207 protein-coding genes, 8 tRNA genes and 1 pseudogene (1 of these 216 only partly in view) are annotated in these 226551 nt (G+C 66.0%); 106 read left to right on the forward strand and 110 right to left on the reverse strand.

The window, feature by feature from the left end; genetic code table 11:
* Positions 1–163: 163 nt before the first annotated feature.
* Together GO986_RS00005 and GO986_RS00010 are read right to left on the reverse strand one after the other, a co-directional pair.
* Positions 164–604 (reverse strand): hypothetical protein, encoded by a 441-nt coding sequence (locus GO986_RS00005; RefSeq protein ID WP_157457185.1) that lies wholly within the window; start codon positions 602–604, stop codon positions 164–166.
* A gap of 136 nt (positions 605–740) precedes the next feature.
* The gene (locus GO986_RS00010; protein ID WP_198170327.1) at positions 741–1151 is read right to left on the reverse strand and encodes a DUF1398 family protein; all 411 of its coding nucleotides are present in this window, start codon (positions 1149–1151) and stop codon (positions 741–743) included.
* Positions 1152–1283: 132 nt separating this feature from the next.
* Between GO986_RS00010 and GO986_RS00015 the strand changes: the two genes are divergently transcribed.
* Together GO986_RS00015 and GO986_RS00020 are read left to right on the forward strand one after the other, a co-directional pair.
* On the forward strand, positions 1284–1733 hold the full coding sequence (locus GO986_RS00015; protein WP_198170328.1) for a MarR family winged helix-turn-helix transcriptional regulator: 450 nt from the start codon (positions 1284–1286) through the stop codon (positions 1731–1733).
* A 104-nt stretch (positions 1734–1837) separates the two neighbouring features.
* On the forward strand, positions 1838–2059 hold the full coding sequence (locus tag GO986_RS00020; RefSeq protein WP_157457188.1) for a hypothetical protein: 222 nt from the start codon (positions 1838–1840) through the stop codon (positions 2057–2059).
* Between the two features lie 302 nt (positions 2060–2361).
* Here GO986_RS00020 and GO986_RS00025 read toward each other — a convergent pair whose 3' ends face one another.
* From GO986_RS00025 to GO986_RS00035, 3 genes are all read right to left on the reverse strand, one after another.
* Positions 2362–2841, reverse strand: coding sequence for a hypothetical protein (locus GO986_RS00025; protein WP_157457189.1), 480 nt, complete (start codon positions 2839–2841; stop codon positions 2362–2364).
* A 78-nt stretch (positions 2842–2919) separates the two neighbouring features.
* Positions 2920–3390 carry a hypothetical protein gene (locus GO986_RS00030; protein ID WP_157457190.1) on the reverse strand — a complete coding sequence of 157 codons (471 nt, stop codon included), beginning with the start codon at positions 3388–3390 and terminating at the stop codon, positions 2920–2922.
* 29 nt (positions 3391–3419) lie between these two features.
* Entirely contained in the window at positions 3420–3626 is a 207-nt protein-coding gene (locus GO986_RS00035) for a helix-turn-helix domain-containing protein (protein WP_157457191.1), read from the reverse strand.
* A 149-nt stretch (positions 3627–3775) separates the two neighbouring features.
* Here GO986_RS00035 and GO986_RS00040 point away from each other — a divergent pair, with 149 nt between their 5' ends.
* The 4 genes from GO986_RS00040 (at position 3776) to GO986_RS00055 (ending at position 6713) form a co-directional block, all read left to right on the forward strand.
* The gene (locus GO986_RS00040; protein WP_198170329.1) at positions 3776–4201 is read left to right on the forward strand and encodes a hypothetical protein; all 426 of its coding nucleotides are present in this window, start codon (positions 3776–3778) and stop codon (positions 4199–4201) included.
* Positions 4202–4531: 330 nt separating this feature from the next.
* A complete protein-coding gene (locus tag GO986_RS00045) occupies positions 4532–5221 on the forward strand; it encodes a UbiA prenyltransferase family protein (protein WP_157457192.1) in 690 nt (229 codons plus the stop codon).
* On the forward strand, positions 5218–5655 hold the full coding sequence (locus GO986_RS00050; RefSeq protein WP_157457193.1) for a hypothetical protein: 438 nt from the start codon (positions 5218–5220) through the stop codon (positions 5653–5655). The genes GO986_RS00045 and GO986_RS00050 overlap by 4 nt, the downstream gene beginning before the upstream one ends.
* Before the next feature lie 116 nt (positions 5656–5771).
* Positions 5772–6713 (forward strand): hypothetical protein, encoded by a 942-nt coding sequence (locus tag GO986_RS00055; RefSeq protein WP_157457194.1) that lies wholly within the window; start codon positions 5772–5774, stop codon positions 6711–6713.
* A gap of 300 nt (positions 6714–7013) precedes the next feature.
* Here the strand turns inward: GO986_RS00055 and GO986_RS00060 are convergent, their stop codons facing one another.
* From GO986_RS00060 to GO986_RS00115, 12 genes are all read right to left on the reverse strand, one after another.
* Positions 7014–7337, reverse strand: coding sequence for a hypothetical protein (locus tag GO986_RS00060; RefSeq protein ID WP_157457195.1), 324 nt, complete (start codon positions 7335–7337; stop codon positions 7014–7016).
* 479 nt (positions 7338–7816) lie between these two features.
* Entirely contained in the window at positions 7817–8152 is a 336-nt protein-coding gene (locus GO986_RS00065) for a helix-turn-helix domain-containing protein (RefSeq protein WP_157457196.1), read from the reverse strand.
* The gene (locus tag GO986_RS00070) at positions 8149–8652 is read right to left on the reverse strand and encodes a hypothetical protein (protein ID WP_157457197.1); all 504 of its coding nucleotides are present in this window, start codon (positions 8650–8652) and stop codon (positions 8149–8151) included. The genes GO986_RS00065 and GO986_RS00070 overlap by 4 nt, the downstream gene beginning before the upstream one ends.
* Positions 8649–8852 (reverse strand): hypothetical protein, encoded by a 204-nt coding sequence (locus GO986_RS00075; RefSeq protein WP_157457198.1) that lies wholly within the window; start codon positions 8850–8852, stop codon positions 8649–8651. Before GO986_RS00075 ends, GO986_RS00070 begins: the two co-directional genes overlap by 4 nt.
* Positions 8853–9129: 277 nt before the next feature.
* Positions 9130–9372: a hypothetical protein gene (locus GO986_RS00080; protein WP_157457199.1), complete on the reverse strand. Its 243-nt coding sequence runs from the start codon at positions 9370–9372 to the stop codon at positions 9130–9132.
* Positions 9369–9686 (reverse strand): hypothetical protein, encoded by a 318-nt coding sequence (locus GO986_RS00085; RefSeq protein ID WP_157457200.1) that lies wholly within the window; start codon positions 9684–9686, stop codon positions 9369–9371. The genes GO986_RS00080 and GO986_RS00085 overlap by 4 nt, the downstream gene beginning before the upstream one ends.
* Before the next feature lie 292 nt (positions 9687–9978).
* Entirely contained in the window at positions 9979–10230 is a 252-nt protein-coding gene (locus GO986_RS00090) for a hypothetical protein (RefSeq protein ID WP_157457201.1), read from the reverse strand.
* The gene (locus GO986_RS00095; protein ID WP_157457202.1) at positions 10227–10841 is read right to left on the reverse strand and encodes a hypothetical protein; all 615 of its coding nucleotides are present in this window, start codon (positions 10839–10841) and stop codon (positions 10227–10229) included. Before GO986_RS00095 ends, GO986_RS00090 begins: the two co-directional genes overlap by 4 nt.
* Positions 10838–14266 carry a hypothetical protein gene (locus GO986_RS00100; RefSeq protein WP_157457203.1) on the reverse strand — a complete coding sequence of 1143 codons (3429 nt, stop codon included), beginning with the start codon at positions 14264–14266 and terminating at the stop codon, positions 10838–10840. The genes GO986_RS00095 and GO986_RS00100 overlap by 4 nt, the downstream gene beginning before the upstream one ends.
* Positions 14267–14351: 85 nt before the next feature.
* A complete protein-coding gene (locus tag GO986_RS00105) occupies positions 14352–14582 on the reverse strand; it encodes a hypothetical protein (protein ID WP_157457204.1) in 231 nt (76 codons plus the stop codon).
* 133 nt (positions 14583–14715) lie between these two features.
* Positions 14716–15669 (reverse strand): hypothetical protein, encoded by a 954-nt coding sequence (locus tag GO986_RS00110; RefSeq protein ID WP_157457205.1) that lies wholly within the window; start codon positions 15667–15669, stop codon positions 14716–14718.
* A gap of 564 nt (positions 15670–16233) precedes the next feature.
* Positions 16234–16725, reverse strand: a complete 492-nt coding sequence (locus GO986_RS00115) for a YciE/YciF ferroxidase family protein (RefSeq protein WP_157457206.1) — start codon at positions 16723–16725, stop codon at positions 16234–16236.
* 14 nt (positions 16726–16739) lie between these two features.
* Between GO986_RS00115 and GO986_RS00120 the strand changes: the two genes are divergently transcribed.
* The 5 genes from GO986_RS00120 (at position 16740) to GO986_RS00140 (ending at position 19441) form a co-directional block, all read left to right on the forward strand.
* On the forward strand, positions 16740–17030 hold the full coding sequence (locus tag GO986_RS00120; protein WP_157457207.1) for a hypothetical protein: 291 nt from the start codon (positions 16740–16742) through the stop codon (positions 17028–17030).
* Positions 17031–17240: 210 nt separating this feature from the next.
* Positions 17241–18110 carry an EamA family transporter gene (locus GO986_RS00125; protein WP_439648687.1) on the forward strand — a complete coding sequence of 290 codons (870 nt, stop codon included), beginning with the start codon at positions 17241–17243 and terminating at the stop codon, positions 18108–18110.
* 208 nt (positions 18111–18318) lie between these two features.
* Positions 18319–18394, forward strand: a tRNA-His gene (locus GO986_RS00130).
* A gap of 6 nt (positions 18395–18400) precedes the next feature.
* A tRNA-Gln gene (locus GO986_RS00135) sits at positions 18401–18473 on the forward strand.
* A 371-nt stretch (positions 18474–18844) separates the two neighbouring features.
* A complete protein-coding gene (locus GO986_RS00140) occupies positions 18845–19441 on the forward strand; it encodes a DUF1990 family protein (protein WP_157457209.1) in 597 nt (198 codons plus the stop codon).
* A gap of 256 nt (positions 19442–19697) precedes the next feature.
* Here the strand turns inward: GO986_RS00140 and GO986_RS00145 are convergent, their stop codons facing one another.
* The 6 genes from GO986_RS00145 to lon form a co-directional block, all read right to left on the reverse strand.
* Positions 19698–19901 carry a hypothetical protein gene (locus GO986_RS00145; RefSeq protein WP_157457210.1) on the reverse strand — a complete coding sequence of 68 codons (204 nt, stop codon included), beginning with the start codon at positions 19899–19901 and terminating at the stop codon, positions 19698–19700.
* 126 nt (positions 19902–20027) lie between these two features.
* Positions 20028–20300, reverse strand: a complete 273-nt coding sequence (locus GO986_RS00150; RefSeq protein WP_198170330.1) for a hypothetical protein — start codon at positions 20298–20300, stop codon at positions 20028–20030.
* Between the two features lie 287 nt (positions 20301–20587).
* Positions 20588–20662: transfer RNA gene (locus tag GO986_RS00155), tRNA-Asn, on the reverse strand.
* A gap of 77 nt (positions 20663–20739) precedes the next feature.
* Complete coding sequence (locus GO986_RS00160; RefSeq protein ID WP_157457212.1) at positions 20740–21267, reverse strand: YqgE/AlgH family protein; 528 nt, start codon at positions 21265–21267, stop codon at positions 20740–20742.
* A gap of 57 nt (positions 21268–21324) precedes the next feature.
* Entirely contained in the window at positions 21325–22227 is a 903-nt protein-coding gene (locus GO986_RS00165) for a hypothetical protein (RefSeq protein ID WP_157457213.1), read from the reverse strand.
* 81 nt (positions 22228–22308) lie between these two features.
* Positions 22309–24756 carry an endopeptidase La gene (gene lon / locus GO986_RS00170; protein WP_157457214.1) on the reverse strand — a complete coding sequence of 816 codons (2448 nt, stop codon included), beginning with the start codon at positions 24754–24756 and terminating at the stop codon, positions 22309–22311.
* A 245-nt stretch (positions 24757–25001) separates the two neighbouring features.
* Between lon and GO986_RS00175 the strand changes: the two genes are divergently transcribed.
* Positions 25002–26090, forward strand: coding sequence for an alpha/beta hydrolase (locus GO986_RS00175; protein WP_157457215.1), 1089 nt, complete (start codon positions 25002–25004; stop codon positions 26088–26090).
* Here the strand turns inward: GO986_RS00175 and GO986_RS00180 are convergent.
* The 6 genes from GO986_RS00180 to GO986_RS00205 all read right to left on the reverse strand — a co-directional run bounded on the left by GO986_RS00180 (position 26071) and on the right by GO986_RS00205 (position 30881).
* On the reverse strand, positions 26071–26880 hold the full coding sequence (locus GO986_RS00180; protein WP_157457216.1) for a hypothetical protein: 810 nt from the start codon (positions 26878–26880) through the stop codon (positions 26071–26073). The genes GO986_RS00175 and GO986_RS00180 overlap by 20 nt on opposite strands.
* Before the next feature lie 109 nt (positions 26881–26989).
* Positions 26990–27352 (reverse strand): hypothetical protein, encoded by a 363-nt coding sequence (locus GO986_RS00185; RefSeq protein ID WP_157457217.1) that lies wholly within the window; start codon positions 27350–27352, stop codon positions 26990–26992.
* 243 nt (positions 27353–27595) lie between these two features.
* Positions 27596–28675: a C39 family peptidase gene (locus tag GO986_RS00190; protein ID WP_157457218.1), complete on the reverse strand. Its 1080-nt coding sequence runs from the start codon at positions 28673–28675 to the stop codon at positions 27596–27598.
* A 292-nt stretch (positions 28676–28967) separates the two neighbouring features.
* The gene (locus GO986_RS00195; RefSeq protein WP_157457219.1) at positions 28968–29471 is read right to left on the reverse strand and encodes an SRPBCC family protein; all 504 of its coding nucleotides are present in this window, start codon (positions 29469–29471) and stop codon (positions 28968–28970) included.
* Complete coding sequence (locus GO986_RS00200) at positions 29455–29805, reverse strand: ArsR/SmtB family transcription factor (RefSeq protein WP_157457220.1); 351 nt, start codon at positions 29803–29805, stop codon at positions 29455–29457. Before GO986_RS00200 ends, GO986_RS00195 begins: the two co-directional genes overlap by 17 nt.
* Before the next feature lie 65 nt (positions 29806–29870).
* Positions 29871–30881: an alpha/beta hydrolase gene (locus GO986_RS00205; RefSeq protein WP_157457221.1), complete on the reverse strand. Its 1011-nt coding sequence runs from the start codon at positions 30879–30881 to the stop codon at positions 29871–29873.
* Positions 30882–31210: 329 nt separating this feature from the next.
* Between GO986_RS00205 and GO986_RS00210 the strand changes: the two genes are divergently transcribed.
* Both GO986_RS00210 and GO986_RS00215 read left to right on the forward strand, forming a co-directional pair.
* A complete protein-coding gene (locus tag GO986_RS00210) occupies positions 31211–32095 on the forward strand; it encodes an aldo/keto reductase (protein WP_157457222.1) in 885 nt (294 codons plus the stop codon).
* 452 nt (positions 32096–32547) lie between these two features.
* Positions 32548–33618 carry a type III polyketide synthase gene (locus GO986_RS00215; RefSeq protein ID WP_157457223.1) on the forward strand — a complete coding sequence of 357 codons (1071 nt, stop codon included), beginning with the start codon at positions 32548–32550 and terminating at the stop codon, positions 33616–33618.
* A gap of 222 nt (positions 33619–33840) precedes the next feature.
* Here the strand turns inward: GO986_RS00215 and GO986_RS00220 are convergent, their stop codons facing one another.
* The 3 genes from GO986_RS00220 to GO986_RS00230 form a co-directional block, all read right to left on the reverse strand.
* Positions 33841–34041 carry a hypothetical protein gene (locus GO986_RS00220; protein WP_157457224.1) on the reverse strand — a complete coding sequence of 67 codons (201 nt, stop codon included), beginning with the start codon at positions 34039–34041 and terminating at the stop codon, positions 33841–33843.
* Positions 34042–34054: 13 nt separating this feature from the next.
* Complete coding sequence (locus GO986_RS00225) at positions 34055–34243, reverse strand: hypothetical protein (protein WP_157457225.1); 189 nt, start codon at positions 34241–34243, stop codon at positions 34055–34057.
* Positions 34244–34357: 114 nt separating this feature from the next.
* Positions 34358–35164: a hypothetical protein gene (locus GO986_RS00230; protein WP_157457226.1), complete on the reverse strand. Its 807-nt coding sequence runs from the start codon at positions 35162–35164 to the stop codon at positions 34358–34360.
* Positions 35165–35315: 151 nt separating this feature from the next.
* On the opposite strand from GO986_RS00230, the gene acnA reads away from it, so the two are divergent.
* Entirely contained in the window at positions 35316–38039 is a 2724-nt protein-coding gene (acnA, locus tag GO986_RS00235; protein ID WP_157457227.1) for an aconitate hydratase AcnA, read from the forward strand.
* Positions 38040–38168: 129 nt separating this feature from the next.
* On the opposite strand, the gene GO986_RS00240 is transcribed toward acnA, so the two are convergent.
* Positions 38169–38753: a Uma2 family endonuclease gene (locus GO986_RS00240; RefSeq protein ID WP_198170331.1), complete on the reverse strand. Its 585-nt coding sequence runs from the start codon at positions 38751–38753 to the stop codon at positions 38169–38171.
* 41 nt (positions 38754–38794) lie between these two features.
* Here GO986_RS00240 and GO986_RS00245 point away from each other — a divergent pair, with 41 nt between their 5' ends.
* Positions 38795–39127, forward strand: a complete 333-nt coding sequence (locus tag GO986_RS00245) for an HNH endonuclease (RefSeq protein WP_157457229.1) — start codon at positions 38795–38797, stop codon at positions 39125–39127.
* Positions 39128–39145: 18 nt separating this feature from the next.
* Here GO986_RS00245 and GO986_RS00250 read toward each other — a convergent pair whose 3' ends face one another.
* From GO986_RS00250 to GO986_RS00260, 3 genes are all read right to left on the reverse strand, one after another.
* Positions 39146–44410: a DNA repair ATPase gene (locus tag GO986_RS00250; protein WP_157457230.1), complete on the reverse strand. Its 5265-nt coding sequence runs from the start codon at positions 44408–44410 to the stop codon at positions 39146–39148.
* An 86-nt stretch (positions 44411–44496) separates the two neighbouring features.
* Positions 44497–46485, reverse strand: a complete 1989-nt coding sequence (locus tag GO986_RS00255; protein WP_157457231.1) for a flotillin family protein — start codon at positions 46483–46485, stop codon at positions 44497–44499.
* Positions 46486–46487: 2 nt separating this feature from the next.
* Positions 46488–47093, reverse strand: coding sequence for a hypothetical protein (locus tag GO986_RS00260; protein WP_157457232.1), 606 nt, complete (start codon positions 47091–47093; stop codon positions 46488–46490).
* Positions 47094–47308: 215 nt separating this feature from the next.
* On the opposite strand from GO986_RS00260, the gene GO986_RS00265 reads away from it, so the two are divergent.
* The 5 genes from GO986_RS00265 (at position 47309) to GO986_RS00285 (ending at position 52775) form a co-directional block, all read left to right on the forward strand.
* Positions 47309–48670 carry a S8 family peptidase gene (locus GO986_RS00265; protein ID WP_157457233.1) on the forward strand — a complete coding sequence of 454 codons (1362 nt, stop codon included), beginning with the start codon at positions 47309–47311 and terminating at the stop codon, positions 48668–48670.
* A 120-nt stretch (positions 48671–48790) separates the two neighbouring features.
* Complete coding sequence (locus tag GO986_RS00270) at positions 48791–49552, forward strand: DUF4388 domain-containing protein (RefSeq protein ID WP_157457234.1); 762 nt, start codon at positions 48791–48793, stop codon at positions 49550–49552.
* A 124-nt stretch (positions 49553–49676) separates the two neighbouring features.
* Positions 49677–50540: a PhzF family phenazine biosynthesis protein gene (locus GO986_RS00275; protein WP_157457235.1), complete on the forward strand. Its 864-nt coding sequence runs from the start codon at positions 49677–49679 to the stop codon at positions 50538–50540.
* A gap of 290 nt (positions 50541–50830) precedes the next feature.
* Positions 50831–52282 carry an Asp-tRNA(Asn)/Glu-tRNA(Gln) amidotransferase subunit GatA gene (gatA, locus tag GO986_RS00280; RefSeq protein ID WP_157457236.1) on the forward strand — a complete coding sequence of 484 codons (1452 nt, stop codon included), beginning with the start codon at positions 50831–50833 and terminating at the stop codon, positions 52280–52282.
* A 31-nt stretch (positions 52283–52313) separates the two neighbouring features.
* Positions 52314–52775, forward strand: a complete 462-nt coding sequence (locus GO986_RS00285; protein WP_157457237.1) for a hypothetical protein — start codon at positions 52314–52316, stop codon at positions 52773–52775.
* Here GO986_RS00285 and truB read toward each other — a convergent pair whose 3' ends face one another.
* Complete coding sequence (truB, locus tag GO986_RS00290) at positions 52776–53702, reverse strand: tRNA pseudouridine(55) synthase TruB (protein WP_157457238.1); 927 nt, start codon at positions 53700–53702, stop codon at positions 52776–52778.
* 130 nt (positions 53703–53832) lie between these two features.
* Here truB and GO986_RS00295 point away from each other — a divergent pair, with 130 nt between their 5' ends.
* From GO986_RS00295 to GO986_RS00315, 5 genes are all read left to right on the forward strand, one after another.
* Positions 53833–54204: a hypothetical protein gene (locus GO986_RS00295; RefSeq protein ID WP_369409045.1), complete on the forward strand. Its 372-nt coding sequence runs from the start codon at positions 53833–53835 to the stop codon at positions 54202–54204.
* Complete coding sequence (locus GO986_RS00300) at positions 54204–54962, forward strand: pseudouridine synthase (RefSeq protein WP_157457239.1); 759 nt, start codon at positions 54204–54206, stop codon at positions 54960–54962. Before GO986_RS00295 ends, GO986_RS00300 begins: the two co-directional genes overlap by 1 nt.
* Before the next feature lie 185 nt (positions 54963–55147).
* On the forward strand, positions 55148–56803 hold the full coding sequence (locus GO986_RS00305) for an adenine deaminase (protein WP_198170332.1): 1656 nt from the start codon (positions 55148–55150) through the stop codon (positions 56801–56803).
* Between the two features lie 119 nt (positions 56804–56922).
* Positions 56923–58578 carry a sensor domain-containing diguanylate cyclase gene (locus tag GO986_RS00310; protein ID WP_157457241.1) on the forward strand — a complete coding sequence of 552 codons (1656 nt, stop codon included), beginning with the start codon at positions 56923–56925 and terminating at the stop codon, positions 58576–58578.
* Positions 58579–58601: 23 nt separating this feature from the next.
* Entirely contained in the window at positions 58602–58985 is a 384-nt protein-coding gene (locus tag GO986_RS00315; protein ID WP_157457242.1) for a 2Fe-2S iron-sulfur cluster-binding protein, read from the forward strand.
* A gap of 305 nt (positions 58986–59290) precedes the next feature.
* On the opposite strand, the gene GO986_RS00320 is transcribed toward GO986_RS00315, so the two are convergent.
* The 5 genes from GO986_RS00320 to GO986_RS00335 form a co-directional block, all read right to left on the reverse strand.
* On the reverse strand, positions 59291–60100 hold the full coding sequence (locus GO986_RS00320; protein ID WP_157457243.1) for a DUF421 domain-containing protein: 810 nt from the start codon (positions 60098–60100) through the stop codon (positions 59291–59293).
* Entirely contained in the window at positions 60090–60266 is a 177-nt protein-coding gene (locus GO986_RS22485) for a hypothetical protein (RefSeq protein WP_198170333.1), read from the reverse strand. The genes GO986_RS00320 and GO986_RS22485 overlap by 11 nt, the downstream gene beginning before the upstream one ends.
* A gap of 444 nt (positions 60267–60710) precedes the next feature.
* Positions 60711–61919, reverse strand: coding sequence for a sensor histidine kinase (locus tag GO986_RS00325; protein WP_157457244.1), 1209 nt, complete (start codon positions 61917–61919; stop codon positions 60711–60713).
* Between the two features lie 208 nt (positions 61920–62127).
* Positions 62128–63156, reverse strand: coding sequence for an endolytic transglycosylase MltG (gene mltG, locus GO986_RS00330; protein WP_157457245.1), 1029 nt, complete (start codon positions 63154–63156; stop codon positions 62128–62130).
* Entirely contained in the window at positions 63153–64115 is a 963-nt protein-coding gene (locus tag GO986_RS00335; RefSeq protein WP_157457246.1) for a carbohydrate kinase family protein, read from the reverse strand. Before GO986_RS00335 ends, mltG begins: the two co-directional genes overlap by 4 nt.
* A gap of 184 nt (positions 64116–64299) precedes the next feature.
* On the opposite strand from GO986_RS00335, the gene GO986_RS00340 reads away from it, so the two are divergent.
* Positions 64300–65484: a sensor histidine kinase gene (locus GO986_RS00340; protein ID WP_157457247.1), complete on the forward strand. Its 1185-nt coding sequence runs from the start codon at positions 64300–64302 to the stop codon at positions 65482–65484.
* 83 nt (positions 65485–65567) lie between these two features.
* Positions 65568–67598, forward strand: coding sequence for a cation:proton antiporter domain-containing protein (locus tag GO986_RS00345; RefSeq protein ID WP_232337321.1), 2031 nt, complete (start codon positions 65568–65570; stop codon positions 67596–67598).
* Between the two features lie 71 nt (positions 67599–67669).
* On the opposite strand, the gene GO986_RS00350 is transcribed toward GO986_RS00345, so the two are convergent.
* From GO986_RS00350 to gatB, 3 genes are all read right to left on the reverse strand, one after another.
* Complete coding sequence (locus tag GO986_RS00350) at positions 67670–68119, reverse strand: hypothetical protein (RefSeq protein WP_157457249.1); 450 nt, start codon at positions 68117–68119, stop codon at positions 67670–67672.
* A gap of 55 nt (positions 68120–68174) precedes the next feature.
* Positions 68175–68816 carry a hypothetical protein gene (locus GO986_RS00355; RefSeq protein ID WP_157457250.1) on the reverse strand — a complete coding sequence of 214 codons (642 nt, stop codon included), beginning with the start codon at positions 68814–68816 and terminating at the stop codon, positions 68175–68177.
* A 94-nt stretch (positions 68817–68910) separates the two neighbouring features.
* Complete coding sequence (gene gatB / locus GO986_RS00360) at positions 68911–70338, reverse strand: Asp-tRNA(Asn)/Glu-tRNA(Gln) amidotransferase subunit GatB (RefSeq protein ID WP_157457251.1); 1428 nt, start codon at positions 70336–70338, stop codon at positions 68911–68913.
* A gap of 365 nt (positions 70339–70703) precedes the next feature.
* Between gatB and GO986_RS00365 the strand changes: the two genes are divergently transcribed.
* From GO986_RS00365 to GO986_RS00375, 3 genes are all read left to right on the forward strand, one after another.
* Entirely contained in the window at positions 70704–70868 is a 165-nt protein-coding gene (locus GO986_RS00365; RefSeq protein ID WP_157457252.1) for a hypothetical protein, read from the forward strand.
* A 138-nt stretch (positions 70869–71006) separates the two neighbouring features.
* Positions 71007–71516: a hypothetical protein gene (locus tag GO986_RS00370; RefSeq protein ID WP_157457253.1), complete on the forward strand. Its 510-nt coding sequence runs from the start codon at positions 71007–71009 to the stop codon at positions 71514–71516.
* On the forward strand, positions 71513–72448 hold the full coding sequence (locus GO986_RS00375) for a hypothetical protein (RefSeq protein WP_157457254.1): 936 nt from the start codon (positions 71513–71515) through the stop codon (positions 72446–72448). The genes GO986_RS00370 and GO986_RS00375 overlap by 4 nt, the downstream gene beginning before the upstream one ends.
* A 345-nt stretch (positions 72449–72793) precedes the next feature.
* On the opposite strand, the gene GO986_RS00380 is transcribed toward GO986_RS00375, so the two are convergent.
* The 3 genes from GO986_RS00380 to GO986_RS00390 all read right to left on the reverse strand — a co-directional run bounded on the left by GO986_RS00380 (position 72794) and on the right by GO986_RS00390 (position 78352).
* Positions 72794–73474 (reverse strand): hypothetical protein, encoded by a 681-nt coding sequence (locus GO986_RS00380; protein ID WP_157457255.1) that lies wholly within the window; start codon positions 73472–73474, stop codon positions 72794–72796.
* Between the two features lie 78 nt (positions 73475–73552).
* Complete coding sequence (locus GO986_RS00385) at positions 73553–75481, reverse strand: hypothetical protein (RefSeq protein WP_157457256.1); 1929 nt, start codon at positions 75479–75481, stop codon at positions 73553–73555.
* A 606-nt stretch (positions 75482–76087) separates the two neighbouring features.
* Complete coding sequence (locus tag GO986_RS00390) at positions 76088–78352, reverse strand: 3'-5' exonuclease (protein WP_369409046.1); 2265 nt, start codon at positions 78350–78352, stop codon at positions 76088–76090.
* 179 nt (positions 78353–78531) lie between these two features.
* Here GO986_RS00390 and GO986_RS00395 point away from each other — a divergent pair, with 179 nt between their 5' ends.
* The 4 genes from GO986_RS00395 (at position 78532) to GO986_RS00410 (ending at position 83003) form a co-directional block, all read left to right on the forward strand.
* Positions 78532–79872: an SWIM zinc finger family protein gene (locus GO986_RS00395; RefSeq protein WP_157457258.1), complete on the forward strand. Its 1341-nt coding sequence runs from the start codon at positions 78532–78534 to the stop codon at positions 79870–79872.
* On the forward strand, positions 79869–81311 hold the full coding sequence (locus GO986_RS00400; RefSeq protein ID WP_157457259.1) for a DUF5691 domain-containing protein: 1443 nt from the start codon (positions 79869–79871) through the stop codon (positions 81309–81311). The genes GO986_RS00395 and GO986_RS00400 overlap by 4 nt, the downstream gene beginning before the upstream one ends.
* Positions 81312–81329: 18 nt before the next feature.
* A complete protein-coding gene (locus tag GO986_RS00405; RefSeq protein WP_157457260.1) occupies positions 81330–82430 on the forward strand; it encodes an ATP-binding protein in 1101 nt (366 codons plus the stop codon).
* 168 nt (positions 82431–82598) lie between these two features.
* Positions 82599–83003 (forward strand): hypothetical protein, encoded by a 405-nt coding sequence (locus GO986_RS00410; RefSeq protein WP_157457261.1) that lies wholly within the window; start codon positions 82599–82601, stop codon positions 83001–83003.
* Between the two features lie 53 nt (positions 83004–83056).
* On the opposite strand, the gene vapC is transcribed toward GO986_RS00410, so the two are convergent.
* On the reverse strand, positions 83057–83482 hold the full coding sequence (gene vapC, locus GO986_RS00415) for a type II toxin-antitoxin system tRNA(fMet)-specific endonuclease VapC (RefSeq protein WP_198170334.1): 426 nt from the start codon (positions 83480–83482) through the stop codon (positions 83057–83059).
* Positions 83479–83706: an antitoxin gene (locus tag GO986_RS00420; protein ID WP_157457262.1), complete on the reverse strand. Its 228-nt coding sequence runs from the start codon at positions 83704–83706 to the stop codon at positions 83479–83481. The genes vapC and GO986_RS00420 overlap by 4 nt, the downstream gene beginning before the upstream one ends.
* 76 nt (positions 83707–83782) lie before the next feature.
* Here GO986_RS00420 and GO986_RS00425 point away from each other — a divergent pair, with 76 nt between their 5' ends.
* Positions 83783–86017 (forward strand): DUF5682 family protein, encoded by a 2235-nt coding sequence (locus GO986_RS00425; protein ID WP_157457263.1) that lies wholly within the window; start codon positions 83783–83785, stop codon positions 86015–86017.
* Entirely contained in the window at positions 86014–87276 is a 1263-nt protein-coding gene (locus GO986_RS00430) for a VWA domain-containing protein (protein WP_157457264.1), read from the forward strand. The genes GO986_RS00425 and GO986_RS00430 overlap by 4 nt, the downstream gene beginning before the upstream one ends.
* 239 nt (positions 87277–87515) lie before the next feature.
* Here the strand turns inward: GO986_RS00430 and GO986_RS00435 are convergent, their stop codons facing one another.
* Positions 87516–87965 (reverse strand): GNAT family N-acetyltransferase, encoded by a 450-nt coding sequence (locus tag GO986_RS00435; RefSeq protein ID WP_232337322.1) that lies wholly within the window; start codon positions 87963–87965, stop codon positions 87516–87518.
* Positions 87958–88464 (reverse strand): MarR family winged helix-turn-helix transcriptional regulator, encoded by a 507-nt coding sequence (locus GO986_RS00440; protein ID WP_157457266.1) that lies wholly within the window; start codon positions 88462–88464, stop codon positions 87958–87960. The genes GO986_RS00435 and GO986_RS00440 overlap by 8 nt, the downstream gene beginning before the upstream one ends.
* A gap of 65 nt (positions 88465–88529) precedes the next feature.
* Between GO986_RS00440 and GO986_RS00445 the strand changes: the two genes are divergently transcribed.
* Entirely contained in the window at positions 88530–89396 is an 867-nt protein-coding gene (locus GO986_RS00445) for an EamA family transporter (protein WP_157457267.1), read from the forward strand.
* Positions 89397–89623: 227 nt separating this feature from the next.
* Here the strand turns inward: GO986_RS00445 and GO986_RS00450 are convergent, their stop codons facing one another.
* Together GO986_RS00450 and GO986_RS00455 are read right to left on the reverse strand one after the other, a co-directional pair.
* Positions 89624–90385, reverse strand: coding sequence for an SDR family oxidoreductase (locus GO986_RS00450; protein WP_157457268.1), 762 nt, complete (start codon positions 90383–90385; stop codon positions 89624–89626).
* Positions 90382–90645, reverse strand: a complete 264-nt coding sequence (locus GO986_RS00455; RefSeq protein WP_157457269.1) for a hypothetical protein — start codon at positions 90643–90645, stop codon at positions 90382–90384. Before GO986_RS00455 ends, GO986_RS00450 begins: the two co-directional genes overlap by 4 nt.
* 343 nt (positions 90646–90988) lie before the next feature.
* Here GO986_RS00455 and GO986_RS00460 point away from each other — a divergent pair, with 343 nt between their 5' ends.
* The 3 genes from GO986_RS00460 to GO986_RS00470 all read left to right on the forward strand — a co-directional run bounded on the left by GO986_RS00460 (position 90989) and on the right by GO986_RS00470 (position 94047).
* Positions 90989–91756, forward strand: coding sequence for a transporter substrate-binding domain-containing protein (locus GO986_RS00460; RefSeq protein WP_157457270.1), 768 nt, complete (start codon positions 90989–90991; stop codon positions 91754–91756).
* 76 nt (positions 91757–91832) lie between these two features.
* Positions 91833–92504: an amino acid ABC transporter permease gene (locus GO986_RS00465; RefSeq protein WP_369409047.1), complete on the forward strand. Its 672-nt coding sequence runs from the start codon at positions 91833–91835 to the stop codon at positions 92502–92504.
* A gap of 91 nt (positions 92505–92595) precedes the next feature.
* Complete coding sequence (locus GO986_RS00470; protein WP_157457271.1) at positions 92596–94047, forward strand: sigma 54-interacting transcriptional regulator; 1452 nt, start codon at positions 92596–92598, stop codon at positions 94045–94047.
* 240 nt (positions 94048–94287) lie between these two features.
* Here GO986_RS00470 and GO986_RS00475 read toward each other — a convergent pair whose 3' ends face one another.
* Positions 94288–94797 (reverse strand): hypothetical protein, encoded by a 510-nt coding sequence (locus GO986_RS00475; RefSeq protein ID WP_198170335.1) that lies wholly within the window; start codon positions 94795–94797, stop codon positions 94288–94290.
* A 116-nt stretch (positions 94798–94913) separates the two neighbouring features.
* On the opposite strand from GO986_RS00475, the gene GO986_RS00480 reads away from it, so the two are divergent.
* Both GO986_RS00480 and GO986_RS00485 read left to right on the forward strand, forming a co-directional pair.
* Complete coding sequence (locus GO986_RS00480) at positions 94914–95573, forward strand: hypothetical protein (RefSeq protein ID WP_157457272.1); 660 nt, start codon at positions 94914–94916, stop codon at positions 95571–95573.
* A gap of 170 nt (positions 95574–95743) precedes the next feature.
* Positions 95744–96580 carry a CAP domain-containing protein gene (locus GO986_RS00485; RefSeq protein WP_157457273.1) on the forward strand — a complete coding sequence of 279 codons (837 nt, stop codon included), beginning with the start codon at positions 95744–95746 and terminating at the stop codon, positions 96578–96580.
* 205 nt (positions 96581–96785) lie between these two features.
* On the opposite strand, the gene msrB is transcribed toward GO986_RS00485, so the two are convergent.
* The 3 genes from msrB to xpt all read right to left on the reverse strand — a co-directional run bounded on the left by msrB (position 96786) and on the right by xpt (position 99623).
* On the reverse strand, positions 96786–97238 hold the full coding sequence (gene msrB, locus GO986_RS00490) for a peptide-methionine (R)-S-oxide reductase MsrB (protein WP_157457274.1): 453 nt from the start codon (positions 97236–97238) through the stop codon (positions 96786–96788).
* Positions 97239–97353: 115 nt separating this feature from the next.
* A complete protein-coding gene (locus GO986_RS00495; RefSeq protein ID WP_157457275.1) occupies positions 97354–98916 on the reverse strand; it encodes an acyl-CoA carboxylase subunit beta in 1563 nt (520 codons plus the stop codon).
* Between the two features lie 131 nt (positions 98917–99047).
* Positions 99048–99623 carry a xanthine phosphoribosyltransferase gene (xpt, locus tag GO986_RS00500; protein WP_157457276.1) on the reverse strand — a complete coding sequence of 192 codons (576 nt, stop codon included), beginning with the start codon at positions 99621–99623 and terminating at the stop codon, positions 99048–99050.
* 64 nt (positions 99624–99687) lie between these two features.
* Between xpt and GO986_RS00505 the strand changes: the two genes are divergently transcribed.
* Positions 99688–100626: a phosphotransferase family protein gene (locus GO986_RS00505; RefSeq protein WP_198170336.1), complete on the forward strand. Its 939-nt coding sequence runs from the start codon at positions 99688–99690 to the stop codon at positions 100624–100626.
* A gap of 58 nt (positions 100627–100684) precedes the next feature.
* Entirely contained in the window at positions 100685–101194 is a 510-nt protein-coding gene (locus GO986_RS00510) for a hypothetical protein (RefSeq protein ID WP_157457278.1), read from the forward strand.
* 266 nt (positions 101195–101460) lie between these two features.
* On the opposite strand, the gene GO986_RS00515 is transcribed toward GO986_RS00510, so the two are convergent.
* The 4 genes from GO986_RS00515 to GO986_RS00530 all read right to left on the reverse strand — a co-directional run bounded on the left by GO986_RS00515 (position 101461) and on the right by GO986_RS00530 (position 105533).
* Complete coding sequence (locus GO986_RS00515) at positions 101461–102396, reverse strand: DUF8754 domain-containing protein (protein WP_198170337.1); 936 nt, start codon at positions 102394–102396, stop codon at positions 101461–101463.
* A gap of 10 nt (positions 102397–102406) precedes the next feature.
* Positions 102407–103408 carry a Gfo/Idh/MocA family protein gene (locus GO986_RS00520; protein ID WP_157457279.1) on the reverse strand — a complete coding sequence of 334 codons (1002 nt, stop codon included), beginning with the start codon at positions 103406–103408 and terminating at the stop codon, positions 102407–102409.
* A gap of 110 nt (positions 103409–103518) precedes the next feature.
* Positions 103519–105024, reverse strand: coding sequence for a uroporphyrinogen-III C-methyltransferase (gene cobA / locus GO986_RS00525; RefSeq protein WP_157457280.1), 1506 nt, complete (start codon positions 105022–105024; stop codon positions 103519–103521).
* A 227-nt stretch (positions 105025–105251) separates the two neighbouring features.
* Positions 105252–105533, reverse strand: a complete 282-nt coding sequence (locus GO986_RS00530; protein ID WP_157457281.1) for a hypothetical protein — start codon at positions 105531–105533, stop codon at positions 105252–105254.
* Positions 105534–105712: 179 nt separating this feature from the next.
* Between GO986_RS00530 and GO986_RS00535 the strand changes: the two genes are divergently transcribed.
* Positions 105713–106444, forward strand: a complete 732-nt coding sequence (locus GO986_RS00535; RefSeq protein WP_157457282.1) for a GNAT family N-acetyltransferase — start codon at positions 105713–105715, stop codon at positions 106442–106444.
* A 313-nt stretch (positions 106445–106757) separates the two neighbouring features.
* Here the strand turns inward: GO986_RS00535 and GO986_RS00540 are convergent, their stop codons facing one another.
* The 3 genes from GO986_RS00540 to GO986_RS00550 form a co-directional block, all read right to left on the reverse strand.
* Positions 106758–107681 carry a P1 family peptidase gene (locus GO986_RS00540; protein WP_369409049.1) on the reverse strand — a complete coding sequence of 308 codons (924 nt, stop codon included), beginning with the start codon at positions 107679–107681 and terminating at the stop codon, positions 106758–106760.
* A 58-nt stretch (positions 107682–107739) separates the two neighbouring features.
* The gene (locus GO986_RS00545; protein ID WP_157457284.1) at positions 107740–108408 is read right to left on the reverse strand and encodes a response regulator transcription factor; all 669 of its coding nucleotides are present in this window, start codon (positions 108406–108408) and stop codon (positions 107740–107742) included.
* A 191-nt stretch (positions 108409–108599) separates the two neighbouring features.
* Positions 108600–108872: a hypothetical protein gene (locus GO986_RS00550; RefSeq protein WP_157457285.1), complete on the reverse strand. Its 273-nt coding sequence runs from the start codon at positions 108870–108872 to the stop codon at positions 108600–108602.
* Between the two features lie 171 nt (positions 108873–109043).
* Between GO986_RS00550 and GO986_RS00555 the strand changes: the two genes are divergently transcribed.
* From GO986_RS00555 to GO986_RS00570, 4 genes are all read left to right on the forward strand, one after another.
* Positions 109044–109991, forward strand: a complete 948-nt coding sequence (locus GO986_RS00555) for an alpha/beta fold hydrolase (RefSeq protein ID WP_157457286.1) — start codon at positions 109044–109046, stop codon at positions 109989–109991.
* A gap of 64 nt (positions 109992–110055) precedes the next feature.
* Positions 110056–111093, forward strand: coding sequence for a sugar phosphate nucleotidyltransferase (locus tag GO986_RS00560; protein ID WP_157457287.1), 1038 nt, complete (start codon positions 110056–110058; stop codon positions 111091–111093).
* 409 nt (positions 111094–111502) lie between these two features.
* Positions 111503–111691, forward strand: coding sequence for a hypothetical protein (locus GO986_RS00565; protein WP_157457288.1), 189 nt, complete (start codon positions 111503–111505; stop codon positions 111689–111691).
* 86 nt (positions 111692–111777) lie between these two features.
* Positions 111778–112506, forward strand: coding sequence for a YebC/PmpR family DNA-binding transcriptional regulator (locus GO986_RS00570; protein ID WP_157457289.1), 729 nt, complete (start codon positions 111778–111780; stop codon positions 112504–112506).
* Between the two features lie 360 nt (positions 112507–112866).
* Here the strand turns inward: GO986_RS00570 and GO986_RS00575 are convergent, their stop codons facing one another.
* The gene (locus GO986_RS00575) at positions 112867–114372 is read right to left on the reverse strand and encodes an amidohydrolase (protein WP_157457290.1); all 1506 of its coding nucleotides are present in this window, start codon (positions 114370–114372) and stop codon (positions 112867–112869) included.
* A gap of 74 nt (positions 114373–114446) precedes the next feature.
* On the opposite strand from GO986_RS00575, the gene GO986_RS00580 reads away from it, so the two are divergent.
* From GO986_RS00580 to alaS, 4 genes are all read left to right on the forward strand, one after another.
* A complete protein-coding gene (locus GO986_RS00580) occupies positions 114447–115481 on the forward strand; it encodes an AfsR/SARP family transcriptional regulator (protein ID WP_157457291.1) in 1035 nt (344 codons plus the stop codon).
* A 94-nt stretch (positions 115482–115575) separates the two neighbouring features.
* Complete coding sequence (locus tag GO986_RS00585) at positions 115576–117366, forward strand: peptidoglycan DD-metalloendopeptidase family protein (protein WP_157457292.1); 1791 nt, start codon at positions 115576–115578, stop codon at positions 117364–117366.
* Between the two features lie 142 nt (positions 117367–117508).
* Positions 117509–117922: a hypothetical protein gene (locus GO986_RS00590; protein ID WP_157457293.1), complete on the forward strand. Its 414-nt coding sequence runs from the start codon at positions 117509–117511 to the stop codon at positions 117920–117922.
* Positions 117923–117971: 49 nt separating this feature from the next.
* A complete protein-coding gene (alaS, locus tag GO986_RS00595; protein WP_157457294.1) occupies positions 117972–120644 on the forward strand; it encodes an alanine--tRNA ligase in 2673 nt (890 codons plus the stop codon).
* Positions 120645–120971: 327 nt separating this feature from the next.
* On the opposite strand, the gene GO986_RS00600 is transcribed toward alaS, so the two are convergent.
* From GO986_RS00600 to GO986_RS22745, 7 genes are all read right to left on the reverse strand, one after another.
* Positions 120972–121448: a hypothetical protein gene (locus tag GO986_RS00600; protein WP_157457295.1), complete on the reverse strand. Its 477-nt coding sequence runs from the start codon at positions 121446–121448 to the stop codon at positions 120972–120974.
* Between the two features lie 14 nt (positions 121449–121462).
* Positions 121463–126361: a DUF4132 domain-containing protein gene (locus GO986_RS00605; protein ID WP_157457296.1), complete on the reverse strand. Its 4899-nt coding sequence runs from the start codon at positions 126359–126361 to the stop codon at positions 121463–121465.
* Positions 126362–126363: 2 nt separating this feature from the next.
* Positions 126364–126768 (reverse strand): hypothetical protein, encoded by a 405-nt coding sequence (locus GO986_RS00610; protein WP_232337323.1) that lies wholly within the window; start codon positions 126766–126768, stop codon positions 126364–126366.
* Between the two features lie 444 nt (positions 126769–127212).
* The gene (locus GO986_RS00615) at positions 127213–127620 is read right to left on the reverse strand and encodes a hypothetical protein (protein ID WP_232337324.1); all 408 of its coding nucleotides are present in this window, start codon (positions 127618–127620) and stop codon (positions 127213–127215) included.
* Between the two features lie 136 nt (positions 127621–127756).
* Positions 127757–128113, reverse strand: coding sequence for an MmcQ/YjbR family DNA-binding protein (locus GO986_RS00620; RefSeq protein WP_157457297.1), 357 nt, complete (start codon positions 128111–128113; stop codon positions 127757–127759).
* A 32-nt stretch (positions 128114–128145) separates the two neighbouring features.
* Positions 128146–128409: a hypothetical protein gene (locus GO986_RS00625; RefSeq protein ID WP_157457298.1), complete on the reverse strand. Its 264-nt coding sequence runs from the start codon at positions 128407–128409 to the stop codon at positions 128146–128148.
* 215 nt (positions 128410–128624) lie between these two features.
* Positions 128625–129176 carry a hypothetical protein gene (locus tag GO986_RS22745; protein WP_232337325.1) on the reverse strand — a complete coding sequence of 184 codons (552 nt, stop codon included), beginning with the start codon at positions 129174–129176 and terminating at the stop codon, positions 128625–128627.
* A 152-nt stretch (positions 129177–129328) separates the two neighbouring features.
* Here GO986_RS22745 and GO986_RS00635 point away from each other — a divergent pair, with 152 nt between their 5' ends.
* Positions 129329–129751, forward strand: a complete 423-nt coding sequence (locus tag GO986_RS00635) for a hypothetical protein (protein ID WP_157457299.1) — start codon at positions 129329–129331, stop codon at positions 129749–129751.
* A 112-nt stretch (positions 129752–129863) separates the two neighbouring features.
* Here GO986_RS00635 and GO986_RS00640 read toward each other — a convergent pair whose 3' ends face one another.
* Together GO986_RS00640 and GO986_RS00645 are read right to left on the reverse strand one after the other, a co-directional pair.
* On the reverse strand, positions 129864–130094 hold the full coding sequence (locus GO986_RS00640; protein ID WP_157457300.1) for a hypothetical protein: 231 nt from the start codon (positions 130092–130094) through the stop codon (positions 129864–129866).
* A gap of 68 nt (positions 130095–130162) precedes the next feature.
* Complete coding sequence (locus GO986_RS00645; protein ID WP_157457301.1) at positions 130163–131026, reverse strand: sulfurtransferase; 864 nt, start codon at positions 131024–131026, stop codon at positions 130163–130165.
* Positions 131027–131171: 145 nt separating this feature from the next.
* On the opposite strand from GO986_RS00645, the gene GO986_RS00650 reads away from it, so the two are divergent.
* Positions 131172–131615, forward strand: a complete 444-nt coding sequence (locus GO986_RS00650) for a SufE family protein (protein ID WP_157457302.1) — start codon at positions 131172–131174, stop codon at positions 131613–131615.
* A gap of 113 nt (positions 131616–131728) precedes the next feature.
* Here GO986_RS00650 and GO986_RS00655 read toward each other — a convergent pair whose 3' ends face one another.
* The 4 genes from GO986_RS00655 to GO986_RS00670 form a co-directional block, all read right to left on the reverse strand.
* A complete protein-coding gene (locus GO986_RS00655) occupies positions 131729–132262 on the reverse strand; it encodes a hypothetical protein (protein ID WP_157457303.1) in 534 nt (177 codons plus the stop codon).
* A 258-nt stretch (positions 132263–132520) separates the two neighbouring features.
* Positions 132521–133117 carry an RdgB/HAM1 family non-canonical purine NTP pyrophosphatase gene (gene rdgB, locus GO986_RS00660; protein ID WP_157457433.1) on the reverse strand — a complete coding sequence of 199 codons (597 nt, stop codon included), beginning with the start codon at positions 133115–133117 and terminating at the stop codon, positions 132521–132523.
* 317 nt (positions 133118–133434) lie between these two features.
* Positions 133435–134823 carry a D-alanyl-D-alanine carboxypeptidase/D-alanyl-D-alanine-endopeptidase gene (locus GO986_RS00665; protein WP_369409050.1) on the reverse strand — a complete coding sequence of 463 codons (1389 nt, stop codon included), beginning with the start codon at positions 134821–134823 and terminating at the stop codon, positions 133435–133437.
* A gap of 82 nt (positions 134824–134905) precedes the next feature.
* Positions 134906–135985: a methyltransferase domain-containing protein gene (locus GO986_RS00670; RefSeq protein WP_157457304.1), complete on the reverse strand. Its 1080-nt coding sequence runs from the start codon at positions 135983–135985 to the stop codon at positions 134906–134908.
* A 78-nt stretch (positions 135986–136063) separates the two neighbouring features.
* On the opposite strand from GO986_RS00670, the gene GO986_RS00675 reads away from it, so the two are divergent.
* Genes GO986_RS00675 through GO986_RS00685 form a run of 3 tightly spaced genes read left to right on the forward strand, consistent with a single transcriptional unit; the run spans position 136064 to position 139568 of the window.
* A complete protein-coding gene (locus GO986_RS00675) occupies positions 136064–137479 on the forward strand; it encodes a TrkH family potassium uptake protein (RefSeq protein WP_157457305.1) in 1416 nt (471 codons plus the stop codon).
* Between the two features lie 13 nt (positions 137480–137492).
* The gene (locus tag GO986_RS00680) at positions 137493–138881 is read left to right on the forward strand and encodes a TrkH family potassium uptake protein (protein WP_232337326.1); all 1389 of its coding nucleotides are present in this window, start codon (positions 137493–137495) and stop codon (positions 138879–138881) included.
* Positions 138882–138908: 27 nt separating this feature from the next.
* A complete protein-coding gene (locus tag GO986_RS00685) occupies positions 138909–139568 on the forward strand; it encodes a potassium channel family protein (protein WP_157457306.1) in 660 nt (219 codons plus the stop codon).
* A 79-nt stretch (positions 139569–139647) separates the two neighbouring features.
* Here GO986_RS00685 and GO986_RS00690 read toward each other — a convergent pair whose 3' ends face one another.
* The 4 genes from GO986_RS00690 to lptB all read right to left on the reverse strand — a co-directional run bounded on the left by GO986_RS00690 (position 139648) and on the right by lptB (position 143865).
* Positions 139648–139806 carry a hypothetical protein gene (locus tag GO986_RS00690; RefSeq protein ID WP_157457307.1) on the reverse strand — a complete coding sequence of 53 codons (159 nt, stop codon included), beginning with the start codon at positions 139804–139806 and terminating at the stop codon, positions 139648–139650.
* A 25-nt stretch (positions 139807–139831) separates the two neighbouring features.
* Complete coding sequence (locus GO986_RS00695; RefSeq protein ID WP_157457308.1) at positions 139832–141031, reverse strand: extracellular solute-binding protein; 1200 nt, start codon at positions 141029–141031, stop codon at positions 139832–139834.
* Positions 141032–141309: 278 nt separating this feature from the next.
* Positions 141310–143064: a DUF3084 domain-containing protein gene (locus GO986_RS00700; RefSeq protein ID WP_369409051.1), complete on the reverse strand. Its 1755-nt coding sequence runs from the start codon at positions 143062–143064 to the stop codon at positions 141310–141312.
* A gap of 12 nt (positions 143065–143076) precedes the next feature.
* Positions 143077–143865 (reverse strand): LPS export ABC transporter ATP-binding protein, encoded by a 789-nt coding sequence (lptB, locus tag GO986_RS00705; RefSeq protein ID WP_439648685.1) that lies wholly within the window; start codon positions 143863–143865, stop codon positions 143077–143079.
* A gap of 244 nt (positions 143866–144109) precedes the next feature.
* On the opposite strand from lptB, the gene GO986_RS00710 reads away from it, so the two are divergent.
* The 5 genes from GO986_RS00710 to GO986_RS00730 all read left to right on the forward strand — a co-directional run bounded on the left by GO986_RS00710 (position 144110) and on the right by GO986_RS00730 (position 148981).
* Positions 144110–145285 carry a phosphopentomutase gene (locus GO986_RS00710; protein ID WP_157457309.1) on the forward strand — a complete coding sequence of 392 codons (1176 nt, stop codon included), beginning with the start codon at positions 144110–144112 and terminating at the stop codon, positions 145283–145285.
* 98 nt (positions 145286–145383) lie between these two features.
* On the forward strand, positions 145384–145899 hold the full coding sequence (locus GO986_RS00715) for a hypothetical protein (protein ID WP_369409052.1): 516 nt from the start codon (positions 145384–145386) through the stop codon (positions 145897–145899).
* 258 nt (positions 145900–146157) lie between these two features.
* Entirely contained in the window at positions 146158–147504 is a 1347-nt protein-coding gene (hisD, locus tag GO986_RS00720) for a histidinol dehydrogenase (RefSeq protein WP_157457311.1), read from the forward strand.
* Complete coding sequence (gene yedA / locus GO986_RS00725) at positions 147501–148394, forward strand: drug/metabolite exporter YedA (protein WP_157457312.1); 894 nt, start codon at positions 147501–147503, stop codon at positions 148392–148394. Before hisD ends, yedA begins: the two co-directional genes overlap by 4 nt.
* Entirely contained in the window at positions 148391–148981 is a 591-nt protein-coding gene (locus GO986_RS00730) for an antibiotic biosynthesis monooxygenase (RefSeq protein WP_369409053.1), read from the forward strand. Before yedA ends, GO986_RS00730 begins: the two co-directional genes overlap by 4 nt.
* A 339-nt stretch (positions 148982–149320) precedes the next feature.
* On the opposite strand, the gene GO986_RS00735 is transcribed toward GO986_RS00730, so the two are convergent.
* Positions 149321–150340, reverse strand: coding sequence for a D-alanine--D-alanine ligase family protein (locus tag GO986_RS00735; RefSeq protein ID WP_369409054.1), 1020 nt, complete (start codon positions 150338–150340; stop codon positions 149321–149323).
* A 399-nt stretch (positions 150341–150739) separates the two neighbouring features.
* On the opposite strand from GO986_RS00735, the gene GO986_RS00740 reads away from it, so the two are divergent.
* The 3 genes from GO986_RS00740 (at position 150740) to GO986_RS00750 (ending at position 154911) form a co-directional block, all read left to right on the forward strand.
* Complete coding sequence (locus tag GO986_RS00740) at positions 150740–152458, forward strand: ABC transporter substrate-binding protein (RefSeq protein WP_157457314.1); 1719 nt, start codon at positions 150740–150742, stop codon at positions 152456–152458.
* A gap of 373 nt (positions 152459–152831) precedes the next feature.
* A complete protein-coding gene (locus tag GO986_RS00745; protein WP_157457315.1) occupies positions 152832–153854 on the forward strand; it encodes an ABC transporter permease in 1023 nt (340 codons plus the stop codon).
* A 31-nt stretch (positions 153855–153885) separates the two neighbouring features.
* The gene (locus GO986_RS00750; protein ID WP_157457316.1) at positions 153886–154911 is read left to right on the forward strand and encodes an ABC transporter permease; all 1026 of its coding nucleotides are present in this window, start codon (positions 153886–153888) and stop codon (positions 154909–154911) included.
* Between the two features lie 234 nt (positions 154912–155145).
* Here the strand turns inward: GO986_RS00750 and GO986_RS00755 are convergent, their stop codons facing one another.
* Together GO986_RS00755 and ygfZ are read right to left on the reverse strand one after the other, a co-directional pair.
* Positions 155146–155586, reverse strand: a complete 441-nt coding sequence (locus GO986_RS00755) for a hypothetical protein (RefSeq protein ID WP_157457317.1) — start codon at positions 155584–155586, stop codon at positions 155146–155148.
* Entirely contained in the window at positions 155579–156448 is an 870-nt protein-coding gene (gene ygfZ / locus GO986_RS00760) for a CAF17-like 4Fe-4S cluster assembly/insertion protein YgfZ (RefSeq protein ID WP_157457318.1), read from the reverse strand. Before ygfZ ends, GO986_RS00755 begins: the two co-directional genes overlap by 8 nt.
* A 566-nt stretch (positions 156449–157014) precedes the next feature.
* On the opposite strand from ygfZ, the gene GO986_RS00765 reads away from it, so the two are divergent.
* From GO986_RS00765 to GO986_RS00830, 14 genes are all read left to right on the forward strand, one after another.
* Positions 157015–157284, forward strand: a complete 270-nt coding sequence (locus GO986_RS00765; RefSeq protein WP_157457319.1) for a hypothetical protein — start codon at positions 157015–157017, stop codon at positions 157282–157284.
* A 71-nt stretch (positions 157285–157355) separates the two neighbouring features.
* Entirely contained in the window at positions 157356–158963 is a 1608-nt protein-coding gene (locus GO986_RS00770) for a DUF5995 family protein (protein WP_157457320.1), read from the forward strand.
* Between the two features lie 11 nt (positions 158964–158974).
* A complete protein-coding gene (locus GO986_RS00775) occupies positions 158975–159610 on the forward strand; it encodes a hypothetical protein (protein WP_157457321.1) in 636 nt (211 codons plus the stop codon).
* A 363-nt stretch (positions 159611–159973) separates the two neighbouring features.
* On the forward strand, positions 159974–160900 hold the full coding sequence (locus tag GO986_RS00780) for a PrsW family glutamic-type intramembrane protease (protein ID WP_157457322.1): 927 nt from the start codon (positions 159974–159976) through the stop codon (positions 160898–160900).
* Positions 160897–161277, forward strand: a complete 381-nt coding sequence (locus GO986_RS00785) for a hypothetical protein (protein WP_157457323.1) — start codon at positions 160897–160899, stop codon at positions 161275–161277. The genes GO986_RS00780 and GO986_RS00785 overlap by 4 nt, the downstream gene beginning before the upstream one ends.
* Before the next feature lie 8 nt (positions 161278–161285).
* Positions 161286–162017, forward strand: a complete 732-nt coding sequence (locus GO986_RS00790; protein WP_157457324.1) for an SHOCT domain-containing protein — start codon at positions 161286–161288, stop codon at positions 162015–162017.
* A gap of 95 nt (positions 162018–162112) precedes the next feature.
* Positions 162113–164584, forward strand: a complete 2472-nt coding sequence (locus GO986_RS00795; RefSeq protein WP_157457325.1) for a type I restriction-modification system subunit M — start codon at positions 162113–162115, stop codon at positions 164582–164584.
* 100 nt (positions 164585–164684) lie between these two features.
* A complete protein-coding gene (locus GO986_RS00800; RefSeq protein WP_198170338.1) occupies positions 164685–166643 on the forward strand; it encodes a restriction endonuclease subunit S in 1959 nt (652 codons plus the stop codon).
* Positions 166640–167584 carry an ImmA/IrrE family metallo-endopeptidase gene (locus GO986_RS00805; protein ID WP_157457327.1) on the forward strand — a complete coding sequence of 315 codons (945 nt, stop codon included), beginning with the start codon at positions 166640–166642 and terminating at the stop codon, positions 167582–167584. Before GO986_RS00800 ends, GO986_RS00805 begins: the two co-directional genes overlap by 4 nt.
* A gap of 47 nt (positions 167585–167631) precedes the next feature.
* Positions 167632–169572, forward strand: a complete 1941-nt coding sequence (locus tag GO986_RS00810; RefSeq protein ID WP_157457328.1) for a GmrSD restriction endonuclease domain-containing protein — start codon at positions 167632–167634, stop codon at positions 169570–169572.
* 91 nt (positions 169573–169663) lie between these two features.
* Complete coding sequence (locus GO986_RS00815) at positions 169664–172864, forward strand: type I restriction endonuclease subunit R (protein ID WP_157457329.1); 3201 nt, start codon at positions 169664–169666, stop codon at positions 172862–172864.
* Positions 172792–173577 carry a M48 family metallopeptidase gene (locus GO986_RS00820; protein ID WP_157457330.1) on the forward strand — a complete coding sequence of 262 codons (786 nt, stop codon included), beginning with the start codon at positions 172792–172794 and terminating at the stop codon, positions 173575–173577. Before GO986_RS00815 ends, GO986_RS00820 begins: the two co-directional genes overlap by 73 nt.
* Before the next feature lie 611 nt (positions 173578–174188).
* The gene (locus GO986_RS00825) at positions 174189–176288 is read left to right on the forward strand and encodes a hypothetical protein (RefSeq protein ID WP_157457331.1); all 2100 of its coding nucleotides are present in this window, start codon (positions 174189–174191) and stop codon (positions 176286–176288) included.
* Between the two features lie 97 nt (positions 176289–176385).
* The gene (locus GO986_RS00830) at positions 176386–176952 is read left to right on the forward strand and encodes a hypothetical protein (protein ID WP_157457332.1); all 567 of its coding nucleotides are present in this window, start codon (positions 176386–176388) and stop codon (positions 176950–176952) included.
* Positions 176953–177450: 498 nt separating this feature from the next.
* Here the strand turns inward: GO986_RS00830 and GO986_RS00835 are convergent, their stop codons facing one another.
* The 8 genes from GO986_RS00835 to GO986_RS00870 all read right to left on the reverse strand — a co-directional run bounded on the left by GO986_RS00835 (position 177451) and on the right by GO986_RS00870 (position 184654).
* Positions 177451–178374: a tyrosine-type recombinase/integrase gene (locus tag GO986_RS00835; protein ID WP_157457333.1), complete on the reverse strand. Its 924-nt coding sequence runs from the start codon at positions 178372–178374 to the stop codon at positions 177451–177453.
* Positions 178375–178530: 156 nt separating this feature from the next.
* Positions 178531–178607, reverse strand: a tRNA-Met gene (locus GO986_RS00840).
* 31 nt (positions 178608–178638) lie between these two features.
* Positions 178639–178714, reverse strand: a tRNA-Ala gene (locus GO986_RS00845).
* Positions 178715–178785: 71 nt separating this feature from the next.
* Positions 178786–179460, reverse strand: a complete 675-nt coding sequence (locus GO986_RS00850; RefSeq protein ID WP_157457334.1) for a TrmB family transcriptional regulator — start codon at positions 179458–179460, stop codon at positions 178786–178788.
* Positions 179461–179862: 402 nt separating this feature from the next.
* Positions 179863–181506, reverse strand: a complete 1644-nt coding sequence (locus GO986_RS00855; RefSeq protein ID WP_369409072.1) for a GAF domain-containing sensor histidine kinase — start codon at positions 181504–181506, stop codon at positions 179863–179865.
* Positions 181507–181604: 98 nt separating this feature from the next.
* On the reverse strand, positions 181605–182363 hold the full coding sequence (locus tag GO986_RS00860; RefSeq protein ID WP_369409055.1) for an RNA methyltransferase: 759 nt from the start codon (positions 182361–182363) through the stop codon (positions 181605–181607).
* A 36-nt stretch (positions 182364–182399) separates the two neighbouring features.
* Positions 182400–183272 (reverse strand): hypothetical protein, encoded by an 873-nt coding sequence (locus GO986_RS00865; RefSeq protein WP_198170339.1) that lies wholly within the window; start codon positions 183270–183272, stop codon positions 182400–182402.
* Positions 183269–184654: a glycogen synthase gene (locus GO986_RS00870; RefSeq protein WP_157457335.1), complete on the reverse strand. Its 1386-nt coding sequence runs from the start codon at positions 184652–184654 to the stop codon at positions 183269–183271. The genes GO986_RS00865 and GO986_RS00870 overlap by 4 nt, the downstream gene beginning before the upstream one ends.
* 101 nt (positions 184655–184755) lie before the next feature.
* On the opposite strand from GO986_RS00870, the gene GO986_RS00875 reads away from it, so the two are divergent.
* Positions 184756–184831: transfer RNA gene (locus GO986_RS00875), tRNA-Ile, on the forward strand.
* Between the two features lie 13 nt (positions 184832–184844).
* Positions 184845–184919, forward strand: a tRNA-Val gene (locus tag GO986_RS00880).
* Positions 184920–185310: 391 nt separating this feature from the next.
* Here the strand turns inward: GO986_RS00880 and GO986_RS00885 are convergent.
* Positions 185311–185733, reverse strand: a complete 423-nt coding sequence (locus GO986_RS00885; protein WP_157457336.1) for a hypothetical protein — start codon at positions 185731–185733, stop codon at positions 185311–185313.
* 594 nt (positions 185734–186327) lie between these two features.
* On the opposite strand from GO986_RS00885, the pseudogene GO986_RS00890 reads away from it, so the two are divergent.
* Positions 186328–187047 (forward strand): annotated as a pseudogene (locus GO986_RS00890) (transposase).
* A gap of 281 nt (positions 187048–187328) precedes the next feature.
* On the opposite strand, the gene GO986_RS00895 reads toward GO986_RS00890, so the two are convergent.
* A tRNA-Ala gene (locus GO986_RS00895) sits at positions 187329–187403 on the reverse strand.
* A gap of 94 nt (positions 187404–187497) precedes the next feature.
* Between GO986_RS00895 and GO986_RS00900 the strand changes: the two genes are divergently transcribed.
* Both GO986_RS00900 and GO986_RS00905 read left to right on the forward strand, forming a co-directional pair.
* Positions 187498–188808 carry an HD domain-containing protein gene (locus tag GO986_RS00900; protein WP_157457337.1) on the forward strand — a complete coding sequence of 437 codons (1311 nt, stop codon included), beginning with the start codon at positions 187498–187500 and terminating at the stop codon, positions 188806–188808.
* A gap of 58 nt (positions 188809–188866) precedes the next feature.
* Positions 188867–190333 (forward strand): glycoside hydrolase family 13 protein, encoded by a 1467-nt coding sequence (locus tag GO986_RS00905; RefSeq protein ID WP_198170340.1) that lies wholly within the window; start codon positions 188867–188869, stop codon positions 190331–190333.
* A 60-nt stretch (positions 190334–190393) separates the two neighbouring features.
* Here the strand turns inward: GO986_RS00905 and GO986_RS00910 are convergent, their stop codons facing one another.
* On the reverse strand, positions 190394–191599 hold the full coding sequence (locus GO986_RS00910; protein WP_232337327.1) for a molybdopterin molybdotransferase MoeA: 1206 nt from the start codon (positions 191597–191599) through the stop codon (positions 190394–190396).
* Between the two features lie 59 nt (positions 191600–191658).
* On the opposite strand from GO986_RS00910, the gene GO986_RS00915 reads away from it, so the two are divergent.
* Together GO986_RS00915 and GO986_RS00920 are read left to right on the forward strand one after the other, a co-directional pair.
* Positions 191659–192741 (forward strand): CAP domain-containing protein, encoded by a 1083-nt coding sequence (locus tag GO986_RS00915; protein WP_157457339.1) that lies wholly within the window; start codon positions 191659–191661, stop codon positions 192739–192741.
* Between the two features lie 121 nt (positions 192742–192862).
* Positions 192863–193342, forward strand: coding sequence for an FKBP-type peptidyl-prolyl cis-trans isomerase (locus GO986_RS00920; protein WP_157457340.1), 480 nt, complete (start codon positions 192863–192865; stop codon positions 193340–193342).
* A 405-nt stretch (positions 193343–193747) separates the two neighbouring features.
* Here the strand turns inward: GO986_RS00920 and GO986_RS00925 are convergent, their stop codons facing one another.
* The 3 genes from GO986_RS00925 to GO986_RS00935 all read right to left on the reverse strand — a co-directional run bounded on the left by GO986_RS00925 (position 193748) and on the right by GO986_RS00935 (position 196094).
* Positions 193748–194263 carry an HD domain-containing protein gene (locus tag GO986_RS00925; RefSeq protein WP_157457341.1) on the reverse strand — a complete coding sequence of 172 codons (516 nt, stop codon included), beginning with the start codon at positions 194261–194263 and terminating at the stop codon, positions 193748–193750.
* Positions 194264–194322: 59 nt separating this feature from the next.
* The gene (gene trxB, locus GO986_RS00930; protein WP_157457342.1) at positions 194323–195297 is read right to left on the reverse strand and encodes a thioredoxin-disulfide reductase; all 975 of its coding nucleotides are present in this window, start codon (positions 195295–195297) and stop codon (positions 194323–194325) included.
* Positions 195298–195572: 275 nt separating this feature from the next.
* Entirely contained in the window at positions 195573–196094 is a 522-nt protein-coding gene (locus tag GO986_RS00935; protein WP_157457343.1) for a DUF6174 domain-containing protein, read from the reverse strand.
* A gap of 90 nt (positions 196095–196184) precedes the next feature.
* Between GO986_RS00935 and GO986_RS00940 the strand changes: the two genes are divergently transcribed.
* From GO986_RS00940 to GO986_RS01005, 14 genes are all read left to right on the forward strand, one after another.
* Complete coding sequence (locus GO986_RS00940; RefSeq protein WP_157457344.1) at positions 196185–197036, forward strand: 1,4-dihydroxy-6-naphtoate synthase; 852 nt, start codon at positions 196185–196187, stop codon at positions 197034–197036.
* Positions 197037–197304: 268 nt separating this feature from the next.
* Positions 197305–198147, forward strand: a complete 843-nt coding sequence (locus tag GO986_RS00945) for an alpha/beta fold hydrolase (RefSeq protein ID WP_232337328.1) — start codon at positions 197305–197307, stop codon at positions 198145–198147.
* 92 nt (positions 198148–198239) lie between these two features.
* Complete coding sequence (locus tag GO986_RS00950) at positions 198240–199475, forward strand: PQQ-dependent sugar dehydrogenase (protein WP_157457346.1); 1236 nt, start codon at positions 198240–198242, stop codon at positions 199473–199475.
* On the forward strand, positions 199476–200900 hold the full coding sequence (locus GO986_RS00955) for a superoxide dismutase family protein (protein WP_157457347.1): 1425 nt from the start codon (positions 199476–199478) through the stop codon (positions 200898–200900).
* Positions 200901–201234: 334 nt separating this feature from the next.
* Positions 201235–202179, forward strand: a complete 945-nt coding sequence (locus GO986_RS00960; RefSeq protein ID WP_157457348.1) for an ABC transporter ATP-binding protein — start codon at positions 201235–201237, stop codon at positions 202177–202179.
* A gap of 61 nt (positions 202180–202240) precedes the next feature.
* A complete protein-coding gene (locus GO986_RS00965; protein WP_157457349.1) occupies positions 202241–203014 on the forward strand; it encodes a DUF2705 family protein in 774 nt (257 codons plus the stop codon).
* Between the two features lie 120 nt (positions 203015–203134).
* Positions 203135–203683, forward strand: a complete 549-nt coding sequence (locus GO986_RS00970; RefSeq protein WP_157457350.1) for a hypothetical protein — start codon at positions 203135–203137, stop codon at positions 203681–203683.
* A 79-nt stretch (positions 203684–203762) separates the two neighbouring features.
* Positions 203763–204176 (forward strand): globin domain-containing protein, encoded by a 414-nt coding sequence (locus GO986_RS00975; RefSeq protein ID WP_157457351.1) that lies wholly within the window; start codon positions 203763–203765, stop codon positions 204174–204176.
* Between the two features lie 480 nt (positions 204177–204656).
* Positions 204657–204875: a hypothetical protein gene (locus tag GO986_RS00980; protein ID WP_157457352.1), complete on the forward strand. Its 219-nt coding sequence runs from the start codon at positions 204657–204659 to the stop codon at positions 204873–204875.
* Between the two features lie 73 nt (positions 204876–204948).
* Positions 204949–206109, forward strand: a complete 1161-nt coding sequence (locus GO986_RS00985; RefSeq protein WP_157457353.1) for an LLM class flavin-dependent oxidoreductase — start codon at positions 204949–204951, stop codon at positions 206107–206109.
* Between the two features lie 111 nt (positions 206110–206220).
* Positions 206221–207192 carry an aliphatic sulfonate ABC transporter substrate-binding protein gene (locus GO986_RS00990; protein WP_157457354.1) on the forward strand — a complete coding sequence of 324 codons (972 nt, stop codon included), beginning with the start codon at positions 206221–206223 and terminating at the stop codon, positions 207190–207192.
* Positions 207189–208031, forward strand: a complete 843-nt coding sequence (locus tag GO986_RS00995) for an ABC transporter permease subunit (RefSeq protein ID WP_369409056.1) — start codon at positions 207189–207191, stop codon at positions 208029–208031. The genes GO986_RS00990 and GO986_RS00995 overlap by 4 nt, the downstream gene beginning before the upstream one ends.
* Positions 208028–208768: an ABC transporter ATP-binding protein gene (locus GO986_RS01000; RefSeq protein ID WP_157457355.1), complete on the forward strand. Its 741-nt coding sequence runs from the start codon at positions 208028–208030 to the stop codon at positions 208766–208768. The genes GO986_RS00995 and GO986_RS01000 overlap by 4 nt, the downstream gene beginning before the upstream one ends.
* A gap of 791 nt (positions 208769–209559) precedes the next feature.
* Positions 209560–210651, forward strand: coding sequence for a bifunctional 3-deoxy-7-phosphoheptulonate synthase/chorismate mutase (locus tag GO986_RS01005; protein WP_157457356.1), 1092 nt, complete (start codon positions 209560–209562; stop codon positions 210649–210651).
* Positions 210652–210676: 25 nt separating this feature from the next.
* Here GO986_RS01005 and GO986_RS01010 read toward each other — a convergent pair whose 3' ends face one another.
* The 3 genes from GO986_RS01010 to GO986_RS01020 form a co-directional block, all read right to left on the reverse strand.
* Complete coding sequence (locus GO986_RS01010; protein WP_369409057.1) at positions 210677–211258, reverse strand: 2'-5' RNA ligase family protein; 582 nt, start codon at positions 211256–211258, stop codon at positions 210677–210679.
* 7 nt (positions 211259–211265) lie between these two features.
* Positions 211266–211913, reverse strand: a complete 648-nt coding sequence (locus GO986_RS01015; protein WP_157457357.1) for a helix-turn-helix transcriptional regulator — start codon at positions 211911–211913, stop codon at positions 211266–211268.
* Positions 211914–212037: 124 nt separating this feature from the next.
* Entirely contained in the window at positions 212038–213096 is a 1059-nt protein-coding gene (locus tag GO986_RS01020; RefSeq protein WP_157457358.1) for an Mrp/NBP35 family ATP-binding protein, read from the reverse strand.
* Positions 213097–213290: 194 nt separating this feature from the next.
* Here GO986_RS01020 and GO986_RS01025 point away from each other — a divergent pair, with 194 nt between their 5' ends.
* Positions 213291–214910, forward strand: a complete 1620-nt coding sequence (locus tag GO986_RS01025; RefSeq protein ID WP_157457359.1) for a protein kinase family protein — start codon at positions 213291–213293, stop codon at positions 214908–214910.
* Between the two features lie 231 nt (positions 214911–215141).
* Here GO986_RS01025 and GO986_RS01030 read toward each other — a convergent pair whose 3' ends face one another.
* On the reverse strand, positions 215142–215771 hold the full coding sequence (locus GO986_RS01030; RefSeq protein ID WP_157457360.1) for a TetR/AcrR family transcriptional regulator: 630 nt from the start codon (positions 215769–215771) through the stop codon (positions 215142–215144).
* A 116-nt stretch (positions 215772–215887) separates the two neighbouring features.
* On the opposite strand from GO986_RS01030, the gene GO986_RS01035 reads away from it, so the two are divergent.
* The 3 genes from GO986_RS01035 to GO986_RS01045 all read left to right on the forward strand — a co-directional run bounded on the left by GO986_RS01035 (position 215888) and on the right by GO986_RS01045 (position 220687).
* Positions 215888–216778: an SDR family oxidoreductase gene (locus tag GO986_RS01035; RefSeq protein WP_157457361.1), complete on the forward strand. Its 891-nt coding sequence runs from the start codon at positions 215888–215890 to the stop codon at positions 216776–216778.
* Between the two features lie 273 nt (positions 216779–217051).
* A complete protein-coding gene (gene guaA / locus GO986_RS01040) occupies positions 217052–218569 on the forward strand; it encodes a glutamine-hydrolyzing GMP synthase (RefSeq protein ID WP_157457362.1) in 1518 nt (505 codons plus the stop codon).
* 516 nt (positions 218570–219085) lie between these two features.
* Positions 219086–220687: an HD domain-containing phosphohydrolase gene (locus GO986_RS01045; protein ID WP_157457363.1), complete on the forward strand. Its 1602-nt coding sequence runs from the start codon at positions 219086–219088 to the stop codon at positions 220685–220687.
* A 406-nt stretch (positions 220688–221093) separates the two neighbouring features.
* Here GO986_RS01045 and GO986_RS01050 read toward each other — a convergent pair whose 3' ends face one another.
* The 6 genes in view from GO986_RS01050 to GO986_RS01075 are tightly spaced (at most 42 nt apart) and all read right to left on the reverse strand, a layout consistent with a single transcriptional unit that may run on beyond the window.
* The gene (locus GO986_RS01050) at positions 221094–221693 is read right to left on the reverse strand and encodes a hypothetical protein (protein ID WP_157457364.1); all 600 of its coding nucleotides are present in this window, start codon (positions 221691–221693) and stop codon (positions 221094–221096) included.
* A gap of 42 nt (positions 221694–221735) precedes the next feature.
* On the reverse strand, positions 221736–223067 hold the full coding sequence (locus GO986_RS01055; protein WP_369409058.1) for an ABC transporter permease: 1332 nt from the start codon (positions 223065–223067) through the stop codon (positions 221736–221738).
* Positions 223064–223807 (reverse strand): ABC transporter ATP-binding protein, encoded by a 744-nt coding sequence (locus tag GO986_RS01060; protein ID WP_369409059.1) that lies wholly within the window; start codon positions 223805–223807, stop codon positions 223064–223066. The genes GO986_RS01055 and GO986_RS01060 overlap by 4 nt, the downstream gene beginning before the upstream one ends.
* Complete coding sequence (locus GO986_RS01065) at positions 223804–225201, reverse strand: efflux RND transporter periplasmic adaptor subunit (protein ID WP_369409060.1); 1398 nt, start codon at positions 225199–225201, stop codon at positions 223804–223806. The genes GO986_RS01060 and GO986_RS01065 overlap by 4 nt, the downstream gene beginning before the upstream one ends.
* Positions 225198–226250, reverse strand: coding sequence for a TolC family protein (locus GO986_RS01070; RefSeq protein WP_157457365.1), 1053 nt, complete (start codon positions 226248–226250; stop codon positions 225198–225200). The genes GO986_RS01065 and GO986_RS01070 overlap by 4 nt, the downstream gene beginning before the upstream one ends.
* A protein-coding gene (locus GO986_RS01075) for a TolC family protein (protein WP_157457366.1) crosses the window boundary here: on the reverse strand, positions 226247–226551 show its 3' portion. 1123 nt of this gene lie beyond the right edge of the window; only the last 305 of its 1428 coding nucleotides appear in the window; its start codon lies off the right edge, out of view; its stop codon occupies positions 226247–226249. The genes GO986_RS01070 and GO986_RS01075 overlap by 4 nt, the downstream gene beginning before the upstream one ends.

Consider the following 226551-nt stretch of genomic DNA (forward strand, 5'->3'; position numbering starts at 1 on the left):
TAGATGCCCGCAAGAGAGCAGCCCCCTTGGTATAAGCTCGCACCGCCACCCCCCACATCTTCCAGCCGCCTCCCGTGGGCGGTTTTTCATTCCCCTTCGGAGGTGATCCATGCGACAACACAAATGGCCCCCAGATTTGGGGGCCTCCATCATTCAGAACGGGTTACTTCTTGGCTTTGCGGCCAGTCTTCTTGGTGCCAGTGGCGCGGCTCTTGCCCAGCGCTTGCCCCTTGCTGTAGCTGGCTTCAATCTTGGCGCGGGTGGCCGCCGCCAGTTCTTTAAAGTCCACCAAGCCCGCTTCAATGTTCTCCAGCGTCGCTTTGGGTTTGCTGCCCCGGCGGCCCGTGTTCAGGCCCTGATTGGTTTCGTCAAACCAAGCGTCAAACTCTGGCGTGTGGTCAAAGACCATATCGCGCACCGTCTTGCTGTAGGTCTCGTCACTGCCCCGGCGGCTGAATTGCTTGGGCAGTTCAAAGCGGCTCGGCAGATCCGCAGCATCGATCTTACCTTCACGCACCGCGTCACGGAACTGCTTGATAAAAGCGTCGCTGCGCTGCGCGTTGGTCAGCTTCTCGATCTGTTCACTCAATTTGATGTACGGCATACGTGAAAGCCTACATCGTCTTGAATCAGTTGCACAGCACGAGGGGTGATTCTGAATGTCTTTATTGAGCGCATTCCCATTTGAGGAGAAACAATCTCCCTAACAAAGTGGCCCCCTTGGCGGGGGCTTTAGAAGCTTATACAGGAAGTTCAACGTGTGGATAGTGCTCAATGTACTGCTCGCCGTTGACGCCTATGTAAGTGCAGGTACGGCCTTCCAGATCCACGTGATACCGCACGACCCCGGCTTGCCAGCTGCCGGCCATAAATTCCGGGAACGTCGTTTCGCCGGCCTGATCCGCCCGGAGTGTGGCCACCAAGGCAGCCTCTTGGAAGGGCGGCACCACCGTTTTGCCCTGAGCAAGCGGTGGCCCCTGTTCCAGCACCGACCCTTCCGCCGTGACGTAGAGCATGGAGAAGGCCGGCACATCACAGTCCACCCGCTGCACGCCGACCTGACGTAGACATTCTGCGAGGTAGGGAAAGCCGCCGACCTTAGGGCGGATGGTGGCGGCACGCTGCTGAGCGACTTCAAGACGGTCAAGCATGGACATAGGCACCTCAGAGAGGAAAAGACGCATGACATCCCGGCAACGTCATGCAAAGATATAAACATCATGCCGAAACAGCAATATGTTGTCAAATCAGAGTGGGCGGGTCCAGACGTCATGGATGCCCTCATGGCTGACCTGTATGAGGCGGCCGGTGCGGCCCGGCGAGTGGGGGAACTGATCGCCGGCACCGAGCACCAGACACAAGTGCGCTGGCAAACGATGTACACGATTGCGGCCCAGCGCCTGACGGTGCCGCAGGTGGCCCGCCGGATGGGGGTCAGTCGCCAGAACGTCCAGCGGGTGGTGGGGGACCTGGAACGGGACGGGCTGGTGCGCTTTGAGGCCAACCCGGACCACCGCACGTCACCCCTGCTGGTGTTAACCGAAGAGGGCCAGCCGATCTTGGACCGTCTGAATGCCGCGGCGGCGCAGGCGCATCAGGTGCAACTCGAATGGTTGCCGGAAGCCGAAGTCGAGGCCACCCGACAAGCACTCCGGCAATTGACAGCCACTCTCCAGCGCTATGAAGCCTTCCATACGGAGGACCAGCCCAATTCACCTGAAGAGCAACTTTAAGCGCGCCCCGTGTCATTCGGTGCTCCAGTGGGGCCAAACTCTGACCCATGAGTCAATGTGGCACTTACCGGCGGATGCCCCACCCCAGCCTCTATCTTGCGGGTATGCCCTGTCATACTCCGAAGGTCTTCGTGACGGTCAGCCACGTCGAGACAGGCGAGACCGTGCGGCAGTTGGGGCCCTATCAGAACGCAGCAGCGGCCCGGCGAGCCCTCTCGGCCTTCACTGGCCAGGCCATGACCTGGGAACGCACGGAGGACACCTGGCGCACGGAGAAGTACCCACTGGCGTACCACGTTCAGGCGGATAGCGTTGACGAATCCTGAATACGGCGCTATGTTGGAGAAATCAAGGCGGCCTTCGGGTCGCCTTTTTCGTTAGGATGAGCACGGGAGCCAGTTTCCCTAAGAGGTCGCCTTACTGGCGATCTATGGGAGCGGCCCGTATTCTTCGCTGCCGCTACGAGCGAAGGCACCTCAAGGGGCAACTATTGCCATATGACGACAGTCGCCCTCTGAGAGTGGGGGCTCAGTTTGAGCAGAGGTCAGGCTCTTTCATCTTGTCGCCAGCCCGAATCTACGACGGCGTTAACCTCCCCGCCACTTTCAGCCCTGTGCCAAGTAGAACGCTATGACGGGTGATGCCGTGAGTGCCCGTCTTTCCGCTGACGGTACACCTGCAGGGCCTCCTGTAGCCGCTGACTCGCTTTCTCCGCAATGAGCAGGTTATGCGTTTTGACAGCTTCCTCCAGCAGCCAAATGAGGCGCGGCATCTCCGCCCCGTTGACTTTTCCGTCACTGACAATAAGGGGCGTAGGCACGCCGGAGGGCTGGTCACCACCCAATTGAGGAAAGTTCATTACCAATTCAGCGGTGATACGACGGCGAAGTGACTCTGCTCGGCGCATCAGGGTGAGACTGCGCCGCAATTGAAGACCGACGGCCCGCAGCCGGGCTGCCTCCTGTTGCCGGAAGGCATTCTCCCTAACGACTGCTTGTCGCGGCTGCGCCGCGCGGCGTTGAACCTGGGGACGGCGCACCCGCACCATGACCCGCACGCCGCCTGTCCCTGTCTTTGTAAACCGCACGCCTACCTGCACTTTCTTCATGACCTCAGTGTGTGGGGGGGCGTGACAGTGGCGATCCTACATGTTGGCGAGAATATTCCAAGCTTCAACGCAAAGTTATTAATTGCAGAATACTTCAAACAAAGTTCTTGATGCTTTTTTCGTTCTATAGATGCCAAATCTGAATTGAACCTTCCTGTTTTTGGTATATAATCTAATGAGCACCCCTACACCTAATTCAGACCCCATTGTTTGCTCTTCCACAGAACCGTATATTACAGAAAACAAATCATCTATGGACCCAGGCTCGAAGATATACCCCTCACTGCTTCTATCAATTATCTTGCCTATCGGCAATGCATTTGCAAACACTTTGCCTAAGTGCATTGGTTCAAATATCGCAGATTCCAGATACACAGACTCATTATTAATATTTGCCACCATTAGACAGTCGCAAGCATCTGAATCTACAATATCGTGGCGTTTTCTTTGCGCAGATATCAAGATCACGCCTTCAATCTGTTTAATTACCCTAAGGTATCTAGGTGAATCTTCTAATTCCGATAAAGGTTTACTCTTTTGGCTCGTCATGATTTAACCTCTGCAAACTAGAAGACTAATCACTCCGCTTCCACCGTTAGGCGCAAGTCTAGGGCTTCAAGGATGGCGGCCCAGATGCCCGGCACCTGCCCCCCGCCGTCCTTCCCAGTGTTGAGGGCGCGGGTTATCGCCTGAGGAGTCTTGCCCGTAGCGCGGGCAAGGTCTGCCCGGCTTAGCCCCTTCTCCCTCAGGCGGGCGTCTACCTTCGCCCGTATCTCGTCATTCATGCGGGCACCTTAACACTTCTCGGTCATAACCGGAAGTCGGTTGCAGAACTGCCCGACTTCCGGTAACATACCCTCAACAGAAAGAGACGCCTCATCCGCCAAGATTCCGCGTCCCTGACTGACTCCACCGCAGTAACGAAAGGAGCACCGTGAACGATACCACCCCCCGCGCCCTCACCCGCACCTGGGCCACTGTGACCCACTGCCGCGCCTACGACGAAGACTGGGGGACTGTGCAGGCCACCGTCACCCTGACCCGCACCCCAGCGGGCATCGAGGCCACCGTCAACGGCGAAGCGTGCGAACTGACTCACGCCCTGAGCATCCTGCGCGGCGCCGACACCGTGAGCGTTACAGCCGAGACGCTGGAGCCCGCCCCCATCGGCAGGCCCCGTGCGGCCAAGCTACACCGCCTCATGGCCCGCGCTGGCGTGCCCAGTGGTGAGCACTACGGCTTTGCCAGGGCCGCGCTCGACCGCCCGGTGTTCAGCCTGGCCGCCCTGACCGAAGGCGAAGCCCGGCAGGTCTGGAGCTTCCTGCGCGCCACTTTCCCCAGCGTGGCCCGCGCGGCCTGAAGCCCTCCAGGGGGGCGCGTTCTGCCGTCCTGGCGCCACTCGCGTTTGAAACGCGAGTGGTCTCCCCCACCCCTCGAAGCCCTGACTGCCTAGCCCCTGCCCCCGGCGAGAGGAAAGACGTCCGCGCGCCCCTTTGCCCCCGCTTCGAGGGTCCACACACCGAAGGACACCTCACGCTATGACGCGCCTGTGCCTGGCATCTGGGCTGTGTCTTCGCCCTTCGCACCGCCCCACCCGCTCACCTTCACCTCCTGGTCGTCTGCCTCATATGTGCAGGCTTCCTTGTCCTGGCCTCTGCCCTTCGCCACCTGACCCCCAAAGGAAGCGACCATGCCCCATCCAGTGACCATTGAAGGCCCCCGCCCCATCCCGACCCCCTGGGGCCCCTGCGAAGACTGCGGCGGTGCTCACGGCCTGCCCCTCGCTCTCCCAGACGGCGGGCGAGACATGACGCTGTGCCCAGCCTGTTACACCTGGCGCGCACAGGCACAGGCCGCTGAAGCGCATCTCACCGCGCTGGCGGCGCCCATCGTCGGTGCATGGGCCGCCTACTGGACCACAGCGGGGGTGCCGCTTGAGGATCTGGCCGCCATCGTGAACAGCCTGAGCGGCGCCGACCTGGCCGACGAGTACGGCGACGCTTACCGTACCCGCACCTTGCGTGCTCTGCGCTGGGCACACCGCGCACCTGCCGAAGTGGCGCCGCCTATGCCGGCCCTGCGCACGGAGGTCACGTCAGAGGACCTGCCCACCCTGGCTGAATGGCGCCCCGCTCACCCTGAGGGCGGTATTCCCCGTCCTTTCTTTATCAGTCGTGACGGGCGGGCGCGGACCCTGTATCCCACCGCCGACACCATGACTGTGCTGCACGCAGACGGATCGCGCACCCTCCTGCTGACGGGCTACCGGGGGCACACCACAGGCGCCTTGGGCGGCCCTGCGGGTTACCAGGTGCCCGCCGAGTTGTGGCCTCAAGTCCAGGCCGCGCTGAACAGCGAGGGTGAAGGTGGCATGGGATGAGCCGGAAGCGCCGCCCACAGCTGACGATTGCCCGGCCTGCCAAGGCCCGCCCACGTCCTCTCTTCGCCGGCGCAATGACCCTGCGCGCCTTCGGGCTCCTTTTCGAGGGCGACGGCCGCCCTGCGCTCTACCTTTGCGCTGATGACCACGGTGGTCTCCCTCAACTGTACCGTATCCCTGAAGACGCTCAGATCACGGTGAAGGCACCCCGTCCCCTCCCTGAAGGGGCAGGCCGCGTCTTTCTGCCTGCTGGCTCAGCGGTGACCTTTCAGACGCCCGACGGGCGCATCACAGTGCTGGCTCTGCACGCCGTCAGACTGTGCCGTGAGGTGCTTGAAGCTCTCGAAGGCCACGCGCAGGCGGTCAAAGCCTGGCAGGCCGCCCGCGCGGCTTTCGAGGCCGGCGAAGAGAAACATCAATCCGGCGCTGCGTAGACCACTCTGAACACCAGTACCACCGGCTCTCCTCCTCTCCCAACGTTGCTTTCACCCCAGGCGCTCTGGCCCCTTTCCTTCGCCAGAAAGCCTGGGGCAACCACCAAAGGAATCCCATGAGCGAACACCCTGATCTGACCCCCTACCTTCACGGCCTGAACCCTGATCCGGCCGCCATGACAGACGCCCGCGCCTTCGCTCTCATGCTGCCCGAAGCCCCGCGCCTGGGGGCACGCCTCGAAGACCTCATCATGTGTTTCGCCTACTTCGTCCAGCAGCACACCGGACCTCGTCTGCCGGGTGGCCACACCGAAGCCCTGAACACCTTCCGCTTCGCCGTCTCGGGGCTCTATGCCCTGTTGGAAGACGACCGGGGTGGCCAGGTGGACGCTTTCGCCACTATGGCCCGTGCTCAGCTGTGGGCAGCGGACAAGTGCCGGCAAGCCGCCATTGACCTCAGCGCCGAAGACGCACGGGGCGCCAGTGCCCACGACTTGGAAGGCTTCGTCATTGAAAACGTAGGATTGGTGCGCCTTTGGCACGACTGCCCCTCCGGACTGCACGCCTGGACGGTCCAACAGGAGGACCTGGGCCGCGTGATGGAGGCCGGCCGCCTGGCCGCCTGGTGGGTGGTGTCTCGACTGCTCGAAACCGCGCTCACCCTTGAGGACGGAGACGCGGAAACCATGACCGCGCAGATCTTGCAAGGCTTTGAACGACCCTGGCCCGGCCGCACGGTGCGCGCTGATCCTCTCGCCACTGACCTTCCTTTCCCGGACCCACTGCCCAGAATGGGAAAAGACCCTGTGTACACCGTGGACTATGTTGAAGTTCTAGGTGGCGGGCGCGTGCGGCTGTGCATGGGCGGCGGCGAAGACTACGAAGCCACCCGCGAGGGCAGCACACTGACCCCCCTGCCGGATGGTGCAGGCTTCCTGCTTCTGACCGTGGAGGGCGAGCCCATGACAGTGAGGCTCACCCCCGAGGACCGCCAGACGGTCGGTCAGGTCTTCGGGTGGGCCGACGGCGAAGGCGGGCAGGCTTCACCCCTGAACTGAGAGCAGACCCTCCCGGCCGCATGTGGGAGGCCACGCAGGAACGGCGCTGAAGGAAAGGGTGTCAGAGCGCGTTAGAAGCGCCTCATGCTCGGGAAAACGCCGGGAAGCTGAGGCGCGTATAGCTGCTGAGGTAGGGGCCGGATACATAAGACACTGTCCGGTTCCCACCTGGGCGCACATCTTTGCTTCGCCGCACACTGCACGAGATGTAGGCCCACTGAACGGCGGCGCCGCATGAGACACATGGACCAAATTGAGACAGGTTGCCCCATCCCGCTGTCCCTAATCTGGGCCTGCCCTTCACAAGGCGTCGATCAAGACGCGGCGAAGGGACCGCATGGAGCGCTGCCCCAGCAGGCGCGCCGTGACCAATTGCCGGTCTTCTGACCATAGTGCTGTCCAAGTTTGGCGCGCCGCTGCCACGTCCCCTGGCAGGCCCCACCGCTGCCCGTGCCGTCCGTAACCCAGGCAGGTCACCTGCCCTGCAGCGGCCAGGCCTCGCAGCGCCCGGCGCGTGCTGGCTTCACTTGCTCCAGCATGAAGGGCCAGAGTGTGGGCGTCCAGCAACCCACCAGCCAGCATCCCCAGGATGGAGCGCTGCACCCGCCCAGGTCCTCGGCTCATGGCCTCAGTGTGGCAGCCCACATGGGCCAGCACCCCAGACGGCAAACCCCATGCAGAGTGCACGCGCGAGCAGCAGCAGCAGCACACTTACGGTTCTTTCTTCGCCGGTTTGAGGGCACAGCTCGTTCACCCGACCCCGCGCGCAGACGGCGAAAAGCAACCGTGGACCTGCAGCTGGAACCGCATAGTGGGCGGATGTTCATGCTGATAAACGACAACATTCAGCACACCTCAAAGCCTCAACCGCTCCTTTTGCCAAACGGGAAAAAGGCTCACCTGCACGAGTCTTTTCGCGCAGAGTAGGCGTTTGTTCCTGCTAAAATTGGCTAAGGTCTGCGCCTATGGGGCGCGCACCCTACTTCCTAACAGAACCTAACACTGGCCGACACGAGGAAAACTCGAAGGATCACTAAAAGCGCCCACCTGCATGGCATCTTTCGCGCAAGGTGGGCGTTTGTTCCCCTTCAGAAAACTATAGGTTAGCCCTTCTCCGCCTCCACTTCAAGGGCCAGCAGTTCACTCACGTCGACTGGTCGCCCGGTCAGGGTATGCACAATTCCCGCCACAGTGGCCAGCGTCGTCAGGTCAATGCGCGAGGTGTCCCCACGAGCTAAGCGGTACACGGTGCCGGGGTCTACCGTGCCCTGCGCATACCCGGACATGGCGACCTGATACACGCTCAGGCCGCGCGCCTCGCAGACTTCACGAAGGGTGATGTACGCCACGTAAGGTGCAGGGCCTGGTGTGCCGAAGCCTAGATGCGTCACTGGCTGCCCGTCACGGTCAAGCAGAGACTCAGCTTGCGATCTACTCACGCCAGTCCACCCAACACCGCGCACAACCCACCCTCGAAACGCCACAGGGCCGCACCCCAGCGGGCCAGGCGGTGCACATCTGGCGACAGGGGAAGACGCACAGCCTCTCTGTCGCACCACTGCGCGCCGGCCTCAAAGTAAGAGGCAAAGGCTGCCGCGCGAGTGGCCGGCGGGGGCAAGAGAGGCGCACCGTCCGAGAAGTCCACTCCATTGGCCCAGGCTTGGGCTTCGTCCTTCGCCGGGTGCGCCACATGGGGCAGGTCCGGGGGCAGGTGGGCACAAGCCACGCGCAGTCGGTCCAGCACCTCAGGCTCTGCTCCCCGCTCGATCACCTGCGCCGCATCCTGCCAAGCGGCCCGGTCTGCGGCACTCAGGCGCCGCTCAGCCGCCTCAATGTAGGCCCAGTTTTGTGCCCGCACCGCTTCCCCCTTCGCCGAGTGGGCCTCTTCCAGCACCGCCAACCGCTGCCATTTACCGCTATTTTTTCGCTTCGCCGTCATGGTGTCCCCCGCTCCTCGCGGTCAATGAGCGACCGCAACTCCTCATCTGTCATGGCCTGAATTTCTGCCCGGACACGCTGCGCTTCACCCTCGGGGTCTGGGTGACCCCGTGATCGCAGCAGCGCAGCGTGCAGCTCGTCTAATTCCCGGTCAGACAGTCCGGCCAGGTAAGCGCGGCGCTCGACTTCCACTCGGCGCATCCTGCCTGCCTGGGCCGCCTCCAAGACGCCAACTCGCTTCTTCTTCGCCGTCACAGATCACCCCAGCGCACACCTGCGATGAATTTGGCCGGCCGGGCTGGGGCCAGCATCAGAAGTCCTGCTCCCGCAAGTTCCCCCGGCGAAAGAGGAATGGTCCGCCCGCCCCCGCCCATCTCACGCCACACGCCCGCCTGAGGGTCTGCCTCGAAGATGCCCAAGCCCTCCCCCGTCTCTGTCCTTCGCCGGGCTTCCAGGCGCGCCAGTCTGCTGCGCCGCGTCATTCGCTCCACCCGGCCAGGCGGCCGATTTCGGCCAGAAGTTCGTCCTGCGTCATGGCCTCCACCCGTGCCGCATACACCGGGTCTGTGTCCTCGGCCAGCTGGGCCAGGTGGGCGGCCAGGTCCTCGTCGGTGAGCTGCGCCGCCCAGGCCGCGCCCGCCTCTGCCTCTTCCAGGACCTCGCGCTCCCGGCGCGCGGCCTCTAGAGCAGTGAGGCGCGCGATCTTCCGAGCGCGGGTCACGCGGCCCCCCGGCCCAGCCGTGGCCCTGGGGCCAGCAGGTCTTCGTCCTCGCCGGTCTGCCCCGCTTCAAGGGCCGCAATCCGGGCCTCCAGTTCGCCCACCTCCACAATGCGGGCATAGGCGGCGGCGCCTTGACTGACAGCGTGAACCGCTCGCAGCGCGTGAGCGGGGTCGTCTTCTTCCAGCAGCTCGCCAGCGCGCGTGAGGGCGCGCCACAGCAGCGCGCGGGCGTCTTCGAGGGTGCCGGGCTTGCCTCGCCGCTTCATTCGCTTGGCCTGCCGGGCTTTCGTCGGGTCTGCATCTTTATTGCTCATGACTCACCACCGGCCCTCTGGAGGGCCATGCTTTCAGACCGGGGGGGGAGGCCCACGCCCCGGAAGACTTCGAGTGCGGCCAGGACGCCGCAAGGGGTCAGGTCACCCCTCCGCATCTGGCCCCTTTCGTGCGCGTCGAGGGTGCCTTGGTGAAGGTCTTTCGGGTGCGGCTCAGACCGGCGAAGGAATGAGGCCCGGCCCGCCCGGATGGGCAGCGGGGCCACGGCTTCGCATCGGGTCAGCGCCCAGGCGAGCGTGTATTCGTGCCCGCCCAGGGTCTTCTCTTCGCCGGTCACGCCTGGCCCCCCAGGTTCAGGCGGGGCAGGTAAGCCCGCGCCGCATCCTGGCCGAACTCGGTGAGGTGGCCGCGTTTCATCATCCCTGCTGCTTCCGCCAGGGTCAGCCCCACACGCTGCCGGGCTGCCTGAGGGGCGTGCTGCCGCGTCACTGCTTCAAGGGCCGCGCGCAACTCGCCAGACGGCAGTAGGGCCGCGTAGGCGCTCAGCACCGCCCACTGCAAGGGGGACAGGACACTCCCGCTCACGCCGCCCCCTGCGCCGGATGGTCAGCGGTCGGCTGGGCAGGTGCTCCACCAGGCCCCCAGGTCCTTTTCCCGCCTCTGGCCCGCCAGCCCTGGCCGGTCTCTTCGCCGGGCCGCTGGTAGGCTCCGCAGCGTGTGGCCGGGTGGATGGCCAGAGGCGGCGACAGGGGCCACCAGGCCTCCGGGGCGCAGGTGCAAGTGACCATGCCAGGTCCCCAATCTGGCGCTGGAGTGGCCCGTGCGCAGCTGCCGCAGTGGCCCGGCTGGGTGGCCCGCACTTCGAGCGCGTCACGCTGGGCCTGTGCCGCGCGCAGGTTGTCGACTTTCCCGACAACTTCAGCCGGCGAGGAGGAAGAGGGCTTGCTGAGGTTGTTACCATTTGTTGCAACCTCTGCCCGTTCTCCACTCGCTTCGCCGCCCAGGTGGGCCAACACCTCCTGTTTCCTGGCTCGCAGCGCGTCCAGCAGCTCACCGGGCGGGCGTTTGCCACTCAGGGCGAGACCGCCTGCCCCATCTGAGGTCACCTGTGTCCCCGCCTCTGCCAGCCGGGCCAGCAGCACAGCCACGTCCCAGCCTAGAGACTGGTCCACATCGGGCACGGCCGCCCGACTCACAGCGTCACCACGCCGGGCAGGTCTGCGCCTTCAGGCAGAGCTTCCAGCTCAGCGAGGGTCAGTGGACGGAGGGGAGACGGCGAAGAGAAAGACGGGGCGTCCTTCTCTAAAGTCCCCAGAGTCCCCAAATCATCAGAGAAATAATTTAAGTTGGGGACGCAGATCAATGCCGTGTCAGACGCTCTTTCTTCGCCATAAGTCCCCAGGGTCCCCAGAGTCCCCACAGATTCATAGGCCCCCTCTAGCGGAAGGCGCAGCATGACAAGGTGTTTGCGCTGCCCGTCGGGCGTCTTTCGTTTCGCTGTCGCCCGCACGCGGCCTCCGGCCTCCGCTTCGCAGCGCATCAGCCCCGCCGGGTGCAGGCGGTCGCGCATGTTGCCCCAGAGTTTCGCTGCGTCTGGCAGGGCCGCCCCAGCCTGTCCCTGAACAGCCCGCTGCAAGGCTTCGTGTAGCGCGTCTGGCAGGAAACACGCCCAGTCCTGCCCGCCTTCGTGGACGTAATAGCCCACCATGATCGCCCCAGGCTTCGTGCTGAACGTTTCCTCTTCGCCATCCCGACCCTGAAAGGTGCGCCGCTGCCAGCCACAGAGCGGGGCCGCCTCTGCATCTGGCGCGCTGCCCCCACGCAGGTCTTCGAGGTACACCCGGCCCTGTGCCAGCAGGCTGCCCAGCACGGCTAGCGCGCGGGCCACGGGGTCAGCGTCCCGCAGGTGCTGCGCCTGACCCTGCGCCGTGTCCTGCAGAGCATTGACCACTCGCTGCCACACATCCTCAGCCTCTCCTTCCGTGGCCGCCCCCACCCGCACGGCGAAGGACAGAAACACTTCCCAGCTGTAGGCCAGTTCTGCCGCCGCATCCCCCGTGCGCCCGTGGGCCCCCTGGAAATAAGGGGCTAAGGCGCGCACGCGGGCACGGTGCCCAGCGCTGCCCACCTGCACCGTGCTCAGGCGTCCGGCCACACCCTGAACGAAGCCCGCAAGAGCCAGCGCGTACACCCCTGCTGCCGCCTTCTCTTCGCCGTCGAAATAGGCGGCAGACTTCGCCCGCGAGTCGATCAGGGGGCGCGACACTTCCACCATGACCAGGCGGGCCCGGTTGCTGTGCCCACGCGGCAGTTCCTCGGCCGATACGGCAATCAGCCCACGCGGATACAGCGCCGCCCTCGTCCTGCGGTCAGCCGTCAGCGTGCCACGCCCTGCGCCATCGGCCGCCCCCTGAATCACCCGCGAGGCCGCGCCATCCAGCTTCGCCCGGTCGCCCACACTGCCCGACGGTTTGAAATCGTCGATCACGAAGAGGGCGTCTTTCACCCGGAAGGCATTGCTCTCCAAAGCATTTGCGGACGTGTTCCAGCCCTCTGGAAGGAACTTGCGCCCCCAGCGTGGCCCGTAGTGGGCCATGACCAAGCCTACGAAGGCAGTCTTATGGCGCCCCGTCTCGCCCACGGTCCACACCACGAAGTCGGCCGAACCCAGGGGGGCACGGTAGGCGGCGCCCAACATGGGCACACTCACTGTGTCTGGAGCGAGGTTCATCAGGTCCAGAGAGGCCCGCACCGCTACGCGCAGCTCGTCTAGGGGCCGGGGGTGTCCATCTTCTCTCTTCGCCGGATCCGGCAGGGTATACGCGGCCAGCCTGCCGCCCAGATCAACGGCCACACCCACCACACCACCGGCCGCCCCAATGACGGCGCCCGCCGTGAGATACAGCGGCCCGTGTTCCGGGTGAGCGATCCAGCCTGTGTGCTGATAAACCGTCCGGCGCGGATAGCCGCGCGCATTGCTCAGGACCTGCACTGCGTCCCGCGCCTTGTCCTTCTTGCCCTGGCCAGCAGGCAGGCGTGCTTCTCCACCCCACTTCGCCACCGGCCAGGCCATCCCCGAGAACTCTGCCGTGCCGACCGTGACGGTGGGCGGGTACAGGGGCGCGCCGTCTGGCCGGCGGCCTTCGATCTGGAAGACGCGCCGGGCTTCCCCACTCCCGTCGTCCTCGATCACTTCCGCCGTGATGAACGCGGCGAAGTCGGCCAGCACTTCCACGCTCACCCACTCTTCGCCGTCCTCTTTTTTGAGGGTCAGTGCGGCCAGCTTCCCGCCGCGCACGCCATAGGCCGTGCGCCCGGACGTGGGCACGTCCCCGGATTCGCACCAATTCGGCACCTCTTCGCCGATCAGGTGGGGCGTGTCCCGGTCGGCTGGGGCTGGAGGGGCCCAGGGCTGCGCCGCCTCAATGGCGTCTATAAGCCTGCCGCCCAGCAAGGCCGCGTGGGTCTGTGGGTCGGCGTGGGGCGCCACCGTGCCCAGGGCGTCACAGGCATCTGTTTTTGTGTCCCCGTCCACGGCGAAGGGGAAGACCTGGCCAGTCGGCACAGTGCCCAACTGGTGGACCTGCGCACCCTGGGCGGCCAGCAGTTCTCCCCACTTCGCGCGGGCCGCCTGGCCCTCTTCATCGGGGTCGGCCCACAGGTACACCCGCGCCCCGGCAGGAATGTGAGCCACATGCGGCAGGGCCACAGCTGACGCCACGCCCTGCACCGCGTAGCCCTGCGCTCCTTCTCGGGGGGCCAGATGGCCGGCGCCCTCAGCCGCTGCCTGGAGCATAACCACACAAGCCGCCGCATTGAGCTCGCCTTCCACGATCAGGAAAGCCCGACCCGCCTCACGCTGTCCGGGACCGCACCAGGCTGGGGTGCCTTGACCCTTCGTGGCGTAGACGTAGCGCTGCGCGCCAGCCGCCTTGAGATCTTCCTTGCTGCCTGGGTTGCGCACCTTAACCGCCCAGGGTGCGCTGTCCGGGCCTGTGACTTCGAAGGCCACTGCGCCGGGCCGGATGTGGCCTGGCAGGTGGCGCCGCCGCCCACCTTCCTCTTCGCCGGTCCAGCGGTAGGCGTTCAGCAGACCGGACGCCAGCGCCCCGCCCAGGCCACGGCGGGCCACCTCGCGCACTTCGGGGCAATCCTGGCCCGCCGTGAGGCGGACCCACCCACGCAGAGCAGCGCGGCCCTTCTCTATGTCCAGTGGGGTCAGCTTGTCCAGCTTGCCCCGCAGCCTGGCCACCCTGGCCTCAGCCTGGGGCTTCAGGGCGTGGCGCGGTCTGCTTTCACTACCGAGCAGGTCCTCGTCTTTCAGGCCGGCCCAGTCAATCAGCAGCCGGGCCGCTTCGCCCTTGGGAATGCCAGCAGAGACCACGAAGGCCAGCGCGCCGCCCTCGAAACTGTCTGCACCGAAGCGCTTGAAAATGGGCCCGCCGTCCCCAGCGCGGTAGGACAGGGACGGATTTTCTTCCTCACAGCCGGGCCGGAAGTCGCATGTTTCGCCGGCCTTTTCGCTGTGCAAGTGGGGGATGCTCTTGCCCAGATGGGCGGCCAGGGCGCGCAGCACTTCGCCGGGCGTCAGGCGGTCCAGGGCGCGGAACAGCGCAGTCACTGGACACCCCACGTGGGGCAGCTTTGCCCGTTATGCTGTTCCTGAAGCCCCCCCGCTTCCCGCCCGGTCTGCTCACCGGGCGTTTTCATTGGCCTACTCGCAGCGTGTCGCGCCAGTTCAGGAAGTCGCCCCAGCGCACGAAATATCGGGGCCGCTCTCCACGCCCAGCGTTGTAAGCCGGAAGACTCCCAGACTGAATAGATGTTCGGATTAGGTCACGCGGCAGCCGTGAACGCTTCCAAAGCTCGGCGGGCGTATACACCGCTTCAAGATCATCTGGTAGATAGGTGGCGTGAAGGTCTACACCTTGCGTCATGTTGTCCCCTGCCCTGTCCCGCCTGGGGACAGGGAGCTATGTCTGAGGGCCGCACCTCCCCGCAGGAAGGGGGCACACGTCAGGCAGGGCCGGGCCTACCGCTTACCGCTGGACTGTTCCAGCGGCCCGGCGTTCAGGCTGCAGGGGGAGCTAGAGGTGCAGTAGGTGGTCGAGGGCGTGGATAAAGAGGTCTGGGAGTACGAGTACGACGAGAGGTAGAGCGCAGTCTCCCCAAAACGTGAGCGCGATAAGCAGCACGCTTCAAATGCAATAGCACCGCGCTTAAGTCAACACGGCCAGCCATTCTCCGCAATAATCTCCAAACAGCACGCCCTGTTGAAGAATCTATGCCCGACAGAGAGCTGAAAAAGTCAGCTCCAAGAGCTAGAATTCCTTTACCCGGAAATACATCACCTGCATATGCACGAAGGGCATCTTCGCTAGGCAGCTCTCGCTTCCAAAGGGCGTGCATTACATTTTTAAATCTTTCGTCAATTGAATTGATGTCGTCATGGGAAGGAGCAGCGTAATCTATGAGACTATCTTCTCGCCACTTCATTTTAGCAAGAATTCTTCCCTGTTTACGTCGAATATTAGCAATTTTCGCTCTTGATCGGCGAGAGAAGGCTCGCAACATATACTCAGGAGCTTCATACCAAACCCCCAATTGTATACGCGCATCCTCATGGTAATCTGAAGGAATAATCTGAAAAATAGGAAGTTGCAGGTAATCTAGCCTAGCGTAAAGATAAGTTTTTACAGCCCGCCTAATTCTGTATTTGGACGGCGTCTTCCATCTCGAACTATGACGCACTTTCTGATGAGCCGCATGGACAAATGCTAAGAACTGTGCTCGTAGGTTTTCTTTCCTTGCGCCAGCCTCTATTGAAGGGATCAGAAGTGATAACAGAGAAGGCGCATTATCCCAAGGCACAGTTAAATGCGATTTCGCACCTACTTGAACGTGGGCACCTTTGACAACCACCTGGCCTACTTCGCTTAGAGCATATTCTTCCCAGATTGACCCTGACACTGCCGGCATCCACAGTGTGGATACCAGAGTGTTCAGAACAGGGGCTGGGGTCACATCGTAAAGTTTACCCTATTCCGCTCAGACCCGAACGAAGCCGGAGGTGCGTGGCCCAAACGTGGCCCATTTGCCTCCGAAGTTCACTTGATCTTGCCGGATGTTCCCGGCATATATGGAGACTACTTATACCGTCCAGGACGCATAAAGCCGCACACTCCCGACCATCTTAGGAATGCCCCCGCTTACGCCTTCCGCTCTCTTTTAATCAGCGGGTTGTAGGTTCAAGTCCTACACGTCCCACCAGGAAAGACCTCGCCCCAGGCGGGGTTTTCTTCATTTTGCTTGCCTGATCCAGTCACTCCCCCAGGACCACCCTAATAGTGTTTTTCCAGGCTGACCTCTCTTCTGACAGCAGACTGCTTTCCACGCTGGGCAACGAGCAGTGGCAACCGGAACTGTCCAGGAATGCCAGGTGGGCAGGAGTACATCAGGTACTAAAGGACAGTCAGAGGCTACAGAACAGGCCCTCCTGCCTGTCCAGATGCTTTGAACTGCTGATGGTGTCACGCCTATGGCGTTGGTCTTCCCCATTGCACTTGCAGAAGACTTTTATCTCACGACTCAGGCCAGCGCCGCCTGATTGATGGGGGTGGCGGCTGCGGTCAGGGTTAGGTCCGCATCCTTTTCTTCCTGCTCGCTGGTGCGGAGTACTTCAGCGTGATGGGGAAGCTGCAGGACTTCCGCATACCGCACCACCGTGCCGTAGACAGCGATTTCATAATGTTCAACCCGCTGCGCACAGGCAATCAGACTGGCATCCTTGACGGCGGGGACCGCGTCTTCTTTGATCATCTCGGCGCCTTCAGCAATCAAGCCCTGCATGGCCTTGCAGGTGTGGCCCCCAGGATCAAGGTTCAGCTCCTTAAAGAGCCCCTCCAGCCGCTGCGCCTGCACGCGCGTTTGGTCCAGGTGCCGTTCAAAGCCTGTTTGAAGTTGAAGGTCTGTGGCTGCCGCCGCCATCTTGGGCAGTGCGGCCAGGAGCTGGGTCTCGGCAGAGTACAGGTCGCGGAGCTGCTCAACGTACAGGTCTTTCAGCGTCTTTAGCGTTGTCATGTCCTGCACTGTGGGTGAGCGGCATCGCCCATGCCCGCCAGTCGAGTGAACTGGTCTTCATCTGGTCCGTGTACACGGTAAAAAGACTCTCTATCGGCCGTTCACCGTTCCGGTATGCCTCAGGATTTCTTCTTACTGGCATCCATAGCCGCACCTATGCCGGCCCCCAACGCCGTACCGAGCGCGACACCTATCCCGATATTGCCGAGTGCCGTCCCGACCGCCACGCCCAGGGCCACGCCGATGCCAAGACTCAACGGGAGCTTCGTTTTTGGTGTCATATCACGAGATACGACAGCAGCTGAAGGACCGTTCCCCAGTGACCCACACAGCCGCAGGAGGCTCACCTGCCATGACCAAGTGCTGTCTCTGAATCTGCTGGGAACCCACGGAGCCTGAACCCTCCCTTGCCTCGCACCACTCTCAACTCAGGACCGAGCCATGCCCAGCCGTACTGAACGCAGGAGCCGGAACCGGAGCGTATACTCCCGCGCATGACGGGTGTGCCCGCTCCACTGAACGCCCGCGCTCTGCTTCTGGCGCTGCTTATCACAGGCATCTGGGGTGTGAACTTTATCGTGATCAAGTGGAGCGTCGCCGACGCCCCGCCCCTGCTGGTGGCGGCCCTGCGGTTCCTGGTGGCGGCGCTGCCTGCGGTGTTCTTTGTGCCGAGGCCGCGCCTGCCCGCCCGCCTGCTGTGGGGCTACGGGCTGGCCGTGGGTGTGGTGCAGTTCGGGCTGCTGTACCTGGCCATTCAGCTGGGCATGAGCGCTGGACTTGGTTCTCTGCTGATGCAGATGCAGGCCTTCTTTACTGCGCTTCTGGCCGCGCGCTTGCTGGGCGAACGCGTGCAGCCGTGGCAGGTGCTGGGCATCACCCTGGCGTTTAGCGGTATGGGCGTCATCGGGGCGCTGTCGGGCGGGGACCTCACGGCGCTGAGTCTGCTGCTCACCCTGCTGGCCGCGCTGGGCTGGGCGGTGAGCAACCTGTTGGTCCGGGCCTCGGGCGGCGCGAACATGTTCTCGCTTGTGGTCTGGAGCGCCCTGATTCCGCCGTTGCCGCTGGCCCTGCTGGCCGGGCTCACGAACGGCTGGGACGCCGTGGCGCGCACCCTTACCCACAGCAGCGCTGGGTTCTGGGCCGCCGTGCTGTTTATGGGTCTGGGCAACACCGTCCTGGGCTTCGGGGTGTGGGCCGCGCTCATCCAGCGGCACGGCGCGGCCCGCGTGGCACCCCTGTCACTCCTGGTGCCGGTGTTTGGTCTTCTCGCCAGCGCCCTAGCCTACCACGAGGCCTTTCCGCCCGGCAAAGTCCTGGGGGCCGCGCTGGTCTTTTCGGGCCTGGTCCTGCATGTGTTTGGCGGGCAATGGTGGCGGCGCGCGTAGGCTCTCCGGGCTTATATCTAGCGTCAGCCGCAGAGAGCCTGGCGCACAGAGGCGCTGGCCTGGAACAGCCGGCAGTCTGAAGGGAGAGGCAGACACGCCTGACCGTTTCCCACCCATAGCCGAAATCTGGGGGCCTTCCTGCCTGCACGATTGGCTTACGCTGCCTGGCCGACGCCAAAGGCGAGGGTCCTCAGGCATTCTGCTGTCGGTGGCCGGAGTTCAGCCGGAAGAACGCTCGCTTGTGGCGCGAGAGGTCACGGGTTCAAGCCCCGTCGGTCACCCCAATTTATAGCGCCTTAGCTCAATTGGAAGAGCATCAGATTTTGGATCTGTTGGTTCCACGTTCGAATCGTGGAGGCGCTGCTTCTATCTCAGGATGTCGTACAGCCTGGAAGCAGGCTTACCTTGGAGGTTACATTCCTAGAATCCTGCCACCTCAACCCTTTATGTCATGCCGCTGTGATAGGGCCTTCCCTATACTCAGACCATCCAAATCAGCAGTGCCCGCCCGAGTGAAGGCGGTTCCTTGCCCCGCCCCCGTGCGGGGCTTTTTGGGTCTAGTGCCGCTCATGTGTGTGGCAACTCGCGCAGCCACCATGGGCAGAGCCCGAGGAGGCGCCCGTGACACCCGTCCTTCCACCACTTCACGCAACACTGGTGTCACCCTCAAATCGGGTTCTAGCGACTTTACGCGGCTGTCATGTCCCCTCTCCGTCCAGTCAGGAGACTCAAGCATGATCCGTGGTTGGTGGCTGGCACCGCTCCTCTGGGGTGCGTTCAGAACGAAGGTCCTCCGGTTCCCGACAGCCGGCTGGACCCCAACCGATGAGCGTGATGGTGTCGGCCCCCTGACGCGCCGGGACTACTGGATTGATCTGGCTGCGCCGCAGCGCTCTGGCCCAGAGGTGCTTCAGCTCATGCTCCAGCAGTTGCCGTCCCTGACACCGCCGGCGCTGGGGTGGTTCCGCCGGGTGCGCCGCACAGAGGGACCGACCGGAGTGGGCGACCAATTCAAGATTTTGATGTTGGGCAGCCGGCGCGCACGGGTGGAGGTGGCCTTTCTTGCGCCGGACCACTTTCGTCTGCGCACTCTTAAACAGCATTCGGAATCCGGCTGGACAGAGTTTCGCTGCTCTGCACTGTCCACAGGGGGCTACCGGCTGAGCATCCTGTCTCAGGTGAGGGCCAGCAGTTGGCTGGACCGGCTCGGTTACCTCTTGGGCATCGGCATCCTGCAGCGCCTGACGTGGGAGGCGGCCCTGCGGCGTGGCCTGCAACTGAGTGGAGGGCGCAAAGTGGGACATGGCACCACAACCTCGGAACGGCCCTAAGCGGCCACTGTCCTGCCCAGCCGGTCACTCCACCAATGGGTTGACGCCCTTTGAACACCCACCCTCTACGCTATAGGCACCCGAACAACACACCCCGCCCGAGTGAAGGCGGAGAGGGCCGCCCCATCGCCGTGTGGGGCTTTTTTATGGCCCTCTCCTGAAGCGGAGCCCAACGTGGCCAAAGATCGTCACTCTCAACAGCTCTGGGACGAAACAAACAAGACGGAGACAGTATTGAGGGCTGCCGCTGTACAGCTCAACTTGCACACAGACAAGAGCGCGGCGAAGTCATCATTTGCTCGCGCAGCACATTCAACTCGGGGGTAAAGAACGTGAGGTTATACCCCGTTGTGTCGAGCAGTTCAGCCAAGCGTTCGGTCACTGCGTCCCAGGCGGCGCTGGGCGTTTCGCCGTTTTGACACCGCATTCGGAAATCAAGTTCGGCCAGGTATTTGGCCATGGCCCAGAGGGTGCTTTCATGCAGATACATGCCACGACCCTACCCAGGGGTGGATGACGGCAGAATGACGCGCTCAGCGCCCACCACAGGCAGGAAACACCTGCAGGACAGACGTTGCCGCCACCCTTAAGCGTGGGGCGTCTTGCCCCTGTTCTGGACTTGCTCAACCCCCTGCTCGAAGGCCTCAGCCCAGGGGCCGGGATACGGCACAGGGTCGGAGTCTTCCCTTGCCTGGTCGTCCATCCTGCCCCAGTGGAAGACCAGCGTCATAGGCCGCTCGTGCGTGATGACCTCCAGCCAGACTTCCCAACCATCCTGCTTGAGCTGTTGCAGGGCCTGACGCTGCTCGGTGGTCAGTTCGTCTTCCCAGGTGTCCTGAAGGGCCAGCGCCTCGGACATGACTCTGAGTTCATCAATCATTCCTCACCCTACCCCAGGCAGTGGATGCTGTCCCAGGTAATCCAGTTCCAGAGCGCCTGTTGCTCTCACAGCTCTGGTCTGCAAGGGTGACCCATGCTGCTGCTCAGTTTCGCAAGTTCGCCCGCCTTAGGCGGCTTCCAGAGCCTCAAAACTCACTGCAATGACCTTTTGGTGGCAGAGGGGCGTAAGGGTTTCATAGATGCAGCATTGGCACCCCTAAAGAGCAATGAAAGCCCCCCGCCTAATGTAAGACGGGGGGCTTTGTCTGGCTCGGCAGGTTGGGGTCGAACCAACGACCGTCCGATTAACAGTCGGATGCTCTGCCACTGAGCTACTGCCGAATATTTGGCCGTTTCTGGCGCGAGAGGGATAGTAGCACGCACCCTGCAGGGGTGCAAGCCCCGCCCTGCACGCACCCTCAGGCCTGCGCCCCGCCCGGCATGATGGTCTCGGGCGTGACCCCCAGCCGGGCCAGCGCGGCCGGCCAGCGGTCACTCGCCGGCACATCCCACAGCAGGTCTGGCGAGTCCTGTTCCACCCAGACCCAGGCGCCTTCGCGCCCCTCCTGGGCAAGCTGGCCAGGTGACCAGCCGGCGTAGCCCAGCACCAGCATGTAGCGCTGCCCCGCCGCCATCACCGCCTGCAAGACCTCCAGGCTGCTCGACACGTTGAGGCCCGGCAACAGCCGCATCTCGCCGTCTATGCCCACGGCTTCCGGGTATAGACACCAACCCAGTGTCGGGTCTACCGGGCCACCCAGCCAGGCAGGGTCGTCCTGGCCCGGCGTCTCTGGCAGCAGCTCAGACACCCTCTGAGACATGGGCTGGTTGACAATCAGGCCCATTGCGCCCTTCTGGTCGTGCTCTAGCAGCAGGATAACAGTGCCCTCGAACACCCCACCGCGCAGGTGAGGGCTGGCCACAAGAAACATAACGGGGCTGCTCATGGGCTTACAGGATAAGGCGCGCCGCCAGCGGGAACAGGGAAAGGGCTTACGGGGAGGTCAGTAGGTGATGGTTCGGATGACTGTTCTGGTCAGGCGACCATTCATGGTTTCCCGCTGGCTGGTCAAATTCCCCTGCGTGTCATACATGGAAGTCCAGAGCATTTCGTAGCCATCGGTGGTTCGTATGCCGAACCGGAGGACACGGCCGCCGGAGTCGGTGGCGAAGGTGGATGTCAACACTACGGTCTCACCGCGCTTCTGCTCACTCTGATTGAGGTGCCCGTCTGGTCCATAAGCATATGTGGTCTTCAACACTGTCGCTGGGACTGCAGACCCCTTGAGCTTCTGTGATATTTCAACTGCCATGAGCCGGTTAAGCTCGTCGAAACGGGCCGTTCGTGCAATGGCGATAGCGCCGGCCAGAGTGGTTCGCTCGTAGACTTCGCGCTTTTGCAGGGAGTAGGTGCAGCTCACCTGAATCTTGACGGGCGGAAGATTCTCGTCAATCAGGTCATCCAGCTCGACGCCGGTATAGCTGCTCAGCCGGTTGCGGCCGTCAAAGGTCAGTGTGAGCGGCGTTTTGGGCGAGGCCAGGACGCTGGTCAGTGTCACCGAGCTCTGGCCTGAGAAGGCGGCCATGATGCTGTCGGATTCCCGCTGAAAGCTTCCCTGCCAGGCAGAGCCAGTTCGACTCTGAAACGACGCGGCGGCCTGGGTCGTTCCCCGATTAGTGTTCCAAAGCACTTGAGTTATCTGGCCCCGGTCCAGCAGAAACGTGCGGGTCGCGTCACGTTGAGGGCCAACGTCGGGAAAGAAGGTGCTGACTTCGACCACCTTCTTCGGCTGGCCCTGAAACACCGGGAACAGGCTGCCTTCCGCTTCAGGAGTTTCAAAGCAGTAGGCCGCCTGAGCGGAAGGCAGCAGGCACAGGATACCCACGAATAAAGCGCGTCTCATCACGGCCACAGCATAGAGATTCACTCTCCTGCACGCCACGAAAAACCCCCGCCACCACGGGCGGGGGTCAGAACTTCATTGTGTTTAGGCGCGGGCTTCGGTGCGGCGGCTCTTGCGCTTGGGGGCCGCGTCGGGCACCGGCAGGGCCGCCTGGCCATCACGCGGGGTCTCCAGGGCCTTCAGACCGCCCACCAGGGCCACGTCCAGCACCTGGTCCACCGTGTCGCAGGGGTGGAAGCTCATCGAACTGCGCAGGTGCAGCGGGATGTCGCGCAGGTCGCCTTCGTTCGCCTTGGGCAGGATGATGTGCTTGATGCCAGCGCGGCGGGCACCCAGCACCTTCTCCTTCAAGCCGCCGATGGGCAGGTAACGGCCGGTCAGGGTCATCTCGCCGGTCATGGCCACATCGTGGCGGGCGGGAATACCAGTAATGGCGCTGATCAGGCTGACGGCCATCGCGCCGCCTGCACTGGGGCCTTCCTTGGGAATGGCACCGGCCGGAACGTGCACGTGGATTTCGCTGTCATCAATGCGCGCCTTGTCAATGTGGAAGCGTTCGGCGTTCGCCTTGATGTAGGTCAGGGCTGCGCGGGCGCTTTCCTTCATCACGTCGCCCAGTTGGCCGGTTAGCACTAGGCCTTTGCCGGGGCTGGTGCTGGTTTCCACGAACAAGATGTCGCCGCCCACCGGGGTGTAGAACATGCCGGTGCTCACGCCGACCATGTCTTCCTTGCCTTCAGTTTCGGGGATGTGCCGGGCCTGACCCAGGTAACGGTCCAGTTCCTTGTCGGTCACTTTGACGCGCTTGACTTCCCCGGTGGCGATGCGGCGGGCGACCTTGCGGGCCACCGTGCCAATCTCGCGTTCCAGGTTGCGCACGCCGGCCTCGCGGGTGTAGTGCGAGATCAGCTTTTCCAGGGCGCTGTCGGTAAAGGCAATCTGGTTGGCCTTCAGGCCGTTGGCGATGAGCTGACGCGGCAGCAGGTAGCGCTTGGCGATTTCCAGCTTTTCCTGCTCGATGTAGCTGGAGAAGTCGATGACTTCCATGCGGTCCATCAGAGCCGGAGGAATCTGCTCGGGGTAGTTGGCCGTGGCGATGAACATGGCCTCGCTCAGATCAAACGGCACCCCCAGGTAGTGATCAGTAAAGTGCTGGTTCTGCGCGGGGTCCAGCACTTCCAGCAGCGCCGCTGAGGGGTCGCCCTGGTAGCTGCTGCCCAGCTTGTCTACCTCGTCCAGCAAAATGACGGGGTTCTTGGTGCCCGCGCTGCGGATGCCCTGAATCAGGCGGCCGGGCATGGCGCCGATATAGGTGCGGCGGTGACCGCGAATGTCCGACTCGTCACGCGCGCCGCCCAGGGCGATGCGCACGTACTTGCGGCCCAGCGCCTTGGCGATGCTCTGCGCGATGCTGGTCTTACCCACGCCGGGAGGGCCCGTGAAGACCAGAATGGGTCCCTTGTTGACGTCTTCGGCGCTCAGTTCACCGCGCTCAGCGCGTTCCTTGCGCAGGCGGCGCACGGCCAGGAACTCCAGCACGCGGTCCTTGACCTTTTCCAGGCCGTAGTGGTCGTCATCCAGAATCTGTGAGGCCTGGCCCACATCCAACTGGTCATCGCTGCGGGTGTTCCAGGGCAGCTCGGTGACCCAGGTCAGGTAGGTGCGGATAACGCTGGCTTCGGCCGCGTCGGGGTGCATGCGTGCCAGGCGATTGACCTCGCGGTCCAGATCCTTGCGCACCTCGGGCTTCAGCTCTAGGGCGTCCAGCTTGGCGCGGAAGGCCTCGGCTTCGTCACCTTCGTCGCCGTCCTCACCGCCCTGCAGTTCTTTCTGAATAACCTTCATCTGCTCGCGCAGGTAGTATTCGCGCTGGTTCTTGTCGATCTCTTCTTTGACCTGCGCGCGAATCTTCGCCTGCACCGCCTGCACTTCCTGCTCGGTGTCCAGCAGCGTCAGCAGCTTGCGCACGCGGCCCGTCAGGCCCGCCTGTTCCAGCAGCGCCTGCTTGTCTTCCAGCTTAAAGTCGAGGTTGAAAGCGATGTGATCGGCCATCTCACCGATGTCGTCCTTGGCCTGGATGGTCTGGACGTTCTCGGCGCTGATCTTGCCGTTCTGGGCAATGGTGTCAAAGCGCTCGCGCAGTTCGCGGCTCAGGGCTTGCAACTCGACGGGGTTGTCGGTTTCGGCAGTCAGGGGGGTGATGTCAGCCGTCAGGTAATCGCCGCGCCGGTAGTTGGTGGCCTGCACGCGGGCCACTGCCGACACCAGCATCTGCACGGTGCCATCGGGGTTCTTGCGCACGCGCAGCACGTTGCAGGCCGTGCCCACGTCATACAGGTCGGCGCCCTTGGGGTCATCCACATCCTTGTCCTTCTGGGACACGATCAGGATCACCTTTTCGCCGGCCATGGCGGCTTCAATGGCACCAATAGACAGCGAGCGGCTGGCGTCAATGTGCTGCACCATGGTCGGGTAAATCACGCTGCCACGAACCGGGCAGACGGGGACATTCTGGGGAAGGGGGGTGGGCATGGTCGGAACTCCTTTGGCCCGGGTGGGTCGTGACGAGAGCGGGTTCCTGAAAATGCAAAACCAGGAAACTTGAGTGCAAGTATATCAAGTTTAACGGGTGGGGACAAGTGCGGCGGCGCCTGGGCGCGGACCTAACAAAACTCGTTCTCCACGACAAAAGCCTAGCGCTCAGCACCTGACACAACCCTCACGCGAAGCTGACGCAGCCTTGAACAATTGCCGGGCAGACCTGCCAGACTGGCCCCATGCCCCGCGTGGTGTTTCGTCTCATTCTTCCCCCTGGCTCGCCACCGGCCCAGACACTGTTTCTGACTGGTGACCACCGGGGCTGGAGCAGTGACCCCGAAGGCTGGACGTTTACTGCGGCGGGCGAGCTTACCGCCGACCTGCCTATGGGGGCGCTGACCGGCGTAAAGGTGCGCGCCCAGCACTCTGACGGAACAGTGACAGAAGAGGGAGACGCCTGGGGAGGCCGAGCCCCGGCGCACAAGATCGTGGTGAATAGCGAGACCGTGATCCAGCTGGCGGTTGCGGGCTGGCAGGATACGCGCGCTGGTCAAGGCCGCCCCTCCCGCAGCGCCCCACCACGCGAGGCCATCATGCTGGCGGCCCCCTGGGGCGACCAGGCCGTGCAGCTGTGGTGGCCAGCCGGGCATGACACTGGCCCCTTGCCCCTGCTGATTCTGCATGACGGTCAGAACGTCTTTGACGAGGAACCAACTTTTGCGGGCGAAAGCTGGGACGCGGCGGGCGCGGCGCAGGCGCTGGCTGAGGCAGGTCTCCCCTGCCGCATCGCCGCCCTGCCGGTGGGGGACGACCGCAGCCGCCTCTATGTGCCTTTTCCTTTTGAACTGAACGGTTTCGTGTCGGGGGCGGACGACTACGCGGATTGGGTCAAAGGGACATTGTTGCCAGCCCTACACGCGCGCTTTGGCCCAGTCTCTGCCCAGCACACGGCGCTGGCGGGGTCCTCATTTGGTGGACTCATCACCGCCTACTGCGGGCTGCGCGACCCCGGCACCTACGGGACGCTGGGGGTCCTGAGCCCGGCGGTCTGGCCCGCCGACTTTGAATTCTTGCGCTGGTGGCAGGGCCGCCGAGATCCCCAGGCCCGCGTGTGGCTGGACATGGGCGACCATGAGGGCAGCAGTCTGGCCAGCGCCGCCGAGACCGTTGCCCTAGCCCAGACGCTGGCCGAGACCCTACGGCCCCAAGTGCAGGAGGTTCAGTTTGTGGTGGGCGGAGGCCACTGGCACGACGAAGCGGCGTGGCGCACCCGCCTGCCGGACTTCCTGCGCTGGTGGCTGGACGGCCTTACCCCCCTGAGCCCTTGAACGCCCGCAGCAACGCACCTCGTTCAGCCAGCGCCTGCTGAAACAGGGCCTGCTGAAAGGCTTTGGCGTCGTTCACACTGCGTCCTCCAGCGACCTCGGGGCGGGCCGGTTTGACGGCCGGCGCCAGACCTCCAAACCGCCGTGCTCGGAACATGCCGGGATGTTCCTCGAACACGGCGGTTACGTTCGCCGGAAGCCGGGCCAGGTGGGCGGCAAACACCTGCTCCTGGGCAAGTTCGACGTGGGCGGCGGCTGGGCCCAGTTCACTCAGCAGCCGGTCCATCAGGGCAAACACAGCCGCGGCGTAGGCATCGACCTCGGCGCGGGTGGGCAGGGCGCCCCGGTGAATCACGCGGTTGCGAAAGTCGGTGCCCAGCCCAGCCGGCGTCAGGAAATCCGGCTCGCGGCCCTGACGCAGCAGGTAGGCCAGGGCGAACATGCCCAGTTGCCGCTCGGACTGGCTGGCCACATGCCGCCAGGTGCCGTCCAGCGCCCCCTGAGCGAGGCTGAAATCGCGGTCGGTGTTCGCCGCCTGTTCCAGCGTGAAAGCCCGGACATAAAACTCGAAAAATCGTTCCAGCGCCGCTGCAAAACTGGCCACGGCCTCGCGGGCGTACCCGTCCATCAGGGCACGGGTGCCCAGATCAAACAGCACCTCAAAGCGCTGCTTGCGCAGAAACACATAGGACCGCGCCCCGCACTGCACGCAGGTCACGTCATGGACGCCGCTTTCCGTAAAGGCCACGCGGTTGGCGTGTCCGCAGGCCGGGCAGGGGGTGGGAAAGTCCATGCGGGGGAGTTTAAGGCGAGAGAAGGGCAGTGACGTCAGGTGCGGGTGTAGATGGTCACATCACTGCTCGTTGCCCCCATTAAGGGCTGTAGGCCAAGCAGGAGCCTATTCACGACTCACTGGAGAGGAGGGCGCGGAGTCGATGCACCTCTGCCAACAATGCAGGCACATCTTCTCGCGCATGAGCGATGAAAATCGCATTGTCGTCACAAGCGTCCTGGTATGCCAGGCGCGGGTATTGAAGACAGGTAATAGCAACCACAGACTCGTCGTCAATATCCCCCTCTACTAAGAGTCTGCGACCTCGCCCATCATCAAGGTAAAGCCCGACGTCACTGAGCTTGCCCCGCGCCTGAAGCCCAACGTAAACAGCTCCCTGGTAAAGCTGATCGTCCGTCACCACTGGAAACCAGGGACCAGGAGTGGTGCGATGTATACGGTCCGCAATGGCGGTCAGCTCTTCATCTGTCATAGAACGCAGTCTGACGGACCCTTGGCCCACACGTTTTCTATGTGTGTTTGGCAATTCAGCACTCCCCGGCCCTGCCCCGACATCGGCAGCAGCAAATCAGTGCCTGGCGTGAAGCCGCCCACAACCCGTGGCTGCTGATGAGGGAGTTGAGCAGTGAGGGGGGGCATGTCTCTGCAACCCTAGAGTTTGGGTTCTTGCATAGGAAGAACCCTTTCTTCAGTTGTGGGGCTACGTTGCCCATCCCTACGGCAACGCCACACTCTTAGACGCAATCACATACGCCAGGCCGCCACTGTGGGTCAGCCACAGTTTTTCAAAGGCGGCGCGGGGGTAGGTGCGGCGCACGCCCGCATCGGTGGGGGCGGCGGGGTCATTCAGCACCGGGTTGCCCTGGGCGTCAAACCCCACGAGCACCATCAGGTGCCCGCTGCTGGTGGGCAGGGCGGCGCCGGGCAACTCGCCGGCACCCCAGCCCAGGCTGACGGCCAGCGGCACCCCCACCGCCACGAAGCGCTCGGCCTGGGCCAGGTTAGGCAGGCGCGTGACGAACGCGCGCAGGCCAAAGCTGCCAGCGTAGGCGGTGTTAAAGGGCCAGTTGCCGGTGCCGTCGTAGGCGCGGTCAAAGGTGGCCGCCGCCGCCTGGGGGACCGTGACCTGAATGCCCTGGTGCGCCAGAAGCATGCTGACGCTGGTGGGGCTGCACCAGACCTCGCCGCCGTTTGGGTACAGCATCTGCGAGCGCGCCGGCACGTTCAGCACCTTGCCCCAGAGGGCGCGGTCGCCGGGCGTCCCCAGCCCCGAGGCCCGCCGCGCCCGGTCTGAGGTGTTGAAGGCCAGGAGGCTGACCCCAGTGCCCGCACCCCGCAGGGTCACCCGGTACTGAAAAGTGGCCGCCTTACCCCTGAGCCGCAGGGTATCGGTCAGCATCTGGCCAGCGGCGTCCTGCTGGCCGCCTAGGCTACTGCGGTCGCCCGCGCTGCTCCAGGTGCCAAAGCTGAAGTAGCGCGTCCAGGTGTTCCCCATCCGCGCCCGCACCTCCAGGCTGACGCTGCCGCGCCCAGGGGTTACGGCATTCCATGAAGGCACGAGTTCGTCAAAGGCAGGGGCCATCAGCGGCGCCGACGTATACGTGCCACTGGTGGCCCCAGTGCTGACCTGAAGGCCGCCCGGACTGAGCGTGACCCCGCGCGCCTCACCGGCGGCCCAGTCGGCGGGGCGTTCGTGAATCAGGGTGGTGGACGCAGGATAGGTCATGGTCAGGGCCTCCGCGCTGCCCAGGCACAGCAGAGGCACTGCCAGAAACAGGGTTAGAAATGGTCGCATGGTGCTGCGCGCATGATGCCGCGCCGGGTGGGGCGGGAGGATGAGGGCGGACAGCCCGGCCACAGCGTCTGGCCGACGACGCTCAGCCCAGACTCCAGAGGCACCTGCGGTGATGGCCCAGCGTGACTCTGAACTGGGTGAAACAGGTCGTGGTGTCCAGAGCGCCGTGAAGCTGATGTGGAAGGCACCTTCAGCTCTTCCCAACGCCCTTACCGCAGAACCCAGAGCGGTTGAGGGGAGAAACCTCAACCGCTCTGGCGCGAACGCCCCTCAGGGGAGCAGCCAGCCCCAGTCACGCCAGAGACAGCGCCACGTCGTCCAGCCAGGCCAGGGTCTTTTGCATGCCCGTTTCCATCCCAGAATGCAGGTGGGCGTCACGGTCCGCTTGCGCCGCGTGCTGCACGAGGATGGTCAGGCGGGTGCCGTTGCCATGCGGCGCAAAGGTCACGGTGTTCAGCGCCCCTTCACTGTCCGGCATCCCCTCGTAGATCTCGGTGGCCACCAACCGGGTTTCCGGCACAATTTCGCGGTACACGCCATGAAAGCCGACCTCCTGGCCGCCCGCTGTCACCATCACGTAGCGCCAGCGGCCACCCACCTGCAGGTCAATCTCGGCGTGGGTGGTCTGGCCCATGTCGGCACTCCACCAGCGGCGCACCAGGTCTGGCGTCGTCCAGGCGCGGTAGACCAGAGCCAGCGGGGCCGCGAAGTCGCGGGTGATGAGAATGTCAGTGGTTGAAGGCAGGGTGACTTCGGCACGGGTCTCGGGGGCGCGGCGTTCAGGCAGGGTCGTCATGGTCTTCTTCCTCCGTCAGAGTGGCAAGAACGGCGTCCAGGCGGTCCAGGCGCCCAGACCACAGCGCGGCGTAAGCCTGCACCCAGTCGTGCAGGGGGCGCAGCGCTGGGCCATGCACGCGGTACAGCCGCCGCACGCCGTCGTCCCGGACGCGAACGGCGTCCACGTCCCGCAGCACCTTCAGGTGCTTGGAGACCAGCGGTTGCGACAGCCCCAGCGCCTGCGCCAGCTCACCCACAGAGCGCTCGCCGCCGGCCAGCAGGTCCAGCAGCTGCCGCCGCCGGGGTTCGGCCACGGCACTGAACACATCGCTGTCGGCAGTGGCTCGGGGCATGGCTCATTATATAACTATATGGTTATATAAGCAAGCGCCCGAGAAGAGGGTGAACTTATCCCTCCTTACCCGCTGCCCTGGAGAAACAGCAGCGCCTCGGGCAGCGCCTCGCGCCAGGTCACCCAGTTGTGACCGCTGGGGTACTCGCGGTACTGTTGGGCCACCCCGGCCTCGGCCAGCAGGGCGGCCATGCGGCGGTTGGGCCCAGTCAGCCACTCCAGCACCCCGGTATCCAGGCTGACGCTGAGGTGGGTGGGCGGCGCCCCCCGCAGGGTGTCCAGCAGCCACTCGCCCGCGCCCACCGTGTCAATCACGCCCTCCCGCGTGGCCCCTGGCCGGGCGATGAACGCCCCGCTGTGACTGGCCACCCGCGAAAACAGATCCGGGTGCTGCGCGCCCAGAAACAGGCTCGTCAGCCCGCCCAGGCTGGCGCCCCACAGCCCGCGCACCGAGGGGGTCAGCAGCTTTCCCTCCACGCGCGGCATGACCTCTTGTGTCAGGAAATCCAGATAGCGGGCGTTGACGTAATACTCCTCGTTGCGGTCGCCCGGTTCCACGAACACGAAGGCGGCCGGCGCGGTCAGCCCTGCTTCCAGGGCGCGGTCGGCCACGTCGCCCAGCTTGCCAGTGCGGTAAAACGCCACCCCGTCCTGCACGTAGTACACCGGCAGCGCGGTGCCCGGCTGGTGCCCATGCGGGGTGTACACGATGGCCCGGCGGGTGCCGGGAAACACCTCACCTTCCCAGGTCAGGCGGTGCCCGGTGCCCTTCAGGCGCGCTTCGGGGGCCAGCCACAGCGGATGCCGCGCGTAGGCGCCCACCACCGCCGCGCGTGGGTAGGGCCACCAGGGATTCAGGGATTTTTGAGGATTGTCGGGGTCAGCAAAAGCCTCGCCCGCCGCATTGACCCAGGCATATTCCACCCAGGCGCCGCGCGGGAGCCGCAGCGTCAGAGGCTGCCCGCCCACCACGGGCAGTGGGTCGCGCTTGCGCCAGTCAGTCATGTCACCAATCAAACCCACCGCACCTGCTGGGGGCGTAAACGTCACGTTCTGTCCCTGCACCGAAACCGCCATAGGGGCGATTGTAGGGGCCAGCGGGGCTGCCCGGCAGTCTCTACCAGAGTGCCGACTCAAAACTTCAGGGCCGTCAGCCTGGCGCAGCGATGACCCACTCTGTTCCTTACTGGTCTTCAACTTATGCAAGAAAAAGCTCTGGCGGCGCCTCTCCAACTTGCCTTGAACGCCAAGGCGGCCTGGAGCACGGGTCGTGGCGTTGACAGTCATGACTGCCAGCCACAAGGGCTTTCATGCCCTCCTGTCTTTCCTCCACGCCTGGATTAAAGAGAGGTTCAGGGCCAGCCTTGCGGGCGCAGGCGCACAATACCCGCTGGAGGCAAGACATCATGACCAAGAATCTGACCGCCGCTCACAGCGGCACTTTCAAGATTGGCGGCGACCTGAGCGTCAACCGACTGGGCTTTGGGGCGATGCGCGTCACGGGCGAGGGCATCTGGGGCGACCCCAGCGACCTGCAGGGCGCGCTGGAAACCCTGCGCCTATTACCCGAACTGGGCGTGAACTTTATTGACACGGCCGACAGCTACGGCCCGGCGGTCAGCGAGGAACTGCTGCGCCAAGCCCTGCACCCCTACGACGAGGTGGTCATTGCCACCAAGGGGGGCCTGACCCGCACTGGACCCAACGCCTGGCACGCGGTGGGGCGCCCCGAGTACCTCAAGCAGCAGGCGCACCTGAGCCGCCGCCGCCTGGGCGTGGAGCGCATTGACCTGTGGCAACTGCACCGCATAGATCCGAAAGTGCCGCGCGATGAGCAGTTTGGCGCCATTCGGGAACTGATCGACGAGGGCGTCATTCGGCACGCAGGCCTGTCCGAGGTGAGCGTGGAAGAGATTCAGGCGGCGCAGCAGGTCTTTCCGGTGGCCACCGTCCAGAACCTCTACAACCTCGTCAACCGCAAGAGCGAGGCCGTGGTGACCTACTGCGCCGCAGAAGGCATCGGCTTTATTCCCTGGTATCCGCTGGCAGCCGGCGGCCTGGCGCGGCCCGGCAGTGTGCTGGCCGAGGTAGCGACGCGCCTCAGCGCCTCCCCCTCGCAGGTGGCGCTGGCCTGGGTACTGCGCCGCAGTCCCGTGATGCTGCCCATCCCCGGAACCGGCAAGGCCAAACACCTGCGCGAGAACGTGGCTGCCGCCGAACTAACGCTCTCGGATGAGGATTTTCAGGCGCTGGACGAGGTGGGCCGCCAGGAGTGGGCGAAAGAAGCGTAAACTAGCAATCACTGAAAGGGCCGCACATAGAGGTGCGGCCTTTTTTCTGGTGAGCGATGCAGTAAACGTAATCAGGGGCAGGAGGCGAGACGCGAGACCCCGGAGCCTCAGCCAGCAGGGTTTCTGGCCCCCGTTAGGGCACCATTCTCCAAGTTCATCTGCCTCCTGGCTCCTCTGTGGCAGCAGATCGCTTGTTCAGGACAGCTGAGGCCAAGTGGATGACCCGCACCAGGACGACAAATTCAGGCCAGGGCAGGACGACACCACCAGCAACCCTGTCAGGCATGGCCTTTTTTTACGTCTGCCGCCCCACTTGACTGTCGGAAGGAGTCAGAACAGAGCGGTCTGCCCCTTCTTGGCCGATTCTTCTGTCCTCTCGCCTGGACTCCCAGGGTTTGCTGAAGGCTAGTAGGGACTTGCTGCACCATCGGCCATAGCCCAGAGGCGCCAGAATGCCCGGCATGACGGCTCCTGTTTTTCTGCGCGCCCTGGTCACAGGCACGCCTCCGCATCAGGTGCCCCAGACCCAGGTACAGGCAGCGGCCCGCAGCCTCTTTCCCCGCATGGCGGCGCGCCCTGGTCTGCTGGACATATTCACCAACGCCCAGATCCAGACCCGCAGCCTGGCCCAGCCCCTGGACTGGTATCTGCAGCCCCGCAGTTTTCAGGAGCGCAACGCCGCGTTTGTGCAGGAAGCCCGCGTCCTGAGCGTGCGGCTGGCCGGGCAGGCGCTCACAGAAGCCGGGCTGGCCCCAACCGACATAGACGCCGTGGTGTTTGTCAACACCAGCGGGATCAGTGCGCCCAGCTTGGACGCCCACCTGGTAGAAGCGCTGGGCCTGAGCCGGCACACCGTTCGGCTGCCGGTCTGGGGCCTGGGGTGCGCGGGCGGCGCGGCGGGACTGGCGCGGGCGGCCGATCTCGTCAGAGCCGGCCACCGCCGCGTCCTGCTGGTCGCGGCCGAGCTGTGCAGCCTGACCCTGCTTCACGGCGATGAATCCAAGAGCAACTTCGTAGGCACGGCACTCTTTTCGGATGGCGCTGCCGCCGCCGTGTTGACAGCGGCCGACGTGCCTGGTCCTGCCCCCCTGGCCGAGATATGCGGCGCCTATTCCAGCCTGATTGAAGACAGCGAAGACATCATGGGCTGGGATGTGGTGGACGAGGGACTGAAAGTGCGTTTCAGCCGCGATATTCCTACGCTGGTGCGCGGCATGATGCGGGACAATGTTCAGGAGGCGCTTGCGGCCCACGGCTGGACACGGGATGAGGTCGATACCTTTGTGGTTCACCCTGGCGGCGTCAAGGTCTTGACGGCCTTTGAGGAGGCTTTAGACCTGCCCCCTGGCACTCTGGACGACAGCCGTACCGTCCTGCGCGACCACGGCAATATGAGCGGCGCCACTGTGCTGTTCGTACTGGCTGAAACGCTCAAGCGGCGCCCGTCTGGCCTAGCTCTCTTGACCGCAATGGGGCCAGGTTTCAGCGCCGAGCATGTGCTGCTGCGCTTTTCAGAGACGTGAAAGGGGGACGACGCCGTTCAGGCGGGGCAAGCTATCTGACTGGCACACCTCTCTCCCATTCTTGGGGCTTGCTCTGAGTAGAAAGAGGTCGGCCTCTAACTCTACTTTCTTTCTCAGGAGTGGCAGCTCAATTTGGAAGCGCTTGAAGCGACCCATGATTCCACTCCATCAGACAAAAAAAGGCCGCTGGCGTCATACCAGCGGCCCTCCTGCTGTCCCGTCTTACATCTGGTCGTCTGGCCTAGCCTTGTCCGGCGTGGTGCCGTCTGAGTTGAGGCCCGCTGTGGCGTCGTCAAACGCCTCCGGGGTGACATCGGTGCCGCCCTGGGCTTCCGGCCGTGGGTCGGTGGTGTTGCTCAGCTGCTCGCCCTGCGACACGCCGGCATTCGGGTCTGTGCTGCTGCCTGGTCTGCCTTCGCCCATGTCCACGCCTCCCTTATCGCCTAATGGTCTGAGGCTGCGCGCCGTCCATCTCGCCCGTGACTTCCTTGGGCGTCTGGTCAACCTGCTGGGCGTGGTCTTTCATGCCCTGGTCCTGAATGCCCTTGATGTCGCTCAGATCATTGGTGTCTTTACTGCCGCCCTCGGGGTGGCTGGGGTGAGCCTTATCATCGTGCTGGGTCATACACACCTCCGGTGAAAGGGTTGGATGTCGCTGGAGCCCCAGCCTAAGACGGGTCCATGAACCGCTGGCCTGGGTCAGCTTCATGCAGGGTTGGCGTTTGCTGGCGCTGCGTCTCTAGCCTGCGATTTCCTGCACCAGCGACAGCACCGCTTTTTTCAGAGTGGCGGCACTTTGCCCCTCGGCCAGGACCTCGCCGGTTGCGCCGTCCATCACGCGGGCCTGCACCCTGGCCTTCTCACCGCCCGGCTCCAGGACCAGTTCCAGCCGCTGCCCTGGCCCCAGCGCCTGCGCGGCGTAGGTCAGGCACCACTCAGCCCAGTTGACGGCTTCTGGCTTGGGCGCGCTGGCTTTGGCCTCCTGCTTCTCGCGGTAAGCCTGGGTCTTTTGTTCGGCGTGGGTACGGGCGACTTCAAAGCGCTGCGGCACACTGAGCGAATCAAACGGCACCTCGTCGCCGCTGTCGGGGTGATGGACGGTGGTGTCCGGCGCCAGCTTTTTGACCACGCCTGCCATGATGCGCAGTTCGGCAGCCGGCGGGGCGTCCTCCCAGGGAGCCGTTTCGGCGGCGTCCTCCACCAACCGGGCCACCACGCGCTGCTGCTCGGGCTCCAGTTCAGTGATGACCCGCGCGGCGGCCTTCATGGCGCGCGCCTGCCGCTCGGTTTGAGGCTGCACCCCAATGGGCGCTAAGACGTTGGCGACTTCGGCCGCTTCGATCAGGCGGCCCGCCTGGGGCAGCGAGAAGCCCCAGCGCTCTTGCAAGTAGGTTTCAAAGGAATCGTGCGTGGCGCGGTAAAAGGCGTTGTCGCGGATGTCCGAAAGGGCCTGGCCCGTGCGCTGAAAGTCACGCAGGCCGTCCCGCACCGTCTGTTCTAGGGCCTTCAGACGGGCCGATTCGTGGGGTTCGAGGGAAAGCGTCATGGCCTCTCAGGGTAGGACACGGGGGTATATTGTTGTCCCCAGAGTGGTTACATTCGGCGGACAAGCGTGCCTGGCCGGGTAACGCCCGCCCACACGCGCGGGACGTATGATGGAGACACCGCCCCGCAGTGGGCAAGGAGGAAACACACTCATGGCGATGAATCTCTTTGGAACGCGCGACGTTCTGACCACGCAAAGCGGCCGGACGCTGTACTTTTACAACCTCAACAAGCTTCAGGAGCAGGGTCACGACATCAGCAAGCTGCCGGTGTCCATCAAGGTGCTGCTCGAAAGCGTGCTGCGCGAAGCCAACGACTACGACGTGCGCCGCGAGGACGTGGCGACGGTGGCCGGCTGGAAGCCCGTGAACGAGGAGGTCGAGATTCCCTTTAAGCCGGCCCGCGTCATCCTGCAGGACTTTACCGGCGTGCCCGCCGTGGTGGACCTGGCCGCCATGCGCAGCGCCATGGTCAAGCTGGGCGGCGACCCCAAGAAAATTAACCCTCTGATTCCCGTAGACCTCGTGATTGACCACTCGGTGCAGGTGGACGAGTTCGGCACGGACTTTGCGCTGGCCAACAACATGGCCCTGGAATTCGAGCGCAACCGCGAGCGCTACGAGTTCCTCCGCTGGGGCCAGCAGGCCTTTGACAACTTTGGCGTGGTGCCGCCCGCCAGCGGCATCGTTCACCAGGTCAACCTGGAGTACCTGGCCAAGGGCGTGCAGAGCCGCCCCGAATCGGTCGACGGCGACGACGGCGTGGTCGTCTACCCCGACAGCCTGGTGGGCACGGATAGCCACACCACCATGATCAACGGCCTCGGCATCGTGGGCTGGGGCGTCGGCGGCATTGAAGCCGAAGCCGTCATGCTGGGCCAGCCGATCTACATGCTGATGCCCGAAGTTATCGGCTTTAAGATCACGGGCGCCATGCCCGAAGGCGCCACCGCCACCGACCTGGCGCTGCGCGTGACCGAAATGCTGCGCGCCAAGGGCGTGGTGGGCAAGTTCGTGGAATTCTACGGCGCCGGCCTGAGCAACATGACCCTGCCCGACCGCGCGACCATTGCCAACATGGCTCCCGAATACGGCGCCACCATGGGCTTTTTTCCGGTGGACGACGAGGCGCTGCGCTACCTGCGCCGCACCGGCCGCCTGGAAACGGAAGTCGAATTGGTCGAGCAGTACTACAAGGCCCAGGGCATGTACCGCACCGACGAGACGCCTGACCCCGTCTTCACCGACAACATCGAGCTGGACCTGAGCACCATCGTGCCCAGCCTGGCCGGCCCCAAGCGCCCCCAGGACCGCGTCAACTTGTCCGACATGCACACCGTCTTTGCCGAGGCGCTGACCGCCCCCGTCAAGGCGCGCGGCTTTGAACTGGGCGACAGCAAACTGGCGGCCCAGGGCACGATTGGCGGCACCGACATCCAGATTGGGCACGGCGCGGTCACGCTGGCCTCTATCACCTCCTGCACCAACACCAGCAACCCCAGCGTGCTGATCGCCGCTGGTCTAGTCGCCAAGAAGGCCGTCGAACTGGGCCTGAAGAGCAAGCCCTGGGTCAAGACCAGCCTGGCGCCCGGCAGCCGCGTGGTGACGGAATATCTGGAAGCGGCCGGGCTGCAAAGCTACCTGGATCAGATCGGCTTTAACACCGTGGGCTACGGCTGCATGACCTGCATCGGCAACTCGGGGCCCCTGCCCGAGCCTGTCGTGGAGGCCATCACCGAGGGCGATCTGGTGGTCGCCAGCGTGCTGTCGGGCAACCGCAACTTTGAAGGTCGCGTCAACCCGCACATCAAGGCCAACTACCTCGCCAGCCCTCCCCTGGTCGTGGCCTACGCGCTGGCCGGCACGGTCGTGAACGACATCGTGAATGACCAGATTGGCACGGATCAGAGTGGCCAGGCCGTCTACCTGAAAGACATCTGGCCCACCGCCGCCGAGATTCAGACGGTCATGGACAGCGCCATCAACGCCGAGATGTTTAAGAAGGTTTACGACGGCATTGAGAAGAGCAACCAGGACTGGAACGCCATTCCCGTGTCGGAAGGCGCGCTGTACAACTGGAACGCCGACAGCACGTACATCCAGAACCCGCCCTTCTTCGACAACCTGGCGGGCGGCCCCAGCGACATCGTGAGTATTGAAGGCGCCCGCGCGCTGGTGAAGGTCGGCGACAGCGTCACCACCGACCACATCAGCCCCGCCGGGTCTTTTAAGGCTGACACCCCCGCTGGCCGCTTCCTGACCGAGCGCGGCATTGCGCCCAAGGATTTCAACTCATATGGCAGCCGGCGCGGCAACGACCGCATCATGACGCGCGGCACCTTTGCCAACATTCGCCTGAAGAACCAGCTGGCCCCCGGCACCGAAGGTGGCTTTACCACCGACTACACCACCGACACCGTCAGCAGCATCTATGACGCCAGTGTCAACTACAAAGCGAGCAACATTCCGCTGGTGATCTTCGCGGGCAAAGACTACGGCATGGGCTCCAGCCGCGACTGGGCCGCTAAAGGCACCTTCCTGCTAGGCGTCAAGGCCGTCATCGCCGAGAGCTTTGAGCGTATTCACCGCTCCAACCTGGTGGGCATGGGTGTGCTACCGCTGCAGTACAAAAACGGCGAGAGTGCCGAGTCCCTGGGCATCGTGGGCGACGAAACCTTCGACGTGCTGCTGCCCGGCGATCTGAAGCCCCGTCAGGACGTAAGCCTGCGCATTACCAAGGACGGCCAGAGCCGCATCGTCACTGTGCAGTGCCGAATTGATACCCCGGTCGAGATTGACTATTACAAGAACGGCGGCATCCTGCAAACGGTGCTGCGCAGCATCCTGGAACGCAGCAAGAACGAAGTTCAGGCGTAAACAAACAAGTCAAAGGCCCCTTCCTGCTTAGGAGGGGGTTTTCTATTCGGCATTTGGTGCTGTTCCGGAAACCCAACTCATTCCTTGGGCCGATTCTGAACAGGTAGGCGTGGACTTCGAGCCGAACCTTCAGAGTCTGACGCCGTCATAAATCTCGTCCAGTGAGAGGGGCAGGTCCACGCAAGGGAGCGTGACTTGGCCTCCTCCTTCGGCATATTCCTCGCGCCAGCCCTCAGCCTCTCGCCGGTACAGACGAGCGGCGCGGGCGGCGGTGTCCACCAGCAGGTAGCCCTGCAAGCTGGACAGACTTTGGTACGCCCACACCTTTTCCCGCCGGTCTGTGTCCTGCGTGCTTCGGCTGAGCACTTCCGCAATCAGGCAGGGGGCCTGGGCGTACCGGGCGTCGCCTGGCAGGTCTTCACAGGTCAGAACGATATCGGGGTAATAATATCGCGTCCCTGACAGGTCGCCCCGCACCCGCATATCGCTGGCATACACCTGACAGCCTCGCTGGCGGGCCGGACGGTGGAGCGCCGCAATGAGGTTGGTGCAAATCAAGCCGTGGTTGCTGGTGGCTCCTGCCTGCGCCGTCAGCCCGTCCTGGCTGTGCAGGGCATAGACGAATCCATCCACATACTCCCGCTTGAACGGACTGGCCTCCTCCGTTCGCAGATACTCAGCCTCGCTGATTTTTTTCAGGGGCGAATCCGTCACAGGCCCAGTGTACCCAGGGCCGCCCGCGCTATGGTACCGAGATGGGTCGGAAAGAACGGGCGCAGGCAAGCTGGGTTGAGGACGAGCAGACAGAGCCGCAGGACACCTGCGTGCTGTGTGGACGTGAAGGCGAGATGACCGACCACCACCTGATTCCCAAATCCCAGGGTCGGCGGCAAGGTGTAAGACTGGGTGAAATTCCCACAGTCAAGATGTGTGCAGCCTGCCAGGGCTTTCTGAGCAAGACTTTCAGCAATGCGGAGCTGGCGAACGAACTGAATACCGTTGAGGCTATCCTGGCGCGCGAAGAAGTGCAGAAGTTTGTGAAATGGGTGCAGAAGCAGCCGCTCAGCCGAGGCGTGCGGGTGCACTAACCACAGGGCTGACGCCCACTATTCACTTGAGTCGTGACGGCCGGCCTGGGGCAGCACGCCCGGCACCCCCCGCACCACGTTTTGCCGCTTGCGAATCACATCCACCAGTTCGTAAATCGCGGCGTTGGTCTGATCCTGCTGCTGGGTGGTGGCGGCCAGGCTGGACAGCAAGGGGGCAATGGCCGCCCGCAAAGGCGCTTCTTCAGAGGGCGCCAGAGCAGGCGGCATGCTCTCTGGCCGGGCCCGAAGCCTCCGCAACAACTCCTCTAACAATGGGGCCAGGCCGTCACGCAGGGCAGCAGACACCCCGTCAGAGAGTGAGACGGCGGGCGCCTGCAGTGTCCCCAGCCCCTGCACCCCCTGGGCAATATCGGCCAATTGCGCCACCAGGCGGGCTCCGGTGTCGGCGTCCTCGCCGCCCATCGCCTTATTCCGCAGAAAGTCAGCCTTGATCTGGGCCCAGCGCGCGGCCTGTTCGGGGGTGAGGGTACCGCGCAGCTCGGCCAGCTTCAGCAGATTTTCTTCAGCGCCAGTGGTCAGCAGCTGTGCTTCGCCCTGGTAGTGGTCACTGACCGTCTGGGCCACCTCGACGTCCGTCATCACGGCGCGCACCTTTTCGGCCAGCTTGTTCATGTTGCGGTAACTGCCCTGCAGCTTAAAGGGTGGCTCGGTGCGGTAACGGTCATCCTGCGCGGCGCTGGCGATGTAGGCGGCATTCACCCGCGCCAGCACGTCCCGCACCGTGATGAGGTGGCGCAGCGTCCCTACCAGCTCCTGCACTTCGGCAGCGCTGTAGGCGTGCGAAAGGTTGTTGGTGCTGACCTCCTTGCCCTGCGCGCGGTCTGCCAGCAGGTACAGGTCGGCCAGGTCGCGGGTGGCGAGGGGCGCCAGCACCGGGTTGCTGGTCAGGCTGTTTTCCAGGTATGACAGGGCAAAAGCGTCCTCCATGCCGCCCAGCACGTCACCCAGGTTGTAGATGTCGGCGCGGTTGGCCAGCATGTCAGGGATCTTGAAGACCTCACCGAATTCGGTATAAGGATTACCGGCCATCACCACGGCAAACTTGCGGCCACGCAGGTCATACGTTTTCGTCTCGCCCTGCCACACGCCTTCTATGCGGCGGGTGCCGTCGGTCAGCGAGATGAACTTTTGCAGAAATTCAGGGTGGGTGTGCTGAATGTCGTCCACGTACAGCATGACGTTGCTGCCCATTTCCAGCGCCAGATTCAGCCGTTCCAGTTCCTGCCGGCTGCCTGCGTCGGGCGCCTGGGCCGGGTCCAATGAACGCACTTCATGGCCCAGGCTGGGGCCATTGACCCGCACGAACACCAGCCCCAGGCGGTGGGCCACGTATTCCATCAGGGTGGTTTTTCCGTAGCCAGGCGGCGAAATCAGCATCAGCAGGCCCATCAGATCGCTGCGTTTGCCCTCGCCCGCCGTGCCCATCTGCTTGGCGAGGTTGTCGCCGATCAGGGGCAGATAGACCTCCTGAATCAGGCGGTTGCGCACGAACGAGGTCAGAGGCCGGGCCTGAAATTCGCTGAGGCGCAGGCGCGCCCGTTCCTGGGCGGCGACCTCCTGCCGCACCGCCCGATACCGCTGGAACCCCGGAACAAATTCGTGACGGTGGGCGTGCAGCCGCGCCAGAAAGTCGTCTGCCGCCAGGGTCAGGGTGCCGGCCTTGATGCGGGGGTGCTCGCTCAGGAGACCCTTGACCTCGGCGGTCAGAGCCACGTCGCGCACCACAGCGTGCAGCGCCTCGCCAACCAGGCGCAGCGCCGCCGCTTCGGGAACAGTGCGGGCGTGGCTTGTCCACCCAGGCGCAGCGGTCAGGGCGCCCAGCCAGTGATTGACCAGCGCCCAGCGGCCGGCCAGGTCAGCCGCCAGTCGGTCCAGCGAGGCCTGAAAGGTGCCGTCCAAGTCAGCTGCGCGCAGGCGGTCGTCGAGGGCAGCGTTCAGGTCGGCGGCGGCGCGGGAAAAGCCCAGGGCCGGCTCAGGCTGTGCCAGTTCATCGCGGAGGTAGTCCGCCGCCTGGGCCACCTGCGCCGGGGTGTGAGGCAGACCGGCCCCAGTCAGATAGGCCTCTATCTCGGCGCCCAGTGTGAGGGCCGCGTCGTCCAGGGCCATGCGGCTGGCCAGCAAGCGGTGCAGCGCATGGGCGTTGGCAAAACGGGCCTGCCAGTCGGCGTGGCGCTCCGGGACTGCTGCCCAGTAGGCCGCCGCCAGGGCGCGGGCGTGGGGCGGGTGAATCAGCGGGCCGGCCGCCGCCAGCAGCGGCAACAGTGCCCCCAGAATCCGGGCCGCGTCGTGGTCGTGAATGCCCTTTTCGTAGCCTTCGCGGTAGCGCGGCGCCGCAAAGGCAGCCACCGTGCGCGCCCGGTCCCCGGGGCTCTGGGCGCGCACCTGCTCCAGACTCAGCCCTTCCTGGCCTGTCTGCGCGGCCAGCAGCACCTCGCCCGCCAGATACTCGGCCCGGCTGAAGGCGGGCGATTCCGAGGCCAGCGTGACCGGCCAGAACGCGCGGAGTTCGTCCAGCGCCGCACTGCGCAGCGGCTGCAGGTAGTCGGTGCCCGTCAGGTGAACCGCCAGGCCGTCCCCCCGCGGCAGCAGGGTCAGGTCCAGGGGCTGGGTGTTCACGCTAAAGCGGTGGCGGCCCAGGCGAACGACGCTCCCACCCGCCTCGAACAGCTCGGTTCGGTCGCGCAGGGCCCGCACCGCTTGGTCACGGGCCGCTTTCAGGCGGGCGTCCAGATCGTCGGCCTTGACGGTGTCTTTCAGGTCGCGCAGGCGGCCGGCCAGGTCACGCACCTTCAGAATCAGGGGGTCGCCCGCAAAAAAGGCGTTCAGGTCTTCGGGGGTGCCCAGGCGGGCGGTGCGCCCTTCCAGGCCCGCCAGAATGCGGCTGGCAGCGTCATGCACACTCTGGGCGCGGCGCTGGCGCTCGTCCAGCAGGGCCTGACGGTGGGTGTCAAAGGCCGACTGCGTGTCCTCTCGCTTACTCAGAATGTCGGGCAGGAAGTCCTCGAACTCGCCAAACTGGCCTTCCAATTCTTCCAGGCTGACAAGCAGGCGGGCCAGCCCTTCTTCGGCCTTTTCGGGCGTGGTGGCCAGGCTCAGAGCGCTGGCGACCGCCTGCCCATACAGGCTGAGCTGAGCGGCAAACTGCGCGGTCCGCTCGCCAGCACCCAGGGCCCGGCGCTTGTGCTCGGCCCGCACGCGGGTCTGGTTGACGCGGGCGTACAGGCCAGATATCGCCTCCACCACCCGCGTGCGCTCGGCGGCGTCTTCGACCCTCAGGGTCGTCAACAGCTCGGAGAGCAGGTCCAGGTCGGCCGCGAGGGTGCCCAGACCCGTCAGCGCACCCCTCAGCGCACTGGTGGTCTCGGCTGCGTCCGCCTGGGCCGCCAGCGTGTCTAGTGCGGCGCCGAGCGGCACCAGCGCTGTCTCGCCAGCCAGGAATGTACCCGTCGCCTGTCCGGTGCGGGCGTGGGCCTCCTGCACCTCGGCAACCATCCTGTCCAGGGCCGCCGGATCGGCGTAGCGGCGTTCGCGCACAGTCAGCAGGCGCCCGCGCAGGGCCGTCAGGGCGTTCAGGGCGTCCACGTACTCGGCAATCTGGGTCCAGGCGCTGGGGTCCAGGCGGCCCAGCAGGGCGCGGTGCTCGGCCTGCACCTCGGCCAATGCCGCTTCGGTGGCGGCGCGCAGACTCTGCACCTTCTCAAACTCGTCCAGCACCGCCTCGGCCGTGCCCACGATCTTGTGCAGCAGCGTGTGCAGGCCGCCTGTCTGGGCGTCGTCAATCCAGTGATGCCCGTCAAAGAGGCGCCGGGTGTCCTGGGTCAGGCGCTCGTAGCGCGCGGCGCTGACTTCGGGATAGTCCAGTTCCTTGACCAGTTCGTACAGATCCGAGATGGCCCGGACCAGTTCGGCGTTGCCCAGCCGGCCCAGAAAGCTGGTGCCGGGTGGGCGGCTGGCCGCGAACACGTCACTGACAAAGGGGGTCTGCCACACCTGCATGGGGTGAATGCGCGTCGCCTCGTTCGTTTCGGCGTGAAACAGCACCATGCGCCCGTCGGGCAACTGCGCCCAGCCGTGCGCGAAGATGGGCGGCTGCACCTCCCGGCGAATCAGGTTGTACACCAGCAGCGCGGAGAGGCCACTGTCCTGCTCGGTAAAGACATACAGCACGTCCTCGCCGTTGGGCGAACGGACCACGCGGCTCAGGCTCATGCCGGCCATGCCCGCGTCAAAGGCGCGGTGGTCGCCCCCCTGCAGGAAATACCCACCGGGAAAGATCAGGCCGTGATCTTCGGGCAAACTGACGCAGGCCTGGGCCACCGCGTCGCGGCGCGTGACCTGGCGGGTCAGGGGGTTGTAGATCAGGCCGCGCCAGACCTGTTCGCGGTAGGGCAGCACCCGCAGCAGAATGAGGGACCCCACCTGCGCAAACTCGAAGGTCGCGTCGTCCAGGGACTGGGTGGCGTCCTCGACGGGTTCGCTGTAGATGCCCTGGCCGGTTTCGGTGTTGTTTTCCACCTTGACCGTCAGGTCGCCGCCACTGGTTTCCACGAACAGCGTGTCCAGAATGTTCAGGTGCGGGTGGCGCCCACTGACCTCCAGGTCACGCCCGGCGCGGGTCCAGGCAAAGTCGAAGGGAGCGGGCAGCGTCAGGTCGCGCTCGCCGCGCGCGTCCAGGTAGGTGGCCCCGCCGCCCTGTGCCAGCGCCCAGCGAAAGACCCGGCGGTCGGTCGCGCGCTCCCCCATCTGAAAGGCCGCCAGCAGCTTGTCGTCCTGCACGGCCAGGTCCAGCAGGCGCGCGTTCTTGTAGTAGGCGTACAGTTCCTCGAAATCACGCACGAAGGCCGGGTCGTCTAAAAAGGTCCCAGCCAGGGCCACCGGCTCCACGTCGTACCCGCCGCCCACCTCAACCAGGCGGTAGAGGCCAAACACGTCAGCCACGCGCGTCTGGGCTTTGAGGCCTAGGAAGACGTTGAAGCCGAACAGCAGCCACTCCCCCACCTGCACAATATCCCGCCCCACACTATTGTGTTCGGTCTGCACCCGCACGCGCCCCAGCAGGGCCAGGCGACTGTCGCCAAATTCCGCCAAGCGACTGGCATTGAGGGTGTCTGTCAGGGCGCGCAGCCCACCGCTCTGGGTCTGAAGGCGCCGGCGCAGCACCTCGTAGGCGCCGCCCTCGGCAACGGCCTGGTCAATGGTGGGCTGAGCCGAGGGGGCCAGGTCGGTGGGAACAGTGGGCACAGGGGCGCTGGCATCGGTCATGGCAAGAACCTCAAAAGGCAGGGCGGGGAACAGTCCGTCAAGGGGCCAGACCGCTGGGCGGCTGCCTGGCCCTGGACGGTAAAGGCTTACGCCTGGCTGCTGGGGCGTGATGGTCCGTTCGCGCCGCTGCTGGCGGCTGGCACGTTCACCCCGAAGCGGTTCAGGACACTCTGGACCAGCGGGCTTTTCTGGGTAAAGCCTTCCACGGCCTTGCCCAGCGACAGGGCCTTACTCAGCGCCTCAAACATGCCGCCCTCGCCGCCCACCAGGTCAATCTTGGCGCCGCGCAGGGCGCTGGCGATCACTTCGGCATTTTCCTTGCTGATGGCCTTGCCGGCTTCAATGGACGCCAGGGCCTGCTGCAGGCTGGTATCCAGGGCCATACGGTATTCCTCGTGGCTGCGGGCCTCGGGGCTCATCTGACCCATGGCGCCAAACTTGCCGGTCAGGCCCTCAGCCTCGGCGGTCATCTTTTTCAGGGTGGCGGCGGCTTCGGCCAGGCCCAGGGCTTCAGTGGCGCTGGCCCGCGCCTGACCCATCCGGGTCTCGCCCTCGGCCTGGGCGCTCAGGCGCTCGGAGAGCACGCGGGCGTCGGCGCTGCCCTGCTTGTACTGGGCTTCGGCCTTGGCCTCCATGACGCGGGCTTCGGCGGCGCCCACCTTCTCAATGGCGGCGGCGCTGGCTTCCTGCACGCGGGCCTGGGCCAGCCCCGGCGCGGCCTGCTCGGCCTGAGCGGCCTCGGCCAGCAGTTTCTTGGCATCGGCCTGGCGACTGGCAGCGTCAAATTCAGCCTGGGCCCGCGTAGTCAGTTCCGCCGCGCGGGACCGGGCCGCAGTTTCGGCGGCCTCAGCGGCCTTGATTTCCTTGACCAGCATTTCCTGGGCACTGGCCTCGGCCGCCAGCACGCGCACCTGCTTGGCGCGGTCAGCGGCGCTCACCTCGCGCACCTCGTTGATCCGCTCCTCTTCCTGGGCCACCGTCTTGTCAATGGCGATGCGCTCGCGGGTGATGTTGGCCACGTCCATGACGCCCTGTTCCACAGCCTTGTCGCGCTCGACTTCCTGCAGCTTGACCTCGCGGTCGGTGGTGACGGCTTCCATCTTGGCGGCGCGGGCCACGCGCTCGGCTTCAATCGAGACGGCGCGCCGGCGGTTTTGCTCGGCGACTTCCACCTGCCGCTGGCGTTCCTGCTCGCGGATTTCCACCTGCTCGGTGGTCTGAATCCGGGCCTGCTCGGCGATGAGGCGCTGCTCCTCTTTCACCTTTTCGGTCTCGGCGCGCTCGCGGGCCTGAATGGTCTCGATTTCGCGCTGCTGACGGGCCACCGCCTCGGCCTGCTGACGTTCCAGGGCCAGGGTGGCTTCGCGGGTTTCCACATTTTTCTTGGTGACGGCCAGCCGCTCGTTCTGTTCCAGCTCGTTGGTCACGACATTTTGCGCGGCCGTCAGCTGGGTGATCTTGCGAATGCCCTCGGCGTCCATGATGTTGTTCTGGTCCAGCATGGCTTTGGGCGTCTGCTCCAGGTAGTCAATCGCCACGTCTTCCAGCACGTAGCCGTTGAGGTCACGGCCAATCACGTTGACCACGGCGTCGCGGAATTCCTCGCGCTTTTCGAACAGCTCGATAAAGTCAAACTTCTTGCCCACCGTTTTCAGCGCTTCACTAAATTTGGCGTTAAACAGCTCGTCCACGGCCTTGTGGTCGCTGGCCCGGCCCGCGCCAATCGCCTTGGCCACCTTCAGCACGTCTTCGGGGGTTTCGTTAACCCGCAGGTAGTAGGCCACCGTGATGTCGGCGCGAATGTTGTCTTTGCAGATCAGGCCCTCTTTACCCCGGCGGTCCACCTGCAGGGTAATCAGGCTGATGCGCATGCTTTCGGCTTTGTACAGCACGGGCACGACCAGCGCGCCGGTAAAGCGCACCTTGGGCCGCGCCGAGAGGTCGTTGACAATCAGGGCCGTGCCCTGCTCTACCTTGACGTAAAAAGCGCGCACCATCCCCACCAGCACCAGCAGGACGACAAAGAAGACCCCGAGGCCGATGAGGAAAGGAAGGATGAGGGACAGGTCAGGCATGGTCAGACTCCTTGAGAGTGAGGGGACAGGGCGACTTGATAGGTATGAGCGGCCGGGTCGTAGGCCAGCAGCACGACGCGCTGACCCCGCAGCGGCTGATCTGGAGGCAGGGCGCGGGCTTCCAGAATCAGGCCCGCGCCGCCGTCCTCGACCTGCACCCGGCCCGACACCGCGTCCACCACCGCCGAGGCCACCGTGCCCACCCGGCCCACAAAGTCGGCTGAGGCCAGAGGCGCGGCCTGCGCGGCCAGACGGCGCAGGGGCCGCAGCAGCACGGAGGTCAGCCCAGTGGCCAGCACCAGCGACGCCGCCAGCATGAAAACGCCCGCGCCGTAACGCCAGGCAGCGGGCAATTCGGACAGCACCAGCAGGTGCGCGAGGTAGGTGCCCAACCAGCCGGTCACCGCCAACACGGTGAACACCAGCAGGCCCGGCACACCGCCCAGACCCAGCCGGGCCAGAAGCCCTGCGCCAGCCTCTCCGCCCCCCAGGCTGCCTTCATCCAGTGTCCCCAGCGCCACCAGACCCCAGGTCAGTAGGCAGGCAACCAGCGCGGCGCTCCACAGCACTGTCGGGAAGGTCAGCGCCGTGGTCAGGAAAGCACTCAAAGGAGACTCCACAGAGCCTGACGGGCAGGCATGTCGCGCAGGCAAGCGGCAGAGGGACAATCCACAGCCCGCATCTGCCCGGAGAAGAGGAGGCACAGTGGACTCATGTCTCTCACTACGACTTCACTCCGCCTAAAGTTGCGGGGCGCGGCAACCTTCAGGTGTCTTACGCCCATTCAGAAGCAGGTCAGGCGGCGGGGCTATAGCCTGAGGCTATGTCTCTGCCCCGCCGCGCCCTGCTTTACGCTGCTCTGCCCCTGTCGCTGAGTCTGGTTCTCACCGCCTGCCCGGCGCCCGTGACCCCCACGCCGCCACCTGCGGCGGTCTGTCCACAGAGCACTGGCACGACCTTGATGACGCAGGCCGTCCAGTCCCCCGTCACTGCTGCGCGCGTGACCCCAGACTGGACCGCACCGCGCGTCGTCGGCCGGGTGCTGGTGACTGGCGCGGCCATGCAGGCCCAGGGGCTGTCGGCCTTGGCTGGTGTGCAGACTCTGGCCCTGGCCGACGGCCTGACGTTGGCCGTTACCCCCGCTGGCCAAAGCGACGAGGCCTTTGCCGCCCGGCTGAGCGCGGCTGGCCTGACCGCGCAGCCCGACTTTCTGTATCAGGCGCTGGCCAACCCCAATGACCCCGGTGTGCCGGGCAACGGGGGGGTGGCCGTCACGGGCGCGGGAACGCAGACCCAGACGTACCTCAACCGCATTCAGGCCCCCGCCGCCTGGACCTTTTTGCAAGGCTGCGGCAAGACGCCGGCCGCCGCCACCACCGCCATTCTGGATTCGCGGGTCGAGAATCACGCTGACCTGGCCGGGCGGATTACGGCCCGCGCGTCCTTCCTGACCCCAGACGCTGGCGGTTCGGACAGCACCACTGGCCACGGCACCGCCGCGTCCGGGCTGGTGGGCGCCGCCACCAACAACCGCCTGGGGCTGGCCGGCGTGACCTGGACTGGGCCTCTCTTGGCCTACGAGGTACTGGGCTCTCAGGGTGGCAGCACCAGTTCGCTGACCCAGGCGCTGAATGAAGCGGTGCGGCAGGGGGCCAAGGTGGTCAACATGAGCCTGGGCCGCATCCTGGGCCCGAATGAAGCAGCGACCTCCAGCGATCAGGCGCTTGGCACGGCCCTCACCAATGCCGCCAAGTCGGCGGTGCTGGTGGCCGCCGCCGGTAACACGGCGGGTGACGGGGTGTACTTCCCGGCCAGTCACCCCGACGTGATCGCCGTGGGCGCACTGGGCGCCAGCGATACCGCGCTGGCCTGCTACAGCGCCCGGCCCAGTACCGCCCGGCCCCGGCCCGTGGACATCTCAGCACCGGGCGGCGCTGGCCCTTGCACCGGGGCCACCAACGCCACCCAGATGCTGATTCTGGGCACAGGCAACACCTACACCCTGCAGGCGGGCACCAGCTTCTCGGCGCCGCTGGTCAGTGGCGCGGCGGCCCTGATGCGCGCGGCCAACCCGGCCCTCAGCGCCGCCGAGACGAAGGCGCGGTTGCTGGGCAGCGCCAACCAGACAACCGCCGGTCTGCCCATTCTGGACGTGAATGCGGCGGTGCGTGCGGCCACCCGTTAAGGTGGAAACCGTTCAATCTTAAAAAATTCTGCTTGCCCTCTGGCCGCTCATGAGCGAACATGAGGGCAAGCACGTTCCGCTTTGTTGTCGGCGCGCGTGAGACCGCACTGCCCAGCTCACATGCCGAAATCCACCACCAGCCTCGACACCTTTGACTTTCTGGAACTGCTGTACATGCTCTCCGAGCAGGTACGCACCGGCTTGTTGCAGGTTGACCGGCCCGACGGGCAGTTTCAAGCGTGGCTGGAACAGGGGCGGGTCAGGCACATTCAGTTTGGCGATGACCTGGGCGTGCCGGCGCTGGTCCGGCTGCTGCAAGAGCCGCAGGGCCGCTTTCACTTTGATGAGGGCCTGTCCCATCCCCAGCCGCGCATGGACGCCTCGCTCGATGAGGTGAGCCTCGAAGCGCTGGAGGCGCTGCCGGTGCAGGACCTGCCGTTTGACGGCCCGGCCCGCATCACCTCGCCGCAGCGCGTGGAACGGATGCGCTGGGGCCTGAAGGAACTGGACATCTTGCAGCAGCTCGAAGCCCAGCAACCGGTGGGGGACCTGATCCGCGACCCGGATGCCAAGCGGCTCCTGCTCAAGCTCTACCGCATCGGCCTGATCGTGCCGCGCAAGTCACGGGTGGCCCGCCTGACCGTCACGGTGACCCGGCAGGTGCGCGACGTGGCCCTGGTGGACGAACTGATTTTCCGCCGCTGGAAAGAAGACATTGTGCGCCACCCGCAAAGCGTGGCGATCCGCACCGAGGCGGGGCAGGTGTACACGCTGCCGGTGCGGATGGCCTCCAATCTGACGACGCAGCTGATGGTTCCCCCCGAACTGCTGATGAGGACGGGCCTGCGGGCGGGGGACAGCGTGCTCGTCAAGCCGGTGTAAGAAGGGCTCATTCTTTTCCGTGAACTCCTGGGGACAGGGTCTTGCCGAGACTTCGCCGTTCGCGTTGCCATTTTGCAGTCTGTCCGCACGCTTTTTCTGTTGTCCCCTGCGGTAGGCTCACCGCATGCCGCCTCGCCGCCTCGTCACTGTGGACGTGTTCACGGACACGCCGTTCCTGGGCAACCCCGTTGCCGTTGTGCTCGACGCAGAAGGCCTGTCCACGGTGCAGATGCAGCAGATCGCCCGCTGGACCAATCTCTCTGAAACCACCTTTCTCCTCCCGCCTACCACGCCAGCAGCGGACTACCGCCTGCGCATCTTCACCCCCGGCTCGGAGCTGCCCTTTGCGGGCCACCCGACACTGGGCAGCGCGCACGCCGTCGTGTCAGCTGGTCGGGTGAGGCCGCGTGACGGGCGGCTGGTGCAAGAATGCGCCGCCGGCCTCATTCCGCTGGAGCAGCGGGCCCCAGGCCGCTTCGCCCTGACCATGCCCGCCGCACAGTTTGAATCACTGAGCCCGGCCGATAGGCAGGAACTTGTCGCCCTACTCGGTCCTGGTGGTGAGACAGAGTGGCCAGCTGTCCTGGTGGATGTTGGCGCGCGCTGGATCGTGACCCGGCTGAGTGATCCCGCCACCGTCCTGTCCCTCCAACCTGACTTTGCTCGGAGTGCGGTCCTTGAACGGAAGCTCCGGGCCACCGGGGTTTGTGCCTTCGCCACAGATCTTCAGAGCGGTGTGGTGGAAATCCGGTCGTTCGCGCCGTCGTGCGGCGTCAACGAAGATCCAGTGTGTGGCAGCGGCAACGGTGCGGTGGCGTACTACCAGCAGCATCTGGGGTTATTGGCTGCCGGCAGCACCTACGCCGCTCGGCAGGGTCGGTGTGTGGGGCGGGACGGGCACTTGACCCTGACGTTGACGGAGAGCGGCAAGGTGGAACTGGAGGGGGCCTGCGTGACGTGCCTTGAGGGTGAGCTGACGGCGCCGTAAGACCGTCTCCCTTGTGCAACGCGAACGGCGAAGTCCCGGTCTTGCCCTATCGGAGTCCTACCGCCTGCCCGACGTTCCCTTTGAGCGCTCTCTGGTGCCGCCGCACCTCAACCGTTCCGCACACGCTGGAGCTGAGGCCTGCAAGAGAATCCAGCAGTCAGGGAAAGTGACTTGGCTGGCTAAATCTCTTCTTGGTCCCTCGGCTTCTGGACTGTTGGGCCAGGGACGCCTCTGTCCCGTCCATGCTATTCCCCTCTCCTCCACCCAGCCCCCCGGTACACTGGCGCGGTATGCCCGTGCCCCCCACCGCCGCCGACCTGGCCCGCCGCGTGCAGAGCGGCGACACCACTGCTTCAGCCCTGCTGGACGCCACCCTGAACCGCATTGAAGCCGCCCGCAATCTGAATGCCGTGGTCAGCCTGAACGAAGGGGCCAGTGAGCAGGCCGGGCAGATTCACAGGCGCCTGGCCGCTGGCGAACACCTTCCGCTGGCAGGTGTGCCCATCCTGGTCAAAGACAACATCAGCGTGGCTGGCACCCGCACCTCCTGTGGGAGCAAGATTCTGGCCAGCTACGTCAGCCCTTACACCGCGACAGCAGTGGCGCGGCTCCAGGCAGCAGGCGCCGTGATCGTGGGCAAGGCCAACATGGACGAGTTTGCCATGGGCTCCAGCACCGAAAGCAGCGCCTACGGCCCCACCCTGAACCCCTGGGACACAGGCCGGGTGCCGGGCGGTAGCTCGGGAGGCAGTGCGGCGGCAGTGGCCGCAGGCCTGACCCCGGTGGCGCTGGGCAGCGACACGGGCGGCAGCGTGCGCCAGCCGGCCAGCCTCTGCGGCGTGTACGGTCTGAAACCCACCTACGGGCGCATCAGCCGGTACGGCCTGGTGGCCTACGCCAGCAGCCTGGACCAGATTGGCCCCTTTGCCCATACCGCTGAAGACCTGGCCCTGCTGATGAACGTGCTGGCGGGGCAAGACCCCCTGGACGCCACCAGTCTGGACGCGCCGCCCGCGTTTGCCCCTGGCACCCCTGAAGACCTGCGGGGGCTGCGGGTGGGCGTGGTCAAAGAAAGTCTGGCCGGCAATACAGCCGGGGTGGACGCGACCTTGCAGACCACCCTGGACGCCCTGCGCGGGGCTGGGGCCACGATAGCCGAGGTCAGCCTGCCAGAACTGAAGTACGCGATTGCCGCTTACTACCTGATCGCCATGCCGGAGGCCAGCAGTAACCTGGCGCGCTACGACGGCATGGTGTACGGCGCGCGGGTGGCCGGAAGCGACGTGACCGAGGCCATGACCCTGACCCGCGAACAGGGCTTTGGTCCGGAAGTCCAGCGGCGCATCATGATTGGCACCTACGCCCTGAGCAGCGGCTATTACGACGCCTACTACAGCAAGGCCATGAAGGTCCGGCGCCTGATCGCCAACCGCTTTGCTGAGGCGTTCGGGCAGTTTGACGTGCTGGTCACGCCCACCAGCCCTTTCCCTGCTTTCCGGCGTGGGGAGAAAACCAGCGACCCCCTGGCCATGTACGCCGCCGATGTGGATACGGTGGCGATTAACCTGGCGGGGCTGCCGGCCCTGAGTGTGCCCGCCGGATTCGAGACGGTTAACGGCGTGACGTTGCCAGTAGGGATTCAGTTCATCGCACCGGCGCTTCAGGACGAGCGCCTGGTGCGGCTGGCCGGCGGGCTGGAAGGCCTGGGCTTTGTAAAGGCGGGTGTGGCCCCTGGGTATTAAGGCGGCCAGGCGGGAGCTAAAGGACCTGAGGGTGCAGCGGGGGCAGGTCAACGACATTCTCTTTTTGAAAGAGCGGGTGTATCACGCCCTTTTCCAAGCCAGGGGCACGGCGCAGGAGCAGGACTGGAGCCTGGTCTACATCGCCTGTTTCGATGCAGTGGCCGGGCGGACCCGCGCCCGTCAGGATGAACGGGAAGCCATAGCCGCCCGCCTGCGCTGCGCCGCAGCTCTTCCAGCTTGTGCGGCGGCTGCACAGTGGCGAGCCGCCGCCTGGACCTGGATTTGGACTGTCCTCCGGCAAGACTCGCCGGAGCAAGTCGCCACCGATCTCAGCAGCTGGCGCACCCTGCCGCACGAACGGATTCGGCAGCTTGGCTTGTTTCGCAGCATCCTGGCGCAGTTCCGCCGTCACCCAGAATTGATGGCAGTCCTGCCTGCTGCAGAACAGGCAGAGCTGGCCCGCTGGCTGGCCGTCCCGCTCTCGATGCGTTGACTACGCCCAGGCGCGCACCACTTTCAGTTTCTCTCCGTCGCCGTCCACCACGGCCACCAGATCACCGTCCAGCGTCACCACGAAGCGGCCCGCACCCTCATAGGCAGGCCGTTTGCCTTGCCGCAGCTCCCGGGCCAGGCGCTCATCGGCTTCAATGACAGGGAAGTCCAGAGCGGCCAGGTCAGGGAGGCCTTCGGCTCCGGCCAAGTCGTCCAGCGCCACGGCGTCCTTCAGGTCGTAGCGGCCCACGCGGGTCCGGACCAGGCCGGCCAGGTGTGCCGGCACGCCCAGCGCCGCGCCCACGTCACGCGCCAGAGACCGCAGGTAGGTGCCGCTGCCCACCTGCGCCCACACCAGCAGGGTCGGGAACTCGCCCAGCGCGTCTGGCAGGGTGACCGTGTGCCCGGTCTCGGCGGGGCGCCAGGTTTGCGGCTCAAAGATGTGGGGCGCGGCCTGCACGCGGGGAAAGATGCCCAGCAACTCCAGCTCGTGAATCACGATAGACCGGGCCGGCAGGTCCAGTGCGCCGCCAGCACGCGCCACCGCGTAGGCCCGCTGCCCTCCCACCTGAATCGCGCTGTACTGCGGAGGCACCTGCGCCTGAGGGCCAAGAAACCCGGCCAGGACGGCTTTCACCTCAGCTTCGGTCAGTGGCGGAACGGGAGCCGTCTCCTCCACGGGCCCCTCGGCATCCAGGGTGGGCGTGCCCGCCCCCAGGCTGATCCAGGCCAGATAATCCTTGCTGTCGGCCTCCATGAACTGCACCACTTTGGTGCTGTCATCCACGCACAGGACGAGCACGCCAGTCGCCAGCGGGTCGAGGGTGCCGGTATGGCCCACCCGCCGCGTCCCGCGCGCATGCCGGGCCCGGTTCACCACATCGTGCGAGGTCAAGGTCAGCGGTTTGTCCACGGCAATCACGGGCATGGGGGGCAGGGTAGCAGGAAGCGGGTCAGGCTGTTTTCCGGCGAACGGAGTCCATTGGGACCGCACACAACAGACTGGAGTGCGGCCTCAAAGCGGCTTTTCTTTTGGCAGATACCGTAGACTGGCCCGTGTGTTGCGCGCCGCGTTCTGGCTGACCGCCCTGCTGTTTATTCCGCTGGGACTGTACCTGTATTTTCTGCCGTCTGGCGTCGCCTCGCTGCTGGGGGTCGCGCCGCTGTGGCTGGCACGCGGTGCCGGCGCGGTGGTGCTGGCCTGGGGCGCCTTTCAGCTGGCGGCCAGCTTTGCGCCCGACCCCGTGAAGGTGGGGGGACTGGTAGGAGGCAACCTGCTGCTGGTCGCGGCCTTGGTGCCGCCGGTGCTGCGCGGCACCGAGACCCTGCCCGGCGCGCTGCGCACTGGCCTGCTGGTGATTGCGGGAGGCCTGACCCTGCTGGCGGTGCTGGCCCTGCTGGGGACGCCCTCACGCCGGGGGCGCCTGTAATGGAGCGGCTGCACAAGCGGCTGGCCCGCGCTGGGGTGGCCTCGCGCCGCGCCGCCGAGGCCATGATCAGCGCCGGGCGCGTGACGGTTAACGGCGAGGTGGCGGGCCTGGGCCGCACGGTCACCGACGCCGACGACGTGCGCGTGGACGGCACGCTGGTGCTGCTGGACGCCGCCCCGAAAGTCACCTATATGCTCTACAAGCCGCGCGGCTACGTGACCACGGCCCGCGACGAGTACGGCCGCAAGAATGTGCTGGACGCCATGCCAGCGGTGCCGGGCCTGCACCCCGTGGGGCGCCTGGACCGCGACTCGGAGGGCCTGCTGATTCTGACCACCGACGGCGACCTGACCCTGACCCTGACCCACCCGCGCTACGGCCATGAAAAGGCCTACCGCGCCTGGACCGAAGGTCCGCACGACCCCACTCAGGATGACCTTGACCAGTTGCTGGACGGCTCGCTGACCCTGGAAGACGGCCCGGCGACAGCGCGGCATGCCCGCCCCGCGCGTGGCGGCGCCTTTGTGGTCCTGGGGGAAGGCCGCAACCGGCAGGTGCGCCGGATGCTGGAGGGCATCGGCCACCCGGTCACGCGCCTACTGCGCTACCGCGTGGGCGGCCTGTGGCTGGGCAACCTGGAGGTCGGCGAATACCGCCAGCTGGAGGCGCGCGACCTGGACGACCTGCTGCACCCCGACCGCACGCCCGAACAGGTCTGGGAGCGGCAGTGGGAACGGATTTCTAAACGCTGGGGGTAAGGAGACTGAAGGCGACCCGGACCGGCCTCCGGCACGCTACCGTTCCTTGCCCCCTCTTGCTTCAGGCCAACGCCGCGTCAGCCGGACTGCCGGGGCTGCCCGCGCCCGCACATCGGCATCACCTGACTTCCGGCCCACGCAGCTTGAGAGGTGGCGGGATGCAGGGACAGCCCCTACACTGGCGCATGTTGGCGCAGAGGGCAGGCAGTGAGGAGAGGCGGCGGCTGGTGCGGGTCGCGCGCGGCGAGGAGCAGGGCGACCTTCTGATTCGCGGCGCGCAGGTGGTGCAGCCCGCCACGCGCGAGGTGTTTGAAGCCGACGTGCTGGTGGCCGGGGGCCGGGTGGCGGCGCTGGGCAGCGGCTTTCAGGCGGCGCGGGTGGTTGAGGCGCGCGGGGCGTATCTGGCGCCAGGCTTTCTGGACGGCCACGTTCATATCGAGTCCAGTCTGCTGACCCCGGCGGGGTTTGCGGCGGCCACCCTGCCGCGCGGCACCACCGGCGTGGTGGCCGAGCCGCACGAGGTCGTCAACGTGCTGGGCCCGGATGGGCTGGCCTGGATGCTGGAAGCCGGCCGGACCTCGGGCCAGCGGGTGTGGGCCAGCGCGCCGTCGTGCGTGCCGGCCAGCGCCTTTGAGACGGGCGGCGCGCGCATTGACGCCGGGGACACGGCGCGCTTGCTGGCCCTGCCCGGCGTTCTGGGTTTGGCCGAGATGATGAATTACCCTGGTGTCCTGGGCGGCGACCCCGAGGTCTGGGCGGTGCTGGACGCAGGCCGCGCCTCGGGCCGGCGGCTGGACGGCCACGCGGCGGGCGTGCAGGGGCGCGACCTTCAGGCGTACGCGGCGGCGGGGCTGCACTCGGACCACGAGGCCACCACCCCGGAAGAGGCCCGCGAGCGCCTGCGCGCCGGCCTGTGGCTGATGGTGCGCGAGGGCTCGGCCGCCCGCAACCTTCAGGCGCTGCTGCCGGTGCTGCGTGAGCGCCCCCGCCGGGCCATGCTGGTCAGCGACGACGTGAGCGTGGACGAACTGCTGGAACTGGGTCACCTGGACCGGCTGCTGCGCGCCGGCGTGGCGGGCGGCCTGCACCCGGCCGACGCCGTGGCCCTGGTCACCTGTAACCCCGCCGAGTACTGGGGCCTGCACGACCTGGGGCTGGTGGCGCCGGGTTACCACGCCGACTTCGTGCTGCTGCGCGACCTGCAAGGGTTTGAGGTGCTGGAAACCTTCGTGGGCGGCCAGGAGGCCCGCCCCGGCACCCACACGCCCCCACTGGCCGGCGGCCAGGTGAATCTGGGGCCTGGCTGGGGGGCGGCCACATTCAAGGTCCCGCCCCAGTGGCCGGTGATGGTGGTCAGCCCGGACCAGATCACGACCGGTATAGGCACGCCCGGCAGCGGCGACGCGCGGCTGGTGGTGGCCGACCGCTACGGACGCGGCGAATGGGCCGCGTGCTGGACGAACGGCAGCGGCCTGCGCGGCGCCACCCTGGGCCTGAGCGTGCTGCATGACGCCCACCACGCCGCGTTTCTGGGCGGCACCGATGAGGACGTGCGCGCCGCAGGCCGGGCCCTGGAAGCCCTGGGCGGCGGCGCAGTGGTGGTCGCGGGCGGCCAGGTGCGCGCGCAGCTGCCCCTGCCCTATGCCGGCCTGATGACTGACCTGCCCCCAGCGCAGGCGGCGGCGGCCCTGACCGAACTGACCGCCGTGTGTCGCACCCACGGCTGCACCCTGCCCTATCCGGTGACCACCCTGAGCTTTCTGGGCTTAACCGTCATTCCAGCCCTGAAGCTGACGCCGCGCGGCCTGCTGGACGTGGCGGCGTGGCGCTACGTCCCCTGACAGCGGCAGCCAGGACTGGACACCAGCCAGCACCCCCGCAAGCGTCTGGACAGGTGCGGGCGGCGGTCCCCCTGGGGGCTAGGTGAACGTCAGGTCAGGCTCTAGACTGCGCCGAGGCCATGTCTGCTCCGCCCTCTTCTGTGTCCCAGTGGCGCACCCGAACTGCTGCCCAGGCGCTGCGAGCCTTTTCGGCCTCGCGCGCGCTGGTGCTGGCGGCGCTGCTGCTGACCCAGGCGCTGACCCTGGCCGCCGCCCTGTGGACCGAGCGCCAGGCCCAGGAGCGGGGGCGGCGCGCCCAGACCCAGGCCAACCTGACCCAGCTGACCCGCGTGACCGCCGAGGGCGTGCGCGCCCACCTGCACACGGCTGAACAGACGGTGCGCCTCAGCAGCGCCAATCTGCGCTCCGAGCTGCTGCCTGCCGACAACCCGGCGCGGCTGCTGGTGGGGTTCGGGGCGCTGCTGGACAACGTGCCGCAGCTCAGCAGTGTCATGGTGGGCCACCCGGACGGCCGCTTTGTCTTCGCGCAGCGCCACGGCCCGGCCAACAAAGGCCGGTTTACGCGCGTGATTGAGGTTCGGCCAGCGCGCCAGATGATTGACCGTACCTACAGCGCGCGCGGCAGCCTGCTGAACACCTCGCGCGCCGACGACGGCTACGACCCGCGCACCCGCCCCTGGTACAGCCTGGCGCAGGCCCGCGCCGGGCAGGTGGTCTGGACGCCCCCCTACGAGTTTGCGACCTCTCATCAGCCCGGCATCACGGTGGCCGAGGCCACGGTGACCCCCAGCGGCCCTCTGGTGGTGGCGGCCGACGTGCAGACGCAGCAGCTGGCCAGTCTGCTCTCGGCGCTGCCGCTGGGGTCCCAGAGCCGCGCCTTCCTGGCCGATGCCAGCGGGCACGCCATCGCCACCTCACGGCCCTGGCCACAGACGACGGGCGACGCCCCACTGCTGGCTGAGGTAGCTGACGAGCCGCTGCGGGCGCTGCTGGACCCCCAGGGCCGCCTTCAGCTGTACCCCAGGGCCCAGTGGCTGCGGGTGGCGGGGCAGACCTATGTGGCCGTGGTGCAGCCGGTCCAGATGCAAAGCGGCGAGCCGTGGCTGGTGGGGGTCTACGGCCCGGCCACCGACTTTACGGGCAGCGGTGGGCGGCGCGGCATGTGGCCCCTGGTACTGCTGGCCAGCCTGCTCAGCGGCCTGCTGGCCTGGCCCCTGGTGCGCCGCGCCACGCACCCTATCGCCGAATTGCAGCGCCAGGCCACCACTGACGCCCTGACCGGGCTGCCCAACCGCGCCAGCTTTCTGGCCCAACTGGACGAGCAGCTGCGGACCCCTGGCCCCGGCGCCCTGGGCGTGGCCATTTTTGACCTGGACGGCTTTAAGGGGGTCAACGATACCTTTGGGCATCCGGTGGGCGACGAGGTGCTGCACGCGGTGGGCGCGCGAATGCTGGCGGCGGCGCAGATTGGCGACACCCTGGGCCGCCTGGGCGGGGACGAATTTGCCCTGCTGGTGCAGGCGGCCACCCCCGAAGAAATCCGGCTGCGCGTGGAAGGGGTGCTGGACGCCGTGGGCAGGCGGCCCATTGCCGCAGCAGGCCTGACGCACGCCCTGACCAGTACGGCGGGGCTGGCCTTCTTGCCGCCCGGCGTGCTGACCACGCCGGGGGTGATGCTGGCCCGCGCCGACACCGCCCTGATTCGCGGCAAACGGCGCGAGAAGGGCCGGGTGTGGGTGGACGGCGAAGTCACCATGCCCACGCTGTTCCGCTGACCCCCGCGTGGCATGCTGGGGCCATGACTCAAGTGCTCAGCATTCAGGTAAGTGGTTACGGCGAGATTCAGGCGCAGGCCGGCGAACGGCTGGTCCTGGCCCTGGAGCGAGGCGGCGTGGACATCCTGCACCGCTGCGGCGGCGTGGCGCGCTGCACCACCTGCCGCGTGACTTTCGAGGCCGGGGAACCCGACGCCATGACGGCCGCCGAATACGACAAATTGCAGGAAAAGAACCTGCTGGACAGTGCCCGGCTGTCCTGCCAGATCGAGTGCGCCGCCGGCATGAGCGTCACGCCCCTGCAAACCGCCCGCAGCAGCGGCCTGGAACCGGGCAAGGCCCCCGCCGAACAGATGGAGCCCGAGCCGGTGTGGACCACCCGCCCCGGCGCCTCGACTGAAGGCTAAAACGGCTTCCAGAGTGGGAAGGAGCCCGCTCCCAGCTCATGCCCAGAACTTGCTCTTCGGCAGCGCCGCTCTGAAAAACGGCGCTGCTTGAAGCGTCTATGCCGCTGGCAGGGTTGAAAGCTGTTTAAGCCAGCCAGCCAGATGACACTCGCGTCATCCAACTGGCACGGCCCCTTGCCGAAACTGCTCGCGTGAAATCGGTCTTGCCAGAGAGGCTCCCGCTGCGAGTCTCCGGAGCCGTGGAGGGCGCTGCGTCCAGGCCACCTGCAGCTGAACGCAGCGCCGCCGCTCGGCTGGCCTCAGCCTCAGTGACCTGCGCTCCCAGGGGCCCCTGGACCCCGGCCCCCGCCACTGTGGTCGTCCGTTACCGCGCCAGCGCCGGCCGGGGCCAGCGGGTCGGTCACCGCTGGCGTCCATTTCTCATTGCCGCAGCTGCAGACCGGGCGCGGCCCAGGGTGAACCTCGCCGGCACTGCCCTGCCGCACGTCCCCGCAGCCCAGGCAGGCCACTGGCCCCCAGTAGTCCTCTTCGGGCCCCAGCACGCGCGGCCATTCCAGGTCCCAGGGCGGCACCACCGGCAGGCCGGGCGGGGCGTCTTTGGCATGCACGAACACCGTCATGTTGCCGTCCTGTTCAAAATAGGCCCGCTGCACCTCGCCCATCTGCCGCACCCCCTCGGCGCGCAGGCGCTCGAACACGTCTTCGCGGCTGAGGTTGGCCCGCTCCAGCGCCTGGCCCTTCAGGATGCCGTCCCGAATCAGCTCGACAGGCTCGCCCTCTATAAAGACCTCGACATGCTCGCTGCGAATGACCAGATGCGACAGCAGACGCTGCAAGCCCACCACCAGCCCCAGCACCAGCATGCCGTGCAGCAGCGGCACCTCTGGATAGAACATCGGGTCACCCGCCGCCGAGCCCAGCCCGATCACGATGGCCACTTCCAGGGGACTGAGCTGCGCCAGGCCGCGCTTGCCAGTCACGCGCAGCAGAAAGACCAGCCACAGAAACATCAGGGCGGTGCGGAAGACGATTTCCAGCAGGAACAGCGGGGGCAGGTCGCCCAGGAACATGCGGGCCAGGTCAAACGGCACCATCTGGGCAGCGTCAGCGCTCATGGGTCTCCTCGGCGGGGTGGCCCAGCCCCGCCAGAATGCGCGCCCGGTCCCAGCCGGTCAGGGCGGCCAGCGCCGAGAGTGTGGTCTCGAACGCCGGACCAGGCGGCAGGCCGCGCAGTTGCCGCCACAGGGCGTTGCGCCGCCGCAAGAAATCGGTCGTGGGCATAGAGCTGGAGTGTAGGCCCGACTACAGGTTCGGGGCCTTGAGAAAGGTTTTAAGCGTCAGGACAACAGGCGTCCGGGGCAGGGGGAGAAAAGGAGCCTGTCGCCACACACCACGCCTGGGCTTCAAGGCAGAACGGTGCTGGTGGGCTGGTCTCCCGATCCAGCTCCTCATCCCTGCCCTCGTGCTGAACGCAAAGCCTCTTGTGCTGCTGAGCGGTTGACGGGGCATCTGATACGGACTCCGATTGAATCGTTTTTGCAAACGATTCAATCCAAGCGGAGCGAGAAGGAGCAAAACGGGTTCCGGGCGTGGAGTTTGCAAATCGGTTCTGTTCCGATTTGTAAACGAAACAGACGGAATCCGTATGAGGTGGTCTTCCTGGCTCCCTTTTGGGTGGAAGCTCACCCCAGAAGAAGTGCCGCCGCCCCCGCGCAGCGAGTGCACTTACGCCAGTACGCCCGGCACCTTGAGGCAACTGACCCAGAATGTGGCTCCCTGGTTCACCTTGCCTTCTCCCCAGGCGCGGCCGCCCATGCGTTCGGCCAGGCGCCGCACCACCGCAAGGCCCAGCCCGGTGCCCTCGCAGGCGGCGGTGGGATGCAGGCGGCCAAACAGGTCAAAGGCCTTGTCCTTCTGCCGCATGTTGAACCCTAGCCCGTTGTCAGTCACGCCGAACAGGTACGCGCCGTCCACCTCTTCTATTCGCAGCTCAAGCCGCGCCACGTCGCGCGTGCGGGTGAATTTCAGGGCGTTGAGCAGGTATTCCTGCAAGATGATTTGCAGGGCCTTGCTGTCGCCCAGCACGGTGGGCAGGTGGGGGGCCGACAGCTGCACCTCCCGCCGCAGGTCCTTGCGCACTTCGGCGAGCACCCGGTTCAGGTCCACGGGGCTCAGGCGCAGCCGCAACTGCCGGGCCTGCACGTACTGATTCAGAGATTCGAGCAGGCCAAACGTGGTGCCGAGGACCGTCTGCACGGTCTCCAGATGGGGCGCTGGGTGGCTATCGTCCACCTCTTTCTGATGCAGCTTCAGGTAGCCCTGAAGGCGGGACAGGTGCAGGTGCAGCTGCGCGTGGGTCGCGCTGACCACCTCGTGAACTTCCTCATCCAGCCGCCGGTTCTTGACCTCATGCTCCTGAATCTGCCGTTCCAGGCGTTCGGTCTCATTCAGCAAAAAGAGGTGGCCTTCTTTCAGCGGCGTAACGTTCGTGACGCTCAGGTGGCACCACGGGGCTTCCTCTGCCCCGTCCGAGCGGCTGGCGGCCACGAGCACCGACTGGGCGCCGCCGTCCGGCAGCAGGATCATCAACTCTTCTTCCACCCGCTCTGCCGTGTCAAAGACCCGCTTCAGCAGCGTGGTCAGTGCGTGCTGGGACGCCGGAACCAGCAGCTGCCCCAGGCGGCGCCCGGCCAGTTGGTGGGCTGGCCGGCCAAGCAGCTGGCCCGCCTGAAGATTGGCCTCCAGCACGCGGCCCTCAGCATTCAGCAGAAAAGCCCCCTGCGGCGCGTGGGTAAAGAGGCGCCGGGCCTGCTGCGCTGTGGTCTCAGCGGCGCGGAGCTGGCCCTGGAGCAGCTGAATCTCGGCCTGCAACTGGGTGGTGGTGGCGACTGACGTAAGCACGTCAGGCCGACTGACATCGTCGGTGTAGCTCATGGTGTCCCTGAGGTTGAAGCGGCGCCTTGAGGATGAGTCCGGTGGAGACTTCAAAGCCAGGGGACAGGGCTGAATGTCAGCAGTGCGGCCACCGTACCATCCCGGCCAGAGGCGGAGTGTAACCACGACAGGCCAGAGGCGCTGCGGGCACTGTCCTGAACAGCACCGGGCGCCGGGTCACCCCAGCGCCCGCCGTGTTTGCCCCGGCCTAGCGGTGCAGGGCGTTGTCGCGGTTGTGTTCAGCAAAGGTGTGGTTCACGTAGATCTTGCGGTCCCGGCCATGCAGGAAATACAGCGCCTGGCGGCCGTCACCCAGGGTACGCTGGGGTGAGAGCACCGCCAGCAGAGCGGCCTGGCCGGGGTTGTTGATGGGCCCGGCGGGCAGCCCGGCGCGGGTGTAGGTGGAATAGGGCGTGTCGCGGGTAAAGTCCCCGGCGCTGCGGTCCAGCTGGGGCAGGTCCTTGCCCAGCCCATACGCCACGGTGGGGTCGCTGCCCAGGGTCATGCCGACCTTGAGGCGGTTGAGGAACACCCCAGCGATCAGGGGCATTTCCCCGTTGTTGGCGGCCTCGGCCTGCACCATGCTGGCCAGCACCACCCAGTCGCGCACGCCCAAGCCCAGCGCCTGGGCCTTGGACACATTGGCGGGCGTAAATTCGCTTTCCATGCGCGTGACCAGGGTCTGCACCATCTTGCGAGGCGTCTCGGCCGGCCGGAAGTCGTAGGTCGCCGGAAACACGAAGCCTTCGAGGTTGGGCTGCTGCCCGGCGTGGCGGCTGAGCCCCGTGTCTTTCAGCGCCGCCGCGATGGCCGCGCCGTCAAAGCCCGCCTTCTGGAAGATGGCTGGCAGGTCCTTGATGCGGCGGCCTTCCGGAATCGTGACGCTGACGGTGGGAATGCGCGCCGGGCCCGCCAGTTTGTCAGCCACCTGCGCCAGGGTCAGCTGGCCACTCAGGTCGTACAACCCTTCTTTCAGGCCGCCGGCCGTGCCCTCGCGGCGCATGTACAGGCGCAGGGCGTCGGCATTTTTCACGATGCCCTTGCCCTGCAAGGTGGCCGCCACGCGCGCCAGGGTGTCGCCGGGCTTGACCTCCAGCGTGTAGGGGGCGCCGCCCGCCGGTTGCAACAGGCTGCGGACATACAGCGCCGCGCCGCCTGCCCCCAGCAGCACCAGCAATAGCAGGCCCAGCAGCAGCTTGACCCACAGGGGCGCGCCGGGTTTCCGCAGGCGGGTCATGCCGTCACCGCTTGCAGGGGGGCGGCGGCCAGCCGGGCGCGCAGGTCATCGTCGGCGGGGGGCCGCGCCCCAAAGCGCGACACGACCCAGCCACCCACCTGCACGGCCAGCTGCGCGGCGCGCACGGCGTCGCCGTGGGTCAGCCAGCCCGCCAGAAAGGCCCCCCCGAACGAGTCGCCCGCGCCAGTGGCGTCCACCGCGCGGTCAGCGGTGGCCGGCACCTGCACCCGCGCCTGCGCCGGGCCCTCGATCAGCACGCCTTCATCGTCCAGCTTCATGACGATCAGGGCGTCTGGAAACCGGGTGCGAAACCACGTCATCGCGTCCTCACGGCTGGTGTAGCCGCTCATGGCGCGGGCCTCGTCGTCGTTGGGAAACAGCACGTCAAAGGGCACCTCGTCCAGCACCGCCAGGAAGGTCTCGCGGCCCATGCCCTGAATCATCTGAAAGCTGCCGGGGTCCAGGCTCAGGGTCGCGCCCCCGGCGCGCGCCAGGCGGGCCGCGTGCAGGGCGGCGGCGCGCGGCGGGTCGCGGAAGAGGCTCCAGGCGGTCAGGTGCAGGTGGCCCGCGCCGCTCAGGGCGCTGGCCGGCACTTCTTCGGGCAGCAGTTCCCAGTCGGCGCCCTGGCCTGTCAGCATGGCCCGCTGGCCCCGGCGGTCAATCAGGCCCAGAATGACGCTGGTCGGGTGAACATCACTCAGGATCAGGTGGCCCTCCACGCCCTCGGCGGTCAGTTCGGCGGTGGCCAGCTCGCCAAAGCGGTCGCGGCCAATCTTGCCCACAAAACGCGCGGGATACCCGGCGCGGGCGGCCCAGACGGCCAGATTGGCCGCGCTGCCCCCGCCGAACAGCTCGATTCGGCCGGTGGTGTCCCCGCCCGGCAGCAGAAGGGTATCGGGTTTCGCCAGCACGTCCCAGGTCAGGTCACCCAGCGAAACAAGTGCAGAAACATCGGTCATGGTTGCCCGGCAGCATACCGTCCCCAGGGTGGGCGTCCGGCGGGGGTCACCTGACCTTGAGGGCGCGGCGCCGCCCCGTTACCATCGGCGCCGTGCCGTCTGCGCCCCTCTCCTCTGTTTCCCTGGCCGCCCGGCTCCGGGGGACCAAGCGGTGGCTTGGGCAGGCATGGTGTGGTGGGCAGACATGAGGCGTCCCAGCTTTGCGGCCCTGGGCCGAGGCGACCTGCTGCGGGCGGCGCTGCCGGCCCTGCTGTCGGGGGCGCTGCTGCTGGCGGCCTTTCAGCCGGCCCACCGCGCCCTGACCCAGCCGGACAGCGTGTGGCACGGCGACAGCGCCCAGACCCTGCTGCCCGACGTGCAGACCTACGTCCTGACCCTGCGGGACCCGGCCGCCTCGCCCCAGGACGTGCAGGCCAGCCGCGCCCGCGCCCTGGCCAGTCTGGGCCGCGCTGAGACCGACCCAGCGTTTGCTGTCGCCGCCCCCCAGCTGACCCAGCTGCGCCGCCTGCTGCGCAGCACGCAGCCGCAAGACACGACCCGGGCGCTGCGGCTGGCCCAGACCTGGACCCTGGCCGCGCAGCGCCAGCTCAGAGCGCGCCGGGCCGAGGTGCGGCAGGTGCTGCGGCGCATGGAGTGGATGGTGACCCTCAGCGCCCTGCTGACCGGCCTGCTGGGCACCGCCCTGATCGGGCGCGCGCTGGGTCACGCCCGCCAGGCGCAGCAGGGACGCCTGGCGCGCGAAACCCAGCACCGCCAGGCCCTGGGCATGGCCGCCCACGAACTGCGCCGCCCGCTACAGGCCCTGCTGCTGGCCACTGACGCCCTGCGCGCCACGACCAACCTGCGCGCCCGTGAAAAGCTACTGAGCGTCATAGAGGAGCAGGCGGCGCACCTGGCCGCCCGCACCGAACTGGAACGGCTGGACGGCATGTACGTCAACGTGGTGGCCGCTCCGCAGCCCACCGACCTGGCGACCCTGGTGGCCGAGGTCGAAAGCGCGCGGGTGCGGGTGCGGCGGCCCAGGGGCGAGGTGATGTGGTCAGTCGACAGCGCGCAGCTGCGCCAGGTGCTGGAAAATCTGGTCGAAAACGCCCTGCGGTACTCGGCTGGGCCGGTCCTGGTGACGTTAGAGGCCGCCGGGCCCGCGCAGGGGCCGCAGCTGCGGGTGACCGACCGGGGGCCAGGACTGACCCCGGCCCAGCGGGACACTGTGCTGACTGCCCCCCACCCGCTGCCCCGAGCGGCAGGGGGGCGCGGGCTGGGGTTGCCACTGGCGCACCGGCTGGCCCAGGCCAACGGCGCCCAGCTGACCCTGCACGAAGCGCCCGGCGGAGGGCTGGAAGCTCGGGTCACGTTTGCGCGCCCCTGAGCGCCGCCCTGAGCCGTGGCCTGTCATGCTGAGGAATGCCGTCAAGACCGTGGCACCCTGCCGTCCGCCTGATCCCTCTCCTTTTGGCCGTCCTGTGGCTGTCGGCCACCGCGCTGGCGGGAACGCACAGCGCCGCCGGTGCTGAACCCCACAGCGGCCCCCCCGCCTTCCTGACGCAGCTGACCTTGCTGCTCGGCGTCTCGGCGCTGGCGGCCTACGCCTCTTTTCGGCTGCGGCTGATGCCCATCATCGGGTTTCTGGTGGCGGGCGTGCTGGTGGGACCCGGCGCCCTGGGCCTGATCCGGGAACCGGAACTGATCGCCGCCGCGTCCGAAATCGGCGTGATGCTGCTGCTGTTTACCATCGGGGTGGAATTCAGCCTGGAGCGCCTGGCCCGCATCACCCGCCTGATTTTTCTGGGCGGCGGCCTGCAAGTGGGCCTGACCCTGCTGGTCACCCTGGGGCTGGGCCTGGCGCTGGGGGTGGGGGCCCCGGACGCCGTCTTTACCGGCTGCCTGATCGCCCTGTCCAGCACCGCCATCGTGATGAAGCTGCTGGGCGAGCGCGGCGAGACGAACGCCCGCACCGGGCAGGTGACGCTGGGCATCCTGATTTTTCAGGACCTGGCGGTGGTGCTGATGGTGCTGCTGGTGCCCATGCTCGCCGGGCAGGGCGGCGGGATCAGCGGCATGGCGCTGGCGCTGGCCAAGGCGGCGGGCATCATCGCGCTGGTGCTGGTCGCGGCGCGCCGGGTGGTGCCGCGCGTCATGGAGGTGGTGGCGCGCACCTGTTCCTCGGAAATCTTTCTGCTGACGGTGGTGGCGCTGTGCTTTGGCACCGCCAGTCTGACGGCCGCCGCCGGGGTCAGCCTGGCGCTGGGGGCCTTTCTGGCCGGGCTGCTGGTGAGCGAGAGCCGCTACGGCGCGCAGGCGCTGGGCGAGATTCTGCCGCTTCAGATTCTGTTCAGCGCGGCGTTTTTCCTGTCGGTGGGCCTGCAGCTGAACCTGGGCTTTCTGGTCGGCAACCTGGGGCTGGTGCTGGGCGCGGCGGCGGCCATCGCCCTGCTGAAGGTGCTGGTCACCGGCCTGAGCGTGCGCCTTCTGGGTGAGGACGGGCGCGTGGCCCTGCCCGTGGCGCTGCTGACCGCCCAGGTGGGCGAGTTCTCGTTTGTACTGGCGGCGACAGGCACGGCCCTGGGCCTCAGCTTTGCGGGCCTGGGCGAGCAGGGGGGCGGGGTCTTTATCGCCGCCACGGTGTTGCTGATGACCCTGACACCGGCACTGGCTGGGCTGGCCGGGCCGATTCTCGCCCGCCGGGCGCCAGCGGCCACGACGCCGGCCGCAGAGGCGCCCTTGCCCGACGCCGCGCCCCACGGCCTGCCCATCGCCGGGCGGGTGGTGTTTTTCGGCTATGGCCCCCACGCCCGCCTGGCCGCCCGCGCCCTGAGCCGCGCCGCGCAGCCTTACAGCGTGGTCACCCGCAGCCCCGACGGTGCCAGCGAGTTGGAAGGCAGGGGCGCCAGCGTCCTGATCGCCGACTACACCCGCGCCGGGCTGCTGCGTGAACTCGACATTGCCGCCGCCCGCGCCGTGGTTATTGCCGACGACGACCACGACACCACCGAGCGGGCCATCGGCGTGCTGCGCACCGTGTCGCCGGACGTGACGGTCATCACGCAGGCCACCTCACCCGAGGGCTACCAGAGTCTTCAGGCGCTGGGCGCGCAGCATGTGCTGCTGCCCAAACGAGAGGTGGCCGCCGGCATCCTCGACCTGCTGACCCCCCCCGAGGTCCCACGCGCCAAGCTGGCCCAGCACCTCGCTGAGCGGCCCCCCGTCACCCTGAGCCCCGAGCAGCAGTCGCAGTGCGACCACGCCGCCGCCAACGCTGGCCCCACCACCCCCGAGGCCGACGTGTGCCTGGCGTGTGTGGCCCAGGGCGACACCTGGGTTCACCTGCGGGTGTGCATGACCTGCGGGCACGTGGGCTGCTGCGACTCGTCCAAAAACAAGCACGCCACCCGCCACGCCCGCGCTCAGGGGCATCCGGTGATTCACTCGGCCGAGCCCGGCGAGACGTGGGCCTACTGCTACGACCACGGCTGGACCAAATAGGGAAAACAGTGGACGCCTGCCTCTGCACTCACAAGGACAATTTGACGGCGCAGGGGCAGGTGAACTACAGCCTAGACGTTGTGGAAGGTCGGCTGGCTCGCCGCCCACGTTAATAGGCCTGAGAAATCATCTGTTTTTAGAAACTCGGCTGCGTGCGCCCACAGTGCGGCGCCCACCGCATCAACAGCCTGCACACAGGCCAGAACGTCACTCGCCACCTGCTGTGCTGGAGTCGCCAATAGAACCTGGTAAGGGGCATCCATCAGACGAACCGTCACCCGGCCATTGATGAACCACGAGTCGCTCCAGGTCAGTGCCAGGCTCCAGGTCAGGCCCCCACCATTTCGGAAGTCGAGGCCAAAGCTTGCCCGGTACTCCACTTGGGTCTCGTGAAAACCCAACCGGCGGAAGTCGGTGTGGTGATGTGCGGAGGCGATCTGAGCGGCGTGGGGTGGCCGCAGCAAACGTTCCAGCTCAGGTCCCCGCAAGACAAAGCGGGCCAGCGCGTCAAGCAGCGCCATAGTCTGCTGGCTTTCTCCGCCCTGCTCAGGAGAGCTGCCCCGGACCATGAACGCTCTACTCCACCCCCGGCGCCGTCTGCACCGCCCGGAGGGCCAGCAGCGAGGCCGCCACGTCCAGCGCCGCGTGCAGCCCATACACCCACAGGTCAGCCGCCGGACGCTCTCCACTCAGGCCCGCCACCGGCACCAGATTGACCACCCCGATGGCCAGGCTCAGGGCCGCAGCGGCATTCAGCCACGACCCCAGGCGGGCGCGGCCCGCCACCTCCAATGGCGCCGCCGCAAAGCGCACCAGCGTGCCGTACACAGCGTTTTTGGCCAGAATGAAGCCCAGTTCCACTGTGGCCAGCGCGCTCAGGGCCACCGGATTGGCCTCAGGCAGAAAGCCGGCCAGGTACACAAACAAGCTCAGGCCCCACAGGGCCAGCCGCAGCGAGGTCAGCCAGGGAAACAGGGCGCGCAGCGAGCGCCACACGCCGTCTTCCTCGGGGGTGGGGGCAGGCCGGGTGTAGCGGGCAAACACCTGCGTCCACCACACCAGCACCACCGCCGCCAGAAACGTGCGCGCCGTTCCCAGCGCCCCCAGGTCGTTGGGGGGCCACCCCGAGGCCAGGCTATAGGCGCACAGGCCAAGGGTGGCCGCGACCAGCGCCCAGAGGGCCACGAGCGCAGCCTGGCGCCAGCGAGTCGCGGTCATGGTGTGGCCTGGACGGGGCGTTCAGCAATCGGGAGGTACCGGGGTAGAGGCGCCCCGTACCCTTGACCCAGTGCGTCTTGCTCCTCAGGCGACGTCATAGCCCCAGCTTGGCCTGCAGGCGCTCACGCACCACCTCGGGCCGGGCCTGACCACCGGTCGCCTTCATCACCGGGCCAAACAGCGCGTTCATGGCCTTGGCGTTGCCAGCCCGGACCTTCTCCACCGTGGCGGGATCGGCCTGCATGGCGGCGTCAATGGCGGCGTCAATGGCGGCGGTGTCGGTCACCACGGCCAGCCCACGCGCCTGCACCAGTTCGGCCGGGTCATGGCCGGCCAGCACCTCGGGCAACAGGTCTTTGGCCACGCGCCCACTGATGGTGCCTTCATCGATCAGGCGCACCAGGGCCGCCAGATGGGCCGGGCGCAGGGCCGACGCCTCCAGCCGCTGCCCCTGGGTGGCCAGCAGCCCCGACACGTCGCCCAGCAGCCAGTTGGCGAGTTTCTGCGGGTCGGCGCCCAGGGGCAGCGCCGCGTCGTAAAAGCGCGACAGATCCACGCTGTGACTCAGGGTGTGGGCGTCACCCGGACGCACGCCCGCGGCCAGGTAGCGCGCCTGTTTCTGGGCGGGCAGTTCAGGCATGCGGGCCTGCACGCGCGCTCTCCACTCGGGGGTGATGTCCAGGGGCGGCAGGTCGGGTTCGGGAAAGTAACGGTAGTCGGCCTCGCCCTCCTTGGTCCGCATGACGAAGGTCTTCTGGCCGCCCTCATCCCAGCCCAGCGTGTCCTGGGTGATGCGCCCGCCAGCCGACAGCACCCGCGTCTGCCGGGCGGTCTCGTACTCGATGGCGCGGGCCACCGAGCGGAACGAGTTAAGGTTCTTGACCTCCACCTTCGTGCCCCAGGGCTCGCCGGGCCGGTGCAGACTGAGGTTCACGTCGCAGCGCATCTTGCCTTCTTCGGGGGCGGCGTCGCTGACGCCCAGGGCCTGCGCGATGGCCTGCACCGCTTCCAGAAAGGCGCGGGCCTGCTCGGCGCCCGTGATGTCGGCCTCGGTGACCATCTCCAGCAGCGAGGACCCCGCGCGGTTGAGGTCCAGCAGCGAGTACGGCGCATAGGTGGGGTGGGTCAGTTTGCCCGCGTCGTCTTCCAGGTGGGCGCGCTTGATGCGGATGCGGCTGACCTCGCCGCCGTCCAGCGTCACGTCCAGGTGGCCATCACGCGCAATGGGGCGGTCGTACTGCGACAGCTGAAAATTCTTGGGGGCGTCCGGGTAAAAGTAGTTCTTGCGGTGAAACTGGGTGGGCCCAGACACGTCGCAGTTCAGGCCCAGGCCAAACATCATGGCCAGTTCCACGGCTTCACGGTTCAGGGTCGGCAGGGTGCCGGGCAGCCCCAGCGTGAAGGGGTCTGTCAGGGTGTTTGGCTCTGCGCCGTGGTAATCCTGCGGGCAGGCACTGAAGATCTTGCTGCGCGTCTTCAGTTGCAGGTGAACCTCAAGGCCAATAACCGCCTGGTACGACATAGGGGGCAGCATAGCGCCGCGCCCGGACCCGCGCCGAAGAAGGCTTCTTCCGGTTGTCTCCACAGGCTCGGCACACCCAGGAGCATCAAGGACTTGCTGGGCACGGCGGTCAGTTTCATCACAGCCTGATAAGACGCTAAATCAGATAACACCCCTGGACCGCGTTCGGCTTAACCCGAAGCAGATTGATATTCGCCTGGGCCGCAGTTGACCTCACCAAAGCTTGCCCATTTCCTGGTCACTGCTTCATCTGTGAGGCATTTGGCCGCTTCCTTCATGCGACTGGCAGAGAACAAGACTACGTCTGGCGCACACTCTTCTCTGTTTGGGTGGCTTTTCCCCCCATCCCATAAAGGAGACTTCGGATGGCGAGATTGATTCCCATTTCAGAGATGGCACGCGACCACAACCTTGACCTGGGGGAGACCTACGACCTCGATGGCCGCGCGGCTTCCGCCATGAACGGCGACAAGGTCGGCACGGTCATAAACGTTATAGATCCCCTCGACGGAAAGCCCGACCGCTGCTGAGACCCTGGGGAGGCGGGTCCTCTGCCCTCCCCCTTAGGAACTGTTTGGTGCCAGCATCTGCGCTCAGCTTGAGCCACCTACGAACAGTCAGGACGTAACCGAGGTTCTGGTTACGGGAGAAGCCACAGGAGGCCCCTCATGAACTTAAAGACAATGGCCGAAGAAGCGAATAAGGCTCTTCACCGCAGCGAATCGCCGGCCGATGGCCTGAGCAATAAGGCCATTAAAGCCCTGGTCAAAGAGCAGGCGGCCCTGGGCACCTTGCTACACAAGCAAAGCAAGGAGATCGCCGCGCTCCGCCACGACGTGCAGCAGTCGCGTCACCGGGGCGGCGGTTTTCCCTGGGGTCTGGTCTTGCTGGCCGGCGGTGCGTACGCAGCCTACCGCCTTAGCCCCGCCGTCCGGGAGCAGATTGACGGGCTGCTGGGTCGGCTGGACCCTGGCGCGGAGGGCAACCTTCACCGTGCGGGCGATGCGGCCAAGGATGCCGTCCACGATGTGGCGCAGGGACGCAACCCTGGTGGCGCGCTCAAGCAAGCGGGTGGCGAACTGCACCGTGCGGCCGAGAAGGCCACTGAGGCCCAGCGTCATCCGGCCGACGAATTGAAAGATGACGTGCTGCGGCAAGTCAAAAGGAGCGACGCATGACCCTGGTGGACCACGGCACCATCCTGACCCGCATCAACTGGACCGGCGTGATTGCTGGTCTGGCCGTCGGCGTCGTGACCCAACTGTCCCTGAGTGCCCTGGGCGTGGCTTTTGGAGCTGCCTATGCCGATACGGCAGGCGGCCTGGCCATCGGGACCATCGCCTGGCTGGCCGTGTCGCTGCTGATTTCCTCCTGGCTGGCGGGGCTGACGGCCGCGCGGGCCGCAGGTTACCTCACGCCCGCCCAGGGCCGGTTCAATGGCCTCATCACGGGCGCGCTGCTGGCCATCCTCACGACGATGTTCCTGAGCAATGCCCTGACCGCTGGTTTCCGGGCTGCCAGCAACATCGTGGGCAGTGCCGCCACGGCGGTCGGCGCGGCCGGCACCGCTGCGGCCAACAGCAACGTCGGCCAGACCGACGCGGTCCAGAATGTGCTGAACGGACTGGATGAGCAGGAAATCGGCCAGATCATCGGGGACAGTGCGCCCGAACTGAGCCAGGAGCAGGCCACCGCCGCGACGCGCGTGGTGAGCGGCATCGTGCAGCGGGCCAGCCGGGACTTAGGCACCAACCTGAACGACATCAGTAACCTGGGCGATTTCGTCAAGAACCGTCTGGACAACATCAGCAGCGCGCTGCAGGGCCAGGACTTCGTGAACCGCCTGCAGCGTCAGGGCCTGAGCCAGCCTGAAGCCCAAGCCACCGCCACTGCGATCAACAAGCGCGCGACCGAAGTGCGACAGCAGGCGGAACAGGCCGCCGCCGCAACGGAGCGTATTGCCCGCAAGACGGCCAACACGGCGGCCTGGGGGTTCCTGCTGGCCCTGGGCGTGATTCTGGGCTTCGCCACGCTGGGCGGCGGCATGGGCTCGGATCTGCCTAAGGGCGGCGCCATGACCACGGGCCGCGATCCTGAAGTGCGCCGCTAAGCCAGTCAGCGTTTTCCAGGGGGCCTGTGCCGTGCACAGGCCCTTGATCTATGCCAAGGGGATGAGCAGCGAGCAGCATATGCCAACGTAGAACAAAGTTGCGCGTATGGTCTGCGTTTCCCAACCAGGTGAGCACGCCCTATGGGGAGCCATAAACAGCCTCGGGCAGATGAATCAGAACAACGCAGCGGAGTCGCTGGCCTAAAGGTGAACAACTCGACTCCTTCAGAGAGATCACAGCCGTAGTCGTTCGGATCAGCTCCCCTGTAGATAATTCTCAAAACTTTGCCTGTCTGTGGTCTCCCCTAGCTCCTGCCCCCCCTTCCAAAAGACCCAACTGCCCGGTCAAGAACAGGCAGTCCCCCTTGACCAGTCAAGGGTCAGGGCCGCGCGGTAGCCCGTGATGGCCGGTGGCCTGCCCGCCTCGGTGTAATCGGCCCTGACCGGTACGGTGGCCTCCAGGGTGACGCACACCGGACCAGAAGCGGTCTGCCAGACGGCCCGCTGCCCAGGACGCAGGGGGCGAACCGCCTGCCCTGAGGCTCCTCCCTGAGCGGACGCCACCGTCACCACCTGGGCCTCAACGCTTCTCAGGACCAGGGGCGTGCCGGGCAGGGCGTCCAGCGCCGCTACGCCGGTCAGGAGGGTCAGGACTGGAGAGGACGCTCCAGACCGGCGAAAAGTTAGCTGAGTCAGCACGCTGTCTGGACGCGGCTCCATCTTCACCTCCACCAGCAGGCCTTGCAGGGCCGCCGCCGACAGGTGGGCCGGCCAGTGCTGCACCCGCAGGGGCACCCCCAGCCCGGCCAGCACAAACCGGGTTTCCTCGGCCTGGCGCGTCACGCGGACCACCCGCCGGGCCACCGTGCCAGCGACGATGGGATTCAGGACCGCTGGGCTGGGCGCGGCGGTGACCGGGGCAGACACGGCTGGAGGCACGCGGGCCGGCCCGCCTCCCTGGGCCTGCACCAGCCCCAGCACAAGTGGCAGCGTGAGCAGCAGGCGGTGCGCGGTAGTCATGGACACAGCATTCCTCCTTTGCCTGAACGGCAGCTGACAGCGGCGGCCCCGGCGCCCAGGCCAGAGCCGCCGCCACGCCGGGCTTCAGCGCAGGTCGCGCAGGTCAGCCAGCAGTTCGGGAGTGGGGCGGGGCTCCACCGACGCCTGCTGACGGTCGCTCTGGAAGGCGTCGAACAGCGGCACGGCGTCGTCATGGTCGTCGTGGGCGTGTTCTTCCTGGCTGGGGGCGTTCAGGCGGGTCACGCCGGGGTTGTTGCCGCCCCAGTAGCGGGTGAAGCTCAGGTTCAGGTTGCCCCAGTCGTCGTGGTCGCGCAGGTAGGTGGTGTAGGCGGGGGCCGGGCGGCCCGCATTGTCGGTGTCGAAGGTCACATCGGCCTTCACGGGGGCGTCGTCAATCACGCCGTTCAGGTTCCAGTCGATATTGAAGTTGCCCCGGCCCAGGCCGGCCCGCTCGTTCAGGGCGTTTTCGTTGAACACAGCCCCCGACCCATCCGAATAGTCCAGGCGGAAGGCCGACGAGCAGGGGCCGTTGTCAATGTCACAGCGGCCAAACAGCCCGAACCGCTGGCGGGCGTCGCGGCTGAGGTTGTACTGCCAGTGCTGCTCGGCGCCCTGCGCGGCAGGATTCAGCGGCAGGCCGTTTAACTGGTAGGCGTAATTCATGATGCTGAGGTAATTGGGCTTGAAGTTGGGGCCGTCTTCAAAACCGCCGTGGCGCAGGCCCAGGTTATGGCCCAGTTCGTGCATCAGGGTGCTGGCCTGAATGTTGACCAGGGCGTTGCGGCGGTTGCTGGTCAGGTCATCCAGACCCCAGCCGCCCAGGCTGACCACCAGGTCGTTGCCACTGATTTCAGCCACGCCGCTGCTGCCGGCCAGCCCATCGGCCTGACGGCTGCTGGCAAACAGCAGGTAATGAAAGACGTTGCGGCGCAGCGGACTCTGGGCCGTGGCCTTGAGGGTATAGAGGTCGGCGCACCCGCCCGCCACCTGGGCCTCGCTGGGAAACAGGTCCACGCAGGCCTTGAACGGCACCGCGTTGCCGCCACCCAGGTTGTACTTGGCCCCGAACAGCGACCCCGTATCGAAATGCACCGCGATGCCGCGCGCCGCGAAAGCCGCTACCACCTTGTCCAGCGCTTCCTGCCGGGGCGTGGTGGCCGCGTCCTGGGAGGGCATGTGGTCCAGTTCGATAAACAGGTCGCGCACACCGGCCCGCGCCCCCAGGGCGTACACGTCCAGGGCGCCGTAGCGGGCGCCCTCGGCCTCGGCGGTGTCGGGAAGACCGTCCAGGTCCAGGTCGGCGGCGTACTGAGGCACATTGTTTGGGCCAAAAGGCGTCAGCCACAGGTTAGGGGTCCAGTCGGCGGCCGAATTGGTGTCCGCCAGGGTCAGGTTGCGGCTCAGGGCGCGCCCATGGCGCTCTTCGCCCGCAGGCATGGCCTCGGCATTGGGGCCGGTCCAGGCCGCAGCAGTCAGAGGCTCAGCGTCCGCCTCGCCAAAGCGGATGAAATCCACGGTGGCGCCCGCGCGGGTCAGTTCGGCAAAACCGCTCTGGTACCAGTTGGGAATCCAGTCGCCGTCGTGAACGTAAATCTGCTTGGCCTCTGGCCGGATGTTGTTCTGAAACGAGGGCAGGCCCTGACCGCCAATCATCAGGTACTCGCCGGGCGCCACTGTGACATCTGGCAGCGGGTAGCTGCGGGGCGTGAATTCGTCGTTGTAGGGGGCCACGCGCTGACTGCTGTAGGCCCGCAGAGCGTAGTCCTTGAGGCTAATCGGCTGCGCCGTCCCGTTGTAAACCTCGACCCAGGCGGCCGAATCGCTAAACCAGCTGGTGCTGAGCTCACTGATCCGCAGGTCAGAGGTCCGCACGCTGGGCCCGGAAGGCACTGGGGGATTAGAAGGCACAGGGGGCGGCGTGGGCACCGGCTCGGGTGGGGTCACCGGGGTCGGCTGGCAAGCGGCCAGCAGCAGGATCAGGGTCAGGGGCAACAGGGTGCGGCGAGCAGACATAAGACTCCTTGAAACAGGGCAAGGCGTGACACGCAGAAGTAGCGTGCTGGATGGGCTGAAAGGACTGTGGATTCAGACTACGAAGCGGGACCGCGCGGCGGGTCAGGGCGTCCAAAGGGCTTGGACGCCGGAAGGAGAAGACAGCATCAGCCAGAGCGGGCGACCTTCGGCCCTGAGGGCTGTGCGCTGGACGACCTGCCTACGGAATGGCCATGCTCCGGCGGCAGACGGCCACAGGCTCTGAAAGACCTTGTAGAGCGGCAAAGCCAAGCGGACATCCCCAAGGTCGGCTAGAGAAGGCCACTGGTCTGCCCTGCTACCAGGGAGTCTCTTAACAGCCCTTCAGCTGCATTACCAGCGCCAAGCTGCGCTCACAGGCCTGCCGCTGAACACCAAGGCCCAGCCACTCAGGAATAGGCCCGCAGCGGGTCTCAAGGCAGCCTCAACAGTTGGTAAGACTCAGAACCCATCACGGCTTCCCGGCGAGTGGCGTGGGGCTTTGCGACAGGCCGGTGGGATGAGCAGTGAGTTTCAGAAGGTTGGCCCTAACGGTCATGCTGCGCCACCTTTCAGAGAAGTCCCCTGGCGCGGCGCCGAAACTCCTGCTCAGGTCACGTGCCAGACGGGCTGCATGGTTTCCAGGGGGCGGTCAAACAGCCCAGGCTGCGCGGCGGGGCCAAAGACCTGCCGGAAATCCTCGGGCCGCAGGCCCTTGCGCAGGCGCGAGGCATAGCCAGTGACCAGCGCCGCCGCGTAGTGCTTCGCGTCGTAGTCCTGGCCGTCTGGGTTGACATCCAGAGGCGTCAGGCCACCCCCGGCGCGGTGGTAGAGGGCGGTGCGTTCGCCCGGCTGCCAGGTGCGGCCCAGGGCGTGCAGCGCCTCGTAGGCGGCTTCCTTGCGCGCCGCGCGGGTGGCCGCATAGTCGTGCGGCGCCTTGGTCAGGCGCACCCGGCTGGCCACATCGGCGTTGGTCCACTGCCGGGTGTCCAGGGCGTGAATGGCCTGGAGATACGCAGCCCGAACCCCTGGCACGTCGCCAGAGAGCAGGCAGCGCAGCGCCTGACGCAAAAAGGCCCGGCCGTACCCCTCCGTGCGGCTGGACTCGAAGGCGGCGCCGCAGAGGGTGAGGGTGCCGTCATAGCGCAGCAGGGCGTAATTCTTGATTTCGTGGCTGAGCATGGCCTGCGACCGGCCGTCAAATTCCAGCGAGATGCCGCCGGGCAGCAGGGCGTCCACCTCGGCAATCAGGCGGCGTTCCTGGGCCTCGGTCCAGACCGCGGGGGCGGCGAAAAAGACGCCGTCTGTATCGGCCTCGATCAGGGTGACGCCCCGGTCCTCCAGGGCCTGCACCACCCCTTCGAGCAAGGCGCGCCCTCTGGCCGTAATGCGGTCGGCGGCTGCCTGATCGCCAAACAGGGCCAGGCGCCCAGCCCCCAGATAGCCGTAGCCGGAATTGACGACCAGTTTCATGGCGGTCTGAATGGCCTCGTGTTCGCCGGGCTCGCCGCGCTGCGCCGCCGCCTTGTGGTGCAGCCGCCGGTCGGTCAGGTGGTCCATGAGGTGCAGGAAAGCGCCCAGCGGGTCACACGCCGGGCCAATACGGTCATGGCGGATGATGCTGGGGTACATGCTCGCCACGTCGGCCTTGACCACGTGCCTCAGGACCCCCTCGGCATACAGCCGGACGGTGCCGCCCTGGTGCGGCGAGGTGGCCCGCACGGGTTCAGCGGGCAGGGCGCGGCCCGCCTGAAGGTAGGCGCGAATCAGCATGGGTTCCAGCATTCCGGTGGCGGTGCCCGCATACGGCAGGCGGTGGTAGGGCCGGGGCGCCATCTGGGCCAGGGCAAAGGAGGGGGCCAGCACCCGGCGGGCCAGAGCAGCGACCTCCTCAACGTCTTGCAGGGCGTAGCGGCGCACCCGCTCGGGGTCGGTCTGGTACGTCTGGGCAATCTGGGCGCCCTCCAGATACACCCGGTCAGGCGGCGCGATGCCCAGGTGCTGCGCCACCGCCTTGAGGCCCATGCTGGGCAGGTCCAGGCGGCGAACGGCGTCCAGAGTATCCACGAGTTCCCGGCCCGCGCAGGCCCAGTGGGGCGAGGTGCGGCCGTCTGCCACCCGCCACAGGCCACCGGGACCACCCGCCCGGCTGAAATTGATGCTCAGGCCATGAACCTCGGCGCGCCCCAGCAGATAGGGCAGGTCAAAGCGCATGAGGTTGTGGTTCTCGATCACATCCGGGTCACGGGTCTGAATCGTCGCCACGAGAGCCTGAATCAGAGCGGCCTCGTCGTCGGGCCGGGGCGCTTCGAGCACCTGCTGAAAGCCCCGGTTGTCCCGCACCGCCACCATGAAGATTCGGCCCGTCTCGGGGCGCAGGCTGGTGGTTTCCAGGTCCAGTTGCAGGCGGTGCAGGTCGTCAAAGACCAGCCCCTTGAAAAAGGTGCGCCCGGAGGCCATCAGGTACTGCTCAGTCGGCTGGGCGCTGACATAGCCAGAGAGGTCGTGCAGGCTGGTGACCCGCCGTCCCAGCCGGCGCCCAGCCCCGGCCAGCACCGCCTGGCGCAGCGCCCGTCCGTCGGTGGCGGTCAGCAGATACCGCAGGCTGCCGGCTGGCCCCGGCAGTGGCCGCACGCTGAAGGGCGCCGCCTCGTCCCCCTCCACCAGCCGGGCCCCGAGATGGGCCACATCCTCAAGGTCCCGCGCGTACAGCCACGGGCGAAAGCGGGCGCGTTCCAGCGTGACCTGCCCCTGCTGGCCACCTTCACGGCGCCAGACCAGCGCCCGCCCGGACAGGTCGGCGTGAACCGACACGATGCCTGGCGTCGGGTCAGTGCCAAACACCAGGGGGTCAGCGGCGGGGGCGGCACACACGCCCCTGATGATGCGCGCCCCAGGCGGCCTGTGACCAGCTGCGGCGGCCTGCCCACCCCTGACACTTGCCCAGTGTGCTATGCGTGAGGCCGGGGCCCGGCCAGCGTACGCCGCCCTTGCACCCCAAGCGTTCATCTGTTACATTTACGCTCTAAACGTAATTAACAAGGAGTTTACGCATGTCTTCCCCTCTTGACCACCTGACGACCCCGGACGTACTGGCGCTGGCCCCCGACAGCAGCAGCGCCAGCGCGGCCCAGAAGCTCGCCCGACCCGCCGGGTGGCCCACGCTGGCCCGTGACGGGGGCGTGCTGTGGGGCGAATGCCAGGGCAGCGGCGCCCATCCCTACCGCGTAGGTGTGGACGCCCGCAGCGCCGACATCGTGAGCAAATGCAGCTGCCCCAGCCGCAAGTTTCCCTGCAAGCACGCCCTGGGGCTGCTGCTGCTGCACGCGGCCGGCACCGGCACCTGGACCAGTGCCCCAGCGCCGGCCGACCTGGCCCGGTGGCTGGAAGGCCGCGTGGCGCGCGCCGAGAAGGCAGAGGCGGCCCCTGATGAGGCGCCCGCCGACCCGGCCGCGCAGGCCAAGGCCCGCGCCAAAGCCCAGGCGGCCCGTGACCGCAAACGCTCGGCTGGCCTGGAAGACCTGGAACTGTGGCTGGGTGACCTGGTGCGCGAGGGCCTTCAGGCCGCCCGCGCCCGGCCTTACAGCGACTGGGACCGCCAGGCGGCGCGGCTGGTGGACGCCCAGCTGGCCGGCGCCGCCCGGCTGATCCGGCAGATTCCCGACCTGCTGCACGACGAGACCGCCGCCGCCCTGACCGCCCACCTGGGCAAAGTGTGGCTGCTCACGCAGGGCTGGCGCGTGCGCGACACCCTGCCGCCCGCTGAATGCGCTGACCTGCTGACGGCGCTGGGCACGCCGCTGGACCGCGCCGGCCTGCCGCCGGCCGCGCCGCAGCGCTGGCAGGCCCTGGGGGCCGTGCAGGAGGAAGAGGGCAAACTGACGGTGCGCCGCACCTGGCTGCTGGGCGCAGGGCAGGAGCTGGCCCTGCTGCTGGATTTTGCGCCCACGGGACAGGCGCTGCCCGCGCCGCTGCTGCCAGGGCAGGCCTTTACGGCGGCGGTGGCCTACGCGCCCTCGGCCCACGCCCAGCGCGCGGTGCTTCAGGGCGACACAGTCATTCAAGGTGATGCAGAGCCGGGCAGCGCGCCGCTGCCCCTGCCAGGCCGCTCGCTGGCCGACATGCAGGCCGACTACGCGGCGGCCCTGGCCCTGAATCCGTGGCTGGAGCGCACCGGCGCGGTGGTCGGGCCGGCGTACCTCACCCTTGACCCGCCGCAGCTGTGTGACGCGGCGGGCCACGCGGTGCCCCTGAGTGCGCGGCTGGACACAGACGACCTCTGGACCCTGCTGGCCCAGGCCGAGACGCAGCTCCAGACGTATTTTGGCGAGTGGGACGGGCAGACCTTCCTGCCGGTGGGCCGCGCCGCGCCCGCAAGCGGGGTGACCGCATGACCCTGCCTGACCTGGCCGCCGTCGCCGCGCGCGGCACCAGCCGGGCCGAACTGCCGGCCCCCACCGGCGCGCTGGCCCCTGCCCTGAGCCGCGTGCCCGGTGACACCCCCGAAGCCCAGCTGCTGGGGCGCGCGGCCCTGCTGGGCCTACATGCCCGCGCCGGGGCGCCCCTGCTGGCGGCCGCCGCGCCGCCGCCCACCACCCTGCCGGCCCCAGCGCGGCCACTGCCCCCCGCCCTGGCGGCCCTGCTACCAGGGCTGGTGAGCGCTGACACGGCGCTGGCGGTGCAGGCGCTGGGAGACGTGGCGGCGCGCGGCTGGACCCTGAATGCTGTGCAGGTGCTGACCCTGCACCGCCAGGAAGCCGACCTGACCCCCGCCCTGTGGCGACTGGCCGACGCGCGGGCGCAGGCCACCCTGGACACCCACCCCCTGCACACAGCGGCGCAAAAGGCCGAGGCCGCCGCCGCCTGGACCGCGCAGCTGGACGCCCTGGCCGGGGAACGTCAGCGCGACCCCGTGCAGGCGGCGGCCACCCTGCAGACCCTCTGGGCCGAGCAAGCCGCTGACCGCCGCAAGGAGCTGCTGGCGCTAGTTCGCCGCGACCTGCGCCCCGAGGACCGCCCGCTGCTGGACACTGCGGCGCGTGACCGCTCGCCGGAGATTCAGAAAGGGGCGCGGCAACTGCTGGGCCACCTGCCGGGGCCACTTCAGGCCGAGGTGCTGGCCCTGCTGCCGCAGGCGGTCAAGGTGAGCGGCCTGCTGAAAAAGAAGATCACCTTTGCGGCCTTTGACCTTCCGGCCGCGCTGGGGAAACCGCGCGCCGGCCAGTACGACGACAGCGACCTGCACCGCTTGCTGGGCGCGCTGCCCACACCCCTGATCCTGAAGACGCTGCGGGTGAGCTGGGAGGAGCTACAAAAGGCCGTGAAAGCCGCCCACTGGTCGCTGCTTCAGGAACTGGAGGAACCGCCCCAACCCATCCCCACGCCCCCCAACCCCGACGTGGCCCGCGCCCGGCTGAGGGACCTGGCCGGACAGCCAAAAGTGTCGGCGGACAAGCTGTTGGAAGCCGTGCAGGCGCTAGGCACCAGCCTGGAGACCGAAGCCCCTGCCCTGCAAACTGCCCTGGCCAGCCGCACGCTGGACCTGCTGGGCCGGGAGGGCCTGACCTGGCAGGCGCGAGACCTGACCACCCGCCTGCGCCGCACCCTCTCACCCGACCTGACGGTGCCCCCGCCTGAGCCGCTGCCCTTTCAGTTGCCGCCCATGCCCAAGAAGCTCCCCAGCTGGCAGACCCCCGCCGACTGGGAAGACAGCCAGCGCCAGACCCACGCCCACCAGCAGCAGGCCGCCTTACAGACCTGGCGTGAATTGATGGGCGCCCTGCGCCTGCGCCGCGAGTGGCGTGACGCGCTGTCCGCCCGGAACGACCTCTAATCCTTCAAGGAGACCACCATGACGACCACCCCCGAAGTCCTGCGCCAGCACGCCGAACACGCCTACGCCCATGAACTCGCCGCCCTGGCCCAGCACGACCGCTTTCCGCGCCCTCCGAAATGGAACCTCAGCCCGCGCGCCGTGCTGACCTACCTGATGGGCGGCCGGGCCGGCGACACCGAGATCACGCCGAAGTATGTGGGCGAGGCGCGCCTGATGGAAATCGCCGTGGCGACCCTGGCCACCGACCGCGCCCTGCTGCTTATCGGGGTGCCGGGCACCGCCAAAAGCTGGGTCAGTGAACACCTGGCCGCCGCCATCTCGGGAGACAGCACCCTGCTCGTGCAGGGCACGGCAGGCACCGACGAGAACGCCATCCGCTACGGCTGGAACTACGCCCGCCTGCTGGCCGAGGGTCCCAGCGAGGCCGCCCTGGTGGAAAGCCCCGTGATGCACGCCATGCGCCAGGGCAAGATTGCCCGCTTAGAAGAGCTGACCCGCGTGCAAAGTGACGTGCAGGACACCCTGATTACGGTGCTGTCCGAGAAGACGCTGCCGGTGCCCGAACTGAACACCGAGGTGCAGGCGGTGCGCGGCTTTAACCTGATTGCCACCGCCAACAACCGCGACAAGGGCGTGAATGACCTGTCCAGCGCCCTGAAGCGCCGCTTTAACACCGTGATTCTGCCGGTGCCCGACAGCCTGGAAGATGAGCTGAGCATCGTGACCCAGCGCGTGGAGTCGCTGGGCCGCAGCCTGGGGCTGCCCACGGACCTGATGGGCGCCGCGCCCCCAGCCCTGGACGAGATCCGGCGTGTGGTCACGGTGTTCCGCGAGTTGCGCGCAGGCGTGACCGAGGACGGCAAGACCCGCCTCAAGTCGCCCAGCGGCAGCCTCAGCGTGGCCGAGGCGATCAGCGTGGTCACCAACGGCCTGACCCTGGCCGCCCACTTTGGCGACGGCGAACTGAGCAGCCGCGACGTGGCCGCCAGCGTCATCGGGGCGGTCGTCAAAGACCCGGTGCAGGACCAGGCGGTGTGGAACGAATACCTGGAAACGGCGATTAAAAAGCGGGCCGGCTGGAAAGAGTTTTACAACGCCTGCCGGGAAGTGAGCTGAGGCATGGGCCACAGGGGGAATGTTCTCATCCACGAGGGTGGGCAGACCTATGGATGTGCTGAAAGAGGCTTCGTTCATGACATTCCTGCCCTAGCTGCTTGCGGGCCAGACTTGGCATTGGCCTGGGCGCGGAAGCACCTTGAGCAGTCGAGTCCTCGACTACATCAAGTGGACATTTGGGACGAGATCATGACGGAAGGGGCCATCCTTATCAACCTGGATTCTAAGGACCTGATTTTCGGCTCTTGGGAATGGTTGCCTGATGCCTATAAATTTGATGAAACACCAGAAGAGCTTGAGCTTTACCCAGAATTCCCTGACATAGCACGGGAGTTACTGGAAGTTGTTCGTCACCAGTGGGCAGGCTGGACAGTCACTCTTGCTCTTCCCGCTGAATTCGCTACGCAGGAAACGCTGGTGGTGCGGGGCCAAGATCTAACGCGGCCTCTTATCACTGGTACACATGCTCCCGAAACAGGTTGGTCAAGAGAGCAAATCAGGGAAGGTTTTCGGCGCATGTTCAACATGACCCGTGAGCCGCTCAGAACACAGTTGGCAGGCATTCAGCTTTGATCTCTCCTTACCTTCTGCCAACCTCATCAAGGGAGCCGGCACCGACGAAGTGCTTAAACCTCACGCGTCCAGTCCTCGCAGCGCAGCCCCGGCACTCGGGCAAACTCCCCGAGATTGTTCGTGACCACCAGCGCATCCAGGCTCTGAGCATGACCCGCGATCAGTACGTCGTAGGGGCCGATGGGCGAGCCGCTGCCCGCCAGTACGGCCCGAATCTCAGCCGCTGCTTCTGCCGCCGCTTGGCCGAACTCGAACACGTCCAGCGTTTGTGCGAAGGCCATCAGGCGCGCCGCGTTCTGCTCCGGTCGGCCGCTGCGGCGCACCCCATACCAGAGTTCGTGCAGGGTCACGCTGGAGATACCCAAACGGTGCCCATCGGCTGTCACCCGCTGCATGGCACGCCCAACCTGTTCTGGGCGGCGGTTCATGGTGAAGATGCAGATGTTGGTGTCGAGCAGATACAGCAGAGGCCGGGTCAAAGCAGTTCGTCCCGTTCCTGCGCGGCAGGCTGCTCGCGCCGGATGTCTCCCTCAAAAGCAGTCAGCGCTTGAAAAACCGCTAGGCCGTCTTGCGCCTGAACTGGCGTAATGATCAACTCCCGGCCCCGGCGCACGATCTCGACCTCGCCGTAAGGCAACTGCAACTCCTGCGGAATCCGCACAGCCTGACTGTTTCCACTTTTGAATGTTCGACTGCGTGTCATGGTCCACCTCAAGCAAAGTATATACCGTAGATACTTTGAGAATCTGGCTTTAACAAGCCCTTTCGGGAGTCTTCGAATGCCCCAGTCTGACCTCACCATCCTCCCTATCCGCCACCACGGCCCCGGCTCGGCGCGCAGCGTGGCGCGGGCGCTGGAGGCCCACCCACCCGCCACCCTACTGATCGAAGGCCCGGTGGACGCTGACGCCCTGCTGCCCTTCCTGAATGAGCCGGCGATGACGCCTCCCGTGGCGGTCATGGCGCATGTGCAGGGTCACCCTGAGCGCTCGGTGTTCTACCCGCTGGCCGAGTTTAGCCCGGAATACGTGGCGATTCGCTGGGCGCTTTCTCGCGGTGTCCCGGTGGCCTTTATGGACCTGCCTGCCAGCGTGACCCTGGCCCACAAGGAGGAGGCCGCTGAAGCTGAGCCGGACGCCACTGATCCCACCTCCACTCCTCCAGAGGACGCCGTGCGCGCCGATCCCCTCGCGCTGCTGGCCCAGGCGGCTGGCTACAGCGACTTCGAGCGCTGGTGGGACGCCCTGGTCGAGTCGCGCGGCGACGGGGAAGCCGTGTTCGCCGCCATTGCCGAAGTGATGGCCGCCGTGCGTGAGGCCGAGGACGGGCACACCTCTGCCCGTGACCTGATCCGTGAGGCGCAGATGCGCCAGACCATCCGCGCGGCGCTGAAGGGGGGCAGCGTCGCCGTGGTGTGCGGCGCGTGGCACGCCCCAGCGCTGACCCCCGAGGTCCTGGCGCGCGAGGCCAAAGCCGACCCGGCGCGCGTCAAGGGCCTGCCCAAGACCAAAGTCGCCCTGACCATCACGCCCTGGACCCACGGCCGCTTGACCCAGGCCAGTGGCTACGGCGCGGGGGTCGCGTCGCCGGGTTGGTACGCCCACCTGTACGCCACGCCGTCGCAGGTGTCTGAGCGCTGGCTGACCCGCTCGGCCCGGCTGCTGCGGGCGCGCGGACTGGACGCCTCCAGCGCGCAGGTGATTGACGCCGTGCGGCTCGCGGACGCCCTGGCAACCCTGCGCGGGCGCCACCTGGCCGGGCTGGACGAACTGACCGACGCCACGCGGGCAGTCTTTGCCTGGGATTCGGACACGCCGCTGCGCCTGCTCTCAGAGGAACTGTTCGTGGGCGAGGCGCTGGGCAGCGTGCCTGCCGGTGTGCCCGCCGTGCCGCTGGAACAGGACCTGGCAGCCACACTGGCCCGGTTGCGGCTGAAGCGCGAGGCGGTTACCCACGACCTGACCCTCGACCTGCGTGAAGACGCGGGCCTGAGCCGCTCTCAGCTCTTTCACCGGCTGACCCTGCTGGGCGTGCCCTGGGCCAAGGAGGCCGCCAGCCGGGGCACCGGCACCTTTAAGGAAGCCTGGACGCTGCGCTGGGAACCAGAATTCAGTGTGCGCGTGGTAGAGGCGAGCCGGCATGGCAACACGCTGGTGCGCGCGGCGAATTCGGCGGCGGTCTCGGCGGCGCGGCGGGCCGCTGACCTGGGCGCACTGTCGGACCTGCTGGAAGTCACGCGCCTGAGTGGACTCCCTGGGGCCGCCGCCTTCACTCTGGCCCGTCTGGACGAACGCGCCGCCGACGCCGACACCGCCGCGCTGCTGCTGGCGCTGCCGCCACTGGCCCGCCTGGCCCGCTACGGCGACGTGAGGGCGCGGGGGGACGACGACCTGCGGCCCGTCTTCCGCACGCTGGTGGCCCGCGCCGCCGCCGGGCTGCCCAACGCGGCGCACGGTCTGGGCGAGGAAGCGGCGCAGACCCTCCACCGCCAGCTGGCTGGGGCCGACGCGGCGGTGCGCCTGCTGGACGACCCCGAGGCCAGTGGCCAGTGGGTCGTGGCCCTGCACGCCCTGGATGCCCAGGGCACGGCGCCCCTGCTGCGCGGCGACGCCGTGAACCGCCTGCGCGACCGTGGCCTGCTGGACGCCGCCCAGGTGCAGGTCCGGCTGGCGGCCGCCCTGGCCCCCGGCGCCCCGCCCCTGGACGTGGCCGCGTGGCTGGGCGGGTTTATCGGTGAGGACGGCCAGACCCTGCGCCACGACCCAGCCGCCCTGGCCCTGCTGGACACCTGGGTGGTCGGCCTGGACCCCGACGCCTACAGCGAGGTGCTGCCGCCTCTGCGCCGCTCCCTCTCACGCCTGGACCCACACGCGCGCAGGCGCCTGGGCGAGGAGCTACGCGGCCTGGAGCGCACCGAGCAGGCCGCGCAGGTTAACGGCGAACTGGGCGCGGGGGTGGTGCCGGTCGTGCTGCGCCTGCTGGGCGTGACCCTGCCTGCTGGAGACCCCTTATGACCCCTGAGACTGACCCCGCACCGCAGAGCCTGACCCCCGACCTGGAGCGCCTGCGCCGCTGGCGGCTGCTGCTGGGCGGCGAGACCGCCACCGGCGAGAGCGCCGACGGCATCGGCCAGCCGCTGAGCGAACACGACCGCCGCCTGGACGCCGCGCTGGCCTCGCTGTACGACGGCGCACCCTTTACCCTTCAAACGGAAAAACCCCAGAAGGGCCGCAAATCGGGCCGGAATGTGGGGTTTGGCCAAAGCGCCCCGGCCGTGGCCGCGTGGCTGGGCGAGGTCCGCGACCTCTTTCCGCAGTCGGCCGTGCAGGTCATGCAGGGCGACGCGGTCGAGCGGCTGAACTTAAAGACCCTGCTGCTGGAACCTGAACTGCTGGAGCACCTCCAGCCCAACGTCCACATGGCGGCCACCCTGATCAGCCTGAAAGACGCCATGCCGGCTCAAGCCAAGGCGCTGGCGCGGCAGGTGGTGGCGCGGGTGGTGGACGACCTTCAGGCCCGGCTGGCCGAGCCGCTGCGCAGCGCGGTCACCGGCAGCCTCAACCGCTCGCAGCGCAACCTCCGCCCCCGCCAGAACGAGGTGGACTGGGGCCGCACCCTCCTGAAAAACCTGCACACCTACGACCCCGAGCGCAAAAGCGTGATTCCCGAGCGCCTGGTGGGCTACGGACGTGCGCGGCGGCAACTCAAGGCCGTGACCCTGTGTGTGGACCAGTCGGGCAGCATGGCGTCCAGCGTGGTCTATGCCGGCATCTTTGGCGCCGTCCTGGCGAGCCTCCCGGCTCTGAAAACCAACGTGGTGGTCTACGACACGACGGTGGTGGACCTGACCGACCACCTGGCCGACCCGGTGGACGTGCTGTTCGGCGTGCAGCTGGGCGGCGGCAACGACACCCCGCTAGCCCTGCGCTACTGCCAGGGGCTCCTGACTAACCCCGAGGAACACACCTTTGTCCTGATTTCCGACCTGTACGAGGGGTCCGGCAGCGCCGAGATGATCCGCCGCCTGAACGAATTCCGCGAGCTGGGCGTGCGCGTGATCGTGCTGCTGGCCCTGGATGACGACGGCACGCCCAGTTACGACCACGACAACGCCGCGAGGCTGGCGGCCCTGGGCATTCCCGTCTTTGCCTGCACCCCCGACTTTTTTCCCGACCTGATGGCCACCGCCCTGCAGGGGGCCGACATCGGCACCTGGGCCGCCTCACGCGGCATCGTGACCGCCCGCGCGGGGGCCGAGCCGACGAGTTCTTGAAGCGGCGGGCCGGCAGCCGGGTGACTGGCCTCAACCGGTCAGTCTGAGCTGACAGCGGTTGCCAGTTCCGTTGAGGGGCCAATAACGCCCCTCCGCTTCACTTTCGCCGCTGTCTCTTATAGGCACTCACTGTGTTCGCCTCAGCGTGGTTGAGGCTCATCACCCTCAACCACGCTGAGTTCCGCTGTGAACGTGCACCTCTGCCTCCGGGCAGGCATGGGCTCACGGAGGCCTGTCGCTCAGCGAGCCGGAGGCGCCGGGAGGTGCGCGGTCATCTCAGTTCCGCTGGCCGCGAAGCCCAGCGCCTCGTACAGCGCGCGGCCCTGCAGGGTGGTGCCCAGGGCAAACCGGGTGACGCCGCGCGCCTGACCCGCCGCCAGGCACGCCTGGACCAGCGCGCGGGCGTGGCCTTGACGGCGCCAGTCTGGGTGGGTCCAGACATTGACCACCCGCGCCCGCAGTGGCTGGGGGTCGCCCCGACTGGGGCCCCAGTCGAGCAGGGTCAGGCCTGCCCCGGCGATGATCTCGCCGCCCACCTGCGTCACGAACCCAAGATAGGTGCCGCGCGCTATGGCCCCCGCCACCCAGGCCGCGTAGGCCGGACGGTCAGGAGCGTCGGCTGGGTCAGGCAAGCGGTGACGGGCAATCACCGCCCCATCGGCAGGGGTTACCGGGCGCCGGTCAATCAAGGCCCTGCGCCTCGGCATGGGCGATGAGTTTTCGCAGCAGCCCTTCAAACTGCCGGGTCTCTTCTGGACTGAGGGCCGCCAGCAACTGGGCCTCGAACGCCAGGTGCACAGGGAGGTGCGCCTGCACCAGCGCGCGGCCTTCGTCGGTCAGGGCCAGGCGCCACGACCGCCGGTCCTGCGGGTCCAGGCGGCGCGTGAGTAGCCCGCGCGCTTCGAGCCGGTCTGTGTTGCCCGTCACCGTCGCGGGCGAGACCGCCAGGAGCGCGGCGACCTCGCTGGCCGGCAAACCCTCAGGCGGAGCCGAGCGGTACAGCGTCAGCAGCAGGTCGCGGGTGGCCGAGGTCAGGTCCGCCTGCGCGGCTGTGGCCCGCACGGCGTCGCCCAGCAGGGCGTGGGCACGGCTGAACGTGATGAAGGTCAGCATGGGCGCGCTGTCCAGCCCTGGTTCGGCGGCCTGCCAGTCCTGCCGAATGCGGTCCAGCGCCTTCAGGATGGTCATGGGCAGAGTATAGAAAATGGCCTACTCTATTTTATAGATAAATATTTTTATACTAAAATAAATCTATGAAAGCTTCTTCGGCCCTGTGGTTGGCCGCTCTGGCACCTCTGAGCTGGGGCACGAGTTATGTGGTGCTTGAGCAGCTTCAGCCCATGCCGCCCCTGACAGTGGCGGCGCTTCGGGCGCTGGGGGCCGGGGTGCTGCTCCTGTTGGTGGTGCGCCAGTGGCCCAGGGGCGCCTGGTGGTGGAAAAGCCTGCTGCTGGGGACGCTGAATTTCGGGCTGTTCTTCGGCACGCTGTTTCTGGGCGCCAGTCGGCTGGGCGGAGGGGTGACCGCCACTCTGGGCGCGCTGGGGCCACTGCTGATTCTGGCGTTTAACCTCCTGGCCCTGCGACAGCCGCCCACCCGGCAGGCACTCTCTGCCGCGCTGCTGGGCCTGGTGGGGGTGGCGCTGCTGGTGCTGGGGCCAGGGGCCCATCTGGACGCACTGGGCCTGGCCGCTGGCCTGCTCAGCGTGGTGGCCGCGTCGGGTGGGTACCTCCTGGCCGGCGCCTGGGGAACGCCCTCAGGCACGGGGCTGCTGGCAGTGACGGCCTGGCAGCTGTGCTGGGGCGGCCTGCTGCTGCTGCCCATGGCCCTGCTGCTGGACGGCCTGCCAGCGGCGCCCACCCCGGCGCAGTGGGCGCCGCTGGCCTACCTGATCGTGGTGGGCACCGCCGCCGCCTACGCGCTGTGGTTCCGCGGTATTCAGTCCACCTCGGCCCTTCAGGTCTCGCTGCTGACGCGCCTCAGCCCGGCCACAGCGCTGGCGCTGGACTTCTGGCAGGGCCGCTCTCTGAGTGCAGCGCAGTGGCTGGGCCTGGGCCTGATTGCCCTGAGCTTTCTGCCCCCGCGCCAGAAGACTGCGGCTCCGGCGCAACCGACCCCCTGAGGCTAGGCCTAAGCGTGCTTGAGAAGCTCGTTTATCTTGGTCAGGACGATTGGATGGAGCAGGAACCTACATCTGAGCAGGTCTGAGTGACGTACTCAGGAGCCATACGTCATTTGCACGTACTACATACCAGAACAGCCCTGGGGACAACGCCCATCATTAAAATTCCCCTCTGTGCTGATTCAGTCGTTATTTCAGACGCTTCAATCCGAGTTCATAGCCGCCCTTTATCGGTAGTGCTCTTGCGCCGCCACCCAATGGGCCCAGGTGCGGCCCACAGTCTGGGCACCGCGCGGGACCGCAGCACCGCCCTGCCACGCCCGGAACAGCGGCACCGGCAGCGGCAGGCTCAGCACCCGGCCAGGCCCGCGCTGCCGGGCCAGCTCCGCAAAGGTCAGCGCCTGTGGGCCGCACAGCTCGGGGGCATGGCCCACAGGCGAGCCCAGACTCAGGTCAGCCAGCGCACGCGCGGCAGCCTGGGCTTCCAGCGGCTGCAGAGTCACGCCTGCCGGCAGCAGGGTGAGCGGGCCGGGCAGGGTCAGGCGCGTCAGCAACTCGGCCACAAATTCATGAAACTGGGTCGTGCGCAGGATGGTGAAGGGCACGCCGCTCTGCGCCACCAGCCCTTCGGCGGCCAGCTTGTCGCGGTAATACGGCGCCGCCTGCAGCCGCTCCAGGCCAGCAATGCTCATGAACAGCAGGTGACTAGCTTTGGCATTCTGCGCAGCCTGGACTGCTGCCCTCGCCAAGTTCAGGTCAGCACCTGCCCGAAGTGGTTGGGTCGCCAGATGGACCAGCACGTCGCCGGAGCGCAGCGCTGCGCGCAGAGGGTCAGGCTGGCTCAGGTCACCAGTCACCCAGGTCAGACCCGGCTGGGCCGGCCGGGGGCGGCGGCTCAGGGCCACCACCTCGGCGCCACTGGCCCGCAGCAGCGGCACCACTTCCCGGCCCAGGTGCCCACTGGCGCCCGTGACCACCACGCGCGTCATGCCGCCCACCGCCGCTGGTGTGGCGGGGGCGGGGTCAGCCCAGCCGCCAGTGCCTTGTTCAAAACCAGAGACGGGCTGAGCAGCGCCGTAACGTTCAGGTCTTCTCCAGCTCGAACACGCACGTCCAGCAGGGCCCAGGCCGGCGCCGGCCAGTTCAGGGCCGCCTGAGCCACTTCCCGCATTTCTGCGGCTAGAGCAGGAAGCAGCGGCCCACCCGCATTCCTCAGGTGTCGGACGTTGTCGCCAGAGCCTCTCGTCATACCACTGAGCTTACTGAGCACAGAACTCAAAACCTTGGAGACAGAGACACGCAGAGGGCTGCGGCGTGCACAACTCGCTCTCATCCACCGCAACCAGTGAACTGGTGACTCTGTGTCTTGCCGTCTGTGATGAACTGAAAACAAGCGCCTCAGTCGCCTCTTTGCTCCTCATAGGAAAGCCACCAAGTGATGTTCTGCGCCCAGTGGCCAACGCGCTGGAGGGAATCAGACATATCTAAGGAGCATTCAACTTCTGAGTTTTCCCACACCACGGTGATTGTTGATATACTTTGTAAACTAAAGTGCTCTGAGGTGATGTCCACCTCAGGGACCAAGGAGTCTTATGAACCGCGTTACCTCAACTTTGCTGCTGGCCATCAGTGCCAGCCTGACCACCGCCCACGCCGCCGCCCCCAGCACCCTGACCAAAGGCGTGCTGAAAATCGGCATGGAGGGCACCTACGCCCCCTTCACCTACAAAGATGACAAGGGCCAGCTCACAGGCTTTGACGTCGACATCGCTAAGGCCGTCGCTGCCAAGCTGGGTCTGAAACCCGAGTTTGTATTAACAGAATGGAGTGGCATCCTGGCGGGCTTGCAGGCCAACAAGTACGACGTCATCGTCAATCAGGTCGGCATTACGGCCGAGCGGCAGAAAACCATCGGCTTTAGTGCCCCCTACGCTTACTCCAGCCCGCAGATCATCGTGAAGCGCGCGGGCAGCTTCAGCCCCAAGACGCTGGCCGACCTGAAGGGCAAGCGCGTGGGGGTGGGGCTGGGCAGCAACTTTGAGAAGACGCTGCGGGACGCGGGCGGCATCAACGTCGTGACCTACCCCGGCGCGCCCGAATACCTGGCGGATCTGGCCGCAGGCCGCCTGGACGCCGCCTTCAATGACCGCCTGCTGGTGGGCTACCTCATTCAGTCGCAGAATCTGCCAGTGCGCGGCGCTGGGGTGATTGGCGCCCCCGAACCGGTCGGCGTGGCGTTGAAAAAGAGCAACACGGGACTGAAGGCGGCCGTGGACCGGGCACTGCTTCAGCTGAAGGCCGACGGCACCTACGCCAAAATCAGCCGCAAGTGGTTCGGCCAGGACGTCAGCAAACCCTGAACGCCAGTTGGCCCGCGTCCTGGCTCCTTCCCTTCATCCTGGGGAGGGAGCCAGGACCCCTTCTGGAGGAGGCGCCGTGAACACCGAACAACTTCTTCTCGTCCTGCAAAGCGCGTGGCAGGCCCTACCCACCCTGCTGGCCGCCACGCCCGTGACCCTGGCCTACGCGCTGGCGGCCATGCTGCTGGGGCTGCCGCTGGGCTTTCTGGTGGCCCTGGCCCGGCTGTCGCGCTGGAGCGGACTGCGCGGCCTGAGCAGCGTCTTCGTGTCGTTTATTCGCGGCACACCGCTGCTGGTGCAGATTTTTGTCATCTACTACGGCCTGCCCAGCCTGGGGATCACCCTCAATCCCCTGGCAGGCGGCGTCATCGCGCTCACCCTGAACGCGGCGGCGTACCTCTCGGAAACCATCCGGGCGGCCATCCTGAGCATTCCGCGCGGCCAGCGTGAAGCGGCCATCAGCCTGGGCCTGAGTCCCTCACAGACCATGCGGCTGGTGGTGCTGCCGCAGGCGGCGCGCGTGGCCCTGCCCAGCCTGAGTAATACCCTGATTGGCCTGGTCAAGGACACCTCGCTGGTGTCGGTCATCACGGTGGTCGAACTCCTGCGCTCGGCGCAGCTGGTCATTGCCCGCACCTTCGAGCCGTTTGGGCCTTATCTGGCCGCAGCCCTGATCTACTGGGCGCTCAGCAGTCTGCTGGAGCTGGTGCAGCGGCTTCTGGAACGGCGCTTTGCACGGGGAGGCTGATTCAGGGGCCGCCTCTTACGGCGCGGGCATCCGACATTGCCAGAAAGGCGCACATTCCACGCCGGGCGCGCGTGATACGTTTGCGCGCATCATGACGGTGACTGCCAGAGCAAGGACATTAGGGGAACTGCTGGACACGCCGGAGTACGCCGGGCGCCAGCCGTTCGACGGAAAAATCAGACTGGTGCAGGACGAGGTGCGGGACAACCTCACGCGCAAACTGCGCGCGGGCGAGACCCTGTTTCCCGGCGTGGTGGGCTACGACGACACCGTGATTCCGCAGCTGGTGAACGCCCTGCTGGCGCGGCAGAACTTTATCCTGCTGGGACTGCGCGGCCAGGCCAAGAGCCGCATCCTGCGCGCCATCACGGACCTCCTCGACGAAGACGTGCCTATCATTGACGGCGCCGACATGCCCGACGACCCCCTGAACCCGGTGGGCGCCGAGGGCCGGCACCTGCTGGAAGCACACGGCCTGAGCCTGCCCATCCGCTGGCTGCCGCGCGCCGACCGCTACGTCGAGAAGCTGGCCACCCCCGACGTGACCGTGGCTGACCTCGTGGGCGACGTAGACCCCATCAAGGCCGCGCGCCTGGGCACCAGCCTGGGCGACGTGCGCTCCATGCACTTTGGCCTGCTGCCGCGCGCCAACCGGGGCATCTTTGCGGTGAACGAGCTGGCCGACCTGGCCCCCAAGGTGCAGGTGGCGCTGTTTAACATCCTGCAAGAAGGCGACGTGCAGATTAAGGGCTACCCCATTCGCCTGGAACTGGACGTGATGCTGGTCTTCTCGGCCAACCCCGAGGACTACACGGCGCGCGGCAAGATTGTCACGCCCCTCAAGGACCGCATCGGCAGCGAGATTCGCACCCACTACCCCACCGACGTGCGCCTGGGCATGGACATCACGGCGCAGGAAGCGGTGCGCGCGCCCTCTGTGGTGGTGCCGCCCTTTATGGCCGAACTGATTGAAGAAATCGCCTTCCAGGCCCGCGAGGACGGCCGCGTGGACAAGCTCAGCGGCGTCTCGCAGCGCCTGCCGATTTCCCTGATGGAAGTGGCCGCCGCCAACGCCGAGCGCCGTAGCCTGCTGGGTGACGGCGCCCCGGTGGTGCGAGTCAGCGACGTATACGCGGGCCTGCCGGCCATCACCGGCAAGATGGAACTGGAATACGAGGGCGAACTGAAGGGCGCCGACAGCGTGGCCCGCGACGTGATTCGCAAGGCGGCGGGCGCGGCCTACGCCCGTCTGTACGGCAGCGCCAACACCCGCGACCTCGAAAAGTGGTTTGAGAACGGCAACGTCTTCCGCTTTCCCCAGGGGGGCGACGCGGCCGAGGCCCTTAAGGCCACGCGCGAGGTGCCAGGCCTGACCGACCTGGCCGCCGAGGTGGCCAGCAGCGCCGACGACGCCGTGCGCGTCAGCGCCGCCGAGTTTGTGCTTGAGGGCCTATATGGCCGCAAGAAGCTCTCGCGCGCCGAGGAACTGTATGCCGCCCCCGAACCCGAAACCCGCCAGCAGCGCGGCGGCCGCTGGAATTAAGCCCCTGCCACATCAAAGGGCCCCTGACCATTCGCGTCAGGGGCCTTTTGATGTTGGCCAATGAATCAGCTGAGCGCTGCCCTATACGGATTCCAGTTGACAAATCGGGAGAGAGCCGCTTTGCCAACTCCACGTCCGAACCCGTGGTTCTCCTTCTCGCTCTGCTGCAGAGCTTTGCAAGTCCGCTCGAATTGAATCGCTTGCGCGGGCGGTTCAGTTGGAGTCCGCCGCAGCAGCCGGTCAAGCGCCGCCGTTCGGCCGCTCGCGCTCCCTGTCGCCTTCGACCGCCCGGTACACCAGGCCGGCGGCCAGGCCCCCCAATGCGTACCACGCCACGGTCAGCAGCAGCGTTTGCGGGCGCTCGTCTGGTTGGTGGCCCAGGCCCACATGGGGCGGCAGGGCTGCGCCGCCTACTCCTGACACCAGCCCCAGTGCAGTCCCCACACCGGGCGCCCGCGCCGCGCCGCCTAAACCAGCCAGAGCGTAGAAGATGGTGTTGGATGCCAGATCGGCGGCCAGGGTCGCTGCATACAGGGCGCCGCCCTGGGGCGGCTGGGTGCCGGCGGCTTCCAGACCCGCCGTCAGCGCGCGCTCGCCCAGCACGTCCATGCGCGGGGCGTGGGGCAACACGCGGCGCACGCCTTCATTGAGGAGCGTCACGGTCAGGGCGCCGGCCAGGCCGCTCAGGGCCAGCGCGGCCCAGCGAGGCGGCGCCGGGGCAGGATGATGGCGAGACGGGTGTGTGGACATAACAACCTCCTGTGGTCTGCATGGCAGCACGCCGCGCCGCGCCAAAGATGTGGCGCCGCCCTGCATGGGCTTGAGACTCGGCCTGTCTGCCGGCGCCCATGCTCTAGCCTCGGGCCATGCTGCCGCCTGCTCTGGCCAGTCTGCTGGCGTTTCACGCGCCCCTCTCGACCCTCCAGCGTGAGCAGGGCGGCGCCGCCACACTGCTGACCCCCGCCGTGAACGTGCTGGCCCTGAACGCCACCTACCTTCCCGAAGACAGGAGCGGGGTGGACCTTGAAGCGGTGCGCGACTGGCACGAGGGACAGGGGCAGCCGGTGCTGGTGGTGGGCGCGGCGCCGGTCCCGAACAGTCAGCCTGTTGCCCGCCTGCGGCTGGGCCTCTGGCACCCAGGAGACAGGGCCGGGAATGAGGTGGTCGTCGAGCAGCTGTCACGCCTCCATCTGGGCACCTGGGCCGGGGTGCTGGCTGGCGTATACGGCACGCCCGAGTGGGGGCCGGCCCTGGGCCGCCACCTGGCCGCGCGGCTGGAAGACGAGCGGTCTTACCTGCCCCTCCTGGCCTACCGCAGCAGCGTGCCGGTGGGCGCTCTGCTGTGGCAAGCCCGGCCAGAAGGCGGCGCGGCCCTGCTCTGGGGCGCCCCTGACGATGAGGTGGGATCGGCAATGCTGGACAGCGCGGCTGGCCTGGGCGATTCAGTTCAGGTGGCTCTGCCCGATCACTCAGGTCTGAGTCTCGGTGAAAGCCAGGAACTTCACTTCAGCCTCCTCAAAGTGTGAGGTTTTTGGCCTCATCAAGCCTGTTCCATTTGTAAATGGTGAGAAAAACACGGTGTGAAGATTTACGCAAAGAGACGCTTTTCCTGCGCGAATACGGCAAGCAACCAGCGGTGAGAAATGAGTAATTTCATCTCACGTGAAGCTGGGCTTCATGCCGGTTTAATGACAGCATGACCAAAGCGTTGCTGTGCGGGGCCAGCCTGGGCCTGCTGTTGACCCTCGCTGCCTGTGGCAGTGCGCCCAGCAGTCCAGTCGTCGAAACCCCGGCTGCTCCCGTCACAGGCACGCCGGGCGCAGACCCCGAGACCCTAGCCGCGCAGGCCGTCGCTACACCCATCACGCTGAGTGCCGGGCAAACCCTGCAACTGCGCGTGACCGTGGGCGGGCAGGCGCCGCAACCTGGGCAGCTGACCTGGACCACCCGGAACGCCGCCGTGGCCACGGTGAGCCCCAGCGGCCTGGTCACCGCCACTGGGACTGGCAGCACCACGGTGCGTGCCGCCCTGACCCGGAGCCCCGGCTCTTTTCTGGACTTTCCGGTGACGGTGACGGCCCCCACAGCCCCAGCGCCCACGCCCACCCCTCCCCCAGCGCCTGGCTTTGCCCAGCGGGTGCTGGACCTGACCAACGCGGCGCGTGCCACAGGCGCGACCTGCGGCGCCACCGCTTACGCTGCCGCGCCAGCCCTGACCCTGAATGCTCAGCTCAGCCAAGCGGCCCAGGGCCATGCCAGCGACATGGCGGCCCAGAACTACTTCAGCCACACCAGCAAGGATGGCCGCACCTTCTCGCAGCGCATCACGGCGGCGGGCTATGCGTGGCGCACGGTGGCCGAGAACATCGCCGCCGGCCAGGCCACGCCCGAAAGCGTGGTGGCTGGCTGGCTCAAGAGTGAGGGCCACTGCAAGAACATCATGAGCGCCAGTTACAAGGAACTGGGGGTCGGCTACGCACAGGGCGGCAGCTACGGCCACTACTGGGTGCAGGATTTCGGCGCCGCCCGGTAAAGGCAGCCACAAACGAGAGGGAGGCGACGTGCGCGCCTCCCTCTCCTCTTTGGTTTTTTACGGATTCCGTCTGCAACTCGGGACAGAGCCTTCTTTCGCACTCTACGCTCGTCAGCCCGCCTCTTTTCCTTCAGGGCAGCGCAGTTCTGCGAGTCCCTCTGGTTGGACTGAACCATTTCGGTCAATGATTCAATCCGACCCCGTCTTACTGCCCAAACAGGGAGCGGTATTCCCCATACCCCTGGGTCTCCAGTTCCGAGACCGGCACAAAGCGCAGCGACGCTGAATTGATGCAGTACCGCAGGCCCCCGTGTTCCTGCGGGCCGTCGGGAAACACATGCCCCAGGTGCGAGTCTGCCCCCTGCGAACGGACCTCAGTACGGGCGTAACCAATCTTATAATCGGTGTTTTCGGTCAGGGCCACGCTGGGAATGGGGCGGGTGAAGCTGGGCCAGCCGCACCCGGCGTCGTATTTGTCCAGGCTCGAAAACAGCGGTTCTCCGCTGACCACGTCCACGTAGATGCCCTCTTCGGTATGGTCCCAGAACTCACCCGTAAAGGCCCGCTCGGTGCCTTCATGCTGCGTGACCTGGTACTGGGTGGGCGTCAGCCGCTCGCGCAGTTCGGCGTCGGTGGGTTTGGCATATTTGCTGGTCATGGCTGCCAGTCTGCCGCGCTCAGATGCGCGGAGGGTAAGTGGGACGTGGAGAGTGGTTAGTGGACTGAGGCTGCGCCCGTTCCCACTTCCTACTCACCACTCTCCACAACCCCAATTACAGCGGTATGTTCCCGTGCTTCTTGTAGGGCCTCGTCTCTTCCTTGTCACGCAGCATCTCAAAGGTCTGAATGAGGACGCGGCGCGTGTCTTCCATCGGAATGACATCGTCAATGTAACCCTTGCTGGCCGCTACATAGGGGTTGTCAAAGGCGTCTTTGTAGTCAGCAATCTTCTGGGCGCGGGTGGCCTCGGGGTTCTCGCTGGCGGCAATCTCACGGCGGTAGACGATATTGGCGGCTCCCTCGGCCCCCATCACGGCCACCGCCGCTGTGGGCCAGGCATACACCACGTCGGCGCCCATGTCCCGGCTGTTCATGGCGAGATACGCGCCGCCGTAACTCTTGCGGGTAATCAGGGTGATTTTGGGGACGGTGGCCTCGGCATAGGCGTACAGCATCTTGGCGCCGTGACGGATGATGCCCGCGTGTTCCTGGGCCACGCCGGGCAGGAAGCCGGTCACGTCCACCAGCGTCAGGATGGGGATGTTGTAGCAGTCGCAGGTGCGGATAAAGCGCGCCGCCTTGTCGCTGGCGTCAATGTTCAGGGTGCCGGCCATGACGCGGGGGTTGTTCGCCACGATGCCCACCGACTCTCCGCCTAGACGCGCGAACCCCACCACTATGTTTTTGGCCCAGCCTGGCTGGATTTCCAAGAAGGTGCCGTCATCCACAAGTTCGTGAATGACGTCGTGCATGGGGTAGGGCTTGCGCTGATCGGGCACGACGATGTCCAGCAGCTTTTCGGTGGTGCGGGTCACCGGGTCGCTGGTGGGGTGAGCCGGCGCCTTCTCGTGCGCGTTTTGCGGCAGGTAGCCCAGCAGGTCCCGCACGCCCCTCAGCACCGCCTCATCGCCGTCGTATTCCAGGTGGGCCACGCCGCTCTTGCGGGTATGCACATCCGCGCCGCCCAGCTGGTCAAAGGTCACGTCTTCGCGCGTGACGGACTTGATGACTTCCGGCCCCGTGATGAACATGTAGCTGCTACCCTCGCTCATCAGGATGAAGTCGGTCAGGGCCGGGGAATATACAGCGCCCCCCGCGCATGGCCCCAGAATCGCGCTGATCTGCGGAATGGCGCCCGAATAGATGGCGTTGCGATAAAAAATCTCGCCGTAGCCCGACAGGCTGTCCACCCCTTCCTGAATGCGGGCGCCCGCGCTGTCGTTCAGGCCGATGACGGGGCAACCCGTCTTGGCGGCCAGGTCCATCACCTTCGTGACCTTCGCAGCGTTCATCTTGCCCAGGGACCCGCCCAGCACCGTAAAGTCCTGAGAAAAGACAAACACCTGCCGGCCGTCAACCGTGCCCCGGCCTGTCACCACCCCTTCGCCGGGGGCCTCGACGCCCTGCATCAGCCGCCCGCCCCGGTGTTCCACGAAGGTGCCCATTTCCAGAAAGCTGCCGGGGTCCAGCAGGGCGTCAATGCGCTCACGGGCGGTCAATTTGCCGCCCTGCTTCTGTTTTTTCAGGCGTTCGGGGCCGCCGCCCTGCTCGACTTTCGTGCGGCGCTGCTCCATCGCCGCGATGAGTTCCTGAAGTTCGGTGCCGGGCTGTGTCATGCGGCCCATGGTATCCAAACGGGCGTTAGGTGGGGCGGGTGGGCTGTGAGAAATGGGCCTCCTCTGCGCGGTCACCATGTCGTGTCAGGCCTCTGCCTTCTTTACAGGTCATATTCTCTGGCCGCCACTCCCTACTTTCCACTCACCACTTCCAGTCCTCTGTCCATCTGCACAATGTTTGCCAGCGTATGAATGGGTACACCCAGGTCAGCCAGCTTCTCACGGCCGCCCTCAAACTGTTTTTCCACGACGCAGCCGATACCCAGCAGCTGCGCCCCGCTCTGGGCCAGCATGCCCACCAGGGCGCGCAGCGTGCCCCCCGAGGCCAGAAAATCGTCAATGACCACCACGCGGTCGGCAGGGCCCAGAAACTCGCTGCTGACAAAGAGGTCCACGACTCCGCCTTTGGTACGGCTGACCGACTGGGCCGTGAAAATCGGCTCTTTCATGGTCACCGGCTTTTTCTTGCGGGCGTACACCAGTGGCACGCCCAGCGTCATGGCGGTGGCGATGGCCGGGGCAATCCCGCTGACCTCGATGGTCACAATCTTGTTGGGACGCAGCGGGGCGAAGTGACGGGCAAAGGTCTCGCCCATCTCGCGCGTCAGCCCAGGAAGCAGCTGGTGATTTACCAGCCCGTCTACCTTCAGAATGCCGCCGGGCAGCACCTCGCCCTGCTGCCGAATCGCGTCTACCAGAGCCTGCATAAGGCGCAGTGTATCCGCCATCTGGCGCAGGCCCTGGCCCCCCTGTCCACCAGACACTGATGGGATGCCGGCCCTGCCTGACCTCAGCGCGACCGAACTGCAGGCTTTCGCCGAGCGGTACGGCCTGGACAGCCCTCTGACCCGTCTGCCCAGCAGGGGCATTGTCAACCGGGTGTATCTCGCCCGGCGGGCGGGGCAGCCCGTGGTGCTGCGCGTGCCCATGCCCGGCGACGACGAGGACACCCTGACCGAAAGCGTGGCCGTCCCGGCGGCAGTCCGCACCGGCGTCAACACGCCGGACCTCCTGATCTTCGACAACAGCCGCGCCGTGCTGGACGCCCCGGTCACGGTCTATGCCCTTGCGCCAGGGCAGAGTCTGGACTCTTGCGGCTGGGCCCACGGCGACCCCCGCCTGCGCCGGGCGTGGCAAGCGGCGGGCCGGGCACTGGCGCGGCTACATGCTGGGGTGAGCAGCGTGGATGACCCTCAGGGCTTGCTGGAGGTCATCACTCCGCCGGACACAGCGCAAGTAATGGTCCGGGTGCTGGACGGCGGACACCTGAGCCGCGCCGAAGCCAGGTGGACCGCCGATACCGTGGACCGTCTGCTGCGGGAGACCTCGCCGCCCCTCCAGCCGGCCTTTTTGCACAATGACCTGCATCCGGGCAACCTGATGGTGACAGAGGGCGGCGCCGTCACTGCCCTGATTGACTGGGGGGACGCCGGATGGGGCGACCCGGCGCTGGACCTGTGTTACGGCGGTCCCCTGGCGGCCCCGGACCTATGGCGCGGTTATGAAGATGAGGCGCCGGGCGTGCTGGGCGAGGCGGCGCCTCTACGCCTGCTGGCGTACCTCTTGCACGACGCCACGCGGCGCCTGGCCCGAGCCCCAGACGCCCACGGGCACGGTGACCTCTGGTACACCCGCCCCGGCACGGCACTGATGCAGTTGCTACGGGTCAGTCCGCAGTTTCCCGACTGGGCCGAGGTGTTCTGCCGGTAAAGAAGGGCTCTGGCTGGACACAGGCCTGGCCCGGCGCACCGGACTCTAGACTGGGACCATGCGCCGCGTCCTGCCTGCTTTGCTGCTGACTGTCCTGTCTGTGTCAGCCCACGCCGCGCCCGTGACCGTACCGGGCACGAATGTCCAGTTCACTGTGCCCGCCGGCTTTGTCAAGATGCCGCCGGACATCCTGAAGCTCAAATACTCGCGCGGCACGCCGCCCGCTGCCGTGTATTCCACGCCCGGCCCACACTGGGACGTAAATATCGCTTTTGCCGTACGCCGCGCCCAGGTGCCTGCCGACCTGGGAGAACTGCAAAGCGTCCTGGAACGCTCGGTGCAGGGCGCGCCGGGCTTCCGCTGGGAAAGTCACAGCGTTCAGAAACTGGGCGAGCGGTCATGGGTGGTGCTGCGTTTCTGGGTGAGCGGCCTGGACACGCCCATTTACAACGACCTGCGCGCTGTGCCGGTGCCCGGCGGCCTGCTGATCGTGACGGCCAACGCCACGAAGGCCCAGTACCCGAAGTACCTCAAACCCCTGACGGCCGCGCTGGATAGCCTGCGCTGAGAGCAGAGCCCTCAACCACTCCGGCAGGAATGAGACGGACTCCAGTTGAATCGTTGGCAACAACGATAACATCCGAGCGGACTTGCAAAGCGGCGCAGCAGAGCGAAAAGGAGAACAACGGGTTTCAGACGTGGAGTTAGCAAATCGGCGTTTTCCCGATGTGTCAACCAAACAAACGGAATCCGTATGCGGTGACCGAGAGCGTCAGCGGCGCCAACAGAATTGAGGGGTGCGCGGAACTGGTCTGCTCTGCCAGAGCCGCCGCCTTACAGCTCGTTGACTTCTGGCTTGAAGCCCACCTGCCGGATGTAGTCCAGATAGGCCGGCCCACTCAGAGCGGCCCGCTGCCCACTCAGGGCGACGAACATGGCCTCCAGGACGTTGGTGGCGAAGTTGCGCTGGCCCATGCGCGGCGTGGTGGTGACCAGGCGCCGCACGCCGCGCGCCTTCATCCATTCGCGGTCAGCGGCGGTAATCGTCTGGGTCAGGATCGTCTTGCCACTCAGGTTCTGGGGGGCGTAGCGCTTGGCGTAATGGGTATCTCCGGCAATCACATCGGCCCAGGCGTAGTATTTCGTGCCCTTGCCTTCCACGCTCTGTTCCTGTTTCTTGCCTGTGGGATAAAACCAGTCCTGCGGCAACTTGGTCAGCACCGGCAGCACCAGGCCGGCCACCCGGCGCAGCGCCCCGATAGACCGCAGGGGCCGGTCCACATTCAGCCCGAACACGAGGTCGCCGTACACCACATCTGCGCCGTGGTCGGCCAGCGCCTCGGCCATGCCGAAGCGGTCCACCGCCGACACCATCAGCACCTTCTGCGTGCGCCAGCCCAGCAGACCGTCCAGCTGGGCAATGGCGTCGCGTTCCAGGGTGTTTTTCAGGCCGCTGCCGTCCAGGACAGGCGTCTGCCGGGCGTTGGCCACCAGCTTGCGAACGTTGTTAAAGACGTATTTCTTGTCGCCTGCAATCACGTACAGGTCAGCCCCGCCCAGCCCAAAGGCGTCCACCCGGCCGTCCAGCGCCTGATACAGCGCGGCCATCTTGCGGGCGTCTCCATCGGTGCCGATGCGCTCCACGACAAACGGCTGCCCCAGCACCGTGACGGTCTCGCGGGCGTTGCGGGCGCTGCTGCCCAGGCTGATGCTGACCACATGCTTGTGTCCAGCCGGCGCAGGCTGCCAGCCCGCCAAATGGTCTGTCATGCGGGGCATTCTAGAGGCTGGGTAAGGCCACCCGCTGCCCGGTGCGCGCCGCCGCATACAGCGCGTCCAGCACGCGGGCGTGGGCCACCGCGTCGCTGGGCGGATAGAAGGGCGCCTCCTCGCCGCGCGCCGCACGCTGAAGGTGCGCCACCATATGGGCGTAGCCGTTGCTGGGGCCAAAGGTCTCCTCTCTGGCCTGTCCGTCCACCTCAATGTTCAGGGTCACCGGCGCCCGCGTGTGGCTGTCAAAGCCGCCCTGCACGCTCAGGGTGCCGCGGGTGCCAAGAACGCTCAGGCGCTGCGGGGCGGTGCCTGGCCAGTCGAAGGCGCAGTCAATGCTGGCCAGGGCCGAGCCGTACTCCAGCACGCCACTCAGGGCCAGGTCCACCCCCTGTTCGGGGCCGCCTGCCGTCCAGCGCGCCGAGGCCACCACCCCCGCCGGTTCGCCCAGCAGCAGCCGGGTCAGATTGACCGGATAGGTGCCCACGTCGTACAGCGCGCCGCCGCCCTGCGCCGCATGCCACCGGAAATCGCCGGGGTTGGTCAGGTGAAACCCGAAGGCGCCGCGCACCGCCCGCACCTCGCCCAGTTCGGTGGCGACGACCTCACGGATGCGCGTGATGTGCGGCTGAAAGCGGTAGGCAAACGCTTCGAGCAGGATGCGCCCGGACGCGGCGGCCACCTCAGCCAATGCCCCAGCCTCAGCGGCATTAAGGGTCAGCGGTTTCTCGGTCAGGGCGTGCTTGCCCGCTTGCAGCGCGGCCTGGGTCCAGGGGTGGTGGGCGTCATTGGGCAGGGGGTTGTAAATGGCGGCCACATCGGCCGCCACCACCTCGGCGTAGCCGCCGACCAGCGGCACGTTCCACTCCTGGGCAAAAGCCTGCGCGTGGGCGCTCTGGGGGTCACGCACGCCCAGCGCCGTGACCTCGCCCCCCGCCGCCCGAATGGCCGGAATCAGCGCCCGCGCAATCCGCGCCGCACCCAGAATGCCCCAGCGAAATGGTGTGGTCATGGGGGCAGTGTGGCATGGGGGCTATGGCGTGTGAACCGCCCCTGTCTTCCTCTCCGGTCTGCGCTTCAGGTCCTTTTGACTGCCTTCTCCTCTACCCCAGAGCCCACGCCCTACTCCCCGCCCACCACGTCCGCAGCGGCGTCGGCCAGCGCCTCCAACGTGGCTTCGCGGGCCACCGTCACCTGGGCAAATCCTGCGTCGCGCGCGGCGTCGGCGGTCTGTGGGCCCATCGCCGCCACCCGGAAATCGGTGCCGGCCAGGGCCGCCAGGTGCCGGGCCGCGCTGCCCGAGGCCAGGGTGACCACATCGGCAGCGCGCAGGCGGGCCAGGGTGCCGCCGTCCAGAGGGGCCGGTTCGGTGCGGTACAGCTCGGCACGCTGGTACTGGACGCCGCGCACACTCAGGCCGCGTTCCAGGTCATCCTCGGCCAGCTGACTGGTCAGGTGCAGGGCCGCCTCGCTGGGCTGGGCCGGGAGTTCGGCGGCCAGGTGGCGCGCGCCGGGGGTAGACGGCACAAAGTCCGCCCGCAGGCCCCGTTCGGCCAGCGAGCGGGCGGTGCTGGGGCCCACCGCCGCCAGCTTCACGCCAGCCAGGGCGCGGGCGTCCAGCCCCCGCGCCTCAAGCAGCTCAAACAGGGCGCGCACCGCCTGATTGCTGGTCAGCAGCAGCCAGCCCGAAAAGCCGTTCAGCAAGGCTCCGACCTGTTCGGGCGCGGTGCCCGGCGCAAAGCGGATGAGCGGCACTTCCAGCACCGCCGCGCCGCGCGCACGCAGCACATCTCCCAGGGCACTGGCGCCTTCGCGGGTGCGGGTCACGGCCACGGTCTTGCCAGTCAGGGGACCGCCAAAGCCGGGCGTCTGGTCAAACCAGCGCAGGGTCTCGCGCAGGCGCACGACCTCACCCACCACCGTGACGGCCGGGGCTTCCAGACCAGCCTCTCTCACCACGTCGGCAATAGTGGCCAGGGTGCCCGTCACCGCCCGCTGCTGCGGCGTGGTGCCCCACTGCACGGTGGCGGCCGGCGTCTGGGGGTCTCTTCCTGCCGCGATCAGGTCGGCGGCAATCTGGTCAAGGTTCCGCACGCCCATCAGCAGAATCAGGGTGTCTACCCCGGAGAGGCGTTCGTAGTGGGCGCCCCCCTCTTTGGTGTTGCCAGTCAGCACTGCGAAGGAACGCGCCGCTTCCCGGTGAGTGACAGGAATCCCCGCGTAAGCCGGCGCGGCAATCGCGCTGCTGACACCCGGCACGACCTCAAAGGGTACGCCAGCCGCTACACAGGCTTCGGCTTCCTCGCCGCCACGCCCGAAGACAAACACGTCGCCGCCCTTGAGGCGCGCCACCCGCTGACCACCGCCCTCCTGCGCTTTGGCCACCAGCAGCGCACTGATCTGCTCCTGGCTGATGTACTCGGAAAAGCCTTTCTTGCCCACATAGATGGTCTCGGCCTGGGGGCACCAGCGCAGCAGATCGGGATTGGCCAGATAGTCGAACAGCACGACATCCGCCTGGGCCAGCGCCTGCTGGCCGCGCAGCGTCAGCAGCCCTGGGTCACCTGGCCCTGCACCGATCAGGGACACGAATGCGCGGGACAGAGGAGCGGCAGGCAACTGGGTCATGGGCCCCAGGCTACTGGGACCAGGGCGGGACAGCGGCCCCCCAGTCCTGCTTTGGCGGCTTTCGCCGCTGCCGTCCGTTACCCTTATGGGTCGGGAAATCACCGATCTGCCTATTTCCCGCCCGGAACCTGTTGTGCTCTTTCCCGCCCTTCGGCGAAGCTCTTCAATTCTGCTGCACAGCCTACCGAGGCTGCACCGGTTTCACTCCAATTCAATCAGAGTCCAGATCAGTCAGCGGCTGACGCATGTTCCGACGGCCAGTCCAGATGATGCGCGGCCGTGTCGTGCAGACCCGCAAACCGCAGGTGACGCTGGCAGATAAACCACATCTCGTCGCGGTCGTTGGCCAGAATAAAGTAGGCGTCCGAGGACTCCGAGGGGTTGTAGACACCCAGCACCCGGTACGCGCGGTGGGGGTTAAACCCGCTGGACAGCGGCTTGGGCATGGGGGCGCGCGGGCCGTCCAGTTCGACGATGCGCACGAACAGGTGAGGATGGAAAGCGAGCATGACGTCATCCTCTACGGGCAGCGCGCCTCCAAAGGCGAGAAGCCACACAAGCTCAGCGCCCGCTTAAACCTGCCTGAAGCTTGTCCCAGGGCCAGATGAGCGGGCGCCGCTGCCCTCCTGACGCCGGCGACTCTCGGGCCCCCAGCGCAGGCCCCATCCGGTCACACTATCCTGGCACCATGCCGCTGCCCCCCGACGCCCTGGCCCGACTGGCACGCGCCGAAGCCCAGGCGCACCAGGCGGACATTCAGGCTGCTTTTGGGCCGCTGAGGGCCGCTTACGCCGGGCCAGGGCTGCCTCTGAATTCCGCCTGGCACGGCGGGGGCTTGTCCCTCACCAACGACGACCTGGCCGCGTTCGAGGCCTTTTGCGCTCTCCATGACCAGCTCCCGCTGATTCATCTGCTGTCGCCCGAGGTCATGCCGTCGCTGCCTCTCCTGCGGGCGCGGGGCTACCAGTGCTCGGGGCTGCTGCACGCTTACCTGCACGACCTGACCGACTTGCCCCCGCAGCCCACCCACACGCAGGAAACAGCCGACAGGCTGGGCTGGGCCGCCCTGTCGGCGCAGGGCTTTGGCGAGAGCAGCGCCACCGTCATGACTGTGGTGGCCCAGAATGCACAGACCCGCCTGTTTGTGGCCACGCGCGGTGGACAGCCCGCTGGCAGCGCTGCCCTAAAGGTCACAGACAATGTCGCCGCGCTTTTTGGCATGTCCACCCGGCCAGAAGCGCGGGGCCAGGGCGTGCAAACCGAACTGCTCTCGGCGCGGCTGCACGCGGCGGCGCTGGCTGGGGCGACCCTGGCCAGCGTATTCGTCACGCCCGGCACCCCCAGCGAACGCAATATTGGGCGCGCCGGTTTTCAGCTGGCCGGGGCACGGCTAAGCTTCACCCAATTTAGGGAGGCGTAAGTTCTGGGCCACACGGCCCAGGGGCCAGGCACTGCGGCCTCAGGTCGCCAGTTATTTGTGCAGTGAGCCCTGTTTTCCTTCTGTCTTCACCTGGAGGCCCGCGCTTGCAAACGGTGAAAGGGGATGCTGGCGCCACCACCTGCCTCAAGAAGTCCATCGGACCACCGCAGGCGAGGACGTTCCGCAGCACAGAGAGCAGACGGACGAGCATGACGCGGGCCACCCAGTTGCGTTCCCAGAACCGCACGACGCAGCCAGAATCGGTCTGGGCCGCGAACTAGAAAGCCGCTACCCGCATCATCCGACTTCTTGCTTAAGGCGCTCCTCGGCCCTCAAGCTGTGCCTGCCCCGACATCCGCACGGCGTCGCGCACCGCCGCACACACCGCCTCCTGCACCAGGGCGCCCAGCAACAGAGGGTCAGCCGAAGGCAAGGCGCAGCTGCTCATCATGAAGGCGCTGTCCCCATCCCAGAACGTATGGCTGGGATGAATCACGCGCGCCAGGGCCGCCTGCGCGGCGTCGGCCAGGCGGCGGCAGTCGGCTTTGGTCAGGGCGTGTTCGGTGACAACCGCCACCAGGGTGGTGCTCTCGACCTCGCCAGGAGTAAAGGCCACGGCGCCCGGCCCCACCCCAGGGCCAGCCAGCACCCGGCCCTGTTCATCCAGCACGTCGCCGATGGGATTCACGACCGCCAGGGCACCCACCCGCACACCATGCCGCGCCAGCAACACGCTCCCCAGGCCGCCCGGCACCGCCCCAGTGCCCAGATACTTGCCGGCGGTGGCCCCGGTCCCGGCCCCCACCAGGCCACGCTCCACCGGCCCGCTGTGGGCGGCTCGCGCGGCCAGTTCACCTTCCCGCTCGCCGGGGCGCACATCGGCGCGGCCCACCCCCAGGTCGTAGATCACAGCGGCGGGCACAATCGGCACCCGCGCCCAGGGGGTTTCGTGGCCGACGCCGCGTTCCTCCAGGACATGCACCACGCCGGCTGCCGCCGCCAGGCCATAAGCACTACCTCCAGTCAGCAGCAGGGCGTGAATGCGCTCCACCTTTTTTTCGGGGGCCAACAGGATGCCCTCGCGGGTGCCGGGGCTGGGGCCTAAAAAAGACGCCGAAGCCACAGCCCCGCCAGGCGGGCACAGCAGGACGGTGCAGCCGGTGCGGGCCTGGGCCTCGGTCCAGTGGCCCACCTGAAAACCGGGGATACCCGTCAAGGTGAGGTTGGGTGCCGTCACAGCCGTGAGGCGCCCCAACGCCAACCCGGAGCGCCCCCCTGGCCCTGCGGTTCTACTTTCAGGGCGTCTTCAGGGCGTAGCCGATGCCGCGCACCGTCCGAATGATGCCGTAGCCGTCTAGGTCACGCAGCTTGGCGCGCATGTTGGCCATATGCACGTCCACCACGTTGGAATTGCTGGGCAGTTCGCCGTTCCAGACCTCGCGCTCGATTTCCTGGCGGGAATACACGCGCCCTGGCTGGCGGGCCAGGAACGTCAGGAGGTCAAATTCCTTGGGCGAGAGGCGCACCTCATGGCCGTTGTAGTGGCACAGACGCTTTTGCGGGTGGATTTCCAGCGGGCCAATCGAAATCACCTCGCCGTGCTGCTGGTGACGCAGCTGCACCTTGACGCGGGCCACCAGTTCCTCGGGGTGAAAGGGCTTGGTCATGTAGTCGTCGGCGCCGGCTTCCAGCAGATTGACCTTGCGGTCCACGGCGTCCATGGCAGTCAGGATGATGATCGGCACACTGCTGGTCTTGCGCAGGCGCCGGGCAATCTCGGCGCCGTCAAAGTCGGGGAGGCCCAGGTCCAGAATCACGAGGTCGGGGCTGCTCTCACGGGCGCTGGTGAGACCAGTCACGCCATCAGGGGCGGCCAGCACCCGGTAGCCGGCTTGCTCCAGCTCGTACTGCACGACGCGGGTGATATCTGGATTGTCTTCAATAAGAAGGATGCGTTGCTCCATAGCTGCTGTCTTGTCTCCTGGGGTATCGGGGCCGGTAAGGGGGCTGAGGCCAGACCACAGCCAACGGCCGGGGCGGGCGCAGCGAAGATGCGTGGCGACACCTGTTTCCGGGACATGGTAGGCGCCGCGCGCCCCCAGTGGGACGCAGACGCGGTTTATAGACTCTTAACAGCTGAAAAGGAGCGGGGCCGCTAGGGCTGGGGCACCGACACGCTGTCCACCTGCACGCCGTAGCGCAGAAGCACCGTTTTCAGGCGCTGCATGGCGTTCAGGCCCCGCTCCCGCTCGCTGGGGTCAAACACCAGGGTCAGGCGGCCGGGCACGCCCGCGCGGGGTTCCTGGGCCTGCACCTGCAGGGGCCGGGCAAAGGCAGGGTCGTGCAGCAGGTCGCGCAGCACCCGCGTAAAGCCCAGATCGTCCAGGCCCTCCAGCACAAACGTGATGCCCAGCGGCTCGCCTTCCATACCCGGCAGGCTAGCGCACCAGGCCCGCAGAGCCTCCGGGGGCAAAGCCCACACCTCGACCCTCCCCCACCGCCTATGACCTCTAATCAGAGGGGCACTCTGGCCGGCCCTGCGGTCCGCTTCGGAGCAGTGACCCAGCCCCGCGCAGCCTGGCCGCCTACAATGGCGCGCATGACCGGTTCTCACGACGACACCCCCCAGAGCGCCGGCTCTGACGGGTGGGCCGAAAGCTACCTGGAGCACCTGAACGGCGCCGACCTGTACTTCGAGGTGGTGGGCGATCCTACCGGGCCCGACCCCACGGTAGTTTTTCTGCACGGCGGCCCTGGCTACAACAGCTACTCGTTTCAGGCGCTGTTTGGCGAGCGCCTGCGCGGCCCCGCTGTGTTTCTGGACCAGCGGGGCTGTGGGCGCAGCGGCCCGCTGGCCGACACGGAGCAGGGTGACGAGACCCTGACGCTGGACACGCTGGTGGGCGACCTTGAAGCCCTGCGCGACCACCTGGGCGCCGAGCGGCTGGTGCCGCTGGGCCACGGCTTTGGCGCCCTGATTGCGCTGGAATACGCGCGGCGCTACCCCACCCGGACCGAGCGGGCCGTGGTGGTCAACCCCTGGGTGCAGTTTCCAGAACTGGCCCTGACCCTGCTGGCCGAAGCCAGTGCCCGCCAGGGCGTCCCCCTGGATGACCCGGCCGAGAAGGCGCGCGCCCAGACCCCCGAGGGCTTTCACCCGGCGGTGGGCGGCGCGCGGGTGGAGGCGGCCTTTGCACTGCTGAACGCGCGCGACCTGCTGAATGCCCTGCAATTCAAGGACAGCGCCAGCCGCATGCACCTGGAATTTGCGGACGCCGAGAGCCAGCTGATGGGCGGCGGCGAGGTCGGGGACGCCCTGGTGGCGCAGGGCCTCTGGGAGTTTGAATACCCACCCTTTTTGCAAGAGATTCGCCGCCCGGTCTTCGTGATTGCTGGCGCGCACGACCGCACGAGCTATCCCGAGCAGGTGGCCTGGGTCAGCGACTTAACCGGCGGCGACGTGACCGTGCTGGACGCTGGCCATTACCCCTGGCTGGACGACGAGGACGCCTTTGCCGACGCGCTGGACGACGCGCTGCGCCGCTGAGCGCCGCACAGGGACGCTTTGCAATGGTTCTCACCGCCCGGCCCGTATACTCCAGCGTGATGTCATGAAAGGGCTTATTCTCGCCGCTGGGCGCGGCAGTCGTCTTCTTCCCATCAGCGCCACCCGCGCCAAGCATGCCGTTCCGGTGGCGGGCACCCCCATCATTGCCCGCGCCGTCCAGGCGCTGCGGGACGCCGGGGTGGACGACATCGGCATCGTCACCAGCCCCAGCAGCGAGACCGACCTGCGCGACGCCACCGCCAACAGCGGGCACCTGACCTTCATTCGCCAGAGTGAGGCGCTGGGCACCGGGCACGCCGTTCTGGCCGCACACGCCTTTTTAGAGCATCAGCCGACCCTGCTCTATCTGGGGGACAATCTCTTTCAGGACAACCTGACGCCCCTCATCACGACCCTGCGCGACGCCGACGCCGTCCTGGGGGTCAAGGAAGTGCCCAATCCGCAGGCCTACGGCGTAGCCGTGGTCAAAGGCGGGCGCCTCTTGCGCCTGGTTGAAAAGCCCCGGACACCAGAAAGTAACCTGGCGGCCTGCGGGGTGTTTGCCTTCCGGCCCGAGCTGCTGGAGCATGTGGCCGAATTGCCGCCCAGTGACCGGGGAGAAATCGAGTTTCCCCAGGCCCTGACCCGCCTGATGGCGGCGGGCGGCACCGTGCGCGCTGTGGAACTGGGCGGTTTCTGGTCGGACGCCGGCACGCCCGACGATCTGCTGGCGGCCAATACGCACTTTCTGAGCCAGCAGCGCCCGCGCCTGGACGGCCGCGCCGAGCGGAGCGTCCTGACCGGCAACGTGGTGATTGAAGCCGGCGCTGTGGTCGAGGACAGCGTGATTACGGGCCCCGTCTGGATAGGCCCGCACGCCCTGGTGCGCGGCGCCACCCTGGGCCCGTTCGTCAGTGTGGGCGCGCATGCCCGCGTGGACACGGCGCGGCTCCACGGCGCCCTGATCGATGAATTTGCCCGCGTGCTGCACCCCAGCCGTCCGCTCAGCCGGGTCCTGATTGGCCGTCACGCGCTGGTGACAGCCCCCAGCGAATCGGGCCTGCAAGTGGTGATGGGCGACCGCAGTATTGTGCGGGTGTAAGCCCAGCTGAGGAACCATTGAAAGACGCCCGGCGCGGAAGCAAAGAGGCTCTGGCCCCAAGGTGGACCTCACAGGGGCGGCCAGTCCCACCCTGGGGTCAAGGCCGCCCCTCAATTCCACTCCTGTTGCTGCACTCACCGGCGTCAGAACGGTTGAGGGTGACGACTGTTGGCTGCTCTGGCTTCTGCCGTTAGCTGCGTTGCGGTCAGGGGCAGACGTGGAGAGATGCTTCGTAGATTGAGCAGCAGTTTCAAGATGATGCCTATGGAATGGCTGGACTCGTTCCAGACCCAGAAAAACCCCACCTTCTATGAAAGAGAGGCAGGCTGTGACAGGCGAGGAGGCTGGATGTAAAGCCTGCGCCTCACAGCTCACACCGGCAGCGGGCCTAGAAAGCGTACTCTGACGTATGACACAACCAGAGGGAGCGGAAGGACCGGGACCAGCTGCCACGCCGGGCGGGCGCGGCGAGGTGCTGATTAGCGGACTGGACACTGGACCGCGCCCCGAGGAGCGGGCCAACCTGTCCCCCACCCAGGACCACGCGCGCTTTGTGCCGCCGCACCCCGCCCAGGAACCCACCGACGAGGACGGCTAGGCACTTCTACGCTAAACTGCCCCTTGCACGCGCCCCCGACCCTGAAGCCGAGCGGGCGCAGTTTTCACGCAAGGAGTGTTTGCAGCATGGCCGGTCACAGCAAATGGTCTCAGATTAAGCGCAAGAAAGGCGCCAACGACAGCAAGCGCAGCGCGATGTACTCCAAGCACATCCGCGCCATTCAGGCGGCCGTCCGCTCAGGCGGCACAGGCGACCCCGCCGGCAACTTAAGCCTGAAAAACGCCATCGCAGCGGCCAAAAGCGCCACGGTGCCGGTGGACAACATTGACAACGCCATCAAGCGCGCCGTGGGCGCAGGCGAGGGCGCGGCCGATTACAAGGACGTGACCTACGAGGGCTACGGCCCCGGCGGCACCGCCATCTTCATTGAGACGCTGACGGACAATGTAAACCGCACCGTGGCCGATATCCGCGCCGTCTTCAGCAAGCGCGGGGGCAGCCTGGGCACCAGCGGCAGCGTGGCCTGGCAATTCGAGAAAAAAGGCGTGCTTCTGCTGACCGACGCCAGCGAGGCCGCCCAGGAAAGTGCCATTGAACACGGCGCCGAGGACATCCAGGAAACCGAGGATGGCCTGGAGGTCAGCACTGGCCCCAATGACCTGTATGCCGTGCAGGACGCTTTGGTGGCCGCCGGCTTTACGGTGGACAACGCCCAGGTCGCCATGCTGCCTAGCAACACGGTGGCTGTGAACGGCGACGACGCCCGCAAGCTCCTTATCCTGATTGACGCTCTAGAAGACCTGGACGACGTGCAGAACGTCTACTCCAACGCGGAATTGCCCGAAGAGGAATAAAGGGTTGAAAGCCGGAGGGTGATGGACTTTGCTGCTCTCCATCACCCTTCGGCTTTTCATCCGAAAAGGGCGTCGGTTTGGGCCAAATTGGCCCTCTCGAACGTCTGTGAATAGGACAACCAGCGGCAAGAGGTCCAATGAACTTGAGGCGAAACTTACACCGCCATCAAGCCATGCGGCCTGCCAGCCAAGACACCTACAGCTCAGAGAAGTGCCGATGGACCCTCCTAGCGATCCTTCACCGCTCTGCTAGCCCATCACCGACTCCAGCGCCGAGAAAGTGGGCCACAGCCGAAACACATTTTTTTCCCAGTATTCTCCCAGGCCGCTGAAGCAGTTTTCCAGGACCACTCTTACCGTCTACAGGACCAGCGCCTGCGCGTGGCCACCCAGACGGTCCCAGAGCGTAAATGCGGCGCGGGCGCCGGGGCGGATGACGCCTTCATCTGCCCAGCCCGCCGCCAGGGCAGGGCCGCGCGTGTGGGCGCGCAGCACGTCCATTTCGGTCAGGGCCTCGGCGGGGGTCAGGCGCTCGCCCGCGTCGTCCACGCGGCTGATGGCCGCCGCAAAGTTGGCGCGGTAGTCGGGCGGGGCCACCGGGGCGTCACTGCCAAAAGCCAGCACCGCGCCCGCCGCCTGGAGGGATTTGAAGGCGTAACTGAGGCCCTGCAGCTGCGGCAGCAGGTCACGAATCATGGGCCCGTCAGCCTGAAGGTGAATAGGCTGCACGCTGGCCGTCAGGCCATGAAAGCGCGGCACGTCCGCTGGACGCAGGTGCTGGGCATGTTCGACCCGCAGCCGGACGCCCCGCTGCTCGGCCAGGGGCCGCAGGTGGTCGTAGGCGTCCAGCACCTCGGTGTTGGCCCGGTCCCCAATCGCGTGGGTCACCGGGGTCAGCCCCAGCTCCAGCGCCTCGCGCCCCACCTCCCGGATGAGGTCTGGGGAATCCAGCGGGATGCCTGTGCCCGAGCCGTCCGCATAACCTGGAGCGTGAAGCCAGGCCGTGCGGCTGCCCAGCGCGCCGTCGGCAAAAAACTTGACCCCGCCCCACTGAAACAGCCCGCCCGGCGTGCGCCGCAGCCCCAGGTCTCTGGCCAGGCCCAGGCGCCCGTGCGGCAGGCAGGCCCAGACGCGCAGCGGGAGGTCGCCGGCGTCGGCCAGCGCTTGCAGGGCGCGGGGAGCCTCGGGCGGCTCAAAGGCCATCGTGTGCGCGCTGACGTAGCCGCGCGCCGCCAGGTCGGCCGCACCGGCCCGCGCCGCCGCCAGATACTGCGCTTCTGTGGGCGCCGGAATCGCCGCCTCTACCAGTCCCGAGGCGTGTTCGAGCAGGCAACCCAGGGGCTGCACAATCCGGCCGTCCTCCGGGTCCGGCGTGCCGCCATGAATCCCGGCCGCCCGCAGCGCCGCCGAATTGGCCCACGACAGGTGGAGGTCGCGTGAATACAGCAGCACCGGATGGTAGGGGCTGACCTCGTCCAGCAGGGCCGCCGACGGGTACTCACTCAGCCCCAGTTCCGAGAGCAGAAAGCCGCCGCCCCGAATCCAGGTGCCCGGCGGCGTGGTCAGGGTGCGCTGCGCGAGCCGGGCCTGGACCTCGGCCACGCTGCGCGCGCCGTGCAGATTGAGCTGTTCCAGCGAGAAGCCGTAGGACACCAGATGAATGTGCGCCTCGGCCAGCCCTGGGGTCAGCAGCAGATCACGGTGATCCCGCACCTGGGCCTGTGGGGCCAGGGCGCGCACCTCCTCGCGCGTGCCCACTGCCAGGACCCGGCCGCCGCCCACCAGCACTGCCCCGGCTTCGGGGCACGGGTCATCCAGGGTCAAGGTGCGGGCGTGCAGAACAGTCAGGGGCGAAGGCAGAGTCATGCCCGGCAGGCTAAGGCATCGGCCAAGGTGGTGGGCGCTCCCGACCTGCCGTCATTTCGTAATAGACTCACGCCATGCCCCGCATCCTCGTGGTGGATGACGACGCCGCCATCCTCAAGCTTGTCAGCGTGATTTTGTCCCGCGCCGGGCACGAGGTGCGTACCAGCACCCACCCCGTCGAGGCCCTCGACCTCCTGAAAGTCTTTACCCCCGACCTCGTGATTAGCGACGTGGTGATGCCGTATATGACCGGCCTGGAATTCCTGGAAAAGGTGAGGGCCCATGAGCAGCTCTCGGCCATTCCCTTCATGCTGCTGTCCAGCCACGCCGAGCGCGGCGACGTGCGCCGGGGCATGAACCTGGGTGCCGACGACTACCTACCTAAACCTTTTACCCCACAGGACCTGACCACCGCCATTGACGCCCGCCTGAGGCGCGCCGGCCTGACCCTGCAAGGTGAAAGTGGGATGCAGGCCAAGGGCCTGGGCACCGCGCAGGTGGTCTGGAAGGGTGGCGCCGTGTCGTGGGTCAGCCGCAAGGCGCTGGAACTCTTCTTCTATCTGCTGGAACACAAGGAAGTGACCAGCTGGGAAGCCGCCGAGGCCCTGTGGCCCGAAAAGGACGAGGCCCGTGCCAGCAGCCTCTTTCACACGACCCTGCACCGCCTGCGCCGCAGCCTGAGCAATGAAGCCGTAGTCAGTGCCAACCGCCGCTACGCCCTGAACGCCGAACTCAACCCCGAGTACGATGTGCAGCGCTTTGAGCTCCTGGCCGCCCAGGCCGAACAGGGCAGTCTGGGGCTGGAGGAACTGCGCGAACTGGTGTCCCAGTACGGTCAGTTTCTGCCTGGCACCGACAGTCCCTGGGCCGACGATGTGCGCGCCCGCCTGGAGCAAAAGCAGCTGAGCCTGCTGGGCGTTGCGGCCCGCGCCGCCACCCTGGCTGGCCGTGACCGGGACGCCGCGCAATTTCACCAGCGCGCCCTGGCCATTGACCCCATGAGCGAGCCGGACTGGCAGGGCCTGGCCCGCGCTCTGGACACAATTGGCGATCCCCGCGCCCGCCTGGCCGCGCAGCGGGAAGCCTGGTGGGCGGTAGACCTGGACTGAGCCTAGAGGGGCCGCCGCGTGTCCGGCGGCCCCTGCTCATGTGCGGCATGCGACTTCTTTCCTCTGCGTTAGCTTGAATGAACCGGAGGTCAGTATGTTGACACGCGAACCCGCCCTCAGCGCCGACAGCGGCGCATCTGCCCCAAAACCACAAGCGCCTGCAAAACCCGCCGCTCTGAAAAAAGCGCCCAAAAAGTGGGAACGAACTTTTCTGGGCAAAGGCAAGGGCGTGCAGTTTCAGCTCCGCTTGGTTCGGGACGAAACAGGACACTTGCATGGACGCTACATGGCCAAGCCCGGCCAGGGCAGCGGCTGGCACGTTGAAGGCATCCTGCGCGAGGACAACACATTTGCCGTGAAAGGCACAGAGAACAACGCTGTTTTTGAGGGCCGCTTCAGTCCCGACGGCCGCAGAATCACCACCAGTTTCACCAATGAGACTGAAAGCGGCAAATTTCATGTCGAGAGCATGGCGATGGGGTTCGTGGTGATGCCAGCAGGGCTGGCTAGCACTGGGCAGCAGCTTTCATCTTCCACCCCCTCTACACAGCAGAGTAATGCACAAGGCGTTTCTATTGAAAAGGTGATCCAAGAGGTCCTTGGGCGACCCGTTGCCATAACAGGGGTGCAACTTACTCAAGAGGAAGTCGAGAAGGTCAAGGCTTATCTTAGGAAGCACGCCAAAGGGCTCGACTTTGGCGAGAATGCCTATACTTTCCCCGGAGCGCAGTCCGCCGCAGACGTGCCGTTTGAAGAGCGCAAAAAAATGTTCTTTAAGGTTGTTGCTATAGCTAAAGAATTAGGGGACCCATTTCCAGAACTTGTTGCTGCCCAGTGGTACGTAGAAACCGGGGCCGGAACATCCAATGCGGCACATGATAAAAATAATCTGTTCGGCATCATGAAGCCTGGGGGCATAACAGAAGGACTCAGAAGCTATGCTAATCCAGCCGAGAGCATTATATCCAGAATTCTAGTTCCTATAGCAAATCAGCATCACAAAGAATATCAAGATTACTACACTTCCGATTCTCTAAATAAATCTTTTCGAGCATACATGGAGAGGTATGCTCCTACCAGCATTCCACAGGCCACAGGTGGTGATCACGCTTACCCGCAGTCGATTTTGAATGTTTTAAGTGCGATGTATGGCGGTCAAGATAAGGCTAAGGCCATTATGGCCAGAGGCCCCTATGGCCGCATCTCTCAAACGCAAACATCAGTTGATGAGAGTACCCCCGATGAAGATTCGGGTCAATTTGCCAAAACGATATTCTGGCCAATGAAGAAATTCGATTACAATGATAGCTCTTTAGCCACAACAACGTTAGCCAAAAGGCTATCAGGTATGCGCAATAAAAACTATAAAGTGGGAGATAGGATGATCCCCACAGCTGAGTTTTCTGCCGACAGCCGAACAAACGATTATGCTGGTGGAGTAGGGTTTCACACAGGTTGGGATTTCAATTGGGGTTCTGGAAGTGATGATCGCGGAATGACGATCTACGCTATAGCAGATGGTCGGGTGGAGTTTGCCGGTGTCGGCGGCTTAGGACGCCAAATAGCCATCTACCATCCCCAACTGGGACTGTACAGTCGATACGGTCATTTGGAGAGCATAGACATAGAACCTGGCAAAACCGTTAGAGCTGGATCACCAATAGGAAAACTAGGCGGAAGCGGTAAATCTGGCGGCGTCTTAAAGACGAATATGTGGTTGCCACACTTGCACTTAGAGCTCCTCAAACCAAATAAGGGAACAGGCAAGAGAAGTGTGGAAGAGTTACGAGATTTTTGGGGAGGAGGCAATCTAAAATCAGTTCTTGAAAACTTTGAGGATCCTTATAAGATTTTGGTCAGTATGGGAGCGCAATATGTTAAATAGAACATCCCTATACTTTTTACCTCTTATACTTCTTCTGTCTGGTCAGTCTCAGGCGGAGTCTACAAATTCTATGCTCTCTAAAATACCTCAGTGTAAATATCTCAAATGTACCCATTCACCAGGGCAGCCATATTATGATCGGTTGAATGGCATAAATTACCTAGTCAGTCCATTCCTTCTATCAGATGGAGTTTCATCCAGAGAGCTCAAAAATCTTGAAATATATCAAAATGACTCTAAGATTGTAGGATTCAGGTATACCTTCTGGGAATATGATGCGAAGCTCTCATCAAATGAGAGGGAGATAATCAGACATCTTCTTAATAACTTATCTATTAAACAAAACGATATGTCAGCCTTCAACGACTTGAAGTATCTTCCTAATAAGAAAGCAAATTTTATAAAATACTATGATTTATCAGATAAATATAAGGTTAGTATTGCAATTGACTTCAAATTAGATGATGGAGAGGTGATAACACACGTCATCAAAGGCAGCGATGGCAGACCAGAGAGACGTATATATCCTGTTTCATTTACTGTGCTTCCAAAATAACTTTACTTTGGGGAGAGAAGTTTCTCAGCAGGCAGCTATACTCTCCCCCATGCCCTCTTCCCTCTCCACCGCCCAGATTCGGGAAAAGTACCTCCAGTTTTTCGAGAGTAAGGGGCACCTGCGCCTGCCCAGCTACTCCACCATTGCCCCCGACCCCACCACCCTATTCACAGTGGCCGGCATGCAGCCCTTCAAAGAGCAGTTCATGGGCGCACCGGCTGTCTTTGACGGCGTGGCCAGCAAGCGCGTGACCACGGCGCAGAAATGTCTGCGCATTGGTGACATCGAGAACGTGGGGCGGACCCTGCGCCACTGCTCGCTGCTGGAGATGCTGGGCAACTTCAGCTTTGGGGACTACTTCAAACGCGAGGCCCTGACCTGGGCCTGGGAGTTTCTGACTAGCCCCGAGTGGATGGGCCTGGACCCTGAGAAACTGCACGCCACCATCTACCAGGATGACGAGGAAGCCTTCGCCATCTGGACGCAGGAGATTGGGCTGCCGCCTGAACGGATTCTGCGGTTTGACGCGGACGAGAATTTCTGGCCAGCGGACGCGCCCAAGGAAGGGCCCAACGGTCCCTGCGGGCCGTGCAGTGAAATCTTCTATGACCGTGGCCATAAATACGGCGAGGACAGCTGGGCTGACTATGCTGAGACCCGCGAGAGCGCCCGCTTTCTGGAAATCTGGAACTGCGTCTTTCCTCAGTACGACCGCCAGGAACCGCTGCCCGACGGTACGCCCGTCCTGAAAGACCTGCCGTTTAAGAACATTGATACTGGCATGGGCCTGGAGCGTATTGCGACCGTCGTGCAGGACGTGTACGACTTCTATAGCAACGACGTCTTTGCGCCGATGGTGGCCAAAGTCGTGGAACTCAGCGGCCAGCCCTATGAAGGGCCGCAGAACGTGTCTCACCGCGTGGTGGCCGAGCACATCCGTTCGGTCAGCATGGTGATTGCCGACGGCTCTGTGCCCAGCAACACTGGGCGCGGGTATGTGGTGCGCAAGATTCTGCGCCGCGCCTCCCGTCATGCCTACCTGCTGGGGCTGCGTGAACCCAGCCTCTACAAACTGGTGCCCCTGGTTGTGGACAAGATGGGCGGCGCCTACCCGGAACTCAAGGACAACCAGGCCAAAATTGAGGCCACCATCCGCGCTGAGGAAGAACGCTTCCTCAAGACGCTGGAGGGCGGGATTCAGCGGCTGGGCGGCCTGCTGTCGGGCATGCAGAAGGGCGCCACGCTGTCTGGCGAGGACGCCTTCCTGCTCTATGACACCTACGGCTTTCCCGTGGACCTGACCAAAGAAATTGCCGAGGAATACGGCATCACGGTGGACGAAGCCAGTTACGCCGAGAGCCTGGAAAATGCCCAGAACATTGCCCGCGCGGGCAGCAAATACGGTAAATCAGAGTTGTTTGGGGCCAATCAGGAAGCCCTGGATGGCCTCTCGCCCACCCAGTTCGTGGGCTACGACGACCTGCAAGCCGAAGGGGAAGTGATGGCCCTGGTCGGTGCGGGCGAGCGCCTGGAGCATCTGAGCGCGGGCAGCGAGGCCACCGTCGTGCTGTCGCGCACGCCCTTCTACGCCGAGGGCGGCGGTGAGGTGGGCGACACGGGCCGCCTGGAATGGGCCGGTGGCGCCGGGTTGGTGCGCGACACCCGTAAAACGCCCCAGGGCGTCTTCCTGCATGATGTGCTGGTAGAAGAGGGTGAGCTGCGCGAAGGCGTCACCGTGCGCGGCGCCGTGTCCGGAGAGCGGCAGGCCATTCAGCGCCACCACACCGCCACACACCTGCTGCACGCTGCGCTGCGGGCCGTGCTGGGCAGCGGCGTGGCGCAAAAAGGCTCGCTGGTGGCCGCCGACCGTCTGCGGTTTGATTTCTCGCATGGGGCGGCCCTGACCGCTGAGGAGGTTGCTGCCGTGGAATTGCTCGTCAGCCGCTGGATCAGCGCCAACTTCACGGTGACCTGGCAGGAGATGCCCATTGCCCAGGCCAAAGCCGCCGGTGCCACCGCCCTCTTCGGTGAGAAGTACGGCGAGACTGTGCGCGTGGTCAGCGTGGACGGCGACGTGAACTACGGCGGCCAGCCGGTCAGCAGCAAGGAGCTGTGCGGCGGCGCCCATGTGCGCCGGACGGGCGATATCGGCGCGTTTGTGCTGCTGAGCGACGAGAACGTGGCGGGTGGGGTGCGCCGCATCGAGGCCCTGGCTGGCGAGGCCGCCACCACCTGGCTGCGTGAGCGCCTGAACAGCGCCGCGAAGGTCGCGGGGCTGCTGAATACCAGCGCCGATGGGCTGGAAGGCCGCGTCACAGGCCTGCAAACCCAGCTGAAGGCCGCTGAGAAGGACATGGCGGCCCTGCGGCGCCAGCTGGCCGAGGCCCAGATGGGCGGTGGGGGCAGCGCAGCCCAGACCCGCGAGCTGGGCGGCTTTCAGGTTGCGGCGCTGAAGCTGGCGGGCATTGAAGGCAACGAACTGCGCGGCGCCGCCGACAAGCTGCTGGACCAGAGCGGCGCCGACCTCGTGGTGGTGGCGGGAGACAAGGGTCTGGTCGTGAAGGCGACCAAAGACGCCGTCACGCGCGGCGCCCACGCCGGGCAGCTGATTGGCAAGCTGGCGGCGGCGGGCGGCGGCAAGGGCGGAGGGCGCCCCGACATGGCTCAGGCAGGCATTACGGACGCCGACGCAGCGCTAGGGGCCCTCGACACCGCGTTTTAAAGGTGCAGGTGAGAGAGGGGCAGAGGCAGAGGTCTCCGCCCCTCTCCTGTGGAGAGAAGGAGGGCACGGTCTGCGCCTCCAGAACACACCATCCATCTGTGCTCTTTTTCGCTCTGCCGCGAAGCTCCTGGGGTCTGCGGCGCCGCTCTCCAACCCCGTTTGGATTTCACCGGGCATTCTGCCTGAGGATGAGCCGAGGGCGCCCAGAAGAAAAATCCTAGAGCCAAGTTGAGCTTTGTCGCCCAATGACCCTCAGGCGAGCAGAGCTGCAAAGCGGCGTGGCAGACCTACAGCTGGTCAGCGGTTGATATGGATAACTGCACCTTCCTACCAACCACTTAATGCAACGCTACTCTCGCTCTCTGGGCGCAGCAGTTGCACGCGGAAGCCCCGGTGCTCCTCATAGGACGGCAGGCCACGGCGCGAGGGCGAGGTCAGCCACTCGCGCTTCAGGGTCAGGAGATGCAAGTTGAGGCGCACCACCTCGCAGACCTCGTGGAACTCCAGGTCGGCCTCAGCGGTGCGCTCGAAATAGGTCATGCCTGACCACAGGTGCAGGCGGTCCCCCTGACGGATCACCTGCCCTTCCTCGCGCAGATTGACACCCCGGCCGGGGAGCAGGGCCAGCACAGCCGTCAGAAACTCGGGCGAGTCCTGAAGCCAGCCGCCATGAAAGAAGCGGGTGACGGCCTGCAGGGCGGCGTCAGGGCCATCGGCCCGGAGCTGCACCTGCGCCTGAACCCCGCCGAAGGGCTGCGGCTTTAGCCCATAGTGCACAAGCCGCAGCCCGGTGAGGACAGGCACAGGCAACTGCGTCCTCACCGCAACTGTTCCAGAATCGTGGGGTCCTGAATCTTGCGGTCCTCGGCCAGCAGCAGCACCTTGCTGACCACTTCGGCGGTCCGGGGGTCGGGGTCGGCAAAGGGCAGGAAGAGACGGCCCTGCGCGTGGTTGTGGACCGGCACGATGCACAGGAACCCGCCCGGCTGCCGGTGAACGGTGCCGCTGCCCAGATGCACCGTGTACCGCGAGTGGTGGCCGTCAATCAGCGCGTGGTCGTGCTCCAGGCGCACGTTCCCCAGTTTGAGCAGGCGCAGGGTCTCGCGCAGCAGGGCCGCCCGCATGGCGGTGGTGCTCTGGCTGGCTTCCGGGTCCACGCCGCCCACATGGGCCACGCTGACCACCAGGTCGAGGTCACGCAGCGTTTCGCTCAGGAGGCGCGGCGGCACCTGCGCCAGCGGCAGGGCCTCTAACCCGTCGCGTGTGGTGAAGTAGACGGCCCGCAGTTCGGCGCCCTCGACCTCATTGGGGGTGCCGGAGCCCACGCTGGTGTCCACCCAGACATTCAGGCCCTCGGCATGCCAGGTTTTGCGCACGCCTTCCTCATGGACGGTGACCCAGCCGCGCGATTTAAACAGCGCGGCGGCCTTGCCTGGCTGCACATGATGGCCGCTGTAACGGGTGCTGCGCGCCGCGCCCTGTTCTGCGGCCGTGAGGGGATAATACTCACGGAACGCCTGCTTGAACGGCTGAGCCAGCCCCCGCGTCATGACCTCCTGCTGGAGCTGCGGCCACTGCCCCCCCACATACAGGTCATGCGGGTGGGCCAGGCGCAGGGCCTGGTCACCGATGGGCACCGGGCCGCCCAGGGTGTCCAGCGTATCGCCCGTCCACCAGCCCAGCTGGCTTTCATTGAGCACCCACAGCAGCGAGTGCAGCATGGGCGCTATCACTGGATGCCGGGCCAGGTCGTGCAGCTCGCTGTTCTGAAAGTGGTCCCCGCGCACCATCGCCTCTTCCAGGGCGGCGCGCATGCGCTTCTGGGCCGCGCCCAGTTCGCCCACCGCCTCGCGGATGGCCACCACAGCTGGCAATTTCTTGAGGGCAGGCGGCAGGGTTTTCAGGACTTTCTCGCCGCGCCGCACGGTCAGGCTGGCGTCGCCGGCGTCGGTCAGGGCAATGCCCACCGTCACGCCGCCCTCGGTGACGGTCTGCGCCCAGTCGGGGGCGGTGCGGGCTTCCATCGCCCACATCAAGCGCTGGGGATCGGCGTACCCTGCGGTGCGGGCCAGGTTCTGCAGGCCGATGTCGGCGGCCAGGCGCTCGCTGGCCTGCTTCTGGGCGCCCCACTGCCGGGCTTCCCGGCGAAAATCGGCCAGCAGGCGGTAACGGGCTTCCAGGTCCCTGCTGCGCTTGGCCGGCCCCCGACCCAGCGGCAACAGCCCCAGGGCACGCACGGCGTCCTGATTGCGCTTCTCGCGGATACGAGTGACCAGTTCATCCCTGTCCAGTTCGCCCAGCAGCGCGCGGGCAAACAGTTCGGCGCGTTTGTGGCCGCCGCTGCTGGAGGCATATTTGGCTGCGTCCAGCAGGGTATGAAACCGCGCCTTCCCCAGCGTGCGGTGCATGCGGTGAAACCAGGCCACGTCCACCGCGCCGCCCATCAGGTCAGTGGCCGACAGTGGGGTGCGCTCGGCGATCTCGGCCTCCCAGCCTTCGCGGATGTCCTGGGGCACGCTCCAGTTCGTGTCGCGGGTGTGGGCATGCAGCCAGTACACGCCGTCCCGCAGGCCCTTCCAGCCCAGCACGTCGGCGACCAGCGGCGCCCACTGCGGAGCAAACATGGCCAGGTCCAGCAGCCGGGCCTCGCCCACCCCGAACGTCCTGACCTCGCGGGCAAAGGCGGCGGGGGTGTCGGCCGGCGCCGGAAACGACACCCGGACGAGGTGGCTGAACGTCACGTCACGGCTCTCGCTGCGGCCCTGATAGCCGCGCCGCAGGGGATTTTTACCGAGCGCTGCCAGCAGGCGCAGGGTCAGGGCCGCGCCCGTGACCTGGCCGAGGGCCAGGGCCGCCGGAGTGGCGGCCGTTTCCAGGTCGCCGCGCGCCAGTTCCACATCTAGCACCCGGGCGCGCACGTCATCCACCGCCGCGCGCCAGTCGGGGTGAGTGGGCACGTCATCCCGCAGGCGGGGGCGCGTGGCGGCGGCCAGGTCGCCAAAGTCATGGCCGTAGTAATAGCCGCTGCGCTGAGGCCGCGGCCCAATCAGCGCGTCCAGCAGGTCGGCGCGGCCTGCCCAGCCGTGTTCGTAGGCCCGCACCAGCAGCGGGGTCGAGGGCCGCTGAAGGGGCAGGTGCGCGAAGGCGCGGCCCTCGTGCAGGGTCAGGTCCCAGGCGCGGCGCAGCTGTGCTGGCGTGGCGGCCTCCAGCTGGGCCCAGGCCGGGCGCAGGGGCGCAAACCAGTCACGCGGGTCATCGCTGCGCCAGGAATACCGGGGGTCGGTCAGCAGCCCAACGTCGGCGGGCAGCCCACTCAGGGCTGTGGCCCAGGCGTCCAGGCTCAGGTCAAGGTCGGCGGGCGTACTGAACCCGGCGCGCAGGTAGCCCACGACGGCCCTCACGCGGTCCATGTGCTCCAGCCGCAGCGGCACCAGTGGCCCCAGCGTGCGGTCAATCGTCTGGCGGCGCAGGGCTTCCCTGACGCCGGCCACCTGGGCGGCCTGGGCACGCTCCTCCTCGTCGGTGTCGTCTTCCAGCGCCTCGGCCAGTTCCTCGGGGGACAGGTCCACGTCCTGCGCCAGTTCCTCGGCCAGCGTGTACAGTTCGGCGTCCAGCTCGGCTTCGGTGGTGTCCTCCCGCGCCACGAAATGACTCAGCGCCCAGGCCATGCGCGTCAGGTCCCCGTCCTGCGGGTCAGGCCGGGTCTGCCACCAACCATTCCAGAGGTCGGCCAGGGGCATGGGCTGGTCGGCGCGCGGGCGCAGCAGGCCGCCGCGCACATTGCCCAGCAGCAGCGTCTGCTCGCCGTCCCAGCCAATGCCCGTCAGCGGGGTCTCGCGGTGCGTCTCGATCAGGGCGTTCAGACTGCGCAGGAGCCCGGCGCCGCGCGCCACCTCTGGGACAAAGTCGTGGGCGGCCGGCACTGGCGCCACCGCGCGGCTCAGGTCGGCTGGATCAAACAGGCCCAGGCCACCCTCCAGCGTGGGTTGAGCCCCCGGTTCGGTCAGGGCAGCCAGGAGGGTTTCCTCGGCCACATTTTTCGGCTGAAACCCGTCGGGCACCTCGCCGCCCACTGCCTGAAGCAGTTGCAGCCCGGCCTGGCGCTGCTCGGTGTTGCTGCCGGCCAGCAGGGCCAGGGCGCTGCTGGCCCCCAGGTCAGGGTCGGTGGCCAGCAGGCGAATCAGGCCCCGGCGCAGGTCAGCGCTGCGGCGGCGCAGGAGGGTATGCAGCACCTCAACCTCCTGCGGCTCTGGGGTCAGCTGCCCCATGACCTGCACGGCCTCCTGCGACACGCCGCTCTGGCGGTCTTGCAGCAGGGTCAGCAGCAGGTCGCGGGTGGGGGCGTCTAACTGCTGAGGCGTGTTGCCGTGCCGCTCGCGCAAGCGCCCGAGCACGCCCAGACGGCCGTCACTGCTCATGTGGGTCAGGTACGGGGCCAGGTCTGCCACCGGCTGGTCACCCAGCACCCTGGGCAAACTGTTCATCGCTTCGGCGCGGTCCGGTACGTGCCCCAGCCAGGGAAACAGCAGCGGGTCATGCCGGCTCTCGGTGGGCAGGCGCCCGGCATAGGCCGCAAACTCCTCCAGAGAAAAAGGCTGTGCCTCGCGGGTCCAGGGGCTGACGCGCCCCCCAGCCAGGGCCGCCAGCCGCAGGTCCGGGTCCTCCAGCAGGGCGCTCAGGTCGCCTCCTTGCAGGGCGTCAGCGGCCAGCAGGAACTGGGCGGCGGCCATGCGGCGCTCTGGGGCGGGGTCGGCCAACAGGGGGCGGGCCAGCGCCGCGGCCCCAATGGCGTCCCGCATGGCCAGGGTGAACAGGGCCAGGTAGGCTTCTGCGCCGCTGCCGCTAGTCACGGCCGTCCGGGCCGACGCTGAATCCTCCAGGTAACCCAGGGCCGTTGTCAGGTGGGCGCGCACCGCCTTCAGATCGGTCACATCGTAATTCAGGCCAAACCATACGCAGGCGGCGCGCAGGGTCGCGGCAAAGCGCAGCAGGTCTTCAGCCAGAATCAGGCGCAGCATCTGCGTCAGGGCTTCGGGGCTGGCCTCGTCCACCGTTTCCAGAATCACCTGCCGCAGCCCTTCCTGGCGCTGGGCGGCCAGCAGCAGGCCCTCGGCCAGGGCCCAGGCATCCGGTCGGGTGCCCGAGAGCAGCGCCAGCGGCACGTGCCGCCCCATGCGGGCCACCGGATGCTGGGTGCTGGCCGTGTCGCGCAGAATCTGGAAAATATCCTCGTGCCCGTCGCTGACCGCCTGACCCAGCAGCAGCCCCAGTTCCCGGCTCTGCCAGGGACTCAGCAGGCCCGCATGCACCGCAAACCAGTCCAGCGGCTGCGGATAGTCGCGCGTGACCTGCCAGGTGCTCCACAGCCAGTTCCAGGCCCTCGCGGCCATGCGGCGGTCACCGGGGGCGCGAAAGGCGCGGCGGCTGTAGCCCTCAGTGTAGGGGTGGCGGGTCAGGAGCGCCTCTACGGTGCGGCGCGCGACTTCGGGAAACTGCGGGAAGAAGACAGCGGCCAGCGCCTGCCGCGTGGCCTCGTCGCTGCCGTGCAGCAGGTCGGTCAGGGCGGCTTCACGGGCCTGATGAGCGGCCTGGTCACCACTGCCCTTCAGTTCAGCACGAATCAGGGTGGCCTGTTCGTCAGGCAGCGTTCGCAGACGGACCATGAAGTCGGCCTGCCAGGGGCCCTCGAAACCGCGCAGATAGTCGTGAACGTCCATCCTCAGCCCCCGGCCAGCGCAGTCAGGCGGACCAGCAGCAGCGTGCTGTCGGGGCGCAAGGTCAGCGGGGCCTGCAGCGACTCCAGCTGCTCCTCATCGAGAAACACGTAATACAGGCCGTCTCCGAACGCTGTCAGGGCGGTGCGCACAGCGTCCTCGGGGGTTACAGTGCCGCCCGGTGCCTGCGGGGCCACCGCCACCCGGCCGCCCAGCGCGCCTTCTGTCAGGTCGCGTTCGGTCAGTACGCGCAGCACGCCCACCTGCTCCTGACGCTCGTGGTACGCGGCGACCTCGGCATGAACCAGATGGGTCAGCAGGCTCTGGAGGGTCTGTGGCCCCGCCGGAACCTCCAGCGGGCGGCGTTCAAAGGGGGTGCGGCGGCCAACAATCTTGGTCTCGACAATCATGGGAACCTCAGAGGCAGGGAACGTGGCGAATTTCACCTTCCAGCATAGCCTCAATTTATGAATATGTAAATAGCAGAATAAGAGGCGCCGTTCTGCCCCAAGTCAAGCTGCCTCAAAGAGATCGAGACGGCAAATCAAGCGGCTAGGGCGTGTAGGCCAAGGGGTTAGTCCCCCATGAATCTAGGCCGGTCGAACGTGGCCTTCACGACTAGGCGTCTGGCCTCACGCCCACTGAGATTGCACGTGGCAGCGACGGAGGCAGCTAATTCCATACATCCCCACCCGATCTCGCCCCACAACTTTTGAATAGCAACGTCCCTTGAGTAGCCCGCGTCTAGCAGAGCACGCAGCTCGCCATCAAGGCGTGGATTTCTCCAAGATGTGCGGTACACAGACATACCCACAGCGTAACCGCCTTCTGCACAACACCTTTGCCTACACGCCCTAGCCCGGCTTCACGGCGTCCAGCACCAGACTGATAAAGCCCAATGGTCCTTCGCCCCATCGCCACGCGGCGTTGCGGTGTTCCAGCTGATGGCTGCGGTCAACCGGGCCGTCCTCGGGGTCCCAGGCCCGTCGGTGAAACGTTCCCGGCGCGTCCCACCAATCCAGGGGACGGAGCTCAAACCCTGCCCCGGCAAAGACGGGGCCAAAGGTCTCCAGCGTGTACAGAACGTGGTGGTCATGGGCGAGGCCAGGATCACCCACCCCCACCAGCGCCCGGTACGCAGGGTCAGGGTAGCCGCCGTCCAGCACTGCCACCCGCAAGTGCCGCCCGGCTTCAGGTATCCGAACACCAGCGGCGCGGCCTGCTCGCCTTCTGACAACATAAGTGTTCCCAGACGTGTTCACACAGGAAAGCGTCGGCCCTGGCGTCCCAAAAAACTGGGCGAAGGTCTGGGGTCTCAGGAGGTCCAGCTCGGGCGGCTGGGTGGCCCCCAGCCGGACCAGCGCTGCTCGCCGGCCCCCAAGAGGACGCGCAGCCGCGTCACAGACCCAGCTCGGCGCGCTGGACGCGGGTCAGGCCGCCCACCACCAGGGCGTGGCTGCCGGCTAACAACTCTTGGACCAGCGCTGCGGGCACCCGGCCGTCCAGCGTCACCGTGACCCAGTGGCGCTTATTGAGGTGATAGCCGGGAGCAATGGCCTCATGGGCAGCGCGCAGGTCCTCGCCGTGTTCGGGGCGCACCTTGACCGACAGGGTCAGCGGCTCGGCCTGAATGTCGGTCAGGGCGTACATCTTGCTGCCCACCTTGAACACCAGGGTCGTGGCGTCAAAGGGAAAGGTTTCCTGCGAGCCGGGCAGCGCGGCGCAGGCGGCACGCAGGTCAGCGATAGACAGCATGCCCCAGCGTAAGGCAGAGGCACGCCCGCACTTCAGCTCTGGGTCTTGGGGTCCAGGCCTTCCGCTGTTTCCAGGGCCAGGTTGGCCTCGGTCATAGAGGGATCGCCGCCGCTGACCAGGGCGGCAACTTCCGCGCTGCTCAGGCCTTCCCCGGAGGGTGACGGCACCCCCGGAGCGGGCGGCAACTCGTCTGGCATCGGCCCCTGATCGGCACCCTGCGCTGACGCAGCGGGGAAAGTATGTGGGGCCAGGGTGGGATTAACAGGCAGGGCCTCGCGGTCGTCGCTGGGGGTCATGCCTCAGGGTGAGGCCTCTCTGTCATGGCCAGCTGATAGCGCGCTCAAGAAACGGTGATGAAGTGAGGGCGACCCGGTTCACCCAGCCAGTCAGTCTGCTGGTTTGACCCGCTTGCCGCTTCCACAACAGAGCGCTCCCTTGGCTTGCCGGGACCCTCCGTGCCTCTCAGACGAAAACGCCCCAGCGTGATGCTGGGACGCTGAACCTCCTGGCTTCAGGCCTTGTGGCCGGGCGTGCTGGCGCTGTCATCGCCAAAACTCCAGATGTCCAGATCGTCCAGTGCGCCGCCGATGCCCTGAAGCTGCTGCAGGTCCTCGGCCTTGACAGGCCCCTGGTTCACCTTGTCGTCCCGGCCGATGGCGCGGGCCATCACGTCCTCGGGGACGGCGGCCATCAGGCGCTGCAGTTGCTCGGGGGTCACGTCCAGCAGGGCGTCCGACAGGATGGCGTCGGGCACATCGGCCTGCACCGCCGCGCGGGCTGAGGCCACCGCCTCGGCGCTGACTTCCGGGCGCACAGCGTCGGGGTCATCCAGGGCTGCGGTGCCGGGGGGCGCGGCGAAGACTGGCGCGGCGACCACCGGGGCGGCGGCCACTGCGGCCTGTGTCTGTGGCCTTTCAGGCGTGGGCACCACGCGCACCCCCGAAGGCCGGTCAGACGACGGCGACGGTGGCGGCGCAGCAGGGGTGCGGGGACGGCGCTGTGACAGGCGCCAGACAAGGACCAGCACGGCCAGCACCACCAGGGCGACAAGGACTCCCATCATGAAGGTCAGCTTAGATGGCGTCTTCTAACACTTTTCTGAATCGGGGAAAGAGGCGCAGTCTGCCCGCTGTTTTCATCGACTGCACGGCGATATGGCCCATGCGTTGATTGCTGCTTGGCGGTCTGGTGGCCTGTGCGGCCCCAGAGCCTAAGGTGGCCCAGTTTCTTCAGCTGATGCGGGAAGACGACGCCGCAGGGGCCCGTGCCAAACTGATCCGTCAGGGGTTTCGGCCCCTGCCCAGTCCACAGATCAACAGTCGGGCTTACGCCAACCACCACTTTGAAGGCGAGCTGTTCGGCGGCGCTGTCAAGATCACGCTGAGTTATCACCCTGACACGCTTTCACAGCTTGATGACATCGTTGCCGTGCCTGCGCCGCAGGACACGCGCACAGCCCGGCAACTGTGCGCGGCCTGGACGCGGGGCCTGACCGACCTCTGGAACAGGCGACCTGAAGACTTTGGTGCGCTTCAGTACGGCTGGGCGACCGAGCGGGCCGTCCTCGACTGCACGGGTTCGCCAAAGGACAAAATAGACCTGCTGGTCGTCTGGCGGCCACAGCCTTCGACACCCTGACGAAGTCTGGCGGTGCGGTTGACCAAAGCTGACGTTGCCCACAGCGCTGCCGCCCAGGCCGCTGCACCTGCGCCGCCGCGTATGAAGGGGACCGGCCGATGAGCCCTGGACTTCAGCCTGGAGACGTTCTCCTTAGCGCCAGCAGGTCCAGTTCCCAGGCCAGCGCCTCATACAGGTCGCCCGGCACCTCGGGCAACCAGGCCGCGCCGTCCAGGGCGTCTTCCAGGGTCTCAAAGGTGTGGGTTTGCCCCTGGAACACCAGCCCAACTTCTCCGCTGTGCAGCAGATTCAGCCGCAGTTCTCCGCTCTCCCCAACCACCCGCGCAAAGCACCGCCTGACCATAGGGCCAGCCTAACGGAAAAGGGCGGCCAGCCCAGACCGGACTGACCGCCCTCTGCCCCAGCGGCGCCTTAAGCTTCGCTGTAGGTCTTCTCGATAGGCAGGCCCACGGCATTGCCCCACTCGGTCCAGCTGCCGTCGTAGTTGCGCACGCTGGGGTAGCCCAGCAGTTCGCGCAGCACGAACCAGCTGTGACTGCTGCGCTCGGCAATGCGGCAGTAGGCGATGACGTCCTTGTCGGGGGTCACACCTTCGCCCTCGTACAGCGCCTTCAGTTCGTCGGCGCTCTTGAAGGTGCCGTCCTCGTTGGCGGCGCGCGCCCAGGGAATCGAGCGGGCACCGGGAATATGGCCGCCGCGCAGCACGCCTTCTTGCGGGTAGGCGGGCATGTGGGTCACCTTGCCCGAGAACTCGTCGGGGCTGCGGACATCTACCAGGGCGCCAGTGCCGCTCTTGACGCTGTCCAGATGGCCCTTAACCTCGTCGCGGAAGGCGCGCAGCGAGTCGTCGCGGGTCAGGGCCGGGTACTGGGTGGCTTCCACGCTGGGAGCGTCGGTGGTCTGCTCGCGGCCCTCGGCGACCCACTTCTGGCGGCCACCGTTCATGAGCTTCAGGGGGTTTTTGACGCCGCTGTACGACAGGAACCAGTAGGCGTAGGCGGCCCACCAGTTGCTCTTGTCGCCGTACAGAATGATCTGGTCATCTGCCCCGATGCCCAGGCGGCCCAGCAGGGCGCTGACCTCTTCCGGGGTAATAAAGTCGCGCTCAACGGGATGCCACAGGTCAGTCTGCCAGTCCAGCTTGACGGCACCGGGAATGTGGCCGGTGTCGTACAGCAAAATGTCTTCGTCCACTTCTACGAGGCGGAGGCCGGGGGTGTTCAGGTTCTGGGCCACCCAGTCTGTGCTGACCAGAACGTCTTTTGCGTAATCCATGTGTGTGCCTCCTGTGGGATGAAGCTTAAAGGGTCGTGCGCGTTTTGCCTCCGGATTGTACCCCTGTCCAGGACTTATTGACAAAAGTGGTCAACTGGACAGGCCACCCCAATCCCCCCAGGTGGACGGCGCTACAGTGGCAGCCATGAGCGACGCCGCCCCTCTGCCCGAAAAGCTGCAAAGCATTGTCAATCTGTTTCGCAGCGCGCCCAAGCCGCTGCGCCTGCAAGCGCTGCTGGAATACAGCAAAAAGCTGCCCGGCCTGCCCACCAAGTACCTGGAGCACCCCGAGTTCCTGAAGCCTGTGCCTGAATGCACCAGCCCGTTCTTTCTGGTGACCGAGCAGGACGAGGCGGGCGGCATGCACCTGTACTTCAAGGTACCCGAAGAGGCGCCTACAGTGCGCGGTTACGCGGGCATCTTGCATGAGGCGCTGGACGGCGCTCACCCCGACGAAATTCTGAATATCCCCGACCAGTTTTACATGGACATGGGCCTGACCGAGCTGATTACGCCCATGCGCCTGCGCGGCATGGGGGCCATCCTGATGCGCCTGAAAAACGACGTGCGCGAACACGCCCAGGGCTAAGGCAAGACTGAGAACGCCGCACTGAATCCGAAGAGCGGCCTCGGTTCTCATGCACTCAGCTCAGGAGAGAAAGCCAGCACGATCAGACCTTCGCTCCTGGGCTAAACCCGTTATTAATCGTCGCCAGGCAGCACCCCGGCTAGCGCCCAGACGGTCAGCCCCAATCCCAGCCCGTAAGCCAGGTGGGCGCCCAGCCGGTTGGCATGTCCGCGCGCCGGGCTGCCGGCCGGACCATCTTGCAGGCCCAGCAGCGGCACCAGCCCCTCGTCTATCAGGGCCCAGAGGCCCACGCCAAAGGCGGCGCCTTTCAGGGGATTTCCGCGTCCAGCCAGCGCGCCGTAGAGCGCCCCACTGCCCGCACCCATGCTCCAGTGCACCGCCTCACTGAGGGCGGCGCGCGTCTGTTTGCCTGGCGGGTGGCCCTCGGTTTTCTCGTAAGCCACGCGGCCCAGGGCGGCGGTGCTGCTCTCGCCGGGTTCGTGCTGCTGCCCCACCAGGGAAATAGAGTGCTGGTCAGGCTTCTTATCATCCTGGCCGCCGCTGTCGCCCTCTAACTTCGGGGCCACCCGTGTCCAGTACTGCCCCATGGCCAGCGTGCCCACGACCCCGCCCAGCAGACCAGCCACCAATGTTCGGTATGCGCTCATGGGGCCACCGTAGGCAGGCCAGCGCAGGACAACAGCGGTCAGCCTCCCTCTTTCAAGAAACGCTGACCGCCGGGTTCACAGACGCTGAAGATCAAAGGTGCAGTGGGCCAGAAGCCCTGGCAACATCAAAGGCACTGGACAGGAGGCACCTGTCTCTGGCTATACAGCCGCCTTGAACGGCGGCATAGAGCGGGAAAACGCCAGCCTGCCCTGCAGTGAAGCCACCGACTTCTGAGCGCTGCGGGCTGAGCCCTCTGATCAGTCGCGGGTCACGGGCGGGGCGCCGCGCACGGGGCTGCCGTGCTGGTGAACCTCCAGCAACTTTTTCAGCGCCTGACCACGGTGACTCAGGGCGCGCTTCTCGGCCACCGTCATTTCGGCCAGAGTGCGGGTCTGCCCTACCGGGACAAACAGGGGGTCGTAGCCAAAGCCGTTGTCGCCGCGCGGGCCTTCAAGCAGGGTGCCGGGCAGTTCGCCCCGGTAGGTTTCCACGTGCCCGTCTGGGTAAGCCAGGATGACCACCGACACGAACTTGGCGCGGCGGTTCGCCTGTCCCCGCAGTTTTTCCAGCAGGTAGACGTTGCGCTCTGTGTCATTCTCGCGGTTGCCAAAGCGCGCCGAGTAGACGCCAGGTTCGCCGCCCAGCGCCTCGACCTCAATGCCGCTGTCGTCGGCCAGCGCCGGCTGACCCGTCATGTGAGCCACAAAGCAGGCCTTCATGGCTGCGTTTTCCTCGTAGGTGCGCCCGGTTTCGGGGGGCAGCGGCAGACCGCCCAGGGGGCTGAGCGTCCAGTTCACGCCCGCCAGCGCCTCCTCTATTTCCCGCACCTTGCCGGCGTTGCCCGTCGCCAGCATGACCTTCTGTTCTGCGCCGTTTTTCACATTTCCGAGTCTAGAGGCTGAGCCTGGCCGGCGCGTGAAGGGCGTCCCGAGGCCGCTGGGTGTGCCCCCGCACCGGGGGGAGAGGCACGTTTGCCCCAGACCGATCAACCTGCAAAGAGGCTCAGGACACCTCTGATTGGGCCTCCAAAGCTGCAGAGTCGGTCAGGGTTAGCCGAAAAACGATGCCGATAGAACTGCCTGTCAGTGAACTGCCCGACAGAGACTGGTATCCGAAAAGGTGTATTTGATTTGTCCCACCACCCCCGCCATTCCTTCCATCCTTCTCTGCCTTAGTAACTGGCCGCCAGGGCGCGCACCAGATCGTCCTGGGCCGCGCGCAGGGTCAGGATCGGTGCGTCTTCTGGACCGTTCATCAGCACCGCAAAGGCCAGCGGGTGCCCACTGCGCGCCGTCACATAGCCGGCCAGGGCACTGACCCCTGGGAGGGTGCCGGTCTTGGCCCGCACGTCCAGCCCCGTGCCGACCAGCCGCCCGGCCAGGGTGCCGCCGCGCCGCACCCCGGCTGGCGTGGCGGTGCCGGTCCCAGCCTGCGGCAGCGCCTCTATAAAAGCGTTGCCGCGCGTGCGGTAAAGGGCCGCCGGGAGCCCGGCGCGGCCCGGCAGCGGGTGCGGCAGGTCGTACTGCACGCGCAGCAGCGTGACCAGGGCGCGCGGGGTCAGGCGGTTGCCCCGGCTCAGGCCACTGCCGTCGGCCAGCGCCACGCCAGTCAGGTCCAGCCCCATACGGCGCAGCCATGTCTGCTCACGCGCCAGGGCACCCGCGCGGGTGCCGTTGCCGCTGGGACGGTGGGCCAGGGTGCCCAGCAGGGCCTCGGCCAGCGCGTTGTCGCTGGGACGCAGGGTGGCGGCCAGCAGACGGTACGGCGAGGCGCTGCGCACGCTGGCCACCCCCTGTTCGGCGCGGCGGGCAGGGGGAATCAGGGGGTCAGGAGCAAGCGGCTGCCCGCGCTCGTCCGTGCGGGCTGGCGGAAAATAGGGGACATCAGCCGGAGCCGAGGGAACGTCCTCTGAAGCCAGCTGAATCCCGGCCCGCCGCAGTTCTGCTTTCAGCACAGCGCCCAGCCGCGTGCGGGCCTCGGCGGCGCTGAGGGGCGGGCGGGTGCGCCACTCGGCCAGGCGCAGGGCCGTGACCGGTTCGCCTAGCAGGTCATTGGGCCAGCCTCCAGCCTTCAGCACCTGATCGTCCACACGCACCTCGCCCACCTGCCGGACACCGCGCGCGGCCGCCTGCTCCGCCAGCGCCCGCAGGCTGTAGGGCCCCGTGACGCCCAGGCCAGGGTCACCGCTGCCGCGCAGGGTCAGACTGGACACCTGGGCGCGGCCCACCTGCGGGGCCGGCACCGTCAACTCGGTGGTCCAGAAGCCTGTGGCCCCGCCCCGTTCGGCCAGCACGCTGGCGGCCGTGACCAGTTTGGTGGTGCTGGCGGCACTCAGGCTCTGGTCTGGCCGCTGCGCCTCCAGCACCGCGCGCGTCTGGAGGTCCAGCACCAGCACACCCACCTGCACGTTTGCGGGCACAGCGGCCAGCGCCGCCCTGACCGGCGCGCTCAGCCCCGGTTCGCGGCTCAGGCGCAGCGGCGCTGACACCACAGGGGCCTGCGCGCTGCTCATGCCCAGCCAGCACACCAGACCCAGCCACATACGGCGCAGGAACCACAAAAAGGAGGCTGCAGAGAAAAGCCTCCGGGCCATCAAGCTCGCCTCTGTCCCCACCCGGCCGCGCTCTGACACCCCAGCCCCCCTACACCCGCTTACTCAGCAGATAAGCCTTCGGATGGTGTCCCCCACTGGCCACCTGAAAGAGTTCGTGGGCATGCCACTTCTGCTGGGCACTCAGCACGCGCTCGAACAAACGAATCTCATGGGTAATCACACACAGGCGCCCGCGCTGGCTGGTCAGGCGGTGCATCTCGTGCAAGAAGGCCGGATACAGCGCTTCATTGTCTGTGTGCGTGCTGATGGCGTCGCCCCAGGGCAGGTCCGCCATCACGAGGTCAAAGGAGCGGGCCGGCAGTTCCGTGTGCAGGGCGTCCCGCACCGCCACCTCGATCTCGCGCCCCGCCGCCTGAATGTTGCTTTTCGCGCAGCGCACGGCCTCGGGGTTCAGGTCTACGCCCACCATGGCGGCGCTGGGGCCCATCAGGTCGCGTTCTATCAGCAAGGTGCCGCTGCCGCTCATGGGGTTAAAGATGCGGTCCTGGTCGCGCTGGCCGGCCAGCTTGTGCGCCGCGTAGGCCACCGTGGCATTCAGGCCGCCCGCCATGTTGCACACCCGCCAGGGCCGCGCGCTCAACGGTTTGGGGGTGATCCGCGCCAGCACGTCCCAACCGGGGCCGTCCTCCTGGGGCCGCAGCCGAATCAGCAGCTCGCCGTCCTGCGGGTCGTGCGGGAGATTCAGACCTGTTTGCAGTTCCTCGGCCAGCCGCTGCATGACCCCTGACTCCTTGCCCGCCGCACCCAACCGGAACGAGCGGTGCCCGCCGACCTCGGCCACCCCCAGCAGAAAGTCCGTCAGTTCGCCCAGTTGCTGATTGCCCAGCAGCCCGCGCGGCCTCGGCACGTCCCAGCTGCGAATGCGGTAGGCGGCCACCACCGAACGCAGGCGGGACAGGCGCTCGGGGTCGCCGGGATACCAGAAGCGCAGGCCCCGGATATCGCGCGCCAGCGGCACCGTGTCCAGCTCGGTGACCGCCACATGCTCCAGGCCGCGCAGCGCTTCCAGCTCGTATTCGTGGGCCGGCTGGCGGGTGCGGTGGTCCGGCTTGGGGCGCGGGGAGCGCCGGGAGAAGGCGGGGCGGTCAGGGCGGGCGGGGCGCGGCATAGCAGAACAGTATAGGGCGCCGCAGGAGCCGTGCCCCATACACAGGCTGGGGCCGGGGCGTACAATCCGGGCCGTTCTATGACCCGGCCCTCTCCGCCCCCGCGCCCCCTGACCTCTGGACGGGCCAACCGCACGCCTTTGCTGTTGCGGCTCAGCCCCCCCCAACTGATTGCGCTGTCGTTCGCGGTGGCCATCCTGGTGGGGGGCGCGCTGCTCAGTCTGCCCATCACGCATGGGCTCAACCCGGACGGCACGCGGCGCAGCGTCAACTTCTTGCAGGCGCTGTTTACCGCCACCAGCGCGCTGTGCGTCACGGGCCTGAATGTCATTGACCCCAGCAAGGATTTCAACCGGCTGGGGCAGACCATCATCATGGGGCTGATTCAGATCGGCGGCCTGGGCATCATCACGCTGGGGACGGCCTTCGCGCTGATTTCACGGCGGCGCCTGAACTTTACCGAGCGCCTGCACGCCGCCCATCAGGTGAGTGCCCTGAATGCAGGCGGGGTCCTGGGCCTCATCCGCTCTATTTTCATCTACACCTTTGTAATTGAGGGCGTGGGCGCGGCGCTGCTGGCCCTGCGCTTTGTGCCCCAGGAGGGCTGGGGCCCAGGCCTGTTCTACGCGCTGTTTCATTCGGTCAGCGCCTTTAACAACGCTGGGTTTGCGCTGTACAGCGACAACGTCATGGGCTTTGTGGGTGACCCGCTTGTGAGCTTGGTGCTGGCCCTGCTCATCATCCTGGGGGGCACTGGCTTCCTGGTTCAGCTCAATGTGACCGCCCACCTGCTGAGCGCCCGCCGTACCCGCCTGATGGTCCACAGCAAGCTGGTGCTGACCATGATGGCCGCTCTGCTGCTGCTGGGGACCCTGGCGTATCTGGTGCTGGAATGGAACAACCCCAAGACTCTGGGCCCACTGGGACTGGGGGAGCGCCTGCTGGCCAGCTTCTTTCAGAGCGTGACCACCCGCACGGCTGGCTTTAACACCCTGGATTACGGCGCGATGGGGCTGACCACCCTGTTCATCACAATTATTCTGATGTTCATCGGCGCCAACCCCGGCTCGACAGGCGGCGGCATCAAGACCAGCACCTTTTACGTCATGATGGCCTCGGCCTGGAGCATGGTGCGTGGGCGGCGTGACACCATCCTGTTTCAGCGGCGAATTGACACCGACACCATCCTGCGCGCCATGACCGTCGGCCTGCTGAGCATCGGTCTGGTCAACCTCATGTTGATTGCGCTGCTGCTGCTGAACACCCGGCCCGACGTGCTGTTCGTCAACCTGTTTTTCGAGGCCGTCAGCGCGTTTGCCACCGTCGGGCTGAGCATGAACACCACGCCGCTGCTCAATCCAGAGCAGCATCTGGTCCTCATTGCACTGATGTTTCTGGGGCGTATTGGGCCACTGACCTTTGCCGTGGCCTTTAACCGGCCCCAGGGGGGCGCCCTGGTCCGTTACCCCGCCGACAAGGACATTCTCATCGGATGAGGAGGCCCGCCGTATGAAACTGCCCAGCCTGCGCCGCCGCATGGCTCGTCGGCCCCGGCGGGGCCTGCTGACCCGGGTGCGCCCCCCACAGCTGATTGCGCTGGTGTATCTGCTGGGCATCGCCCTGGGCACCGCCGCGCTGCACCTGCCCGGCATGACGCGCCCGGAAGCCAACCTGTCCACCGTGGACCTGCTGTTTACCGCCACCAGCGCGGTGTGTATTACGGGCCTGGTGGTGGCGGACACCAGCGAGGCCTTTACCCGCGCCGGACAGGTCACGATTCTGGTCCTGGCGCAGATTGGGGGGCTGGGCATCATCACCTTCGGCACCCTGTTCGCCCTGCTGGCCGGGCGGCGCGTGAATTTCAGCGAGCGGCAGCACCTCGCCCAACAGGTGAATGCGCTGAACGTGGGCAGCGTGCTGGGCCTGGTCCGAATCATTTTTCTGTACACCTTGGCGGCGCAGGCGGCGGGCACCCTGCTGCTGTCGTGGCGTTTCGTGCCGCAGTTCGGGCTGGGCGAGGGCCTGTATCAGGCGGTCTTTCACGCCATCAGCGCCTACAACAATGCGGGGTTCGTGGTGCTGCCCGGCGGCATGACGCCGTATGTGGCCGACCCGCTGGTCAGCGGCGTGATTGCCCTGCTGATTGTGCTGGGCGGGCTGGGCTTTCTGGTGCAGCTCAATCTGATTACCCACTGGCAGGCGCCCCGGCGTAACCGCATGCTGGTGTACAGCCGCCTGACCCTGTGGACCACGGGCGTGCTGCTGGTGGCCGGCACTGGCCTGCTGCTGGCACTGGAATGGGCGCGGGCGGGCACGCTGGGGCCGCTGTCAGCCCCCGCCAAGCTGCTGGCCGCCTTTTTTCAGAGCGTCACGCCGCGCTCCGGGGGCTTTGCCACTGTGGACATGACGGCCCTGAGCAGCGCCAGCATCTTTCTGATGGTGGCCCTGATGTTTATCGGCGCCAACAGCGGCTCGACGGGCGGCGGCATCAAGACCAGCACCTTCGCCATTTTGCTGGGCAGCGCCTGGAACCTGATTCGGGGCCGCACCGAACTCGTGGTGTTTGGCCGGCTGGTGCTGCCCGAGAACGTGGTGCGCGCCGGGACGATTACGACGATCTACACCCTGCTGGTCTTCGGCTCGTTTTTTCTGATGCTGGTCACCAACCCGGCGCTGGGCTTTACCCCGCTGCTGTTTGAAACGGTCAGCGCCGCCGCCACCGTGGGCCTGAGCCTCAATGTCACGCCGCACCTGAACGACGCCGGCCTGCTGATTCTGAGCACCCTGATGTATCTGGGGCGTATCGGCCCAGTGACATTTGCCGTGGCCCTGAACCTGCGCCAGCCACCCGTGAAAGGCGTGAAGTATCCCCCCGAACGTGACATTCTGGTGGGCTGAGCCCCCTCACCTCAAAGGACTCTTCTGATGAAAAGTAAACAATGCCTCGTGATTGGGCTGGGCCGCTTTGGCACCGCCGTCGCCACCACCCTCTATGAGATGGGCCATGAGGTCGTGGCCATTGACCAGCAGGAGGAAAACGTGGAGCGGGTGATGAATCTGGTCACATACGCCGCCATCGTGGACGCCAGCGACGAGCGCGCCCTGCGGACCCTGGGCGTGGGCGACTTCGACGTGGTGGTGGTGGCCATCGGCACGGACGTGCAGGCCAACATTCTGGCCACCATGAATGCCAAGAGCCTGGGCGCGCCCTACGTCGTGACCAAGGCCATTGACGAGATGGCCCGCCGGGTCCTGGAGCGCATCGGGGCTGACCTGGTGATTCGGCCCGAACACGACATGGGCGTGCGCCTGGCCCGTCAGATCGCCACCCCCAACATCGTGGATACGCTGGACCTGGGCGGCGACTACGCCATTGTGGAAATTGAGGCCAATGAGCGCTTAAAAGGCACCCTGCGCGACCTGAACCTGACCGGCCGTTTCAGCGTGCAGGTGATTGCCATCAGCCGGGCGGGCAAGATTGAGGTGACCCCCCGCGCCGAGGACGAGCTGCGCCCCCACGACAAGCTGGTCGTGATCGGCACCAGCCACAACCTCGACGACCTGCGCCGCTACCTGGGGGAATAGCCTAGACCCAGGGACCAAGTGAAGCAGACAGATGGATCGCAGGTGCTTCAGTCTCTCACCGCTTGAGATACTACGTCCCTTACCGGCCGCCTTGTAAGGCCACCACCAGCGCAGCCAGCAGCGGCAGCAGGGCGCCAAGGCCCCACACCACACCCGCGCGGGCCAGGCCGGGCCGCCACAGGAACAGCAGCAGGGCGGCGGCCGCCAGCAAGGTCAGGAAAAGGTAAGCCAGGCTCACGGGGGAAGTTTAGCGCGGCGGGCCTTCACTTTTCGGCGCGGGTCTGGGCCTCGTCCAGGGCCGCTTTCGCACTTAATTTGCCGGTGGTGGCCTTGAGCAGGGCGTCTTCCATCAGGGCAATCCAGCCCGCGTAGTCCGGCGTGGTAGGGCGCGGCACGGCGCGGGCAATCTGGGCGTGGGCAGCCTTGAGCTGCGGGTTCCTGGCGTACCAGTCCTCCAGCAGTGGCCCAGCCGCGCGCCGGGGCGGCACATAGGCCGTAGTCTGCACCCAGTTCGCCAGGCGGGCGGGCTGCATCAGAAATTGCCAGAAGGCCAGGGCGCCGGCCTGTTCACCCGCAGGGGTACCTGCCGGCACCGCCAGGGTCGCGCCGCCCAGCGGCACGGTGCAGGCCCCTTCCTTTTCGCAGGGAAAGGGCGCCACGCCCAGGCTGAAAAACGGCAGCTTGCGCGCGTCGATCCAGTTGGCCACGCTGGCCAGCACGAAGATATTCTGCCCACGCGCAAAGTCAAAGGCCGCGCGGGTGGCCTCGTTCAGGGTGCGGGGCTGAGCCTGGCCAGCGGCGCTCATGCGGGCCAGCTGGGTCAGGGCCTCCACGGCGTCCGGGCTGTTCAGGCGCGGCGCACTGCCGCTGACAAGCGCGCCGCCGCGCGACAGCACATTGGCTTCAAAGGTCCAGGCGTCGGCGGCGGCCACCAGCGGGCGCCGGCCCCCAGTCGCCAGGGTGCGGGACTGCGCTTCTAACTGCGCCCAGGTTTCGGGGGCGTTCAGGCCCGCCCGCTTCAGGGCGCCCGCGTTGTACAGCAGGACCGGCACACTGACATTCCACGGCAGGCCGTAGGTGCGCCCGCCCAGCTGGCCCGTGCGCCACACCGCCGGGTAAATATCGTTTTGCAGGGCGTCTGGCAGGGCCTCGGCGGCGCGGGTGAGGTCAGTCAGGCGACCAGCAGCGGCCAGCGCCGGAAACTGCGTGAATTCCAGCTGCACCAGCGCGGGGGCTTTGGCGGTGCCAGCGGCGGCCTGCAGCTTGGGCAGGAGTTCGCGGTAATTGCCCTGGGCCACTGGGACCACCTCATACGTGTCCTGAGCAGCGTTGAACTCGCGGGCGTAGGTGGCCACCGTGCCCTGCACGCCGGTCATGGCGTGCCAGAACTCCACGCGCACAGGGGCGGCGCTGGCGGGGGCGGCGGTCAGGGCAAGCAGAGCAGTCAGGGCCAGGCGGCGCATGCGGGCAGCATACCGGGGCCGCCTGACGCCAAACGGACGCCAGGGCTCTTTGTGGGAGAGAGCGGCTGGAAGGAGGTGCGTGCCTGCCCTAGAGAGGCATTAGCCGTACAGGACAGCCGAGCAGCCCAACTTCACACGGTTCCACGGATCTCTTGCCAGAACGAAGTCAAGTATCAGGGCAAAGAGACTTACTCAACAACCCAAAAGCCAAAGAATGTGATGGCATTAGCCCCTGAGGTAAAGAGCCCCTTGCCACGGCATCAGCAGCGGCCTGCCTCTTACGGCAGCACGGGATAGAGGTCCACCCGGCTGCCGGGCTTCACGTCACTACGGGCGGCAATCCCTACGACGGCTGTGCCACTGCGGCTGTTCAGGCGGGTGAGCAGGTCCACGAACTCGTTGACATCCAGGCCCTGCACATATTCACTGGGCACTCCGCGCGAGGTCACGTCCAGCACGGCGTCTTTCACAAGGTCGCTGATTTGTTCCTGGAGGGCGCGGGGGCTGGCGCCCAGGCTCACACTGGCCCGGCGAATAATCTCGTTGCTTCGGAACAGGGTGGTGTTGGGCCGGGCGTCGCAGGTGAGTTCGACTGGCAGGCCGGCGGCAGCGTTCTGTGCAGCGCGGCACTGCACGAAGGTGCTGACGTTCAGGCCGCGCAGCTTGGTTTCCAGGGCGCTGCGGGCACCCGCACTCAGGCGCACGGCGGGTGTGCCGCGGGCGCCCCGGCCCAGGGCGCTGCGCCCGGCGTCTTGCAAAAAGGTGTCGAGGTTTCGCACGCTGGGCACCACCGCCGCGTACACCAGTTCGTTCTTGGGGTAGGCCAGGTCGGTGTTGCGGGTGGCACTCAGCTCGGCGCGGCTGCTGGAATACTCGTCTTGCAGCTTGCCCAGACTCTCGCGGGCTTTGGCCAGGTCGCGGCCCAGGGCCTCGTTGCTGTTTTTCAGCTCGGCCTGCTGCACCTGCAAGGTCTTGAGGTCGGCGCGGACTTTGGCCGCCTCGCGGGCCGCCTGATCGCGCTGGGTCTGCAGGGTGGCGCGCTCGGTGGTGAGGCGGGTCACGGCCGCCTGCGCGTCTTTCTGCTGGGTCTGCGCGCGCCCCAGGTCGGCCCTGGCCTGGGTCAGGTTGCGGTTGGCCTGGGTCAGCGCCTGACTGGCCGTTTGCCGTGAGGCTTCCAACGCCTGAACCTGGGCCTGGGCCTGACGGGCCTGCGTCTGGGCGGCCTGCGCCTCGGCCTGGGCAGCGCGCGCCTGCCCCTGGGCACGCGCCTGGGCCTCACGGGCCTGCGTCTGGGTCTGCGCGGCGCGGGCCTGCGCGGTCTCGGCGGCACTCTGGGCCGCTTCGGCGTCGGCCTGGGCCACCTGGGCGCGGGTCTGAGCGGCCTGCGCCTCATATTCAGCCAGGGCCACGCGGGCATTGAGGTCAACCACCTGGGCGTCCAGGGTCTGCGCGCGGGTCTGACTGGCGTTCAGGGCGGCCTCGGACTGCGCCAGCTGGGCGCGGCTCTGGGCGGCGCGGGCTTCGAGCTGCTCGCGGGTGGCTGTCAGGGCGCTCACGCGGGCCTGCAGGCCGGCGGCCTGGGTCTTCAGGGTCTGCTCGGCGGCGCGGGCCGCGTTCAGGTCCCGCCGCGCGGCGCTCAGATCGTCCCTCGCCGCGCCCAGGGCTTTTTGGGCGGTCTCCTGCTGCCCGCGCAATTTTGCCGCTTCCTGCTGGGCCTGGTCACGCGCCTGCTGGGCGGCCTGCTGGGCGGCCTGGGCCGCGCGGATGTCCAGCCGCAGCGCCTCCAGCTGAGGACGCAGCTGATCGGCCTGGGCAATGGTGTTCACCGCCGAGCGGTTGAGCAACAAAAATGCGGCTAGACTCGCCGCGCTGATGCCCATGCCCGACAGCACCGCCACCACCAGTGCCGTCTGTTTGGGCCGCAGCCCAAACCAGCGCAGGTGCCGGCGCCCGGCCTTGCGCGCAATGGTGTCGGCGGCGTAGGCCACCACGCCGGACAGCACCACCACAAACGGCAAAAACAGCCACAGCACAGCTTCTTCTCCTTACAGCTCGAAGTCGTCGCCCAGGTAATGCTGCCGGGCGTCCTGGTCCTGCGCAAACGACTGCGGGGTGCCTTCAAACTTCACTTCGCCGTCGTACATCAGATAGACGCGGTCAGTCAGGGCAATGGTCTCGCGGACGTTGTGGTCGGTGATAAAGACGCCCAGGCCCCGGCGGTCCCGCAGTTCCCGGATCAGGCGCTGAATCTCGCGGATGCTTTTAGGGTCTACGCCCGTAAACGGCTCGTCCAGCAGCAGGTAATCCGGGTCGGTGGTCAGGGCGCGCGCCAGTTCCAGGCGCCGCCGCTCGCCGCCTGACAGCTGGTAGGCGTAACTGCCCGCCAGGTGCGTCAGGCCGAATTCGGCCAGCAGGGCGTCGGCGCGCTCCTCCTGCTCGCCTCTCGGCAGGCCCTGGTATTCCAGAATGGCCAGCAGGTTGTCACGGGCTGTCAGTTTGCGAAAGGCGCTGGGTTCCTGCGGCAGGTAGCCCAGGCCCAGCCGGGCGCGCTCGTGCATAGGCAGGCGGGTCACGTCGCGCGTGCCCAGCGCAATCCGGCCGCCGCCAGGGCGGATAAAGCCCACCAGCATATAAAAGGTGGTGGTCTTGCCGGCGCCGTTGGGCCCGAACAGCGCCACAATCTCGCCGGGTTCCACGCGCAGGCTGACATTCCGCACCACGGCGCGGCGGCCATAAGTCTTGCTCAGGCCTTCGGCGTGCAGCACCGGGCGGGCGGCGCCGGGGGCCGCCTCCAGGCCAGGCGCGGCGGGCACAGGTGAAGCGGGAACAGTCACAGCTGGCAGCGTAGCACGCGCCCCAGCCGCGTCCCGTGAGCATCTGGTGGGAGAAAAAGGCGCGGCCCAGGCCCTGAACCGGTTTAGTCAAAAGCGCAGGAAGACGAGGGCGCTGGACAAGAAAACTGAGCGGGCGTGCTGAGGGGCTGCACCCGCAGTGGCAGGCCGCCCAGCTGCCCCCCGAAGCCCCTGACCTCCGCCTCTGAATCGCTCCCTTTGTGCCTGGCTGGCCTACACTGACCCCATGCTGCTGACGATTCTCGTGCTGGATTCTGTGGGGGCCGGCGAACTGCCCGACGCCGAGCAGTTTGGCGACGCTGGCTCGCACACCCTCAACCACACCCTGAAAGCGGCGCCCGCCGCCTTGCCCAACCTGGCAGCGCTGGGGCTGGCCCAGGTGCCCACCATTGAGACAGGCCCAGACACCATTCCGGCGGTCCCAGCCCAGGGGGCCTACGGCCGCATGCGCGAGGTCAGCCCCGGCAAGGACACCAGCACAGGCCACTGGGAATTCATGGGCGTGCAGCTGCAGTACCCGTTCCAGATTTTCCCGGACGGCTTTCCGCCGGCCGTCATGGACCAGTTTGACGCCGCCACCGGCAAAGGCCACCTGTGTAACCGCCCCTATTCCGGCACGGATGTCATCCGCGACTTTGGCCCCGAACATCTGACGACAGGCGCGCCGATTGTGTACACCAGCGGAGACAGCGTGTTCCAGATTGCCGCCCACGAGGACGTGGTGCCGCTGGACACCCTGTACGCCTGGTGCCAGGCCGCCCGCGACATCCTGCAGGGCGAATACGCCGTGGCGCGCGTGATTGCCCGGCCCTTCCGGGGCGAGTTTCCCTTCGAGCGCGCCAACGAGCACCGCAAGGACTTCAGCCTGGTGCCGCCGCCCACTGTGCTAGACGCCGTCAAGGCCACCGGACAGGCCGTCGTGGGGATCGGCAAGATTCCCGATATCTACGCGCACCGGGGCTTTACCGAAGAGATTCATACCGACGACAACGCCGACGGCATTGCCAAGACCCTGGCCCGCATGCAGCAGGCCGCGCAGGACGGCACCTCGGGCCTGATTTTTACCAACCTCGTGGACTTTGACAGCAAGTATGGCCACCGCCGCGACCCGGCCGGCTACAGCGCCTGCCTGGCGCAGTTGGACGCGGCGCTGCCGGACCTGCTGGCAGCGGTGCCAGAGGGCGGCGCCCTCATCATCACCAGCGACCACGGCAACGACCCCACCTGGCACGGCAGCGACCACACCCGCGAACACGGCCTGCTGCTCATGCACCGCGCGGGCTGGGCCGGCGTGAATCTGGGGGAGCGCGCCACCTTCGCCGACCTGGGCGCCAGCGTGGCCGAGGCGCTGGGCGCCGACTGGACCGGGCCGGGTGAGAGCTTCTGGACGCGGCCGAGCTAACCCCAGAGGCCTTTAGCCTGACCCTGTCGCTGGGGGGGCGCTACGCCGGAGAACAGCACTGGACCCTCCAGGGGGAGCGCAGCGCATTTGCCGCGCGGGTGCAGACTGACTTTGGCGGCGTGCTGCCAGAAATCCGCCGGGTGCAGACCAGCCGCCTGCACCCCCGCCACCGCAGCAGCCTGGGCTACGCCGAGGGCGACGGCCGGGGCCGCCCCAGCTTCGAGGTCAATTTTGACCGTAAGGCCGGGCTGATTCACCTGCGCCAGGGCCGCGACGAGGCGTCCAGCCCGCTGACCACCGAATACCACGACCCGGTCAGTCTGCTGCTGTGGCTGCGCTGGCTGACCGCTCAGGAGGGCGGCGGCCCCGAGCGCACCTACGCCCAGCTGACCGGCGGCCGCGTGCTGATTCAGCGCCTGCCCGATACCGAGCTGGGCGGCGTGACGTGCAGCGGGTATTTTCTGCGTCCCGGCAACGCCTACGTATATATCGAGCAGGACGAGCCATGGCGCCTGATGCGCCTGATTCAGCCCACCGACTTTGGCCCTGTCGAGGCCAACGCGCAGGGCGCGGCCCGCCGCCCGACCCCCGAACGCCGCCGGCGAAGGGTGTAAGCCCAGAGGCGCCGGTTGTCGGAACACCAGGCAGGGCAAGTGGCGCCAAGTCAGCAGGACGGACAGGCCTACAAGAAGTGAGTCCGTCCTGCTTTCCTGCGGGCATACCCTGCCGAGAATTGCCCTCACCCGCTTTCCCAGCACCATCCACACAAGTCGGACGCCCTGCCCCGCAAAGCGCGCAGACTGAGACGCCTCCGCGCGTGGTCTGTGCCCGCGCACCACTTCCCGCCTCCCGCGCCCCCTTACGGAGTTTCCATGCAAGTGCTGCAAGGCCCAGATGCCCGGCGTGCCCTGACGCGCACCTTTAACGACCTGCCCGTTCCTGACGCCGTGCTGAGGCGCATCGAAGCCACCTTTGGCGAGGCCCTGAGCCCCGAGGCGGTCGTGGAGCGCCTCCTGGCCGATGTGCGCGCGCGCGGCGACGACGCCCTGCGCGACTGGACCGAGCGGCTGGACGGCCACCGCCCCGAAGAACTGGCTGTCAGCGCCGAGGACCTGGCGGCCGCTGCGGTGGACGGCCCCCTGCACAGCGCCATCCGTCTGGCCATCGCCCGCGTGCGGGCCTTTTATGAGGCGCAGCCGGCCCACGGCTTTCTGAACCACGGGCCGGACGGCGCGCTGGGCCAGCTGGTGCGGCCACTGGGCCGGGTAGGGGTTTATGTTCCGGGCGGCCTGGCGCCCCTGATCAGCACCTTGATTCATACCGCCGTACCTGCGCAAGTGGCGGGCGTGCGGGACATCGTGGTGACCACCCCACCCGACCGGGAGGGCCGCATTCACCCCGCCATTCTGGTGGCGGCGCGCGAACTGGGCCTGACCCAGCTGTACAAGGTCGGCGGCGCGCAGGCCATCGGGGCGCTGGCCTACGGCACCGCCAGCATCCCTGCTGTGGACAAGATTGCCGGGCCGGGCAACCTGTTTGTGGTCATTGCCAAGCGCATGGTGTACGGCATGGCGGGCATCGAGAGCCTGCCTGGCCCTACCGAGACGCTGGTGGTGGCTGACGACAGCGCCGACCCACGCTTTGTGGCCGCCGACCTGCTGGCCCAGGCCGAACACAACGGCGCCGAGCCGGTCCTGGTGTCCACCAGCCGCGACCTCTTGCTGCGGGTCCAGGCCGAGCTGAACGGGCAACTTGAGGCGCTGCCCGAACCCAACCGCAGCTGGGCGCGCGACAGTGTGCAGGCGCGCATGAAGGTGGTGCTGGCCGGATCGCTGGCGGAGGCACTGGAGCTCTCCAACCTGTACGCCCCCGAACACCTGTGCCTGCTGACCCGCGACCCCTGGAGCCTGCTGGGCGGGGTGCAGCGCGCAGGCGGTGTCTTTCTGGGCGAAGCCAGCATGGAGGCGCTGGGGGACTACGTGGCCGGCCCCAGTCACGTGATGCCCACCGGCGGCACCGCCCGCTTCATGAGTCCGGTCAACGTGCGGGACTTTCAGACCATCATTTCGGTGGTGGGCCTGACGGAAGACACGCTGCGCCGCATTGGCCCGGCGGGTGCGCTGCTGGCCCGCGCTGAGGGCCTGGAGGCCCACGCCCGCGCCATCGAGAGCCGTCTGAACGCCCAGGAAGACGCGCCGGGCGCCTTTCTTCCCCTATGACCGCCGCCGCCCGGCGGGCCTCTGGCCTGACGCCACTGGTGCTGGTGTGCCTGAGCCTGGTGTACGTGGTGTGGGGCAGCACGTATTTCGGCATCAAGGTCGCCATCGAAACCCTGCCCCCGCTGGGCATGCTGGCGGTGCGCTTCGTGCTGGCCGGGGCGCTGCTGCTGGCCTTCTTGCGTCTGCGCGGCGCGCCCTGGCCCACGGCGCGCGAGTGGGGCGCCAGTGCCCTGGTCGGGACGCTGCTGCTGGGCGGCGGCACCGGCCTGGTCACATTGGCCGAGCGCGACGCCAGCAGCAGTGTGGCGGCGCTGGTGATTGCGGTGTCTCCCCTGTTCGCCGCTCTGTTTGGCCGATTGTGGGGCGAGCGCACACGTGGGCGTGAGTGGCTGGGCATCGGGGTGGGCCTGCTGGGCATTGCCCTCCTGAATCTGGGTGAGCTGCGCGCCACGCCGCAGGCCGCCCTGCTGCTCATTCTGGCGCCGATATGCTGGACCTTCGGCAGCCAGTGGTCGCGCCGCCTGCCCCTGCCCGCCGGCCTGATGGGCAGCGCCGCCGAGATGCTGACGGGCGGCGGGGTGCTGCTGGGCCTCAGCCTGCTGCTGGGCGAACCCTGGGGGACACCCAGCGCGGCCAGCCTGTGGGCCCTGGCGTACCTGACCGTCTTTGGCAGCCTGGTGGCCTACTCGGCTTACATGTACCTGGTGGCGCACACCCGCCCGGCGCTGGCGACGAGCTACGCCTACGTCAATCCGGTAGTGGCGGTGCTGCTGGGTGTAGGGCTGGGCGGCGAACGCCTGGGCCCCCTGGGCTGGGTCGCCCTGGGCGTCATTCTGGCCGGGGTGCTGCTCGTGGCCTGGCCGCGCCCTGAGGCCGAAGCGGCGCCGTGACCGCCAGCCTCGACTTCCAGTTTCAGGAGCATCAGCCGGCCGACCCCATCAGCCTGGTGATTCGGCGCCGCATCCGGCCCGGCTCTGAAGCCGAGTACGAGGCCCTGCTGACCGAGGCCAACGCGCTGCTGTCCCGGATTCCCGGTCACCGGGGCGTCGGGGTGATTCGGCCTGCACCGGGCGAACACGAATACACGCTGCTGGCCCGTTTCGATTCGCTGACGAGCGCCGCCGCCTGGGAACTCTCGCCCGAGCGGGCAGCCTGGCTGGCGCGCGTGACGCCGCTGGTGGACGAACAGGTCAGTTTTGAAAAGCAGCCGGGCCTGGACTTCTGGTTTACCCCGCCGGCCGCGCCCCAACTGCGCCAGCCGCCCCGCTGGAAGATGGCCTTGCTGACCCTGGCCGCCCTGTACCCCGTGAGCCTGAGCACCGGCTGGCTGTTCGGCGAGGCCCTGCGCCCCTGGCTGGGCCACTGGCCCACACCCCTGCGCGCCCTCCCGCAAATGGTGGTGGTCGTGCTCTCCATGACCTATCTGGTGATGCCCGCCGTGACGCGCTGGGCGACAGGGTGGCTCAGAAAGATGTAGGGAGGCGCCTCCACTTTTCGCCTTTTCTGTTTAGACGGTTCGGGAAGAGGCGGCCGTGCCGAAAGGAACGAGGCTGCACGGGGGGTTCTCAGCCTCTTCCGACTGCCTTTGATTCTCCTGGGAAGGCCTGAAAAGAGAGCCTCGCCGTAGTTATAGAGATGCTCAACTGACAGAGGGGCACCGCAGAGCGAGGCGGAGCACAACGGCATCCGGGCATGAGGCACACCTCTCGTTCCGTCCTCCTGATAGGACAGGGAGATCTCTGTCCAATGGGCATTCACCCCGGCAGAAGGCCACCTCAATACCTGGGCGCTGACTGGCCCCACAGCTTAGTTTTGGTTACCTGTCTTCCAGCGCCAGTCCCACCAGCCGCGTAACCAGTTCGCTGTAGCTCAGGCCGGCGGCCTCAAACAGCTTGGGATACATGCTGGTGGTGGTAAAGCCGGGCATGGTGTTGACCTCATTCAGCAGCAGCTCGCCGGTCTGCTCGATATAAAAGAAGTCCACCCGCGCCAGGCCCGCGCAGTCCAGGGCGCGGAAGGCTTGCAGGGCGGTGGTGCGGACCCGCTCTGCCACCTCAGGGGGGAGGGGCGCCGGGATGTGCATGGTGGCGCGGCCCTCGGTGTATTTGGTTTCGTAGTCGTAGAACTCGGCCTCAAAGCGCAGTTCGCCGACTGGGCTGGCAATGGGCGCGTCGTTGCCCAGAATCCCAACCTCTATTTCGCGGGGGCGGTGCGTGGTCATGGCCTCCAGAATCACACGGCGGTCCAGGCCAAACGCCAGATTCAGGGCACCGTCCAGCTCTGCGGGCGTCCCCACCTTGCTGATGCCCACGCTGGACCCCAGGTTGGCCGGTTTGACAAAGAGGGGGTAACCCAGGTCGGCCGCGCGCGCGCGCACGCTGTCGGGATGCTGCTGCCACTCGCGGCGCACGGCCAGGCGCCAGGCCACCTGGGCAATCCCCACCGAAGCCAGCACCTGCTTGGTCATCACCTTGTCCATGCTGACGGCGCTGCCCAGCACGCCGCTGCCCACAAAGGGAATGCCGGCCAGTGTCAGCAGGCCCTGCACAGTGCCGTCCTCACCCATTGGCCCATGCAGCAGCGGAAAGACGGCGTCGTAACCCTCGGCACTGGCGGCGCGGTGCAGCACGAGGTCGCCGCCCGTGGGAGCCGCGCCGTCTTGCAAGGCGCGCACGGTTTCGGTGGGGGGCAGCCAGCGCCCCTGCTTGCTGATGACCACAGGCGTCACGTCGAACTGGTCGCGTGGCAGGGCCGCCAACACGCTGCGGGCACTCAGGAGGCTGACCTCGTGTTCACCGGACTGGCCGCCAGCCAGCAGCAGAATGCGCTTCTTCACGCGGCGCAGTATGTCATGGGGCCGCCAGCCCGCGGCGCGGGGCAGCCCCAGGCAGCCTGGGGGCCTCCAGAACGGCCTTCACCCCGCTTCTGGTGTTCCCTGGACAGACAGCCCCTCTCCGCTCCAGGTGTCAGTCACCTTCTCTCTGCCTCGCTTCTCCCCCATTTACCCCCAGCGGGCGGACTGCTTGGCCACACAGCCTCTCCGCAAAAACTGCGTTCCAGTCGGCAAAAATTTCGCCAACACAGGCCAGAGTCTAACAGGGACGGACATCACACCAACCCCAAATGTGCTGCGCTATGATGCGCGGCGATTCAACCCACTAGACAGCGCCGCGCGAGGCTCACACCGCTACACCTGAAATTCGCGTTGCCTGTCAGAACAGCCCCCGGAGGCCTAATGAAGAAATTTGCCGCACTGACCGCCCTGCTTGCCCTGACCACCGCGCTGGCCGTTGCTCCCAAGGACACCCTCGTGGAGCAGGTGGGCGCCGATATCCCCACCATGGACCCCGGCGTGACCTACGACACCGCCTCGGGCGCCGTCGTGGAAAACATGTACGAAACCCTGCTGACCTACAGCGGGGCCAGCCTGACCAAGCTCGAGCCCCTGCTGGCCACCAAATGGACCATCAGCAACGGCGGCAAGACCTACACCTTCGATCTGCGCAAGAACGTCAAGTTCCATAGCGGCAACGCCTTTGACTGCGCCGACGCCGAATACACCTTCGAGCGCAACCTGGTGACCAACAGCCCCGAGTCCGGCAACTGGTTTATCAGCGAGTCTCTGCTGGGCACGGGCGCCAACGCTGCTGACGACAAGACCATCACCTGGGCCCGCATTGACAAGGCCGTGGAGTGCAACAACGCCGGCCAGCTGGTCTTCACCCTGCCCAGCGTTGACCCCGCCTTCCTGGCCAAGCTGGCCTACACTGGCCAGAGCATCGTGGACCGCGACCACGCCATCAAGATTGGCGAGTGGAAGGGCACCAGCGCCGATATGGCCAACTGGGTGGGCAAGGACCTGACCAACTCCAACCTCAGCAAGCAGCCCAGCGGCACCGGCGCCTACAAGTTCGTGCGCAAGGACGCCAACGCCTTCCTGGCCACCGCGTTTGACGGCTACTGGGGCAAGAAGCCGGCCATCAAGAACGTGATCATCCAGAAGGTCGGCGAACTGGCGGCCCGTCAGCAGGCCTTCCTGCGCGGCGACGCTGACATCATCGAAGGCGGCGGGCGCGCCGTGGACGAAGAGCAGATCAAGGGCAAGCCCGGCGTGACCTGGGTGGAAAACCTCCCCAACACCGGCGCCACCGCCATCTTCATGAACCAGAACATCAAGGCATCCACCGCGCTGGGCAGCGGCAAGCTGGACGGCAAGGGCATTCCCGCCAACTTCTTCAAGGACGCCAACGTGCGCCGCGGCTTCAGCTACGCGTTTAACTACACGCAATACATCAACGACGTGCAAAACGGCAAGGGCAAGCAGCGCACCATGCTGCTCCCCGACACCTTCCCTGGCTACGACAGCAAGGTCAGCACCTACAAGTTTGACGCCAAGCAGGCCGAAACCTACTTCAAGCGCGCCTGGGGCGGCCAGCTGTGGAAGAACGGCTTCGTACTGAACGCCAACTACCGCGCCGGTGCTGTGGCTGCCCAGACCGCCATGGAAATCCTGAAGCGCAACATCGAAAGCATGAACCCCAAGTTCAAGGTGAACATCACCGCCAAGCCCTGGAGCGAAATGCTGGCCGACTCCAAGACGGGTAAGGAAGCCATGATCATCATCGGCTGGGCGCCTGACTACGCCGACCCTGACAACTTCATGTACACCTTCTACTCCAGCAACGGGTACTACTACCCCCGCAACAACTGGAAAGACGCCCAGGTGGACAAGTGGCTGGACCAGGCCCGCAGCACGGTCAACACGGCCGAGCGTAACCGCCTGTACAGCCTGGTGGGCAAGAAGGCCTACGAGCAGGCCCCTTACATCCTGATTCCGGCAGGCGTGGGCTTTAACTTCTACCGCGACACCCTGGTGGGTGCCGGTGCCACCAACTTCAACCCCATGATCAGCTTTGCCACCGGGACCTTCTGGAAGGAACTGAGCAAGAAGTAAGGTCATGACGGCGGCGCGTCTCTTTCCCGCCGCGTCCTAGACAGGGCAGCCTCTGTGCAGGCTGCCCTGCTTGCTGTGCCCCGTACGCCGGAGCTGACGCAGAGCGTTTCTTAAGGCTTTGTGGGCCGCCCCGTCCTGAGGCCCCCAAAAGGTGCCTGCACAGCGCCGGAAGGCGTCCAGGACCGCCTGAAGCCGCGCCGCTTTGTCCCACCATGCTGCCCCTGACCTTTGCGCAGGCCGCCGGTTGTGGTCTAGGCTAGAGGGCGGATTCCACATTAACGGTTCCACCCCACTGGCTTGTTGTGTTCACCTTTCTTTCCTCCGCTGCTGCGTGCGCTGCACCTGCGCCCGGAGACTTCCCACCGAGGCCCCCATGTTGAATTTCATCGTGAGGCGGCTCATCCAGATTCCTGTGGTGATGCTCGTCCTCTCCCTGATGATTGTCGGCCTGACGCAGCTGCTGACCCCCGAGCAGCGCGCCGCGCCGTACATCCGCAGCGAGCAGCAGGCCGCTCGCCTGGAACAGATCATCGAGCAGCGCGGCCTGCGCGACCCTTTTCCCGTGCAGTACCAGCGCTGGCTGAGCGCGACCCTTAAAGGCGACCTCGGCTATTCCAGAGCCAGCAGCCAGGATGTGATCGTCACCATCAAGGAGCGGCTGCCCCGCACCATCGAGCTGACGATTATCACCGCCATTCCCATCTTGCTGCTGAGCATCTGGCTGGGCACGCTGAGCGCCCTGCACAAAGACAAACTGATTGACCAGACCCTGCGCGTGTTCGTGGTCCTGGGGTACAGTCTCCCCAGTTTCGTGGTGGGGATTCTGCTGCTGGCCGTGTTTTACGCCTATCTGGGTTGGTTGCCCGGCGCGGGGCAGGTCAGCGTGCTGAATCAGTTTGCGCTGTCGGATATTCAGCGTTACACCGGCCTGCTGTCGGTGGACGCCGCCCTCAACGGCCGCTGGGACGTGGCCTGGGACGTTGTGCAGCACCTCGTTCTGCCATCAGTGACGCTCATTATCGTGCTGAGCGCCAGCATCATCAAGGTGATGCGCAACAACATGCTTGAAGCGCTGACCAGTGACTTTGTGCGCACGGCGCGGGCCAAGGGCCTGTCGAGCCGCGTCGTCAACAACAAGCACGCCCGCCGCAACGCCCTGCTGAGCATTGTTACCCTGGGCGGCTTTCTGATTATCGGTCTGCTGAGCGGCTCGCTGATTACCGAAACCATCTTTGCCTACCCTGGGGTGGGGCAGTGGGTGGTGCAAGCGGCGCTGGGCGTGGACCTGGCCGCCGTGCTGGGCTTTGCCATGCTCTCGGCCATCATCGTGGTGGTCGTGAGTACGATTGTGGACATTCTGTACGGCGTGATTGACCCGCGCGTGAGGTTTGACTGATGCCCCATTTCCCCCTCCCCCGGAGAATCGCATGACCACCGTCGCCGCGCCCAAAGCCCAGAACCGCAGCGGCTGGCAACTGTTTTGGACCAGCCCCGCCGTACGAAAACTGCGCCGCAATCCCCTGGCAATCACGGGGCTCATCATCACGCTGCTCTTTGGCCTGATCGCTCTGTTTGCGCCCCTGATTGCAGTGCCCAAAGACCGCAGCAATTGCCTGCGCGACCTGAACATCACCGAACGCAACCAGATTTTTAGCCCAGTAAGTGGCGCCTTCTGGCAGGCTACCCTGGCACCGCCCAAGAGCTGTTACCTGACCGAGCGCCTGAGCTTTCAGCAGCAGCCTACCGCCCCTAATCAGGACGCTCTGTTTGGCACAGTCAACGGCTACAATATCTTTTACGGTCTGATCTGGGGTACACGCACCGCCCTGAAACTGTCGTTCATCATCGTGGGGATTACGCTGCTGACCGGTGTGATTATCGGGGCCATCAGCGGCTACTACGGCGGCTGGATTGACAACCTGATTCAGCGCTTCATTGACGTGCTGTTTGCCCTGCCGCCGCTGATTCTGACGGTTGTGATTCTGACGATCTTGCGTGCTCGCCTGAGCGGCGGGGGCGTCTATGATCCCACCATTCCCATGATCGTGGCGTTCTGTATTGCAGGCTGGGCCGGCTACGCCCGCCTCATTCGCGGCGAGGTGCTGCGGACCCGTCAGCTGGAGTATGTGGACGCCGCCCGTAGCCTGGGCGCCCGCGACTTCCGCCTGATCATGAAACACGTGGTGCCCAACAGCGTGGCCGCCGTCTTTACCACCGCTGTGCTTGACCTGGCTACAGTGCCGCTGACCATCGCGGGCCTGTCCTTCCTGGGCCTGGGCTTTGAGCCGGGTTACTCAGAGTGGGGCCAGCTGGTGGACTTTGCGCGCGCGTGGCTGAAGCCTGAATACTGGTACGTGCTGGTGTATCCGGCGGCCTTTATCGTACTGTTCAGCCTGGCCTTTAACCTCTTTGGTGACGGGTTGCGCGACGCGCTCGATCCCAAGTCCCGCTAAAGCACACAGTCAAGGCGCCGCTTCCTTTCAACGGGGAAGCGGCGCCTTTCTGTTTCGGATGCAGCATTCACTCACTTAACGCGAGCGAGGCTGTCTGTCTCAACGGTTTAGCCTCACGCCTTGAGAGCAGAACCCAGAACCACCCCACAAGCTGAGGCGGCTCTGAATTTCCATAGATGACCTCTCTGGCCTGGCTGTCCGGTAGGGCGCTACTCTCCAAAGCGCGTGACCGGGTTACCCGTCCTGTGCGGGGCTTCTCACCCAGCGGTCAAGGCTAGCCCAGGCCAGCAGGTGCCCACCCGCTGCCAGCACCAGCAGGAAGAGGGCTAGACCCCAGGCCGGAGCAAAGGCGCCGGCCAGCAGCAGCGGCACTCCAGGCACCCCAGCCAGCTGAAAGGCCCCTGTTAGCGCCGCCTGAGGGGCGGGCCACTGGGCGTTCTGGGCCGCGCGGCGTGCCAGTAGATACGCCATCAGGCCCAGACCGGCGGCCAGGCCTGCCAGCACCACAGCCGCTCCTAGCGGCAACTCCGACTGGCCACTCAGCCACTGCGCCGCGCCCACTGCCACACTGGGCACCGCCAGCACCAGCAGCGCCAGCAGGTAGGCGCGGCGCGCCGCCCGCAGGAGTCCCGCGCGGCTCCCAGCCTTCAGGTCGTGCCCAAACCGTTCAAGCATGGGTCAGGTGCAGCGTGGCGGCCTGCCCAGCCACTTCCACCGCCGCGCCCTGGGGCAGGTCCTTGCGAATGCGGGTCACGCTGCCTGGCCCGGCGTGTAGCCCAGCCTGCCCCACCACCCGGCCTTCGTGGGTGACCTCGCTACCGGCCGGCCACGGGCCCGCCCCGTCCAGACGGGCCAGGTGATAGCGGGCATTTCCCCGCGCCTCCAGGCGCGCCATGATCTCCTGCCCCACATAGCACCCCTTACGGTAGCTGATGGCTGGGAGGGGGCCGCTCAGGTCCAGCCCAACCTCCTGCGGCAGGGTGCCTTCCAGGGCGTCGCGGGTGATGTCAGGCAGACCAGCCGTCACGCGCGCTGCGTCCAAGTCACCCAGAGGGCGCTCTGACCCCGGCAACGCCGCCAGGACCGCCTCCTCTTCACGCGCCAGATAATGCAGGTCCAGGCCAGGTGTGCCGGTGCGGTTCACGCGCCCAGCCAGGACGGCCGCGCCGCCCAGGGCCAGCGACTGCGCCTCGCCGCCGGCCAGGTCCCAGCCGGGCACGGCCTCTGCCTGCCAGACATGCACCGTCCTGAGGTCAACTGAGGTGTCTTGAAGCTCTACCTGATCAAACACGATATAGCGCCGGAGCCGCGCGGCCAGGGCGTCCGCCTGCCCCTCATCCAGATGAATGTAGACGTCCTGTTCACGGCGATAGACGCGCGCAAACTGCTCAATCTGGCCGCGCACATTCAGAAACGCGCAGGCCACCAGGCCCGGCGTGGGCGCGGCGCGCAGGTTGTTGGTCATCTGACCATGCACAAAATCCACGCGGTCCGCGCCCGTGACGCGCAGACTGCTGGAAGGAATTCGGGTCCACATGAGGCCTAGGGTAAGCCAAGGCGGTCCGCAGGTCTGCGAGGCGACTCGCAAGTGGCTGGAGAAGGCGGGACAGTGGGCCGCCCAACCTTCCTGCCCTCTGTACATGTCGGGGATGGAATTATGCTCGGCTCAACGAAATGCCTGTCAGCACTTTCAGAGCGAACGACTCCTGCTAAGCACCCCATCCGCCAAATCAAGCTCTTTAACTCAGGCCAAAAGAAAAATCCCCGTCTAGGACGAGGATTGTTTTCTGTGGTGGCGATGCCCGGACTTGAACCGGGGACCTAACGATTATGAGTCGTTCGCTCTAACCAGCTTCGGAGAATTACCGTCCCAGACAGTGTAAACTGTCATTACGGAAATGTCAAAACTTACCAGAAACACACGATTTGCCATCAGCGACTCTGATGAATATGCCATATGACAGAAAGTTCGCTGCGACTCAGCAGAACTTGGCATGAACTCAGCAAAGCCGCGCCTCACCAACTCCGCCCGACCCTAAACACCCGTTCTCGCTTCGCCCCAGTGCCCTTCCAGGTATTGGGGCCTCTTCTTTAGGAGGCCACATGAACTTTACCGATGTCGAATATATTCGCGCCCGACTCGCAGGCAACAGTATCCCGACTCCCGTCATTCAGGAATATCTGCAAATTCTCGGCAATCTGAACGCCCTGAGCATTCTGCTCTCGCCAGGCGACGACGAGGAGATGGACGGGCCAGAGCAAATGCATTTGGAAAAGCTTTACCGTGCCCACCGCACGCGCCGGGCCTGGCTTGAAGCCGAATATCCTGCGCTTGCCCTGGCAGCTAAGCCCAGAGATTGGGCAGAGCACTAAGCACAAGGGTCAGAAGTGGTTCTCCAGCAAAATCGCTCACTTCTATAGACGAAATGCTCTAGGGTTCAGCTATGACGTTCGAGGAGCGCCGTCCTACTCAGGGTACGATTACACCAGCATCCTCTCCCACCCAATATGCTGAGCCGGTGATGGCCTTAGGGTCTCCTTCTTCGGCCAGGGCAACGAGTGAGCGTTTGGCGGGGTCTATCAGCCCTTGGCGCAAGAGTGGCAAGCTCTTTGGGAATCCGCCGGTCAGGGACGAAAACGATGTGCCCAACATCAAAATTGGCGAGAGCGAGCAACAGTATAAAACCTTGCTTGCAGGGGCCAGGAGTTTGCTCAAGGGCCAACGGGACCGTGCCGACGCGATGCTCAGCAAAGACAAAAAGAAGGTGACGGACTACCGGTACTGGTTTGCCAAGGTCTACAGCTACGTCACGGAGCAGGAAATCCGGTACTGCGAAGAACGCACGTTCGATTACCCCAGCTACGTCATGCAGTGCGTCCTGAACTTCGACAAGATTTACGCCGACAACCTGGAAGCGACCAGCGCGAAGGTAGAGCCCCACTGGAAAGCAGCCTTCAAGACTGCCGACCAGATGGAAGGGGGCGATGGCTTTCCTACCGAAGCGGGCGGAGCAATTTTTTCATTGGTGGCGTCTATGCTCGCCCACATTCGTTATGACTTGCCGCGTGCCGAAGCCTGGGTGGCGGAGAGTTACGGCCAGAAGTACGGCGCGAAGCCGTCTGACTTCAAACCCGATTTCTTCCGCATGAGCGGCGTCTTTGACATCGCCGGGCGCAAGATGTACGGCGACATTCAGAAGCTTCTGAACGATGGCAGCGTGAGCGGTGCTACAGGAACATGGGCAGTGCATCAGGGAATTCAGGCCAACCTGACCGACGGGGCTATGCGCTACGTGATGGGCGCTGACATGAGCACTGAACGTCTGGTGACCTGGCGGCGCATGACAGCCCTGGTCGGCGATGACCTGACGCCCAAGAATCCCTATACGCTCAAAGACGGCAAGCTGACGGGAGACATCACGAAGACACCCGCAGCGGGCATCGGGAACTTAAATAAGATTGCGCCAGAGGCCATTCGGCCAAGCATGAACGGAATTGAGCCGAACTCTACCCTCGACCGCTATGGCGATGTCTTGGGCGGCTTGCAAGTCTGGGCGCAGGACTTCGTGCAGGACTTTACGGTGGGAAACCAGTACGTTGCCAAAGAAACAAAGGCGTACCTCGACCCTCAGCAGCGCGAAAAAATGGTTCCTGAGCGACATGCCAGCATGTTGTTACAGCTTATGTGGCTGTATTCCAAGGGCTTTGACGAACCGGATGTCCAGCGGTTGGTCATGTTGGCCCTCAAGACTGCCAAAGCGCAGGGCAGCCTGGTGATGGTCGTCAATATGGTGGATGCGTTTGCTTTGTTACAGGCTTTCCCTCTAGATAACAACCAAGATATAGTGAAGCTCCTTACTGAAGATTATTACGAAACGCTGGAGCCCCTGAATGCTGCCAATCTCATTATTAAATGGAAAGCCATAGGCATAGAGGATTCAGTGGTTATCGCCCAAATCTTGCGAATCTATAATTCTTTGCCTAGCGCGAAGAAGAAAATTGTTAAGCGCATCTTGGCAGAAGAGAAATCTGAAATCGCCTTTATAAAGTGAGGCCGGGGATTATGAAAATCGCTCTTCTCGCTATTGCAATTATTCTCGCTGGGGGAAGTGTTGTTATGACGAACAAAAGCGCTCAGCCAGAACGCACGCCAGAACAGGCAGTCGGTCAATTTATTCAGGCCCTGCTTTTGGTGGACGCAAATCTACTCGCAGACTCCATGAACCTAGAGCAATCCGGCGAAGACATCTTGAGAGAAGGTTGGGGAGAATTATCCGCTTATATAGACCGCCGACAACCCCGTGACCCGAAGCGTTATAGCTGGGAAGTAAAGGATGTCAAAATCTCTCCAACAACGCCTCGGTATGCGACGGCGACAGTTGAATACACCACACCAGACTCGGCTGCCGAGGCAGAAAAAATCCTTGAAATTCAAGGGGCACAATACGATAAAGACGGACGTCTAACTGGGTTTGACCCTGACATTCATATTAGTGATGCACAAGCCGCGCAGATGGCGGCGTCTGACCCCAGTATCCCTCGTATCCACTATCGGGTTCCTGTGGGCCTCGTGCGTTCTCAGAACGATTCTCAGCGCTGGGCTGTGAACCCTGCCCGTCAGGCTGCACAGCCCCTGCTTGAAGTGGTTATCAATGGAGCCAGTTTAGAGAGCAATCAGCAGTACCGTGTCAAACCTTAGAGAGACTTTCCCTCTCCCAGTAAAGGGATTTCTTTTGACTCCCGTTCTCTTTTCGGCCCTATGAGCGCCTCACCAACTTGCTCAACAAATTGATGACATGCGCAGAGCCGGGGCGACGACATCATCCATCACCACCACTAAAGTTAGTGGTTGCTACCAGAGGCAAACCACCTGTTGGAGGTGTCCTGGCGGCACGAATCTGCGGCTCTGCCTGATGCCTGGAGAGCGTAACGTGAGACACCATGAGGTCACACCGTGTCTGATGTCGCTTCGCAGCTTGACCATCCTGATGTGGTCCCCGTTGTCCCAGTGGCTGCGGCACCCCCGAATTCTCCTACACGGACGGAACGGCCCCTCCAGGCTTTGATTGATGATTTCAAAGGTCTACCCTTTGACGTACTCTTTCCCGTTCGCCGCTGGCTGGGCGACCAGCCCTGGCGCATGCGGTGGGTCCAGGCTCTGTTGTTCTTCGCCCTGTTTCCCCTCTCCCTCACGCACCTCTGGGGCATTGACGCAGAGATTCAAGACGCGGCTTGGGCCATTGGCACCTACTTCGCGCTGTTGTGGGGCTACGTGCTCTGGGCCATCGTCCAGCCGGGCCAGCTCAAACGCCGCAACCTCTTCCTCATCACCGTGTTCACCGCCATCGTGGGCGTCTTCTTGGTGCTGACCCTCCAGAAACTGCCGTTCATTTCTGCGCTGTACAGCGCCACCGAATGGAACTTCAGCCCCGCCCGGCTGGTGGGCTTTGTGGCAGGCGTTGGCCTAGTTGAGGAAGCGGTGAAGCTCCTGCCCGTCTTCTGGCTGGCCGTCAAGTGGCGTGAAATTCGCACGCCCCGCGAAGCAGCTTTCTACGCTGGCATCAGTGGCCTGGCATTTGGTGTCGCCGAAGCAGTTGCCTACTCCATCCATTACACCGATACCAACACCTTTGGCATGACATTCGGGCTGGTGGGCAGCGGCAACTATGTGGTGTCCGAATTCCTGCGTCTTATCACCCTGCCTTTTTTGCATTGCGTCTTCAGCGGTATTGCTGGGTACTACCTGGGGCTGAGCCTGCTGGCTCCCCAGCGCCGGACGGCCCTACTTCTGTTGGGGGTAGGGGTTACAGCACTTCTGCATGGACTGTATGACTTCTTTGCGGGCGGCTGGCTGGGCTTGGGCGTGGCTGGAGTCGCCATCGTGACCTTCGTGGCGTATCTGCGGAGCGCCGAGCACATCACGCAGCACATCACTGGGAAGGATGAGCCCATCCCACCTGTCGCCCCCACCAAGAAGGAGCTCGTATGACCGGACGCCACACCGTACCAACCGCCCAAATGCCGACTGAGGGTACAGCGCCCATTCCAACCATCGAGCCCGAAGTATCAGCCACAGCACGTCAGGCGGCCCTCCCCGATGCCTCCTTTTTCAAGTTCCTGCCACGGGTGCTCATGGCGACGAACGCCATTCTGCTGCTGTTGCTGGCTTTCCAGCTGTTCCACCGCCCGAAGTACGAGTACATGACGGCTTCGCCGGACGACCTGAAGTTCGAGGAGGAAATGAACGCTATGGGCGCGCAGGGCTGGAAAGCAGACAGTTGCCGACGTGCCTCCTCTGAAAACGACTTCGGGGCAACAGACTTCAGCTACGAGTGCGTCATGTCCCGCCCCAAATTGGGTTGGTAAGGAGAATCATGTCGTTCCTGAAAAAGCTGGAGGAAATCGGCAAAAAAGCAACTGAGGTGGCGGTCGAGCTGGGCACAGAAGGCCAGAAACGCTACGCCGAATATCAGGAAAAAAGCGCCGAGCAGCGGAAGGTTGCCGAAGCCGAGGCCGCCCAGAAGTGGGCTGAAACTGAAGCCCTCCTGGCCCACTGCCTGCCCAGCCCGATCAAGTTCAAGGTGACGGCCAACTACCACGGTGGCTACCCAGGCATGCCGGACATCATCGACAGCGGCGAACTCTACCTGGGCGACACGTTCATGGTCTGGGTCAAGCTCCCGACGGTGGTTCGCATCGACTACAGCACCGTCCATGACTTGGAACTGGATAACTTCAAGGTCAGCATGATGCGCAGTTTCCTTGCCAACGGGGCAGACAATGACGTTCATCGGCTCAAGAACACGGTCGCCGTGCACTGCCGGGTGAACGGCGTGAAGCAGCGCATCAAGTTCGAAATCTGGGGCGGCCTGAGCGTCCACGCGGGGGCCCTGAATGCCCAGAAAGTTGTGGACCACATGGCCGAGTTCCGGCATCTGTTCATTCAGGAGCCAGCGCTTGCGGCACCAGCGGCACCGACCACCGCAGCACCTGCCGGTCTGTCCATCACACAGGAACTGGAACGCCCGGCGGAACTGCACGCCAAGGGCGTGCTGGACCAGGACGAGTTCCGGGCCTTCAAGGCCAAGTTGCTGGCCAACCTCTAAACCTGGGCGAACGCTGGTCAGAGGGCTGGGGCGAAAAACACCGTCCTGGCCTTCATCCGCTTTGCCAAGCCCGACCATATCCTGACGGAGATTTCATGCCCAAACTCACCCTCAAACAACTGGAGCGGCACCTGTTCGCCGCCGCTGACATCCTGCGCGGCAAGATGGACGCCTCCGACTTCAAGGAATACATCTTCGGCATGCTGTTCCTCAAGCGTGCTTCGGACGTGTTCGGGGCGCAGTACAGCCGCATCCTCAAAGAGCAGCTGGCCCTGGGCCGCACCCCAGAAGAAGCCAAGCAACGCGCCGAATCGCGCTCACGGTACGAAGACCAACAGGTGTTCTATGTCCCTGAACAGGCTCGCTGGGAGTCCCTGCGCGACCACCTACACAAGGACGTAGGCGACGGCTTGAACAAGGCGCTGGCTGCCCTCGAAGAGGAGAACTTTGCTGCACTCGAAGGCGTGGTCGGACACATTGACTTTAACCGCCGTGTCGGGCAGACCCGGATTGCCGACAGCAAACTGCGCGAGTTGATTGACCACTTCAGTAAGCAGCCCCTGCTGAACGAAAACTTCGAGTTTCCCGACCTGCTGGGAGCTGCCTACGAGTATTTGGTCAAGGAGTTTGCCGATAGCGCAGGCAAGAAAGGCGGCGAATTTTATACTCCACGTGACGTAGTGCGCCTGATGGTGCGTCTGCTCAACCCGCAGCCCAAGATGCGCGTGTACGACCCCACCGTCGGCTCTGGCGGCATGCTGATTCAGAGCCGCCAGCATGTGGAAGAACATGGCGGCGACCCCTCTACGGTGGCCCTGTACGGTCAGGATGCCAACGGCGGGTCGTGGGCCATGGCCAAGATGAACCTCATCATGCACGGGATTTACGACGCCACGCTGCACAACGACGACACGCTGGCCCGCCCGCTGCACAAGGAACCCGACGGCGGCCTGATGCGCTTTGACCGCGTGATTGCCAATCCACCCTTCAGCCTGAACTACGTCCAGAAAGAGTTGCAGGTCGCCCACCGCTTCAAGTACGGCTACACACCCGAAGGCGGCAAGAAGGCTGACCTGATGTTCCTCCAGCACATGTTGGCCGTCACCCGCCAGAACGGTATGGTCGCCACGGTGATGCCACACGGCGTGTTGTTCCGGGGCGGCGAAGAGAAGGCGATTCGCACCGGCCTGCTGAACGACGACGTGCTGGAGGCCGTCATCGGCCTGCCTGCCAACCTGTTCTACGGCACCGGCATTCCCGCCGCCATCCTGATTCTTCGGCACCAGGGTGATAAGCCCGTTGACCGCCAGAACAAGGTGCTGTTCATCAACGCCGACGCTGAGTACCACAGTGGCCGCGCTCAGAACTACCTGCGAGCCGAGCACATCGAGAAGATTGCGAGCACCTACGCCGCATTCCAGGACGTCCCCGGCTACGCCCGCGTGGTGACTCGGCAGGAACTGCGCGACAACGACGACAACCTGAACATCCGCCGTTATGCCGACAATACCCCCGCCCCCGAACCCCATGACGTGCGTGCCCACCTTCAGGGGGGCGTGCCCCGGCGCGAAGTAGAGGCCCAACAAGGGCTCTTTGCATCACATGGTTTTGACGTAACGGTCGTATTTCCCCCGACGGAATCCACCGAGACGTACCTTCACTTTGCTCCGTACATTACGAGTCGGCAGCATCTTCGGCAGGTGGTAGACATCAGCGTTGGTGTCCTCCAGACCGAGCAGAATATTCAGAAGCGCTTCGTCAACTGGTGGGACGAGCATCACCTCCACATTGCCCGCCTGCCCGAAACGAAGGCTCTCCAGACCTTGCGGGCCGAGCTGCTGGGGAGCTTTCAGGTGGCGTTCGCCCGCAGTCTGGACAGCGTTGGAGAAGGCGTGAAGATTAACTCCACGCCCCTCCTGACCCCCTTCCAAGTGGCCGGGGTCATCGCTTCCTGGTGGGATGACAATAAGTTCAACCTGAAGACGCTGGCGGCCAATGGCTGGGCCGAGCTGCTCAGCGGCTGGATTGCCAACGCCACCAGCGAGGACGGCGACACCGCCACCACCGGGGGCATTGACCGTGACCGCTTGCTGCATGCCCTGGCCCCCAGAGCCATGCAAGCCCTTGCCACACTAGACGAACGCCGGGCCGAACTGGAAGCAGCGTTAGCCGAACTAGAAGGAGACGAGGACGGCGAAGACGACACCGACGAGCGCGACCCGATGCAAGCCGTTTACAACGCAGGTGTCGCGAAAGTGGTCAAGAAGCAACTGGGCGACCTGAAGAAGGCCCACAAGGCCACCCTTGCCAATGCGCTGGGCAGTTTGGCCGCCGCCGCCCACGCCATGAGCGACACGCAGCGGGAGGCGTTGGCCCTCGGCCTGATGCGCGAGAACCTAGAGACGGCCCTGACCCGCGCCATTACCACGCACCGCAACCGGATTGTGACCACGCTGGAAGGCTGGCATGACAAATACCATGTGAGCCTGCGAACGCTGGAGCAAGAGCGCAACGCCGCCGCCCAGCAGTTAGAAGGATTCTTGCGGGAGTTGGGTTATGCCGGGTGAGAGAACAAGACAACCTGTTCGGGAAATAGTCACCCGCTCTTTTTCTGGCCCAAGCCCTGACTGTGAAGAGATTCCCGTTAAGGGTGGGCAGAAGTGGGCTGTGCTCAAAACAACAGCAATTACTTGGACAGGCTGGAATCAGTACGCGAACAAGATTCTCCCGGCATGGTTCCCGGTCAATCAAGACCTGCAAGTTCGCACAGGCGACATTCTAATAACCAAAGCAGGGCCGCGTGAGCGCACTGGCGTGATTGCTTACGCTAACGATGTATCAGTAAACATTGTGCCTTCCGGGAAAATGCTTTGCCTCCGCATCAATCCAGCCAAAGCGGAGGCAAGGTACGTCTACCGTGCAATGGCCTTACCCGAAGCACGACAGTATCTGAACGACCGCACAACCGGGATGGCAGAGTCTCAAGTCAACTTCGCCAATGAGGTTGTTCTTGACCTGCCCTTAGAGTTACCCCCACTACCCGAACAGCGCCGGATTGCCGACATCCTCGATACGCTTGACCGCACCATTGAAGGCACGCAGCGCATCATTGTCAAGCTTCAGGCCGCCCGCCAAGGCTTGCTGCACGACCTGCTGACGCGGGGGGTGGACGAACGCGGCCACCTCCGCGACCCGGAGAAAACCCCGGAATTGTTTAAGGACACGGTGCTGGGGCGTGTGCCAAGGGATTGGGAGGTTGTGCGGGTTGCTGATGTATTAGCACAACCTCCTAGGAACGGCTACAGCCCAAGCGAAGTCCCTAGCTACAACGGTACGCTCATGCTTGGCCTCGGTTGTTTGACTCCTCATGGCTTTAGCCCCAGGCAGTTGAAGAACGCTCCTGAACAAGACTCTCGGCTGAGTGCCTACTTCCTACAAGATGGGGACTTATTGCTTAGCAGAGCCAATACACGTCAACTTGTGGCCGCAGTGGGCATATACCGAGATGTGGGTGTTCCTTGCATATACCCAGATTTAATGATGCGTTTAGTGCCACTTTCCATTGTGTCAGCTCAATTCCTTGAGCTCCTGTTACGGCTACCCAAGGTTCGTCGCCAGATGATAGCCAACGCTCAAGGAACTTCGGAGAGTATGGTCAAAATCAGCTCCGCCATAGTAAGAGAAGTCCGTGTGCCTCTACCGAGTCGCGCAGAACAAATGTCGATTGAAAGCGTCCTAGGCGCTAATGACGACAAGCTACGTGTTGAACAAGCCCAACTTGCCAAGCTGCTAACGCTCAAGCGGGGGCTAATGGAAGACTTGCTGACGGGGCGAAAGCGAGTGTCTGTCGGAGAGAGTGAACCCGCAAAGCAGGCAGAGACCGAGCCACTGGCCAACATCTCCTTTGAATCACCTCGCACCCCTGCGTTCGACCCGGTTGTCAACTTCCGGGCAAGCGCAGGCGTAGACCCGGCTGCCCAGACCGATTGGGTAGCTCAGGCGCGTGAGATAGCAGCACGCCAGCAAGTCGCGGCCTACTCGCGGGAAGCCTTAGACAGGGCAGTCGCTGACCTTGCCGAGCTGTCTAGGACGCTGGACGGCATCTTGCAGGTTCCTGATGTCCTGAAGGCGGCAGGCGTGCGCTTTGTGCTGCTCAAGCACCCCAAGGGCAGCAAGACCAGTGGGGCCGCCTTCTGGCTGGATGCCGGGGCCAAGTCCCCGACCCAGCCGGTAGTGGCTCTCTCTATGCGCTACCCGCACATCGACGTGTTTTGGTTCAACTTGTTTCACGAGCTGGGCCACATCTGGCATAACCACGCGGCAGTCATGGGCGAAGAGTTGGTGACCTACAGTGACCCGGCTCCAGCCGAGCAGGAGGCGCATGCCTACGCCCGCGAAGCCTTGATTCCTGACGCCATCTGGCAGCCCTACTTGCACACTGGCAACCATACGATGAGAGGAATACTCGCCTTCGCTAGGACAGTCGGGCGGCATCACGCCACGGTGGCTGGACGCTTGGGCAACGACCTGAAGGATTTCCCCCGGTTCAACAGCCGAGACCACCGCCCGACTGTTCCCACCGACTTGTTTGACCGTCTGCTGCTGCGGCTTGGAGGTTCTCTATGAACACGGACTTGTATGGCCGCGAACTTCCGCCTCTGTTCGATGACTTCGTCAAGCTGGACACACTCGATGAGCTGTTTCAGCGCAGCCGGGACTACAGGGGCAGCCAGCAGTATCTCAATACGTTGCGGTTCATTCGGAAGTTCACGCAGTACAGCCCCTACAACACCTTCCTGATTCGGATGCAGCGCCCAGAAGCCACCTACGTAGCGACAGCAGCCAAATGGAAACGCGAGCACCGGCGCATGGTGCTACCGGAAGCCCGTCCACTGGTCTTGCTGGTGCCGTTCGGCCCTGTTCACTTCGTGTACGACCTCGCCGATACAGCGGGAGACGACTCGCGTATTCCAGAACAGGCACTGCATCCTTTCGCGGTGGGTGGGCGGCTTGCGCCCCATGTATGGGACAACACGCTGGCCCACGCCGAACAAGAAGGCATCTTGGTCGAGCAGCAGCCGATGGAGCCGCTGAAAGCAGGGTACGTCCGCCGAACCGAGGCACACGAGAAAGGGCGCTTCGTGGTCATGCTGAATTCGACCCAGCCTCTTGAAGAGCGTTACGCCACGCTCATCCATGAATTGGCCCATGTGCTGTGTGGTCACTTGGGCAAAGCCCCCAATGAAAAGAACTGGGATGAGCGTTCTCGCTTGCCCTTGGCTGAGCGGGAAATCGAAGCAGAGTCGGTACTGTATCTCGTGACTGGACGGCAAGGGGTGTACGCGAAATCGGAAGAATACCTGGCTAACTTCATCGGCAAATTCGGGGACATGATTCCGCCCATCAGCTTTACGACGGTACTCACTGTCTCCGGGGACTTGGAGCGCTGGGGTCAGTCGGCCCTTAAAAAGACAGGCAAAGGGGCACAAGCGGGGACAGATTCGATGCAGCAGTTGTTCGCTCGGCAGTTCTGGGCACCCACCGATTCAGAGCCGGACGACACGTAAATCTGTTCAGGCGGGTGCGGCAGCAGTGGTAGCGTGACGGCCAGACTATGAAAATCGCGGACATCCTCAGCCAGATTGACCTGAACACCGTGGCACTCCCAGAGTTTCAGCGCGGCTATGTCTGGAACCGCGACCAGGTGCGTGGCCTGATGCGCTCGCTCTATCACCGCTACCCGGTGGGCAGCCTGCTGACATGGAAGACGCGGGGCGACACGACGGCGACCAGAGGGGGAGCCGCGTCCACCTTGGGGGCCATCAGCCTGCTGTTGGACGGCCAGCAGCGCATGACCAGCCTCTACGGCGTGATGCGGGGCAAGCCACCCCGCTTTTTTGATGGCAATGTCAAGGCTTTCACCGGCCTGTACTTCAACCTCGACACCGAAGAATTCGAGTTCTACGCACCGCAGAAAATGCAGAACAACCCCCTGTGGCTCAACGTCACCGAGCTGTTTACGGATGCCAGCAAACTGGGCAGCTTGGGCAGGGTTTTGTTCGGCGGCATGCCCGACAAGGCTGACAATTACTTTGAACGAATCATGCGCCTTAAGAATATCGGTGACATTGATGTTCACATCGAAGAAATCGTCGGAGAAGACAAGACCGTCGAAACCGTCGTGGACATCTTTAACAAGGTCAACAGCGGCGGCACCAAGCTGTCGAGCGGGGACTTGGCCCTGGCCAAGGTGTGCGCCGAATGGCCACAGGCGCGTGAAGAGATGCAACAAGCCCTGCGCGAGTGGTCGGCGATAGGCTTTCACTTCAAACTCGACTGGCTGATGCGGGTCATCAACGCTGTCGTGACCGGAGAAGCGTATTACGCGGCCCTTTCGCACGTCACGCCCGCTCAGTTCCAGCAGGGCTTGGCCGACGCCAAGAAGGCCATCAACCGGCTGCTGAATCTGGTGAATTCGTCTCTCGGCCTCGACAGCGACCAAGTGCTGGGCAGCCGTTACTCGTTCCCAGTCATGGCCCGCTACATCCATCAGCGGGGTAAGGACTTCAACAGCCACACCGAGCGGCAAAAGCTGCTCTACTGGTACATCCACACCTTCTTGTGGGGGCGGTACGCAGGTTCCACAGAGAGTGTCTTGGCGCGTGACCTGAACCTCATCAGCGACTCAGAAGGAGCGCTTGACCGCCTGATTGCCGACTTGAGGCGCAACCGGGGTGACCTGAAGGTGCGTCCGGAAGACTTTGAAGGCTCCACGAGGGGAGCACGCTTTTACCCCATGCTGTACATGCTCAGCCGGGTCGAGCACGCTCGCGACTGGGAGAGCGGCGTCGAGCTGCGCAACGCCCTTCTTGGCTCACTTAGCAAGCTGCAAGTCCATCACGTTTTCCCGCAGGCGCAGCTCAAGAGGGCCGGGATAGACCGTCAGCTCATCAACGCCATCGCCAACTTCACGTTCTTGACGCAGGAAACCAACCTGCTGATTTCCGATGACCTGCCCGAACAGTATCTGCCCACCTTCGCCGCGAAACATCCGGGGGCCATCGAATCGCACTGGATTCCGATGACACCGGAGCTGTGGTCGGTAGACCAGTACCGGGCTTTTCTGGCCAAGCGCCGGGAGTTGCTCGCCGGGGCGGCCAACACCTTCCTAAACAGCTTGATTGGCGGTACCCTGAGCACCGCCACCGAAGAACCGCAAGACACCCTGCCTGCGGTCAGCACAGCACTAGGAGACGAAGAGTCGAAGGTGCTGGAGGAAGTCAATGCTTGGGTGATGGCCCAGGGCCTGCCCGAAGGAGTGCTGCGGCATGAACTGGTGGACGCCGAGGGCGAACTGCTGGCGACGCTGGATGTGGCTTGGCTGAATGGTCTTCAAGAGGGGCTGAGTCAACCCGTTGCCCTGCTGCTGGCCGAACCCGACCTCACCCTGGCTGCGGCCAATCAGGCGGGCTATCTGTATTTCACGGATGCTGCACAGTTTCGGAGCTATGTGGAGCGCGACGTGCTGGCCGGAAACCAAGCAGCGGAAGCGTGATGCTGAGCCCCAACGTGGCCCCTGCGGGGGTTCCTGACGGAACCGGAATGAATCCGCCGAGCTTTGCGACCTCTCTTCGTCCGGAGCGTCCATGACGCACGCCCACACGCCGCACGGCCCCGAATACAACGAGGTGGAATTCCCCCTGATGGGGCAGCTCAGTGGCCTTGGCTGGGACATTCTGTTGGGCGACGCGTTCGTTCCGGACCTGACCGAGCGCGAGTCGTTCAAGGAAACCCTGCTGATGGGCCGACTGCGGGAAGCGGTGCGGAAAATCAACCTGCCCCACTGCCCTTGGCTGGACGACGGGCACGTTGCCGAAGCGGTCAGCGCCTTAACCCGCCTGCCTGCTGGGGTCAACGGTTTGATGGCGGTCAATGCCCACCTGACGGCCCTGCTGCTCGACGGCGTGCAGGTGACGGGGCCAGACGGGAAGGGACACACGGTGCGCTTCGTGGACTTTCGGACTCCGGCCAACAACGACCTGTTGGCGGTCAACCAGTTCCGCGTTGACCCGCCGGGGTACACAGGTGGGCCCGGCTTCATCATCCCCGACCTCGTGCTGTTCGTGAATGGCCTCCCACTGGTGGTCGTGGAGTGCAAGTCGCCAGATGTGGCCTCGCCGATGAAAAAAGCCGTGAGCGACCTGCTCATGTACCAGAACCGGCGTGGCAGCCTGGAGCCCGAAGGCGTGGAGCGCTTCTTTCACACCGTGCAGCTGTTGGTCGGTACCAACTTCTTTCGAGCTGTCATCGGCACGGTGGGTGCCCCCATGGAGGCCTTCCTAACCTGGAAAGACACCTTCCCCTTCACGCGGGAACAGGTGCAGGCCAAGCTCGGCAAGACGAAGCTGCACCCGCAACAGGTGCTGGCAGCAGGTGTGCTCAACCCGGCGACCTTACTCGACTTGCTGGAGAACTTCACCTTGACCGATGCCGAGGGCAAGCGGGTGGCGAGATACCAGCAGTACCGGGCCGTTCGGCGGGCGCTGGCCCGACTGGAAACGGGCGAGACTCGGCTGCTCGGCTCGGAGTGGGACAAACGCGGCGGCATCGTCTGGCACACCCAGGGGTCGGGCAAGAGCCTGACCATGATGTTCCTGGTGCGGGCCATCCGCACTGTGCCAGAGCTGCGCCCCTTCAAGATTGTGGTGGTCACGGACCGACGTGACCTGGAAAAACAACTGGTGAGTACCGCGAAAGTGGCCGGAGAACCGCTGACGGTGGCCAGGGGGGTCAAGGCCCTCAACGCGGCCCTCTCCCAACCGGGAGCGGGGTTCGTGTTCGGGATGGTGCAGAAGCTTCGGGGGCAGACCGGCGAGGACTTCGACCCCCAGCAGGCTGTGCTGAACCCCAGCGAGAAGATTCTGGTGCTCGTGGATGAGGCCCACCGTTCACACACCAATACCCAGCACGCGCACCTGAGAGCTGCCCTGCCGAATGCGGCGCTCATCGGCTTTACCGGGACACCTATCATTCAGGGCCAGCAGAAGAAGACGCAGGAGATTTTCGGCCCCATCATTGACCAGTACACCATTCTGGAGAGCCAGCAGGACAAGGCGACGGTGCCGATTCTGTACGAGGGCCGCAGCGTCAAGGCGTTTCTGAAGGACGGTCAGTCGTTGGACGGGCTGTTCGACGTGTTCTTCGACGAACTCGACGATGCTGCCCGCAAGAAGCTGCAAGAGAAGTACGGCACGCTGGGTGAACTGCTCAACTCGCCCAAGCTGATAGCCCTGAAAGCCGAAGACATGCTGCTCCACTACGCTTCTCAGGTGCTGCCGAATGGCTTCAAGGCGCAGGTGGTGGCCCACAGCCGCGAGGCCGCCGTCGAGTACCACCGGGCCTTCCTGAAGGCGCAGGCCAGACTGGGGGAAGAACTGAACGGGCTGAACTCGCTCTTCCTGAGCCTGCCCCCGGAGAAGCTGGCCAGCCTCGATGAACGCACCCGTTCCCTCGTCGCGGCCCATCCCCACCGCGAACGGCTGAGCAAGCTGGAATTTGCCCCGGTCATTTCGGACGGCGGCAAGACTGACCCCGCTGACTGGGCGCAGTGGACAGACTCCACAAAGCAAGAAAGCCGCATCCGGGAAGGCGGGCAGTTCAAAAACCCGACTCACCCGCTGAGCATCATCATTGTCAAGAGCATGCTGCTCACCGGATTCGACGCACCCGTCGAGCAGGCACTGTATCTGGACCGAAACATCCGGAACCATGAGCTGCTTCAGGCGATTGCCCGTGTGAACCGGACAGCTCCACGCAAGAGGCACGGCCTGGTCGTGGACTATTACGGGGTCGGCCACCATCTCGCGCAGGCGCTGAGCGATTACACGCAGGCCGATGTTGCAGGAGCCATGACCTCCATCAAGGACACCCTGCCGGTCCTTGAGACGGCCCACCATGACGTGCGGCGCATCTTCTCCGAGGCTGGAGTCGGGCTGGACCATCGCGAGGACGGCGTGAACCTTCTGGCCGACCCGAAGCTCAGGGCCGAGTTCAAGGTCAGACTTTCGGCCTTTCTGAACGCGCTGGACATCGTGCTGCCCCGCCCCGAAGCTTTGCGATACGTGCAGGACGCGGCTCTCCTGGGCCGGATTGCCGACACGGCCCGACAGGTCTATGCCGAAGGAGAGACCGAACCCCTGCTGGGCGGCGGCGAGAAGGTCAGGGCGCTCATTGCACAGTATGTGGATGCCAGCGGCATACAGGTTAAGGTGCCGCGCATTGAGGTTCTTGACCCAAATTTCCGCCAGGAGGTCGGCGGCTTCACGTCCAAACGCACGCAGGCCGCCGCGATGGAACACGCCGCCCGGCACTTCATTAACACCCGGCTGGGCGATGACCCGGTGCATTACCGCAAGCTCAGCGAGCGGCTCGAAGAACTCCTGAAGCTGCACGCCCAACACTGGGACGCGCTGGTCGAAGCCCTGCTGGCCTTCTTCGAGGAGATGCAGGCAGGACGGCCCGCCGACGCCACTGGCCTCAATCCACACACCGAAGCGCCTTTCTTCAGCGTCCTCCTGGAGGCCCAGCCGGAGAAGCCCGAAGACCTGACTGGAGAGCAGGGCCAGCGGCTGATTGAAGGCACCGCTCACATCGTGCAGGCGTTGCGCCAGCGCACGGCGATTCCGGATTTCTGGCGCAATGCCGTGCAGCAGAGCCGGGTGCGAGGCTGGCTGGCTGGCTATCTCGACGACCAGGGCCTGATACCGTTCTCCACATGCGAAGCGGTGGCCGACGAGTTGATGGGGCTGGCGCGGCGGCTCCATCTGCGCTGGGTGACCCTCGACTGACGCCAGTCCCTGCCGAATGGACCCTGACGCTGCACGACCTGACCTTCACAGTGCGGGAGAGTGCCCGGCGCAGGACGGTGAGCCTGGGGCTGGAACGCGACGGAGCCTTGCTAATTCTGGCGCCCAGCGGCACAGATGCAGGCATGCTCCGGCAACTGGTGTTGTCCCGCCAGGACTGGCTCTACAGCAAGTTGGCTGACAAGACCCGCCTGCACCGTCCCCGCCGCGAACGGGAGTACGTGACAGGCGAGGGCTTTTTCTACGCGGGGCGGTCGTACCGGTTGCTCCTGACTGAGGGGGCCCCCGAAGAAGAAGGGCTCACGTTGAAGGGGGGCCGGTTTCGGCTGCACCGTGCCGAAGCGTCGCGGGGCCGGGAGCTGTTTATCCGCTGGTACTCCGGCCACCTCTCGACCTGGGCCGAGGAGCAACTCTTTCGGCTGCACTCCCGGTTGCGTGTCCAACCTTCCAGTGTGCGGGTGACAGACCTCGGCCAGCGGTGGGGGTCATGCGGCACGGGGCAGGCGGTGGCGCTGCACTGGCGGGTGGCGCTGTTGCCCCGCCGTATGGCCGAGTACGTGCTGGTTCATGAGCTGGTTCACCTGGAACATCACCATCACAAGGCCTCATTCTGGGAACGGCTGGAGGTGCTGCTGCCTGACTACGCCGAGCGCAAGTCGTGGCTGGCCTTTCACGGTGCGGAATATGACCTCTAGGTCGGTGGCGAAGCTCCTCATCGGCAAGACCTGGGTTGCGGCGGTGGACGACTGCGCCGAAGGGTTGCTTTTACATGTGTGAATCGACGCCTTCTTTCCGCCGCGAAGCGGCCAGCCTCAAGGTTGCAAATCCCTTCAGGAAAGCCCCCCTCCCTTCCTCAGAGTCGTTGCCCCCCAACGCCGCAGTCCGTGGGGTTGTAGGGTCCCCCCGACTACCCCGCCCCGGAGTTGCACGCGACCTGACCTCGCTTCGACGCACAATCGGTGAAGTCGTCGGCTGAACAGCCACCGCCGCCTAAAGGCGTCGGGCGCTCACGCGCCGATTGCTTTTGGAAGATGGCGGGGAACAAGGTGCGCGTAGCCAGGCACAGGGGGCGGCGTCTGACCGTCACCACGTCACCCTAAGTGGTCGGCTTGGCGTTCTTCCGAACTCAAGGAGAGAGATTTCTCGTTGGATTCGTTACCTCTTTATCAGGCGTTTTGGTAACACCAGGACGTTCCAACACTCTGAACACAGCCACAAAATAAGTAGTATTTCTGTCAAGGTTGCTCACCCGCCAGCCGTCCTCTCCTCCTGACGCCGTAACCAGACCTACCGAAACTTGACCGCAATGCGACCAACCAAGACCGTTCAACTCGAAGCCGCCGATGTTTCACCCATCATCCACGCCACCAGGTGGGGCGAAATTCATGTCATCGCCGCTCCCCCAGGAGGTGGCAAAAGCACAGCGATGTATGCGGCAGTCGCCGCCCTGATTGCCGAGGCCCATCGGTGCCCTGCTGGAGAACCTTACCGGGTGGTCTGGGCTACGCATGGCACCAGGGACGCCAACTCTCTGGGCGAGGAGGCCCGGCGTCAGCTCCTTAATGCATTTCGCACAGAGCGTCTCAGCAACAGGGTGCGAATCCTCAAAGGGTTTGGACGGACACACTCCGCCGGGGCGTACTACGCGCAGTTCAGATGGTCCAAGGACACCTCGGTCTACGTCGTGAGTCACGCCCACCTTCCGCTGCTGCTAGCCCCCAGCCGCCCGCCGCACTACGAGCAGTTCATGGCGGACGTAGACCTCGTGGTGATTGACGAAGACCCCCTGGATTCATTGGTGTACAGCCTAGGCGAGGAGCCGGGTGGGCTGACGCCCGCCTGGATTCTGTGGAATGACGTGATACCCGGTAAGCCAGGCACCATCAGTCAAGCCCTGCATCAGGTCATGCAGCAAGTCCTGTCGAACGAGATTCCTGAAGACGAGCTGGCAGTGGTTGAACACCCCATTACGGGCGTTACAGCAAAGAGTCTGACCGGGCGGCCCTTCTGGACTCGATTCGTGGCAGCCCCGCCTGGGGCGCCGGATTGGGCGAGGTTTCAAGAAACTCTCCAGGCCGCCGTCAAAGCCGAAGACCCAAACGACATCGTTCCCGACGAAGTTGTTGAGGCGATGCGCGAGGACTTCGCCGCCTCATCGGTCACCCCTACGAACAGCCAGCGGTTCGGTGTCGTGTGGGAGCAGGGCAAACCTATCTCCGTCAGGTTTAGGGCGAACGTCCTCCGTACTCTTAGGGGCGACAGCCCACCCATTCTTGTTCTGGATGCCTACGCCGATGCGGCGGTGGGGCAGTATCAGGCCGTTTTTCAGCAGCACCAAGTTAAGTTCAGGCAGGACTGGCCGGTGGTACCCCTTGACGTGGAAGTTCACAAGGAGTGGCACATCCACCGCAAGAACCTCTTGGATGGCGACCAGGAGCCGAAACGCAAACATCTCCTCGGAGAGATTGGGGAACTGACCAGCCGCCATAAGGCGGGCACCCTGGTCCTTTCATACCGGGAAGTGACCAACCGCCTGAAGCTCGGCAAGTTTCAACCTGAATGGGCTGTCCGGTTGAAGCCGCCGTTGACCTTGGCCTGGGGTCCAGCAGCGGATTTCCAGTCCATCGAATTTGCGTACTGGTTCGCGGGGCGCGGCGTGAATGCCTACCGGGGACGACATGTGGTGGCTCTTCATCCGCCAGCCAAACCGAGCCTGTACCAGGCGCATTTTCTGGCTGCCATCGAGCCGCACAGTGCGACCCGCCGGGAACGCATGGCCCGTCACCTGCGGGTCACGGAGCTGCTCCAGATGCTGCACCGTGGCCGTCAGACCACTTTCGAGCTTGGTGACCCAGACCGGCCACGGGTTATCACCGTTTTCGACCTGGACAAGTTCGACAGAGAATTGAGGGGCAGCGAATGGCTTTCCATCGCCGAATACGTTCCACTCCGCTCCTTCACCAAATGGGCCAAACGCCCCCATCAGCCGGAGGCCGTCCTAGCATTGAGCTGCGAATTGTTGAAGATGTACGGCGGTCTGCCGCACCTCTGCTTGGTCGTCCTAGGGTTGTACACTCCTCGTCCTGCCGAAGCGAAGGCACTTCTCTGCGTGCAAGGCGCCATGCTGGGCCACCCACGTGGCAGCACCCCCCTCCTGAACGCCTGGCAGGGGACTTTACAGCCCCTGTACGCTGAACTTGGGGAATACAAGCCAGCCACCGGGATCCAAGTCTCTAGGGTGCTGGACATCTTTAGAAGAGACTCGGAGCTGGCTCACTTGCAGTCCTTTCAGGTCATGCTCCCAGCCGAGTTGGGAGGCGGTCGCAGCCGCGTCTACGCTGAGGACGAGCGAGTTGCCAGAGCAGCCATGTTTAGGCTCACGGGATACGACTGCCACGTCTTTTGATTTCTCTTGAATCCAAACATCCCTCTTCGCACACAACCCCACCTTCTCGACCGCCCGGTACCCGCCGGGCGAATTTTCTTGCCTGCTGGAGGTACTCATGAACCACAAGAACATCGACCTATCTCAACTCGCCGCCGCCCATGCCCGTGGGCTCAAGGACAACGAACTCGCTCAACACTTTGGCCTCAGCCTTTCGAGCATCAAACGCCGCAAGAAGGCCCTCAACCTGGGCAGCAACCATCAGCCAAACTCAACGGGAACGCTCGGCGAGCGCTTGGTTGCAGAACATCTGGTCACGCTCGGCTTGACCGTTCATGTCATGCCGCCAGGCTCGCCCTACGACCTCCTCGTCAACGGCTGGCGAGTAGATGTGAAAACGTCGGCTACATCCAGACATGGCGAGGGCCGTCACTTCCGGTACGTGCTGCCGGAGGTGCGGCCCTCATTCCACGGACAACATCTCTATGCCAAAGACTACGCGGCGGATGCCAACTTCTTGCTGCTCGTTGTGCTCCAAAATGAGCGGCTCAGCGCCGCTTACGTTGTTCCTGTGGCGGAGCGCCAGGCGTCACTGACGGTTCACCCAGAGTCGCCGTTTTGTCCCCTGGCACCCTACCGTTCCGCCTGGCACCTGCTGACGCCCGCTCAGCAGAGGACGGGGTGAGGGGAAAGCGCCAGAAGGGCACGGTCTGGGCCAGGATATCCACGATGAACTCCAGCCGTTCACAGTCCAGGGTCATCTCCCATACTGGGCTCTCACCGCCTGCTTGACCCAGCCGTGCCCGCAGACCGGTGACCTGCCAGCCGTCCCCAGCCAGCAGCACGTCTACCTTCCCCTGTGCAATGGCGGCACGCCACTGCGGCAGCGTGGCCCGCAGCCCCTCGGCGTGGTTGGGCTGAAAGTCCGGCTCCGTCCAGTGGCGCTTCAGCTTCGGGCTGAGCGGGTCACTGTCCAGGTCGTTCATCACTTTTTCTAGTGGGCTGGTCGCTATCCAAAGCAGGAGCGTGCTGGCTAATTGAAGCCCGACAGACGCCTCGTTGGAAATGCCGTAAGGATTGGTCTCCCGCCAGCGGATATGGGCCAGATTGCGCTTCAGGGCAAGGGTCGTGAAGCGCAGACGCTGCTCAGAACTGAAAGTGCCCTCTCGCATCTGCCCTGGCATCATGGCCTGCCGCCTGTGGTCCCCCGGAGACTGGCATGGTCGGCAGGCGACACCCGGATGTGAGCCACTTTGAGGTCTTCCGGCAGGAGGTTCACGTAGCGGCGGGTCATCTCTAGGCTGGTATGACCCAACACATGTTGAAGCGAAAACACGTCGCCGCCGTTGCGCAGATAGTTGACAGCAAAGGCCCGGCGGAAGGCATGCGGGGCAGCATGCGCCCTGGGAATACTGACAGCAGCTGCGAGGTCGGCCAGGAGCTGCGACACGCCAGACCGGGTCAGGGGCTCTCCACTTCGGCCCAGAAAAACGTTCGGTATGCAGGGATGCTTCGGTTTCCTGGCTTTCCGGATGTACCGGTCTACCGCTTCTGTCGAACGCAGGCCCAAGGGCACAACACGTTCCTTGTTCCCTTTCCCCACCACCCGGAGATGGCCCTCAGTGAGGCGCACGTCTGTCACCTGGAGACTGGCCACCTCAGCCAAGCGCAAACCGGTGTCGAACAGAGTCACCAGCAGGGCCGTATCCCGGCTTTTCTGCGGCCCCTTGCGGGCCTCTGCCAGCAGGAGGCGGTACTCGTCAGGACTGAGCGTCTCCATGAGCTTCTGGGGCTTCCTGGGCCGTTCCAGCCGCTTGGTAGGGTCGCGTTCCAGCAGCTCATCGGCTACGGCCCAGCCGAAGACGCCACGCAAAGCGCGGAAGTGGGCGTCTATGCCACCTTCTGCAAGTCCCCGAGACTGAAGATGCTCCATGAAACCGCGCAAGTCACCAATTCGCACCTCGGCTGCCACCATCTGGTGACCTTCTCCTTCAAGGTAGGCCGTGAGTGCCCGACCTGTGGCGGCGTAATACGTCACGGTGTATGCACTACGCCTGCGCAACTTGAGATGCCTTGCGTGCCGCTGCCAGAGTTCAGTGAGGTTCATTGACCCCTCCTTTCTGACGGCCTCCGCTGCTGGTTTGGTCGAGTCGTGTGCTGAATTGCCTCCTGCTAGAAAGTACACGATTCGGCAAATCTCATCTCGCTCATCTCCACGAGTACAAAAGCGAAAACACCGTCATAGACGGTGTTTCCTTGCGTGTGGTGGCGATGCCCGGACTTGAACCGGGGACCTAACGATTATGAGTCGTTCGCTCTAACCAGCTGAGCTACATCGCCTTGAAAAAACCCCGCTTGCAGCGGGGCCTCTTGGTGGAGCTGAGGGGATTCGAACCCCTGACCTTCTGAATGCCATTCAGACGCGCTCCCAACTGCGCCACAGCCCCAGGTTGTTCTGTTGGCCTCGTTTGAGGCTCAGATAGATTAACAGCGGCCCCCCAAGCTGTCAACACCAAATTCAGGCGGGGGCCGCGCGCTGCTGGGCGCTGAGCTGCACGTAGCCCTCTATCAGGTGAATGATCACCGGGTTATGGGTGTGGACCCCGTGCGCCTCGCCCGCGCCGCCTTCCTCGATGAAATGGGCGATCAGGGCGGCCTCGCCGTCGCGGGCCAGCAGGAAGGCGCGCTGCCCCGGCGCCGCGATACTGGGCAGGCCCGCCAGCTCGGCGCGGCGCAGCGTGACGCCTCTGGGGCTCAGGCGTTCCAGGCGGTCTGCCAGCGTGGCCTCACCGGCCATGTAGAGGCTGCGCCGGGCATTCAGGGTCAGGTCTTCACAGAGGCTGCGAATGGCCGCCTCGCCGTACAGGTGATACACCGCTTCGGGGGCGGGGTCGGGGGCCAGGCGCGAGAGGTCACGGTCCAGGGCCCCCAGCCGGTCGTCAAAGGACCGCCGGGCGCGGGCCAGGTACTCGCGGGCACTGAGCGGCGCGTATTCCAGGGGGTTCTGCCCCACCTTGGCGGCCAGGCCCCGGCCTTCCAGGCGTTCGAGGGTCTCGTAGATTTTGGGTCGGGGAATGCCGGCCTGACGCGCAACGCGGGCCGGCACCGCGCGCCCCAGGGCCAGCAGGGCGGTGTAGGCACGGGCCTCGTATTCGGTCAGCCCGAGCGCTTGCAGGTGAATCACGGCGCTCATTGCCTCCCAGCATACGGGATGGGGCGCGCGGCGGAACGCCGCAAGGGCCCACCACAGTCAGGACGGCCTGTGCCGCTCTCGTCACGCGGTAGCCAGGTGCCACAGCTGAACGACCTTCGCTTTGACCCTGTCCTTGCCAAAAGGCCTCGAAACAGCATCAGAGCAAAATCTTTGATCCCACACGTCAAGGCCTGGCTCTAAAACGCCCTGCGTCCGGAGGCCAGGGTGAACGGCAGGGGTCAAGAGGCTTGTGCAGCAGCTGGCACGTACCACTCTTGCTCAGGTTCGTGGAGCAACCCCAATACTGTTCTCAGCACATCCCGCTCCAATCACTTCCGATCTCGGTGTTCCGCCTTAATCTACGGGGCTTCCTGTCCCGGCGGCGCCCAGAAGCTGACCGCCCTAGCCCTGGGGCATATCGGCTTCGATCAGGGTGCCGTGGCCAGGACTGGACAACACGCGGTACTCCCCACCCCGCGCCTCTATCCGCTCGCGCATCTGCAGGAGCCCCAGGCCGCCCGCACTGCTGACCCGGCCGGTCAGGCCCGCAGGGTCAAAGCCAGCGCCGTCGTCCTGCACGCGCAGGGTCACGCGCTCGCCGCCGTGGAGGGTCACCTTGACCTCCTGGGCGCGGGCGTGTTTGGCCACGTTGTTCAGGCTTTCCTGAAGGATACGGAACACCACCGCCTCGTCGCCCGGCGACAGGTGCACGTCGCCGCTGATGTTCAGGGTCACGCGCACGCTGTTCTGTTCGCCAAAGTCCAGCACGTAGCGCTGCACGGTTTCCAGCAGGCCGTAGCGCTCCAGATCAATGGGGCGCAGCGCAAAAATAGAGCGCCGGACCTCCCGAATCTGTTCGCGCAGCAGCGTCGTGGCGGCGCGCACCTCGGTCTCGGCCTTGGCGGGGTCGGCGTGCAGTTGCCGCGCCACGATGTCCAGCTTCAGGGCGGCGAAGGCCAGCGACTGCGCCACGCCGTCATGAATCTCGCGGGCGATGCGGGCACGCTCGTCACTGATGGCCAGTTCCTCGGAATACAGGTAGGCGCGGGCGTTGCGCACCGCCAGGGTGGCCTGCCCGGCCATTAGGGCCAGCAGCGACACGCGGGCCGCGTCAAAGGCGCGGTCACGGGCGTCCCCCAGCACGATGACGCCCACCAGGCCCTCCTCGTCGCGCATGGGCAGACCCAGGACGCTGCGGGCGTCGGCAAAGACCTCGGCGGCGTCCCCACCGGCCGCGCTTTGCGGCTCGCCGGCCTGCGCCACCTGCTGCGCGAAGGGCGGCGCCGGCAAGCCGCCGCGTTTCTCGCCGTGGCGGTCCTGGGCGTATTCCAGGCGCAGCACCCCGTCCTGGTCACTTAAAAAGATGGCGCGGGCCTCGGCGCCCACCCGCTCGGCCATTGTGCGGGTCACGCGGGCCAGCAGGCGGCGCAGGTTGCGCTCGGCGCGGATGCTCTGGTCCACGGAATACAGCGTCATGAGGTCCAGGGTGCGCTGACGCACCGCTTCCACACCGCGCGCCACCTCGGCGGCCAGCGCCTGGGCCAGCGCCTCGGTGTCCTCACCTGGGGGGTCTGTAAAGCCCAGCGCCAGCGCCCCGCCGCCCGGCACCGGCACCTTGAGGGCGTGCCGGACCTCCGGGGGCGGGGTGGGGGCCGCGCTGGCGCTCAGCCCGCCAGGGACCGTCAGGGTGGCGTGGGCGGCGCCGGTGACCCGCAGGGCGCCCCGGGCCGCCACATCCAGCACGGCGCCCATGTCGGGGGCGTCGGTCAGGTCGCGCATCAGGGCCTGCACCGCGCCGAGCTGGGCGTGGCTGGCACTCAGCTGGCCGTAGAGGTCGCGCAGGTCGCGCTCGGCGCGCTCGCGGGCGCGGGTGCCCTGGGCAATCCACTCCACCGAAAAATACGTCACCGCGGGCCCCACCAGGCCGTAAAACAGCAGATGCGCCCATAGCTCCTGACGCGACGAAGGCAGGCGCGAAATCAGAAATTCCACCACCCCCACCACCAGCACGATGAGGGGCGGCAGCACGTTGCGCACGACCCGCACCCGGTCTGAGAGCCGGAAGCCGCGCTCCTCGGTGTCGGCGGGTTCGGGAACGAGCGCGACCACCTCAGCTGAGGTGTCTGTCAGGTCACCAGGCCGGCTCAGGGGGTGTCCTCGGTGGGCTCGGGCCCCTGTGCAGGCGGCAGCGCCGCTGGACCCCGGCGCGCGGCGTCCTCGACCTTCCAGGCCACCTGACGCAGCAGGCCGCGAAACAGGCGGCTCTCGGCGCTGGACATCAGCGCGCGGTCCAGCACGGCCCGCCACAGGCGCAGGGTGTGGCGGGCGCGCACGGCGTCGGTGTAGCCAATCAGGCGCATCGTCTCGTGCAGGTGGCCGTACATGGCTTCCATCTCTTCGCGGGTGGCCGTCTTGCGAGTGCGCTCGGGCAGCTCGTCCACGCCCTGCAAGAACTCGTAGCAGACCAGCAGCACCGCCTGGGCCAGGTTCAGGCTGGCGTACTCGGCGGTGGGCACCCGCACCGTCACCTGGCACTGTTCGAGGTCGCTGTTGATTAGGCCGGTTTCCTCGGGCCCAAAGACCAGAGCTGGGGCCGCCGCCGCGCGCACCAGGGGCCGCAGGTGGCCGGGGTGCTGCGGGGCCGGCAGGTCGGCGCGCAGGCGGGCCGTGGTGCCCACGCTCAGGTCGCGGTCGGCCAGGGCCTCGCGCAGGGTGGGATACAGGCGCGCTTCGCGTAGAAGGTCAGCGGCGTGCACCGCCATCGCCACCGCGCCCGAATCCAGATGGTCGCAGCGTGGGGCCACCAGGCGCAGGTCACGGGCGCCCATATTCAGCATGGCGCGCGCGGCGGCGCCAATGTTGCCAGGGGTTTTGGGAGAGACAAGCACGACGGCCAGATTCACGCCCCCGATGCTATCAGCCTGCTTCTGGACAGGGCCTTACGGCGAGGCCAGCAGCGGCGTCTCGCCCGTGACATGAAGCCCCCAGCCCAGGTCGTGCGCCAGTTCCTCGGGGGTGTCGCCCCAGGAATCCATGCTCAGGTGGGCGGCGCCGCGGGCCCGCAGCTGCGCCGAGACCCCGGCCAGCAGGGCGGCGCGTAGGCCCGTATGACGCCAGGCCAGGGCCACCCCCGGCGCGTCCAGGCGCCCCACCGGGCGGCCGTCCTCGTCGTCTATCGCGGCGCGGCACACGCCCACCCCGCGCCCGGCCTCGTCGAGTGCCACGAGGCTGAGTTGCGGGTCAAAGCCGCCGGCGCCGTCCTGGGCGGCCTCGGGGGTCACGGCGTGGTGGCCGATGCGGTCTTCAAAGGTGCGCAGGGCCTCCAGCCGGGCCTGCACTGGGGTTTCAGCCAGGGCGCGCAGGATGACCCCAGCGGGCGGCGGCGCGGCGCGGTAGGGCGGGCGGCCCTCCAGGCGGCGGTAGGCGCCGACCTCGCGCCAGCCGGCCGACAGCAGCGGCTCGGGGGTAAACAGGTGGCCGTCGGCAAACACGTAGGCGCGGCCCACCCCGGCGTAGGCCGCGCCCACCAGCAGCGCGGTGACTTCGGCGCGGCGGGGGCCAGCAAACACGCCGCCCAGCAGTTCCGCGCCGTGGGCCGGGCTGGGGCGCGCGCCCGCCGCGCCCACCACGACCTCACGCGCCTGGCCGTCCAGCAGCTGCACCTCCGAGACCAGCCAGGCCGCCGCGCAACTCTGCGCCATCCAGGCGACCTCTGAAACAGGCACTTCATAGAGCGCCGCCAGGGCCGGGGTCAGGGCCTCCGGGGCCACCGCCTCGGCGTGCAGGTCGCCCAGCCCGACCTCGCTGCTCATGCCTCCAGCCCAGCCACGGGCACCAGGGGCGCGGCCTGCACCTCGGCGTATAGGGCCAGGTAAGCGGCGGCCGGGCCGTCCCAGCTAAAGTTCAGCGCCATGCCGCGCTTCACGCGCGCGCGCCAGTCGGGGCGATTGGCAAACGCCGCCAGGGCCTCACGGCACGCGGCCGCCAGGGCGTCCGGGGTTTCGGGGCCAAACCGGAAGCCCACGTCAGCCGACACCGTGTCCACCAGGCCGCCGGTTTCGCGTACCACCGGCAGGGTGCCGTAGCGCATGGCGATCATCTGCGACAGGCCGCAGGGTTCGAAGCGGCTGGGCATGGCAAAGGCGTCGGCCCCGGCGTAAATGCGGTGGGCTAGGGCCTCATGCATGCCCTGCACGAACACCACGCGCCCGTGTTCGGCCCAGTCGCGCAGCCCTTCTTCCAGGCGGGGGTCGCCGCTGCCCAGCACGACCACGTTCCAGTCCTGCACCAACTCGGGCAGCGCCGAGAGCAGCACGTCCATGCCCTTTTGCTCGGCCAGGCGGCTGACCGCCCCCAGGATGGGCGCGCCGTCCAGCCCGAACTCGGCGCGCAGGGCGCGGCCAGCGGCCACCTTGCCGCGCAGGTCACGGTAGGGCCGAATATGCTCGTCCTCACGGGGGTTCCAGCGGTCCTGGTCCAGGCCATTGATGATGCCGCTCAGGCGCCCCTCTGCACTGATGCGGGCCAGCAGGCCCTCCAGCCCCTCGCCGTACGTATGGGTCAGGATTTCCTGGGCGTAGGTAGGGCTCACGGTCGTGACCTGCGAGGCAAACACCAGTCCCGCTTTCATGAGGCTCACGTCGCCGTGAAATTCCAGCGTGTCGGGGGTAAAGGCCCAGCCCGGCAGGCCCGTCCAGGGCGCGCCGTCATGAATGTTCCAGCGGCCCTGGTACTGCAGGTTATGCACGCTGAAGACGCCCGGTACGCCGGCCAGCCGCGCCCAAGCCACACTGAGCCCGGCCTGCCAGTCGTGGCCGTGCACCACGTCCGGGGTCAGCGACAGGGCCGCCAGCGCGGGCCACACGGCCCGGCCAAACTGGGCAAAGCGCCACACGTCGTCCTGGTGATACAAGCCAGGGCGGTCAAAGGGGATCAGGCCCAGAAAGAGGTAGCGCACGCCCTCTGACTTGACCTCACCAATGCGCAGGGTACCCAGGTCGGGGGCACCGGGCGCCTGCACCTCGCCGCGCCAGACTTCTCTCACCTCCTGGCAGATGTCGGCGTACCACGGCGACACGACCGTCACCTCGGCGCCCTGGGCCGCCTGCACGGCCGGCAGAGCGCCCAGCACGTCGCCCAGCCCGCCAGAACGCGAGAACGGAAACACCTCGGAAGCCACATGCACCACACGCATACCCGCACTGTACCTGCCGCCCCCGGCCAGGGCGCAGGGTTTGACAACACGAGAAGGGCGCTGCTACACTTCCCCTCGCCTTGAAAGGCGGCTGTGCCCACGGGCTCTTAGCTCAACGGTCAGAGCAGTCGGCTCATAACCGATTGGTTGCCGGTTCAAATCCGGCAGGGCCCACCACAGGTCATTTTTCGGGCGGTTAGCTCAGTGGTAGAGCATTCGCTTCACACGCGAAGGGTCGTAGGTTCAAATCCTATACCGCCCACCAACTCAGACGAAGAAACCCCCAGGTTCTCCCTGGGGGTTCGTCTTGTGTAGCGCGTTTGTGTAGTGATGCCGCTGGTTTCTGTCGCTCCCCTGCATACTGCGTTGTATCGCTCAGTCAGCTTTGGCAGAGTTTCTCGAAGCCTGAGCTATACGCATTGAACTGAGAAGGCCCTGCCCCAGTGTCAGGGCCTTTGGCTTGGGGTCTCCCCTATCAGTCCACGATCACCAGCCCCACCGCCCGCGCCTGCCTGAGCTGTCTGCTGTGCCAGTATCACCGGGAAGGGCCAAGCACCCGTCTACGGCGGTTCAGGTCGCCCATCTGGGCCAGGTCGCGTTTCACGCCCCCAGCTTAAACCGCCCGCCCGAAGGCAGGCGGTGTCAACCAGTGGCTGTCAGTTGGCGCGGAAGACGGGGGCGCCCACCCAAGTCCCATTGACTTTGCAAAAGCCGTAAACCTCCAGCGACAGGCCATAACTGAATCCCCGGTAGATGGACTTGTGGCTCTCGTTGAAATCCCAACTGGGCGCCTGGTACGGCGCCCACATCTTGATGTTCATGCGCACCGCGCCGTCGTTCTGGTGAATAACCTGAAAGTAGTTGCTGCTGGTTCCAATCTCCTGAAACTGCTTCATGACACAGCGCCCACCTGCAAATTCGACACGGCGGATCATCGGCATATTGGCCTCGGCCGCGGTCAACAGCTGGCTCCCGGCAGCCGGCGACGCGGCTTGCGCGACTTCAGCTGCTGGGGGCGTCGTGGCATTACATGCAGTGATCAGAAGGGTACTGAGGCCTAGCAGGGCGACTTTGCGCATGAGGATTCTCCTTGGGGCTTGAAGGGGGTGAGGGGCAGCGAGAGCCGTTGACTTTGTAGTCAAAGGCACAACTGAGGGAACCGGCCTATTTGGCCACTCCCGGCCTGACTGAAGTTGTGAATTGGCTCAAGGCCGTGAAAAGGAAGCATCTTGCCGCCATCCCTCCCCGCCCCCCGCCAGCGCAATCCCTTCCCAGATCTTCAGCCGCCGCTGCCCACTGGGTCGTCTGGAATGCCGTGGATTCAACAGGGCTTGAGTCCTTCTTCAATCAGGCGACCGACACTCCCTTCGCCCCGATACGCGGCGCTGAACTCGTACCATCCTTGTGCCTTAGCCTGGCCCAGAATGAGGCCCTTGAGCGCATAGACGTTCGTGCTGCTGGCTTGGGCCAGAGTGATGGCCTGATCTGGCCAGCAGATCAGGGTGCCGCCGCTGAACTGGAGTGAACCATCTCCCGGTTACAGGCCCACTGTGCGGGTTGCCAATACCTCTGAGCTGCGTCAAAAGACCGAAGAACACGATGATGCCGACGCACCAATTCACCGCGAAGAGGGGTTGACTTGGAGTGCAAAAAATGAGGCAGGGGCGGTACTTATGAGCCGTCCCGACCTCACTGTGCCCCCCTGTCCACCGCTGACACGCGCCTCAGTCGCTGAGTCGGCCCACACCACGCCCACGAGAACATCTCTGGTGCAGAACTCTTGGCGGCCGCGCTTCTTCGGAAGCTGCACACAGTGCCGTACTTCGGCCGGTGGTGGCAGTTTCTCCAGTTGAACCACTGCCCGCACTTCCCATCTGAACTGCAGGCCCAGCGCCGACTCAATGGTCGAGCGTCTGGCCACCCAACTCCAGCGTCTGGATTTCGTCGCTGTCGCTGTGGATTCGGCGCCGCTGTCCGTCTCGGCCTTCAAGCGGGCGCCACGGTGCACGTTTCGTGGGACTCGTGATGGATTCAGCGCAGCGGGGCCAGTGTACGGCTTCAAATTGCATGCGTGGAGCGCCCGGAACGGCAAGATTGTCAACAATGAGATTCGTCCCGTCAATGAACATGATTTCAGCGTGCTGTGCGAGATGAATGCAGAGTGGAGACAAGGGCTATCAGTCCGGCACCTGCCTGAACCCGCCGAAGGTCAATGGCAAGCAAGTCGATCCGCGCTGGAAGGACGAAGACGGCGCTGCAAGAAAGTGCATTGAGTCTGCGTTCTCTATGCTCGTCAAGGCTGGCGACAGGTTAGAACCTACCTCAGTCGCCGCTTGAGGGTCGCGTTGGGCATCCTCGCCCACAACCTCAAAGTCATTGACCTCAGGAGCTGATCGCCACCCTGTCAATCCCCGCTTCCCGGTAATTTAGACGAAGAAACTCCCGCCAGCTTTGGCAGGGATCAGTTTTGAAGACGGCGGCTCCTTACAACTCCGGCGACGCCAGGTGCCTCCCAATTGCCGTTTACCACGCCACAACAGTTCGCCGGGTCCCTCCTCCTCAAGTCACCTGAGGGCCAGACACCGGGCGCGGCAACTCTTCTCTCTGCTACGACCAAAGCAGCGCACACAGGTAAAGATAAAAAGAAACCACCGCTCTGGACGGTGGTTGTCTTTGGTGGAGGCTTGGGGATTCGAACCCCAGACCCTCCGCTTGCAAAGCGGATGCTCTCCCGCTGAGCTAAGCCCCCTCAGCGGTGGGCACTGTAGCAGAGGCGCGCCCGCTTGGCAAGAGTGAGCCACATGACGCAGGCACAGGAGGCGCAGCGGCGCTAGCTTGGGCCTATGTTTCGCCGCCGTCTTCCCCTGCCGCCCTTCCCGCCTGGCGCGGTGCTGGTGGGCGGCGCCGCCCGCGACTGGCAGCGGGGCGTCGTGGCCAAAGATTACGACTGGGCCGTGCCCGACCCGGCCGGAGCGGCGCAGCAGTTGGCAGCCCAGACAGGCGGCTCGGCTTTTCCTCTGGACGAAGAACGTGGGTACTGGCGGGTCAGCGCACCGGGCGGAATCCAGCACGACCTAGTGCCCCTGCCCGACGACCTGACGGCCGATCTCCGCCGCCGGGACTTCACGGTCAACGCGCTGGGGGTGCTGGCCGATGGCCAGGTCATTGACCCGGTGGGCGGTCTGGCCGACCTGCGCGCCCGCCGCCTGCGCATGGTCTCGGCCGAGAATCTGCGCGCCGACCCGCTGCGCGCGTGGCGGGCCGCCCGCTTTGAAGCCACGCTGGGCTTTCGGCTGGAGAGCGCCACCGGGGCAGCGGTGCGTTCGGTGGCGGCTGACCTGGTGGGCGGCGCGCTGGCCCTGCCCGCCGCCGAGCGCATCCGGGACGAGCTGCACGCCTTACTGCTTCACCCGGAAGCGGCGCGCGGCCTACTGCGCTTAGAGGACCTGGGCCTGCTGGCCCTGACCTTGCCTGAACTGCGCGAGGGCCTGGGGCTGACCCAGGGCGGCTTTCACCATCTGGACGTGTTTCATCACGGGCTAGAAGCGCTGCATCAGCTGCTGGCCCGCCGCCCCGACGCGCCCTTGCCGCTGCGCTGGGCGGCCCTGCTGCACGATGTGGGCAAGCCCCGCACCCTGGCGCGCGATCCCCAGACGGGCCGGGCCTCGTTTTACGGGCACGACAAGGTCGGCGCGGCGCTGGCCGCCCAGCTCCTGACCCGCCTGAAACTGCCAGGCGACGACATTCGCCGCGTCTCGGCGCTGGTGGGGGCGCATATGGTGCCGCTGCCGGCAGGCGAGCGCGAGGCCCGGCGCTTTGTCCACCGCCGCCGCGACCTCTTGCCCGACCTGCTGAGCGTCATGCTGGCTGACCGCGAAGCGGCGCGCGGCCCCGCCAGCAGCGAGGCGTCGCGCCGGGCCTACGCCCACGCCATGAGCCGGGTGCTGGCGGCGCTGGAGGCCCAGCCCGCTCCACCCGCACCACTGCTGCGCGGCGAAGACCTGATGGCCCTGCTGGACACGCCGCCGGGGCCCCGCATTGGGCAGGTCAGCCGCGCCCTGGCCGAGGCGGCGGCCCTGGGCGAGGTACAGACTCCCGAACAGGCGCGCGCCTTCGCCGTGCGCTGGGCGCAGGCCAACCCCGCACCCGTCTAGCCGCTGCAATCGTCTGTCAGAGGCGCGAGAGCCTGGGGCCGCTATGCTCGGGCGCGACATGGAAGCGCTCCATCCTGACCACGCCCACGACGCCCACCCCATCACGCCCGAGTGGGTGACGGACGCGGTGTTCTACCAGATTTTTCCCGACCGCTTCGCCCGTTCGGGGCGGGTGGGGGGCCTGAACCTGCAACCCTGGGGCGACAAGCCGCACTTTCACCGCTACATGGGGGGCGACCTGTGGGGCGTGACCGCCCGGCTGGACCACATCCAGAGCCTGGGGGTCAATGCCATCTACTTCTGCCCGGTGTTTCAGTCGGCGGCCAACCACCGCTACCACACCCACGACTACTACCAGGTGGACCCCATGCTGGGCGGCAACGAGGCCCTGCGCGCGCTGATTGACGAGGCGCACGCGCGCGGCATTCGCGTGGTGCTGGACGGCGTGTTTAACCACGCCAGCCGGGGCTTCTTTCAGTTCAACGACCTGCTGGAACAGGGCGAGGCCAGCGCCTACCGCGACTGGTTTCATGTCGAGGGCTGGCCGCTACAGGCCTACGACGACACCCGGCCTGCAGGGTACGCGGCGTGGTGGGGCAACCGCGCGCTACCCAAGTTCAACACGACTCACCCGGCGGTGCGCGAGTTTCTGTGGGACGTGGCCGAGCACTGGATTCGTTTCGGCATTGATGGCTGGCGCCTGGACGTACCCAACGAGATTGACGACGATTCGTTCTGGCAGGAGTTCCGCCGCCGCGTCAAGGCAATCAACCCCGACGCCTACATCGTGGGGGAAATCTGGGGCGACGCCCACCGCTGGCTGCGCGGCGATCAGTTTGACGCCGTGATGAACTACCACTTCACCCGCCCCTGCCTGGCGTTTTTTGGCGCCCAGACCCTCGATCACCCCATGAATGAGCGCAGCGGCACCGGCCGCGTAGAGCCGATGGACGCCGCTGCCTTCGGGGCCCGCATGACCGAAGTCACGCAGCTCTATCACCCGGATGTGGTGCGGGTGCAGCTCAACCTGCTCGACTCTCATGACACCGCCCGCTTTCTCACCGCTGTGGGCGGCGACGCCACGGCCTATCACCTGGCCACCATTTTTCAGATGACCTACGTGGGCGCCCCCTGTATCTATTACGGCGATGAGATCGGCCTGCCCGGCGGCCCCGACCCCGACTGCCGCCGCGCCTTTCCCTGGGAGGAGGGCACGTGGAACCAGGACACCCTGGCCCTGACCCGCGCCCTGACCGCCGCCCGCCATGCCACCCCCGCCCTGGGCCGAGGCACCTTTGAGGTGACCCATGCCAGCGGTGACGGCCTGGTCTATGCCCGCCGCCACGCCAGCGGCGATGCCTACGTGGGCCTGAATACGGGTCTACAGACCGCGCATCTGCCGTTCACCGGGGTCAAGGCCGGCGCCTACCGTGACGTACTGACGGGCCGCACCGTCCACTTGACCGGCGACACGCCGCTGGGCGTGCCAGGACGGGGGGCGCTGGTGCTCGTGCCGCAGGAGTAAGTGGGGAGGAGGGAGTGGTCAGTGGAAAGGGCACCTTGCTTCCCACTGACCACTCTCCACTTACAGCAGCATCACCTCCACGTCGTCCCCTGCGTTCACCGGCTGCCCTTCCGGCACAATCACCAGGGCGCCGGCCTCGGACAGCGAGCGCAGCACGCCGCTGCCCTGCTGACCGTAGTCGCGTACCACGCCGTTCTCGATAACGCCGCGCCAGAAGGCGGTTTTGTCTGGCAGTGCGCGGAAAGATGTGGCGGCGCGCAGCCGCAAGGTCTGAGGCGGCTGACCCGTTAAGGCCGGCCGCACGATGACCTGAAACACCACCAGGCTGCTGACCGGATTGCCCGGCAGGCCAAACACCGGCAGCCCGTTCCAGCCGCCCAGGATGGCCGGGCCACCGGGGCGCATCCGCACCTTCCAGAAAGCCACGCGGCCCCGGTCCAGCAGCAGGTCGCGCATGAAGTCGTACTTGCCCATGCTGACGCCGCCGCTACTGAGCAGCACGTCGGCGCCGCCCGCGCGGTCAACGGCAGCTTGCAGGGCCTCGGGGCTGTCGGGGGCGCGGCCCAGGGCCAGCACCTCGCAGCCGCACTCCAGCAGCAGGGCGCTCAGGCCCACGCTGTTGGAGTCGTACACCTGTCCTGGGGCCAGCGGCTGACCGGGCGGCACCACCTCGTCCCCTGTGGACAGCAGGGCCACGCGCAGGCGGCGGCGCACCGGCACGGCGGCGTGCCCCAGTGCAGCGGCCAGCGCCAGCTGGGGCGCGGTCAGGGGCAGGCCCGCGCGCAGCACCACCTCGCCGGTCCGGAAATCGCCGCCCTCGTGGCGCACATCGGCGAGGCTGGCGGGGCGCGAGAGCCAGGTCAGGGCCTCGCCTTCATCGGTCAATTGCTCGACAGGGCAGATGGCGTCGGCGCCGGGGGGTAACGGCGCCCCGGTATAAATCCGCACGCACTCGCCGGGACCGACCATGCCGGCGAAGGCGGCCCCAGCTCGGCTCTCGCCCACCACCCGCAGGCGCACCGGCGTCTCTGGGCTGGCCTCCAGGGTGTCAGCCGCGCGGGCCGCGATGCCGTCCAGGGCGCTTTCGGTGGCGCTGGGATGACTGACCAGGGCCGGGAGGTCGGCGGCCAGGAGGCGCCCTGCCGCCTCGGCCAGCGGCACTGTTTCGGTGTCCAGGGGGGGCAGCAGCGCAGCGAGCATGGCGCGGGCCTCCTCGACGCTGACGTGCATGGGAAAGGGAGAGGAGGCGGGCTGAGGCGGGCGCATGAAGGCAGGATAGGCGCGCGGCGCACCCACCCGGCCTCTCCCACTTTTAGCCTGTCCGCATGACGCCTGAACACAGGGCCCCTGCCTCCTGGCTGCGCCGGGCGGTGCAGGCCGCCGCGTGGACGGCCGGCCTGTTCCTGCTGGGCCTGGCTGGGCTGTGGTGGGCCGGTTCGTGGTCACCCTGGCCGCGCCCGGTGGTGTCCAGGGCCCTGCCTGTCGCTGCCCCGCCCGTGCCGCAGGTTCAGGTCACGCTGCCGCCGCCAGGGTCCCTTGAACCTGCGGCTACCCAGTCAATAGCCTCAAACAAAGTGACCCTGGCCCCCTCCCCTGCTGAAGCACCGGACACGACCGCTTCATCGGCCGCCGAGCGCCGCGCCCTGACCGCTCTGAACCGGGTGCGCCGTCGGGCCAACCTGGCCCCGGTCCAGGCACAAACGGCCTGGACTGGCGGCTGCGCGGCCCACGCGCGGTATCTGGTGCGTGAGGACCGCGCCGAACACCGGCAGGACCCGGCCAGTCCTCACCACACGGCGGCCGGCGAAACCTGCGCTCCGGGCCACTACTTCGTGTCGTCGCAGCCGACCTCTGGGATGGAACGGGCGGTGGATTACTGGGCTAGCGGCGCCTTTCACCTGCCGCAACTGCTGGATCCCCGGCTGACCCAGGTGGCCTTTGGCGAGGCGCACGATGGGGCCGGCACACTGCGCTCGGCGGCGGTGCTGGACGTGCGCCGGGGCCTGAAAGGACGAGGGCGTTACCCCGTGCGTTATCCCGCGCCGGGCGCCCTGATGGCCGCCGGTCCCGCCGCCGCGTCGGAGTGGCCAGACCCAGCGGCAGGCTGCGCCGACCAGTCGGGTCCAATGGGCGCACCGCTGGCCCTGCTGCTCGGGCCAGACCAGAGCAATCAGGTCCGGCGCGCAGCACTGCGAGTCAATGGCCACGCCGCGCCTGCGTGCCTACTGACTGCGTCCACCTTCACCGGCGCCTCGGCCAGCAACACGCAGGCGGGCCGAGCCATTCTGGCGGCCCAGGGCGCCGCCCTGCTGCTGCCGGGTCAGCCGCTGCCCGCAGGTGCCCAGGTAGAGGTGAGGTTTGTGACGGCGCGCGGCCCGGTGACCTGGACCTTCCGGGTCGCTCCGTGAGTGCGCCGCTCCAGCCGGCACAGAATGGACAGCTCACCGGGAGGGGGTACACTCCTTGGGGCAGGATGCGCCCACCGGCCCCGAGCAGGACAGTCCGGCCCGGTGGGGAATGGAGACCACAATGAATATTACCCAGGACAAGGTTGTCGAACTGGAATACACCCTGACGGTGGACGGCGAAGTCATTGACCAGAGCGAGGGCGGCGAGCCCCTCGTGTACCTGCATGGCCACAGCAACATCATTCCCGGCCTGGAGCGGGCCCTGGAAGGCAAGGGCGCAGGCGACGCGCTGCAGGTCACCGTGGCCCCCGAAGACGGCTACGGCGAGCGCGATGAGGACAGCGTGGAAGACCTGTCGCGCGAGGACTTCGAGGACGACGTGGAGGTCGGCGCGACCTACTACGCCCAGTCGGAAGACGGCAGCGTGATTCCGTTTACCGTGCTGGCCGTCGACGGCGAGACCGTGCAGGTGGACTTTAACCCCCCCCTGGCCGGCATGACCTTAAACTTCGACGTGAAGGTGCTGAGCGTACGCGACGCCACTGCTGAGGAACTGGACCACGGCCACGCCCACGCCGAGGGCGACCACCACCACGACTGATCAGAAGTGCCTCACAGCGCCCCGTCTTGTTCAGAGACGGGGCGCTACCTTTTGACCGGGAGGGGCTGGACCACACGCGCTGGCCATCCGCCTAGTTCCTTCCTTGGAACAGAAGCAAGTAGCGCACTCTAACTCCAGCACCCGCCTTGCTCCATCGCCGCGCTTGCTTCATATGGATTCCGCTTCATTGCAGCACAGCAAAGAAGGGCACCGTCTGCGCTTCCATATCGCGAAATCCGCAGCTGTTCTTGCTCGCTCTGCTGCGCCGCTTTCCAAGTCCGCTCGGATTTCACCAAGCATTCTGCCGATTCAATCGGAGTCCGTATCAGTTGACTTGAACCGTTCTGGTCTATGCTTCAAGCTGACTCCGCCCCAAAAGCCCCTCTGCGTCGCAGCCGTGTCCCTCTACTCCTGGTCGTCGTAGACATGCAGCAGAGTGGCCTCGGGGTCGCCGCCGGGATGGTGATGGCGGGCCACCAGGCGGGCCACGCGCGGACGGGCGCCGGCGTGGGCCAGCAGCCGGGCGCCCAGTTCCGGGTGGTGGGCGCGGATGCCCAGCGCCCCCACAGGCGGCAGCACGCGGGCCAGACGGTTGGGCACCAGGCCCACCAGCACCCGTTCCCACAGCCAGTAGGGCCGCAGGCTCTTGCCGCAGTCGTGTAGCAGCGCGGCGGCCAGCAGTTCGGGTCCCGCATCGGGGTGATCGCGGCGCAGGTGGCGGGCCACGCGGCAGGCGTGTTCACGGTCACGTGGGTCCATGCTCCGGTACACCCGCGCCTCGGCGGGGGTCAACAGGGCGGCGGCCCAGTCGTCATCCGGCTGGGCATCTTCGGGACTCATGGAGCGCCACAGCCGGCTGAACTTGGCCGCGTAGCCGCTGACCTTGCGGCGAATGCGGGCGCTGAGGGTGCGGCGGGCCATACCCAGAGCATACGCAAGGCCGCCCGCGCACTGCACGCAGGCGGCCTCCTGGGACGGTCTTAATCTGCGGCGGTTTCGGCCTCGACTTCCAGGGCGGCCAGGGCGCGCTCGGCGCTCATGGCGGCGCGGGTGCCGGCGCCCACGCTGGTGCCCAGCTGGCGGTAGATGTAGTCGCTCACGTCTCCGGCGGCAAACAACATGGGGACGCTGGTGTAAATCTCGTCGGTCACGTCCACATAGCCGTCGGGGCGCAGTTTAACCGTGTCCTGCACAAACTCGGTGTTCGGCACGTGCCCAATGAAGATGAACACGCCGTCTGTGGGCATCTCGCTTTCCTCGCCCGTCTTGAGGTTCTTCAGGCGCACGCCGGTCACACTGTCGGCGCCCTCAATTTCCTCTACGGCCGTGTCCCAGATGAACTTCATTTTGGGGTTGGCAAAGGCGCGGGCCTGGGCCACCTTGTTGGCGCGCAGGGTGTCGCGGCGGTGAATCAGGGTCACTTCCTCGGCAAACTTGGTCAGGAACAGCCCTTCTTCGACGGCCGCGTCGCCGCCGCCCACCACGACCACCTTCTTGCCCCGGTAGAAAAAGCCGTCGCAGGTGGCGCAGGTGCTGACGCCTTTGCCCCAGAAGTGCTCCTCGCCGGGCACATTCAGGCGCTTGGGGTTGGCGCCAGTGGCCAGAATCACAGCCTTGGCGCGGTAGGTGCCACTGTAGCCGGTCACGGTGAAGGGATACTCGTGCGACTGGTCGTCGTCCGTGCGGACGATAGACTGCACCTCGTCCATCTCAATGACGCCGCCGAACTTTTCAGCCTGTTGCTGCATGCGGCTGGCCAGTTCCATGCCGCTGATCGGCTCAGGAAAGCCGGGGTAGTTCTCGACTTCCTCGGTCTGGGCAATCTGGCCGCCGGGCAGCCCCTTTTCCAGAATCAGGGTCTTGAGGCTGGCGCGGCCGGTGTAAATCGCAGCGGTCAGGCCGGCTGGGCCGCCGCCGACAATCACCACGTCATAGGTGTGGGTGTTCCCCGTCATAGAGGAAGCGTACCACCGGCCAGAGCCTCACGCTGTTAGCCAGACACAGTTTATTTTTTAAAGCATTGTTGGGAAGTAGGCAGTGGTGAGTGGAGTGCAGCCTCTCGAAACGCCGAGCCCGCCAAGCCGCTGGCAGGGTGAGGGGTCAGGCTGGGCAAGGGCAGTATGTGAGGCGCTGTCCTCATCGGAAGCCACGGGCACACAGCCCTCACCCCCAAGTTCAACGGAGCGGAAGGGGGTTTCCCACTCCCCACTCACTCCTACCCACTCCCCCTTTACTGCAGCGGCGTGAAATTGGTAACCGTCCATTCGCCAAACCCGTCGGCAATGCCGCCGTCGCCCAGGCCGCTATAGAGCAACACCGGAAAGCCCAGCGCCGGGTCGTAACTCACACGTACATCGGGGCAGCGTGCCCTGGCCTGTTCGCGCAGGATCTGGGCCACAGTGTCAAAGCGGCCTTCCAGGGTCAGGCGGGCCAGCGGGCTGGGTTCGCCCGACTCACCGGGCGCCAGCGCCGTCCCCGTCACCTGACCTCCCCGCACCGTCACGCGGGTGGTGGGAAACAGCACGGGCGCCGCGACCTGCCGCACGTCATAGCGGTAGGTCTTCAGGCCCTGAGCCTGCCAGAGGGTCCGGGCCTGACGCAGCTGGCGGTTCAGGGCGACAAAGTCTGGCCGCACGTAGCCAGGGCGGCAAACCCCCGAGGCCGGCACTGGCCCACCCGCTCCGCCCGCCTGGGCCAGCGGAGCAGCAGTCATCAGGAGGCCCAGCAGGGCGGCGGCCGGCAGTTTGAACATGGGCCCCAGCGTAGGCCCCCTGACTGACCTCCGCCTGAAGCGGAACTTGACCAACCCTGCCCCGGCCAGGCGCGGCGTACCCTGGGCGGCATGACCGACACCCCCACCCTCGACCTGGGGTACTCCCTGTGCCCCAACGACACGTTTATTTTTCACGCGCTGCACGCGGGCCTGACACCGTCACCGCTGCCGGTGCGCGAGGTGCTTGAAGACGTGCAAACCCTGAACGACTGGGCAGTGGAGGGCCGGCTGCCGATCACCAAAATCAGCTACCGCGCCTACTTTGAAGTCATGGACACCTACGTGGCGCTGCGGGCCGGCGGCGCCCTGGGACGGGGCGTGGGGCCGCTGGTGGTCACGCGCGGCGATGTGGAGGACCTGAACGGGCGCGTGGTGGCCTCGCCGGGGGCGCTGACCACCGCCGAACTGCTGCTGCGCCTGGTCTATCCAGAGGTGCAGGTGGTCCGCATGCGGTACGACGAGGTCATGCCCGCCGTGGCGCGCGGCGAGGCCGGCGGGCAGCGCCTAGATGCGGGCCTGATTATCCACGAGTCGCGCTTCACCTACGCCGGGCACGGCCTGACCCAGCTGCTAGACCTGGGCGCGTGGTGGGAGGGCGAAACCGGCCTTCCGCTGCCGCTGGGCGCCATTCTGGTGCGGCGCGACCTGCCGGCCAGGGTGCAGGCCGAGCTGAACGATGCCGTGCGGGCCAGCCTCGACTACGCCTATGCCCACCCGCAGGCTTCCCGCGACTATGTGCGTCAGCACGCCGCCGAACTGTCCGACGAGGTCATGCAGGCCCACATTGACCTGTACGTCAACGACTTCAGCCTGGATGTGGGCGAGGAAGGCGAGCGGGCCGTGCGGGAGCTTCACCGCCGCGCGGTGGCGGTCGGAGCCGTACCCCCCAGCTCTCAGAACCTCTTCGTTGAACTGACCTGACGCTTCTCTAAAGGTTCTCCTCAGCCTTTCTTGAAGGCACCCTGAGGTAGGGCTCAGAAGGTGCCTGAGCTTCATTTGCCCCACGCAGGCGGCGCTTAGCTTGACTTCGTTCAATTCAGGCACTTCGCTCTCCTGGCTCTAACTCTGTGCAGGTCTTCATCTTCTGGCCCCTGCCCGAAGACGTGCCGCTGCGCTGCGTTGCGCTGGAAATTCGTGCGAAGCCGGCCACCGAGGTTCTATGCGTACTCCTTTTCTTACCCTGACTGCCATGCTGTGGACCGCCGCCCTTGCCGGAGCTGCCGAAGGCCAGACCATTCCCGACCGGGGCACCGTGAACGTGAACGGCGCGACCGTGTTTTACAAGGCGGCTGGCAGCGGCCAGCCTCTGCTGCTGATCCACGGCTACCCCCTGAACGGCGAACTGTTCAAGAACAACCGGATGCTGCCTGGCTACCGCGTGATTACCGTGGACCTGCCCGGCTTTGGCCAGAGCAAGGCCCCTGGCCGCGACGCCAGCATTGAAAACTACGCCAAGACCATGCTGGGGTTCATGGACGCCCTGAAGCTGAACAACATTGTGGTGGGCGGCATGAGCATGGGCGGCATGACGCTGCTGCAGATGTACAAAACCGACCCTGACCGCTTTAAGGGCCTGGTGCTGATTGACACAACCGCCGACCCGGCAGGGGTGGCTGAAAAGGCCATGTGGATGGGCACTGGCCAGCAGGCCCAGCAAAAGGGTGTGGCCAGCCTGGTTGACCTCCTGCTGCCCCGGATGCTGACCGCCGAGAGCCGCATGAAGATGCCCAATCAGGTGGCGCACCTGGGCAGCCTGATCAAGCAGGCCAGCCTGGACGGCGCTGTGGGCGCGGCAATGGCGCTGGCCAACCGCCCCGACGCCAACCCGGTGCTGGGCACCATCCGCGTGCCCACGCTGATTCTGGCGGGCGTGGAAGACAACGTGACCCCCGCCGAACTACAAATGAAGATGAAGAACCAGATTGCTGACAGCCGCCTGGTCATGGTGCCCGGCGCTGGCCACGCCGCCACTTTCGAGAAGGCCATGGCCGTCAACGCCGCCATGCGCGCCTGGCTCGCGGGCCTGCGCTAATCCCCGCCGACTGGCCCTGCAGGGAGCTGCCTCCCTGGGGGCCACTTCGCACGCTGAGCCCCTCTCTCTAGACCACTTCCCCAGGAGTTCCCATGATGAAATCTGCCCTAGCCGCCCTGAGTGCGCTGCTGACCGTTAGCGCCCTGGCCCAAACCGCCCCTCCGTCCCCCCGTCCCATCACCCCACCCGAGCCGCCCGCCACGGTGACCGCCACCCGTCTGGAGCCTGTGGCCCTGGAGTTCACGGCCGACAAGCTGGCGCGGCTGAAGGTGCCGGCGGGCTTTACCATCAAGGTGGTGGCCACCGGGCTGGGTAACGCCCGCATGCTGCACGTCATGCCTGACGGCGGCATCTACCTCACCCGGCGTCAGCAAGGCGACGTGTGGTACATGAAAGACGTGAACAAGGACGGCAAGATTGAAGCCGTCGAGCGCAAGATGGTTGCCCAGAACATCAAGGCCGCCCACGGCCTGGACGTCAAGAACAACAAGCTGTATGTCGTGGGCGAAAAGACCATCTGGGTGATGGACATGGCCAAAGACGGCAGCCTGAGCGTCCCGCGTATCTTCGCGGACGGCTTCCCGGACGCCGGACAGCACCCCGCCCGCACCATCAAGTGGGGCCCAGACGGTTACCTGTACGCCACCTTCGGCTCGACCAACAACGACTCGCTGACCCAGAACCCGGAAGAAGCGACGATGCTGCGCATTGCGCCCGACGGCAAGACCCGCGAGATTTACGCGCGCGGTCTGCGCCATACCATCGGCTTTGGCTGGCACCCGGTCAGCAAGGTGCTGTACGGCGCTGACCAGGGCAGCGACTGGCACGGCGACAACATCCCGCCCGAAGAGATTAATGCCATCCAGCGCGGCAAGAATTACGGCTGGCCCTTCTGCTACGGCGACAAGCAGCCTGACCCTTACGTCAATGCCAGCAATATCCCCGGTCTGGTCAGCAAAGCCCAGTACTGCGCGGGCACCCAGGGCTCGCTGGTCACGTACACCGCCCATGCCGCCGCCATCGCTATGAACTACTACACGGGCACCCAGTTCCCGGCCGACATGCGCAACGACGCTTTTATCGCCTACCGGGGCTCGTGGAACCGCAGCGAGCCCAGCGGCTACGAGATTGCCCGTCTGGTGTTCGACGCCCAGAACAAGCCCGAGCGCATTGAGCCCTTCGTGACAGGGTTCGTGTACGAAGAGAATGGGGAGTGGAAGCAGTTTGGGCGGGTGGCGGGCGTGGCGACCTACACCGACGGCAGTCTGCTGTTCACCGACGATCAGAGCGGTGTCCTCTACCGTGTGCTCTACACCGGAGGCAACTAAATGAAGACCTTGCTCCCTGCCGGCCTCCTGATCGGTGCGGCCTCCCTCGGCTTCGCCCTCGCTGGCGGCCTGGACCTCCCCATGGCGATGGCCGCCCCCGCCTCCAGTCCTCTCTCCGCCACTGCCGCCCTGCGCGACCCCCAGGGGCAGGTGCGCGGCACCGCCACCTTCACCCAGCAGGGGATGAACCTGCGCGTGCAGGTGCAGGTCAGCGGCCTGACCCCCGGCCAGCACGGATTGCACCTGCACGAGAACGGCCGCTGCACCCCCGGCATTGACCCAGCAACCAATACGGTGGTGGCCTTTGGTGGGGCCGGGGGTCATTTTGACCCCGGCATGAGCAAGAACCACGATGACCCGGTGGCCGACAACCACTATGGCCACGGCGGGGACCTACCGATGATCACGGTGGGGGCCGACGGGACAGGGACGCTGACGTACACAACGGCCAAGAGCAGCCTGACGGGGATGACGGGGGTCCTCAATCGCAGCATCGTGATTCATGCCAAGGCGGATGACTACAAGAGTGATCCTGCGGGGCTGACGGGCGCGAGGGAACGGTGTGGGGTGATCACGCGCCTGAACTTCAGCGTGCGGGACTACCCCCTGCCCGGGCCGCAGGACTTTCCCGAGGGCGTGGCCTATGACGCCAAACGGGGCCTCCTGTTCACCGGCAGTGCCCGCACCGGCGACATCTATGCCATCAATGCCTCTACCGGCGCTGTCAGCAAGTTTGCCAACGGCGGCGGGCAAGGGCGCGGGGCAGCCTTGGGCCTCAAGGTGGACAGCCAGAGCCGCGTATGGGTGGCGGGTGGCGCCACCGGTACGGTCACGGTCCTCAGCCCCGACGGGTTCCCGCTGGCTATCCTGAACACGCCCAAGTCGCCCAACGCCTTTGTCAACGACCTGACGCCTGCGGCGGACGGTAACGTCTACGTGACGGACTCGACCCGCCCGGTCATCTTCCGCGTGACGCCAGACCTGAAGCTGAGCGCCTGGCTGGACCTGGGCCAGACCCCCATCAAGTACGGCCCCGGCACCAACCTGAACGGTATTGCGGCGACCCCAGATGGCCGCGCGCTGCTGGCCATGCAGCTGAACACGGGCGACCTGTGGCGCATTGACCTGAAGACCAAGGCCGTTCGCAAGGTCATGGGCGAGCTGGTCAACGGCGACGGCATTTTGCTGGACGGCCGCACGCTGTACGTGGCGCGCAACAAGGATCAGGTGGTGAGCAAGGTGATGCTCAGCGCCGACTACACTTCCGGCACCCTGATGACCGAGGAACCCCTGAATGGCCTGCGTTTCCCGGCGACCCTGGCGGCCATTGGCGGCGACCTCGTGGTCACGCAGGCGCAGCTGGATAAGTTGCAGGGCGGCACCCCAGAAACACCCTTCAAGCTCACCCGCTTTAAGAAGTTCTAGAGCCGGGTCTGAACAGGAGGCGCCAGGACATAAGCCTGGCGCTTTTTGCTGCTCTGGTTTTCGCTGACAGAGGGTGACTGCTTAAAGACTCGCTGTCACAGGGCCACCTGACTCAGCGCTCTTATGAATCCTTCCCTCAAGAGCATTGAAGGCTGTAGCCAGACTTCTGCCTCTTTTCTCGGCGCAGAAGGTCCCCGGAGTTCTGCACAGTGTGCTGAACCGGCTTGGTTGTCTCCCTCCTCTCCGACGCAGGAAGAGTGTGTTATGGCCCTCGCCTCATGCCCGCCAATGTGAGCGGCTTGTAAGAGCACGGCACGGAAGCGTGGGTTACGCTATGAAAGTGACCAAGCAAGGCGGCCCAGCCACCCCAGCCATCGAGGTGCGGGGGCTGTATAAGAGATACGGTTCAAACAGCATCCTGGAGGACGTGCACCTGACCGTCATGCCCGGCGAGGTGTACGCCCTGACAGGTCCCAACGGCGCCGGCAAAACGACCCTCATCCGCGCCATGACCGGCCTGGCCTTTCCCTCGGACGGCGACGTGCGGCTGCTGGGGCGTGACGTTCATCTGGACGGCCAGCGCGCCCGCGCCTACTTGGGCGCCGTGGTGGAGGCGCCGGCCAAGTTTTACCCCCAGTTCACGGGCACCCAGAACCTGCAAGTGCATGCCAATCTGGCGGCCATGGCTCCCGGCGGGCGACGCATCAGCCGCGACCGCATCCGCGAGGTGCTGGCGCTGCTGGAACTGACGCGCATGGCCGACAAGAAGGTGGGCGAATACTCGCTGGGACAGCGGCAGCGCCTGGGCGTGGCCAGCGCCATGCTGGCCGAACCCAAGGTCCTGATTCTGGACGAGCCGACCAGCGGCCTGGACCCACTGGGCATCGGCCTGATTCACCGCATTGTGACCAGCCTGGCCACCAGCGGCTGCGCGGTGGTGCTGTCCACCCATCACCTCCGCGAAATTGCTACTTACGCGCACACTGTGGGCATTCTGACCGGGGGGCGACTGGTGGACACGGTGGACCTGCGCGCCCGCCAGGCCGCCTACCGCTTCCGGGTGGACGACCCGGTGGGGGCGGCGGCGGTGCTGGAGCGCCTGCCGTTTGTGCGCCGGGTCAGCACCCGCACCCCCTACGCCATCGCCCATCTGGGCGGCGAGGCCCGCGTGCCCGACGCCCTGAGCCACCTGCACCAGGAAGGGATTCGCGTCTTTGAGGCCAGCCCCGACCACTTTGACCTGTACGAGTACTACCGCGAACGCGTGGAGCAAGCCTGATGAGTGACCTCACCCCTTCCCTGCCCCGTCCCCACGCTGTCCAGCCCACCGGAGGCCACGCATGCTGACCCTGCTGAGCCTGGAATTCCGCAAGCTCTTCGGCGCCCGCAGCGCCCGGCTGGCCCTGCTGGTGACCTTTTTGCTCCCGCTGCTGTGGGCCTTTGCCCCCCGCCTGGACGAATTGATTCAGGTGAAACTAACAAGTGGCTGGCAGCTGCCGGCGGTCAGCATCGGCGTGACCATCGGGTATCTGCTGCCTCTGTTTATTGCCGTGACCGTCGCCGAGATGATTGGGTCAGAGGTCGCGCAGGGCACCCTGGCGCCCCTGCTGCTGCGCCCGGTGGACCGCACCAAGGTCATTGCCAGCAAGCTGATTGTGGCCCTGAGCTACCCCTTTCTGCTGATTCTGACCACAGTGGTGGGCTCGCTGCTGGCCGGCATTCCGCTGGGCTTTGGCAGTTTTGCAGGTGGCACCGGGCTGGGGCCGGGCCTGTTTGTGGGCGTCGGCCAGCTGAGCAGCGACGCCGCCTTTGCCGAGGTGCTGCGCGGCAGCCTCCTGGCCGGCGTGGTGCTGATGCCGGTGGCGGCCCTGTCGCTGCTGTTTGGCGTGCTGTACCTGAGCACGGCAGCGGCCGCGCTGGCCACCTTCGCCGCACTGATTGTCATGCGGCTGCTGGTGGTGCTGCCCGACGCGGTTCAGCGCATTCTGCTCACCAGCCACCTGAATCTATACGTGCAGCAGGGCGACATTTTGCAGCCGCTGGTGCTGCTCCTGATCTACACGGCGGGCTTTGGCCTGATGAGCATCTTCGCGTTTGACCGCCGCGACGTATAAAGACTCCTGGTAAGTCTGGGCGCCCTCAAGTGGGGCGCCGATTTTTTTGTCCTCACGCCGGGCCGGGCTGCGCTACAGTGCGCGCCGAATCTACTCACTGCTCTGCCGGAGGTTTCCCCTATGCGTCTTCCTGTCCTGCTGATCTTCTCGCTGTTGACCCTGAATGCGGTGTCTGCGGCCGCTGCCCCCACCAAAGCCCAGCAAATCGCTGTGTTCAAGGTGGCGGCTCTGGCCCGTGCCAACGTCACCGACACCGCCCTGCGCGCCACAGGCGTGCCGGCCGAGACCGTGACCATTGCGGCCGACTACCTGTATGGGCGTGACCTGAATGTGCAGGCCTACGACCTGGACGCTTTTCTCAAGGCCCGTATTCCGAACATAGAGACCCTGGCCCAGAGCGGCGCGCAGATCCTGTTCTGGTGCCGCGACGGCTACGCGCCGACCGCCAAGCTGAGCGACGTGCTGGGCCAGGGCGGCCTGATTGCCGTGCGGGACGCCGACGCCCCAGAAGCCGTGGGGTGGTCCGACGTGCCCTACAAGACAAGTCTGCTGACCGCCGCAGATGTGGGCAATTACGTGGTGTGGCGCACGGCGCAGTTTCCAGCCAAGCCGCAGCCCTGGGGCCTGGAGACGGTGTACATCCTGCCGGCGAACGCTGTCATCAAGTAGGGGTTCAGTTTGCGCGGTGGGGCGCCGCTGTGGCCTCTGTCCCTGTAGGTAGGCGCCCCACCGCGCTAGCCTGCCCGCCATGACGGCTCCCCTTTCGCTGACCACGGGCGGCAGCCTGTATGACCGCATTGGGCCAGCAGCACTGGACCAGCTGGTCACCCGCTTTTACGCCCTGGTGGCCGCCGACCCGGCGCTGGCGCCTCTCTTTCCAGCTGACCTGACAGAAACCGCCGAAAAACAGCTGGCTTTTTTAAGTGGTTTTCTGGGCGGGCCGCCGCTGTACCACGAGCGCTACGGGCACCCCCGCCTGCGCGCCCGGCACCTGCCTTTTCCTATTACGCCAGCGCGGGCGCGGGCCTGGCTGGCCTGCATGAACGCCGCGCTGCGCGCCACCCCCGAGATTGCCGAAGCCGACGCGCGCGAGCTGCACATGGCGCTCTCGCGGGTGGCCGTGCATATGGTAAACACCCCGGAAGACCAGAGCGAAACGTGACTCCAGTGGCCTGGTGACGGCAGAGAAGCAAGGGCTGATTCCTGAAACAAAAAGGCACCCGTGCCGGCACCACCGCTGGCCATGCCTGTCTGGGTCAGCCTCGCCCCTTTAGTTGACAAGATTTGTCATCTACTCTAAGGTGACCTCAACCCTGAAGAGGGTCACTATCCAGAGCGGCCGAGGGAACAGGCCCGATGACGCCGCAGCAACCAGGAGATCTATGACGCAGCCCCACCTCAACTCAGCCTTCCGCGCCTGTCCAGGGCCCGCGCGCTGTTGTTGACCGCTGCCTCGTAGCACCTCTCCCCGGTGCTCCACGCCTGCCCGACTGAGGGACCGATAGGACGAGCGCCCAGCGCGCTCCCCTGAAAGGACAATCTATGCACCACCGATGTCGCCCGAGCTGACACGCCGCGCCTGCCCCACACGCTGCGCGCTCCCCGCTCCGGTTTTCCCCCACATCCTTCCCAGGAGCTGCCCATGACCGAGACCCTGCACGTCCGCTGGAAGCCCGGCACCCTTGACACCCTGCTCGTGACCTCGCCTCACGGCACGCTGGACTGGAATGTTCTGATCTTCGAGCGCATCTACGGCGCCCAGGCGGTGGCCCAGCTGTACCTGACTGGCCGCGCCAGCGTGACACGCGTTGCTCTGCCAGCCGAAGCGCCGATCAACACCGTTACGGCCCGAGTCGCCTGACCAGACGGCCCGCCCTGAACTGACCTCACTCTTGAGGTTCAGACGACTCCTCACACCCCTTCCGAGGTCTGCTATGACGCACCCCAGCCCCAACCTGTACTGGTTCATTCCTTCCGGCGGCGACGGCCGGCAACTGGGTCAGCCCAGCCGCCCCGCGCACTTCTCCTACCTGACGCAGGTGGCCCAGGCCGCCGACACCCTGGGCTTTGACGGCGTGCTGCTGCCCACAGGCGGCACCAATGAAGACACCGTCATTCTGGCCAGCGCTCTGTCGGCCCTGACCCGGCAACTGCGCTTTCTGGTGGCGCTGCGCCCCGGCCTCTTTTCGCCGGTGCTGGCAGCCCGGCTGACAGCGTCGCTGGACCGGATTACCAACGGACGAATTAACCTGAACATCGTCTCGGGCAGCGGGAACTTTGATTTCGAGGGCTTGAAGCTCTCGCAAGAAGAACGCTACGCCCTGACCCACGAGTGGCTGGGGGTCTTCCGCCGCCTGCTGCGCGGCGAAACCGTGACGCATGAAGGCGCGCAGGTCCAGGTGCATGAAGGCCGCTCCCTGCTGCCCAGTGTGCAGCGGCCTTACCCGCCGATCTTCTTCGGCGGCAGCAGCCAGCCGGCGCTGGCGGTGGCCGGCGAGCATGTGGACGTGTACCTCAGCTGGGGCGAGCGGCCCGAGCAGGTGGCCGAGAAGTTCGAGGCCGTGCGCCGCGAGGCCGCGCTGCATGACCGCACCGTGCGCTTTGGCCTGCGGGCCCACATCATTGTGCGTCCCACCGAGGATGAAGCCTGGGCCGCTGCCGACGAACTGATCGCTGGGGTCAGCGACGAACAGATTACCCAGGCGCACCAGGCTTTCCTGCACAGCGGCTCTGAGGGGCAGCGCCGTCAGAGCGCGCTGAACGGCGGCACCCGCGAGAGCCTGCGGGTGGGCAAGAACCTGTGGGCGGGCGTGGGCCTGCTGCGCGGCGGCGCCGGCACGGCGTTCGTAGGCAACCCGGAGAACGTGGCCGCCGCCCTGCGTGAATACCAGGACGTGGGCGTCGAGACCTTTATCCTCAGCGGCTACCCGCATCTGGAAGAAGCCTACCGCGTGGCCGAACTGCTGTTCCCGGCGCTGGGCCGCACCAGCCCCGTGTTTACCCCACGCGACGGTCAGGTGCTGAGCCACACATCCACCCCCACCCTGAACGCCGCCCAGGCCCCCGAGACGGTGGGACGCTTCCGCAGCATCTGAGAACGAGGGGCTCAGCGCCCCGAAGGCACAACCTCAACCACCCATCCCCGGCTGGGCCGCCTTCTCCCCTGCGGCCTGGCGACCTCGCCTCAACCTTTTAGGAGCCTTCACATGACCCGAATCCGTCCACTGGCCCTGACCCTTTCCGCCCTGCTGCTGGGCCACGCCAGCGCTGTCACCTTTACCATCGGCTACCAGAAAGGCGGCATTCCCAACATCCTGAAAGCGCGCGGTACGCTGGATAAGTACGCCGTGCAGGGCATTAACTTCAAGTGGGTGCTGTTTACTGCTGGGCCGCCCCTCTTAGAAGCCGCCAACGCTGGCGCGGTGGACTTTGGCAGCGTGGGCAACGCGCCGGGCGTCTTTGCGCTGGCCGGCGGCGCTGACCTGAAATATGTGGGCGTCAGCGTCAACCGGTCGGACGACACCGAGGCCGTCATCGTGCCCAAGACTTCCAGCATCCAGAAGGCCAGCGACCTGAAAGGCAAACGGATTGGGGTGGCGCGCGGCTCCAGCGCCCACGCCTTCTTATACAGCGTCCTGAAAAGCGCTGGGCTCACGTTTAAGGACGTGACCGTGGTGCCCCTGCTGCCCCCCGACGCCCGCCCGGCCTTTGAAAGCGGCAGCATTGACGCCTGGGCCATCTGGGACCCGTTCCTGACCACCGCCCTGCAGGGCACAGAGGCCCGCGTGCTGCGTGACCACACCGGCCTGGGGCGCGGGGACAGCTATCACCTGGCCCCCAGCGCCGTGCTGGCCAACGCCGAGAAAAAGCGGGCCCTGCAGGTGCTGCTGGCCGAACTGGAAGCCACTGCCGACTGGGCCAACCGCAACCAGAATGAGGTGATTGCGCAGTTCAGCGACGAACTGGGCATTCCCAAGAGCGTGCTGGCCGTCACCGTGCCCAAAGGCGTGCCCTTTAACATCCGGCCCTTCCGCGCGGCGGATCTCGCGCCGCTGCGGACCCTGGCCGGCGCCTTTCAGGAAGCAGGAGTCTTGCCGCGCGCTGTCACTTTCAGCACCCAAAGTTACGTGACGCTGCCCGCGTTCAAATCGGCGCTGGCCACTCTGGGGCTGAAGTGACCGGACTCCGGGGCACCCTGACCCAGGTGCGGCGGGGCCAGGCCGCCGTGCCACCAGCGGCCAAACGCGCCCGGCCTGCACGGACACTCCCCAACGGCGAGTGGGTGCGTTGGCTGGTGCCTGCCCTGCTGGTGGCCTTCTGGCAACTGGCAGCCCAGGTGGGGTGGCTCAATGCCCGCGTCCTGCCTGCCCCCAGCGCCGTGGTCGGGGCCTTCTGGGAACTGGCGCGCAGCGGAGACCTGTGGGGGCACTTTCTGATCAGCCTTCAGCGCGCCGGGCTGGGCGTGCTGGTGGGCGCCGGGCTGGGCTTTACCTTCGGCATTCTGACCGGCACCTTCCGGGCCGCCAATCTGCTGCTGGACACCACCTTTCAGATGGTGCGCACGGTGCCCAATCTCGCCCTGATTCCGCTGGTCATCCTGTGGTTTGGCGTGGGCGAGAGCGGCAAGGTCTTTCTGATTGCGCTGGCCACCTTCTTTCCGGTGTACCTGAACACCCTGCACGGGGTGCGCAGCATTGATCCGCGCCTGAAGGAGATGGCGGGCGTGTACGGCCTAGGGCCACTGGAAACTTTTCGCCGCGTGACGCTGCCGGGTGCCCTGCCCAGCGTCCTGGTGGGCCTGCGCTACGCCCTGGGGATTTCCTGGCTGGCGCTGGTGGTCGGAGAGTCCTTTGGGGCCAGCAGCGGTATCGGCTTTCTGGCGATGGACGCCCGCGAGTTCTTCCGCACCGATGTGATCGTGCTGGCCATCGTCATCTACGCACTTATTGGCAAGGCGGCCGACGCGCTGGTGCGCGGGCTGGAACGGCGCCTGTTGCCCTGGCAGATGGTCGCATGACCGCCGTGCAGATTCTTCCGCCACCTGTTCCCGTTTTGCCCGCACGCGGCGCCAGCGTGCACATTCGGGGCCTGAGCGTGCAGTACGGCCAGCAGACGGTGCTGCGCGACCTGTCCCTGGACATCGCGCCCGGCGAGCGGGTGGCCCTGGTGGGCGCCAGCGGCGGGGGTAAGACGACCCTGCTGCGCGCCCTGGCAGGCCTGACCCCCATCAGCAGCGGCGAGCTTCGGCTGGATCACCCCCACGGCGACGCCCGCGTCCGGGTCATGTTTCAAGAAGACCGCCTGTTGCCCTGGCTGGGCGCTCTGGACAACGTCTCGCTGGGTCTGGGGCCACAGGACCGGCACCACGCCCGCACCGCCCTGAACGGCGTCGGGCTGGCCGACCGGGCGCGGACCTACCCGCACGAACTCTCGGGCGGGCAGCGGCAACGGGTGGCCCTAGCACGCGCCCTGGCCCACCGCCCAGCGCTACTGCTGCTGGACGAGCCGTTCGGCGCCCTGGACGCCCTGACCCGCGCCGAGATGCACAGGTTGCTGGACACCCTGCTGGACGACACCGCCGCCACCACTCTACTGGTGACCCACGATCTGGACGAGGCTCTGAAACTGGCGGACCGGGTGCTGCTGCTGAGCGGCGGCGTGCTGGCCGATGACCTGCGGGTGACGGCGCCGCGGCCCCGAATACGCGCCGAACTGGAGCCTCTCCGCTTATCGCTGGAGGAAAGACTGCACTAAACGGCATTTCTTCAAGAGGCCATCTCCTGACCGCTCAGAACGGCAGGAGGTGGCTTTATCTATAGACGCAAACCAAAGGCGGACTTGGGATTGGCGCTGCAGCCATAGGCACCTCTACAAGAGGGCGAGCGAAAGCAGAGCGGGCTCAGGGTGTGGCCCAGTTACGTCGGCGCTTTCCCCAGTGAGGAAGGAACCAGGCGCCATCCGTCTCAAACAGGCCTCATCTCCGTCTGTCAGCTTGCCCTCTACCCACGCGGTGTCAAGCCACCTGCCTCCTGGTGCTCGGCCTTTTCTCGGCGTTGACGCTGGGATACGGGCAGGTTCCCCCTTCTCGCCTGCAGGGCTGGACGCCCCTAGTGGCCCGCAAGGCATGCATCAGTCTGGCTACGCTGGCAGTTCGGCGGGCCGACATTCGCCAGGTGGTCTTCACACAACCGGCCCGCTTTCGTGAAGGCAGCTGGACCCTCACGGGCGTCCTGCAGTTGCAACACGCGCCTGGTGGCCTCACCCGCGCACCCCTTACCTGTCTATTCACGCCGAATGCAGATCTGTTCGAGGTCGTGCCGGTCAGTCTGACTCTGGGGGCCTGAAGAGACGAGCAAACCAGGACGACGCTGTCCGCTTGGCACCTTTCACTTTTCATTTGCCAGGAGACGAACCGGTTGACATTCACCCCGCCTAGTAGCGCATTTAGAAGCCCATCAAGCCAGTTTGACCGGACCTGGACAACTCTTAACAATTGACTAGCAGGGTTCCGGCGCAGCCCAGACCCGCTTTCTACACTGCGCAGCATGACCCAGCCCCGCACCATCGAAGACCTCCGCAGCGAGGTAGACCAGATTAACCGCGACCTGCTGCGCCTGCTCTCGCAGCGCGGCGCCGTGGTGGCCCAGATTGGCCACGCCAAGACCCAGGAAGGCCGCCCCAACCACTACGACCCTGCCCGCGAGGAGCAGCAGCTCAAGGAGCTTGAAGCCCTGAACGAGGGGCCGTTCACCACCGCCGCTGTCAAGGCCATCTTCAAGGAGATCTTCAAGGCCAGCCTGGACCTTGAGGAAAGCAACGACAAGAAGCAGCTCTTGGTGTCCCGCAAGGTCAAGAGCGACGACACCGTGCTGGACATTGACGGCGTGCGGATTGGCGGCGACGCGCCGCCCATCATTATCGCGGGGCCCTGCTCCATCGAATCCGAGGAGCAGATGGAACAGACCGCCGCCTTCCTGGCGGGCAAGGGCATCAAGATTCTGCGCGGCGGCGCCTACAAGCCGCGCACCAGCCCTTACGGCTTTCAGGGCATGGGCGTAGACGGCCTGATTCTGGGCAGCCGCGTGGCCAAAGAGCAGGGCATGCTGTTTATCACTGAAGTGATGGACACCCGCGACGTCGAGATCGTGGCCGAACACGCCGACATCCTGCAGGTGGGCGCGCGCAACATGCACAACTTCGCCCTGCTGCGCGAGGTGGGCCGCGCCCGGCGCCCGGTGCTGCTCAAGCGCGGGCTGTCGGCCACCATCGAAGAGTGGCTGTACGCCGCCGAGTACATCCTCTCGGAAGGCAACCCCGAAGTCATCCTGTGCGAGCGCGGCATCCGCACCTACGAGAAATGGACGCGCAACACCCTGGATCTCAGCGCCGTGGCCCTGGCCAAGCAGGAAACGCACCTGCCGGTCATCGTGGACGTCACCCACGCCGCCGGGCGCCGCGACCTGCTGATTCCGCTGGCCAAGGCCGCGCTGGCGGTCGGCGCCGACGGCATTCATGTGGAGGTTCACCCCAGCCCCGCCACCGCCCTGTCCGACAACGAGCAGCAGCTGGACTTCGCTGGTTATGACCGCTTCATTGGCGCCTTGAGCGCTCAGCTCAAACAGCCCGTTTCGGTGTAACGCCCAGCACCAGAGCCGCGCCCGCTTAGCTGGGCGCGGCTTCTTTCTGGGGCAAGGGCAGTCCAGCGCCCACCAGGGGGAAGGTGTGCAGCTCCTGCACCTCGCCGCGCCACTCGCGCGTGAGGCTCAGGGCCTCGACCCGGAAGCTGTTTAGAGGCGGCGTCAGGCCCTCTATCTCGGCCCACAATTCTTCCTCGGCCCAGGGCAACACGCCCAGCGCCAGGGTGAGGTGAGGGCGGTAGGCAGCCCCGTCGTGCCTGGCCTGACTGGACGGCCCAATGCTCAGGGTGCGTTCATGCAGGGCGTGCAGGTCGTCGCCCAGGGCACATTCCAGAAAAAACATGCTGGGCACCCGTTTCCAGCCCAGCACCTGCACCGTCAGGGCTTCCTGCCCACGCAGCACCCCCCGGCAGGCCGCCACCAGGTCGGGGGAACTGAGGGTGGTGTGAAAAGGCGCGCGCAGATTCAGGTGCGGCAGGCCAAAGCCGCGCACATTCAGCCGCAGTTGTAGGCGGCGCAGCCAGGTGTCCAGCGCTTCGGGCGGCCACGCCACCAGGGAATAGCGGGCGTGGTCAGCCTGGGACCAGGGCGCGGCAGAGTCGCTCACGGTGGCCTCAGCCTATCCGGTAATGGCAAGTGCCCTGCCCACAGGCTATCCGGGTGTCACGCGCCACGGGTACGCCCAGCAGTTCGGCGTACAGCGTGCTCTCGGCGGCGCAGAGCTGCGCGTACTGCCGGGCGACGGTCAGGTTGGGGCAGTTGTGCTGAATCAGGTGCCACTGTCCGTCAATCTCGTAAGCCGCCGCATCAAAGCCGTGCTCGGTGAGGTGGGCCACCAGGGTCTGCACGCGCTCGCCCAGCGGCGCCGCCGCAGGCAGTTCCGGGCGCAGCCGCCCGGCGATCTCGGTGTTGCGGGCGCCCAGCACCTCCAGCACCGCGCCGGCGCCGTAGAGGGCCTCAATGTGCCGCAGCACGTCCACGCAGAGGCTGGAATAGGTTTTGGGAAAGGCCGCCTCGCCCCGGTCAGTCAGGGCGAACACGTGCTGGGGCCGGCCGCGCCCGCCGGGCCGCTCGGTACGCGATTCTAGAAGCCCCTGGTCTTGCAGGTCGCACAGATGACGCCGCGCCGCCGGAATACTGACCTCCAGCCGGGCGGCCAGGTCCTGCGCGGTTTGCGGGCCGTGGCGCTTGACCAGTTCCAGCAGCCGGGTCTTGGTGCGCTCGGTGCTGGCCGGGGGAGGCAGGGTGAGGGTGGCGGTCATGGCCCCTCCGGCCGGAGCCCGCACCCTTCAGGTTTCAGTCCAGGCAGAGCGGGGCTCAGCCGCCGACGTGCTGGCCGGAGAAGGCTGGCACTCGCGCCTGTTCGGGAGGGGCACGGAACGGCCGTCATACGACAGTCAATTGCCCGGGCAGGTCGGCCAGGGCGCGGTGATCGGCCCGCACGCTGATCTGCCCCGCCAGGGTGCGCGCGGCGTGTTGCAGCGCCAGGGCGGCGGGGCTGTCGGGATGAGCCAGCACGGCCGGGGTCCCGGCGTCGGCGTCCTGGCGCACCGAGACTTCCAGCGGCACCTCGCCCAGCAGGGTGTAGTCGCCCAGCTTGCGGCTGCCGCCCCGGCCGAACAGGTCGTAGGTGTGCCCGGTGTCGGGGGCCACGAAGTAACTCATGTTTTCAATGACGCCCAGCACCGGCACGCTGGCCTTGCGGAACATATCCAGGGCGCGCGAGGCGTCAATCAGGGCCACATCCTGCGGGGTCGTGACCAGCACCGCGCCCGTCACCTGAATGGTCTGGGTCAGCGACAGTTGCACGTCGCCGGTGCCGGGTGGCAGGTCCACGATCAGGTAGTCCAGCTCGCCCCAGGCCGCGTCCTTGACGAACTGCTGGACGGCCGAGTGCAGCATCGGCCCGCGCCACACCAGCGCCTGCCCAGCGGGCGAGAGGTTGGCCATCGAGATGAAGTGAACGCCGTGGGCCAGCAGGGGCTGCATCTTGCGCTCGGCGTTGGCGGTGACGCGCGCGGCACTCTGGCCCATCATGTGCGCCACGCTGGGGCCGTACACGTCGGCGTCCAGCAGGCCCACCCGCGCGCCGTCACGCGCCAGGCTGGCGGCCAGGTTAACGGCCACGCTGCTTTTGCCCACGCCGCCCTTGCCGCTGCCCACCAGCACCACATGCTTGACGCCGGGCAGGGCCGGCTGCGCGGCGCGCACGGTGGCGCCAAAGGTCACGTCCACGGTCTGCACACCCGGCACCGTCAGCACCGCCGCCCGGACATCCGATTCGATCTGCCCTTTCAGGGGGCAGGCGGGCGTGGTCAGGTTCACCTTGACCTGCACCGCCCCGGCTTCGATCTGCACCGACTCGATCATGCCCAGCGACACGAGGTCGCGGTGCAGTTCGGGGTCATTCACGGTGCTCAGGGCGCTCAGGACGGCGTCACGCATATGGGGCCATTAGTAGCGCAAGTCTGAGGGGGTGGCAAGCCACGCGCTTACAGTAGCGGCGCGGCGGTCCCGGCCGCCCCCGCCTCGCGCCCCGCGTGACTACGTCCTTATACTGGGCGCGTGATTCACATTTCATCGGGTGTGGACCAGAACCGGCAGGTCGCCGGCCTACCCAATCCACGGCCGGGGTCATCATGAACGCTCTTGGCCCGTACGTGGCGGCGCGGGAACTGCCGGGGCGCCCCAGCAGCCCGGTGCGGACCCTGCGCGCCACCGACCGCCTGACCGGCATGCCGGTGCTGCTGCATGTGCTGAGCGGCCCTGAGTGGCCAGGAGGGTGGCCTGACCTGCCGCCGCATCCCCACCTGCTACCGGCCCTGGACAGCGGCCAGAGCAGCGGCGAGGCGTACCTGGTGACCGAGTTGCCGCTTCAGGCCCGGCCCGCCAGCGACCCCGAACTGACCGCGCGCGGCGCCCTGAGCGCCCTGGAGGCCCTGCACACCCGCGGCCTGGTTCATGGGGGCCTCAGCCGCTCTCAGCTCTGGAGCGTGGACGGCCACGTCCTGCTGGCGGGCGCGGGCCTGCCCTGGGGCGGCGACGCCCGGCCCGCTGACGACCTATACGCCCTGGCCGTGATTCTGGACGAACTGGGCGGCCTGCCCGCCCGCCTGCGTGCCCTGGTGACCCAGCCCGGCACCCTCAGCGCCGCGCAGGCGCTGGCCGCCCTGACTGGTGACTCAGCGGCGCCCCAGCGGCTTCCAGAGGCGCCCCCGCCACCCTCTGCTTCCACCACACCTGAACCGACAAGGCCCAGCTCCGTCTCAGCCAAGCCGCTTGACACCGAGCGGGGCACGCCCGCGCCGGTCAGCCCCACTGACCATTCGGCGGCCCCACACGATGGCACGCCGATTGTGCTGGGTGACCCGGTGGCCGAGGGGGCCGCCACGCCGGCCCCGGCAGCACCCACGCCCACCGGCCCGGAAACGCCCCAGGAGCGCCGCCGCCGCCAGAACGAGGAACGGCGCGCCCAGGCCATCCTGGACGCCCAGGCCGCCGCCGAGCGCCGAACGCGGCAGCGACAGGCCGAGGGGCCGCCTCCGGCCGCGCCGCCCGCTCCTATTCAGATTGGCTTTGCCGACGATCTGCCCGGCTGGACGCCCACCGAAGCCGCGCCGCCAGCGTCCAGACCGGTGCCCACCGGGCCGGTGGAGCGCCTGCCGGCCTCGTTGCGCCGCCCACCCCAGCCCGAGGCACCGGGCGCCGATGGCCCAACGCCCGCCGAACCGGCCAGGACGCTGGCCCCCAGGCCCGACACCCGCCTGCCCCGGCGCCTGCCCAGAGAACCCATCCGCATTGGCTGGGACGAGGACGAGTCCTGGCGGGTGGTGCGCGAGGCCCCCGCCCCGCCGCCGCGCACGCGCCCGGCCATGCCCGAGTGGGCGCGGCCCGAATGGTTTGGCCCGCGCCGCGCCGCAGCGGTGCTGGCCGCCCTGGTGGTATTGGGGGGCGGCTGGTGGGCCATGACACACCGCCCTGAACCCGCCGCGCCGCTGGCACCGGCCCTGGGCGGCTGCTGCGACGTGCGCGTCACCCTGCGGGGCGCTGCCGCGACCGCCGCCAACCTGAACCTGCTGAGTGCCCCGGACGCCGCCCGCCTAACGCCTGGGCAGCAGATGGGCCAGGTGCCGGGCACGCTGCATCTGCCGGTGCCCGGCACCTACCGCTTTAAGGTCGTGGCGCCGGGCTGGTCCCCGGCCAACCTGACCGTGACGGTGCCGCGCCGCCAGCCCGTGACCATTGACCTGAGCGACTGAGGAGAAAGCTTACAGCGGCGGGCCGGTCTACCTCCGGGCCAGAGACGCCCACGCCGCCACTTCGTTCCTCTGCATCGTGGTTGAGTGTCGCAGGCATCAACGCCTTGGATTCTGCTGTGTGAGCAGAACCCATAGCCGCCCTGGAACACATCGAGAATGACTCTTCAGCGAGCCGCTTTCATTCAAAGCGGCTCAGTCAAGCGGTTTTCTGCGACCAGTCAGGAGTTGCTTTCAGAGATCTTGCTTGTCCAGCAGCGAAGCAACTTCACTGGAGGGCGCGCTGGGCACAGCATCAGGCGCCGAGCTGGCCAGGACGGCTTCCAGCTCGGCACGGGCCTGACGAATCGCCGCCTTCCACTCCATGAAGGCGGGCGCGCCTATCCAGAGTTCAAAGGCTTGCCGGTACACGATGACCCCCACCTCGGCGGCCAGGGCAGCGGCGCCCCTGGCAAAACCGCGCTGCACGAGCGCTCCAGCAAAGCCCGCCCGGAGGGAATTCAGTTTGGTCAGTTCGCGTTCCAGCAGCGGCGCGTTGGCGCTGATGACCTGCTGACGGCGCTGAGACCAGCGGCGGCTGTCCTCGTTGAAAGAGTCGGCGGCCTCTAGCCCAGCCACCAGCAGGTCCAGCGCGCGGCCCGGCGGCGCCTGCCCCACGGCCTCAACCATGCGCGCTTCCAGCACCGCCGACCGTGCAAACAGCACTTCGCGCTTATCTGCAAAGTGCCGGTAGAAGGTGCGTTCGGTCAGGCCCGCCTGCCCGGCGATCTGGGCGACTGTGGTCTGTTCAAAGCCCTGCTCGATATAGAGATCCAGCGCCGTTTCTGCCAAACGGCGGCGAGCGTCCGGCGTCCAGCGGGCCATGCGCCGCACTATAGCGCCAGACCCCAGTGATGTCAGAGATTGACATCACTTACCCACGAGCCTAGAGTGGGTGAGGTCAGTTTCTGACATCACTTCTCTCTTTAGGAGGTTTTCCCATGCGTGTTTTCGTCACTGGTGCGTCTGGCTTTATCGGCTCTGCCGTGGTGCCCGAGCTGCTGGCCCACGGGCATCAGGTGCTGGGCCTGGCCCGCTCAGACGCGGCGGCCCAGGCGCTGGAAGCCGCTGGCGCGCAGGTGCAGCGCGGCTCGCTGGACGACCTGGCCAGCCTCCGGGCCGGGGCCGAGGCGACCGACGGCGTCATTCACCTCGCTTTCAAGCACGACTTCTCGGATTTTGCCGGCTCGGTGCAGGCCGACCAGCAGGCCATCGCGGCCCTGAGTGGCCCCCTCCTGCACAGCGGCCGGCCGCTGGTGATTGCCTCAGGCATTCTGGGCATCGCGCCGGGCTGCACCGTGACCGAGCAGGACCAGCCCGACCTGACCCGCAACCTGCGCGCCCGCTCTGCCGAGCAGACCCTGGCCCTGGCGCCGCAGGGGGTGCGCGCGGTGGTCGTTCGGCTGGCCCCCACCGTGCATGACCTGGGTGACCCCGGCTTCGTTCGCACCCTGATTGAGGTGGCGCGGCAACAGGGTCAGTCGGGCTACGTGGACGGCGGCCAGAACCGCTGGCCCGCCGTTCACCGACAGGACGCCGCGCAACTGTTCCGGCTGGCGCTGGAATCGGCCCCCGCCGGTTCGGTGCTGCACGGCGTGGCCGAAGAAGGCCTGACTGCACAGGAGATTGCCAGCACCATAGGTCAGCACCTGGGCCTGCCGGCAGTGTCGGTGCCCCGCGAGGCGGTAGCGGCGCACTTTGGCTGGATTGGCGCCTTTTTCAGCATGGACGCGCCGGCCTCCAATCAAGCCACGCGCGAACTGCTGAACTGGCACCCGACCCACCGGGGGCTGCTGGAGGACCTCGCGCAGGGTGACTATTTCCGCCCGTAGGCTTGTTGCGTTCAACGCCCCTATCCCAGCAGGTCAGCTCGCCGCGTTGCACTTCCTGACCCCTTTGCGCTTTTCTCGTAGCCCCACAACTTGGCCAGTTCGCTCGTCCCAGCACCCTGAAGGGAATTGTCCCTCCATGGTGCTGGGTTTTGTTGTGAATCCTCCCCGAATCAGGCGTGGAGAGCGGCCGCAGGCCTTGCGGTCGGGCCTGCGCTTCACCCGTCTGCCCCGACCGGACGCCTCACCCAGACCCGCGTGACACAATCAGGGCCGATGAGCGTCGTCATTCTGGATTTCGGCAGCCAATTCACGCGCCTGATTGCCCGGCGGTTCCGCGAGCTGGGCGCGTACAGCGTGATTCTGCCTGGCAATGCCCCGCTGGAGCGCGTGCAGCAGGAGAACCCGCAGGGGATTGTGCTGTCGGGCGGGCCCAGCAGTGTCTACGACGCAGCGGCCCCCAAACCGGCCGGCGGCGTGCTGGACCTGGACGTGCCCGTGCTGGGCGTGTGCTACGGCATGCAGTACCTGGCCCAGCAGGCCGGCGGCGACGTGAAACGTGCGGGCAAGCGCGAGTACGGCAAGGCCGACCTGACCCGTTACGGCGGGCAACTCTTTGACGGCATTCAGGGCGAGTTCGTGGCCTGGATGAGCCACAGCGACTCGGTGACAGCGCTGCCCGAGGGTTACGAGGTCGTGGCCGAGACCGAGGACACCCCCGTCACTGCCATTGAAAACGCACAGACCCGCCGCTACGGGGTGCAATTTCACCCCGAGGTCGTGCATACCCCCAAGGGCGGACAGCTGCTGGCCAACTTTCTGGACATCTGCGGCGTTAACCGCGACTGGAACACCGAACACATCGTTGAAGAACTGGTGGAGGGCGTGCGCGCCCAGGTGGGCGAGGGCCGGGTGCTGCTGGCCATTTCGGGCGGCGTGGATTCCAGCACGCTGGGCCTGCTGCTGGCCCGCGCGGTGGGCGAGCGCCTGACGGCGGTGTTTATTGACCACGGCCTGCTGCGCCTGGGAGAGCGCGAGCAGGTGGAAGCGGCCCTAAAGCCCCTGGGCGTGAATCTGATCACGGTTGATGCCCACACCGAATTCATGGCGGCCCTGGACGGCGTGTCCGACCCCGAACAGAAGCGCAAGATTATTGGCCGCGAATTTATTCGGGCCTTCGAGCGCGAAGCCCGCACCCACGGCCCGTTCGACTTTCTGGCCCAGGGCACCCTCTACCCCGACGTCATCGAGTCGGCGGGCGGCGAGGGCGCGGCCAACATCAAGAGCCACCACAACGTGGGCGGCCTGCCGGACGACCTCCAGTTCAAGCTGGTCGAGCCGTTCCGCACCCTGTTCAAAGATGAGGTGCGTGCCATCGCCGGGCTGCTGGGGCTACCCGACCACATCCGCATGCGTCACCCCTTCCCCGGTCCCGGCCTGGCCATTCGCTGCCTGGGCGCCATCAGCGAGGAGAAGCTGGACATCCTGCGCCGGGTGGACGACATCTTTATCTCGGGCCTGCGGGAGTTCGGGCTGTACGACGGCTGTTCTCAGGCGCTGGCCATCCTGACGCCTATTCAGTCGGTGGGCGTCATGGGGGACGAACGCACCTATTCCTACACGGCCGCTCTGCGCGCCGTGACCACCGACGACTTTATGACGGCCGAGTGGGCCCGCCTGCCGTATGACTTCCTGGCGACCATGAGTAACCGCATCGTCAATCAGGTGCATGAAATTAACCGGGTGGTGTACGACATCACCGGCAAGCCACCCGCCACGATTGAGTGGGAGTGAGGCAAAGCGGTCTTCAGGGGTGAGGGTCATTCTGAAGCCTCCAGAAGCGGGAGGATTGACCAAGGAGAGTCGCAGTGCAAGCAACAGTCTCATACGGATTCCGTCTGTTGCGTTGCCACATTGGGAAAGCGCCGGTTTGCACACTCCACGCCCGAAACCCAGTCCGCTCCAACTCGCACTGCGACACAACTTTTCAAGTCCACGAGCAGACTCCGTGGAATGGAGGGAGCTATCCCTCACCGCAGCATCCAGAACGGCCAACGGCCGCAACTCAAGCGCTCTGGGATGAAAGTGTGTCCACACGGAACAGCGGTGGAGGCCCGCCCCCCTGGCTTCAGAGCGCCACTGACAGCCGCTGTCCGTGCAAAAGACTGCTTGAACCTGGCCGCCTGAGCCTCATGAGACTGGCGCCCCCTGGCGGGTGAAGTCAGGAGGCCGGGCGCCGCGCTACTCTGGGGCCATGGGCCGCACCCAAAGGGGCGACACGCCCCAGGCAGTGCAGGGGGTGGACGCCGCGTGACGCAGGGCGACACGGCATTGACCCTCAGGCCGTACAGCCAGCTGCCCAAGCCGGCCCTGGAAGCGCAGGCGGTGGTGCTGCTGGCGCAGTCGGCGCAGGACGTGTTCCAGCGCTGCGTGCAGCTGGCCCTGAGCATCACGCGCGCCTCGACCTCGCTGGTCATCCTGTACCGCCCCGAGCAGGACGAGCTGGAACTGGTGGCGGCAGCAGGCCGCCTGAGTGAGGGCGCGGTCGGCCGCCGCCTAAAGCGGGGCCAGGGGGTGTCCTGGCGGGTGGTGGATTCAGGTCAGGTGCTGCTGCTCGCACGCGCTGATCTGGCCGCCGACGCCGTGTACCTGTCCGAGCAGCGCCACGCCGCCATGTACCTGGGGGTGCCGCTGCTGGACCCCGACGGCCGGGTGCTGGGGGTCATGTCGGCCGATACCTCTGAAAGTGACGAGCAGCTGGGCCCCGACGACGCCCAGGCCATGCTGCTGCTGGGCCAGGCGGCCGGCGTGGCCTATACGCGCTGGCGGGCCCTGGAGCAGGCGCAGCACAGTGCGCGCCAGTTCGAGCGGCTGGCGCGGCTGTCGGCGCAGCTGGAGGGCCTGACCCAGCCCGAAGACATTGTGCGCTGCGCCCTGCGCGCCCTGCTGGACCTGAGCGGCTTTACCACCGGCGGCGTGGTGACCGTGGACGCCAGTGGCCTGGCCCACCTGAGCGTGCAGGAGGGAGAGCAGCAGTCGCAGGAACTGGTCGCGGCGGCGCTGCTCCGGCCCCACGAACCCAGCGGGCTGATTGGGCAGGTGCTGCGGTCCGGCCGCCCCCAGGCGGTGCAGCACTATCAGGATTGGCCGGACCGGCTGCCGGGGGCCACGCACGTTCAGACTGCTGTGGCAGTGCCGCTGCGTCAGGGCGGGCAGGTGGTGGGGGTCGTCTTTCTGCTTCACATGCACCGCCCGGTGGCCCTGCCCCCCGAACTGCAAACCCTGATGGAAACGGTGGCGGCGCGCATCGAACACGCCCTGGAACGCAGCGCGAGCATGGAGCATTTGCAGCAAACCAGAGAAGCCGCCCTGCGCGCGCTGGGCCGCGTGCTCGAAAGCCGCGACGACGAAACCTACGGCCACACTGACCGGGTCACCACCCTGGCCCTGGCGCTGGGGCAGGCCCTGGGGCTGGATGAGCAGCAGCTGCAACACCTGCGCTGGGGCGCGTATCTGCACGACATTGGCAAGGTAGGGGTCCATGACCAGCTGCTGCGCAAACCCGGCCCGCTGGACGACCAGGAGCGCCAGGCCATGCAGCGCCATGTGGTGCTGGGTGACGAGATGCTGCGCGAGGAAGTTTTTGTGCCGCGCGAGGTGCGCGAGGTGATTCGCTTTCACCATGAGCGCTGGGACGGCGCCGGCTACCCCGACGGGCTGGCCGGCGAACAGATTCCGCTGCTGGCCCGCGTGTTCAGCGTGGTGGACGTTTACGACGCCCTGCTCAGCGAGCGCCCTTACAAGCCGGCCTGGTCGTCCGCCGATGCCCAGGCGCAGCTGCGGGCCGGCACCCAGTTTGACCCGAGCATCGTGGCCACCTTTCTGGCCCTGCTGAGCAGCCAGGAAAGCTGAAGGGCCGTTGCCCGCTGGCCAAAAGGCACAGCACACGTAGATTGACGTGCTACTCGCCTGACGGCGCGTGTCATCCTGCTTCTCTCTGTGCCGTGGCTCTCTCCCACAGATTTCGTCTATCAAGCCAACACATCGGTTCTGTTCCGATGTAGCAACTTCACGCCCGTCAGCCTACTTTTTCTCCCTCTCGCGCTGCTGCGAAGATCTTCGAGCCTGCTGTGCCGCTGTCCAAGTCAGCTCGGATTCCATCGTTCGTGCAACTGGTTGAATCGGGGGCCCTATCAGGCCCGGCAGGTTGACTCCTGTAAGCAACCAGTTCAATGGGAAACTCTGGCAGCGCCCAGCCGGATAGGGACAGCAGAGGGGCCGCGCCTTCCCTCACGCGGCCCCCTGCAACAGCTGCTCCTTACCTCTTCTGCAACGCCGCGATGTACTTCTTCAGGTCGTCGGCGCTGCGGCCCTGTTTGAAGGGATTGAACTGACCGGGCTGTCCCCCCTGCGCCTGGCCACCTCGCGCCGCCTGAGTGCCCTGCCCCGCCTGACCGCCTGGGCGCTGGCCCTGACCTTGCCCCGGCAAGAAGCCGCCCGGAACGCCCGGAATCCGCGCCTGGCCCCCTTGCCCGCCCGCCTGCCGCTGAGCGCGCTGGGCTTCCCGCTCTTTCTCGGCTTTCAGCATCAGCGTGTCCAGGGCCGTCAGTTGCTTGCTGGTCAGCACCTTGTCTTCAATCTGGGTCAGGTACTTTTTGGCATCGTTGGGCTGGACACTGGCCGCCTTCTGAATAGTCGTCAGGATGGGCAACAGCACCTTGGCCTGGGCCTTGGTCAGCGCGGTGGTCTTGTTTTTTTCCAGTTCGGGCAGCAGGCGCACCGTCTGGGCCAGGTCCATCACGGCCTGCATCTGGGTCATGCGGGCGCGCTGCTCGGCGCTCATCTGGGGCTGGCCGCTCGTCTGGGCGGCGGCGAAGGAAGTGGATATGACGGCGGCTGTCATCAACACGTTTTTCATAGGCAACTCCTGGGAAAGGACTTTTGGGGGCAAACAGGGAACTTACTCGTAGCGTAGGGAATCCACGGGGTCGAGCTTGGCCGCACGGGCGGCGGGGTAGTAGCCAAAAAACACCCCCACGAAGGCGCTGAAAGCAAACGCCACCAGCATGGGCGTCAGGGTGAAGACCGGCGAGATTCCAAAACCTTGCCCGGCGAAGGCCAGGCCCACGCCCAGCGCCATGCCGATCACACCACCGCCGACCGACAGCAGGCTGGCTTCAACCAGAAACTGCGTCAGGATGTCGCGGGGCCGCGCCCCCAGGGCCTTGCGCACGCCGATTTCGCGGGTGCGCTCGGTGACGGACACCAGCATGATGTTCATGATGCCGATGCCGCCCACCAGCAGACTGATGCCCGCAATGGCCCCCACCAGCAGCGTCAGGGTGCCGGTAATGGCACTGAGGCTGGCCAGGCTGTCGGCCTGATTCTGCACCTGAAAATCGAGGTTGTCCGGGTCCGTCTGCTCGTGGCGCTCACTGAGCAGGTCGGTGACATCGGTCTGCAACTGGGTCAGGTCTTTGGCATCGGTCGCCTGAAGGTAGATGCTGCCCACGGTGGGCTCACCCCGAGTGCTGTTCGTGCGGGCAAAGCGCTGCAGATAGGTGGACAGAGGAATCAGCACCTGGCTGTTGGCATTGCCAAAGCCGCTGTTGCCCTTGTCGGGCAACACGCCCACCACCGTGAAGGTCACGCTGCCCAGGCGCACCTTCTGGCCCAGGGCAGCGTCTGGGGAAGCGTCTTCGCCCCACAGGTCGGTCAGCACCTGCGCGCCGATGACCGCCACCCGCTTCTTGCCCTTCACGTCGGCGTCGGTGAAGTACGCGCCGGCCTCCACAGGACTGTTGCGCACCGTTTCGTAGGCCGGCCAGGTCCCCAGCACGCTGGCCTGGGTGTTCAGGTTGCCCAGCTTGGCCTGCACGTTGCTGTTGACACTGGGGGCCACACCCACCACCCGGTCGCCAAAGCTGTTGGCCAGTACCTCGGCGTCCTCCACCGTCACGGTCTGGCGGGGACCGCCGCGCACCAGACTGCCGCCGCCCCCGCCGCGCGCACTCTGCACCGTCAGCAGGTTGGTGCCCAGCGATTCGAGGTTGCGCGTGACCCCCGCCGTGCTGCCCTGCCCGATGGCGGTGAGCGCCACCACCGCCGCCACGCCGATGATGACGCCCAGCGCGGTCAGCACCGACCGCAGCGGCGTCCCCACGATGGCCCGCCACGCGATGACGAAGGCGCCGCCCAGCCCAATCCCGCCCCGGCGGGGCCGGGTGGCCGAGGCCGCTGCGACCTGGGACAACGGCGCGGCGACCTCCAGCCCGGAGCCGCCGGCCGTCACGGCGCGCTCCCTATGGCTGGCGGCCGGTGGGCCACTTTCGGGACCTGGCGGCGGTCACTTTCAATCCGGCCGTCGCGCACCCGAATGACCCGCTCGGCGTAGGCGCCGATGTCGTCCTCGTGGGTCACGATCACCACCGTGGTGCCCTCGGCGTGCAGGTCGCCGAAGAGGGCCATCACCTCCTCGCCGGTGCGGGTGTCAAGGTTGCCGGTGGGTTCATCGGCCAGCAGCAGCCGGGGCCGACCCGCCAGGGCGCGCGCCACCGCCACCCGCTGCTTTTGCCCGCCGCTGATCTGGCTGGGCAGGTTGCGGGCTTTATCGGCCAGGCCGACCCGCTCCAGCACGGCCAGCGCCCGCTCGCGCCGCTCGCGGGGAGGCACGCCGGCGTAGGTCAGCGGCACCTCCACGTTTTCCAGTAGGTTCAGGCGCGGCAGCAGGTGAAACGCCTGAAACACGAAGCCGATGTCCTCGTTTCTGGCCTCGGCGCGCTCGTTCTCGCTGAGGGTGGTCACGTCGCGCCCGGCGAGGTGATAGGCGCCGCTGCTGGGGCGGTCCAGCAGCCCAATAATCTGCATCAGGGTGGTTTTCCCACTGCCCGACGGCCCCATCAGGGCCACCAGCTCGCCCTGCCCGATCTGCACGCTCACCCCCTTCAGGGCCTCGAACACCACGTCGCCCTGCGCATAGACCTTGCCCACGCTCTGAATGTCCACGACGGGCGGCCGGGCCACGGCGGTCACGGAGCTCCTCCGGGGAAGCCGCCGGCCGGCGGGCCACCGCCAGCGCCCCCAAAGCCACTGTTCTGCGTCTGCCGGGTGCTGCCCGCCGCGCTGCTCCGGCTGGACGAGGCGCTGCCCGGCACCACGATCTCCTGACCCGCCTCCAAGCCGTCCAGCACCACCGTGTTCGTGCCGTCGGTCTCGCCGGTAGTGACGCGGACTCGCTCGGGTTCGGCGCTGGGTTCAGCGGCGGGCACCTCTACATAGCTGCGACTCCGGACCGTCTGAATGGCCTTGCTGGGCACCAGCAGCCCGCGTTCCTCGCTCTGAATAATCTCGGCTTCGGCGGTCATGCCGGCGCGCAGGGTACGGTCCGGATTTTTTAATTCCACAGTGGCGGTAAACACGCTGATCCCGCTGCTCTGGGTCGCGCCGGGCGAAACGCGCACCACCTCGCCGCGAAAGGTCTGGTCCTCGAAGGCGTCCAGCGTCACCTCGGCCTGCTGGCCAGCCTGCACCCCCGCAATCTCGGTCTCGTCAATCTGCACTGGCAGGTTCAGAGTGGTGTCGTCCAGCAGAGTCAGAATGGTCGCGCCGCTGTTGACCACCGTGCCCTCGCCCGCTGTCACGGCACTGACCACGCCGCTGATGGGCGCGTAGACCTTGAGGCCCGCGCGGTCGGCCGCCGCCGCGTCCAGGGTGTCCTGCGCCTGCTGCACGGCAATCTGGGCGCTGCGCAGGGCCTGGGTGTCGCTGCCGCCGCCCGCCGCCGCCTGCGTCTGGGCGGCCGAGAGGCTGGCACGCGCACTGTCCACACTCTGCTGCGCTTTGGTCACCGCCGACTGCGCCTCCTGAAGCGCCTGAGCACTGATGGCCCCAATCGCGGCCAGTTGCCGCTGCCCGGCCAGCGTGCGCTGCGCGTCGGTCAGGGTCTGCGCGCTTTGCGTCAGGCTGTTCTGGGCTTGGGTCACGCTGCTCTGGCGGCTGGCCACGCTGCTGGCCTGCGAGGCGCGGGTGGCATCCAGACTGGCGCGGGCCTTGTCCAAGTTCAGCTGCGCCGTGCGCACATTCTGCTCTACGGCGTCGCTTTGCAGGGTCGTGACGAGCTGGCCCTTGGTCACGCGCTCGCCCACGGCAGGCACCGCGCCCACGGTGGCCGTCAGGTCGGCGCCCACCGTGCGGGTCTGGGCGGCTTCCAGGGTGCCGGGGCCACTGACCGAGAGGCGCAGCACCCCGGCCTCCACACGGGTCGTCGTCGTCGTGGGCTGGGCGGTGGCCGCCGCACTGGCCGTGCGGGTGCGGGTGTAGACCACGCCGCCGCCCACGGCGCCCAGCAGCAGCAGGCCACTCACCACCCAGGGCCAGCGCTTGCGGCGCGCCGGGGCCGCGCGCAGGGGCGAGGTCTGCACGGTCACAGCGTTCCGCCCACGCCGGTCAGGTTCTGCCCGGCCGCCACCGACAGGGCGCCCAGGGCTTCTAGAACGTTGTTCTGGGCCTGCAGGCGGCTGTACTGGGCCTTTTTCAGCGTGAGCTGGGTGGCCTGAACCTCCACCGCGCTGACCGTGCCGCTTTTCAGGCGGGCGCTATCCTGCGTGTAGGTTTTCTGGGCGGCGGCTTCACGGCTCAGGGCCACCTGCAACAGTTCGTAGGTGTTCTGGGCGGTCTGGTAAGCGCTGGCCAGGGTCTGTCCGGCACTTTTCTCGGCGCTGTCCTGGCTGCGCTGGGCGTTGGCCAGGGCCGTCTTGGCGTCTTGCAGGGTACGTGCCGGAGTGAAGTCGTTGTCGGCCAGCTTGACGCTCAAGGTGGCGCTGGCCACCTCGTTCTCGGCCGAGACCAGACTGCTCAGGCGCCCCAGGCCGCCTTGCAGGCTGGCCAGGGTGGCGCTCAGTTTGGGGGCCGTAACGGCGCTGCCGGCGCGCACGCTGCTGCCCAGACCCGTCAGGGTGCCCAGCCGGGCGGCAGCCAGATTCACCTGCGCGCGGGCATCGGCCAGATTCTGCCCGCTGCTCGCCAGGGTATTTTGCGCGTTCGTGAGGTCCAGGGCGGTGGCGTTGCCGATGTTCAGCTTCACCTGGGCCACCTGCACGCCCTTGGTGTCCACCGCCACCTGCAGGGTCTGCACCTCCACGTTCTCCTGCGCTTCCAGCAGGGCCGTATACGCACTGATGGTGCTGCTGACGGCCGAGAGGCGAGCGCCACGCAGCGCGGCCTGGGCCTGCGCTTCGCTGTTTTTGGCGGTCAGCTTGGCCGCCACCAGCGCGGCGGGATCGGCCTGGGCGGCGCGGCTGGCGGCCTGGGCCTTGTCCAGGTTGGCCTGAGCGGTTCTCACGTCGGCGTTGCTGCCTAGGGTCGCGGTGACGGCACTGCCCAGGCCCACGGCGCTCTGGGCGGCGGCCGTGCCCAGCAGCAGGGCGGCGCTCAGCAGGAGGGCGGTTCGGGTGGGGGCAAGCAGAACTGATTTCATTGAGAACCTCCAGCGGCGTTCAGGAGCGCGGTTTGACTCAGAGCCGCAGTAATGCGGGCCGAGAGCAGGTCGCGCTCGGCCTGGGCGACGGCCAGTTCGGCGCTCGCCACGTCGTCAGCTGTGGCCGTACCAGCGGCCAGGCGGGCGCGGGCGGTGTCCAGGCTCTGGGCGGCCAGGGTCAGGGCGCTCTGGCGGCTTTGCACGGCGGCCAGGTTGGTTTGCAGGGTGGCGGCGCGGGTCCGCACGTCCAGTTCGGCGTTTTGCTGCGCCACGGTCAGCGCCAGTTCCGCCTGGGTGACGG

The organism is Deinococcus arboris (assembly GCF_009755355.1).
In the GTDB taxonomy this organism is placed as follows: domain Bacteria; phylum Deinococcota; class Deinococci; order Deinococcales; family Deinococcaceae; genus Deinococcus; species Deinococcus betulae.

What these genes read in the sequence shown, in the direction of transcription:
- GO986_RS00005 (WP_157457185.1), bottom strand. Translation starts at nt 604, where the DNA reads ATGCCGTACATCAAATTGAGTGAACAGATCGAGAAGCTGACCAACGCG.
- GO986_RS00010 (WP_198170327.1), bottom strand. Translation starts at nt 1,151, where the DNA reads ATGCTTGACCGTCTTGAAGTCGCTCAGCAGCGTGCCGCCACCATCCGC.
- GO986_RS00015 (WP_198170328.1), top strand. Translation starts at nt 1,284, where the DNA reads ATGGCTGACCTGTATGAGGCGGCCGGTGCGGCCCGGCGAGTGGGGGAA.
- GO986_RS00020 (WP_157457188.1), top strand. Translation starts at nt 1,838, where the DNA reads ATGCCCTGTCATACTCCGAAGGTCTTCGTGACGGTCAGCCACGTCGAG.
- GO986_RS00025 (WP_157457189.1), bottom strand. Translation starts at nt 2,841, where the DNA reads ATGAAGAAAGTGCAGGTAGGCGTGCGGTTTACAAAGACAGGGACAGGC.
- GO986_RS00030 (WP_157457190.1), bottom strand. Translation starts at nt 3,390, where the DNA reads ATGACGAGCCAAAAGAGTAAACCTTTATCGGAATTAGAAGATTCACCT.
- GO986_RS00035 (WP_157457191.1), bottom strand. Translation starts at nt 3,626, where the DNA reads ATGAATGACGAGATACGGGCGAAGGTAGACGCCCGCCTGAGGGAGAAG.
- GO986_RS00045 (WP_157457192.1), top strand. Translation starts at nt 4,532, where the DNA reads ATGCCCCATCCAGTGACCATTGAAGGCCCCCGCCCCATCCCGACCCCC.
- GO986_RS00050 (WP_157457193.1), top strand. Translation starts at nt 5,218, where the DNA reads ATGAGCCGGAAGCGCCGCCCACAGCTGACGATTGCCCGGCCTGCCAAG.
- GO986_RS00055 (WP_157457194.1), top strand. Translation starts at nt 5,772, where the DNA reads ATGAGCGAACACCCTGATCTGACCCCCTACCTTCACGGCCTGAACCCT.
- GO986_RS00060 (WP_157457195.1), bottom strand. Translation starts at nt 7,337, where the DNA reads ATGAGCCGAGGACCTGGGCGGGTGCAGCGCTCCATCCTGGGGATGCTG.
- GO986_RS00070 (WP_157457197.1), bottom strand. Translation starts at nt 8,652, where the DNA reads ATGACGGCGAAGCGAAAAAATAGCGGTAAATGGCAGCGGTTGGCGGTG.
- GO986_RS00075 (WP_157457198.1), bottom strand. Translation starts at nt 8,852, where the DNA reads ATGCGCCGAGTGGAAGTCGAGCGCCGCGCTTACCTGGCCGGACTGTCT.
- GO986_RS00085 (WP_157457200.1), bottom strand. Translation starts at nt 9,686, where the DNA reads ATGAGCAATAAAGATGCAGACCCGACGAAAGCCCGGCAGGCCAAGCGA.
- GO986_RS00105 (WP_157457204.1), bottom strand. Translation starts at nt 14,582, where the DNA reads ATGACGCAAGGTGTAGACCTTCACGCCACCTATCTACCAGATGATCTT.
- GO986_RS00115 (WP_157457206.1), bottom strand. Translation starts at nt 16,725, where the DNA reads ATGACAACGCTAAAGACGCTGAAAGACCTGTACGTTGAGCAGCTCCGC.
- GO986_RS00140 (WP_157457209.1), top strand. Translation starts at nt 18,845, where the DNA reads ATGATCCGTGGTTGGTGGCTGGCACCGCTCCTCTGGGGTGCGTTCAGA.
- GO986_RS00145 (WP_157457210.1), bottom strand. Translation starts at nt 19,901, where the DNA reads ATGGCCAAATACCTGGCCGAACTTGATTTCCGAATGCGGTGTCAAAAC.
- GO986_RS00150 (WP_198170330.1), bottom strand. Translation starts at nt 20,300, where the DNA reads ATGTCCGAGGCGCTGGCCCTTCAGGACACCTGGGAAGACGAACTGACC.
- GO986_RS00160 (WP_157457212.1), bottom strand. Translation starts at nt 21,267, where the DNA reads ATGAGCAGCCCCGTTATGTTTCTTGTGGCCAGCCCTCACCTGCGCGGT.
- lon (WP_157457214.1), bottom strand. Translation starts at nt 24,756, where the DNA reads ATGCCCACCCCCCTTCCCCAGAATGTCCCCGTCTGCCCGGTTCGTGGC.
- GO986_RS00175 (WP_157457215.1), top strand. Translation starts at nt 25,002, where the DNA reads ATGCCCCGCGTGGTGTTTCGTCTCATTCTTCCCCCTGGCTCGCCACCG.
- GO986_RS00180 (WP_157457216.1), bottom strand. Translation starts at nt 26,880, where the DNA reads ATGGACTTTCCCACCCCCTGCCCGGCCTGCGGACACGCCAACCGCGTG.
- GO986_RS00185 (WP_157457217.1), bottom strand. Translation starts at nt 27,352, where the DNA reads ATGACAGATGAAGAGCTGACCGCCATTGCGGACCGTATACATCGCACC.
- GO986_RS00190 (WP_157457218.1), bottom strand. Translation starts at nt 28,675, where the DNA reads ATGCGACCATTTCTAACCCTGTTTCTGGCAGTGCCTCTGCTGTGCCTG.
- GO986_RS00195 (WP_157457219.1), bottom strand. Translation starts at nt 29,471, where the DNA reads ATGACGACCCTGCCTGAACGCCGCGCCCCCGAGACCCGTGCCGAAGTC.
- GO986_RS00200 (WP_157457220.1), bottom strand. Translation starts at nt 29,805, where the DNA reads ATGCCCCGAGCCACTGCCGACAGCGATGTGTTCAGTGCCGTGGCCGAA.
- GO986_RS00205 (WP_157457221.1), bottom strand. Translation starts at nt 30,881, where the DNA reads ATGGCGGTTTCGGTGCAGGGACAGAACGTGACGTTTACGCCCCCAGCA.
- GO986_RS00210 (WP_157457222.1), top strand. Translation starts at nt 31,211, where the DNA reads ATGACCAAGAATCTGACCGCCGCTCACAGCGGCACTTTCAAGATTGGC.
- GO986_RS00215 (WP_157457223.1), top strand. Translation starts at nt 32,548, where the DNA reads ATGCCCGGCATGACGGCTCCTGTTTTTCTGCGCGCCCTGGTCACAGGC.
- GO986_RS00220 (WP_157457224.1), bottom strand. Translation starts at nt 34,041, where the DNA reads ATGGGCGAAGGCAGACCAGGCAGCAGCACAGACCCGAATGCCGGCGTG.
- GO986_RS00225 (WP_157457225.1), bottom strand. Translation starts at nt 34,243, where the DNA reads ATGACCCAGCACGATGATAAGGCTCACCCCAGCCACCCCGAGGGCGGC.
- GO986_RS00230 (WP_157457226.1), bottom strand. Translation starts at nt 35,164, where the DNA reads ATGACGCTTTCCCTCGAACCCCACGAATCGGCCCGTCTGAAGGCCCTA.
- acnA (WP_157457227.1), top strand. Translation starts at nt 35,316, where the DNA reads ATGGCGATGAATCTCTTTGGAACGCGCGACGTTCTGACCACGCAAAGC.
- GO986_RS00245 (WP_157457229.1), top strand. Translation starts at nt 38,795, where the DNA reads ATGGGTCGGAAAGAACGGGCGCAGGCAAGCTGGGTTGAGGACGAGCAG.
- GO986_RS00250 (WP_157457230.1), bottom strand. Translation starts at nt 44,410, where the DNA reads ATGACCGATGCCAGCGCCCCTGTGCCCACTGTTCCCACCGACCTGGCC.
- GO986_RS00255 (WP_157457231.1), bottom strand. Translation starts at nt 46,485, where the DNA reads ATGCCTGACCTGTCCCTCATCCTTCCTTTCCTCATCGGCCTCGGGGTC.
- GO986_RS00265 (WP_157457233.1), top strand. Translation starts at nt 47,309, where the DNA reads ATGTCTCTGCCCCGCCGCGCCCTGCTTTACGCTGCTCTGCCCCTGTCG.
- GO986_RS00270 (WP_157457234.1), top strand. Translation starts at nt 48,791, where the DNA reads ATGCCGAAATCCACCACCAGCCTCGACACCTTTGACTTTCTGGAACTG.
- GO986_RS00275 (WP_157457235.1), top strand. Translation starts at nt 49,677, where the DNA reads ATGCCGCCTCGCCGCCTCGTCACTGTGGACGTGTTCACGGACACGCCG.
- gatA (WP_157457236.1), top strand. Translation starts at nt 50,831, where the DNA reads ATGCCCGTGCCCCCCACCGCCGCCGACCTGGCCCGCCGCGTGCAGAGC.
- truB (WP_157457238.1), bottom strand. Translation starts at nt 53,702, where the DNA reads ATGCCCGTGATTGCCGTGGACAAACCGCTGACCTTGACCTCGCACGAT.
- GO986_RS00300 (WP_157457239.1), top strand. Translation starts at nt 54,204, where the DNA reads ATGGAGCGGCTGCACAAGCGGCTGGCCCGCGCTGGGGTGGCCTCGCGC.
- GO986_RS00305 (WP_198170332.1), top strand. Translation starts at nt 55,148, where the DNA reads ATGTTGGCGCAGAGGGCAGGCAGTGAGGAGAGGCGGCGGCTGGTGCGG.
- GO986_RS00310 (WP_157457241.1), top strand. Translation starts at nt 56,923, where the DNA reads ATGTCTGCTCCGCCCTCTTCTGTGTCCCAGTGGCGCACCCGAACTGCT.
- GO986_RS00315 (WP_157457242.1), top strand. Translation starts at nt 58,602, where the DNA reads ATGACTCAAGTGCTCAGCATTCAGGTAAGTGGTTACGGCGAGATTCAG.
- GO986_RS00320 (WP_157457243.1), bottom strand. Translation starts at nt 60,100, where the DNA reads ATGAGCGCTGACGCTGCCCAGATGGTGCCGTTTGACCTGGCCCGCATG.
- GO986_RS22485 (WP_198170333.1), bottom strand. Translation starts at nt 60,266, where the DNA reads ATGCCCACGACCGATTTCTTGCGGCGGCGCAACGCCCTGTGGCGGCAA.
- GO986_RS00325 (WP_157457244.1), bottom strand. Translation starts at nt 61,919, where the DNA reads ATGAGCTACACCGACGATGTCAGTCGGCCTGACGTGCTTACGTCAGTC.
- mltG (WP_157457245.1), bottom strand. Translation starts at nt 63,156, where the DNA reads ATGACCCGCCTGCGGAAACCCGGCGCGCCCCTGTGGGTCAAGCTGCTG.
- GO986_RS00335 (WP_157457246.1), bottom strand. Translation starts at nt 64,115, where the DNA reads ATGACCGATGTTTCTGCACTTGTTTCGCTGGGTGACCTGACCTGGGAC.
- GO986_RS00340 (WP_157457247.1), top strand. Translation starts at nt 64,300, where the DNA reads ATGAGGCGTCCCAGCTTTGCGGCCCTGGGCCGAGGCGACCTGCTGCGG.
- GO986_RS00350 (WP_157457249.1), bottom strand. Translation starts at nt 68,119, where the DNA reads ATGGCGCTGCTTGACGCGCTGGCCCGCTTTGTCTTGCGGGGACCTGAG.
- GO986_RS00355 (WP_157457250.1), bottom strand. Translation starts at nt 68,816, where the DNA reads ATGACCGCGACTCGCTGGCGCCAGGCTGCGCTCGTGGCCCTCTGGGCG.
- gatB (WP_157457251.1), bottom strand. Translation starts at nt 70,338, where the DNA reads ATGTCGTACCAGGCGGTTATTGGCCTTGAGGTTCACCTGCAACTGAAG.
- GO986_RS00365 (WP_157457252.1), top strand. Translation starts at nt 70,704, where the DNA reads ATGGCGAGATTGATTCCCATTTCAGAGATGGCACGCGACCACAACCTT.
- GO986_RS00370 (WP_157457253.1), top strand. Translation starts at nt 71,007, where the DNA reads ATGAACTTAAAGACAATGGCCGAAGAAGCGAATAAGGCTCTTCACCGC.
- GO986_RS00375 (WP_157457254.1), top strand. Translation starts at nt 71,513, where the DNA reads ATGACCCTGGTGGACCACGGCACCATCCTGACCCGCATCAACTGGACC.
- GO986_RS00385 (WP_157457256.1), bottom strand. Translation starts at nt 75,481, where the DNA reads ATGTCTGCTCGCCGCACCCTGTTGCCCCTGACCCTGATCCTGCTGCTG.
- GO986_RS00395 (WP_157457258.1), top strand. Translation starts at nt 78,532, where the DNA reads ATGTCTTCCCCTCTTGACCACCTGACGACCCCGGACGTACTGGCGCTG.
- GO986_RS00400 (WP_157457259.1), top strand. Translation starts at nt 79,869, where the DNA reads ATGACCCTGCCTGACCTGGCCGCCGTCGCCGCGCGCGGCACCAGCCGG.
- GO986_RS00405 (WP_157457260.1), top strand. Translation starts at nt 81,330, where the DNA reads ATGACGACCACCCCCGAAGTCCTGCGCCAGCACGCCGAACACGCCTAC.
- GO986_RS00420 (WP_157457262.1), bottom strand. Translation starts at nt 83,706, where the DNA reads ATGACACGCAGTCGAACATTCAAAAGTGGAAACAGTCAGGCTGTGCGG.
- GO986_RS00425 (WP_157457263.1), top strand. Translation starts at nt 83,783, where the DNA reads ATGCCCCAGTCTGACCTCACCATCCTCCCTATCCGCCACCACGGCCCC.
- GO986_RS00430 (WP_157457264.1), top strand. Translation starts at nt 86,014, where the DNA reads ATGACCCCTGAGACTGACCCCGCACCGCAGAGCCTGACCCCCGACCTG.
- GO986_RS00440 (WP_157457266.1), bottom strand. Translation starts at nt 88,464, where the DNA reads ATGACCATCCTGAAGGCGCTGGACCGCATTCGGCAGGACTGGCAGGCC.
- GO986_RS00445 (WP_157457267.1), top strand. Translation starts at nt 88,530, where the DNA reads ATGAAAGCTTCTTCGGCCCTGTGGTTGGCCGCTCTGGCACCTCTGAGC.
- GO986_RS00450 (WP_157457268.1), bottom strand. Translation starts at nt 90,385, where the DNA reads ATGACGCGCGTGGTGGTCACGGGCGCCAGTGGGCACCTGGGCCGGGAA.
- GO986_RS00455 (WP_157457269.1), bottom strand. Translation starts at nt 90,645, where the DNA reads ATGACGAGAGGCTCTGGCGACAACGTCCGACACCTGAGGAATGCGGGT.
- GO986_RS00460 (WP_157457270.1), top strand. Translation starts at nt 90,989, where the DNA reads ATGAACCGCGTTACCTCAACTTTGCTGCTGGCCATCAGTGCCAGCCTG.
- GO986_RS00470 (WP_157457271.1), top strand. Translation starts at nt 92,596, where the DNA reads ATGACGGTGACTGCCAGAGCAAGGACATTAGGGGAACTGCTGGACACG.
- GO986_RS00475 (WP_198170335.1), bottom strand. Translation starts at nt 94,797, where the DNA reads ATGTCCACACACCCGTCTCGCCATCATCCTGCCCCGGCGCCGCCTCGC.
- GO986_RS00480 (WP_157457272.1), top strand. Translation starts at nt 94,914, where the DNA reads ATGCTGCCGCCTGCTCTGGCCAGTCTGCTGGCGTTTCACGCGCCCCTC.
- GO986_RS00485 (WP_157457273.1), top strand. Translation starts at nt 95,744, where the DNA reads ATGACCAAAGCGTTGCTGTGCGGGGCCAGCCTGGGCCTGCTGTTGACC.
- msrB (WP_157457274.1), bottom strand. Translation starts at nt 97,238, where the DNA reads ATGACCAGCAAATATGCCAAACCCACCGACGCCGAACTGCGCGAGCGG.
- GO986_RS00495 (WP_157457275.1), bottom strand. Translation starts at nt 98,916, where the DNA reads ATGACACAGCCCGGCACCGAACTTCAGGAACTCATCGCGGCGATGGAG.
- xpt (WP_157457276.1), bottom strand. Translation starts at nt 99,623, where the DNA reads ATGCAGGCTCTGGTAGACGCGATTCGGCAGCAGGGCGAGGTGCTGCCC.
- GO986_RS00505 (WP_198170336.1), top strand. Translation starts at nt 99,688, where the DNA reads ATGCCGGCCCTGCCTGACCTCAGCGCGACCGAACTGCAGGCTTTCGCC.
- GO986_RS00510 (WP_157457278.1), top strand. Translation starts at nt 100,685, where the DNA reads ATGCGCCGCGTCCTGCCTGCTTTGCTGCTGACTGTCCTGTCTGTGTCA.
- GO986_RS00515 (WP_198170337.1), bottom strand. Translation starts at nt 102,396, where the DNA reads ATGACAGACCATTTGGCGGGCTGGCAGCCTGCGCCGGCTGGACACAAG.
- GO986_RS00520 (WP_157457279.1), bottom strand. Translation starts at nt 103,408, where the DNA reads ATGACCACACCATTTCGCTGGGGCATTCTGGGTGCGGCGCGGATTGCG.
- cobA (WP_157457280.1), bottom strand. Translation starts at nt 105,024, where the DNA reads ATGACCCAGTTGCCTGCCGCTCCTCTGTCCCGCGCATTCGTGTCCCTG.
- GO986_RS00530 (WP_157457281.1), bottom strand. Translation starts at nt 105,533, where the DNA reads ATGCTCGCTTTCCATCCTCACCTGTTCGTGCGCATCGTCGAACTGGAC.
- GO986_RS00535 (WP_157457282.1), top strand. Translation starts at nt 105,713, where the DNA reads ATGCCGCTGCCCCCCGACGCCCTGGCCCGACTGGCACGCGCCGAAGCC.
- GO986_RS00545 (WP_157457284.1), bottom strand. Translation starts at nt 108,408, where the DNA reads ATGGAGCAACGCATCCTTCTTATTGAAGACAATCCAGATATCACCCGC.
- GO986_RS00550 (WP_157457285.1), bottom strand. Translation starts at nt 108,872, where the DNA reads ATGGAAGGCGAGCCGCTGGGCATCACGTTTGTGCTGGAGGGCCTGGAC.
- GO986_RS00555 (WP_157457286.1), top strand. Translation starts at nt 109,044, where the DNA reads ATGACCGGTTCTCACGACGACACCCCCCAGAGCGCCGGCTCTGACGGG.
- GO986_RS00560 (WP_157457287.1), top strand. Translation starts at nt 110,056, where the DNA reads ATGAAAGGGCTTATTCTCGCCGCTGGGCGCGGCAGTCGTCTTCTTCCC.
- GO986_RS00565 (WP_157457288.1), top strand. Translation starts at nt 111,503, where the DNA reads ATGACACAACCAGAGGGAGCGGAAGGACCGGGACCAGCTGCCACGCCG.
- GO986_RS00570 (WP_157457289.1), top strand. Translation starts at nt 111,778, where the DNA reads ATGGCCGGTCACAGCAAATGGTCTCAGATTAAGCGCAAGAAAGGCGCC.
- GO986_RS00575 (WP_157457290.1), bottom strand. Translation starts at nt 114,372, where the DNA reads ATGACTCTGCCTTCGCCCCTGACTGTTCTGCACGCCCGCACCTTGACC.
- GO986_RS00580 (WP_157457291.1), top strand. Translation starts at nt 114,447, where the DNA reads ATGCCCCGCATCCTCGTGGTGGATGACGACGCCGCCATCCTCAAGCTT.
- GO986_RS00585 (WP_157457292.1), top strand. Translation starts at nt 115,576, where the DNA reads ATGTTGACACGCGAACCCGCCCTCAGCGCCGACAGCGGCGCATCTGCC.
- alaS (WP_157457294.1), top strand. Translation starts at nt 117,972, where the DNA reads ATGCCCTCTTCCCTCTCCACCGCCCAGATTCGGGAAAAGTACCTCCAG.
- GO986_RS00605 (WP_157457296.1), bottom strand. Translation starts at nt 126,361, where the DNA reads ATGGACGTTCACGACTATCTGCGCGGTTTCGAGGGCCCCTGGCAGGCC.
- GO986_RS00610 (WP_232337323.1), bottom strand. Translation starts at nt 126,768, where the DNA reads ATGATTGTCGAGACCAAGATTGTTGGCCGCCGCACCCCCTTTGAACGC.
- GO986_RS00620 (WP_157457297.1), bottom strand. Translation starts at nt 128,113, where the DNA reads ATGCTGTCTATCGCTGACCTGCGTGCCGCCTGCGCCGCGCTGCCCGGC.
- GO986_RS00625 (WP_157457298.1), bottom strand. Translation starts at nt 128,409, where the DNA reads ATGACCCCCAGCGACGACCGCGAGGCCCTGCCTGTTAATCCCACCCTG.
- GO986_RS22745 (WP_232337325.1), bottom strand. Translation starts at nt 129,176, where the DNA reads ATGATGGGAGTCCTTGTCGCCCTGGTGGTGCTGGCCGTGCTGGTCCTT.
- GO986_RS00640 (WP_157457300.1), bottom strand. Translation starts at nt 130,094, where the DNA reads ATGGTCAGGCGGTGCTTTGCGCGGGTGGTTGGGGAGAGCGGAGAACTG.
- GO986_RS00645 (WP_157457301.1), bottom strand. Translation starts at nt 131,026, where the DNA reads ATGGATTACGCAAAAGACGTTCTGGTCAGCACAGACTGGGTGGCCCAG.
- GO986_RS00650 (WP_157457302.1), top strand. Translation starts at nt 131,172, where the DNA reads ATGAGCGACGCCGCCCCTCTGCCCGAAAAGCTGCAAAGCATTGTCAAT.
- GO986_RS00655 (WP_157457303.1), bottom strand. Translation starts at nt 132,262, where the DNA reads ATGAGCGCATACCGAACATTGGTGGCTGGTCTGCTGGGCGGGGTCGTG.
- rdgB (WP_157457433.1), bottom strand. Translation starts at nt 133,117, where the DNA reads ATGCTGGCGACGGGCAACGCCGGCAAGGTGCGGGAAATAGAGGAGGCG.
- GO986_RS00670 (WP_157457304.1), bottom strand. Translation starts at nt 135,985, where the DNA reads ATGCCGCGCCCCGCCCGCCCTGACCGCCCCGCCTTCTCCCGGCGCTCC.
- GO986_RS00675 (WP_157457305.1), top strand. Translation starts at nt 136,064, where the DNA reads ATGACCCGGCCCTCTCCGCCCCCGCGCCCCCTGACCTCTGGACGGGCC.
- GO986_RS00680 (WP_232337326.1), top strand. Translation starts at nt 137,493, where the DNA reads ATGAAACTGCCCAGCCTGCGCCGCCGCATGGCTCGTCGGCCCCGGCGG.
- GO986_RS00685 (WP_157457306.1), top strand. Translation starts at nt 138,909, where the DNA reads ATGAAAAGTAAACAATGCCTCGTGATTGGGCTGGGCCGCTTTGGCACC.
- GO986_RS00695 (WP_157457308.1), bottom strand. Translation starts at nt 141,031, where the DNA reads ATGCGCCGCCTGGCCCTGACTGCTCTGCTTGCCCTGACCGCCGCCCCC.
- GO986_RS00710 (WP_157457309.1), top strand. Translation starts at nt 144,110, where the DNA reads ATGCTGCTGACGATTCTCGTGCTGGATTCTGTGGGGGCCGGCGAACTG.
- hisD (WP_157457311.1), top strand. Translation starts at nt 146,158, where the DNA reads ATGCAAGTGCTGCAAGGCCCAGATGCCCGGCGTGCCCTGACGCGCACC.
- yedA (WP_157457312.1), top strand. Translation starts at nt 147,501, where the DNA reads ATGACCGCCGCCGCCCGGCGGGCCTCTGGCCTGACGCCACTGGTGCTG.
- GO986_RS00740 (WP_157457314.1), top strand. Translation starts at nt 150,740, where the DNA reads ATGAAGAAATTTGCCGCACTGACCGCCCTGCTTGCCCTGACCACCGCG.
- GO986_RS00745 (WP_157457315.1), top strand. Translation starts at nt 152,832, where the DNA reads ATGTTGAATTTCATCGTGAGGCGGCTCATCCAGATTCCTGTGGTGATG.
- GO986_RS00750 (WP_157457316.1), top strand. Translation starts at nt 153,886, where the DNA reads ATGACCACCGTCGCCGCGCCCAAAGCCCAGAACCGCAGCGGCTGGCAA.
- GO986_RS00755 (WP_157457317.1), bottom strand. Translation starts at nt 155,586, where the DNA reads ATGCTTGAACGGTTTGGGCACGACCTGAAGGCTGGGAGCCGCGCGGGA.
- ygfZ (WP_157457318.1), bottom strand. Translation starts at nt 156,448, where the DNA reads ATGTGGACCCGAATTCCTTCCAGCAGTCTGCGCGTCACGGGCGCGGAC.
- GO986_RS00765 (WP_157457319.1), top strand. Translation starts at nt 157,015, where the DNA reads ATGAACTTTACCGATGTCGAATATATTCGCGCCCGACTCGCAGGCAAC.
- GO986_RS00770 (WP_157457320.1), top strand. Translation starts at nt 157,356, where the DNA reads ATGACGTTCGAGGAGCGCCGTCCTACTCAGGGTACGATTACACCAGCA.
- GO986_RS00775 (WP_157457321.1), top strand. Translation starts at nt 158,975, where the DNA reads ATGAAAATCGCTCTTCTCGCTATTGCAATTATTCTCGCTGGGGGAAGT.
- GO986_RS00785 (WP_157457323.1), top strand. Translation starts at nt 160,897, where the DNA reads ATGACCGGACGCCACACCGTACCAACCGCCCAAATGCCGACTGAGGGT.
- GO986_RS00790 (WP_157457324.1), top strand. Translation starts at nt 161,286, where the DNA reads ATGTCGTTCCTGAAAAAGCTGGAGGAAATCGGCAAAAAAGCAACTGAG.
- GO986_RS00795 (WP_157457325.1), top strand. Translation starts at nt 162,113, where the DNA reads ATGCCCAAACTCACCCTCAAACAACTGGAGCGGCACCTGTTCGCCGCC.
- GO986_RS00805 (WP_157457327.1), top strand. Translation starts at nt 166,640, where the DNA reads ATGAACACGGACTTGTATGGCCGCGAACTTCCGCCTCTGTTCGATGAC.
- GO986_RS00810 (WP_157457328.1), top strand. Translation starts at nt 167,632, where the DNA reads ATGAAAATCGCGGACATCCTCAGCCAGATTGACCTGAACACCGTGGCA.
- GO986_RS00815 (WP_157457329.1), top strand. Translation starts at nt 169,664, where the DNA reads ATGACGCACGCCCACACGCCGCACGGCCCCGAATACAACGAGGTGGAA.
- GO986_RS00820 (WP_157457330.1), top strand. Translation starts at nt 172,792, where the DNA reads ATGCGAAGCGGTGGCCGACGAGTTGATGGGGCTGGCGCGGCGGCTCCA.
- GO986_RS00825 (WP_157457331.1), top strand. Translation starts at nt 174,189, where the DNA reads ATGCGACCAACCAAGACCGTTCAACTCGAAGCCGCCGATGTTTCACCC.
- GO986_RS00830 (WP_157457332.1), top strand. Translation starts at nt 176,386, where the DNA reads ATGAACCACAAGAACATCGACCTATCTCAACTCGCCGCCGCCCATGCC.
- GO986_RS00835 (WP_157457333.1), bottom strand. Translation starts at nt 178,374, where the DNA reads ATGAACCTCACTGAACTCTGGCAGCGGCACGCAAGGCATCTCAAGTTG.
- GO986_RS00850 (WP_157457334.1), bottom strand. Translation starts at nt 179,460, where the DNA reads ATGAGCGCCGTGATTCACCTGCAAGCGCTCGGGCTGACCGAATACGAG.
- GO986_RS00865 (WP_198170339.1), bottom strand. Translation starts at nt 183,272, where the DNA reads ATGAGCAGCGAGGTCGGGCTGGGCGACCTGCACGCCGAGGCGGTGGCC.
- GO986_RS00870 (WP_157457335.1), bottom strand. Translation starts at nt 184,654, where the DNA reads ATGCGTGTGGTGCATGTGGCTTCCGAGGTGTTTCCGTTCTCGCGTTCT.
- GO986_RS00885 (WP_157457336.1), bottom strand. Translation starts at nt 185,733, where the DNA reads ATGCGCAAAGTCGCCCTGCTAGGCCTCAGTACCCTTCTGATCACTGCA.
- GO986_RS00900 (WP_157457337.1), top strand. Translation starts at nt 187,498, where the DNA reads ATGTTTCGCCGCCGTCTTCCCCTGCCGCCCTTCCCGCCTGGCGCGGTG.
- GO986_RS00905 (WP_198170340.1), top strand. Translation starts at nt 188,867, where the DNA reads ATGGAAGCGCTCCATCCTGACCACGCCCACGACGCCCACCCCATCACG.
- GO986_RS00910 (WP_232337327.1), bottom strand. Translation starts at nt 191,599, where the DNA reads ATGCGCCCGCCTCAGCCCGCCTCCTCTCCCTTTCCCATGCACGTCAGC.
- GO986_RS00915 (WP_157457339.1), top strand. Translation starts at nt 191,659, where the DNA reads ATGACGCCTGAACACAGGGCCCCTGCCTCCTGGCTGCGCCGGGCGGTG.
- GO986_RS00920 (WP_157457340.1), top strand. Translation starts at nt 192,863, where the DNA reads ATGAATATTACCCAGGACAAGGTTGTCGAACTGGAATACACCCTGACG.
- GO986_RS00925 (WP_157457341.1), bottom strand. Translation starts at nt 194,263, where the DNA reads ATGGCCCGCCGCACCCTCAGCGCCCGCATTCGCCGCAAGGTCAGCGGC.
- trxB (WP_157457342.1), bottom strand. Translation starts at nt 195,297, where the DNA reads ATGACGGGGAACACCCACACCTATGACGTGGTGATTGTCGGCGGCGGC.
- GO986_RS00935 (WP_157457343.1), bottom strand. Translation starts at nt 196,094, where the DNA reads ATGTTCAAACTGCCGGCCGCCGCCCTGCTGGGCCTCCTGATGACTGCT.
- GO986_RS00940 (WP_157457344.1), top strand. Translation starts at nt 196,185, where the DNA reads ATGACCGACACCCCCACCCTCGACCTGGGGTACTCCCTGTGCCCCAAC.
- GO986_RS00945 (WP_232337328.1), top strand. Translation starts at nt 197,305, where the DNA reads ATGCTGTGGACCGCCGCCCTTGCCGGAGCTGCCGAAGGCCAGACCATT.
- GO986_RS00950 (WP_157457346.1), top strand. Translation starts at nt 198,240, where the DNA reads ATGATGAAATCTGCCCTAGCCGCCCTGAGTGCGCTGCTGACCGTTAGC.
- GO986_RS00955 (WP_157457347.1), top strand. Translation starts at nt 199,476, where the DNA reads ATGAAGACCTTGCTCCCTGCCGGCCTCCTGATCGGTGCGGCCTCCCTC.
- GO986_RS00960 (WP_157457348.1), top strand. Translation starts at nt 201,235, where the DNA reads ATGAAAGTGACCAAGCAAGGCGGCCCAGCCACCCCAGCCATCGAGGTG.
- GO986_RS00965 (WP_157457349.1), top strand. Translation starts at nt 202,241, where the DNA reads ATGCTGACCCTGCTGAGCCTGGAATTCCGCAAGCTCTTCGGCGCCCGC.
- GO986_RS00970 (WP_157457350.1), top strand. Translation starts at nt 203,135, where the DNA reads ATGCGTCTTCCTGTCCTGCTGATCTTCTCGCTGTTGACCCTGAATGCG.
- GO986_RS00975 (WP_157457351.1), top strand. Translation starts at nt 203,763, where the DNA reads ATGACGGCTCCCCTTTCGCTGACCACGGGCGGCAGCCTGTATGACCGC.
- GO986_RS00980 (WP_157457352.1), top strand. Translation starts at nt 204,657, where the DNA reads ATGACCGAGACCCTGCACGTCCGCTGGAAGCCCGGCACCCTTGACACC.
- GO986_RS00985 (WP_157457353.1), top strand. Translation starts at nt 204,949, where the DNA reads ATGACGCACCCCAGCCCCAACCTGTACTGGTTCATTCCTTCCGGCGGC.
- GO986_RS00990 (WP_157457354.1), top strand. Translation starts at nt 206,221, where the DNA reads ATGACCCGAATCCGTCCACTGGCCCTGACCCTTTCCGCCCTGCTGCTG.
- GO986_RS01000 (WP_157457355.1), top strand. Translation starts at nt 208,028, where the DNA reads ATGACCGCCGTGCAGATTCTTCCGCCACCTGTTCCCGTTTTGCCCGCA.
- GO986_RS01005 (WP_157457356.1), top strand. Translation starts at nt 209,560, where the DNA reads ATGACCCAGCCCCGCACCATCGAAGACCTCCGCAGCGAGGTAGACCAG.
- GO986_RS01015 (WP_157457357.1), bottom strand. Translation starts at nt 211,913, where the DNA reads ATGACCGCCACCCTCACCCTGCCTCCCCCGGCCAGCACCGAGCGCACC.
- GO986_RS01020 (WP_157457358.1), bottom strand. Translation starts at nt 213,096, where the DNA reads ATGCGTGACGCCGTCCTGAGCGCCCTGAGCACCGTGAATGACCCCGAA.
- GO986_RS01025 (WP_157457359.1), top strand. Translation starts at nt 213,291, where the DNA reads ATGAACGCTCTTGGCCCGTACGTGGCGGCGCGGGAACTGCCGGGGCGC.
- GO986_RS01030 (WP_157457360.1), bottom strand. Translation starts at nt 215,771, where the DNA reads ATGGCCCGCTGGACGCCGGACGCTCGCCGCCGTTTGGCAGAAACGGCG.
- GO986_RS01035 (WP_157457361.1), top strand. Translation starts at nt 215,888, where the DNA reads ATGCGTGTTTTCGTCACTGGTGCGTCTGGCTTTATCGGCTCTGCCGTG.
- guaA (WP_157457362.1), top strand. Translation starts at nt 217,052, where the DNA reads ATGAGCGTCGTCATTCTGGATTTCGGCAGCCAATTCACGCGCCTGATT.
- GO986_RS01050 (WP_157457364.1), bottom strand. Translation starts at nt 221,693, where the DNA reads ATGAAAAACGTGTTGATGACAGCCGCCGTCATATCCACTTCCTTCGCC.
- GO986_RS01070 (WP_157457365.1), bottom strand. Translation starts at nt 226,250, where the DNA reads ATGAAATCAGTTCTGCTTGCCCCCACCCGAACCGCCCTCCTGCTGAGC.